The sequence below is a fragment of the Haloferax sulfurifontis genome, from assembly GCF_014635105.1.
GTDB classification, from domain to species: domain Archaea; phylum Halobacteriota; class Halobacteria; order Halobacteriales; family Haloferacaceae; genus Haloferax; species Haloferax denitrificans.
The window spans coordinates 1-210,838 of record NZ_BMCI01000007.1 but is presented as its reverse complement, the minus strand read 5'-3'; the positions used below and the strand labels follow the sequence as shown (position 1 = coordinate 210,838).

The 210,838-nt window shown below is 67.6% G+C and carries 223 protein-coding genes, 4 tRNA genes and 1 other RNA gene; 100 read left to right on the top strand and 128 right to left on the bottom strand.

Annotated elements, in window-relative coordinates:
- Positions 1 to 339: 339 nt before the first annotated feature.
- Positions 340 to 741, bottom strand: a complete 402-nt coding sequence (locus IEV64_RS17960) for a PIN domain-containing protein (protein WP_007275438.1) — start codon at positions 739 to 741, stop codon at positions 340 to 342.
- A gap of 3 nt (positions 742 to 744) precedes the next feature.
- A complete protein-coding gene (locus tag IEV64_RS17955; protein WP_007275439.1) occupies positions 745 to 1,011 on the bottom strand; it encodes a hypothetical protein in 267 nt (88 codons plus the stop codon).
- Between the two features lie 243 nt (positions 1,012 to 1,254).
- On the opposite strand from IEV64_RS17955, the gene IEV64_RS17950 reads away from it, so the two are divergent.
- Positions 1,255 to 1,740 (top strand): PaaI family thioesterase, encoded by a 486-nt coding sequence (locus IEV64_RS17950; RefSeq protein WP_007275440.1) that lies wholly within the window; start codon positions 1,255 to 1,257, stop codon positions 1,738 to 1,740.
- A 58-nt stretch (positions 1,741 to 1,798) separates the two neighbouring features.
- Here IEV64_RS17950 and IEV64_RS17945 read toward each other — a convergent pair whose 3' ends face one another.
- Entirely contained in the window at positions 1,799 to 2,371 is a 573-nt protein-coding gene (locus IEV64_RS17945; RefSeq protein WP_188424779.1) for a cysteine hydrolase family protein, read from the bottom strand.
- Between the two features lie 183 nt (positions 2,372 to 2,554).
- Here IEV64_RS17945 and IEV64_RS17940 point away from each other — a divergent pair, with 183 nt between their 5' ends.
- The 4 genes from IEV64_RS17940 to IEV64_RS17925 all read left to right on the top strand — a co-directional run bounded on the left by IEV64_RS17940 (position 2,555) and on the right by IEV64_RS17925 (position 7,054).
- The gene (locus tag IEV64_RS17940; RefSeq protein ID WP_007275442.1) at positions 2,555 to 3,988 is read left to right on the top strand and encodes an Hvo_1808 family surface protein; all 1,434 of its coding nucleotides are present in this window, start codon (positions 2,555 to 2,557) and stop codon (positions 3,986 to 3,988) included.
- 45 nt (positions 3,989 to 4,033) lie between these two features.
- Positions 4,034 to 5,461 (top strand): Hvo_1808 family surface protein, encoded by a 1,428-nt coding sequence (locus IEV64_RS17935; RefSeq protein WP_188424777.1) that lies wholly within the window; start codon positions 4,034 to 4,036, stop codon positions 5,459 to 5,461.
- A 37-nt stretch (positions 5,462 to 5,498) separates the two neighbouring features.
- The gene (locus IEV64_RS17930; RefSeq protein WP_007275444.1) at positions 5,499 to 5,819 is read left to right on the top strand and encodes a DUF7979 domain-containing protein; all 321 of its coding nucleotides are present in this window, start codon (positions 5,499 to 5,501) and stop codon (positions 5,817 to 5,819) included.
- A gap of 77 nt (positions 5,820 to 5,896) precedes the next feature.
- The gene (locus IEV64_RS17925; protein WP_007275445.1) at positions 5,897 to 7,054 is read left to right on the top strand and encodes a nicotinate phosphoribosyltransferase; all 1,158 of its coding nucleotides are present in this window, start codon (positions 5,897 to 5,899) and stop codon (positions 7,052 to 7,054) included.
- Between the two features lie 90 nt (positions 7,055 to 7,144).
- Here the strand turns inward: IEV64_RS17925 and IEV64_RS17920 are convergent, their stop codons facing one another.
- Positions 7,145 to 7,747, bottom strand: coding sequence for a TIGR00296 family protein (locus tag IEV64_RS17920; RefSeq protein WP_007275446.1), 603 nt, complete (start codon positions 7,745 to 7,747; stop codon positions 7,145 to 7,147).
- A gap of 150 nt (positions 7,748 to 7,897) precedes the next feature.
- Between IEV64_RS17920 and rnpB the strand changes: the two genes are divergently transcribed.
- The 4 genes from rnpB to IEV64_RS17900 all read left to right on the top strand — a co-directional run bounded on the left by rnpB (position 7,898) and on the right by IEV64_RS17900 (position 11,446).
- Positions 7,898 to 8,328, top strand: an RNA gene (gene rnpB, locus IEV64_RS17915) — RNase P RNA component.
- A gap of 84 nt (positions 8,329 to 8,412) precedes the next feature.
- Positions 8,413 to 9,558 carry a zinc metalloprotease gene (locus tag IEV64_RS17910; protein ID WP_188424775.1) on the top strand — a complete coding sequence of 382 codons (1,146 nt, stop codon included), beginning with the start codon at positions 8,413 to 8,415 and terminating at the stop codon, positions 9,556 to 9,558.
- A gap of 106 nt (positions 9,559 to 9,664) precedes the next feature.
- Positions 9,665 to 9,976 carry a WNWW family protein gene (locus IEV64_RS17905; protein WP_007275448.1) on the top strand — a complete coding sequence of 104 codons (312 nt, stop codon included), beginning with the start codon at positions 9,665 to 9,667 and terminating at the stop codon, positions 9,974 to 9,976.
- Between the two features lie 237 nt (positions 9,977 to 10,213).
- Positions 10,214 to 11,446 carry a digeranylgeranylglycerophospholipid reductase gene (locus IEV64_RS17900; protein WP_007275449.1) on the top strand — a complete coding sequence of 411 codons (1,233 nt, stop codon included), beginning with the start codon at positions 10,214 to 10,216 and terminating at the stop codon, positions 11,444 to 11,446.
- A 96-nt stretch (positions 11,447 to 11,542) separates the two neighbouring features.
- On the opposite strand, the gene IEV64_RS17895 is transcribed toward IEV64_RS17900, so the two are convergent.
- Entirely contained in the window at positions 11,543 to 11,926 is a 384-nt protein-coding gene (locus IEV64_RS17895; RefSeq protein WP_188424773.1) for a DUF8152 family protein, read from the bottom strand.
- 110 nt (positions 11,927 to 12,036) lie between these two features.
- Here IEV64_RS17895 and IEV64_RS17890 point away from each other — a divergent pair, with 110 nt between their 5' ends.
- Positions 12,037 to 13,269 carry an MBL fold metallo-hydrolase gene (locus tag IEV64_RS17890; RefSeq protein WP_188424770.1) on the top strand — a complete coding sequence of 411 codons (1,233 nt, stop codon included), beginning with the start codon at positions 12,037 to 12,039 and terminating at the stop codon, positions 13,267 to 13,269.
- A 60-nt stretch (positions 13,270 to 13,329) separates the two neighbouring features.
- Here IEV64_RS17890 and IEV64_RS17885 read toward each other — a convergent pair whose 3' ends face one another.
- Both IEV64_RS17885 and IEV64_RS17880 read right to left on the bottom strand, forming a co-directional pair.
- Positions 13,330 to 13,479, bottom strand: coding sequence for a hypothetical protein (locus tag IEV64_RS17885; RefSeq protein WP_188424768.1), 150 nt, complete (start codon positions 13,477 to 13,479; stop codon positions 13,330 to 13,332).
- Between the two features lie 137 nt (positions 13,480 to 13,616).
- Entirely contained in the window at positions 13,617 to 14,000 is a 384-nt protein-coding gene (locus IEV64_RS17880; RefSeq protein ID WP_049920588.1) for an SHOCT domain-containing protein, read from the bottom strand.
- A gap of 242 nt (positions 14,001 to 14,242) precedes the next feature.
- Between IEV64_RS17880 and IEV64_RS17875 the strand changes: the two genes are divergently transcribed.
- Positions 14,243 to 16,357, top strand: a complete 2,115-nt coding sequence (locus tag IEV64_RS17875; protein WP_188424766.1) for a PAS domain-containing sensor histidine kinase — start codon at positions 14,243 to 14,245, stop codon at positions 16,355 to 16,357.
- Positions 16,358 to 16,370: 13 nt separating this feature from the next.
- On the opposite strand, the gene IEV64_RS17870 is transcribed toward IEV64_RS17875, so the two are convergent.
- Complete coding sequence (locus IEV64_RS17870; RefSeq protein ID WP_004967516.1) at positions 16,371 to 16,646, bottom strand: DUF7967 family protein; 276 nt, start codon at positions 16,644 to 16,646, stop codon at positions 16,371 to 16,373.
- A 44-nt stretch (positions 16,647 to 16,690) separates the two neighbouring features.
- A complete protein-coding gene (locus tag IEV64_RS17865; protein ID WP_004041677.1) occupies positions 16,691 to 17,179 on the bottom strand; it encodes an Lrp/AsnC family transcriptional regulator in 489 nt (162 codons plus the stop codon).
- Between the two features lie 202 nt (positions 17,180 to 17,381).
- Between IEV64_RS17865 and IEV64_RS17860 the strand changes: the two genes are divergently transcribed.
- Positions 17,382 to 18,329: a DMT family transporter gene (locus IEV64_RS17860; RefSeq protein WP_004967515.1), complete on the top strand. Its 948-nt coding sequence runs from the start codon at positions 17,382 to 17,384 to the stop codon at positions 18,327 to 18,329.
- Between the two features lie 75 nt (positions 18,330 to 18,404).
- On the opposite strand, the gene IEV64_RS17855 is transcribed toward IEV64_RS17860, so the two are convergent.
- The 6 genes from IEV64_RS17855 to IEV64_RS17830 form a co-directional block, all read right to left on the bottom strand.
- Positions 18,405 to 18,791, bottom strand: coding sequence for an ester cyclase (locus IEV64_RS17855; protein ID WP_229722731.1), 387 nt, complete (start codon positions 18,789 to 18,791; stop codon positions 18,405 to 18,407).
- A gap of 65 nt (positions 18,792 to 18,856) precedes the next feature.
- Positions 18,857 to 19,534 carry an IS6 family transposase gene (locus tag IEV64_RS17850; RefSeq protein WP_188424794.1) on the bottom strand — a complete coding sequence of 226 codons (678 nt, stop codon included), beginning with the start codon at positions 19,532 to 19,534 and terminating at the stop codon, positions 18,857 to 18,859.
- A 207-nt stretch (positions 19,535 to 19,741) separates the two neighbouring features.
- Positions 19,742 to 20,662: a DMT family transporter gene (locus tag IEV64_RS17845; protein ID WP_004967514.1), complete on the bottom strand. Its 921-nt coding sequence runs from the start codon at positions 20,660 to 20,662 to the stop codon at positions 19,742 to 19,744.
- A 319-nt stretch (positions 20,663 to 20,981) separates the two neighbouring features.
- Positions 20,982 to 21,266 carry a DUF6360 family protein gene (locus tag IEV64_RS17840; RefSeq protein WP_004967513.1) on the bottom strand — a complete coding sequence of 95 codons (285 nt, stop codon included), beginning with the start codon at positions 21,264 to 21,266 and terminating at the stop codon, positions 20,982 to 20,984.
- Positions 21,267 to 21,370: 104 nt separating this feature from the next.
- Complete coding sequence (locus IEV64_RS17835) at positions 21,371 to 23,149, bottom strand: nitrite/sulfite reductase (protein WP_188424764.1); 1,779 nt, start codon at positions 23,147 to 23,149, stop codon at positions 21,371 to 21,373.
- Positions 23,150 to 23,237: 88 nt separating this feature from the next.
- The gene (locus IEV64_RS17830) at positions 23,238 to 23,561 is read right to left on the bottom strand and encodes a DUF8134 family protein (protein WP_188424762.1); all 324 of its coding nucleotides are present in this window, start codon (positions 23,559 to 23,561) and stop codon (positions 23,238 to 23,240) included.
- A 304-nt stretch (positions 23,562 to 23,865) separates the two neighbouring features.
- Here IEV64_RS17830 and IEV64_RS17825 point away from each other — a divergent pair, with 304 nt between their 5' ends.
- Both IEV64_RS17825 and IEV64_RS17820 read left to right on the top strand, forming a co-directional pair.
- The gene (locus tag IEV64_RS17825) at positions 23,866 to 24,024 is read left to right on the top strand and encodes a hypothetical protein (RefSeq protein ID WP_188424760.1); all 159 of its coding nucleotides are present in this window, start codon (positions 23,866 to 23,868) and stop codon (positions 24,022 to 24,024) included.
- A gap of 101 nt (positions 24,025 to 24,125) precedes the next feature.
- Entirely contained in the window at positions 24,126 to 24,800 is a 675-nt protein-coding gene (locus IEV64_RS17820; RefSeq protein WP_188424758.1) for a DUF7119 family protein, read from the top strand.
- On the opposite strand, the gene IEV64_RS17815 is transcribed toward IEV64_RS17820, so the two are convergent.
- A complete protein-coding gene (locus tag IEV64_RS17815; protein WP_188424756.1) occupies positions 24,788 to 26,032 on the bottom strand; it encodes a M20/M25/M40 family metallo-hydrolase in 1,245 nt (414 codons plus the stop codon). The genes IEV64_RS17820 and IEV64_RS17815 overlap by 13 nt on opposite strands.
- Positions 26,033 to 26,118: 86 nt before the next feature.
- Here IEV64_RS17815 and IEV64_RS17810 point away from each other — a divergent pair.
- Positions 26,119 to 26,226, top strand: a tRNA-Lys gene (locus IEV64_RS17810).
- A gap of 257 nt (positions 26,227 to 26,483) precedes the next feature.
- On the top strand, positions 26,484 to 26,918 hold the full coding sequence (locus IEV64_RS17805; RefSeq protein WP_188424754.1) for a group I intron-associated PD-(D/E)XK endonuclease: 435 nt from the start codon (positions 26,484 to 26,486) through the stop codon (positions 26,916 to 26,918).
- 241 nt (positions 26,919 to 27,159) lie between these two features.
- Here IEV64_RS17805 and IEV64_RS17800 read toward each other — a convergent pair whose 3' ends face one another.
- Genes IEV64_RS17800 through IEV64_RS17785 form a run of 4 tightly spaced genes read right to left on the bottom strand, consistent with a single transcriptional unit; the run spans position 27,160 to position 30,649 of the window.
- Complete coding sequence (locus tag IEV64_RS17800) at positions 27,160 to 27,471, bottom strand: ferredoxin family protein (RefSeq protein WP_049920662.1); 312 nt, start codon at positions 27,469 to 27,471, stop codon at positions 27,160 to 27,162.
- On the bottom strand, positions 27,468 to 28,841 hold the full coding sequence (locus tag IEV64_RS17795) for an FAD-dependent oxidoreductase (RefSeq protein WP_188424752.1): 1,374 nt from the start codon (positions 28,839 to 28,841) through the stop codon (positions 27,468 to 27,470). The genes IEV64_RS17800 and IEV64_RS17795 overlap by 4 nt, the downstream gene beginning before the upstream one ends.
- Positions 28,838 to 29,869, bottom strand: coding sequence for an electron transfer flavoprotein subunit alpha/FixB family protein (locus IEV64_RS17790; RefSeq protein ID WP_188424750.1), 1,032 nt, complete (start codon positions 29,867 to 29,869; stop codon positions 28,838 to 28,840). Before IEV64_RS17790 ends, IEV64_RS17795 begins: the two co-directional genes overlap by 4 nt.
- On the bottom strand, positions 29,870 to 30,649 hold the full coding sequence (locus IEV64_RS17785; RefSeq protein WP_188424748.1) for an electron transfer flavoprotein subunit beta/FixA family protein: 780 nt from the start codon (positions 30,647 to 30,649) through the stop codon (positions 29,870 to 29,872).
- Positions 30,650 to 30,793: 144 nt separating this feature from the next.
- Between IEV64_RS17785 and IEV64_RS17780 the strand changes: the two genes are divergently transcribed.
- Positions 30,794 to 31,405 carry a universal stress protein gene (locus IEV64_RS17780; protein ID WP_004967502.1) on the top strand — a complete coding sequence of 204 codons (612 nt, stop codon included), beginning with the start codon at positions 30,794 to 30,796 and terminating at the stop codon, positions 31,403 to 31,405.
- A gap of 19 nt (positions 31,406 to 31,424) precedes the next feature.
- Here IEV64_RS17780 and pepF read toward each other — a convergent pair whose 3' ends face one another.
- Positions 31,425 to 33,224, bottom strand: a complete 1,800-nt coding sequence (gene pepF, locus IEV64_RS17775) for an oligoendopeptidase F (protein WP_007276195.1) — start codon at positions 33,222 to 33,224, stop codon at positions 31,425 to 31,427.
- An 84-nt stretch (positions 33,225 to 33,308) separates the two neighbouring features.
- Positions 33,309 to 33,464, bottom strand: coding sequence for a DUF7563 family protein (locus IEV64_RS17770; RefSeq protein ID WP_007276194.1), 156 nt, complete (start codon positions 33,462 to 33,464; stop codon positions 33,309 to 33,311).
- A gap of 145 nt (positions 33,465 to 33,609) precedes the next feature.
- Between IEV64_RS17770 and IEV64_RS17765 the strand changes: the two genes are divergently transcribed.
- A complete protein-coding gene (locus tag IEV64_RS17765) occupies positions 33,610 to 34,947 on the top strand; it encodes a M28 family metallopeptidase (RefSeq protein ID WP_007276193.1) in 1,338 nt (445 codons plus the stop codon).
- 6 nt (positions 34,948 to 34,953) lie between these two features.
- Here IEV64_RS17765 and IEV64_RS17760 read toward each other — a convergent pair whose 3' ends face one another.
- From IEV64_RS17760 to IEV64_RS17715, 10 genes are all read right to left on the bottom strand, one after another.
- On the bottom strand, positions 34,954 to 35,277 hold the full coding sequence (locus tag IEV64_RS17760; protein WP_007276192.1) for a hypothetical protein: 324 nt from the start codon (positions 35,275 to 35,277) through the stop codon (positions 34,954 to 34,956).
- Positions 35,278 to 35,387: 110 nt separating this feature from the next.
- On the bottom strand, positions 35,388 to 36,035 hold the full coding sequence (locus IEV64_RS17755; RefSeq protein WP_007276191.1) for an HAD family hydrolase: 648 nt from the start codon (positions 36,033 to 36,035) through the stop codon (positions 35,388 to 35,390).
- An 87-nt stretch (positions 36,036 to 36,122) separates the two neighbouring features.
- Positions 36,123 to 36,974 (bottom strand): tRNA pseudouridine(38-40) synthase TruA, encoded by an 852-nt coding sequence (gene truA, locus IEV64_RS17750; RefSeq protein ID WP_007276190.1) that lies wholly within the window; start codon positions 36,972 to 36,974, stop codon positions 36,123 to 36,125.
- A 110-nt stretch (positions 36,975 to 37,084) separates the two neighbouring features.
- Entirely contained in the window at positions 37,085 to 37,552 is a 468-nt protein-coding gene (locus tag IEV64_RS17745) for a universal stress protein (RefSeq protein WP_004967495.1), read from the bottom strand.
- Positions 37,553 to 37,672: 120 nt separating this feature from the next.
- On the bottom strand, positions 37,673 to 38,968 hold the full coding sequence (hisS, locus tag IEV64_RS17740) for a histidine--tRNA ligase (RefSeq protein WP_007276189.1): 1,296 nt from the start codon (positions 38,966 to 38,968) through the stop codon (positions 37,673 to 37,675).
- 54 nt (positions 38,969 to 39,022) lie between these two features.
- Positions 39,023 to 39,928 (bottom strand): EamA family transporter, encoded by a 906-nt coding sequence (locus IEV64_RS17735; RefSeq protein ID WP_007276188.1) that lies wholly within the window; start codon positions 39,926 to 39,928, stop codon positions 39,023 to 39,025.
- A gap of 117 nt (positions 39,929 to 40,045) precedes the next feature.
- Complete coding sequence (locus IEV64_RS17730) at positions 40,046 to 40,636, bottom strand: DUF7411 family protein (RefSeq protein ID WP_007276187.1); 591 nt, start codon at positions 40,634 to 40,636, stop codon at positions 40,046 to 40,048.
- A 3-nt stretch (positions 40,637 to 40,639) separates the two neighbouring features.
- Positions 40,640 to 41,002: a DNA-binding protein gene (locus IEV64_RS17725; RefSeq protein WP_188424746.1), complete on the bottom strand. Its 363-nt coding sequence runs from the start codon at positions 41,000 to 41,002 to the stop codon at positions 40,640 to 40,642.
- Positions 41,003 to 41,107: 105 nt separating this feature from the next.
- Positions 41,108 to 41,563 carry a 30S ribosomal protein S19e gene (locus tag IEV64_RS17720; RefSeq protein WP_004041740.1) on the bottom strand — a complete coding sequence of 152 codons (456 nt, stop codon included), beginning with the start codon at positions 41,561 to 41,563 and terminating at the stop codon, positions 41,108 to 41,110.
- A gap of 114 nt (positions 41,564 to 41,677) precedes the next feature.
- The gene (locus IEV64_RS17715; RefSeq protein ID WP_004967491.1) at positions 41,678 to 42,706 is read right to left on the bottom strand and encodes a lysylphosphatidylglycerol synthase transmembrane domain-containing protein; all 1,029 of its coding nucleotides are present in this window, start codon (positions 42,704 to 42,706) and stop codon (positions 41,678 to 41,680) included.
- Positions 42,707 to 42,871: 165 nt separating this feature from the next.
- Here IEV64_RS17715 and thiL point away from each other — a divergent pair, with 165 nt between their 5' ends.
- Positions 42,872 to 43,768, top strand: coding sequence for a thiamine-phosphate kinase (thiL, locus tag IEV64_RS17710; protein WP_188424744.1), 897 nt, complete (start codon positions 42,872 to 42,874; stop codon positions 43,766 to 43,768).
- 48 nt (positions 43,769 to 43,816) lie between these two features.
- Here the strand turns inward: thiL and IEV64_RS17705 are convergent, their stop codons facing one another.
- The 4 genes from IEV64_RS17705 to IEV64_RS17690 all read right to left on the bottom strand — a co-directional run bounded on the left by IEV64_RS17705 (position 43,817) and on the right by IEV64_RS17690 (position 47,108).
- Positions 43,817 to 44,956 carry a site-2 protease family protein gene (locus IEV64_RS17705; RefSeq protein ID WP_007276184.1) on the bottom strand — a complete coding sequence of 380 codons (1,140 nt, stop codon included), beginning with the start codon at positions 44,954 to 44,956 and terminating at the stop codon, positions 43,817 to 43,819.
- A 445-nt stretch (positions 44,957 to 45,401) separates the two neighbouring features.
- Positions 45,402 to 45,647: a DUF7123 family protein gene (locus tag IEV64_RS17700; protein ID WP_049920675.1), complete on the bottom strand. Its 246-nt coding sequence runs from the start codon at positions 45,645 to 45,647 to the stop codon at positions 45,402 to 45,404.
- Between the two features lie 306 nt (positions 45,648 to 45,953).
- Positions 45,954 to 46,739: a molybdopterin synthase gene (locus tag IEV64_RS17695; protein WP_188424742.1), complete on the bottom strand. Its 786-nt coding sequence runs from the start codon at positions 46,737 to 46,739 to the stop codon at positions 45,954 to 45,956.
- A 24-nt stretch (positions 46,740 to 46,763) separates the two neighbouring features.
- Positions 46,764 to 47,108: a hypothetical protein gene (locus IEV64_RS17690; protein ID WP_188424741.1), complete on the bottom strand. Its 345-nt coding sequence runs from the start codon at positions 47,106 to 47,108 to the stop codon at positions 46,764 to 46,766.
- Between the two features lie 93 nt (positions 47,109 to 47,201).
- On the opposite strand from IEV64_RS17690, the gene pyrH reads away from it, so the two are divergent.
- Both pyrH and lysS read left to right on the top strand, forming a co-directional pair.
- Positions 47,202 to 47,915, top strand: a complete 714-nt coding sequence (gene pyrH, locus IEV64_RS17685) for a UMP kinase (RefSeq protein ID WP_004967484.1) — start codon at positions 47,202 to 47,204, stop codon at positions 47,913 to 47,915.
- 1 nt (position 47,916) lies between these two features.
- Positions 47,917 to 49,587 (top strand): lysine--tRNA ligase, encoded by a 1,671-nt coding sequence (lysS, locus tag IEV64_RS17680; RefSeq protein ID WP_188424739.1) that lies wholly within the window; start codon positions 47,917 to 47,919, stop codon positions 49,585 to 49,587.
- Between the two features lie 54 nt (positions 49,588 to 49,641).
- On the opposite strand, the gene IEV64_RS17675 is transcribed toward lysS, so the two are convergent.
- Positions 49,642 to 50,181 carry an LURP-one-related family protein gene (locus tag IEV64_RS17675; RefSeq protein WP_188424738.1) on the bottom strand — a complete coding sequence of 180 codons (540 nt, stop codon included), beginning with the start codon at positions 50,179 to 50,181 and terminating at the stop codon, positions 49,642 to 49,644.
- A 131-nt stretch (positions 50,182 to 50,312) separates the two neighbouring features.
- On the opposite strand from IEV64_RS17675, the gene IEV64_RS17670 reads away from it, so the two are divergent.
- The 3 genes from IEV64_RS17670 (at position 50,313) to IEV64_RS17660 (ending at position 54,344) form a co-directional block, all read left to right on the top strand.
- A complete protein-coding gene (locus tag IEV64_RS17670; RefSeq protein ID WP_188424736.1) occupies positions 50,313 to 50,768 on the top strand; it encodes a hypothetical protein in 456 nt (151 codons plus the stop codon).
- A gap of 135 nt (positions 50,769 to 50,903) precedes the next feature.
- Positions 50,904 to 52,688, top strand: a complete 1,785-nt coding sequence (locus IEV64_RS17665; protein WP_188424734.1) for a site-2 protease family protein — start codon at positions 50,904 to 50,906, stop codon at positions 52,686 to 52,688.
- A 126-nt stretch (positions 52,689 to 52,814) separates the two neighbouring features.
- On the top strand, positions 52,815 to 54,344 hold the full coding sequence (locus IEV64_RS17660) for a heme-binding protein (protein ID WP_007276176.1): 1,530 nt from the start codon (positions 52,815 to 52,817) through the stop codon (positions 54,342 to 54,344).
- A gap of 182 nt (positions 54,345 to 54,526) precedes the next feature.
- Here IEV64_RS17660 and IEV64_RS17655 read toward each other — a convergent pair whose 3' ends face one another.
- The 6 genes from IEV64_RS17655 to IEV64_RS17630 form a co-directional block, all read right to left on the bottom strand.
- The gene (locus IEV64_RS17655) at positions 54,527 to 54,775 is read right to left on the bottom strand and encodes a DUF8151 family protein (RefSeq protein ID WP_007276175.1); all 249 of its coding nucleotides are present in this window, start codon (positions 54,773 to 54,775) and stop codon (positions 54,527 to 54,529) included.
- A gap of 52 nt (positions 54,776 to 54,827) precedes the next feature.
- Positions 54,828 to 55,286, bottom strand: coding sequence for an SHOCT domain-containing protein (locus IEV64_RS17650; protein WP_188424733.1), 459 nt, complete (start codon positions 55,284 to 55,286; stop codon positions 54,828 to 54,830).
- Between the two features lie 51 nt (positions 55,287 to 55,337).
- Entirely contained in the window at positions 55,338 to 57,467 is a 2,130-nt protein-coding gene (locus IEV64_RS17645; protein WP_049920661.1) for an alkaline phosphatase PhoX, read from the bottom strand.
- A gap of 103 nt (positions 57,468 to 57,570) precedes the next feature.
- On the bottom strand, positions 57,571 to 58,035 hold the full coding sequence (locus IEV64_RS17640) for a hypothetical protein (RefSeq protein WP_007276172.1): 465 nt from the start codon (positions 58,033 to 58,035) through the stop codon (positions 57,571 to 57,573).
- Positions 58,036 to 58,228: 193 nt separating this feature from the next.
- On the bottom strand, positions 58,229 to 58,399 hold the full coding sequence (locus tag IEV64_RS17635) for a hypothetical protein (protein WP_004041755.1): 171 nt from the start codon (positions 58,397 to 58,399) through the stop codon (positions 58,229 to 58,231).
- On the bottom strand, positions 58,399 to 59,472 hold the full coding sequence (locus IEV64_RS17630) for an aldo/keto reductase (protein ID WP_188424731.1): 1,074 nt from the start codon (positions 59,470 to 59,472) through the stop codon (positions 58,399 to 58,401). The genes IEV64_RS17635 and IEV64_RS17630 overlap by 1 nt, the downstream gene beginning before the upstream one ends.
- Positions 59,473 to 59,663: 191 nt before the next feature.
- On the opposite strand from IEV64_RS17630, the gene IEV64_RS17625 reads away from it, so the two are divergent.
- From IEV64_RS17625 to IEV64_RS17615, 3 genes are all read left to right on the top strand, one after another.
- The gene (locus tag IEV64_RS17625) at positions 59,664 to 60,581 is read left to right on the top strand and encodes an acyltransferase (protein ID WP_007276170.1); all 918 of its coding nucleotides are present in this window, start codon (positions 59,664 to 59,666) and stop codon (positions 60,579 to 60,581) included.
- A 114-nt stretch (positions 60,582 to 60,695) separates the two neighbouring features.
- Positions 60,696 to 60,992, top strand: coding sequence for a DUF7577 domain-containing protein (locus IEV64_RS17620; RefSeq protein WP_188424729.1), 297 nt, complete (start codon positions 60,696 to 60,698; stop codon positions 60,990 to 60,992).
- 50 nt (positions 60,993 to 61,042) lie between these two features.
- Positions 61,043 to 61,222: a hypothetical protein gene (locus IEV64_RS17615; RefSeq protein WP_004967471.1), complete on the top strand. Its 180-nt coding sequence runs from the start codon at positions 61,043 to 61,045 to the stop codon at positions 61,220 to 61,222.
- A gap of 14 nt (positions 61,223 to 61,236) precedes the next feature.
- Here IEV64_RS17615 and IEV64_RS17610 read toward each other — a convergent pair whose 3' ends face one another.
- Both IEV64_RS17610 and IEV64_RS17605 read right to left on the bottom strand, forming a co-directional pair.
- Positions 61,237 to 61,416, bottom strand: a complete 180-nt coding sequence (locus IEV64_RS17610) for a hypothetical protein (RefSeq protein WP_049920660.1) — start codon at positions 61,414 to 61,416, stop codon at positions 61,237 to 61,239.
- Between the two features lie 335 nt (positions 61,417 to 61,751).
- Positions 61,752 to 61,822: transfer RNA gene (locus tag IEV64_RS17605), tRNA-Gly, on the bottom strand.
- 324 nt (positions 61,823 to 62,146) lie between these two features.
- On the opposite strand from IEV64_RS17605, the gene IEV64_RS17600 reads away from it, so the two are divergent.
- A complete protein-coding gene (locus IEV64_RS17600) occupies positions 62,147 to 62,977 on the top strand; it encodes an NAD+ synthase (RefSeq protein ID WP_007276169.1) in 831 nt (276 codons plus the stop codon).
- A 33-nt stretch (positions 62,978 to 63,010) separates the two neighbouring features.
- On the opposite strand, the gene IEV64_RS17595 is transcribed toward IEV64_RS17600, so the two are convergent.
- Complete coding sequence (locus tag IEV64_RS17595; RefSeq protein WP_007276168.1) at positions 63,011 to 63,706, bottom strand: enoyl-CoA hydratase/isomerase family protein; 696 nt, start codon at positions 63,704 to 63,706, stop codon at positions 63,011 to 63,013.
- A gap of 60 nt (positions 63,707 to 63,766) precedes the next feature.
- On the opposite strand from IEV64_RS17595, the gene IEV64_RS17590 reads away from it, so the two are divergent.
- The 4 genes from IEV64_RS17590 to IEV64_RS17575 all read left to right on the top strand — a co-directional run bounded on the left by IEV64_RS17590 (position 63,767) and on the right by IEV64_RS17575 (position 67,401).
- Entirely contained in the window at positions 63,767 to 64,444 is a 678-nt protein-coding gene (locus tag IEV64_RS17590; protein ID WP_007276167.1) for a DUF7114 family protein, read from the top strand.
- 78 nt (positions 64,445 to 64,522) lie between these two features.
- A tRNA-Thr gene (locus tag IEV64_RS17585) sits at positions 64,523 to 64,594 on the top strand.
- Positions 64,595 to 65,886: 1,292 nt separating this feature from the next.
- The gene (locus IEV64_RS17580; protein ID WP_188424728.1) at positions 65,887 to 66,645 is read left to right on the top strand and encodes a hypothetical protein; all 759 of its coding nucleotides are present in this window, start codon (positions 65,887 to 65,889) and stop codon (positions 66,643 to 66,645) included.
- Between the two features lie 81 nt (positions 66,646 to 66,726).
- The gene (locus tag IEV64_RS17575; RefSeq protein WP_188424726.1) at positions 66,727 to 67,401 is read left to right on the top strand and encodes an SHOCT domain-containing protein; all 675 of its coding nucleotides are present in this window, start codon (positions 66,727 to 66,729) and stop codon (positions 67,399 to 67,401) included.
- Positions 67,402 to 67,415: 14 nt separating this feature from the next.
- Here the strand turns inward: IEV64_RS17575 and IEV64_RS17570 are convergent, their stop codons facing one another.
- The 3 genes from IEV64_RS17570 to IEV64_RS17560 all read right to left on the bottom strand — a co-directional run bounded on the left by IEV64_RS17570 (position 67,416) and on the right by IEV64_RS17560 (position 71,133).
- Positions 67,416 to 68,423 (bottom strand): tyrosine-type recombinase/integrase, encoded by a 1,008-nt coding sequence (locus IEV64_RS17570; protein ID WP_188424724.1) that lies wholly within the window; start codon positions 68,421 to 68,423, stop codon positions 67,416 to 67,418.
- A 474-nt stretch (positions 68,424 to 68,897) separates the two neighbouring features.
- Positions 68,898 to 70,808, bottom strand: coding sequence for a hypothetical protein (locus tag IEV64_RS17565; RefSeq protein ID WP_188424722.1), 1,911 nt, complete (start codon positions 70,806 to 70,808; stop codon positions 68,898 to 68,900).
- Positions 70,809 to 70,848: 40 nt separating this feature from the next.
- Positions 70,849 to 71,133, bottom strand: a complete 285-nt coding sequence (locus tag IEV64_RS17560; RefSeq protein WP_161618826.1) for a helix-turn-helix transcriptional regulator — start codon at positions 71,131 to 71,133, stop codon at positions 70,849 to 70,851.
- Positions 71,134 to 71,232: 99 nt separating this feature from the next.
- Between IEV64_RS17560 and IEV64_RS17555 the strand changes: the two genes are divergently transcribed.
- Together IEV64_RS17555 and IEV64_RS17550 are read left to right on the top strand one after the other, a co-directional pair.
- Positions 71,233 to 71,409 (top strand): hypothetical protein, encoded by a 177-nt coding sequence (locus IEV64_RS17555; RefSeq protein WP_161618825.1) that lies wholly within the window; start codon positions 71,233 to 71,235, stop codon positions 71,407 to 71,409.
- Between the two features lie 18 nt (positions 71,410 to 71,427).
- Positions 71,428 to 73,224, top strand: coding sequence for a DNA methyltransferase (locus IEV64_RS17550; protein ID WP_188424720.1), 1,797 nt, complete (start codon positions 71,428 to 71,430; stop codon positions 73,222 to 73,224).
- Between the two features lie 193 nt (positions 73,225 to 73,417).
- Here the strand turns inward: IEV64_RS17550 and IEV64_RS17545 are convergent, their stop codons facing one another.
- A complete protein-coding gene (locus IEV64_RS17545) occupies positions 73,418 to 74,473 on the bottom strand; it encodes a pectinesterase family protein (RefSeq protein WP_188424718.1) in 1,056 nt (351 codons plus the stop codon).
- A 155-nt stretch (positions 74,474 to 74,628) separates the two neighbouring features.
- On the opposite strand from IEV64_RS17545, the gene IEV64_RS17540 reads away from it, so the two are divergent.
- Positions 74,629 to 75,954: an MFS transporter gene (locus IEV64_RS17540; RefSeq protein ID WP_188424716.1), complete on the top strand. Its 1,326-nt coding sequence runs from the start codon at positions 74,629 to 74,631 to the stop codon at positions 75,952 to 75,954.
- 18 nt (positions 75,955 to 75,972) lie between these two features.
- Here IEV64_RS17540 and IEV64_RS17535 read toward each other — a convergent pair whose 3' ends face one another.
- Together IEV64_RS17535 and IEV64_RS17530 are read right to left on the bottom strand one after the other, a co-directional pair.
- On the bottom strand, positions 75,973 to 76,596 hold the full coding sequence (locus tag IEV64_RS17535) for a class I SAM-dependent methyltransferase (protein WP_007276163.1): 624 nt from the start codon (positions 76,594 to 76,596) through the stop codon (positions 75,973 to 75,975).
- Between the two features lie 148 nt (positions 76,597 to 76,744).
- On the bottom strand, positions 76,745 to 77,356 hold the full coding sequence (locus tag IEV64_RS17530; protein WP_007276162.1) for a metal-dependent hydrolase: 612 nt from the start codon (positions 77,354 to 77,356) through the stop codon (positions 76,745 to 76,747).
- A 98-nt stretch (positions 77,357 to 77,454) separates the two neighbouring features.
- Here IEV64_RS17530 and IEV64_RS17525 point away from each other — a divergent pair, with 98 nt between their 5' ends.
- Entirely contained in the window at positions 77,455 to 78,072 is a 618-nt protein-coding gene (locus IEV64_RS17525; RefSeq protein ID WP_188424715.1) for a DUF2238 domain-containing protein, read from the top strand.
- A 42-nt stretch (positions 78,073 to 78,114) separates the two neighbouring features.
- Positions 78,115 to 78,768, top strand: coding sequence for a potassium channel family protein (locus IEV64_RS17520; RefSeq protein WP_007276160.1), 654 nt, complete (start codon positions 78,115 to 78,117; stop codon positions 78,766 to 78,768).
- Between the two features lie 290 nt (positions 78,769 to 79,058).
- Here the strand turns inward: IEV64_RS17520 and IEV64_RS17515 are convergent, their stop codons facing one another.
- The 3 genes from IEV64_RS17515 to IEV64_RS17505 are packed head-to-tail and all read right to left on the bottom strand — an operon-like array spanning position 79,059 to position 81,667.
- Complete coding sequence (locus tag IEV64_RS17515) at positions 79,059 to 79,910, bottom strand: ABC transporter ATP-binding protein (protein WP_188424713.1); 852 nt, start codon at positions 79,908 to 79,910, stop codon at positions 79,059 to 79,061.
- A complete protein-coding gene (locus IEV64_RS17510) occupies positions 79,907 to 80,605 on the bottom strand; it encodes an ABC transporter permease (RefSeq protein WP_007276158.1) in 699 nt (232 codons plus the stop codon). Before IEV64_RS17510 ends, IEV64_RS17515 begins: the two co-directional genes overlap by 4 nt.
- A gap of 24 nt (positions 80,606 to 80,629) precedes the next feature.
- On the bottom strand, positions 80,630 to 81,667 hold the full coding sequence (locus IEV64_RS17505) for an ABC transporter substrate-binding protein (RefSeq protein ID WP_188424711.1): 1,038 nt from the start codon (positions 81,665 to 81,667) through the stop codon (positions 80,630 to 80,632).
- 231 nt (positions 81,668 to 81,898) lie between these two features.
- Between IEV64_RS17505 and IEV64_RS17500 the strand changes: the two genes are divergently transcribed.
- Positions 81,899 to 82,375, top strand: a complete 477-nt coding sequence (locus tag IEV64_RS17500; protein WP_007276156.1) for a PIN domain-containing protein — start codon at positions 81,899 to 81,901, stop codon at positions 82,373 to 82,375.
- A 24-nt stretch (positions 82,376 to 82,399) separates the two neighbouring features.
- On the opposite strand, the gene IEV64_RS17495 is transcribed toward IEV64_RS17500, so the two are convergent.
- From IEV64_RS17495 to IEV64_RS17440, 12 genes are all read right to left on the bottom strand, one after another.
- Positions 82,400 to 82,573, bottom strand: a complete 174-nt coding sequence (locus IEV64_RS17495; protein WP_004967457.1) for a hypothetical protein — start codon at positions 82,571 to 82,573, stop codon at positions 82,400 to 82,402.
- Between the two features lie 206 nt (positions 82,574 to 82,779).
- Positions 82,780 to 83,187, bottom strand: coding sequence for an ACT domain-containing protein (locus IEV64_RS17490; RefSeq protein WP_007276155.1), 408 nt, complete (start codon positions 83,185 to 83,187; stop codon positions 82,780 to 82,782).
- A gap of 207 nt (positions 83,188 to 83,394) precedes the next feature.
- On the bottom strand, positions 83,395 to 84,027 hold the full coding sequence (locus IEV64_RS17485) for a non-canonical purine NTP pyrophosphatase (RefSeq protein ID WP_188424709.1): 633 nt from the start codon (positions 84,025 to 84,027) through the stop codon (positions 83,395 to 83,397).
- A gap of 54 nt (positions 84,028 to 84,081) precedes the next feature.
- The gene (locus IEV64_RS17480; protein ID WP_007276153.1) at positions 84,082 to 84,360 is read right to left on the bottom strand and encodes a DUF5808 domain-containing protein; all 279 of its coding nucleotides are present in this window, start codon (positions 84,358 to 84,360) and stop codon (positions 84,082 to 84,084) included.
- A gap of 65 nt (positions 84,361 to 84,425) precedes the next feature.
- Positions 84,426 to 86,084: a bifunctional N(6)-L-threonylcarbamoyladenine synthase/serine/threonine protein kinase gene (locus tag IEV64_RS17475; protein ID WP_188424707.1), complete on the bottom strand. Its 1,659-nt coding sequence runs from the start codon at positions 86,082 to 86,084 to the stop codon at positions 84,426 to 84,428.
- A gap of 33 nt (positions 86,085 to 86,117) precedes the next feature.
- On the bottom strand, positions 86,118 to 86,429 hold the full coding sequence (locus tag IEV64_RS17470) for a 30S ribosomal protein S24e (protein WP_004967452.1): 312 nt from the start codon (positions 86,427 to 86,429) through the stop codon (positions 86,118 to 86,120).
- A 68-nt stretch (positions 86,430 to 86,497) separates the two neighbouring features.
- Positions 86,498 to 87,037, bottom strand: coding sequence for a GTP-dependent dephospho-CoA kinase family protein (locus IEV64_RS17465; protein WP_007276151.1), 540 nt, complete (start codon positions 87,035 to 87,037; stop codon positions 86,498 to 86,500).
- Positions 87,038 to 87,039: 2 nt separating this feature from the next.
- A complete protein-coding gene (gene spt4, locus IEV64_RS17460; protein ID WP_004967450.1) occupies positions 87,040 to 87,237 on the bottom strand; it encodes a transcription elongation factor subunit Spt4 in 198 nt (65 codons plus the stop codon).
- Positions 87,237 to 87,809 (bottom strand): DNA-directed RNA polymerase, encoded by a 573-nt coding sequence (locus tag IEV64_RS17455; RefSeq protein ID WP_004041780.1) that lies wholly within the window; start codon positions 87,807 to 87,809, stop codon positions 87,237 to 87,239. The genes spt4 and IEV64_RS17455 overlap by 1 nt, the downstream gene beginning before the upstream one ends.
- Positions 87,810 to 87,816: 7 nt before the next feature.
- Complete coding sequence (locus IEV64_RS17450) at positions 87,817 to 88,185, bottom strand: PIN domain-containing protein (protein ID WP_188424792.1); 369 nt, start codon at positions 88,183 to 88,185, stop codon at positions 87,817 to 87,819.
- 22 nt (positions 88,186 to 88,207) lie between these two features.
- Positions 88,208 to 89,443, bottom strand: coding sequence for a translation initiation factor IF-2 subunit gamma (locus tag IEV64_RS17445; RefSeq protein WP_188424705.1), 1,236 nt, complete (start codon positions 89,441 to 89,443; stop codon positions 88,208 to 88,210).
- Between the two features lie 237 nt (positions 89,444 to 89,680).
- Positions 89,681 to 90,388 carry a DUF6517 family protein gene (locus IEV64_RS17440; RefSeq protein ID WP_007276148.1) on the bottom strand — a complete coding sequence of 236 codons (708 nt, stop codon included), beginning with the start codon at positions 90,386 to 90,388 and terminating at the stop codon, positions 89,681 to 89,683.
- A gap of 225 nt (positions 90,389 to 90,613) precedes the next feature.
- Between IEV64_RS17440 and IEV64_RS17435 the strand changes: the two genes are divergently transcribed.
- The gene (locus tag IEV64_RS17435) at positions 90,614 to 91,597 is read left to right on the top strand and encodes a DUF5787 family protein (RefSeq protein ID WP_188424703.1); all 984 of its coding nucleotides are present in this window, start codon (positions 90,614 to 90,616) and stop codon (positions 91,595 to 91,597) included.
- Between the two features lie 24 nt (positions 91,598 to 91,621).
- Here the strand turns inward: IEV64_RS17435 and IEV64_RS17430 are convergent, their stop codons facing one another.
- The 5 genes from IEV64_RS17430 to IEV64_RS17410 all read right to left on the bottom strand — a co-directional run bounded on the left by IEV64_RS17430 (position 91,622) and on the right by IEV64_RS17410 (position 95,030).
- Positions 91,622 to 91,804 (bottom strand): hypothetical protein, encoded by a 183-nt coding sequence (locus tag IEV64_RS17430; RefSeq protein ID WP_229722725.1) that lies wholly within the window; start codon positions 91,802 to 91,804, stop codon positions 91,622 to 91,624.
- A 61-nt stretch (positions 91,805 to 91,865) separates the two neighbouring features.
- Positions 91,866 to 92,078 (bottom strand): hypothetical protein, encoded by a 213-nt coding sequence (locus tag IEV64_RS17425; protein ID WP_007276145.1) that lies wholly within the window; start codon positions 92,076 to 92,078, stop codon positions 91,866 to 91,868.
- Entirely contained in the window at positions 92,075 to 92,899 is an 825-nt protein-coding gene (locus IEV64_RS17420; RefSeq protein WP_007276144.1) for an MBL fold metallo-hydrolase, read from the bottom strand. The genes IEV64_RS17425 and IEV64_RS17420 overlap by 4 nt, the downstream gene beginning before the upstream one ends.
- 50 nt (positions 92,900 to 92,949) lie before the next feature.
- Positions 92,950 to 93,561, bottom strand: a complete 612-nt coding sequence (locus IEV64_RS19885) for a hypothetical protein (protein ID WP_229722723.1) — start codon at positions 93,559 to 93,561, stop codon at positions 92,950 to 92,952.
- A 50-nt stretch (positions 93,562 to 93,611) separates the two neighbouring features.
- On the bottom strand, positions 93,612 to 95,030 hold the full coding sequence (locus IEV64_RS17410) for an ATP-binding protein (protein ID WP_007276142.1): 1,419 nt from the start codon (positions 95,028 to 95,030) through the stop codon (positions 93,612 to 93,614).
- 322 nt (positions 95,031 to 95,352) lie between these two features.
- Here IEV64_RS17410 and nasA point away from each other — a divergent pair, with 322 nt between their 5' ends.
- From nasA to IEV64_RS17380, 6 genes are all read left to right on the top strand, one after another.
- Positions 95,353 to 97,491 (top strand): assimilatory nitrate reductase NasA, encoded by a 2,139-nt coding sequence (gene nasA / locus IEV64_RS17405; protein WP_188424701.1) that lies wholly within the window; start codon positions 95,353 to 95,355, stop codon positions 97,489 to 97,491.
- A 58-nt stretch (positions 97,492 to 97,549) separates the two neighbouring features.
- Positions 97,550 to 98,182, top strand: a complete 633-nt coding sequence (locus tag IEV64_RS17400; protein WP_188424699.1) for a molybdenum cofactor guanylyltransferase — start codon at positions 97,550 to 97,552, stop codon at positions 98,180 to 98,182.
- Positions 98,183 to 98,447: 265 nt separating this feature from the next.
- Positions 98,448 to 100,202: a nitrite/sulfite reductase gene (locus IEV64_RS17395; RefSeq protein WP_188424697.1), complete on the top strand. Its 1,755-nt coding sequence runs from the start codon at positions 98,448 to 98,450 to the stop codon at positions 100,200 to 100,202.
- 2 nt (positions 100,203 to 100,204) lie between these two features.
- A complete protein-coding gene (locus IEV64_RS17390) occupies positions 100,205 to 100,399 on the top strand; it encodes a hypothetical protein (protein WP_007276138.1) in 195 nt (64 codons plus the stop codon).
- Between the two features lie 130 nt (positions 100,400 to 100,529).
- The gene (locus IEV64_RS17385) at positions 100,530 to 101,663 is read left to right on the top strand and encodes a thiolase family protein (RefSeq protein ID WP_188424695.1); all 1,134 of its coding nucleotides are present in this window, start codon (positions 100,530 to 100,532) and stop codon (positions 101,661 to 101,663) included.
- A 250-nt stretch (positions 101,664 to 101,913) separates the two neighbouring features.
- Complete coding sequence (locus tag IEV64_RS17380; protein WP_007276136.1) at positions 101,914 to 102,084, top strand: hypothetical protein; 171 nt, start codon at positions 101,914 to 101,916, stop codon at positions 102,082 to 102,084.
- Between the two features lie 52 nt (positions 102,085 to 102,136).
- On the opposite strand, the gene IEV64_RS17375 is transcribed toward IEV64_RS17380, so the two are convergent.
- The 3 genes from IEV64_RS17375 to IEV64_RS17365 all read right to left on the bottom strand — a co-directional run bounded on the left by IEV64_RS17375 (position 102,137) and on the right by IEV64_RS17365 (position 107,189).
- Positions 102,137 to 104,044 (bottom strand): cation:proton antiporter domain-containing protein, encoded by a 1,908-nt coding sequence (locus tag IEV64_RS17375; protein ID WP_007276135.1) that lies wholly within the window; start codon positions 104,042 to 104,044, stop codon positions 102,137 to 102,139.
- A gap of 129 nt (positions 104,045 to 104,173) precedes the next feature.
- Positions 104,174 to 106,180 carry an AMP-dependent synthetase/ligase gene (locus IEV64_RS17370; protein ID WP_188424693.1) on the bottom strand — a complete coding sequence of 669 codons (2,007 nt, stop codon included), beginning with the start codon at positions 106,178 to 106,180 and terminating at the stop codon, positions 104,174 to 104,176.
- A gap of 100 nt (positions 106,181 to 106,280) precedes the next feature.
- On the bottom strand, positions 106,281 to 107,189 hold the full coding sequence (locus IEV64_RS17365; protein ID WP_007276133.1) for an MBL fold metallo-hydrolase: 909 nt from the start codon (positions 107,187 to 107,189) through the stop codon (positions 106,281 to 106,283).
- 83 nt (positions 107,190 to 107,272) lie between these two features.
- Here IEV64_RS17365 and IEV64_RS17360 point away from each other — a divergent pair, with 83 nt between their 5' ends.
- From IEV64_RS17360 to serS, 3 genes are all read left to right on the top strand, one after another.
- A complete protein-coding gene (locus tag IEV64_RS17360) occupies positions 107,273 to 107,533 on the top strand; it encodes a hypothetical protein (protein WP_049920657.1) in 261 nt (86 codons plus the stop codon).
- 140 nt (positions 107,534 to 107,673) lie between these two features.
- On the top strand, positions 107,674 to 109,242 hold the full coding sequence (locus IEV64_RS17355; RefSeq protein WP_007276131.1) for an SLC13 family permease: 1,569 nt from the start codon (positions 107,674 to 107,676) through the stop codon (positions 109,240 to 109,242).
- A 107-nt stretch (positions 109,243 to 109,349) separates the two neighbouring features.
- A complete protein-coding gene (gene serS / locus IEV64_RS17350; RefSeq protein ID WP_007276130.1) occupies positions 109,350 to 110,735 on the top strand; it encodes a serine--tRNA ligase in 1,386 nt (461 codons plus the stop codon).
- Between the two features lie 67 nt (positions 110,736 to 110,802).
- Here the strand turns inward: serS and IEV64_RS17345 are convergent, their stop codons facing one another.
- Entirely contained in the window at positions 110,803 to 111,156 is a 354-nt protein-coding gene (locus IEV64_RS17345) for a nuclear transport factor 2 family protein (protein ID WP_007276129.1), read from the bottom strand.
- Between the two features lie 120 nt (positions 111,157 to 111,276).
- Here IEV64_RS17345 and IEV64_RS17340 point away from each other — a divergent pair, with 120 nt between their 5' ends.
- Complete coding sequence (locus IEV64_RS17340; protein ID WP_188424692.1) at positions 111,277 to 111,774, top strand: DUF367 family protein; 498 nt, start codon at positions 111,277 to 111,279, stop codon at positions 111,772 to 111,774.
- 44 nt (positions 111,775 to 111,818) lie between these two features.
- Here IEV64_RS17340 and IEV64_RS17335 read toward each other — a convergent pair whose 3' ends face one another.
- Positions 111,819 to 112,181, bottom strand: a complete 363-nt coding sequence (locus tag IEV64_RS17335; protein ID WP_007276128.1) for a DUF5518 domain-containing protein — start codon at positions 112,179 to 112,181, stop codon at positions 111,819 to 111,821.
- A 225-nt stretch (positions 112,182 to 112,406) separates the two neighbouring features.
- Between IEV64_RS17335 and IEV64_RS17330 the strand changes: the two genes are divergently transcribed.
- Positions 112,407 to 113,384 carry an NOG1 family protein gene (locus IEV64_RS17330; protein WP_004967427.1) on the top strand — a complete coding sequence of 326 codons (978 nt, stop codon included), beginning with the start codon at positions 112,407 to 112,409 and terminating at the stop codon, positions 113,382 to 113,384.
- Between the two features lie 143 nt (positions 113,385 to 113,527).
- On the opposite strand, the gene IEV64_RS17325 is transcribed toward IEV64_RS17330, so the two are convergent.
- The 4 genes from IEV64_RS17325 to IEV64_RS17310 form a co-directional block, all read right to left on the bottom strand.
- Positions 113,528 to 114,268, bottom strand: a complete 741-nt coding sequence (locus IEV64_RS17325) for an SIMPL domain-containing protein (RefSeq protein ID WP_188424691.1) — start codon at positions 114,266 to 114,268, stop codon at positions 113,528 to 113,530.
- Positions 114,269 to 114,358: 90 nt separating this feature from the next.
- Positions 114,359 to 115,663, bottom strand: a complete 1,305-nt coding sequence (locus IEV64_RS17320) for a TIGR00341 family protein (protein ID WP_188424690.1) — start codon at positions 115,661 to 115,663, stop codon at positions 114,359 to 114,361.
- A 42-nt stretch (positions 115,664 to 115,705) separates the two neighbouring features.
- Complete coding sequence (locus IEV64_RS17315; protein ID WP_188424689.1) at positions 115,706 to 116,428, bottom strand: 5-formyltetrahydrofolate cyclo-ligase; 723 nt, start codon at positions 116,426 to 116,428, stop codon at positions 115,706 to 115,708.
- Positions 116,429 to 116,513: 85 nt separating this feature from the next.
- A complete protein-coding gene (locus IEV64_RS17310; protein WP_004967423.1) occupies positions 116,514 to 117,176 on the bottom strand; it encodes a helix-turn-helix domain-containing protein in 663 nt (220 codons plus the stop codon).
- 486 nt (positions 117,177 to 117,662) lie between these two features.
- Between IEV64_RS17310 and IEV64_RS17305 the strand changes: the two genes are divergently transcribed.
- Positions 117,663 to 118,097, top strand: coding sequence for a DUF7344 domain-containing protein (locus tag IEV64_RS17305; RefSeq protein ID WP_229722721.1), 435 nt, complete (start codon positions 117,663 to 117,665; stop codon positions 118,095 to 118,097).
- A 139-nt stretch (positions 118,098 to 118,236) separates the two neighbouring features.
- Complete coding sequence (gene engB, locus IEV64_RS17300) at positions 118,237 to 118,854, top strand: GTP-binding protein EngB (protein WP_188424688.1); 618 nt, start codon at positions 118,237 to 118,239, stop codon at positions 118,852 to 118,854.
- A gap of 36 nt (positions 118,855 to 118,890) precedes the next feature.
- Here engB and ddh read toward each other — a convergent pair whose 3' ends face one another.
- The 3 genes from ddh to IEV64_RS17285 form a co-directional block, all read right to left on the bottom strand.
- Entirely contained in the window at positions 118,891 to 119,817 is a 927-nt protein-coding gene (ddh, locus tag IEV64_RS17295) for a D-2-hydroxyacid dehydrogenase (protein WP_188424787.1), read from the bottom strand.
- 87 nt (positions 119,818 to 119,904) lie between these two features.
- Entirely contained in the window at positions 119,905 to 120,405 is a 501-nt protein-coding gene (locus IEV64_RS17290) for a DUF3179 domain-containing (seleno)protein (protein ID WP_188424687.1), read from the bottom strand.
- Between the two features lie 284 nt (positions 120,406 to 120,689).
- Complete coding sequence (locus tag IEV64_RS17285; RefSeq protein ID WP_188424686.1) at positions 120,690 to 121,931, bottom strand: eIF2B alpha/beta/delta subunit family protein; 1,242 nt, start codon at positions 121,929 to 121,931, stop codon at positions 120,690 to 120,692.
- A gap of 60 nt (positions 121,932 to 121,991) precedes the next feature.
- Here IEV64_RS17285 and IEV64_RS17280 point away from each other — a divergent pair, with 60 nt between their 5' ends.
- The 3 genes from IEV64_RS17280 to IEV64_RS17270 all read left to right on the top strand — a co-directional run bounded on the left by IEV64_RS17280 (position 121,992) and on the right by IEV64_RS17270 (position 124,396).
- Complete coding sequence (locus IEV64_RS17280; protein ID WP_007276121.1) at positions 121,992 to 122,486, top strand: metallophosphoesterase family protein; 495 nt, start codon at positions 121,992 to 121,994, stop codon at positions 122,484 to 122,486.
- A 126-nt stretch (positions 122,487 to 122,612) separates the two neighbouring features.
- Entirely contained in the window at positions 122,613 to 123,368 is a 756-nt protein-coding gene (locus IEV64_RS17275) for a coenzyme F420-0:L-glutamate ligase (protein WP_007276120.1), read from the top strand.
- A 41-nt stretch (positions 123,369 to 123,409) separates the two neighbouring features.
- Positions 123,410 to 124,396: a 5,10-methylenetetrahydromethanopterin reductase gene (locus IEV64_RS17270; RefSeq protein WP_188424684.1), complete on the top strand. Its 987-nt coding sequence runs from the start codon at positions 123,410 to 123,412 to the stop codon at positions 124,394 to 124,396.
- Here IEV64_RS17270 and IEV64_RS17265 read toward each other — a convergent pair.
- A complete protein-coding gene (locus IEV64_RS17265) occupies positions 124,350 to 124,586 on the bottom strand; it encodes a DUF8024 family protein (protein ID WP_007276118.1) in 237 nt (78 codons plus the stop codon). The two genes, IEV64_RS17270 and IEV64_RS17265, sit on opposite strands and share 47 nt — an antisense overlap.
- Before the next feature lie 139 nt (positions 124,587 to 124,725).
- Here IEV64_RS17265 and IEV64_RS17260 point away from each other — a divergent pair, with 139 nt between their 5' ends.
- Positions 124,726 to 124,968, top strand: a complete 243-nt coding sequence (locus IEV64_RS17260; RefSeq protein WP_007276117.1) for a DUF7573 domain-containing protein — start codon at positions 124,726 to 124,728, stop codon at positions 124,966 to 124,968.
- Positions 124,969 to 125,080: 112 nt separating this feature from the next.
- On the opposite strand, the gene mutL is transcribed toward IEV64_RS17260, so the two are convergent.
- Positions 125,081 to 126,772: a DNA mismatch repair endonuclease MutL gene (gene mutL, locus IEV64_RS17255; protein WP_188424681.1), complete on the bottom strand. Its 1,692-nt coding sequence runs from the start codon at positions 126,770 to 126,772 to the stop codon at positions 125,081 to 125,083.
- The gene (gene mutS, locus IEV64_RS17250; protein WP_188424679.1) at positions 126,769 to 129,555 is read right to left on the bottom strand and encodes a DNA mismatch repair protein MutS; all 2,787 of its coding nucleotides are present in this window, start codon (positions 129,553 to 129,555) and stop codon (positions 126,769 to 126,771) included. The genes mutL and mutS overlap by 4 nt, the downstream gene beginning before the upstream one ends.
- Before the next feature lie 205 nt (positions 129,556 to 129,760).
- Between mutS and IEV64_RS17245 the strand changes: the two genes are divergently transcribed.
- The 6 genes from IEV64_RS17245 to yciH all read left to right on the top strand — a co-directional run bounded on the left by IEV64_RS17245 (position 129,761) and on the right by yciH (position 136,934).
- Positions 129,761 to 130,717, top strand: a complete 957-nt coding sequence (locus IEV64_RS17245) for an AAA family ATPase (protein ID WP_007276114.1) — start codon at positions 129,761 to 129,763, stop codon at positions 130,715 to 130,717.
- A 5-nt stretch (positions 130,718 to 130,722) separates the two neighbouring features.
- On the top strand, positions 130,723 to 131,751 hold the full coding sequence (locus IEV64_RS17240; RefSeq protein WP_188424677.1) for a DUF58 domain-containing protein: 1,029 nt from the start codon (positions 130,723 to 130,725) through the stop codon (positions 131,749 to 131,751).
- Positions 131,748 to 134,000 carry a transglutaminase TgpA family protein gene (locus IEV64_RS17235; RefSeq protein WP_188424675.1) on the top strand — a complete coding sequence of 751 codons (2,253 nt, stop codon included), beginning with the start codon at positions 131,748 to 131,750 and terminating at the stop codon, positions 133,998 to 134,000. The genes IEV64_RS17240 and IEV64_RS17235 overlap by 4 nt, the downstream gene beginning before the upstream one ends.
- Positions 134,001 to 134,051: 51 nt before the next feature.
- Positions 134,052 to 135,347, top strand: coding sequence for a helix-turn-helix transcriptional regulator (locus tag IEV64_RS17230; protein ID WP_188424673.1), 1,296 nt, complete (start codon positions 134,052 to 134,054; stop codon positions 135,345 to 135,347).
- 147 nt (positions 135,348 to 135,494) lie between these two features.
- Positions 135,495 to 136,574 (top strand): DUF7096 domain-containing protein, encoded by a 1,080-nt coding sequence (locus IEV64_RS17225; RefSeq protein ID WP_229722718.1) that lies wholly within the window; start codon positions 135,495 to 135,497, stop codon positions 136,572 to 136,574.
- Between the two features lie 66 nt (positions 136,575 to 136,640).
- Positions 136,641 to 136,934 carry a stress response translation initiation inhibitor YciH gene (gene yciH, locus IEV64_RS17220; RefSeq protein WP_004976316.1) on the top strand — a complete coding sequence of 98 codons (294 nt, stop codon included), beginning with the start codon at positions 136,641 to 136,643 and terminating at the stop codon, positions 136,932 to 136,934.
- Between the two features lie 120 nt (positions 136,935 to 137,054).
- Here yciH and IEV64_RS17215 read toward each other — a convergent pair whose 3' ends face one another.
- The 8 genes from IEV64_RS17215 to IEV64_RS17180 all read right to left on the bottom strand — a co-directional run bounded on the left by IEV64_RS17215 (position 137,055) and on the right by IEV64_RS17180 (position 145,685).
- A complete protein-coding gene (locus tag IEV64_RS17215) occupies positions 137,055 to 137,405 on the bottom strand; it encodes a rhodanese-like domain-containing protein (protein ID WP_007276109.1) in 351 nt (116 codons plus the stop codon).
- Between the two features lies 1 nt (position 137,406).
- The gene (locus tag IEV64_RS17210; RefSeq protein WP_188424671.1) at positions 137,407 to 137,970 is read right to left on the bottom strand and encodes an NUDIX hydrolase; all 564 of its coding nucleotides are present in this window, start codon (positions 137,968 to 137,970) and stop codon (positions 137,407 to 137,409) included.
- Entirely contained in the window at positions 137,967 to 138,452 is a 486-nt protein-coding gene (locus IEV64_RS17205) for a DUF5809 family protein (protein ID WP_188424669.1), read from the bottom strand. Before IEV64_RS17205 ends, IEV64_RS17210 begins: the two co-directional genes overlap by 4 nt.
- Before the next feature lie 24 nt (positions 138,453 to 138,476).
- On the bottom strand, positions 138,477 to 139,013 hold the full coding sequence (locus tag IEV64_RS17200) for a DUF5810 domain-containing protein (protein ID WP_188424667.1): 537 nt from the start codon (positions 139,011 to 139,013) through the stop codon (positions 138,477 to 138,479).
- 251 nt (positions 139,014 to 139,264) lie between these two features.
- Positions 139,265 to 139,612 (bottom strand): HalOD1 output domain-containing protein, encoded by a 348-nt coding sequence (locus IEV64_RS17195; RefSeq protein ID WP_004967396.1) that lies wholly within the window; start codon positions 139,610 to 139,612, stop codon positions 139,265 to 139,267.
- A gap of 161 nt (positions 139,613 to 139,773) precedes the next feature.
- A complete protein-coding gene (locus tag IEV64_RS17190; RefSeq protein WP_188424665.1) occupies positions 139,774 to 142,983 on the bottom strand; it encodes a GAF domain-containing protein in 3,210 nt (1,069 codons plus the stop codon).
- An 82-nt stretch (positions 142,984 to 143,065) separates the two neighbouring features.
- Positions 143,066 to 143,554 (bottom strand): ribosomal protein S18-alanine N-acetyltransferase, encoded by a 489-nt coding sequence (gene rimI / locus IEV64_RS17185; RefSeq protein WP_188424663.1) that lies wholly within the window; start codon positions 143,552 to 143,554, stop codon positions 143,066 to 143,068.
- A gap of 163 nt (positions 143,555 to 143,717) precedes the next feature.
- Entirely contained in the window at positions 143,718 to 145,685 is a 1,968-nt protein-coding gene (locus tag IEV64_RS17180; RefSeq protein ID WP_007276103.1) for an aconitate hydratase, read from the bottom strand.
- A gap of 271 nt (positions 145,686 to 145,956) precedes the next feature.
- On the opposite strand from IEV64_RS17180, the gene IEV64_RS17175 reads away from it, so the two are divergent.
- The 6 genes from IEV64_RS17175 to IEV64_RS17150 all read left to right on the top strand — a co-directional run bounded on the left by IEV64_RS17175 (position 145,957) and on the right by IEV64_RS17150 (position 150,436).
- The gene (locus IEV64_RS17175) at positions 145,957 to 146,430 is read left to right on the top strand and encodes a deoxyuridine 5'-triphosphate nucleotidohydrolase (RefSeq protein ID WP_007276102.1); all 474 of its coding nucleotides are present in this window, start codon (positions 145,957 to 145,959) and stop codon (positions 146,428 to 146,430) included.
- 431 nt (positions 146,431 to 146,861) lie between these two features.
- Positions 146,862 to 148,100, top strand: coding sequence for a proteasome-activating nucleotidase Pan2 (gene pan2 / locus IEV64_RS17170; RefSeq protein WP_007276101.1), 1,239 nt, complete (start codon positions 146,862 to 146,864; stop codon positions 148,098 to 148,100).
- Positions 148,101 to 148,208: 108 nt separating this feature from the next.
- The gene (locus tag IEV64_RS17165) at positions 148,209 to 148,682 is read left to right on the top strand and encodes a pyruvoyl-dependent arginine decarboxylase (protein WP_004967383.1); all 474 of its coding nucleotides are present in this window, start codon (positions 148,209 to 148,211) and stop codon (positions 148,680 to 148,682) included.
- Between the two features lie 90 nt (positions 148,683 to 148,772).
- Positions 148,773 to 149,621 (top strand): sensor histidine kinase, encoded by an 849-nt coding sequence (locus tag IEV64_RS17160; RefSeq protein WP_007276100.1) that lies wholly within the window; start codon positions 148,773 to 148,775, stop codon positions 149,619 to 149,621.
- A 98-nt stretch (positions 149,622 to 149,719) separates the two neighbouring features.
- The gene (locus tag IEV64_RS17155; protein WP_004062941.1) at positions 149,720 to 150,103 is read left to right on the top strand and encodes a DUF5811 family protein; all 384 of its coding nucleotides are present in this window, start codon (positions 149,720 to 149,722) and stop codon (positions 150,101 to 150,103) included.
- 171 nt (positions 150,104 to 150,274) lie between these two features.
- A complete protein-coding gene (locus IEV64_RS17150) occupies positions 150,275 to 150,436 on the top strand; it encodes a hypothetical protein (protein ID WP_004062940.1) in 162 nt (53 codons plus the stop codon).
- A 30-nt stretch (positions 150,437 to 150,466) separates the two neighbouring features.
- On the opposite strand, the gene IEV64_RS17145 is transcribed toward IEV64_RS17150, so the two are convergent.
- Together IEV64_RS17145 and infB are read right to left on the bottom strand one after the other, a co-directional pair.
- Positions 150,467 to 150,790, bottom strand: a complete 324-nt coding sequence (locus IEV64_RS17145) for a DUF8015 family protein (RefSeq protein WP_188424661.1) — start codon at positions 150,788 to 150,790, stop codon at positions 150,467 to 150,469.
- 116 nt (positions 150,791 to 150,906) lie between these two features.
- A complete protein-coding gene (gene infB / locus IEV64_RS17140) occupies positions 150,907 to 152,709 on the bottom strand; it encodes a translation initiation factor IF-2 (RefSeq protein ID WP_188424659.1) in 1,803 nt (600 codons plus the stop codon).
- 197 nt (positions 152,710 to 152,906) lie between these two features.
- Here infB and IEV64_RS17135 point away from each other — a divergent pair, with 197 nt between their 5' ends.
- The gene (locus tag IEV64_RS17135; protein ID WP_004967375.1) at positions 152,907 to 153,152 is read left to right on the top strand and encodes a PRC-barrel domain-containing protein; all 246 of its coding nucleotides are present in this window, start codon (positions 152,907 to 152,909) and stop codon (positions 153,150 to 153,152) included.
- Between the two features lie 18 nt (positions 153,153 to 153,170).
- Positions 153,171 to 153,629 (top strand): NOB1 family endonuclease, encoded by a 459-nt coding sequence (locus tag IEV64_RS17130; protein WP_004967374.1) that lies wholly within the window; start codon positions 153,171 to 153,173, stop codon positions 153,627 to 153,629.
- Positions 153,630 to 153,670: 41 nt separating this feature from the next.
- Here the strand turns inward: IEV64_RS17130 and IEV64_RS17125 are convergent, their stop codons facing one another.
- A complete protein-coding gene (locus IEV64_RS17125) occupies positions 153,671 to 154,408 on the bottom strand; it encodes a CPBP family intramembrane glutamic endopeptidase (RefSeq protein WP_188424657.1) in 738 nt (245 codons plus the stop codon).
- Between the two features lie 301 nt (positions 154,409 to 154,709).
- On the bottom strand, positions 154,710 to 156,002 hold the full coding sequence (locus IEV64_RS17120; RefSeq protein WP_188424655.1) for a glucose-6-phosphate isomerase: 1,293 nt from the start codon (positions 156,000 to 156,002) through the stop codon (positions 154,710 to 154,712).
- Positions 156,003 to 156,074: 72 nt separating this feature from the next.
- Here IEV64_RS17120 and IEV64_RS17115 point away from each other — a divergent pair, with 72 nt between their 5' ends.
- Positions 156,075 to 156,608 (top strand): DUF8056 family protein, encoded by a 534-nt coding sequence (locus tag IEV64_RS17115; RefSeq protein WP_188424653.1) that lies wholly within the window; start codon positions 156,075 to 156,077, stop codon positions 156,606 to 156,608.
- A gap of 31 nt (positions 156,609 to 156,639) precedes the next feature.
- On the opposite strand, the gene IEV64_RS17110 is transcribed toward IEV64_RS17115, so the two are convergent.
- The 4 genes from IEV64_RS17110 to IEV64_RS17095 form a co-directional block, all read right to left on the bottom strand.
- Positions 156,640 to 157,323 (bottom strand): TVP38/TMEM64 family protein, encoded by a 684-nt coding sequence (locus IEV64_RS17110; RefSeq protein ID WP_188424651.1) that lies wholly within the window; start codon positions 157,321 to 157,323, stop codon positions 156,640 to 156,642.
- Positions 157,320 to 158,024: a CehA/McbA family metallohydrolase gene (locus IEV64_RS17105; protein WP_188424649.1), complete on the bottom strand. Its 705-nt coding sequence runs from the start codon at positions 158,022 to 158,024 to the stop codon at positions 157,320 to 157,322. Before IEV64_RS17105 ends, IEV64_RS17110 begins: the two co-directional genes overlap by 4 nt.
- Positions 158,021 to 158,719: a CDP-alcohol phosphatidyltransferase family protein gene (locus IEV64_RS17100; protein ID WP_007276092.1), complete on the bottom strand. Its 699-nt coding sequence runs from the start codon at positions 158,717 to 158,719 to the stop codon at positions 158,021 to 158,023. Before IEV64_RS17100 ends, IEV64_RS17105 begins: the two co-directional genes overlap by 4 nt.
- 127 nt (positions 158,720 to 158,846) lie before the next feature.
- The gene (locus tag IEV64_RS17095) at positions 158,847 to 159,446 is read right to left on the bottom strand and encodes a GNAT family N-acetyltransferase (RefSeq protein WP_049920653.1); all 600 of its coding nucleotides are present in this window, start codon (positions 159,444 to 159,446) and stop codon (positions 158,847 to 158,849) included.
- A 114-nt stretch (positions 159,447 to 159,560) separates the two neighbouring features.
- Between IEV64_RS17095 and IEV64_RS17090 the strand changes: the two genes are divergently transcribed.
- Positions 159,561 to 160,052, top strand: coding sequence for a DUF5812 family protein (locus tag IEV64_RS17090; RefSeq protein ID WP_007276090.1), 492 nt, complete (start codon positions 159,561 to 159,563; stop codon positions 160,050 to 160,052).
- Positions 160,053 to 160,089: 37 nt separating this feature from the next.
- Here IEV64_RS17090 and IEV64_RS17085 read toward each other — a convergent pair whose 3' ends face one another.
- Complete coding sequence (locus IEV64_RS17085; protein ID WP_004967365.1) at positions 160,090 to 160,431, bottom strand: DUF7968 family protein; 342 nt, start codon at positions 160,429 to 160,431, stop codon at positions 160,090 to 160,092.
- Positions 160,432 to 160,558: 127 nt separating this feature from the next.
- On the opposite strand from IEV64_RS17085, the gene secF reads away from it, so the two are divergent.
- The 3 genes from secF to IEV64_RS17070 all read left to right on the top strand — a co-directional run bounded on the left by secF (position 160,559) and on the right by IEV64_RS17070 (position 163,515).
- A complete protein-coding gene (secF, locus tag IEV64_RS17080) occupies positions 160,559 to 161,422 on the top strand; it encodes a protein translocase subunit SecF (RefSeq protein ID WP_007276089.1) in 864 nt (287 codons plus the stop codon).
- Positions 161,419 to 162,993, top strand: a complete 1,575-nt coding sequence (gene secD / locus IEV64_RS17075; protein ID WP_188424647.1) for a preprotein translocase subunit SecD — start codon at positions 161,419 to 161,421, stop codon at positions 162,991 to 162,993. The genes secF and secD overlap by 4 nt, the downstream gene beginning before the upstream one ends.
- A 291-nt stretch (positions 162,994 to 163,284) precedes the next feature.
- Positions 163,285 to 163,515 (top strand): DUF7511 domain-containing protein, encoded by a 231-nt coding sequence (locus IEV64_RS17070; RefSeq protein ID WP_004967362.1) that lies wholly within the window; start codon positions 163,285 to 163,287, stop codon positions 163,513 to 163,515.
- A 69-nt stretch (positions 163,516 to 163,584) separates the two neighbouring features.
- Here IEV64_RS17070 and rnhB read toward each other — a convergent pair whose 3' ends face one another.
- The gene (gene rnhB / locus IEV64_RS17065; RefSeq protein WP_188424645.1) at positions 163,585 to 164,232 is read right to left on the bottom strand and encodes a ribonuclease HII; all 648 of its coding nucleotides are present in this window, start codon (positions 164,230 to 164,232) and stop codon (positions 163,585 to 163,587) included.
- 88 nt (positions 164,233 to 164,320) lie between these two features.
- Positions 164,321 to 165,604: a tRNA pseudouridine(54/55) synthase Pus10 gene (locus tag IEV64_RS17060; protein WP_007276086.1), complete on the bottom strand. Its 1,284-nt coding sequence runs from the start codon at positions 165,602 to 165,604 to the stop codon at positions 164,321 to 164,323.
- A gap of 248 nt (positions 165,605 to 165,852) precedes the next feature.
- Between IEV64_RS17060 and IEV64_RS17055 the strand changes: the two genes are divergently transcribed.
- On the top strand, positions 165,853 to 166,830 hold the full coding sequence (locus IEV64_RS17055; RefSeq protein WP_188424644.1) for a DMT family transporter: 978 nt from the start codon (positions 165,853 to 165,855) through the stop codon (positions 166,828 to 166,830).
- A gap of 146 nt (positions 166,831 to 166,976) precedes the next feature.
- Here the strand turns inward: IEV64_RS17055 and IEV64_RS17050 are convergent, their stop codons facing one another.
- From IEV64_RS17050 to IEV64_RS17030, 5 genes are all read right to left on the bottom strand, one after another.
- Positions 166,977 to 167,600, bottom strand: a complete 624-nt coding sequence (locus IEV64_RS17050) for a twin-arginine translocation signal domain-containing protein (RefSeq protein WP_188424643.1) — start codon at positions 167,598 to 167,600, stop codon at positions 166,977 to 166,979.
- A 100-nt stretch (positions 167,601 to 167,700) separates the two neighbouring features.
- Positions 167,701 to 168,276 carry a DUF4112 domain-containing protein gene (locus IEV64_RS17045; RefSeq protein WP_188424642.1) on the bottom strand — a complete coding sequence of 192 codons (576 nt, stop codon included), beginning with the start codon at positions 168,274 to 168,276 and terminating at the stop codon, positions 167,701 to 167,703.
- Between the two features lie 175 nt (positions 168,277 to 168,451).
- Positions 168,452 to 169,753 carry a malate synthase AceB gene (gene aceB, locus IEV64_RS17040; RefSeq protein ID WP_188424641.1) on the bottom strand — a complete coding sequence of 434 codons (1,302 nt, stop codon included), beginning with the start codon at positions 169,751 to 169,753 and terminating at the stop codon, positions 168,452 to 168,454.
- A complete protein-coding gene (aceA, locus tag IEV64_RS17035) occupies positions 169,746 to 170,783 on the bottom strand; it encodes an isocitrate lyase (RefSeq protein WP_007276080.1) in 1,038 nt (345 codons plus the stop codon). The genes aceB and aceA overlap by 8 nt, the downstream gene beginning before the upstream one ends.
- Positions 170,780 to 171,034 carry a hypothetical protein gene (locus IEV64_RS17030; RefSeq protein ID WP_007276079.1) on the bottom strand — a complete coding sequence of 85 codons (255 nt, stop codon included), beginning with the start codon at positions 171,032 to 171,034 and terminating at the stop codon, positions 170,780 to 170,782. The genes aceA and IEV64_RS17030 overlap by 4 nt, the downstream gene beginning before the upstream one ends.
- 346 nt (positions 171,035 to 171,380) lie before the next feature.
- Between IEV64_RS17030 and IEV64_RS17025 the strand changes: the two genes are divergently transcribed.
- The 4 genes from IEV64_RS17025 to IEV64_RS17010 all read left to right on the top strand — a co-directional run bounded on the left by IEV64_RS17025 (position 171,381) and on the right by IEV64_RS17010 (position 175,179).
- Positions 171,381 to 172,334: an ABC transporter ATP-binding protein gene (locus tag IEV64_RS17025; protein ID WP_007276078.1), complete on the top strand. Its 954-nt coding sequence runs from the start codon at positions 171,381 to 171,383 to the stop codon at positions 172,332 to 172,334.
- Positions 172,331 to 173,107, top strand: coding sequence for an ABC transporter permease (locus IEV64_RS17020; RefSeq protein ID WP_188424640.1), 777 nt, complete (start codon positions 172,331 to 172,333; stop codon positions 173,105 to 173,107). Before IEV64_RS17025 ends, IEV64_RS17020 begins: the two co-directional genes overlap by 4 nt.
- A gap of 142 nt (positions 173,108 to 173,249) precedes the next feature.
- A complete protein-coding gene (locus tag IEV64_RS17015; RefSeq protein ID WP_007276076.1) occupies positions 173,250 to 174,149 on the top strand; it encodes a S49 family peptidase in 900 nt (299 codons plus the stop codon).
- Positions 174,136 to 175,179: a DUF4350 domain-containing protein gene (locus tag IEV64_RS17010; protein WP_007276075.1), complete on the top strand. Its 1,044-nt coding sequence runs from the start codon at positions 174,136 to 174,138 to the stop codon at positions 175,177 to 175,179. The genes IEV64_RS17015 and IEV64_RS17010 overlap by 14 nt, the downstream gene beginning before the upstream one ends.
- Before the next feature lie 96 nt (positions 175,180 to 175,275).
- Here the strand turns inward: IEV64_RS17010 and IEV64_RS17005 are convergent, their stop codons facing one another.
- Positions 175,276 to 177,174 carry an ABC transporter ATP-binding protein gene (locus IEV64_RS17005; protein ID WP_188424785.1) on the bottom strand — a complete coding sequence of 633 codons (1,899 nt, stop codon included), beginning with the start codon at positions 177,172 to 177,174 and terminating at the stop codon, positions 175,276 to 175,278.
- A 179-nt stretch (positions 177,175 to 177,353) separates the two neighbouring features.
- Between IEV64_RS17005 and trmY the strand changes: the two genes are divergently transcribed.
- From trmY to IEV64_RS16985, 4 genes are all read left to right on the top strand, one after another.
- Complete coding sequence (gene trmY, locus IEV64_RS17000; protein WP_007276073.1) at positions 177,354 to 177,950, top strand: tRNA (pseudouridine(54)-N(1))-methyltransferase TrmY; 597 nt, start codon at positions 177,354 to 177,356, stop codon at positions 177,948 to 177,950.
- 84 nt (positions 177,951 to 178,034) lie between these two features.
- Positions 178,035 to 178,107, top strand: a tRNA-Pro gene (locus IEV64_RS16995).
- A 483-nt stretch (positions 178,108 to 178,590) separates the two neighbouring features.
- The gene (locus IEV64_RS16990; protein WP_188424639.1) at positions 178,591 to 179,817 is read left to right on the top strand and encodes an ABC transporter substrate-binding protein; all 1,227 of its coding nucleotides are present in this window, start codon (positions 178,591 to 178,593) and stop codon (positions 179,815 to 179,817) included.
- Between the two features lie 108 nt (positions 179,818 to 179,925).
- Complete coding sequence (locus tag IEV64_RS16985) at positions 179,926 to 182,265, top strand: hypothetical protein (RefSeq protein ID WP_188424637.1); 2,340 nt, start codon at positions 179,926 to 179,928, stop codon at positions 182,263 to 182,265.
- A 145-nt stretch (positions 182,266 to 182,410) separates the two neighbouring features.
- Here the strand turns inward: IEV64_RS16985 and IEV64_RS16980 are convergent, their stop codons facing one another.
- Complete coding sequence (locus IEV64_RS16980) at positions 182,411 to 182,605, bottom strand: cold-shock protein (RefSeq protein WP_004041873.1); 195 nt, start codon at positions 182,603 to 182,605, stop codon at positions 182,411 to 182,413.
- A gap of 253 nt (positions 182,606 to 182,858) precedes the next feature.
- Between IEV64_RS16980 and IEV64_RS16975 the strand changes: the two genes are divergently transcribed.
- Positions 182,859 to 183,476: a class I SAM-dependent methyltransferase gene (locus tag IEV64_RS16975; RefSeq protein WP_007276070.1), complete on the top strand. Its 618-nt coding sequence runs from the start codon at positions 182,859 to 182,861 to the stop codon at positions 183,474 to 183,476.
- Positions 183,477 to 183,506: 30 nt separating this feature from the next.
- On the opposite strand, the gene IEV64_RS16970 is transcribed toward IEV64_RS16975, so the two are convergent.
- Entirely contained in the window at positions 183,507 to 184,223 is a 717-nt protein-coding gene (locus tag IEV64_RS16970; RefSeq protein WP_188424635.1) for a hypothetical protein, read from the bottom strand.
- 120 nt (positions 184,224 to 184,343) lie between these two features.
- Between IEV64_RS16970 and IEV64_RS16965 the strand changes: the two genes are divergently transcribed.
- From IEV64_RS16965 to IEV64_RS16950, 4 genes are all read left to right on the top strand, one after another.
- Positions 184,344 to 185,075: a profilin-fold protein gene (locus IEV64_RS16965; RefSeq protein WP_188424633.1), complete on the top strand. Its 732-nt coding sequence runs from the start codon at positions 184,344 to 184,346 to the stop codon at positions 185,073 to 185,075.
- 45 nt (positions 185,076 to 185,120) lie between these two features.
- Entirely contained in the window at positions 185,121 to 185,669 is a 549-nt protein-coding gene (locus IEV64_RS16960) for an NUDIX hydrolase (protein WP_188424631.1), read from the top strand.
- A gap of 113 nt (positions 185,670 to 185,782) precedes the next feature.
- Positions 185,783 to 186,556, top strand: coding sequence for a CPBP family intramembrane glutamic endopeptidase (locus tag IEV64_RS16955; protein ID WP_007276066.1), 774 nt, complete (start codon positions 185,783 to 185,785; stop codon positions 186,554 to 186,556).
- A 48-nt stretch (positions 186,557 to 186,604) separates the two neighbouring features.
- Positions 186,605 to 188,476, top strand: a complete 1,872-nt coding sequence (locus IEV64_RS16950) for an SLC13 family permease (protein ID WP_004967337.1) — start codon at positions 186,605 to 186,607, stop codon at positions 188,474 to 188,476.
- 77 nt (positions 188,477 to 188,553) lie between these two features.
- Here IEV64_RS16950 and IEV64_RS16945 read toward each other — a convergent pair whose 3' ends face one another.
- Together IEV64_RS16945 and IEV64_RS16940 are read right to left on the bottom strand one after the other, a co-directional pair.
- Complete coding sequence (locus tag IEV64_RS16945) at positions 188,554 to 190,074, bottom strand: methyl-accepting chemotaxis protein (protein ID WP_188424629.1); 1,521 nt, start codon at positions 190,072 to 190,074, stop codon at positions 188,554 to 188,556.
- Positions 190,071 to 190,352, bottom strand: a complete 282-nt coding sequence (locus IEV64_RS16940; protein WP_188424627.1) for a hypothetical protein — start codon at positions 190,350 to 190,352, stop codon at positions 190,071 to 190,073. The genes IEV64_RS16945 and IEV64_RS16940 overlap by 4 nt, the downstream gene beginning before the upstream one ends.
- Positions 190,353 to 190,538: 186 nt before the next feature.
- On the opposite strand from IEV64_RS16940, the gene tgtA reads away from it, so the two are divergent.
- The 3 genes from tgtA (at position 190,539) to IEV64_RS16925 (ending at position 192,820) form a co-directional block, all read left to right on the top strand.
- Positions 190,539 to 192,086: a tRNA guanosine(15) transglycosylase TgtA gene (gene tgtA / locus IEV64_RS16935; RefSeq protein WP_188424626.1), complete on the top strand. Its 1,548-nt coding sequence runs from the start codon at positions 190,539 to 190,541 to the stop codon at positions 192,084 to 192,086.
- A gap of 73 nt (positions 192,087 to 192,159) precedes the next feature.
- Positions 192,160 to 192,435: a winged helix-turn-helix domain-containing protein gene (locus IEV64_RS16930; protein ID WP_004041883.1), complete on the top strand. Its 276-nt coding sequence runs from the start codon at positions 192,160 to 192,162 to the stop codon at positions 192,433 to 192,435.
- A gap of 79 nt (positions 192,436 to 192,514) precedes the next feature.
- Positions 192,515 to 192,820 (top strand): DUF8036 family membrane protein, encoded by a 306-nt coding sequence (locus IEV64_RS16925; protein WP_049917628.1) that lies wholly within the window; start codon positions 192,515 to 192,517, stop codon positions 192,818 to 192,820.
- 49 nt (positions 192,821 to 192,869) lie between these two features.
- Here IEV64_RS16925 and epsC read toward each other — a convergent pair whose 3' ends face one another.
- A complete protein-coding gene (epsC, locus tag IEV64_RS16920) occupies positions 192,870 to 193,733 on the bottom strand; it encodes a serine O-acetyltransferase EpsC (protein WP_188424625.1) in 864 nt (287 codons plus the stop codon).
- Positions 193,734 to 194,009: 276 nt separating this feature from the next.
- Between epsC and IEV64_RS16915 the strand changes: the two genes are divergently transcribed.
- Positions 194,010 to 196,013, top strand: coding sequence for a DUF7282 domain-containing protein (locus IEV64_RS16915; RefSeq protein WP_188424783.1), 2,004 nt, complete (start codon positions 194,010 to 194,012; stop codon positions 196,011 to 196,013).
- Positions 196,014 to 196,118: 105 nt separating this feature from the next.
- Here the strand turns inward: IEV64_RS16915 and IEV64_RS16910 are convergent, their stop codons facing one another.
- Positions 196,119 to 196,580, bottom strand: coding sequence for a pyridoxamine 5'-phosphate oxidase family protein (locus IEV64_RS16910; RefSeq protein ID WP_188424624.1), 462 nt, complete (start codon positions 196,578 to 196,580; stop codon positions 196,119 to 196,121).
- Between the two features lie 112 nt (positions 196,581 to 196,692).
- On the opposite strand from IEV64_RS16910, the gene arcS reads away from it, so the two are divergent.
- The 5 genes from arcS to IEV64_RS16885 all read left to right on the top strand — a co-directional run bounded on the left by arcS (position 196,693) and on the right by IEV64_RS16885 (position 200,797).
- Complete coding sequence (gene arcS / locus IEV64_RS16905) at positions 196,693 to 198,450, top strand: archaeosine synthase (protein WP_188424623.1); 1,758 nt, start codon at positions 196,693 to 196,695, stop codon at positions 198,448 to 198,450.
- Positions 198,451 to 198,670: 220 nt separating this feature from the next.
- Positions 198,671 to 198,937 (top strand): DUF8103 family protein, encoded by a 267-nt coding sequence (locus tag IEV64_RS16900; RefSeq protein ID WP_007276056.1) that lies wholly within the window; start codon positions 198,671 to 198,673, stop codon positions 198,935 to 198,937.
- Between the two features lie 101 nt (positions 198,938 to 199,038).
- The gene (locus tag IEV64_RS16895; protein ID WP_004967326.1) at positions 199,039 to 199,347 is read left to right on the top strand and encodes a hypothetical protein; all 309 of its coding nucleotides are present in this window, start codon (positions 199,039 to 199,041) and stop codon (positions 199,345 to 199,347) included.
- Between the two features lie 186 nt (positions 199,348 to 199,533).
- A complete protein-coding gene (locus IEV64_RS16890) occupies positions 199,534 to 199,923 on the top strand; it encodes a DUF7971 family protein (RefSeq protein WP_004967325.1) in 390 nt (129 codons plus the stop codon).
- Between the two features lie 616 nt (positions 199,924 to 200,539).
- Complete coding sequence (locus IEV64_RS16885) at positions 200,540 to 200,797, top strand: hypothetical protein (RefSeq protein ID WP_007276055.1); 258 nt, start codon at positions 200,540 to 200,542, stop codon at positions 200,795 to 200,797.
- 57 nt (positions 200,798 to 200,854) lie between these two features.
- Here the strand turns inward: IEV64_RS16885 and IEV64_RS16880 are convergent, their stop codons facing one another.
- Together IEV64_RS16880 and IEV64_RS16875 are read right to left on the bottom strand one after the other, a co-directional pair.
- A complete protein-coding gene (locus IEV64_RS16880; RefSeq protein WP_049920650.1) occupies positions 200,855 to 201,250 on the bottom strand; it encodes a histidine kinase in 396 nt (131 codons plus the stop codon).
- Positions 201,251 to 201,379: 129 nt separating this feature from the next.
- Entirely contained in the window at positions 201,380 to 202,561 is a 1,182-nt protein-coding gene (locus tag IEV64_RS16875) for a tubulin/FtsZ family protein (protein WP_188424622.1), read from the bottom strand.
- 122 nt (positions 202,562 to 202,683) lie between these two features.
- Between IEV64_RS16875 and IEV64_RS16870 the strand changes: the two genes are divergently transcribed.
- Positions 202,684 to 203,139, top strand: a complete 456-nt coding sequence (locus IEV64_RS16870) for a zinc finger domain-containing protein (protein WP_007276053.1) — start codon at positions 202,684 to 202,686, stop codon at positions 203,137 to 203,139.
- Between the two features lie 82 nt (positions 203,140 to 203,221).
- Here IEV64_RS16870 and IEV64_RS16865 read toward each other — a convergent pair whose 3' ends face one another.
- From IEV64_RS16865 to IEV64_RS16845, 5 genes are all read right to left on the bottom strand, one after another.
- Entirely contained in the window at positions 203,222 to 204,259 is a 1,038-nt protein-coding gene (locus IEV64_RS16865; RefSeq protein ID WP_449271543.1) for a disk-shape morphogenesis protein volactin, read from the bottom strand.
- Positions 204,260 to 204,385: 126 nt separating this feature from the next.
- Entirely contained in the window at positions 204,386 to 205,285 is a 900-nt protein-coding gene (locus tag IEV64_RS16860; protein WP_007276051.1) for a cell division protein CdpA domain-containing protein, read from the bottom strand.
- Positions 205,286 to 205,365: 80 nt separating this feature from the next.
- Complete coding sequence (locus tag IEV64_RS16855) at positions 205,366 to 206,748, bottom strand: pentapeptide repeat-containing protein (protein ID WP_007276050.1); 1,383 nt, start codon at positions 206,746 to 206,748, stop codon at positions 205,366 to 205,368.
- Positions 206,749 to 206,847: 99 nt separating this feature from the next.
- Positions 206,848 to 207,207: a hypothetical protein gene (locus IEV64_RS16850; RefSeq protein ID WP_007276049.1), complete on the bottom strand. Its 360-nt coding sequence runs from the start codon at positions 207,205 to 207,207 to the stop codon at positions 206,848 to 206,850.
- Between the two features lie 275 nt (positions 207,208 to 207,482).
- Positions 207,483 to 207,755 carry a PRC-barrel domain-containing protein gene (locus IEV64_RS16845; RefSeq protein WP_004967316.1) on the bottom strand — a complete coding sequence of 91 codons (273 nt, stop codon included), beginning with the start codon at positions 207,753 to 207,755 and terminating at the stop codon, positions 207,483 to 207,485.
- 426 nt (positions 207,756 to 208,181) lie between these two features.
- Between IEV64_RS16845 and IEV64_RS16840 the strand changes: the two genes are divergently transcribed.
- On the top strand, positions 208,182 to 208,412 hold the full coding sequence (locus IEV64_RS16840; RefSeq protein WP_004967315.1) for a hypothetical protein: 231 nt from the start codon (positions 208,182 to 208,184) through the stop codon (positions 208,410 to 208,412).
- Positions 208,413 to 208,466: 54 nt separating this feature from the next.
- Here IEV64_RS16840 and IEV64_RS16835 read toward each other — a convergent pair whose 3' ends face one another.
- From IEV64_RS16835 to IEV64_RS16825, 3 genes are all read right to left on the bottom strand, one after another.
- A complete protein-coding gene (locus IEV64_RS16835) occupies positions 208,467 to 209,270 on the bottom strand; it encodes a DUF502 domain-containing protein (RefSeq protein ID WP_188424781.1) in 804 nt (267 codons plus the stop codon).
- A gap of 260 nt (positions 209,271 to 209,530) precedes the next feature.
- Positions 209,531 to 209,731 (bottom strand): hypothetical protein, encoded by a 201-nt coding sequence (locus IEV64_RS16830; RefSeq protein ID WP_049917654.1) that lies wholly within the window; start codon positions 209,729 to 209,731, stop codon positions 209,531 to 209,533.
- Between the two features lie 269 nt (positions 209,732 to 210,000).
- Positions 210,001 to 210,606 carry an acetyltransferase gene (locus IEV64_RS16825; RefSeq protein ID WP_188424621.1) on the bottom strand — a complete coding sequence of 202 codons (606 nt, stop codon included), beginning with the start codon at positions 210,604 to 210,606 and terminating at the stop codon, positions 210,001 to 210,003.
- Positions 210,607 to 210,838 lie beyond the last annotated feature (232 nt).

Below are 210,838 nucleotides of genomic sequence, written 5' to 3'. Positions count from 1 at the left end.
CTCGTCGAGATGGTTCACTATCTCTTGCAAGAGTCTCCGAGTAAAAAATTCTAACGATTACTATATTTCACGTGATTCCGACCTGACGACTTCCCGTCGGATCCGTTCGCTTCGCTCACTTCTCCGACGACTTCCCACTCGCTCGCGCTCGTGGGAATCCAGTCGGGCCCGTATACTTCTGGAGCGCTTCAGAACCAAAGAGTGAGCGCTCTAACCGTCAAGTCTGCATATTTTTTTGCGCCCCGGTTTCGTCACGCACTGTGATACAGGCCGTCGCCAGCTATCGGTTTCGTGGATTCAAACACAGGAACGGTCGTAGGTACACTCGATAGTTAACTCTCACTCGTCCCTATCGGGTTCCAACGGAATACGGTCGAGGCCAACAGTATCGTAGTCCTGTTCACTGGAGAGAACTTCCTCGTCGCTCGTCGCAATCACCCCCGCGTGAAGTGCATCGAACGGTGTCAGATGATACTCTCCGAGGAACGCCGCCGCCGCGAGAACTGCATCCTCGTGTTCTTTCGGCGTTATCGGAACGAGTTCGAGGAGGTTCGCAATCGCTCGTGGAGCATCGACGTCGTATTCCGACTGCTCACGGTCGTAGAAGAGAACAAGAACCTCTGCGTAGGCCAGAATCGACGTGTGGATGTCGTCGCGTTCTTCGAGGGCTTCGAGTGCTGATTCACGCAACCAGTCTTCGTTTTTTACTAATGCAATCAAGAAGTCTGTCTCGACGTACACGAATCAGGCCTCGCGGTTCTCCGACCGCTCTTGGTCCTCGGCTTCGATTTCCTCGGCGATTGCTCTCCGTGCTTCGTCTTTGAGTTCGTCGGCTTCACCCTCCTCGAAAGCGTCACCGACTGCCTCTCGAAGACCCTCTAATGGGTCGTCGTCAACCGGAAAGAGCGCAACGTGACTCGGGAGTTCGACGATGCGATAGCGCTCGCCGAACCGTGACCGTACGTCCTTCGGGAGGTAGATTCGTCCCCGTTCGTCCGTAGATTTCGACATGGTTCACGTAGTACGGGAAGAATCAAAAATCTTCCCGCTACCCTTTTGGTTCTCCCACTATCTCAGCGTCTGCTATCAGGTCGGGACGTTGCACAGAAAACCGCCAGACCGAGAACCGATTAACACAGTTCTGTCACACGCGATGATGCATTCCCGTCGGGCCCGTTCACTTCGCTCACGTGACTCCCGGCGGGGATGTCACCGACCGTCGGTTACATACTATCTGACATACTCGTTCGTGATATGACCGACGACTTTCCCGCCGAGGCCGCGGCCATCGTCCAGCGACACATCGAGGACGAACACGGCTACCTGTCGTGGCTCGATACCAGCGTCGACGCCATCGAGCGCGGCCGCATCGTGATGTCGATTCCGTACGACGAAAAGCTCACCAACACCGTGTCGCCGCCCACCATCCACGGCGGCATCGCGGCGACGCTCATCGACACCGCGGGCGGCATCGCCCTCCGGACGATGCTCGACGACCCGGTCGCCGGCGGCGTCGCCACCATCAACCTCAACGTGAACTACCTGCGGCGGGCGTCGGGCGACCTGACCGCGGTCGCCGAGGTCGTCCGCGCGGGCGGGTCGGTCGGCGTGAGCACCATCACCGTCGTCAGCACCGACCCCGAGGGGGACGCCGACGTGGCCGCCCGGCAGTCGCCGTCGAGCGACTGGGACGACGCCGTCGCCACCGGACAGGGCGCGTATCGGCTCTTTCGGGACTGAACCGCGGTCGTGACCGACGCCGGCCCCGGCACCGGCCGCGTCCGGCGGGACCGACCGGCTACTCGAACGACACGTCCGCGAGCGCCGTCGTCTCGCCGAACAGCCAGTCGGCGTGGTCGACGGCGTACGCCTTGTGTTCTTCTTCGATGTAGCCGAGCGCGTCGGTGACGAGAATCGGCCGGTAGTCGCGCAGGCCGGCGCTCCCGGCGGTGTGGAGGACGCAGACGTTCGCCAGCGTCCCGCAGACGAGCAGGTCGTCGACGCCGTGGCTGTCGAGCCAGCCCTCCAACTGCGTCTGATAGAACGCGTCGTAGGTGTGCTTCTCGACGACGAGGTCCCCCTCGCGGACGTCGAGGTCGCCGTGGAGGGCGGCGTCCCACGTCCCCTCGACGACGTGTTCGCCCCAGCGCTCGAACTCGTCGTAGTAGTGGTTGTCGTCGAACTGCTCCGGCGGGTGGACGTCGCGGGTGTAGACGACGCGCGCGCCGGCGTCGCGGGCGGCGGCGACGAGTTCCGTAACCGGCTCGATTGCGGATTCGCTCCCCGGCGCGAACAGGCTCCCGTCGGGGTGACAAAAGCCGTTCTGCATATCGACGACGACCACCGCGGTTCGGTTCGGGTCGAGTGCCATGTCTGTGGGTTGCGCCGGGACGACCAAAACAGTACGCGCCGCCCCGGTTTCGACTCGGCCGACCCGCCCCAAACCGACTCGACTGCCCCGACCCGACCAACCCGACCCAGAACCGGCTCGCAGTCCGCCGTTTCGACGCCCGAACCCGACAAGGTACTTCACTCCGGAGTCTAAGGGTACGATATGCGAACCACCGGTCTCCGCGCCGTTTTCGCCGCCGTACTCTTGGTTCTCGCCGGCTGTGCCGCCCCCACGGCCGCGCCCGGCGGCGACGCGTCGCCCGCGACTCCCCACCCGGACAGAGACGGCTTCGACGACCCCGACCAGGACGTCCTCGGCTGGGAGAACGGCTACTGGTACGACGAGCCCATCGCAGTCGACCAGTCCGACGGGCTGAACGACTCCGAGATGGAGGCGTTCGTCGCCCGCGGGATGGCCCGCGTCGAGCACATCCGACAGTTGGAGTTCGACGAGCGCGTGCCCGTCAGCGTCGTCTCCAGAGACGACTACCGGAGCGCCAGCGCCGGCGGCGCCGCCTCGCCCGACTCCGAGTACAACCGCTGGAACGATCAGGTGTGGGAGGCGCTTTTCATCGCCGGTGAGTCGACCGGGAGCGCGAGCGCCATCTCGGCGACGACCGGGAGTTCGGTCCTCGGCTTCTACTCGCCGTCCGACGGCGAAATCAAAATCGTCACCGACTCCCCGGGCGAGCCGACCATCGACAACGCCACGCTCGTTCACGAACTGGTCCACGCCGTTCAGGACCAGCGGTTCGACCTGACCGACGCCCGCTTCCGAAGCGAGACGCAGGACGGCGACCTCGCCACCGACGGCGTCATCGAGGGCGACGCCAGCTACGTCGAACGACAGTACAGCGAGCGGTGCGCCGCCGGGACGTGGGACTGCGTCGCCACGCCCGACACCCAAAACAGCCGCGGCGGCGACCCCAACCTCGGCGTCCTGATTACCATCTACCAGCCGTACTCCGACGGCCCGGTGTACGTCCACGACCTCTACGAGCGAGGCGGCTGGGAAGCCGTCAACGACGCGCTCCGCAACCCGCCGGTGTCCACCGAACAGACCATCCACGTGACCGACGAGTCGCCGCGTCCCATCTCCTTCGCCGACGAGGGGACGAACGGCTGGAGCACCTTCCCCGACCAGGGCGTCGAGGGCTCCGACACGGTCGGCGAGGCGTCGATGTTCGCGATGTTCTGGTATCAGGCCCGCACGTCCGGCGCGGAGACCGTCCGCGTCGAGTCCATCGCTGACACGAACTCGCGGTACGACACGTACAACTACGACGCCGAGCCGTCGAACGGCTGGGCGAACGACCGCCTGTTCCCCTACCGCAACGCGGCCGGCGCGGACACCGAGTACGGCTACGTCTGGGTGACCGAGTGGGACACCGACGGCGACGCACGGGAGTTCCGTGACGCCTACCTGAACATCCTCAGCGCCCACGACGCCACCCAGCGGGACGACGGCGTCTACGTCATCGAGGACGGCTCGTTCAACGACGCCTTCCGGGTCGTCCGCACGGGCGACCGCGTGGTCGTCGTCAACGGGCCGACGCCGGCCGACGTGGACGAGATTCGGCCGGGGCTTGCGTCGTAACCCCCCCGCCGAGACGCTTTTTCGTCTCCCGCCCGTGGACTCGCTATGAACCGCCGTCTCGCCGCCATTTTCTCTGCAGTTCTGCTCGTCGTCGCCGGCTGTGCCGCCCCCGTCGCCGACCCGGACGCCGCGGGAGCCGGCGCCACCGCCGGCGACGGGACCGCGGACACCGCGGCCGACTGGTCGTGGCCCGACGACCCGCCGACGGACCGACTGGGCTGGGAGGACGGCTACTGGTACAACGAGTCCATCGCGGTCGACCAGTCCGACGGGCTGGACGACTCCGAGATGGAGGCGTTCGTCGCCCGCACGATGGCGCGCGTCGAGGTCGTCCGCGAACTGGAGTTCGAGGAGTCCGTGCCGGTCGAGGTCGTCTCGCGCGCCGAGTACCGAAACGAGTCCGACGAGTCGACCGACCCGGTCCACGGCGACTGGAACGACCAGGTGTGGGAGGCGCTGTTACTGGTCGGCGAGGACCGGACCATCGACGAGGTGTTCGACGAACTGTACGGCGGCGTGGTGCTCGGCTACTACGACCCCTCCGAGGGCCGCATCGTCGTCGTGAGCGACGACGACCGCCCGACCATCGACCGCCGGACGCTCGCCCACGAGCTGGTCCACGCCGCACAGGACCAGCAGTTCGGTCTGGACGGCTCGCCGTCGACGCAGGACGCCCAACTCGCCCACGGCGGGCTGGTCGAAGGCGACGCCCGCTACGTCGACGGCCTGTACGAAGCCCGCTGTGAGGCCGACTGGGACTGCGTCCCTCAGCCGTCGAGCAGTGGAGCGGGCGGCGGGTCGGTCGACTATCCGGTCTTCCTCGTCATCTACACGCCCTACAGCGAGGGGCCGACGTTCGTCTCGGACCTGCGCGACCGCGGCGGCTGGGCGGCCGTCGACGCGGCCTACGCCGACCGCCCCACCTCGACCGAGCAGGTGCTCCACCCGAACCGGTACCCCGACGAGCGCCCGGTCGCGGTGACGGTCGAAGACCGCTCGTCGGCCGCGTGGACGCGCTACGACACCGACCCCGTCGCCGACGCGGTCGGCGAGGCGTCCATCTTCGCGACGTTCTGGAAGCACCGCGCCGTCGACCGGACGGGCCTCCAACAGGACCCCGGCGCGTACTCGCCGTACAACTACACCGCCGAGCCCTCGGCGGGCTGGGCCGGCGACGCGGTGGTCCCCTACCGCCCGGCGTCGGACGGGACCTCCGAGGCGAACCCCCACGAGCGCGGCTACGTCTGGCGGACGGTCTGGGACACCGAGGCGGACGCCGAGCAGTTCGAGCGGGCGTACGTGAACGACACGCTCCGGCTCTCTCTCAACGCGTCAGTCGCGGGTGAGGACACCTACCGCGTCGACGACGGCCCCTTCGCCGACGCCTATCGGGTGACGAGAGACGGCGACACCGTCACCGTCGTCAACGCGCCGACCGTGGCGCAGTTGGACGAGATTCACGAGCGAAGCTAGGAGAAAGCACTTGTAGTATCGCTGACGGCCGTTTCGTATGCCCCGACGTCTCGGTCGGTTCGCGCTCGTCGCCCTCTCGCTCGTCCTGCTCGTCGCGGCCTTTCTCTTCGCCACCGGGACGCTCGTTCCGTGGTCGAACAGTTGCCCGCCGCAACTCGACGTGGACCCGGCCGACGACGTTCCGCCCGACGCGGAGATAGTCGCCTACGAGTCGCTCACGCCCGCCGAACGGGCCGCCTTCGACGACGCGCTGGCCGCTGAATCGATGATTTCGCTCGAAGACCGGCCGTGGTCGCCGGGCACCGGGTACGTCCGGAAGAACGGGACGGTCTACTTCGCGGCCGTCGCCGTCTGCTGACCCGTTGAAGAGAATTCGTCTTCGACGCACGTGACCGATTATACACCTTTTTCATCGGCCGGGTGGAATCCGCGCCAATGAGTGACTTCGATATCGTCGGTCCCGAGGCCATCCGCGACGGCGTCGCGACCGACGCCTACTTCGAGCGGACCGAGGCGACCCTCCGACACGCGGGCAAGAACCCCCGCGTCGTCGCCGAGGTGACGGCCGACCAGTTCCCCGACGGCGAGTTCGAGCTGTTCGCCGGCGTGAAGGACGCCGCGGAACTGCTCTCCGGCCGCGATATCGACGTCGACGCCGTGCCCGAGGGCACGCTGTTCGACGGCGGCCCAGTGATGCGAATCGAGGGCGACTACCTCGAATTCGCCCGGCTCGAAACCTCGCTTCTCGGCTTCCTCTCGCACGCGTCCGGCTGTGCGACGGCCGCCCTCGAAGCCCGCTCGGCGGCCCCCGACTCGACGGTGCTGTCGTTCGGCGCGCGACACGTCCACCCCGCCATCGCCGCGATGGTCGAGCGGAGCGCCCTCGTCGCCGGCCTCGACGGCTTCTCGCACGTCGCCGCCGGCGAGATTCTCGGAAAGGAGGCGTCGGGGACGATGCCCCACGCGCTCCTCATCGCCTTCGGGCGCGGCAATCAGGCCGAGGCGTTCCGCGCCTTCGACGAGGCGGTCCCCGAGGACGTGCCGCGAGTCGCCCTCTGTGACACCTACGGCGACGAGACCGAGGAGGTCCTGCAGGCCGTCGAGGCGCTCGGCGACGACCTCGACAGCGTCCGCCTCGACACCACCTCCTCGCGCCGCGGCGACTTCCGCCACATCGTCCGCGAGGTCCGCTGGGAACTCGACGCCCGCGGCCACGAGGACGTGGGTATCTTCGTGAGCGGCGGTCTCGGGCCGGCCGAACTCCGCCACCTCCGCGACGTGGTCGAGGGCTTCGGCGTCGGCGGCTACATCTCGAACGCCAATCCGGTCGACTTCGCGCTCGACATCGTCGAGGTCGACGGCGAACCCGCGGCCAAGCGGGGGAAGCTCTCGGGCGTCAAAGAGGTCTATCGCACGGCCGACGGCGGCCACCACGTCGGCCTCCGCGGGCGTCCCGGCCCGACCGACGGCGAGTCGCTCCTCGAACCGCTCATCCGCGACGGCGAGGTCGTCTCGGAGTTCGACTTCGACATCGACGCGGCCGCGACGCGGGCCAGAGAAGACGCCGAACTGGTCGGGTTCGGCGAGAAGTAAGACCGCGCTTTCGTTCTGCGGCGACGCTCGGAGCCGTCGCTCGCCGGTCGCATCTCTCCCCCCAAGGAGTCGAGTCGTCGCCGAGACGACTTACAGCGCTTCGACGCTTCCGCCGTCGTCGCGCTCGCGGAAGACCTGCCCTTCGAACAGGGTGATCATCGTGTCGTCGTCCTGCCACGCCAGCGGCGACAGGCCGGCTTTGCGACAGGCGTTCGTGAGGAACTCCTCTTTCGACCAGCCGAGTTCGATGGGGAGCGTCGGATACATCCAGCCGTGGGTACCGCCGGCGTCGATGGCGACGCCGTGGGTGCCGAGTTCGATGTCTGCGACTGGGTCGTTAGTCAGCGTGTAGTTGTTGACGATACAAACAGAGATGTTCAGGTTCGGGAGTTCGGGTGCTTCGATTTCGGTCTGGCACGAGTCGCCCGAGGCGGCCTTGATGGCCGCGTCGACGATGGCGTGACCGAGTTGGTCTTTCCCCCGATACGCGCCCGCACAGCCCCGCAGTCGACCGCGCCCACGTGTCGACTTGATGCGGACGAACGCCCCGGTTCGGGCGTAAAACGCGTCGCGCATGCTCCCCGGTTGTTCTCTCTGTCCGTGAAGAACGTACGATTCGACCGATTCCCGCGCTAGTTCGACCGCCCGCGCCCCATCATCGTAGGTGAGGTGTACGGTCTGCGCCTCGGACATACTATCATTCAAGTTCTGTGGTGACTTCAACGCTTCCCTCGATTGTTATCCGGCTGTTATGTGAGACTGTTGCGATATAACGTGTGGCTAAACCCCGGTAGGACCCCGTTAATCGAACCGCTTATCCGACCGACCTGACTAGGGTAGGTCGGCAGAGAGAGCCCAGTTCCCGTGCCCGAGACGGGCATGAGGAAAGTCCCCCCACCGTCCGAACGGGTGACCGGGCGCAAGCCCGGAGTCGGAGACGGCTGGCGCTGGAACAGAAACGAGACCGCTCGACCCGACCGATGATGCGCGCGCGACGGCCACGCCGTCGCCGGCGCGGACGGGTTCACCGTCCGCGAGCGAACCGACCCGTAAGGGGAGGGAGTTAACCCGCAGAGGGAAAGATGGCATCCGCCATCGCCGACGGTCGAGAACGGATGGAACGGCGAATCCTCACCGGTGCAAGTCCGCGCCGCGAAGGTAGTTCGGACGGCGCGTCGGGTTCGCCCGTCGCGCCCTCGGGGCTCGCCCCGAGAAGGACGCGGACGCTGAGCCGAATGCTGGGACGAACAGAAGGGGGCTTACTCCTCTCAGCCGCTTTCGAACGCCCGAGCGACCGCTCCGTCTGTCGGTCGCCTCGTCGGGAAACGCTCTTGACCGTTCGCCGCCGCAGTCTCGGTATGCGCGGTTCGATTCTCCTCGTCGCGGCGCTCGTCGTCCTCGCCGGCTGTGCCGCGCCGGTGTCGCCGGGAACCGACGCGACGACAGCGACGACTGCCACGCCTGCGGCTTCGCCACCGACCTCCGAAGCGACCACGGCGACCGCGACACCGACGACGTCGCCTCCGTCGACGACCGCGACCACGGCCGCGACCGCGACCGCGACCACCACGCCAACCGCGTCGCCGACGCCCGAACCGACGGAGACGTTCACGCCCGCCTCCGGATACGGACCGTGGGGGTCAGAGCCGGTCGTCGTCGCCGTCGAAGCGCCCGACGACGACCGCGACTACGCCGCGTTCGTGAGCGAAGCCACGGCGTTCTGGGAGGCGAACGACGCGCGCTACCTCGGATACGAAGTCGCCTACGAGGTCGACGCCGACGCCCGCGACCCGGACATCGTGGTCCGCTTTGTCGACGCCGTCCCCGAGTGCGGCGGGCAGACCGACGCGGTCGGCTGTGCGCCCTATCTCACCGACGCGAGACAGATAGACCGCCCCGAGACCGTCTATATCCGCACCGGCTTCGGCGACGACTCGACGGTCGACATCGTCGAACACGAACTCGGCCACACCCTCGGGCTCGCCCACGGCGACGAGCCCGCGGAGCTGATGAACGCCACGGGCATCCTCTACACGCTCCCGCGGACGAACGCGACCGACAAGGCGTTCCCGTGGGACGACCCGAACTTCACGGTCTACGTGGACGACGCGAACGCCTCGGACCCCGACGCCGCCCGCGAGCAGATTCGCCACGCCCTCGACTACTTCGAAGCCGGCGCGCCGGGGATGCCCGACAACCTCACCTACACCTACGTCGACGACCCGGCGGACGCGGAGGTGCGCATCTCCTTTGCGGACACCTCGCCGTGCGCCGCGGGCGCGGCCTCCTGCGCCATCGGCGGCGGCTACGACCCGGACGGCGACGACGCCTTAGAGACCTACAGCGACTACCGGGTCGTCCTCGTCGACCTCGACACCGAGGCCGTCGGCTGGCACGTCGGCTACTGGACCGCCCACTATCTCGGCGCGGAGGCCGACGAGGACAAGCCCGAACCGTTCCGGAACGCGACGTACGGCGAGCGCCGGAGCGAGTGGTGGACGTAGCGGGGTCGCCGCGCCGCGCGTCGGGCGCGCGCTTCCGAACCCGCCGGTTTCTCACCCATCCGAATCGGCCGAGTCCTTCTTTGGTACGGCCCGCGTAGACGTTGTCGTGATTCCCACCGACAGGCACGGCGACGCCCACCCCGCGTTCGACGAGGAGTCGTTCCGCGACGCGCTCGCCGAGTTCGGCGGCACCGACGCCGAGCGCCGGGTCGTCGCGCGACAGGCCCGCGACCTCGCCGACTCGGGGCAGGCCGAGGCCGACCGCGGCACGCCGCTCACGGGCGACGAAATCGTGCGCAACATGCGCGACGCGCCCGAGGGCGGCCCCGCGACGCGCTGGAACTGGTGGCTCGGGGCGCTCGAAGCCGCCTACGGCGGCTACCGCGAGTTCCAAGTCCGCCGCATCCCGAAGGCCTGAGCGTCGCCTGTCGCCCGTTTTGCGGTCCTGTCGGTCGCCGTTTTCGCCGCGCTCCAGCGGCGCGACACGCTCTCCGTTCGCCCACCGTCTCCCGCGGACTTCTGTCGCTTCGAAGCGGTCGGAATTCGCAGAACGCCCCGTCTTTCCCCCCGGTCAAAACCAAAGCAGATTACACGCTTGTTACAGAAAAGGTGTGTAACGCGTACGACCAACCCTACCGGTGATGCCTACTCTACAATGACTGACAACTACGACGTGATTATCGCGGGCGCGGGCCCCGCAGGTGGACAGGCGGCACGAGACCTCGCCGCCCGCGGCTACGACGTGTGCGTCCTCGAAACCGAGTCCGAAGATGAGTTCCCCTCCAGGAGTAACAAATCGACCGCCGGGACGTTCCCGTCGACGATGGCCTCGTTCAACATCCCCGACGAGGTCGTGATGAACTTCACCGACGACGTCGTCTTGGAGTCCCCGAGCCACCACTACCACCGGCACCAGCCCGGTGCGGTCCTCGAATTCGCCGACTTCAAGAACTGGCTCGTCGACGAGGCGGAGGCCGACGGCGCGGAGTACCTGTTCGACGCGCGCGTCTCCAAGCCCGTCATGGAGGGCGGCGAAATCGTCGGCGTCCGATACAACGGCGACGAGGAGGTGTACGCCGACATCGTCATCGACGCGACCGGACCGAGCGCGCCGCTCGCCAAGGCCCTCGACGTGTGCGACCTCGACCGACAAAAGCAGGCCATCGGCATCGAGTTCGAGTACGAGGGCATGGACCTCGCGCCCGACGGCTACGGCGACCTCACCGACGCGATGATGCTCCGCCTCGACCACGACATCGCGCCCGGCGGCTACTCGTGGATATTCCACACCGGCGGCGACACCGCGAAAGTCGGCGTCTGCTACATCCAAAACGAGGGCCACCGCCACAACGCCAAGTCGGGCTACACCATCGACGACTACCTCCAGTACTGGACCGAGTCCGACCCGCGCTTCGCGAACGCGGAGCGCATCGCGGGCAAACAGCACCGCGGCTCCGCGCACATCCAACTGCCGGGTCGCATGAGCACGGACAACTTCATGGCCATCGGCGACACGGTCCCGACCGTCGACCCGCTGTGGGGCGAGGGCATCGACAAGTGCATGCGGTCGGGCCGGGTCGCGGCCGCGACCGCCGACCGCGCGCTCACTAACTCCGACCGCGACACCTCGGCGTCCGAGCTCGCCGTCTACGACCAGCTGTGGCACGAGCGCGTCGCGCCGAAGGTCAAAAACCGGCTGTTCATGACGGAGATGCTCTACCGCGCCTCCAACGAGCGCTACGACAAACTGCTCGAAGACCTCCACCGCCTCCCCGACGAGCAGTTAGACGCCGCGAACGGCGGCAGTCCCCTCGCCATGTTCCGCATGCTCAAGTTCGAAGACCTCTCCATTCTCGCGTCCACCGCGCGAGACTGGTTCTCGAACTGAGCCGCCGGTCGACACGCGCGTTTTCCTCCGCCTCGCCTCCGCGCTCCGTCGCCCGCCTCTCATCTCTCGTCTCTCACCGGCCGGTTTCGCATCCGCTCACCCGTCGCCTTCGCCGTCGTCGCCGTCACCGAGCGCCGCCAGCGCATCGGCCAGCGCCGCCCGCGCCGACGCGACGTGTTCGTCGGCCGCCTCGTCTTCGGTTCCGCCGACGTTCGACAGCAGGCGTTCGACGTGGCCGAGTCGCGTCCGGACCACCTCGTCGTCTGGAAGCGGGCCGACCGCGAGGTCGCCCGCGACCGCCTCCGCCTCGCCGAGCCACCGGCTCGCGTCCTCGCGGACGGGCCGGGTCGCCGTCGCGGCGAGGCGGTCGTGGAGCGTCGTCACCAGTCGGTCGAGGTCGCCGTGGTCGGGTTCGGCATCGGTATCGACATGGGAGTCGGAACTGGCGTCGCCGTCGGAGTCAGGGTCGGAGCCGGTCACGGTTCGGGAGACGGCGGCCGGCCTGAAAAGCGTCGAGTCCGCGATTCCGCCGGGCCCGGAGGTCCGGCGGGACCGACGAGCAAAAGCCCCTCCGGTCGGTACTGCCGGCAATGAAACTCCAGTTCCTCGGCGGGGCCGAGGAGGTCGGGCGCAGTGCGATTCTCGTCAACGACTCGCTGTTGCTCGACTACGGGATGCTGACCGGGAACCCCCCGCAGTTCCCCGTCGGCTCCGTCGACCCCGACGCCGTTGTCGTCTCCCACGGCCACCTCGACCACGTCGGGACGGTCCCCTCGCTCCTGTCGGGCGACGACTGGCCGGCGGTCCACTGGACGCCGCCGACCGACGAACTCGCCCGGACCCTCGCGCGCGACACGCTCAAACTCCACGGCGGGAGCTACAACTGCCCGTTCACCGAGACGCACGTCCGGCGGATGACCCAGCAGTCGGCACACCACGACTACGGCGAGGCGTTCGAGGCCGCCGGCCACGAGGTCACGTTCTACAACGCGGGTCACATCCCCGGGAGCGCCCACGTCCTCGTCGACGACGGCGAGACGCGCCTGCTGTACACCGCCGACTTCCACACCGACGACCAGCGGTTGGTCTCGGGGACGACCGACCGCCCCGACGCCGACGTGGTCATCTGCGAGTCCACCTACTCCGACGTGGAGCACGACGACCGCGCGACCGTCGAAGAGCGCTTCGTCGAGTCGGTGCGGACGACCGTCTGGGAGGGCGGCACCGTCGTCGTCCCCGCGTTCGCCATCGGCCGCACGCAGGAGATTCTCATGGTGCTCGACGCCCACGACATCGACTGCTACGTCGACGGCATGGGTGTCCGCGTGCTGAAGATGCTCGGAAACCACCCCGACTACGTCCGCGACGCGGCGGCGCTCAAGCGGGCGAAGTCGAACGCCCGCGTCGTCTCGGGCCGGGACGGCCAGCGAAAGCGCATCGCCCGGGGGAACTCGGTCATCGTGACGACGAGCGGGATGCTCTCGGGCGGGCCCGCGATGACGTACATCCCCGAGATTCGGGGGGACCCGACGAACAAAATCTGTCTCACCGGGTATCAGGTCGAGGGGACGCCGGGAAGGGAACTGGTCGAACGCGGCCGGTGCGAACTCAACGGCGGCGTCGTTCCGGTGGCCGCCCGCGCCGAGATGTACGACTTTTCGGCCCACGCCGACCGACACGGGCTCCTGTCGTTCCTCGACGACTACCGCGACGCGCCGGTGTTCGTCAACCACGGCGACCGCTGTGCGGCGTTCGCCGAGGAGCTACGCGCCGACGGCTACGAGGCCGCGGCTCCCGAAACCGGGGCGACGGTCGAGGTCTGAACCGCGCGGCGGCCGGCGTGTCGCCTGCCGCGTCACCCGCGCCCGCCGTCTCCCCCGGGTTCAGACGTGGTCGTCGGCGGTGGCGTCGTCGTCGGGCACCGCTATCGACCGGCTCGCGGCGACGCACGCGGACACGCGGAGCCGGGTCCGCTGTGACCGGAACCGGCCGACGAACGAGCGAAACTTCCCACCGGACGAATCCGAGCTCATGTTTTTAGGTTGGCCTAAATAAACATAGTCGTTGCGGTCGGCGCGCGTCCGGTTTCCGGGGGACATCCGCGACGGCCGCCCGGTTGAATCCCCTCCGTTTCGCCTGCAACGCCCTGACTGTCTCGATTTCCGACGCGTCAGTCGCGTTCGAGTCGCTCGCGGCGGCGGTCGAACTCGTCGTCGTCGATGTCGCCGCGGGCGTAGGCCCGGCGGAGTTCGTCGAACGCGCTATCGCTCCCGTCGCTCCCGTCGCGCAGGGCGCGGAACAGGAGGACGCCGCCGGCGACGACCACCGCGAAGACGAGCAGTTGGCCGAGGATTCCCATCCCCCACATCCACCACGGGACGGTCCCGCCGGTTCCGCCGTGCATCCACGTGTCGTGCATCCAGCCGCCGCCCCACCCCATCGGCATGCCGCCGCCGAGGCCGGCCATCCCGAAGAGGGCGGGGAGCGCGAACAGCGCGGCCAGCGCAAGCAGGACGATGCCCGCGAGTCGCGTCGAGTCGTTTGTCGTCGTCATGGTGTTCACCGAGGCGGTGGTGTCCGCCCCACAGGTGTCAGTACGCGCTCCACGTTTAGGTCGATTGTCGCTTCGACGCTTCGGGTCCGACGGGGGATGAAGGTTCGATTTCGTCGGTTTGTCCTCGCCCGAACTTTGGAATCTTCGACGCGGGCGAGTCCGACGATCGATCGGACCGCGGCTCGTGATTCCGAACCGACAGCTGTCGGTTCATACTTGAACCTCGCTGTCCTCTCGCCGGTATGCCTGGTCGGTTGCACGTCCTCGTCGTCAGCGAGGACGCCGCCGTTCGCGAGCGTCTCGCCGACGAGCTTCCCGATTTCGTCGGCGACTCGACGACCGATGTCCGCGTCTCGACCGCCGACAGCCCCGACGGAGCCCGCGCGGAACTCGAACGCGCCCGCATCGACTGTCTCGTCGTCTCGACGGAGGTCGCGGACTCGGAGGGGCAACCGCGCGTCTCGAAGCGCCGCGTCGACGGTGTTCCGCGCGTCTCGTGCGAGGTGGCGACCGTCGCCGACCGCGACCGCGACCTCGACACGCTCGGCCGCGCCGTCTACGACGCCGCTCGCACCGCCGTCGGCTCGCTCGACCACCGCGCGCTCTTCGAGGCCGTCAACGTCGGGCTCGCGGTTCGGAACCTCGAAACGCTCGAACTCGTCGACATCAACCAACACTACCTGGACATCCTCGGCATCGACCGCGAGTCGGTCCTCGACACGAGTCCGACGTACGTGACCCCGGACGTCCCCGGCTACGATTCCGAGCGCGCCTTCGACGAGGTCGAGACCGCCCGCGAGGAGGGCGAAAACGCCTTCACGTGGCCCATCGAGAACGCCGCCGGCGACACCGTCTGGATTCGCGTGAGCCTCACCGTCGCCGAGATTTCGGGGCGGGACCGACTCATCTCGACGGTCGAAGACGTGACCGCAGAGCGCCGCCGAGAGCGCGACCTCGAAGCGTTCAAGGGCGCGGTCGACGCCGTCGACGCCGGCGTCGCAATCACGGAACACGACAAACACGTGTACGTCAACGAGGCCGCGGCCGACATCTGCGGCTACCCGGACGCCGAGGCGATGCTCGGGACCGGCTGGGGCCACCTCCACGACGAGGCGGAACTCGAACGCCTGCGGGAGACGGTGCCGCCCGCGCTCGAAGTCGACGGGAAGTGGCAGGGAGAGGTGGCGATTCGCCGGCCCGGCGGCGTGCTCGTTCCGGCTCGGTTCTCCATCACGTCGCTCGAAGGCGACCGGAACGTCATCGTCTTCCAGAGCCTCTCCGAGCAGAAGGCCCGCGAGGACGAACTCGAACGGAGCCGCGACTTCCTCGAACGCACCCAGCGCATCTCGAAGGTGGGCGGCTGGGAACTCGACCTCGCGACCGACGCGCTGGCGTGGACCGACCAGACGAAGCGCATCCACGAGGTGCCGCTCGACTACGAGCCCACGGTCGACGACGCCGTCGAGTTCTACGCCACGGAGGAGCGAGACCGGGTCCGCGAGCTGTTGGACCGCTGTCTGTCCGCGGGCGTCCCGTGGGAAGACGAGTTCCGACTGGTCACAGCCGAGGGGTCGGAGCTGTGGGTCCGCTCCCGCGGCGAGCCGGTCATCCGAGACGGCCGAGTGGCGGCGCTCAGGGGGACGATTCAGGACGTGACCGCCCGCCGGACCCGGGAGGACGAACTCGAACGGATGAACGCCGAACTGGAGGCGCTGAACCGAATCGTCCGCCACGACATCCGCAACGACATGGCCGTCGTCGTCGGCTGGGCGGAGCTCCTCCGCGAACACGTCGACGAGGAGGGCGCGGACATCCTCTCGCGCATCCTCTCGACGGGTCGCCACACCACCGAGATAACCGAGGTCGCCCGCGACCTCATGGAGACGATGAGCGGCGGCGGCGTCGAGACCCGCCCGATGTCGCTTTCGAACGCCGTCGAGCGCGAACTCGCGGTCCGCCGCGAGGCGTTTCCCCACGCGACGTTCGAGGTCGACGGCGCGATTCCGGACGTGGCGGTGCGCGCGAACCCGCTTATCGCGTCGGTGCTCGGCAACCTCCTCAACAACGCCGTCCAGCACAACGCCGACGACACCGTCGTCACCGTCTCGGCGACCGTGGACGACGACGCCCGGACGGCGGTCGTCCGCATCGCCGACGACGGCTCGGGCATCCCCGACGCGCGGAAGTCGGTCGTCTTCGGCAAGGGCGAGAAGGGACTGGAGAGCACCGGCACCGGCCTCGGGCTCTACCTCGTCCACCAGCTGGTCGACTCGTTCGGCGGCGAGGTCCACTTCGAGGACAACGACCCGACGGGGACGGTGGCCGTCGTCGCCATCCCGCTGGCGGCGGTCGACTGAGCCGCCCCCCGGCTCAGACCGTGTCGGTCGGCTCGTGGGACTCGGCCATCTCGCTCGCGGCGGCCGCGTAGGTTTCTCTCGTCTCCTCGTCGCCGACGCGGCCCAGTTCGTCCTCGGGCACGTCGACGGCGGCGTAGGTGTCGCGCGCGTCGGACTCGAAGCTCGTCAGCGAGCGCTCCTTCCGATGGTAGCGCGTCCCGTCGGTGGTCGCGTACACGAGGATGATGATGTTCTGTTCGTCGTCCGAGTAGGTCCGTTCGACAAGCCACGTCCGCACGTCGTTCGCCATGGTCGACGGTACGGCCCGAACCCTGATACGCTCCCGGCCGATTCTCAGTCCTCGATACCCAACTCGTCGAGGAGCGTCTCCAGCGTGTAGCTCTGGAGCGCCCGGTGGCTGTCGCGCATCGAGGAGATGACGAACGTCGAGTTCGTTCGCTCGACCTCCGGCGTCGCCTCGAAGTCGCTGATGAGGCGCTCCACGCGGTCGGAGTCCGCGAGGTGGGCGACGACGATGAAGTCCGTCTCACCCATCGTGAAGTAGAGCTGTGTGACGCCCTCTATCTCCAGCAGTTTGTTCCCGACTTCCTCGTACGACCCGCTGTAGTCCGCCAGCACTTCCACGACCACGGTGACGCCGAGTCCGAACGCCTCTAAGTCGATGTCGTAGAGGTCGTTTTCGATGACGCCGTCGTCTTTCAGGTTGTTCAGGCGGTAGTGGATGGTCGACACGGGGATGTCCGTCGCTTCGTGTAGCTTCTCGGGACTGCCCGTCCCGAGGTCCGCGATGGCCTTCAACAGGCGCACGTCGCGTTCGTCCATACCCTCCCGTTGCGGTCGGTGACGTAAGTCCTTGTTCTGTCCGCCGTTTTCGCCACCTCTCGACTCCAATCGAACTATCACGAATTATACGGCGTCTGCTACAGCTATACACGGAAAATATATTCTAAACTCCAACTCAATCAGAATCTCTTGTAGAAGACTTTAACAAGCCGCGTCTCTGAGAACTGAAACAGATTCGACTATGACGCGAACCACTTGGAGAAACATTCCGACGACGCCCCTGCTTTTCGTCGCGCTCGCGGCGATGTGGGGCACCTCGTTCGTCGCCATCGAGGTCGGCCTGGAGTTCTTCCCGACGCTCTCTTTCGCCGCGCTCCGCTACGAACTCGCGGGCCTCGTGATGCTGGCGTACGCCTGCTACTCGACCGACCGCTGGCGGCCGGAGACGAGAGACGAACTGCTCGCGACCGCCATCGGCGCGGTGTTCATCATCGCCGCCCACCACGGCCTGCTGTACCTCGGACAGGAACACGTCCCCGGCGCGGTGGCCTCTATCATCATCAGCCTCTCGCCCATCCTGACCGCCGTGTTCGCCTCGTTCGTCCTCACCGAGGGGTCGCTGGGGAGGACCGGCACGGTCGGACTCCTCGCCGGCTTCGCCGGCGTCGTCCTCGTCGCCGACCCCGTCTCGGCGTTCTCCGGGTCGGGCGGTTCGACGCAGGGCCTCGGCATCGTCCTCATCTTCCTCGCCGCGGTGTCGTTCGCGCTCGGCGCGGTCCTCACCCGCCCGCTCCGGACCGACCTCCCGGTCCAGTCGATGCAGGCGTGGGCGATGCTCGGCGGCGGCGTCCTGCTCCACGGCTGGGCGCTCGCCAACGGCGAGTCGCTTTCGGCCATCGAGTTCGCCCCCGCCGGCATCGCGTCGTTCCTCTATCTGACGCTCGTCTCCGGCGCGGTGGCGTTCCTCCTCTACTTCGAACTCTTGGACCGCCTCGGGCCGACCGAACTCAACCTCATCGGCTACGTCGAACCCGTGGTCGCGGCGCTCATGAGCTGGGCGCTCCTCGGCCACGTCATCGACGCGACGGCGCTCGTCGGCTTCGGAGCCATCTTCTTCGGCTTCGCGGCGATGAAAAAGGAGACGCTGGTGTCCGTCGCCGTCGCGGTCCGGCGGCGGGTCGCCGCGTAAGTTCTGTTTCGGCCTGCTGTCTCCGTTTTCGGTTCTGTTGCGCTCCGTTGACCTGAAGAGAAACGCCCCGCGCGCTCACTCTTCGAGGAACCCGAGCTGTTCGGCAATCTCTCGCGGGTCGTAGTACATCCGCTCTTCCTGTATCTCGCCGTCCTCGATGACGAACTTCGACATCCCCCTGTGTTCGAACGTGCGGCCGGTCGGGGAGAGCCCGTTGAACTCCCCTTCGTGCGTGCCCGTCCCCGTCCACTCGGTCATGACTATCCCCGCGTCTTCGAGCGCGGCCTCGGGGGTAATCGTGAAGTCGGGGAACGCGGTTCGGAGTTGACGAACGTACGCTTCGAAGGCGTCCGGCCCGCGAACTTCGCCGCCCGGAGCGCTCGGTTCGTAGGCCACGAACGAATCGGAGAGGACGTCTATCTTCGAGAACTCCCCGTGCCACAGCGCGAGGTAGTCACTCATGGGCTGTTCGTGTTTGGTTACGGTGGTCTCGGTCATGGTTCTCATGATAATTCGAGCGGCACTGTCTAGTTAGTCGCCTCCTCGACCGGTGTTCGTCCGTCGAGCGCTTGATGCGGTCTTTGATAGTTGTAGTATTGCGCAAATTGTATGAACCACTCGCGGACGCTTCCGTGACTGCCCACCCACGAATTATGGAAGCGGTCGACTCGCATTTTGAGAGTGTGAAACCATTTTTCGACGAGGTTTCGCTCGACGTAGTCAAGCCGACCGCTCAATCCTAATCGAGAGAGGGCAGTCTGATAGCCGTAGCCATCAACGAGAAACACAGCGTCTGAGAGATCGTGTTTCTCCGAGAGTCGATGGAGAAACGCAGCAGCCGGATCGGTACCATGTCGTCCAAACAATTCGACGTCAAGAATTAGCTTTGTTTCGATGTCTATTGCAGCGTACAACCAAGACCATTCGCCATTGATCTTGACAGCGGTCTCGTCGACCGCAACCCGCTTCGGCTTCGCCTCAGGCGGGTTGTGACCGCTGTCAGCCAGTCGATGTACCCATTGCCAAACAGCTTGATGAGACCGTTCAACGCCGAGTAATCGAAGAATTTCTTTTGTCTCTCTAAGCGAACAACCGGTCGCGTGGAGCTGGACGGCGAACACCCTGACGGGTGTCGCCGTCCGCTCACGCTCCCAAGTTTCTTCTAAATCCGTCTCAAAGCACTCGCTGAGCAGGTCTGCGAGCATCTTGACCAACTAACTCAACGACCTGCTCGTTCCTCAAACTGGCTTAACTAGACAGTGCCATTCGAGCCAAAGAGATATATCGTTGTCAGGTGTCTCTCGGACTGCGAGAACCGCTTTCGCTCGACTGTCGGTGGCTGAGACGTGCGTTCTGTTCAGCACGACTTCGACAACCTATCAGCAAGAAAGAATCTCAAAAAGACTGTGTTCTCACTCGGCTTCCGCGGGGACGCTTCCCCGGAGGCCGACCACCCGAGCGACGCTCTCGCGCTGGACCAAGACGAAGCCCGAGAGGATGACCCCGAAGCCGAGGACGGTCGCCGGCGAGACGGTCTCGCCGAGGAACGCCCACCCGGTGACGGTGGCGACGACGGGCATCGCGTAGGCGACGAGGTTGCCGCGGACGGGACCGGCCTCCGCGAGGAGCGCGAAGTAGACCGGGTAGGCCGCGGCGGTCGCGGGCATGCCGACGTAGAGAATCGCGGCGACGAGCTCCGGCGACCACGCGACCTGCGCGACCGACTCGCCGAGGCCGAGGCTCGCGGCGTGGATGCCGACGGCGGCGGCCGCCATCGCCCACGCGGTCTGCGGGAGCGTCCCGATAGAGGGTCCGACGCGCTTGAGCAGGACGGTTCCGAGGGCGACCGACAGCGCCGAACAGACGATGAGCGCCTGTCCGACGCTCCCGCCGCCGAGGACGCTCTGGGGGCCGACGATGACGACGACGCCGACGAGTCCGAGCAGGATGCCGGCGGCGTCGACCGCCGAGATGCGCGCGTCGTCGAGGAGCAACACGGCGAACACCGGGGAGGCGACGGGCATGATGCTGTACATCACGGCGGCCGCGCCGGTCGTCGCGTGCTGTTGGCCGAGGAAGAGAAACACGTTGTTCGCCCCGAGGACGAACGCGGCGCTGGCCAGGATGCCGAGGGCGTCGGCGCGGGTCCGCGGGAGCCAGTAGCCGCCGCGGACGGCGACGAGCGTCAGGAGGACGACGGCGGCGACGTCGACGCGGAAGGCGGCGAACAGCACCGGCGGGACCGAGCCGATGGCGGCCTTGATGCCGACGAAGGAGGTGCCGAACAGCACCGCGGCCGCGACGAAGAGGACGAGGGTCCGGTGACGGCTCACGCCACCACCCCCCGCGCTGTGGCCGGCGTTCGATTCGCCGGGCGGGCGCGGGAGGTGGAGTGCGGTCGACGCTCGGTGCGTGGACGGCGTAGAGGCGTCGTCTGTATCACAACACATCCTGCGACCCCCGAAGTCATATGTCTAACGATTACTCTCGTTGCAGTACGAATCGGCAGTTCGAGTCACCGTTTACCACGATTCGTTGACTAAACCGGGTTAGAAATTATCACGGGTGGTGTTGTCACGCCCCGCCGAGAGTCGCGCGGCCGGTCGCGCCGCTCGGAGCGCCGGGACGCCGCGGAAAACCGGGAGACTGCGGTCAGTCGCGCTGTTCGGCTTCGACGCGGTCGGCGTGCTTTTCGAGGTCGGCCGCGAGCTTTCGGGCCTCCTCGGGCGACAGCGTCAGCTTGTCCGCGTGCGGCGCGAGCGCGTCGAGTTGCGTCCAGTCGAGTTCGAGTTCGAGGGTAATCTCGTCGGGGTGCTTCCGCGGCGAGGTGACGTTGCACACGGCGAACGCCGACTCCTCGAAGTCGTGGCCCGTCGCCGACGCGTCGACGAGGTCCAGCGTCGTGTAGGCGTTGACCTTCAGGATTCGGTCTGGCATCTGTGAGTAGTGTATGGTGTCGTCGTAAATAGGTAGCGCGGCGACGAGTCGTCGCCGGCGCGAACGCGGCGGTTCTGGTCGGTTGCCGGCCGGAAACGGTCGGCTCAGTCGTCGCTCGTGATGGGCGTGCCGTCGGCGCGGGTCGGCGCGGGGCTCGCGTCGAGGCTGTCGTCGTCGGCGTAGGGGTACCACGTGCGCTTCGTGTTGTGCATCATCGGGTCCTCGTAGCTGGTCTCTTCGGGTTCGACCAGTTCGGCGAGCTCTTCTTCGTCCGTCCGGGCGACGAACTCGCGGAACGTCTCGTCGCCCTCGCGGCGCTCCTCGAAGTTCGCGAGCAGGTTCTTGATTGCCCCCGGCACCTCGTCGACGGGGACGCGCTGGGTGACCCACTCGGCGAAGTTCGGGTTTTCGCCGAGGCCGCCGCCGAGGCCGATGTCGAGCGCCTCGACCGGCTCGCCGTCTTTGCGGGTCTTCATTCCGCGGAGGCTGATGTCGGCAATCTGCGGCTGGGCGCAGGAGGCCGTACAGCCCGAGAGGTGGATGTGGAAGTCCTCGACGCCCGCGGGGAGTTCGACGTTCTCCTTGAGCCAGCGGGCGTAGCGGACCTGCCGGTTTTTCGTCTCCACGATGGAGAGCGAACAGAACTCGGTGCCCGTACAGGCGATGGAGCCGCGCATGAACGGGTGCGGGTCGGGCGAGTAGTGGTCGAGGAGGTCCTCGTCCTGCAATGCGTCGAGCTTCTCCTCGGGCACGTCGGTGATGATGACGTTCTGGCGCTGGGTGATGCGAATCTCGCCGGAGCCGTACTCGTCGGCGACGCGGGCGAGTTCCTTCGTGTCGTCGACGCCCATGCGGCCGACGAGAACGTCGAGTCCGACGTAGTAGTTGCCGTCGGCCTGCTCGTGGATGCCGACGTGGTCGGAGTGGCCGCCGTCGGCGTAGCCGGAGTTGTAGGAGTACTCCGAGCGCAGGTCGTCGCCGGCGGTCTCCAGTTCGAAGTCGACGTACTCCTCCTGGAGGACGTCGCGGAACTTCTCCGCGCCCCACTCGTCCATCAGGAACTTGATGCGGGCGTTGTAGCGGTTGTCGCGGTCGCCGTTCTCGCGGAACAGCGCGGAGATGGCTCCCGACACCTCGGGGGCCTGCTCGGGCGTCACGAACACGTCGATGTCGCGGGCGAGCCGCGGCTCGTTACGCGAGAGGCCGCCGCCGATGCGGATGTTGAAGCCCTTCTTCTCCTCGCCGTCGATCTCCTTGGTCGCGGGTTCGAGCGCGAGGTCGTTGATGTCGCCCTGACCACAGCCCTCGCGGCACCCGGTGACAGAGACCTTCCACTTGCGCGGGAGGTTCGAGTGGTCGTCGTTCCCCTTGAACGTCTCGTTGAGCTCCATCGCGACGGGGAGCGCGTCGACGTGCTCGTGTTTGTCCTTGCCGGCGACGGGACAGCCGACGATGTTGCGCCACGAGTCACCGCAGGCCTGCTGGGTCGACAGGCCGACCGATTCGAGCTTGTCGAAGATTTCCGGGATGTCCTCCAGCTTAATCCAGTGGAGCTGAATCGACTGGCGGGTCGTCCAGTCGACGTAGCCGTTGCCGAAGATGGGGTTTTCGGCCGGGCCGCGGGCGTACTCGTCGGCGACCTCGGCGACGACCTCGGTCTGGCCGGGCGTCAGCACGCCGTTCGGCGTCCCGATGCGCATCATGAAGTACGACTCCTGTCCGTTGCGCTGGTGGTACAGCCCCCACCATTTGAAGCGCTCGAACCAGGCGTCTCGCTCGTCTTCCGGGATGGTGTCCCAGCCCTGCTCGGCGAATTCGAGCAGGTGCTCTCGTATCTCGTTACCGTAGACCTCCGACTTCCAGCGTTCGACGTCCGTGGGCATTCGTATGAATGTCCATATACGTGCCCACGTAAGGCCCCGAGCGTACCGTCAACCCTTCCCGGTGCTGGCCAAAAGCGGAGAATGTTGCCTAATCGTCGTCGTCGGCACGTCGAACCGGGAGGACGACCCGCTCGCGGTCGATATCGACGAATTCGCCCTCGCGGAGCCTGCCGACCGGGACCCAGCCCGGCACGCCCGTCTGGCCGCAGGCGATGCACTGGCCGTACACTTTCGCGGAGACGGTTCTGCCGTCCGCGCCGACGTCGAGGACGTTCTCGACGACGAAGTCGGGAAGCTCGCACCCACAGAATGACGGGTCGTCGAGCCGCCAGAGCTCGCTCACGCTCACTTCTCTGGCGTCGTTCACGGAGACCCACGCCCCGTCGTCGAGGACGCGCAGGGAGACGCTCATACCTCACCCTCCGGGCTCCGGCTACCTATGCGGGACGGCGCCCGCAAACCCCGCGGGGGAGCGCGACGCGCGTTTCGCCGGTCGGCCCGCCGTAGTCGTGCGATTGCGGCCGAAATCGGCCGTCAGAGGTAGGGGCAACCTGTTCCGGTAGCCGGGAGTGGGGGTACACATTACAGGTGCGGATTCCCTTATGCGGGTCCGGCCGATACGTGGTGGTGATGAGTGACCACCGCACCGCCGTCCGACAACACGCCTCCGCCGACGTCGCCCCAGAGCTGTTCGAACAGTCCACGGAGGGAGACGCATGACCGGCGAGGCAGAACTCGAACCCGAACGCGACCGCGACGCCGAGGCCGACCCCGAGGCGGAAGACGAAGACCCCGCGGCCCACCTCAAGGACCTCGAAGACGGCGCGGGCTGTACCGAAATCTGGTCGCACCTCTCGGAGTCCCGCGAGGAGTAATTTCTCTGTCCTCTCGTTCGCGTTCGCTTGCGGTCCGTTCGCGCGCGAATCTCGCCTCTCGGGGGGACGTTTTTAAGCCCCAACGCGCTATCGATTCGTAGATGACGAACGACGAACGCCGACGAACGACCGAGGTTCCGGCCGACCGACGCGAACCGGTCGGTGAACCCGTCGTCCGCGGCGACCCCGCCGTCACGGGCGACCGCGCCCGCGAGGCCGTCGGCTTCGACCCCACCGACCCCGACAGCCTCGCCGAGGCCGCCAGAACGGTTCGCTCGTTCGCCGAGTCCACCGCCGGCGACGACGACCACGTGTTCATGCTCCGCGGCGCGGCCGCCTGCGCCGCGCTCGTCCGCGGCGTCGGCTCCTACAAGCGCGCCGCCGAGCGCGCCGGCGGCGACGTGTCCGTCTCCTTCATTCGCAAATGGGCCCGCGTCCACGACCTCCCGCAGTCGGTCCGCCGACACGTCGCCCGCGGCCGCATCGCCCCCACGGCCGCCAAGCACATCGCCCGCGTCTCCGGCGACGCCCGGCTCCACCTCGCGTGGGCGACGCTCGACGCCGGACTGACCGTCCGCGAGGTCCGCCGCCTCGCCAGCGAGGTCAACGACGGCACGCCGGCCGTTGACGCCCTCGCCGACCACGGCGTCGATATCGGCACGCTCGACGTGACGCTCCCGGCCGACGTCTACCTCGAACTCCGCCGCCGCGCCTCGCTCGAAGACGCGCCCCCCGGCGACGTGGTCGCCGACGCCCTCGACGACTACCTCGACTGAAGGAACCGCGTCGCCGTCTCGCCAATCACGTCCCGCGCCACCTCGACTTCCGCCCACTCGACGGTCTCGTCCGGAAAGTGCGCGTTGTCGATGTTTCCGGGTCCGAACAGCACCGTCGGAATGCCCGCCTCGACGTAGTGCCGCGAGTCCGCGCCGTAGGTCGCGCCGACCGGCTCGTCGTCGCGGCCGTCGCCCCGGAGCGCCGCCCGCAACGCTTCCACGACCGGCTCGTCGGCGTCGATTTCCGCCGGTTCGAACTGCACCGAAAACCGCTCGAACGCCGGCGGGTGCGCCGAGAGCCACTCGTCGTCGGCGACGACGCGCGCCAGTCGCTCCTCGAACGCGGCTTCGACCTCGGCGACCGCCTCGCCCGGCGCGACGCCGAGTCGCCACTCCGCGGTGAGCGTCCCCGCGACGCTCGACGCCCACGACCCCGCCTCGACGCGGCCGACGCAGACCGGCCACGGAATCGGGTAGTCGAAACGCGGGTGGGAGACCGCGTCGGTCCGCTCCGCTTCGAGGTCGAAAAACGCCTCCCGAATCGCCTCGAACTTCTCGATAACGTCGACCCCGCGCCACCGCGAGGCCGCGTGCGCCGTCCGCCCTGTCAGGTGGAGTCGCTTCATCACCGACCCCTCGGTGGCGACGACCGGCTTGAGCCGCGTCGGTTCGGCGACGAGCGCGGCGTCCCGCTCGAACGGATAGGGATTGTCGATCGCGGCCGCCGCGGCCCCGATGCCGCCGTCTTCCTCGCCGGCGACGCTCTCGACGACGACCCGGCCGTCGAGGTCGAGGTCGCCCGCCTCGACGGCGTCGCGGAGGTCGAGCGCGGCGAAGACGCACGCCGCGAGCCCCGCCTTCATGTCGGCCGCGCCGCGGGCGCTGACGGTGCCCGCGTCGTCGTCCCAGTCGGGTAAAAACGGGTCGTGGGACCACAACTCCCTGTCGGCGGGCACCACGTCCACGTGGCCGTTGAGGACGAGCGTCGGTCCCGCGTCGGGGTCGCCGAACTCGACCGCGCCGGCGACGCTCGGGCGGTCCGCGGTGTCGATGTCGTCGGGGTCGTCCGGGAACGACGGATGTTCGGCCAGTCGCTCCGGGTCGGCGGTCCACTCGTAGGTGTCGAACTCGGAGTCGTGCAGTCGGTTCTTGACCCACTGCTGGGCGGGGGCCTCGGCGCGGGCGACGCTCTCGAACCGGAGGAGCGCGTCCACGAAGTCGCGAACGTCCATGTTGTGAGGGACGTGAACGGGGTACAAAGCAGGAGGGGGCGGCGAAAATAAACGCTTATCAGTATCCCCACTTAAGAACTCGCTGAGGGCTGGTAGCTCAGTTAGGCAGAGCGTCTGGCTTTTAGCGGGACTACGCGAGTCGCGTGGTTTCGGAAGACACCAGACGGTCGGGGGTTCAAGTCCCTCCCAGCCCGTTTCTACTCCGAACAACTGTGAAGAGTGAAACGGCTTCGAGAGATTGAACCCGACCAGTCGCGCACAGCGAAGCGAGCACGTCTGGGCTCGGTTCAAGTCCCTCCCAGCCCGTTTCTGCGACGAAGTTCGTGCGGAGTGACACGGCTTTACCGTTCTTACGTCACGAGCGATAGCTTCACCAAGCCGTATTGCGAATCGCGTTGACTACTTCCACTCCGTGGCTGTCGCTCTTGTCGAACTGATACGTTGTGGGGCTATGGACGAGATTAGTCACCCAAAGCAACGGGGACAGTCTAGTGAGGCCGCGATTCTCTTCGAATTCACTCGTTATGGCGTCACCGTGTTAGAGCCGTTTGGTGATAACGAACGGTACGATTACGTCGTAGAGATAGCCGGAGAATTTCATCGTGTTCAAGTGAAAACTGGTCGACTGACAAATGGGAGGATTCAGTTTGAAACTCGTAGCTCGGGCACTCTCACCCGACGAGTGAAGAAGGAGGGGTACGACGGGCAGATAGACCTCTTCGCAGTTTACTCCCCTGAACTCGAAGAATCGTACGTCGTACCAATCAACGAAGCACCAGATACGTCTATGGGCCTCCGTGTTGAACAGGCCCGTAAGAAGTCTCCAAACATCAATTGGGCTGATGACTTCCAACTTGACAGTTGGGTCAACAGCGTCCGGGCGTAGATTGTGTCACGTCTTTTCGGATCTCTGCTTGGAGCGGTGGTTCCAATATCACAAGTTCGTAGTACTGACCTCCCTTACGAAAGCCGAGCACCACTTCGTCGACACCGGTCTGCTCCCCCAGGTTCAATCGGAAACACTCATCTGACATCAGTCACGTCCCCGAGAACATGTCGGTCGTTCAACCATATCTTATTTGGGGAGAGAGAGGCATCGAGCCCCTAAAAATTGAGGGTGTGGGTCCTCAGCCCTGCTTGAACACGACGCCGCCGCCGGTCTTCGGGTAGCTCCACTCGACGTTATCGTACGGACAGCCGTAGCGGCAGGTCCCACACTCCAGACAGTTCTCGTAGGCGATAGACGGCACGCCGTCGCCGTCCGGGTCGACTGTCCACACCGCCGCGGGACAGACCGAGGTGCACTCGTTGGTGGTGCAGTCGGCGCAGACGTCCGGGTTCTCCACGCCGAGGTGTGACTCGCCGGTGTCGCGGTACTTGACCGTGTACAGACGGTCTTCGATGCTCACGTCTGGGACGTGGGGTTGTGCGGTGCTCATGATAACATCCTCCGGAAGCGCCAGGCGCGTTTCGCCGCGCCGAACCAGCCGCCCGCGGCGGCGACGAGGTGGTCGCGGGCCGCGCCCGTGTGTTCGTCTTTCGACGCGCGGTCCATCTTGAAGTACTCCGTCTCGGCGCTGGCCAACGCGCGCGGCAGGTCCTCGAAGAGGAACTGCCGGTCGGCCGCGATGGTTCGCTGGAACCAGTCGTAGTGCCGGAGGTTCTCGACCACGAACGACTGGTCGAGGTCCCGCGCGTAGGCGGCGAGCGCCTCGGCGTCGCTCCGGCCGTCCGCCAGCGCGGCCGCGATGGCCTTCCCGGCGTGGTAGCCGCTCTCGACGGCCATGTTCGTCCCCTCGAGGTGGACGCCGCTGTTCAACACGAGGCCGGCGGCGTCGCCGACGACGACCGCGCCGTCGTGGACGAGGTCGGGCATCGCGCGAGCGCCGCCCTCGGGGACGACGTGGGCGCTGTACTCGATGCGGCGGCCGCCGCGGATGAGCGGGGCGACCGCCGGGTGCGACTCGAAGGCGTCGAGCGTCGCCTCGGGCGTCTGGCCGGCCGCGGCGTCTTCGACGCGGTAGACGACCCCGACGCTCACGGAGCGCTTGTTCGTGTAGACGAAGCCGCCGCCGACGGCCTCGCCGACGGCCCCCTCGCCGAAGTACTGGTAGGCCGCGCCGGCGTCGCCGTCGAGGCGGAAGCGGTCGTCGATGGTGTCGCGGTCGAGTTTGAACACCTCTTTGACCGACACCGCGACCGCGTCGCGCTCGGGGCGTTCCTTGAGGTCCGCGCCCTCGCTCACAAGCGAGTTCGCCCCCTCGGCGAGTACGACGACCGGGGCGTGAATCTCCCCGTCCGGTCGGTCGGTCGTCACGCCGACGACCGCGCCGCCGTCGCGGAGGAGGCCCGTGACCGTCGTCTCGGTGACGAGCGTCGCGCCGGCCTCGACCGCCTGCTTCGCGAACCACTCGTCGAACCGCCGTCTGAGGACGGTGTAGGAGTCGTTGTGGGGCTCGTCGCGCCACGCTCCGGGCCGCATCGAAACCGCGGTCTCGTCGCCGTCCGACGAGAGTATCGAGAAGCGCTTCTCGGCGACGTAGCGTTCGAGCGGCGCGCCGTCGATGTCGACTAGCTCCCGAATCGTCGGCGTGTAGAGCACGCCGCCGAAGACGTTCTTCGTCCCCGGCGCGGGGCCGCGTTCGAGCATCAACACGTCGAGGCCGTCGCGGGCCATCGTCAGCGCCGCGGCAGTTCCAGCGAGACCGGCACCGACGACGACGGCGTCGAACGCGTCGTCGTAGTTCGGCGTCTCGGTCCGGAGGGTCGGGCGTTGCAGGCCGCCGGCCGTGGTCGCCTCGTTGCTCATGCCGCCACCTCCCGCTTCTCGCGGACCATCGCAGTCAGCGCGGGAAGCACCTCGTGGAGGTCGCCGACGATGCCGTAGTCGGCGTGTTCGAAGATGGGCGCGTTGGGGTCGGTGTTGACGGCGACGACCACGTCGCTCCCGTTCATCCCTTCGAGGTGTTGGACGGCACCCGAGATGCCCGCGGCGACGTAGAGGTGCGGTCGGACGGTCTTGCCCGTCTGGCCGACCTGCCGCGCGGGTTCGACCCAGCCCTCCTCGACGGCGGCGCGGGTGGCGGCGACCTCGCCGCCGAGCGCCTCCGCGAGTTCGACGAGCGGCGTCACGTCGCCCTCGCAACCCGCGCCGCCGGCGACGATGACGTCCGCGTCGGTGATGTCGACGACGCCGCCGACGACACGTTCGAGAACGGTCGAAAGCGTGTCTTCCTCGGCGACGACGACCTCGACCGATTCGACGGCGTCGGCCGCGCTCTCCGTTCCGTCGGCGGGTTCGCCGGCGTCGAACACGCCGGCGCGGACCGTCGCCATCTGCGGGCGGTGGGCGGGGCACTTGATGGTCGCCATCGCGCTCCCGCCGAACGTCGGCCGGCTCGCGAGGAGGAGTCCCGCCTCGTCGACGGCGAGTTCGGTGCAGTCGGCCGTGAGGCCGGCGTGGGCGGGCACGGCGACCCGACCCGCGAAGTCGCGGCCGGTGTGGGTCCCGCCGATGAGGACGATGCTCGGCTTGCGCGCCTCGACGAGCGCGCGGAACTGCTCGCCGTAGGGGTCGGCGCGGTACGGTTCGAACACCGGGTCGTCGGCGAGGAGCGCGCGGTCGGCCCCGCGGGCCACCGCCTCCTCGGCGAGATGGGCGACATCGTCGCCCACGACGAGCGCGACGAGCGACTCGCCCGTCTCGTCGGCGAGCTCGCGCCCCTTCGCGAGGAGTTCCCACGACACCGGCGCGGCCTCACCCTCGTGCTGTTCGACGAACACCCAGACGTCCCTGTAGTCGGCGACGTCGATTTCCGGCCCGCTCGCGGCGCTCATCTAGAGCACCTCCGCGAGGTGGTCGTAGAGGGCTTCGACGCTGTCGACGCGCGTCCGCTCGCGTTCGACCGGCGAGGCGGTGTCCATCCCGCCGACCTTCGTCGGCGAGTTGGCGAGGCCGACCCGGTCTTCGATGCCGAGGTCGGACGCGGTCCACTGGACCGGTTCGAACTCGGTCTCGGCGAATATCTTCCGGTGTAAGCCGGCGGGTCGCGGGTCGTTCGCGCCGAACACCATCGCCACGACGACGGGGAGCGCGGCGGCGACGCGCTCGTAGCCGCCTTCGACGTCCCGCGTGCCGACGAGGACGCCCTCGTCGGGTCGGGGGTCGACGGACTCGGTGTAGGTGAGTTGCGCCCAGCCGTTGTGGGCGGCGATGCCCGGCGGCACCTGTCCGGTCGACGAGTCCGTGCTCTCCTCGCCGCAGATGACCACGTCGGCGTCGAGTTCTTCGGCCGCCCGCGCGAGCGCGAGGCTCGTGGGCCACGTGTCGCTCCCGCCGAACGCGCGGTCGGTGAGCAGGACGCCGCCGTCCGCGCCCGCGGCGACGGCCGCCTGTAGGACCGCGCTGGCCGGCGGCGGCCCCATCGTGACCGCGGTCACGGTCCCGCCGACGGCGTCGCGGAGCGCGAGCGCGGACTCGACGGCGTTGTGGTCGGGATTGTTCAGCACCGCCGGCGCGTCGGAGCGGTTCAACGTCCCCGTATCGGGGTCTATCGTGACGTCGTCCGCATCGGGAACCTGCTTGACGCAGACGACGATGTTCCATCCGTCATTCATAATTTGACGACGCCGTCGTGTGCGGCGCGTACCGAACATAGCACGCTCTGCGCTACATACCGACCCGGTCGTTCTCGAAATATAAGAACCGAATACGCGATATTACTCCGTTCCCCGCGTATTCTGGCTCAGGAGGGCAAACAAATGTACACCAACATCCTCGTTCCCGTCGACACCAGTCCCGAGTCGATGAACGCGGCGAGTCACGCGATTCGCCTCGCGGACGCCGTCGGCGCGTCGGTTCACGCGCTGTACGTCACTCGACCGCCCGTGGACACCGACGACGACGGCGAGCGCTCGCAGTCGCGGAGCGAACGCGCCTTCGCCGACGTGGTCGAACGCGCCGAAGAACGCGGCGTCGACATCGAGACGAGCATCCTCGTCGGCGACCCCGCGGCGTCAATCGCCGACTTCGCCAACACGCACCGCGCCGACCTCATCGTGATGGGGACCCACGGCCGCGAGGGCGTCGACCGGCTGGTAAACGGGAGCGTCGCCGAGCGCGTCGGCCGCCTCGCCAGCGTCCCGGTGACGACGATTCGGCTCCGCGACGGCGAGCAGTCCGTCCGGTCGCCGCTCGACGCACAGCGCATCGCGCGCGAAAAGCTCGCCCACGCCGGCCACGACGACGCCGTCATCGAAGCGCCGTCTCAACAGCGGTCCGCGTGGGTCGTCCACGCCGCCGACGACCGCGGCGAGTACAACGTCCACATCAACAGCGCGTCCGGGCAGGCCAAACTCGTGCAGGTCGGCTGAGCCCGCACCGCTTTTTCGCTTATTCGAGGTCGAGGAGCGTCGCGGCCTCGTCGAGGAACTCGGCGTACACCGACATCGCGTCCTCGATGGGTTCGGGTTCGGTCATGTCGACGCCGGCGGTTTGGAGCACGTCGAGGGGGTATTCGCTCCCGCCGAGCGCGAGCGCCTCGCGGTAGTCCGCCGCGGCCGACTCGCCCTCCTCGCGGATGCGCTCGACGATGGCCGCCGCCGCGGAGATGCCCGTCGCGTACTGGTAGACGTAGTAGTTGTAGTAGAAGTGCGGAATGCGCATCCACTCGCGGGCGATGCGGTCGTCGGTCGCCGCGGGCTCGTAGTACGCCGCCTTCAGGTCGCCGTACATCTCGTCGAAGCGGTCGGGCGTGAGCGCGCCGTCGTTCTCGACGACCTCGTGAATCTGGAGTTCGAAGTCGGCGAACATCGTCTGGCGGAACAGCGTCGAGCGGAACCGTTCGAGGTACTCGTCGAGGACGTGCATCCGGAGCTCGTCGTCGTCGACGTTCTCCAGCAGGTACTCCGTCAGGAGCGTCTCGTTGACCGTGGAGGCGACCTCGGCGGTGAAGATGTCGTAGCTCGCGTCGTGCCACGGCTGGGCGTCGTTGGCGAGTTCGGAGTGCATCGAGTGGCCCAGCTCGTGGGCGAGCGTGAACATCGATGCGGCGTCGTCCTGGTAGTTCATCATGATGAACGGCTGGGTGTCGTAGGTGCCCGCGGAGTACGCCCCGGAGCGCTTGCCGCGGTTCTCGTACACGTCGACCCAGCGGTCGTCGAGCCCCTCGGCCATCCGCTCCTGATAGGCCTCGCCGAGCGGTTCGACGGCCTCGACGATGTACTCTTTCGCCTGCTCGTACGGAATCTCGGGGCCGTGGTCGCCGGTGAGCGAGACGTAGAGGTCCCACATCTGGAGTTCGTCCGCGCCGATGGCCTCCCGCTTCAACTCGGCGTGGCGGTGGAGGTGGCCGAGGTTGTCGCGGACGGTGTCGAGCAGGTTGTCGTACACCTCGACGGGGACGTTGGGGCCGTCGAGCGCGGCCTCGCGGGCGGCGTCGTAGTCGCGGATGCGCGCGGTCTTCACGTCCTTTTTGACGCTGTTTTTCAGCGAGGTGCCGACGGCGTTGCGCACGTCGGCCCAGCGGTCGTAGAACTCCTCGTGGACGGTCCGGCGGAACTCGCGGTCGGGGTGTTTCTGGAGCTTCGTGAAGTTGCCCTGCGTGATTTCGACGGACGTCCCGTCGGGCTTCTCGACGGTCGGGAACTCCAGGTCGGCGTTGGCGAGCATCGAGTAGATGTCGCTGGACGCGCCAGTCACGTCCGAGAGGTCGGCGAGGACTTCTTCGACCTCCGCGGAGCGGGTGTGTTCTTTCGTCCGAAGCACGTCGTCGAAGTAGTGCTCGTAGGCCGCCAGCTCGGGTTCCTCCTCGACGAACTCGTCGACGCCGTCGCGGCCGAGCTCCTGCAGTTCGGGGTCCAGATAGCTGACCGCGCTCCGGGCCCTCGACGCCAGCGCCTCCGCGCGGCCGGCCTGCGCTTGGTACTCCTGATTCCGCGTGTCCTGACTGCTACGGAGGTTCGCGTAGGAGACGACCATCGACACCTCGCGGAGCACGGACTCCATCGTCTCGAAGAGTTCGAGGAGCGTCTCGGGGTCGTCGGTGGCGCGACCCTCGTAGCTCGCCAGTTCGGGGACGCGCTCTGCGACGTCCTCGTACGCCGCTTCCCACTCGTCGTCGGACGCGTAGATGCTGTCGAGGTCCCACTTGTACTCCTCGTCGATGTCGCTCCGCTCGGGAACCGAACTCATGTCGGCTACTTTGACGCGCGCGCGGCTGGTAAGCCTTATCAATCGAGGGGCGGTGCGGGGTCGAAGCGGGCGACCGCGACCCGGTCAGTGGCGGGTCGCCCTCGCCTCTCGGACCTGCGAGCCGTCCCGGACTAAGTCCTCGCAGTGCGGGCAGACGCGGGGGTCGTCCATGCCCTCCGGGGCGAACACCCTGACGTAACCTTCCGTGACGAAAGAATCGCAGTTCTGACATGTCGGCATGGCGGTCGTTCGTACCACGTCAACTGAGTTAGATGTTGTGGGCGATTTTCGGCATCCGACACCGACTCCGGCCCCGACCGCGGGGGTTCGCTCGGCGGGGTCCGGCGGCGCAAACCACTTTGACCGGCGGGCGTGTGGATGCCCCATGGACGACCTCTCCCCCGCGGTCCGCGAGGCGTTCGCCCGGACGTGGGTCGACGACCGCCCGTGGGCGTTCCTCACCGATTTGACCGCCATCGGCGACCGGATGGCCGGCGGGCCGGGCGACCGCCGCGCGAGTACGCTCGTCGCCGACGCCTTCACCGACGCGGGCGTCGGACGAGTCGAGTTCGACCCCTTCGAGATGGCGCGCTGGACCCGCGGCGACACGACGCTCGACCTCACCGCGCCCGACGAGCGGCGCTTCGAGGCCGTCGCGCTCCCGTACGCTCCGCGGGCGACCGTCTCCGGCCCGCTGGTCGACGTCGGCTACGGCACGCCGAGCGAAATCGACGCGGCCGACGTGGACGGCGCGCTCGCCGTCGCCAGCGCGACCACCCCCGCCGGCGGCCGGTTCGTCCACCGGATGGAGAAATTCAACTACGCGATCGAGTCCGGCGCGGTCGGATTCGTCTTCGTCAACCACGTCCCCGGGCAACTCCCCCCGACCGGGGCGCTCCGCTACGACGAGGAGGCCGCCGCCCCCGCGGTCGGCGTGAGCGCCGAAACCGGGTCGTGGCTGACCGACTACGCGGCCCGCGGCGGCGAGGCGACCCTCTCGGTCGACGCCGAGACGGCGCCCGGCGAGAGCCGGAACGTCGAGGGTCGCGTCGGCCCCGACACCGACCGCGAACTCCTCTTGTGCGCCCACTTCGACGCCCACGACATCGCCGAGGGCGCGCTCGACAACGGCTGTGGCATCGCGGTCGTCGTCACCGCGGCGCGACTCCTCGCCGAGATGGACCTCGACCTCGGCGTGCGCGTCGTCGGTGTCGGCGCAGAGGAACTCGGCTTGACCGGCTCCGAACACCTCGCCGACCGCCTCGACCTCGACCGCGTCGCCGCCGTCGTCAACGTCGACGGCGCGGGGCGGTTCCGCGACCTCGTCGCCCACAGCCACACCTCCGAGGCGACCGCCGCGGTGGCGACCCGAGTCGGCAACGAGACGCGCCACCCGGTCGAAATCGAGCCCGAGCCGCACCCGTTCAGCGACCAGTGGCCGTTCGTCCGCGCCGGCGTCCCGGCGCTCCAACTCCGGAGCGAAAGCGGCGAGCGCGGCCGCGGGTGGGGCCACACCCACGCCGACACCCGCGACAAGGTCGACGACAGAAACGTCCGCGAACACGGGATGCTCGCCGCGCTCGTCGTCCGTGAACTCGCGGCGGCGGCCGCCGACGGGGAGGTTCCCCGACTCGACGACGACGAACTCGCGGCGGCGTTCCGCGACGCCGACTTCGAGACGGGGATGAAGGCGGCGGGCATCTGGCCCGACGGCTGGGAGTAGCGCCGGTCAGTCGCGCGCGGAGGGGTCGGCGTCGTCGCCGCGGTCGCCGTCCGAGTCATCGCGCCCGTTTGCCTCGCCGTCTGCGACTTCGACCGTCAGATTCGCCTTCGACAGCGCGCTCTCGGTCGCGGCCTCGACGACCATCCCGGCCCCGATGACGACGTAGAACATCCCGTAGACGAACGTCGGCACGGCCATGAGGAGGTAGAGCGCGAGGCCGGCGATGCCCGTCAGGCTGGCGAGAAAGCCGCCGATGGCGTTGCCGACGCCGACGATAAACAGGCCGAAGACGATGCGGAGGGTGGCGTCCCACGCGGCGGACCGGTCCATGCGTGAGCCGACGGCGGGCCGCGTGATGTGTCTACTGGTCGATACGCGGCGCGGGGCCGCGGCGCGGACCCGCGGTGAGGTGAGCGTTGCGGGGGTCGTTCTCCCGCGCGTCAGCACACCGCGAGCAGTTCGTCGAGCGAGTCGAGTTCGTAGGTCGGCTCGGCGGCCAACTGGTAGCCCTCGCGGTGGGGTCGGCGGATGAACGCCGAGTCGATGCCGGCGCGGTCGGCCGCGACCACGTCGACGTTGCTGTCGCCGACGTAGAGCGCCGAGTCGACGCCGAGTTCGCCCATCGCGCGCTCGATGTAGTGCGGGTCCGGCTTCTTCACCCGCGCGCCCTCGACGGTCGGGTCGCGGCCGTAGGCCACCTCGAAGCGGTCGCCGATGTCGAACACGTCGAGGATGTGCTCGATGGTCGCGTGCTGGTTGTTGCTCACGACCGCCAGCGGGTGGCCGATGTCGTCGAGGGCGGTCACGTCGTCGTACAGCGGTTTCGTCCCGTCTTCGAGACACGTCCGCTGGGTCGCCGCGGCGTGGGTCTCGTGGCGCGACCAGAACTCGTCGACCGGCACGTCGTGGACAGAACAGATGCGGCGCAGGCGCGTGAGGCCGCCGTTGATCACCCCGTCGACCGTCTCGGTCGTCGGCTCGACGTCGAACTCGGCGAACGCCCGTCTGACCGCCTCCCGCTGGACTTCGAGGAGCGTCGGCTTCGTCAGCACGCCGTCGTTGTCGAAGATGACAGCGTCGTAGCACATGGTCGAACGGTTCGCGCCCGAGTCACGATAACGTTGCTATGTGCGACCCCGACCGCTCCGGAGGGCTATTGACTCCTCGCGCGTCCGTCAACTGCGGTCTTCGCCGCCGCCGACGGTGCGGTCGCCCGCCTCTCGCCGGACGCCGTCGCGGATGCGCGAGCCGACGCGCCAACCGATGCGGTCCGCGAGGGCCTGCTCGCCGAAGGCCGCGGCGGCGCTCTCGGCGGCCATCGAGTCCACGTCGAACTCGACTCCCGGGTAGTCGACCGCCGTGAGGAGCAGGGGGGTCGGCGGCGCGGGCGGGACGCCCTCGGGGCCGTCGAGGTGGTCGGGACCGAGCACGTCGTCCACCTTCGACGGCGGGGCCGCGCCCGACCCGACGGCGCGGACGAGCGAGACGAGTCGGCGGACGAGTTCGCGGGCGAAGCCGCCGGCCTCGACGCGCACGAGGAGGAAGTCGCCGTCGCGGGTCAGGTCGCCGTCGATGGCACGGACCGTCCTGTGGTCGTCGGGCGTGAGGTTGTGGAAGTCGTGTTCGCCGCGGCAGGCGTCGAAGGCGGCGCTCGCCCGGTCGTCGTCGAAGCCGTCGCTCGGGACGTGGAGGTCGTAGACGTACTCGCGGCGGGTCGGCCGGTGCCGGGCGTGGAAGTCGTCGGGCGCGTCGGCGGCGGCCCACGCCCGCACCGTCCCCGGAAGCTCCGAGTTCAGCGCCCGCGGCGTACACCAGTCTGGGCAGTCGAAGGCGACGGTCTGGGCGAGCGCGGAGACGCCCGCGTCGGTCCGCCCGGCGGCGGCGTAGTCGGTCGGTTCCTCGTCGTCGTCGCAGACGCCGAGCGCGCGGCAGGCGTCGAAGAGGGCGTCCTCGACGGTCGGCACGTCCGGCTGTCGCTGGAACCCGTGGTACGGGCGTCCGTCGTAGGCGACGCGGAAAGCGCGCATGCCGGGTGATTTTCCGGCGGACTACTTAACCGACGCCACCCGGTTCGGCGGCTCCGGTCGCCCCGCGACTACGCGCCGTCGGCTTGCGACGCCACGCCGTCGCCCCGCGACTACGCGTCCGCGTCCAGCGACTGCTCGTCTTCGACTGGCGAGTCCTCGCTTCGGACGGAGAGCACCGGCACGTCGGCCAGCCGGAGCACGCGCTCGGTGACGCTCCCGAGCAGGTAGCGCTCGATTCCCCGGCGGCCGTGGGTCCCCATCACGATGAGGTCGGCGTCGACCTCGTCGGCGTACCGGAGAATCGCCCGGTGCGGCGAGCCGTGTTCGACGGCCGTGACGACCTCGATGCCGTCCGCCTCGGCCGCCTCGACGGCCTCGGAGACGATGCGCTCGCCTTCCGCCTCGTAGGCGCGGACGAGGCCGCCGGCGTCGAGTTGGGTCGCGTGGAGGGCGCGTTCGTCGACGACGTAGAGGGCGTAGAGCGTCGCGTCCGTCGTCGCGGCGAGGTCGAGAGCGCGGTCGAGCGCCTCGTCGGCGGGGCCGCTACCGTCCAGCGGGACGAGAATCCTGTCGTACATGTCACTCGCCTGTACGACGGGCGGGGACAAAAGGGCGCGCGCCGGTATCGGGCCGCGGGAATCGCGGCGCGAGTCGGCCGGCGCGAGGGTCGAGTCTGCCGGCGTGGCCCGCGAGTCGGCCTACTCGTAGTCCTCGTAGGTCGGCGCGTCGCGCTCGCCGGGGAAGTCGTCGACGGGGACGGTGGTCTGGTCGCCGCTCGCCATGTCCTTGACCGTCACTTCGCCGTTTTCGAGGTCGCGCTCGCCGACGATGACGACCGTGTCGGCGTTGACCGAGTCGGCGTAGGACATCTGCGCGCCGAAGCTCCGGTCGGACACGTCGACCTCGACCACGTTGCCCGCCGCGCGGAGGTCGCGGGCGATATCTGAGGCGACGCCGCGGGTGTCGCCGACGGTGAGGAGGTAGTAGTCGGTCGCCAGCTCCTCGTCGGGCCAGACGCCGGCGCGCTGACAGAGCAGTTGGAGCGTCGCGTTGCCGATGCCGACGCCGACGGCGGGGGTGGGCTGGCCGCCGAACGACTCGATGAGGTCGTCGTAGCGGCCGCCGCCGAACGTCGCCCGCGACACGTCGCCCGTGGAGTCGAAGCACTCGAAGACGACACCGGTGTAGTAGTCCAGCCCGCGGGCGGTCGAAAGCGACACCTCGCAGAACTCGCCCGCGCCGAAGTCGTCGGCGGCGGCGAGGACGTTCCGGAGGTTCTCGACCGCGGCCGCGACGTCGTCGCCGCCGAACTCGGCGATTTCGTCGAGGTCGCCGCGCTCGATGAGGTCGGCGAACTCGCCGGCTTGGTCGTACGAGAGGCCGGCGTCCGAAAGCAGGCCGAGGTACTCCTCGCGTTCGACCTTCTCGGATTTGTCGACGGCGCGGACCGCGTCGGCGACGTCCACGTCGGCGTCGAACGACCGGAGCAGGCCGCCGAGGATGTCGCGGTGAGAGACGCGGAACTCGAAGTCGTCGGCCGTGAGACCGAGGTCGGTCAGCGCGTCGGCGCAGAAGGCCAGAATCTCGGCGTCGGCCTCGGGTTCCGTGGAGCCGAAGATGTCGGCGTTGGTCTGGTAGAACTCGCGGAAGCGACCCTGCTGGACCTGCTCGTAGCGCCAGAAGGGCCGGGTCGAGACCCACTTGATGGGCTTCGACAGCGCCTGTTGCTTGGCGACGACCATCCGGGCGACCGTCGGCGTCAGTTCGGGCGTGAGGGTGACCTCGCGACCGCCTTTGTCCTCGAAGGCGTACAGCTCCTCGACGATTTCCTCGCCGGATTTGTCGACGTACATCTGCGTCCGTTCGAGGTGGGGCGTCCCGATTTCGCGGAAGCCGTAGCGGGCGGCGGCGGTCTCGACGGTGTCGACGACCTCGCGCCGGGCCGACATCTCGCCGGGGTAGAAGTCACGAAATCCCTTGAGTCGGTCGTACATGCGCGTTGGTTGGCGAAGGTCGCGCTTGAAACCTGTTGTTCGGGGCGAGGGCGACTACCCGACGAGGGCGCGGAGCGCCGCCGCGTCGCCGAGCGCGATGAGCGAGACGCCGACGACCGCGAGGACGGCGGCGACGAGGCGCGTGCCGAACCGGGCCTCGCGGAGGACGACCCCGCCGAGGACGACGGCCACGATGGCCTGCGTGTTGACGATGGGCGAAGCGACGCTCGCCGGCACCAGCCCGAAGGCGGTCGACGTGACGTGTTCGCCGACGGCGACGAGCGCGCCAGCCGCGGCGAACTTCGGGAGGTCGCCGCGGACGCCCGGCCAGTTCCGGACCGCGACGGGCAGGACGGCGAGCGCCGCGCCGACGAAAAGCACCGGGACGAACACGCTCGTCGGGATGCCGAGTTCCTGTAGCGCGACGCGTTTGCCCACGTCGCTGACGGCGTAACAGGCCGCGCTGGCGAGCGCGAGTTGGGCGGGTCGCGACCGGACCGCGCGCCGAAGCGGGTCGAGGAACGCCCCACCCTCGTAGTTCGCGACGTAGACGGCGACGGTGGCGACCGCGACGCCGAGGACCTGAATCCCCGTCAGGAACTGGTTCAGAAACAGGATTTCGATGGGGAGGACGAACACCGGGACGAGCTTGTTGATGGGCGCGACGTAGGAGACGTCGCCGGCGTCGAGGGCGTCGACGAACAGGATGAGCGCGACGCCGACGAGGGCGGCCGTGCCGGCGACGATTCCCACGCCCGTCGCGCCGAGTTCGGCGAGCGAGGGGACGGCCTGCGGGTCGTACGTCATCGCCGTGACCGGGAGGTACAGGACGACTGCGAAGGCGTTGACGACGACCGTGAGAACCGCCCCGGAGTAGCCCGGGAAGTACCGCTTCAGGGCGAAGATGTAGACGCCCCAGACGAACGCGGCGAGAACGGAGTAGGCGATGCCGGGGTCCATGACTCACCCGGCGCGCGGTGGCGTGAAAAACGACGCGGTACGAGCCGCGGTGGCTGGTGGCGAGAAAGTGAGAAGACGGGGAGGCGGGAAGGCGGCGTCCGAACGCGGGGACCGCCCTCAGCGCCGCCCGTGGACGTAGCTCTGGACGTGGTCAGGAAACACCTCGTCGACCGCCGCCCGCCCGTGTTCGGCGGCGATGAGGTGGCGGAGTTCGCCCTCGTAGTCGGCCTTCGGAATCTCCTCGGACGGGCCGGTTTCGACGTCGAGGTGCGACGCCACGAGGCGGTCGACCGCGCCGCGGCCGAACCCCGAAAGCGGCGAAAGGTAGTCGACGCCGTGGCGGTCTTCGAGGCTCTGGGCCTGCGCCCGCGAGATAGAGGGGACGCGGTCGTCGCGGCGGGTGCCGTCGGCGACGGCGTCGAAGTCGAGCCCGCAGACCGCTTCGAGGGCGTGTTCGTGGACGCGCTGGATGCCGCCGCGGGGGTAGCCGTCTTCGACCATGCGGGCGGTCGCCTCCTGTGCGACCTCGCGGTCGAGTTCCAGCGTCTCGAAGGCGTAGCCGAGTTCGGCCGCCGCGTCGCGGGCGTGCGTCCAGTCGTCCGTGACCCCGAAATGGACGGTCACGAGCGTCACGTCGTAGAAGGCGTCGAGAAGCAGTGCGGCGAGCGAGGAGTCCTTGCCGCCGCTGTAGAGGAGCGCGAGTTCCACGTGTTACCGGCGGCGGATGTTGAAGCTCTTCGACTCGGGCTGCAGCTCCTTCAGGAGCGCCTTCATCTTGTCGTCGTCGATGCGGCCCTGGATGCGCCCGCTCTGGGCGAGGGCGACGATTTGGCGTTCGACCTGTTCTGCGAAGTCCGGCTTGGACATCTGCACCGCGTTGAGCCGCTGGCGGGCCTCGTCGGTCAGGTGCTGTTTGAGAAGCGCCTGTTTCTGCTGTTCGGCGCGCTGTTGGGCGGCCTCCTCGGCCTGCTGTTGCTCGGCGGAGCCCTGTCCGCCGCCCTGCTGTTCTTGGAGTTCCTGCATCTTCTTCTTTCGAAGCTTCTCCAGTCGCTCATCGTCGGGACTGCCACTCATACCCTAGCGCACGGTCCGATGTCTGAAAACCATTACGGACCCGTATACCGACGGCTCTGGGGGAATCGGCGGTCGAAGAAGAACTATCGGTGTGTGTCGGCGGCTCTACGCGTAGCGTTCGAGTTCCGGACGGTCGAGGTCGGAGAGCACGTCGGACGCGGCGTTGTCGAGGAAGCTCGTCCCCTCGGCGGTGATGCGGCGCCCCTCGCCCTTGGCGGTCTCGACGAGGCCCTCCTCTTCGAGCTGTTGGAGGAGCGTGCGGATGATGTTCTTACTGCCGGCGTCGCTGTGCGCACCGGAGACGCTGTAGCGGTTGGAACCGCGCTTGAGGCCGCCGTACTCGGTCGAGAGGCGGTCGACGCCGACGGGGCCGTTCATGGCGACCTTGCGGAGCAGGCTCGCGCCGCGGACGTACCAGAAGTCGTCCTGCTGAGGCGGGAGCTCGCGGGTCTGGCCGCTCTTCGCGAAGGCCATCCAGTCGGGTTGCTCGATGCGGTCCTCGAGTCGTCCGGCGACCTCTTCGATGAGGGCGTCCGCCGGGACGTCATAGATGGTTACCATGGCTATTGGTTCATAATCGCGGCGTTTAAAGGCATCGTATTCGCCCGATACGGGCGGTTGGAGGCTCCTGCGCCCCGCCCGGCGTGCACCGGGGTGACAGCCCGTATCGCGCCGTCAGGACCGCCACCCGCGCGCGCTCTCCGTGCCCATCACGAGGCCGCCGAGGACGACGGGCACCCAGTAGATGAACCCGCGGAAGACGACGACGCCCGCGGTCGCCACGTCGAACGAGACGGCGGAGCTCGCGGCGGCGACGAGGATGGCGAGCGTCCACTCGATGCCGCCCGCGCCGCCGGGAAGCGGCGTCACGCCGGCGATGGCCCCGATGGGGACGACGAACAGCGCGATGGAGAAGGCGATGGGCGCGCCGATGGCGTGGAACGCCACCCAGAGCGCGACCATCTGGCAGAACCACCCGGCCCCCGACAGGCCGAGGGCGACCGCCAGTCCCCGCGGGTTTCGCCCGACGCGCTCGATAGAGCGGAAAAAGCCGTTGATGCGGCGCTCGATGCCGTCGTTCGACGGCACCGACGCCCGCGGGACGTACCGCGAGACGGTTCGGATGACCGGCGTCAGGACGCCGATGAGCCGGTGTTCGAGGTCGTAGCGGCGCTTCCACGCGACGTAGACGGCCGCCGGCACGCCGACCGCGAGGCCGACCACGGCGACGAGCGCGATTTCGAGGTTGCGGCCGAGCGTCACCTCCGTGGCGTAGTAGCCCGCGCCGATGAGCGCGATGGTGATTGAGGGAACGAAGTTGACGGTGTCGACGCTGGCGATGGCGGCCAGTCCGGTCTCGTACTCGGTGTCGGCGCTCCGGGAGATGAGAAGCGCGGTCACGGGCTCGCCGCCCGCCTGCCCGAACGGGGTGATGTTGTTCGAGAACGTCGCGCCCGTGAAGATGAGAAACGAGCGGACGAGCGAGACGTCCACGCCGAGCACGCCGAGGACGGTCTTCAGCGACGCCCCCCACGCGACGAGCCAGACGAGCGTGATGGCGAGGATGGCGACCAGATAGGTCGGCTCGGCCATCGTCACCCGGTCGATGAGCTCGTCCACGCCCGCGAAGTAGAACAGGACGGCGAAGACGACGACCGCCGCTGCGAAACCGAGCACCGTCGCGCGGAGGTTCTCGCGGGCCATTTGCTGGGGATGCGTCTACGACGGGCATTAAGTCACCGGATTCGACGGCCGAGAAACAGGTCCGTCGCGGACGCCGCCGCCGCCCCGCACCTCGTCGTCCGAACCCGTGGCGCCACTCAACGGCGGATAGATGGACATTTCCGCGTCGCCCGACACGTCCGAGGCATGGACGAGCGTGCCGCCCTCAGACTGCTCGCCGCGGACCTCCCCGGTGCCGGCGACGACGCCGCCGTCGTCGACGACCTCGTCGTCACGACCGACATGCTTCACGAGACGACGGACTTCCCCGCGGGGACGACCCGCTACACCGCCGGCTGGCGGGCCGTCGGCGCGTCGCTGTCGGACGTGGCCGCGATGGGCGCGAGCGCCACCTGCGCCGTCGCCGCCTACGCCGCCGTCGAACTCGACGAGACCGAACTCGGCGACTTCGTCCGGGGCGCGCGGGACGTCTGCGAAGCGGTCGGCGCGGAGTACGTCGGCGGCGACCTCGACACCCACCAAGAGTTCACGACGGCGACGACGGCCATCGGCCGCACCGACGACCCGGTTCGCCGCTCGGGCGCGGCCCCGGGCGACCTGCTCTGCGTCACGGGCGAACTCGGCCGGTCGGCCGCCGCCGTCCGCCTGTTCGAGGCGGACGAGACCGACCGCGCCAACGACCTCTTTCGGTTCACGCCCCGCGTCGCCGCCGGCGTCGCCCTCCGCGGCTCGGCCACGGCGATGATGGACTCCAGCGACGGCCTCGCCCGCTCGGTCCACCAGCTCGCGGAGGCCAGCGACTGCGGCTTCGAACTCGACTTCGACGCGCTCCCGGTCCACGACGCCGTCGCCGAGGCCGCGACCGATTCCGCCGACAGACGCGACCTCGCGGCGTTCTTCGGCGAGGACTTCGAACTCGTCTTTACGCTCCCCGAGTCGGCGCTCGACGCCGCCCGCGAGGCGACCGACGTGCCGCTCACGGTGGTCGGGAACGCCGTCGAGGAATCGGAATTCGCCGAGGCCGTCGTCGCCGACGGCGAGGTCGTTCCGGACCGCGGTTACACCCACGGCGGCGACGAGTAACATAGCTGTTTTCGGCGGGTTCGCGCCCGCCCGAGCCCTATCTCGGCTCTACCCCGGAATGACCTGAATCGGCACGAGGAGGAAACACGCCGCGCCGAGGGCGAACGTAAAGAGGCCGACGGCCATCCGGCCCGTTCCGAGCGGCGTCTCGTCTATCGGTTTCGCCGGGCCGTTGTAGGCGATGAACGTCGACATCAGGCCCCAGAAGAACCACAGGCCGACGGACTGGTTGAGGCCGAGGCCGCGGACGTAGTGGAGGTAGCCGGCGATGCCGAACAGGACGAGCGGGACGGCCGCCGCGAGCGACTCCTGGCGCTCGCCGAGCATCGCCCGGACCATGTGGCCGCCGTCGAGTTGGCCGACGGGGAGCAGGTTGAGGACGGTGAAGAACATCCCGACCCAGCCGCCGATGACGACGGGATGGACGACGGTCCGGGGGTCGGCGTACTCCGTCGGCCGGCCGAGGACGGCCGCGATGGCGTCGAGGAGCGGCGGGTTGTTGAACACGATCATGTCCCCGGACCGGGCGAGGACTTCGCTCGGGACGGTCATCGGTTCGAGCGAGAGTCCGATGACCGTGACGACCACCGTCGCCAAGAGCCCGGCCAGCGGGCCGGCGACGCCGATGTCGAACAGCGTCTTTCGGTCGGGCATCTGGCCGCGCATGCGGATGATGGCACCGAGCGTGCCGAACGGGAAGATAAACGGGATGAGGTAGGGAAGCGAGACGTTGACGCCGTGGTATCGGCCGACCGCGTAGTGACCGAGCTCGTGGACCGAGAGGACGCCGAGGACCGCGGCGGTGAAGGGCCACGCCCGAAGCAACACGAGCGGGTTCGCGGCGATGTCGGAAAGGGGGATGTAGTACCACGCGTACGCGCCGACGAACAGCGTCGAGAGGACCGTTAGCGCGAACAGCGTGATGTTCTTCCACGGGATTTCCTCGATGCCCTGCGAGGCCGGCTCGACGATGACCACGTCGGTCTCTCCGAGTCCCGAAACCTGCGCTTCAACGTCGTAGCCGGCCCCTCGGAACGCCGACCAGATTTCGCGGACGAGCATCTGCTCGGGGACGAGCGACTCGCCGTAGTAGATACGTCGGCGACCGTCTGACCGCACCTCGTGAACGTCGAAGACGGCGCGAAGCGCCTCCACCGGCGGTCCGTCCGCCGATTCGGACTGTTCCATCGACGTGGGGTAGGCGGGCGACGTGCATAAATCCCGTGACGGGGGCCGAACCGGCGGGCGACGGCGGCGCGGGAGGCGGTCGCTCGGCCGTCTGCGTCGAAGTCGAAAAGCGAAGCGCCGCGGAACCGTGAGGGCGTCGCCGCGGAACGGGTGGGCCGTCACCGGGGATGTGTGGTGGAGGCCGTTCGGGCGGGGCGTGCGGGGAGTTCGGCTCTCTGCGCCGTGGGGAGGGCGGTCGGTCCGTCGGCGGTCGGTCCGTCGGCGTCACGAACCGAGCGGGGGTATCGGGGGTCGAGTCGCGTCTCGGCGTGGGGGTCCGAGCGCGCTCGGCGGGGCTGTCGTGGGGTCGCGGGCTGTCGCGGAGTCGCGTTCAGTTCGTTCGGGGACCGGGCGGTACGCGTCGTCCTGACGCTGGCGTCGGTCGCGGAGCGGGCGATGCGTGCGTTCAGGCGGTCTCGACGCGCCACGTGGTCGCGCTCGTGTACGACCACTTCTCGATGGTCAGCTCCGTCGCGGAGTCGCGGAGCTTGACCATCAGGGCGCCGATCTCCTTGGGAGACAGGCCGACGTCGTCGGCGATGAATTTGCTCTTGAAGTACATCTCGCCGTCTTTCGCACGGTCGAGCAGGTACTGCTTGAGGCGGTCTTCCTTGGAGCTACTGTCGGTGGAGGGGGGTACTGTTGCGCTCATCTGGTACACCTCACTTCCACCTATCGGCCCATCACCTGTTATAAAGGAAGGTCCGTTAGAATTAGTTCGGCCGCTTTCAGCTTGAATCGACCAAAACGGTTCGTTTTAGGAATCTTTGAAATCGACGTAGATTTTTTAGAACCGATTCTGAGGGATTATTTCTGAAAACACTAGTTAGAAATCAATGGGGCGAAAACACCCCGATTCACCCCGTCTGACGCCCCATTTTGCGGAAATCGGTGCCGCAATATCGGCGATTTCTCCGCCGACGCGACTATCCGCGTACCGTGAATAATCCGCGTCGGCTCAGCGGTCGTGGACCCAGAACTCCTCGTCGGTGGTCGTCTCCTTCTTGAAAATCGGCACCTCGTCTTTCAGGCGGTCGATTCCGTCTTCGACCGTCCGGAACGCCTCTCGGCGGTGCCCCGCGAGGACGACGACGAACACGATGTCCTCGCCGTCGCCGACGACGCCCACCCGGTGATGCATGAGGACGCGGAGGACGCCGTCGCGTGCCTCCAGTTCCTCCGAAATCGCGGCCATCTTCGACTCCGCGACCCCGTCGTACTTCTCGAATTCGAGGCTGAGCGTCGGGTCGTCGCCCTCGGCCTCCTTCATGCGCACTCGTCCGGTGAACGTCGCAATCGCGCCGGCGTACACCTCCAGCGGGTCCGCCTTCGCGCGTTCGACCAGCGTTTCGAGCGTGACGTGCGGTTCGTGCGCGTCGACCTCCGCGGCGAGGGACGCCACGTCCGCGGCGTCGGCCGTTTCGACTTCCTTGACGACGCGCGCCGCGTCGGCACCGGCGAGGGCGACCGTCGGGACGCGCGCGTCGGGGAACCCCGAGAGGAGCGCGTAGTCGTACTCTGCGGAGAGGTCGTCGAGGAGTCCATCGAGGTCGCGGTCGTCGCCGGTGCCGACCCAGTTGCCGTCCGGCGAGAGGCCGTAGGCGGCGGCGACGCCGTCTGTCGACTCCGGTTCGGTCGCGCTCTCGGGGAGCGATTCCACGGTGGCGACGCGGCCGTCTAACTGCGCGGCGAGTCGGTCACAGAGCGTCGTCGCGCCCGCGCCGACGATTCCGAGGACGTGCATACCCGAAGGACGGCCCGCGCCGGTTTAAGATTGCTCCGTGCCGGCCTCGTCGGACTCGGGTGTCGGCTCCGACTTCCGCGCCTCGGGGCGCGGGCGGGTCCGATACAGGTGGACGGCGACGGCCGCGCCGACGAGGCCGAGGAGCGTCGCCAGCCACGGGGCCGCCGCGCCGACGGGGGTGTCGGCCGTCGCGGGCAACGTGTCGAACTGCCAGAGCGCCCAGCCGACCGAAAAACAGGCCACCAGCGCCCAGTTGAAGACGGTTCTGCGGTCGACCTCGCCGCGGCGGTGGCGGACGAGCATCGCGCCGAGCGCGAGCACCCACCCGACGGCGATGAGCGTGACCGTCTCCACGGTGACGAGTCGCATACCCGTAGTCGCCGCGAGAGTGGTTTAAAGCCCCCGACACGGGCGTCTCGCAGTTGATAACCCTTAAGATGCGGTCACGGATACCCGTGTGCAATGAGAGTCGTCATCTCCATCGGCGGAAGCGTGCTCGCGCCGGACCTCGACGCTCGACGCGTGGAGGCTCACGCCTCCGTCGTCGAAACGCTCGCGCGGGACGGGTGCGAAATCGGTGCGGTCGTCGGCGGCGGCGGCGTCGCCCGCGACTACATCGGCGCGGCCCGCGACCTCGGCGCGAACGAGGTCCAACTCGACCAGATCGGCATCGACGTGACCAGAATCAACGCCCGCCTGCTCATCGCGGCGCTCGGCTCGCAGGTCGACCCCAAGGTCGCCCACGACTACGAGGACGCCGGCGACGCCATCCGGCGCGGCGACATCTCGGTGATGGGCGGCGTCATGCCCGGCCAGACCACGGACGCCGTCGCGGCCGCGCTCGCCGAGTACGTCGACGCCGACCTGCTCGTCTACGCGACCAGCGTCGACGGCGTGTTCAGCGCCGACCCGAAATCCGACCCCGACGCGACGAAGTTCGAGGAGATGACCGCCGCGGAACTCGTCGACGTCATCGGCGACATCGAGATGAACGCCGGCTCGTCCGCCCCGGTCGACCTCCTCGCCGCGAAGCTCATCGAGCGCGCGAAGATGCGCACCATCGTCCTCGACGGCACGGACCCCGACCGCATCACGCCGGCGGTCCTCCGCGGCGAGCACACGGGAACCGACATCATCCCCGAGGGCGGCGACGAACCGACCTACTGGGCCCCCTGAGATGGCGACGAACGACCCCTCTCGCGGCGACGCCGCCGCGGGCGCGACCGACGGCGACGGCGACGCGGACGCCGCCCACCACGGCTTCTGGGCCGACGAGGTCGCCGACGAAATCGAGGCCCGCGACCCCGACGAGCCGGTCGTCGTCAAGGGCGGCGTCTCCCCCTCGGGCGTGGCCCACCTCGGCAACTTCAACGAGATTATGCGCGGCTACTTCGTCGCCGAGGTGCTCCGCGAGCGCGGCCACGAGGTCCGGCAGGTGTTCACCAGCGACGACAAAGACCCGCTCCGGAAGCTCCCGCGAAAGCTCGCGGACGCCGACGGCAACATCGTCGGGCTGGGCGAGGTCGACGCCGGCGCGCTCGGCCGCAACCTCGGCAAGCCGTACACGTCGATTCCGGACCCGTTCGGCGAGGCCGAGTCCTACGCGGCGCACTTCGCGGCGCTCCTGAAGGCCGACGCCGACCGCCTCGGCGTCCCGGTGGAGATGATTTCCAACACCGAACTGTACGACAACGGCGACTTCGACCCCGTGGTCGAACACGTCCTCGAACACGCCGACACCGCCCGCGAGGTGCTGGGCGAGTACCAGTCGAAGGTCGACGAGGACTACGTCCCCTTCAACCCCGTCTGCGCCGAGTGCGGCAAAATCACGGAGACGGTCACGGCCGTCGACCTCGACGCCGGCACCGTCGACTACGTCTGTACCGACATGACCGTCGGCGACAACACCATCGACGGCTGTGGCCACGAGGGGACCGCGACGTTCCGCGAGGGCAAACTGCCGTGGCGCTTCGAGTGGCCCGGCCAGTGGCAGGTCCTCGGCGTCGACTTCGAGCCGTTCGGCAAGGACCACGCCGAGGGCTCGTGGCCCTCCGGCAAGGACATCGCCGAGAACGTCCTCGGAATCGAGCCGCCGGTGCCGATGGTGTACGAGTGGTTCACGCTCAACGGCGAGGCGCTGTCGTCGTCGGCCGGCAACATCGTCACCGTCGCGGAGATGCTCGACCTGCTCGAACCCGAGGTGCTCCGGTACTTCTTCGCGCTCAACCCGCGGAAGGCCCGCGACCTCGACCTCACGCGGCTCGACCAGCTCGTCGACGACTTCGACCGCTTCGAGCGCGCCTCCTTCGGCGAGGTCGACGACGAGAGCCTGACCCGCTTCGCCGAGCGCGCCTACCCGTTCGTCGTCGACGAGGTCCGCGAGGACCGGGTTCGGCTCCCGTACACGTTCGCGGCCGTCCTCGGCATGACCGACGACGAGGACCTGCGCGTCAAGATGGCCCGCAACGAGGGCTTCTTCGACGAGGACACCCCCGACGAGGTGGTCGAAGAGGCGCTCGGCCGGGTCGAGCGCGCCCGCCGCTGGGCCGAGAAGATGGACAACCAGTACAACTACCGCCTGCAGGTCGACCTCCCCGAGTTCGACTTCGACCCCGCGGTCGAGGCCGCGCTCGACGAACTGGCGGACTTCGTCGAGGAGAACCACGACGGCGAGGCGATTCAGGGCGAAATCTACGAGACGGCGCGCCGCCACGACATCGAGATGGGCGACTTCTTCGCCGCCGGCTACCGCCTGTTTTTCGACGCCGAACAGGGGCCGCGACTCGGCGAGTTCCTCGGCGAGCTGGAGCGCGACTTCGTCGTCACGCGACTCCGCCGCGAGGACTGACTCCTCGCCCCTCTCCCCTCGTCGTCGCCGTCGCCGTCGCCCTCACCCGGACCGTCAGTTCTCCTCGATAGCGTCTATGACGACCGCGCCGACGACGGCGAGTCGCGGGTCGATACGCTCGCGGTCCACGTCGATAGTGTACTTGTCCCGGAGAGAGAACTGCTCGCTCACCGCGCCGACCGGTTCGCCGGCCGCGTCCTCGATGCGGTACGAGAAGGGAATGAGCGTCGTGACGAGCCGTCTGGCGACCGCCATCGGGACGCTGTCCTCGACGATTCGCCCCGCGACCGAGCCGTCGGGGTCGAGCAGTTGGTAGGTGTGTCTGGCGAACGAGAACGCGCCGCGTTTGACCGCGCCGACGCGCTCGCCGGTCCGACTGTCGACGATGTCGTAGGCGGCCGACACGTCGAGGACGCTGTCGGCCTTGACGCGGAAGCGCTCTTCGCCGGTCTCGTGGTCGTTCAGCCGGAAGTCCTCTTTCAGTTTGAACTTCTTTTGCTTCGCCGAGAGGACGGGGTCGTCGCCCTCGTAGACGACGTAGTTGTTGCCGATGGACACCTTCTGTCGGACCTCGTAGCGGGAACTGTCGAACACGGTTCCCGTTGGTCGCCGGGGTGGCTAAAACCCTTCTGGGGGACGACTTATGTCCCCGACGCGCGTACGGTGAGACGGGCCCGTTCCCCCGTGAACGACGCCTACCGCGGCCTCGCCGCATCACAGTTCACATGTCTCTCATCGACTTCATCCGGTCCGTGGAGGAATCGCAAGACGAATTCGACGTCGAACTGGAGGAGTTCGACGCCGACTCCGAACAGGCGGCCGTCGACGACGACTCCTCGGGCGGCCGCTCGTGGGGCCGTCTACTCCTCGTCGCGTTGCTCCTCGTGGGCGTCGCCTACGCCGTCTCTCGGCTTCGCTCGTCGTCCGGCGACTCCTTTACCGACATCGCGCTCGCCGACGACCCCGCCGGGGGCGAGACGGCGGCCGACGACGCGACCGGCGACGAGGACGCCACGGTCACCGTCGAACACGATCCCGAGGAGGAGACTGAGGACGCCGCGTCCGACGACGAGGCGGACGAGGCGGACGAGACTGCCGACGCGACCGACGAGGAGACCGACGCGGACGACGACGGCACGGTCGAAGTCGAAATCGAGTCGCCCGGCGACGACGACGAGTAACCCGACTCTCGGTCGCGGGCCGGGTCGGCGCTCCCGACCGCGACCCCGCTCGCGCTCGTCGAACGGGGTACCGTGACCCGAACGGTGGTACCGTAACCCGAACGCCTTTTGGCGCGCGCCGCTTCCCTTCGGGCGATGAACACGCTGCTTTGGGTTCTCGCTGGCTTCATCGCCTACTCTCTCCTCGCGGCGCTGTTGCGTGCTCGCGGTATCCTCCCCGAGTACGTCCGCGTCCAGGGTCCCCTCACGACGGTCCACACCCGTCGCGGCCGCGAACTCCTCGACAGAATCGCCGCCCCCAAGCGGTTCTGGCGGGCGTGGAGCAACGTCGGCCTCGGCATCGCCCTCGTCATCATGGTCGGGACGTTCGTCCTCCTCGTGTTTCAGGCGGTCGTCATCCTCCAGAACCCGCCCGCCCCGACGCAGGTGAACCAGCCGCAGAACTTCCTCGTCATCCCCGGCGTCAACGACTTCCTCCCGCTTTCGGTCGCGCCGGAAATCCTCTTCGGCCTCCTCGTCGGCCTCGTCGTCCACGAGGGCGGCCACGGCGTCCTCAGCCGCGTCGAGGGCATCGACGTGGAGTCGATGGGAATCGTCCTCCTGACGATACTCCCCGTGGGGGCGTTCGTCGAACCCTCCGAGGAGAGCCAGCGCCGCGCCGACCGCGGCGGCAAGTCGCGGATGTTCGCCGCCGGCGTGACGAACAACTTCGCCGTCACCCTCGTCGCGTTCGCCCTGCTTTTCGGCCCGGTCATCGGCTCTATCTCGGTCGCACCGGGCGTCGCCGTCTCCGGGGCGTACGCCGGGTCGCCGGCCGACGCGGCAGGTATCTCGGGCGGCGACCGCGTGACCGCTATCGAGGGCACGCCGGTCAACACGACGCGGGAACTCGACGCCGCGCTCCTCGCGACCGACGCGGGAACGGTGTCGGTCGAACTCGACGGCGAGCGGACCGTCTCGGTCACGCGCGAACTCGTCGTCGCCGGCTCCGTCGAAGGCAACCCCGCGAACCTCACCGTCGAGTCCGGGAGCGACCCGATTCGCGTGACCGCGGTCAACGGGACCGCCGTCTCGACGCGCGCCGACTTCGAGTCGGCCGTCGGCGACTCGCGGTTCGCCCGCCTCGACACCTCCGCCGGCGAGCGCACCATCCCAGTCGGTGCGTACATCACGGTGGTTTCCGAGAACGGCCCGCTGTACAACGCCACGGGAACGACCCAACCCCTCATCGTCTCGTCGTTCGACGGCGAGCGAATCACCTCCTCGACGGAGCTTCAGCAGGCGCTCGACCGGACTGACCCCGACCAGACGGTGCCCGTCGAAGTCTATCGCGACGGTGGCTTCGAGACGGTGCAGGTGACGCTCGGCACGAACGACCAGGACGGCAACGGCTTCCTCGGCGTCAGAATCTTCCAGGGGACGAGCGGCCTGGTCCTGACGGACTTCGGCACGCAGGACTACCCCGCGGGGACGTACCTCTCGCTTCTCGGCGGTGACGGCGGCGACGGCGGCCTCGCGACCGCCTTCGCCGGGTCGCCCCTCCAGCTCGTCTACGTGTCACTGCTGTTGCCCCTCGCGTCGGTCGTCCTCGGGATTCCGAACTTCCCCGGCTTCACCGGACAGGTCGTCAACTTCTATCAGGTCGGCGGCCCGCTCGGCTTCCTCGGCGGCGGCGTCTTCATCTTCGCTAACGTCCTGTTTTGGACGGCGTGGATAAACCTCCAACTGGGGCTTTTCAACTGCATCCCCGGCTACCCGCTCGACGGCGGTCGCATCCTGCGGACCTCGGCCGAGGCCGTCGTCTCGCGGCTCCCCGTCGACGACCCCCACACCGTCGTCCGGACCATCACGACCTCCGTCGGCCTCACGATGCTCGCGTCGCTCGTGCTCATGATATTCGGGCCGACGCTCCTCGGCTGAGCATCCCGGTCGGCGAGACGGCCCTCCGTTCCCCTCCGCTCGGGGCTGACCCGCCGTCCCTCGACGGTTCTCGAACCGCGAAAACGACTCGCAACTTCAATACCGGATGACTCCCTAGGCCACGGTATGGTAGAGGCCCCACAGACCGACGAGGGCTGGTTCGCGCTGCACGACTTCCGAACCGTCGACTGGGACGCGTGGCGTGACGCGCCCGAACACGAGCGCCGCCGCGCAATCGAGGAGGGCGTCGCGTACCTCGACGCCCACGAGGCGGTCGAGGACGCCGAGGCGGGCGCGTCCGCCGTCTTCTCCGTCCTCGGCCACAAGGCGGACTTCGTGGTCGTCCACTTCCGGCCGACGCTGGACGACGTCTCGCGCGCCGAACGGCAGTTCGAGCAGACCGCGCTCGCGGCCTTCACCGAACAGCCGACCTCCTACGTCTCCGTCACCGAGGTGTCCGGCTACGTCTCGGACGACTACTTCGAGGGCAACGAGGAGGACATCGACACCGGCCTGCTCCGCTACATCGAGGGCAAGCTCAAACCTGACATCCCCGAGGACACCTACATGTCCTTCTACCCGATGTCGAAGCGCCGCGGCGAGGAGCACAACTGGTACGACCTCTCGTTCGACGAGCGCCGCGACCTGATGTCCACCCACGGCGACACCGGCCGGCAGTACGCCGGGAAAATCAAGCAGGTCATCGCCTCCTCGGTCGGCTTCGACGACTACGAGTGGGGCGTCACGCTGTTCGGCGACGACCCGACCGACATCAAGGACATCGTCTACGAGATGCGCTTCGACGAGGTGTCCTCGAAGTACGGCGAGTTCGGCCAGTTCTACGTCGGGCGGCGCTTCCCGCCGTCTGACCTCGGCGCGTTCCTCGCGGGCGACGGCGTCCCGACCAGCGAGTTCGAAGACGAGTCCCACCACGGCGCGCACGCGCACGGCGAGGGTGGCCACCACCACGGCGGCGACGGACACCATCACGGCGGCGAAGGCGGACAGCACCACGGCGACGGCGACGACGGTGGACACCACCACGGCGACGACGGCGGCGACGAGAGCGCCGACGAGGACATCCGGGGACAGCTCGAAGACCTGAACATCTACGCCGGCAAGCCCCACGGCGAGGACGTGTACGCGACGGTCCTCTACTCCGAGGCCGACGCCGACGAGCTGTTCGACGAGGTCGAGGGCCTCCGGGGCAACTTCGACCACTACCCGACGCACGTCAAGACGGCCGTCTACGAGGCCAACGAGCGCGGCCGGGTCGCCGTCGTCTCCATCTGGGAGACGGCGTCGGCCGCCGAGACCGCCGCGGGCTTCCTCTCGGAGCTTCCCGGCATCGTCGAGCGCGCCGGCGAGGAGTCCGGCTTCGGCACGATGGGGATGTTCTACACCGTCAAGTCCGAACACCGCGGCGACTTCGTCGAGAAGTTCGGCACCGTCGGCGGCCTCCTCGAAGAGATGGACGGCCACTTCGACACGGACCTGATGGTCAACGTCGAGGACGAAGACGACATGTTCATCGCCAGCCAGTGGCGCTCGCAGGACGACGCGATGGAGTTCTTCCGCTCGGACGCGTTCCGCGACACGGTCCAGTGGGGCCGCGACGTGCTGGCGGACCGGCCGCGACACGTGTTCTTAGCGTAGCTCCGCGACCATCGGGAGCGGGGTGAGGAACCCCCATACGGGGGTGACGAACCTTTTTGGTCCAGACTTTGCCAGCGAGCGGAGCGAGCGCAGGAAAAGGTGGCGTGTACGTGCTGGCGGACCGGCCGCGACACGTCTTCCTCGCCCGAGTCAGTCGAACGTCAAAATAGGGACGGGGCTTTTTACGCGAGCGCGGCGCGAACGTCTCGGAGCTTCGGGCGGACCTTGTCGGCCCCGACGTTGTACGCGAAGTACAGCGCCACCGCGCCCATCACGACCGCCCACGCGGCGATTTCGACGTTGCCCTGTTCGAAGGTGACGAACGCGAAGCGCTCGATGTACGCGCCGGCGAGGGAAAGCCCCGCACTGCCGAGGCCGAAGACGAGGAGTTCGAGGAGGTCCGGGAGCACGTCGACGAGTGAACTACGCATAGTCGTCCCGAACTCGGTCGAGCGTTGTGGCTTTTTCGGTCTCGAATCGGCTTCAGTTCCGCTCGAAAGTCGGTTCCGACTCGTCTGTCGCCCGAGCCTGCGCCCGCGATTGCGACCCGGCGAGGAGGTCTTCGGTCTCGACCAGTCTGTCGAGGCGGCGCTCGAACTCCTCGTCGGAGAGCTCGCCGGCGGCGTAGCGCTCCCGCAGTCGCTCGATGGCCGACTCGTCGTCGACCGGGTCGTACCCGGAACCGTCCGCCGACCCCGTCCACTCGCCTTCGCCGTCGGGGTCGCCGCGGACGCGGCGACGGACGCGCCGCCCGGCGTACGCCAGCGCCATCACCGTCGGCGCGACGACGAGAAACCAGACGACGGCGAGGTGCGCTTCGAGCCCCATCATCAGCGCGATGAGCATCAACCACGCCCCGGTGACCGCTCCCAAAAGCGGCGGGCTTCGGGCGACGACGCGGGCCTCGCGGGAGAGTACCGAACCGAATCGTTCGAGAACCATCGGTCGGACGTGTCTCTCTAAATACAAAAAACCGCGTCCGAGCGAGGCGGGTTAGTCGCTGTTTCCGTTCCCGTTGCCGCGTCCCGGAGTGCCGTCACCGTCGCCTCGCCCCGGGTTGTCGGCGTCGTCGCCGTCGGGGTCGTTCCCGTGGCCGCGGTCGCCGTCTTCGGGCGTGTAGACGTAGAGGCAGTCGTTTTTGTACGAGCGGCCGAACTGGTCGGCGTCCTCGCAACAGAGCACGCGGCCGTCGTCCATCACGTCGAGGTTGTCGACGTTGATGAGCGCGTCGTCGGCGACGGCGGCGGGGTCGCTCGCGTCGGGGCCGACGATGACGGGTTCGAGCGTCGAGACGTTGTAATCGGCCGCCAGTTCCGCGCGGTAGACGACGCCGCCGTCGACGCGCTGGAACTGGAGGTCGCCCGCGTCGTTCGACATGTCGTCGTTGAGTTCGGAGATGCCGAAGTAGACGTAGTCGCCGGGTTCCGCGCCGTCGACGCTGTCGATGCCCTCGGCCTTGTTGAACTCGATGGTCGCGCCGATTTCCTTCGCGGCCGCGCGGGTTTCGAGGAACGGGACGCGTCGGAGTCTCTCGTCCACGCCACCGGGACCGGCCGCCTCGTACTGGTCGGCCCACTCGACGATTTCCTCGTCGGTGACGTAGTCGCGGTTGCCGTTTTCGACGACCGCCCTGTCGGCGGCTTCGAGGAGTTCGGGAGTCACCTCGTCGCCCTCCTCCCAGTCCGTGTGGGTTTCGAGGTAGTCGACCTGCGTGACGCCGTCGTACTCCGCGACCCACGCCGCGACTTCCGCGTTGGTCGCGTGCCCGAGTTCGACCCACTCGATTTCGAGGTTCACGTCTGCCGGGGGCGCTTCGACCGCGGCGTCGCGGTTCGTCACGTACGGCGCGTAGAGCGTTCCGGCGAGGTCCATCGGGTCGTCGTAGCTCGGAATCGGCTCGTCGGCGACGAACTTGTAGACGCCCTTGCTGTCGCCGTCGGAGGCGAGGTAGACCGTCCGCTCGTCGGACTGCACGTCGGGGCACTCCCACGCGGCCCGGCCCATGACGTAGTACTTGACCGGCTCGGGGGTCTCGGCGGCCGGGTCGCGGACGTCGACGATGTAGCCGTAGCGGTACGGGTTGGGGTAGACGTCGCCGATGGGCGTCAGGTCGTTGCCGTCGCCGGACTGGTCGACCGGCTCCGCGCCGAGGTAGTACGCGAGGAGTTCGACGCCCGCGACCGCCCAGTAGCTCTGGACGAACCACGACTCGTCGCCGTAGTAGTCGTCGACGGCCGCCTGAATCTCGGTCGGGTTGGGTCGGTTCCAGAACTCGTGTGCGCCGCGGAGCCCCTTGCCCGTCCCCTTCTCGACGATGTCGCCGACCGTCGCGGTCAGCGAGACGCGCGGGTGGCCGTAGTTCTCCTCGGCCGACAGCATCGTGTTCCACGGGCTCAGGTCGCCGTAGCAGTTGATTCGCGTCCCCCCGAGGTCGCGCAGGGCGTCGGTGTTGGCGAGGTTCAGCGCGTTTTCGAGGTCGGCGGTCCACGAGCCGTCGTCGTCCCGACTGAGCGGAATCCGCGAGACGTTACCCGGACTCGCCTCCCAGTTGGTGAACAGGTAGCCTTCGGTCTCCTCGTCGTTCGTGGCGACGAACTGGTTGCAGTCGGGGGTGTAGCCCGCGTCGGCGTACTTCGACCCGCTGAACTGGTCGCTCGTGATGTTCGTTCCGTCGGGCGTCTGCGGCACGCCGAGGAGTTCCGACCCGCCGTTGATGACGTCGCGCTCGCGGGCCAGAATCTCGTAGTCGCCGGCGGCGGACCGGACCGTCCGCCGCTCTGCGTCCGTCTCGGGCGTCGACAGCTCGTCGAAGTCGCTCTCGCCGTCGAACGAGAACTGGAAGCCGGAGAAGTAGCCGACCGCCGCCCTGTCGTAGGGCGCGGGGTTCTCGCGGTCGGGGTGCTGGAGGCTGTAGAGGAGCGACCCGTCGCCGAAGACGAACGGACCGGTCACTTCCGCGCCGAACGCCGTCGTCGAAAACCGCTTGAGTTCGCCGCGCACGAGCGGTGCGCGCGGCGTGTTCGGGTCGTCGGGGTCGGCCGCCTGACCGACGCCTGCCACGCTCGCTCCCAGCGCGGCGGCGACGGACGATGCCATGAGGGTTCGCCGAGTGAATTCCACCATGCGACCGAAGAAGCGGAACCGGCCCCCGTGTAGATTTATATGACAACAAGGTTGCAATACTGTCCGAGGGAGAGCGGTCTGTTGATTATATAGCGGTCCGGTCTCACTCCGCGGCCGACGCGTCGTCCGCGACTGGCTTACCCTCGCGTTCGAGCGCCTCGACCCCGTCTCGAATCTCCTCGGCGCGTCGTCGGACGGCCGCGACGTAGCGCTCGATTCGCGCCCGCTTTTTCCCGTAGAACGACGCCACCCAGTCGGCGTCGGCGTAGGGGTGCGTCAGGAAGTACGCGGCGAGGGTGTCGCGGCCCGCTTGGATGATTTCCGGCGGCACGCCGCGGTCGCCCGTACCGGCCTCGACGAACCCGTTCACGTCGAAGTAGACGTCGGCGTAGAGCGCGGCCGTGTCGGGGTCGTCGAACTCGCGGCCCGCGTGGTCGGGCGCGCGGAAGCCGTATCGGCGACCCTCCTCATCTGGGTCGTCGTACTCGACGATTCGGACGCCCAGCGGGTAGGTTCTGTACGCGCGCTCCGACCGCGTCTCGGGGGAGGGAGATGCTGAATTCGACATGTTTGGGTGTGCGCGTCGCCCCGGCGCGAGCGCACCGCGGCGACCGTACCGGTCGGGTTCGACGGCGGGGGTGTAGTAGGCTTATAAGTTGGATATATATCGAACGGGAGCCCTCGTGAGCGTCCGAAACGAGGGAAACAGAACGAACCAAAACGAGCGAACGCGCGACCGAGCCGCCGCGGGACCGCCGTCGTCAGCGGCCGTCGCGGACGTACTTCGCGGCACCGACAACGCCGGTGAGGAGCGTCAGCGCAATCCACTTGCCGGCGTCGTCGCCGCGCTTCTTGGCGTCGAGACTGACCAGCCACGCGAGCGCGACGTGGGCGACCGCGGTGACGCCGAGGAGGGTCTTCAGGCGACCCATTATGCTTCGTTGCGCGCGCCCTTCGCGACGCGCTTGTCGAGGCCGGCCGCGCGGATGTCGTCGCCGTCGACCGACGAGCGGAGCGCGTCCATGCCGTCGAAGCGGTCGATGCCGAAGTTGTCCGCGTACAGTTCCTCGACGCGGGTCATCTCCTCGTCGGTGAGTTTCGGCACGTCGGAGGCCTTCGCCCACTCGTCGATGTCGGCTTTCGTGCGGAACGTCGGCGTGACGGCCGCGGTCTCGTCGTAGCCGAGGAGGTAGGCGATAGACGCCTGCGCCATCGTCCGTTCGCCGTCGCGTTCGAGGAAGCGGAGCTGTTCGAGTTTCTCCCAGCCCGTCTCGTACCACTCGTCGGGGCGGAAGCCGCGGTGGTCGCCGGAGCCGAGTTCGGTCTCGGGGCGGACCTGCTCGTTCAGGAGGCCCGAGGAGTGCGGCACGCGGGCGATGAGGCTCGTCGGGGAGCCGGTCTCGCGGATGGTGTCGAGGAAGTGGTTGCCCACGTCCTGCTCGAAGGCGTTCCAGACGATTTGGAGCGCGTCGAACTCCTCTTCGATGGCCATGTCGCCTTCGGCCAGCCAGCCGATGGAGGGGCCGAGCGCCCAGCCGGTGGCCTCGATGAGACCCTCCTCTTTCAGTTCGTCGAGGGCTTCGAGCACGTCGGGCGTGACCTCGTCGACGTTCGCGTTGTGGAGTTGCAGGAGGTCGATGTACTCCATGTCGAGGCGTTCGAGGCTTTTTTCGGTCGCCTCGCGGACCCACTCGCCGGTGATTTCCTTGGGGAGCTCGCCGTGGCCGGCCTGCGGGTTGTTGTAGAAGTCGTAGCCGATTTTGGTGGCGACGGTGACCTCGTCGCGGTAGTCGGAAAGCGCCTCGCCGACGACTTCCTCGGAGTGGCCGTGGCCGTACACGTCACCCGTGTCGAAGAAGTCGATGCCCTGCTCGATGGCGTGGTGGAGCATCTCGATGGAGTCTTCGTCCGAGCGGTCGCCCCACCAGTCGGTCCCGACGACCCACGCACCGAAGCCGACCTCGCTGACTTCGATTCCGGAGGTGCCGAGTTCGCGGTAGTGCATGGCCGGCCCTACGAATTGGGGCGACTTATTCCGTGTGTTTTGTTCCCGTACGCTGGGAATCTCCGGACCCGCGCGACGCTCGGTTTCACGCATCGCAAACGCCCGGAACCAGCCAGTATTGCCCGGAGGAGGCCTGACGCGGGGTTCGCACAACCGAATCCCTTTGAATCTCGACGGCTTACGACGGTGCAATGACGAAGGTCCACGTTTCGCTTCCGGAGGACGCCGAAGAAGGCTTACAGGCGTTTATCGACGAGGTCGACGGTCGGCTCGCCTCGGACGAAGACACCTGCACGGTCGTTCGGGACACCCTCATCGACCTGTTCGGCGACCGCGAGGCGTGGGAGCGCTGGCAGAACGGCAAGCCCGTCTCGCCCGCGACGCGGGTTCGGTTGCAGGGGTACGACCCGTGCAACGCGACGCTCGAAGCCGAGTACTACGCCGAGAAGGACGACGAGCGGTTCAAGCGCTCGAAGCATCTCCAGTGGCTCTGGCGGCAGTTCGACGCGACGCCGATGGCCGACAACGTCGCCTTCGCCCTCCGGTTCCGACAGATGCTCGCCGACCACCTGTTCGCCGAGGCCGGCGACAACCTCCGCATCTTCAAGGGCGTCACCTTCTCCTACGGCCACAACATCTCCGTCGGCGACAACACCGTCATCCACGACGACGTCCACCTCGACGACCGCGGGAAGCTCACCATCGGCGACCGCGTCTCCATCTCCGACAGCGCCCACATCTACAGCCACTCCCACGACACCGTCGACCAGACCGAGGTCAGGAACTACCACACGACCATCGGCGACGACGCGCGCATCACCTACGACGCGATGGTCAACGCCGGCGTTTCGGTCGGCGAGAACGCCATCGTCGGCGCGCGGTCGGTCGTACAGGGCGACGTGCCCGCCCACCACATCGCGGTCGGCTCCCCCGCCAAGAGCGTGAAAGTAAAGCCCGGCTTCGAGGACGCGGCCGAACCGCTCGACGCCGGAGGCGAGCGCCGCGCCGACGAGCGCGAGATTCCCTACGAGCTCCCCGACGACATCGAGGCCTTCGACGAGTTCGACCGCGACCTCGACGGCCCGGTGGATTCCCACCGGCGCGAGTAGCCCTTTTCGACGCGAAGCCGCCCCGTCGGCATCGCCCGTGACCACCGCCGAGAGCCTCAACAGACCCGTTCGACCGAAGGACCGATATAGCATGCTAACGTAAGTCAATGTGTGATGGACGTCTGGGGTTGGATCGTCGTCTACGCCCTCGGGTTGACCCTGCTCCAGCTTCTGGTCTATCGGTACCTCGTCAACGGCGGTGAGCCGACGGTGGGCGAGGGAACCGGACGAGACTCCGCCCGGACGGACCGCTACGTTCACCCCGAAATCGCGGCGTCGTTCGACGACGGCTCGCAGGCCGGCGTGCAGACGACGCCGACGGGCGAGCGCATCTGCCCGAACTGCGGGGCCGAAAACGAGGCCGACACCACGTTCGACCTCTGCTGGAACTGCACCCGACGGCTCCGGTGACGACCCGTAGCCGAGTCCGTTTTACCAGCCCTCGACTAACTACGCGTATCATGGCCGACGACGACGAACTCCACGGCGAAATCGACGCGCTCGCCCGCGACATCGAGCGGGCGATTCTCGAATTCGACTCGGCCCTCGAACGCCACGCGATGATTCGCCAGACCGCCCGCGAGCCGGTGTTCCGTTCGGAGTCTCCGCAGTTCGACGACGTGCAGAACCTGTTTTTCTGAGTCGGCGCGGCGGGCTATTCTTCGAAGAAGGTGAGAAACAACGCGATGGCGACGTAGACGCCCGCGCCCAGTAGCGCGAGCGGGACCGGCTGACCGGTCCAGCCGACTGCGTCGGTGTACATCTGAACCGTGAGTAACAGCGCGAGCGCCATCAGCCAGCGTCGAATCGACAGGAGGGCCGCTTCAGTTTCCATGTCGTCCCGTTCGGACAACTGTCAATAAAACCGGTTGTACGCCGACCGGGAGTGCCGCGAGTGAAACGAGCGGCACGTTGGCGAGATAGCATCTCGCCAGAACTGAGCAAACCGAAGGTTTGCGAAGGTCGGTCGGCAAACGACTGGAGGGAGTACCGTGAGTGAAGCGAACGGTACGTCGGTGAGACAGCGTCTCACCGGAAGTGCGCCGACCGGGAATTGTACCTCACTCGCAACGCTTCGCGTTGCTCGCTGATTCAATTCCCTCGGATCGCATCTCTTCACTCCATAGGACTCAGAGCCGTTCGGCTCCTCGTCTGATTCCGTTCAGAAGATGCGCCGACCGGGAATTGAACCCGGGCTCCGAGCTTGGGAAGCTCGTGTCCTACCACTGGACCATCGGCGCGCTACGCTTCGCTTGCGCCCCTGACTCGACCTCGCTCCGCTCGGTCGACCATCGGCGCTCACATTCGTTCGCCCCGTGGCTGACTTCACTTCGTTCAGTCACCCATCGGCGCTCACATTCGTTCGCCCCGCGCGTTGTCTCACGTCGTTCGACAACACATCGGCGCGCTCCGCTTCGAACCGCGTTCCGAAGCAAAAATTCGTAGACCGCGGGGGCACTTGAACGTAGCGCTTCACCCCATCGAACCCCCGCGAAAACTGGACGGCCGTCCATTGTTTTCGCGTGACACGTGCCTATTTGGCCCCCCAGACCCAACCGGGGGTCATGACATCCGTCGACGTTCTCTCGGAGGACGCCCCGTTCGACCTCCTGCTGTCCGACGAGGAACTCGAAGCGCACCGCGAGCACATCACGACCTTCATCGAAGACACCGTCGAGGCCGCCGGTGCCGATGGGGCCGTCATCGGGCTGTCCGGGGGTATCGACTCGACGCTCACCGCCTTCCTCGCCGTCGAGGCGCTCGGGAAGGAGAACCTCCACGGGCTCGTCATGCCGAGCGTGGCGAACGACGAGGACATGATGAGCGACGCCGAGGGAGTCGCCGAGATGCTGGAAATCGAGTACGACGTGGTCGAGATTCAGCCCATCGCGGAGACGTTCTTCGACACGTTCCCCGAGGCGGCCGACGACCGCATGGCCGCCGGAAACGTCTACGTCCGCACGCGGGCGGTGCTCAACTACTTCGTCGCCAACCACGAGAACCGCATCGTGCTCGGGACGGGCAACCGCGCCGAGGCGATGACCGGCTACTTCACGAAGTACGGCGACCAGGCGGTCGACTGCAACCCCATCGGGAACCTCTACAAACAGCAGGTCCGCCAGCTGGCCGCCCACGTCGGCGTGCCGGAAGACCTCGTGTTGCAGACCCCGTCGGCCGAGATGTGGTCCGGACAGACCGACGAGGGCGAACTCGGCCTCACCTACGACGCGCTCGACGCGATTCTCGCGCTCCACGTGGACGGCCCGCTCTCGAAGTCCGCGACGGTCCGTCACCTCGACGTGACCGAACAACAGGTCGACCGCGTGGTCGGCCTCGTCGAGGGGAGCGCCCACAAGCGGTCGATGCCGCCCGCGCCGTCGGCGCTCGACGTGTAGGTCGCCACGGACCCGCCACCCCGCCCGCTGAACTCACTTTTCGCGCGCCGCCGCGATGTCGTCGGCGTTCGCCCGATGCAACTCCGCGAAGTCGGCGGCTTCCCGGTCGAGTCGTTCTTCTCGGTCGCCGCGGTCGCGCAGTCGCTCCTTGACGATTCGGAGCGACCGGTGGTCGTTGTCGGCCATCGAGGCCGCGACCGCCCGCGGGTCGTCGACGATTCGGGAGACGAGCCCCATTCGGAGGGCTTCGTCGGCGTCGACGACGCGGCCCGAAAGCGAGAATTCGAGGGCGTGGCCCTCGCCGACGACGCGCGGGAGGCGAACGGTCCCACCCCACGCGCCGAACAGCCCGAGTCGGACGCCCGGCTCGCCGAGGGTCGCACGCGGGGTGGCCACCCGCACGTCGCAGGCGAGCGCGAGTTCGACGCCGCCGCCGCGGGCCGCGCCGTCGATGCCGGCCACGACGACTGATTCGGCCGATTCGATGGCGTCGGCGACGCGCTGGCCGTGTTGTGCGAATCCCTCGGGGTCGTCGAGGTCGGCGACGCTGTCGAGGTCCGCGCCGGCGCAGAACGCCGGGCCGCTCCCCCGGAGGAGGACGACCGGCGCATCGGTACCCGTGACCGCGGCTTCGAGTGCGTCGAGGTCGGTCGGTCTGAGGGCGTTCCGTCGCGCCGGGCGGTCGATGGTCACGACCCGGAGGTCGCCGTCGTCCGTCGTCCGTATCATACGCCCGTTGTGCCGTGGTTTTCCAAAGGTCTTTGCCCTCCCAACCGTAAGTCTCGGCCGATGGACGACGCCGTGCGAGCCCGCGAGGCCGCGCGCGAGGCCCTCTCCGACATCGAGCCCGAGGCCCTCCGCGCGGCGCTGGACGAACGCCTCGACGCCGCCTCCTTGACGCCGGCAGTGCTCACGTTCGTGAGCGCGCGGGCCGTCGAACCGAAGGTCGACCTGAACGGGCTGGCCTCCCGCGCGGCCGGAGTGCAACTCATCTACGAGGGCCTCCGGCTCACCCGAGCGCTCGCCCACGACGAGCCGTGGTCGCACCTCGACTCCCCCGAGGCGGACACCGACGCCGACCTCGACATCCTCGCGGCGGACGTGCTCGTCTCGCGCGGCTTCTACCTCCTCGCCCGAACCGAGGCCGCCGACCACGCCGTCGAGACGGTCCGCGCCTTCGGCCGCGACCAGACCCGCCGCCGCTCGGCAGACGAGGCGGCGCGCCCGGACCTCGACGGCGAACTCGAAGTGAACATCTGCACGCTCGCCGTCGTCGCCGGCACCACGGCCGTCGGCTCGGCCCCGCCGACCGCCCTCGTGGAGTACGCCGCCGGGCTGGCCGACTCCCACGACGGCGACTTCCCCCCGGCCGACGAGACCGTCTCCGAGGGGACCGTAGAGCGAATCGCGGCGCTCTACCGAGGCGGTGGCGGCGACGACGCGGTCACCTCCGCCGCGGACCGCTAATCGACATACGCTACCACGGTTCCGGGGCGATTCGAATCGAAACCCCTAAAGAGGAACCCGGACAACCAAGGAATGCCTGCCTGGGTAGCTTAGCGGTAAAGCGCGTCCTTGGTAAGGACGAGACCCCGGGTTCAAATCCCGGCCTAGGCTTGCGCCTACGGCGCTGACTGTAATTCCAGTACAGCGCCCTTCTCACATAGTTTTTGTCCCGATTAGCGCCAAGAATCCCACCCGTCTCACGGTCGATTTTGCCGGTTGATTGACGTGGCTAAGGACACCCGCGGGCGCAACCACCCGGGACTGTATGACGGTTTTAGAAAATGTGACCAGTGAACGGATATCAACGAGAAGGTCCGCGGGGGTTAGAACATCAATCGTGCCCATTCGCCTCCACGAAAGTTAGTCGCACAGAGTATTTTTCTCAGATTTCACCACGCGTTTGGAATCTGTGCCCTCGCCAAGACCGAGCCCGGGCTGGAATGAATACCACGTGGAGTGTTGGTGTCCAAAGCGGATGACTGGTCACCGATGCATTGCATGGTCACCTGTCAATTTTCCTCCTTTCGGTGTCCGCGACTCGCATTTTGAGTTTTGGTCACCGTGGTCACCTCTCATTTTGCCTTAGAAACTCCACATGAGTTCTCAAATTTGTTAAGTGTCCGCCTGTAATCAACCGTGGTCACCGGTCAAATTCTCTTGGTGCCCACCCTACCTTACTGTATAACGTATACTGGTCACCCACAATTGGTCACCTACACCCTACCTTACTGTATAACGTATACTGTTATCAGCGTTGTAACACAGTACGTAGATACACGTTGGTATAATCGAGAACCCTCCGCAGAGGAGATACCAGTAGGAGGTAACAGAGAGTAACCGTAGTGGGTACACAGTACAGTAGACAGCCTTGTAAGGCGCTGTAGTCGATTACTGAGAGAGATAGTATCGTGCTGAGTACTGGTACGACCCCCGGCACATACTCGGACCGCCACAGGCGCTTCGTGTGCGGTTTTTACCCCAAGATGATGATTGGTACTCAGACCAGATTGAAATCCAACACGAAGTTTCTGTGGGCGTCTGAAAGGGTCTCAAATTCGTAGTGGTTCACGACTCCATCAGTGGACGGTGAGTATAGACAAATTATAGTGTCGCTGAGTGATTGATTGTTGAATAAACTCAGTAATTGTTTCTAACTCTCTGGTGACCGGGTACCACAAAGATTGTGACAGCATGGGCACCGTGGTTGGTGGTGCCCGACAGACCGTCACATGGGCACTTTGTTGGGGCCACCGTGGTCACCAGTGTCCGACAGACTGTCACATGGGAACTAGGACGTGGTCACTGCGGTTGGCGGTCGGCTTCCCGATGATACCCGCGGGGTCTTCAGGAATAGAAGTGTGGGTGGGGTGAACTTTTGAGGAGTCAATACATTCTCCAATCATATGAGCGAAGGCGAGGGGAAATTAGCACAAGTCGAAGACAAGATAGAGAAATTAGTAGACGAGATTGTGAGCATCAACGGTGTTCTATACGACCTTGCGCATGATTCCACATCACATGATGGTAAAATCAGACTAGATTCCATAGACTGGGCTACCGTGGATAAGGTTGATGAACGATATGAGATTTGGTACAATCAGGCGTTAACTCTAGTTTCTGAATATATCTCGAATCGTGAAGATGATTTTAGAAAAGTGTACACTGGAATGGATGATTTCATACACTTTGATGATAAGGAATACATGAAGGCGGACGCCTATACCGGACTTCTCCGCCGACTTGTTTCTAGGCAGAAGAATATCCTACTGTCCATTCCACCGAAGTTAGAGGTTGAACGACTAAAGGTCCGAAAAGGGATATCTGATGAAATCATCTCGGATGAACTCTATCAAGCCAAATCTCTATGGGATGATGGAAACCTACGAGCCGCAGGAGTAGTTACCGGAGTTGCACTTGAACGTCATCTATTGACTCTCTGTGAAGTGAGCGACCGTGATATGGATTTCAACTATTCGGATGGGATTCGCTCGCTCGCTGAAACACTCTACCTCGCCGGGGAAATCACGGACACAAAAAAGGGCCAGTTAGGATACCTTGCAGAGATTCGTGCCGATTGTGCCCATGCAAACGAAGATGAACCTGACAAGCGTGAAGTCGAGCGATTAATTCAACAGGCTGAGGACATCGTGAGAGCAGTCTGAGCGCAATCCTTCTCATGCAAAGGAGTGCGGAGAACAGAAAATGACAGCCAAATATATGTGTCTGAGTGATAGTTTCAGCCCATGCCCATCTTTGGTGGAAGCAGTGACCCGGGTTCCGACGTTTTTCGTGTCTGTCCTGAATGTGGTGAGGATGAAATCTTCTCTCGGACAGAGGGGATTCTGAGCAAAACCGAGTACCTGTGTAATCATTGTGGATACGAGGCTGAGAAGAGTGAAGTAAGAAAATCATTTGATGAAGTGTATAATGAAAATAAGAAAAAGAACGATGAAATAATCGGGGAAAAGTTAGAGAAAGTAGTTGGAAAAGAGTTCTCCGAGCAGGTTACAAAATCCCTGTCAAACGACATTGACGACATATCCGACCCTGAATTAAAACAACAAGTTGAGGACAGGAAAGTGGAGGGTTGGGAAATTGAAGAGGTTTCAGACTCTGGGGAGAAGGTGATAATGTCCACTACAAAAGGTGGTACTATTGGTGGACACGCTTTGGCTGGTATTTTAACTGGGCTGTCGACATTTGGTGTAGGTAACGTTGCATACGATAAATTATCGAAGAAGAAAAACAAAGAGCGGATTGTATTGCGGGCTGATGCTGGGGAGTCTTCTGAGTCTCAAAATGATGTTAGTAAAGGTTCGGTTGAGCTTATGCGTGAGCTGAAACAGCTCCATGATGAAGGGCTAATAACGGATGACGAATTTGAAGAAAAGAAACAAAATTTGTTAGATGAAATGTAGAAGTGATATAGAGTCTATATGTCTCTGATGTGGTTTCGCCGCCTTTCAGCTTTCTCAGCACTTGTCCCTTTGTCGTAGTGCTTGTCCAGCACCTTCCCGCTCATATTCACCCGTTCCCCGGTGACGTCTTTCGGTTGTCCAGCGTTCCGGGCGGCGGTGACGTACCCCCGACGTAGGGCATGGGGGCTAACACTTCCCGGGCACTTTGACGAGGCGTTCCACGACATGGCTTCGCAGGTATTCGGGTCACGGTCAAAGGGGCACTCTCCGCCGTTGTAGTAACAGGGCCGAGTGGCAGTGTAGACGTACCGTTGAATGGTTGTCTCCACAATGCGCCCGCTCTGTGACGTCAGAAGGGGCTCTCGCCCGTGTTCGTCGACGACGTCGTTCCGGTTCATGTCGACGTAGTCACGGATAACCTCGCCCGTCTCTGGAGTAATCAGGACGTCGCGTTCTCCTTTCTCTCCGTTCTTGAGCGGCGTTCCTGATGTTGCCCGGTGACGGATTTCGAGTGCTGGTCTCCCTTCGTCAAAGTCGTTGAGGTCGAGTGCCCGGAGCCCACTTAGTCGCATACCCGTTTTCCACAGGATGAGTAATGTGACGTGGCGGTTCGTGGCGTACTGGTACTTCTTGAGGTACCCCAGCATTTCCACGGCTTCGTCGCGGGTGAGAAGGTCGTCGCATATCTCGTCGTTCTCTGAGACAGAGGGTATCCGAACCATCTCTGCCATCCCTCGTGGGACAGCCTGTATGTGTTCACAGAACTGGATGTACTGCTTGATGGTCATCATGTCCTGACGGGCGGTGATGACCTTCACGTTGGACAGGCGGTGTTCCTTGTACCGCTGGATGGCTTCACTGTCGAGGTCGTTGAGGTTCGTGATACCTTGCTCGTCCAGCCAGTTACAGAATTGGCGGGTCGTTGTGCGGTAGTTCTTGAGCGTCTTCTTGGTGACGCCGGGCTTCTTGTCGTTGAGGTAGCGGTTCTTCGCGTCGTGCGGCGGTGTCGGTTTCAGGCTCATTGCTGTTGGGTACAGCCAGTTAAACCGACAGGCGGTACAGCCCGTTCCGGCGGGCGCGGGGCCTTGTGCCCCAAATCGACCGACGGAGAGAGCCCGGGTTCAAATCCCGGCCTAGGCTCTTCTTGAAATTCAACTGTTGAGCGAGGCGTCTCGTTGCCGGGCGATTTGGGTGCTGTGTGAGATTGCACCGGAATTCGAGCAGCGAGCAACGCTCCGCTTTGCGAGTGAGTTCTGCCTGGATTTGCGGGTGCCGCGCAAAGTATAATTCGGACACAGCGCGCCTAGCAGTATCCCTTCCCCGATTCTCCAGAAGCTATCCCCTCGCATAACCAGGGCCTTGTCGCTATCGAGCGGTCGTTAGGAACACCGGTTGCGGTAACCCCCCTTCGCGTCTGTCGATTCCGACCAATGACGCTTCACGCGGCGGAAACCCCGCGTCAGAACAGATTTGCCGCTTCAGGCTATCCGAATCAGTTAGAAGTCCGTGGCGTCGGCCTGCCGCACGTCCACCTGTACGTCGTCAGGGAGTTCTCTCATATACGGCTCCATCAGTTGCGCTACAGATGCCGGAACCGCGTATTTGTTCTCTCGATTGACCAGAATCCCGCCATCTGTGTCCTTTGTCCCGTCAGTCATTGAGTTGAGAATCTTCGTCGGTGCCCGCATATCGAGCAAGTCTCCAATGTCAGAAGACGTCGGTGCTGAACCCCAGTTGACCTCGTCATCACCGCTTGCAGGTACGTTTTCACCGCTATCGGAGTACTCCGTCAGATTCCGGACGCACCTGTATATTCGTCGCTTCTTCTGTGTGTCCGACTCGATTTTGAAGAGGTATTTCTCGAACGTCTCCCGAACCCGCGCGAGCTCCTTTTGCCCTTCTCCCTCTGCCTCCTCGATACTCGGGAACCGACGCAGGAATATCGGTCGGGAAATTGCGTCGTACACCAAGACTTCGATGGCTACATCCTGTAGGTAATCGAGCGGGTCGCCCGCATAAACTCCTTCAACGTATCTGTTGTCTCGACTCTCGTCGTACCGCTCCGCGAGGTCGCGTGCAAAAGACAGCAACTCCTGATCCGCTTTTCCGCGCTCCCCTGACAATAACATCGAACGGAACTCGGCAAGCCGCGTAGTCGACGTGTCACTCTCAAGAATCATATCCGCTATCGCCATCGCGTTATTACGGCCCTCCTCGGACATCTCGAACACCTTGTTCTCGCGTTCTGCGATGGAGAAGCCCAGCCAAAGGTCGTCGGCCTCGTTGTCGCTGATTATATCTCGGAGCGAGCGTGGCGAGTCAAATGCGTCGAGTGAACCGTTTTGTCCCACACCGTCCAGCGAACCGCTGTAGATCGTGTTCAGATACACGTCTCCGTAGAGGAACGAGAGATGAAACGAAATCGACTCCTCGCTATCCGGTGAGACGGGAACTTCGAATTCTAATTTAAGATTGTCGGCGTCGAGGCTGATATCCCGTAGGTCTTTGGTAAGGTCTGTTGGAAGTTCTTCTTCAAACTGCTCTATCAGTCTGCGGCTCGTTCCTTGCTGTGGGTCTTCCTCCCATCGCGCCGGTGTTCGTTTCTCGTTGAAAAGGATACCAATGTGGAAGTGGATCTCACCAACGCCGACTTCGTTCAGTAGTTCGATGAGGGTATAAGAGCCCGCAGGGACACTGTACTCCCGTTCAAGTTCGTCGGACACCGTGGCAACCGTGTTTGATTTTGTCAGCTCGCGAACCAACGCCTTTGGTTTCCTCATCAGCGACGGTCTCGCGGTCGTCCCACCGCTGACTACGCTTGTCCGATGTTCCCCGAATACGAGTACGCCTTCGTCCTCAAAGAATAGCGTCGCGTCCGAGTTCGCCTGCTTGTTGTTCTTACCGAGGTTCAGCGTAACAGAGCCTAAATTAGACAACCTGTCTTCTTCGTCATCTGTGAGCGTTTCACGGGTGTAATCGAGCGATTTCCAACAGAGTTCCGGCTCAAGGAGATACTGGGTTAGGTTTCCGAGGTTTCGGTCGACGTCAAGGCGGTGAGAGTCTTCCTCGGCGGCAATCACCTTCTCGAAGAACTTCCCTTTGATCGCATCAAACGACCGGGTGAAATACTCTGCAACTGTGAACAGACCTCCATAGACGGCAGGAAGTGTGTCTCCGGGGTTGTCCTCTGCAAGTTGGCGTGCCCGTTGAACACCACCGACGCTCTGGTTCGTTAACTTATCTCCCCCATCTTCGTCGCCGTTGTCCGATTGTTTCTCGTGTTCTTGAAACGTAGCCAGCGGAAGTTTTCGGACAGTCGTGTTCACTGTCTGTTTGAGTATGACTTCCGCTTCATTCAACTCCTCGTTATCGTGGATAGATATGATTTTACGGTCAAAATGATTCATAACCCAGAACAACGACACAGACTGTATAAATGTGGTTGGCTCAATTACCGCCCCGCGCCTGTTTCAACCGAGAGATAAGTTCGTCTAAATCATCCTCCTCAATCTCTTTGGCGACCTCGGCCGTGTGAGGACTTTCAAGAAGCGTTGCAAAGGAAACCCTGGTCTTGTCTCTAATTCGTGCAACAGCGTTGTTAACCGTACCACGAGCCACTCCCCGTTCCTCGGCGATTTCCTTGTAGCTCATCTCCGGATGCTCGATTAAATACCGAATTACTTCGAGTTCTGCTTCGCTAAAAGACGGTTCTACATCCGCTTTCTTTGGCACAGATGAACGATAGTAGATAACTCCGATAATTATGTGTGTTGCATATATTGCAACACAATTAAATGGGTCTGGATAGTACGATTTACTGAGAGCCGAAAGATGACCGACGAAATCGAGTCCTACGGAGCGTTTCAGAGCGAACTCTCGGAGTTACTTCAGAGGGCAGAAAAGTCTGGGCTTGACAACGCCATGCTTGCCGGTATTCTCTTGGATTACCGTGACCATCTCAAAATGACGGGGGACACTCCCGAAGTTCCAGCAGGTATTAAACGATGACACAGAAAGGAGTCAGCAATGACTGAGGAGGCCCCCAGTAGGGGAATCGGCTCTCTGTACGCTCAATACGGGGGCGTTGAGATGAGAAAGGAGGGCAACCGAGTGTTCCCAGATTTCCGTTTCGAGGATAATCCGGGGATGAGCGAGCCGCCGGGTGAAATCGGATACCTTCTCGGAGACGTCCCCAAAGGCGAGGGTGTCGAGTACGCGTTCGAGGGTGAACCGGAAGAGTACCCTGAAATGGATTTCCGAGACCTCGCCAACGGTCTAGGCGACGGAAGAACCATCCCTAATACGACCTACCTCACGCACGCTATCCACAAGCACCCGGCCATCTTTATCCCACATATCCCGAGCTATATTATTCGACAGTTCACAACAGAAAAGAACGAAGATGGGGAACGGCCACTTGTCCTCGACCCGTTCTCTGGAAGTGGTACGACCGGACTCGAAGCGAAAATCAACGGAAGGGACTACGTAGGAATTGAAATTAATCCGCTATCCCGGTTGGTCTCCGAAGTTTCTACCTCACCCATTCCGCCCAGTTGTTTGGAAGCCGCAGAAGAAGAGTACCTTCGACTTCTCGACCAGACCGAAGAACGGGTCTATGAGGAGTATGACGCAGAATTCCTTGACAGAACGAACAAGGAACACTGGTTCGAACCCGTCGCAATCCGCGATCTCTCCCGAATCAGGAAAGCCCTCGCCGACTTCATAGCGGGTGACTTCGAGCCACTCTCCAACGTTGGCGAGGGTGAACAGGCGGTAGTTGATGACCTTGGGATGGGCACTGACGAAGTCAAAACCCGCCTGGATCGCTGGCTGACGCTGATGATTGCGAATACGGTCTTCGAGGTCTCTAATGCTGATCCCGGTGTCTCCAAAGCGTATAAATCGAAGAAGATGCGGCGGAAGATTGAGGAAGGAGACCATCCACCGGACATTCTCGACACGCACGCACAACAACTGAAAGAGACACGGGGTAAACTCGTTGCGCTGTGGAACGACATATACGACACAAACTACAGCGACGGAACTATCCAGCAGACCATCCAAACGTTTGGGAACGAAGGGCAAACAGAGAACGTAGCGAACAATGCCGCTCACAAGGCCGACGTTGATATCAGGTTGGGTGACGCTCGAACCTTCGATATCCCTGAGCATCGGGAGGGTGTAGACCTCGCAATCACATCGCCTCCGTACATCAACGCGATGAATTACTACAGGGGGTCGAAACTCCGTCTGTTCTGGATATATGACTTCCTCGAAGAAGACGAAAAATTCGACGCGAAAGAACTCCGTCAGTCCATCATCGGGACTAACTCTGTGTCGATGAGTAAGGTTGACAGAGAACTCCCCGCCGCGATTCGTGACATTTGGTGCGGAACAGACGAGGAATACGAACACACCCGATTGCCCCATCTGGACGCTGATATCGAGGCGATTCACCATCTTGACCACAACGAGGCCGAGCGCAAGGCGTATGTGACTTGGAAGTTCTTCGGTGACGGGATGCTCAAGAACTTGGCCCGTGTCTATGAACACCTGAAACCGGGTGGCTACTACTTCTTCGTCATCGGTGAGAACACGATTGGCGAACGACTCATTCACAGCCACAAGTACGTTGCCGACATCGCACAGAACCTCGGTAAGTTCGAGGGACACGGCGGAGACTTTGAAGCCGACGAGGGATTCCGACTAGTCGGGTCTGCGTGGGACAGGATCACCAATCGCGACCTGTTCAAAGGCAGAAAACATAACGGGGGCGTCATCGAGTGCGAGTGGGCCACGATCCTCCAAAAACCGAGAGAATAAAACACTGCACTGGGCTCTCGCTACTGATGTACTCGTAAGCGGCTTGGAACGGGCTTTTCATCATCCAGAACCGTCCAGTAGTCCTTGAGGGGTCTTGTGTGGACTTCGGTTTCTCGTCGTTCAGAAATCGGTACATCGCTTCGTGTGGCGGCGTCGGCTTGTGTGTCGAGACTAAACCCTCCCTCCCGCACTCTCACACCTCCCAGTCCCACCACTCTCCATCACCCTCCGAACCCAACACGTTCGCCTTCGAATACCGCTCAGCCTCCACCTCAGTCAACGCCGCCGCCCACGGAACCCGCTCACCACTCGCACCCGCTCCTCGACTGTCGTACTCCGCGTATTCGACCGTCACCTCGGCCTCCGGGCGCGACCAGTTGTGCCAGCCGGCGGGGAGCACGTGCGAGTCCATCCGGGTGCGGAGAAACGCGGTTCGGGCGTGGTTTCGCCACGGGCGGCCGAGATACACCTCGGACACGTCGGGGTCGGCGGTCAGTTCGCAGTCGAGAAAGACGAAGCCGAAGGGATCGCTCTCGGGTGTGGAGGCCGCCGTCACGTACGAGTCGGCTTTCGAGTGGACGCGGCAGTTCTCGAAGACGGCGGTCGCGCCGCCGAAGACGAAGTCGGTCGTCCCCTCGACGTAGCACTCCGAGAAGTACTGGCGCGCGCCCTCGCCGGCGGCGTAGACGGTGTCTTGGTGGCCGAGGAAGCGGCAGTTCTCGAAGACGGCGCGGTCGGCGTCGACGTGGAGGGCGACGGCCTGTCCGACCGGGCCGGCGCTGTTCTCGACGGTCAGGTTTCGGGCGCGGAAGTCGTTGCCGCGGACCTTCAGCGTGTGGGTGAAGAAGGTGCTGTTGCGCCCGCGGTCGATTTTCTCGAAGTGGTCGTCGTGGGTGATGACCGTCTCCCCGGCGCGCTCGCCGACGAGGGTGACGTCGGGGTTCCACGCGTGGACCTCGACCTTCTCGTCGTACACGCCCGCGCGGACGAGGATGCGGATGCGGTCCGGCGGGAACGACTTCGCGCCGTCGATGGCGGCCTGAATCGTCTCGTAGTCGCCGGAGCCGTCCTTGGCGACGACGTAGTCGTACTCGTCGGAGTCGTCAGAATCGCCGGTGTCGTCGGTGTCGTTGGCGTCGTCGGAACCGCCGGTGTCGTCGTCGTCAGCGCCCCCGAGGGTTCCGGCCACTCCGGCGGCGACGGCGAGACAACCGACCGCGACTGCGAGAGCCGTGAGTAATGCGATCATGGGTCGTACCACCCTCGCCGACGCTATACGCTTGGGGGATACCGGTGGAACTCACGGCGGCGCGGGGAGCGATTGCGCCACGGTAACTAGAACTCGCACCGACGTTCACGAACGTCCGCGACAGACATTTACACGCACGCGGTGTCGCCTGAGCTATGACACGGTTCTCAGTTCGGTCGGCGCCGACCCGGCTCCGGTGGGCGCTCTGGGCGCTCCTGACGACGGGCTTTCTCCTCGTCAGCTTCCATCGCGTGACCTCGGCGGTTCTCGCCGACGACCTCGCGCGGGCGTTCGACACGACCGGCGCGGAACTCGGCATGCTCCACGCGTCCTTTTTCTACATCTACGCCGGCCTGCAGTTACCGGCGGGCATCCTCGTGGACCGCGCGGGGTCGCACCGGGTCGCCGCCGGCGGACTCGCCGTGATGGCGCTCGGCGTCTTCGGCTTCGCGCTCGCGCCGACCTACGAGGTGGCGTTCGCCTCGCGGGCGCTCCTCGGCCTCGGCGGGAGCGTCCTCTACACGGCGACGCTCCGGTTCCTCGCGAACTGGTACCGACCGGACGAGTTCGCCACGATGACCGGGTGGACCGTCGCCGCGGCGGGGATGGGCGGCGTGCTCGCGACGACGCCGCTCGCGGTCGCCATCGACGCGGTCGGCTGGCGCTCGGTCCTCCTCGGGGTCGGCGTCGGCGGCGTCGGTCTCGCCGTCGTGACGTACCTCGCGGTCCGCGACCGGCCGCGAGACGCCGGGTTCGACCCCCTCGACGGCGTCCGTCCGCCCGCGTCGTCGGTCGAACTCGGGGCGGTCGTCGAGAACACGAGGCGCGTCCTCCGCGAGGGCGAGACGTGGCTGATGGGAACGATGCTGTTTCTCGTCTTGGGCACCAACTTCACCGTCACCGGCCTGTGGGGCGTCCCCTACATCGCCGACCTCTACGACGTGTCGGTCCGGACGGCCTCGCTTTTCGTCTTCGTCGGTAACGTCGGCTTCCTCCTCGGGTCGCCCGTGCTCGGGACGCTCTCGGACCGCATCGGCTACCGAACCGAACTCATCGTCGCCTCCTGTGTCGTCTTCACCCTCTCCTATGGGCTCGTCTTCCTCCTCGTGACGCCGCCGCTCCTCGTGGTCGGCGTCCTGCTGTTCTCGGCGCTGTTCGTCATGGGCGGGGCCGTCATCGCCTTCACGGTCGCCAAGGAGCGCCACGACGCCACCGCGAGCGCGACCGTCACGGGCGCGATAAACAGCATGGGCTACTTCGGTGCGGCGCTGTTCCCGGCGGTGATGGGCCTCGCACTCGACGCCTACTGGACGGGCGAGACCGTCGCCGGGGCGCGGGTTTACACGGCGACCGGCTACCGCGTCGCGTTCGGCATTGCCACCGCCGCGGGGGTCGTGGCGGTGTGTTGTGCGTACCTGCTCCACCGGCGGGAGTCCCGGACCGACGCGGCTCTATCGGCGACCGCGGAGCCGACCGACTGAGGGACGTGTCCCTCCGCGCTAACAGCCGCCTCGGCCCTCGTACCGCGCCAGTACGAACGGGTACTGACTCCCCAGTTCGTCGTCCACGACGAACTCGGCTTCCACCGCGAACCCGGCCGCGTCGAGCGTCTCGTAGGTCTCCTCGATGTCGGGGAAGCTCCAGCGCATCTCGACGCCGCTGTCGAGCCAGTCGGGGTTCGCGCCGCTCCACGCCTCGCCGCCGACGGTCGAAAGCAGGGTGCCGCCGGGTCGGAGGACGCGGGCGAACTCCGCGAACACCCGCTCGTGTTCCGCGATTGGGACGTGGATGACGGAGTAGAAGGCGCAGACGGCGTCGAAGGAGTCCGACCGGACCGGAAGCGCGGTCATGTCGCCCTGTGCGAACCGCGCCGCCGGGACGTCTTGGCGGGCGAGGTGCAGTTGCTCGCGGGAGAAATCGACGCCCACCACGTCGAAGTCGGCGGCGAGGGCGTCCGTCACCGGCGTCCCCTGTCCGCACCCGGCGTCGAGGACCCGCGCGCCCGAGTCGAGGGCGTCGGCGAGTTCGTCGAGAACCGCGGGCGCGTCGTCGCTCCGCTGGTCGAGGTAGTCGTCGGCGAGGCTGTCGTACGCGTCTCTGACGGCGCGGCGCTGGTCTGTCATGCTGGACGTAATCAGGTTCCACCCCGCGGCCGCCGGGTAAGTGTCTTGTCCCGTGACAGACCCCACGCGGGCCGTCGGTTCGGGGTGGCGGCGACGGTCGAAAAACGGAGTAACGAGGGTCGAAACGCGTTCGAAAATCGGGTGCGGCTCAGCGGAAGTCGCGGACGAACCGCTCGGGCATGTAGTCGACGACGTGGTCGGGCATCGCGTCGACTGCGGTCTCGGCGATAGCGACCATCGGCTTGCGGAGCAGGACGTAGACGCCGGAGACGGCGACCGCGGCGATGACGAGCGTCTCCGCGAGGCCGTCGAAGACGAGGACCGGCGGGACGGCAAAGGCGAGCGTCAGCGCGAGGTCCTCGGGCGCGCCGTCGTAGCGAATCAGCCGCTTCGGGGCGAGCCAGCGGCCGTTCCAGTGGTCGTAGACGGCGCGCTCGGAGGTGCCGAGCCACGGCTTGAGTTCGAGGCCGCCGCCGAGCACGTCGGACGCGGAGTGGAGCGCGGCCGCCGCGAGGAACAGCGCGACGGCGAGCGTCGTGGTGGTCGGGTTCAGCGCGGCGACCGCGACTGCGGGCGCGGCGAGCGCGCTGAAGTACACGGGGAAGTGGAGGGTCTTCCGGTGGCCCGCGTACAGGTCGAAGTCGGGGAACAGGCCGCCGAGTGCGGCCGCGAGCACCGGGAGCATCCCGGCCTCGGGGACCAGCGCCCACACGGCGGTGCCGAGAACGACACCCGCGAGGGCGTGAGTGGTGGCCATCATCGGTGGGTCGTATGCAATCTGGAGGAAAAACGGTGTCGGTGGTCGTGCTAGCTAGTCACACGGTCGAATTTAGGTCGTTCAGGCCGTAGCACACCGCAATGGTCTCCCGGCGAACCGAGCGACTCGCGGGGCGAGCGATTCAGGTCGTTATCCTGTGTATCTTCCTCGTCGGCGTCTACACGCGGAACCTGAGCGTCGTCGTCAACGCGGTGCTCGCGCTGGGCGCGACGTTCCTCCCCGCGGTGCTCCGCCGCGACTGGCAGATTCGGCTCCACCCGCTTTTCGGCCTCTGGTTGACGCTGGCGGTGTTGCTCCACGCCGCCGGCATGCTCGGCCCGTACAACTACATCGACTGGTGGGACCACGTCACCCACACGCTCTCGGCGACCGTGGTCGCGGCCGTCGGTTACGTCACCGCGCGGGCCGTCGACGAGTACACCGAGGCCGTCTACCTCCCCGACCGTTTCATGTTCGTCTACATCCTGCTTTTCACGCTCGCGGCCGGCGTGTTCTGGGAGGTACTGGAGTTCGGCGCGCGCCTCGCCGCCGAGGCCATCGGCTCTGAGGCCGTCCTCGTCCAGTACGGACTCGCCGACACCATCGTCGACCTCGTCTTCGACACGGTCGGCGCGGTGCTCGTCGCCCTCTTCGGAGCGCCGCCGCTCGCCGACACCATCGATTCGATCAGGGAGCGACTCGAACGGACCGGCCCCTGACGGGGGACCATCTTTTAGCCACCTGATGTGTATACTACTACCATGAAACTCGTTATCGTTGGGTACGGACGCGTGGGTTCGCGGACCGCTCGCGTGCTCCGCGAGGAGGGCCACGACGTGACGGTCGTCGACAACGACGAAAAGAAGGTCGACCGCGCCCGCGACGAGGGGTTCGAAGCCGTACTCGGCGACGGTGGGACCGAGAGCGTGCTGACGGAGGCGGGCGTCGAGGGCGCGGACGCCGTCGGCGGACTGACCGGCGACCCGAACGTCAACTTCGCGGCCTGCATGCTCGGCAAGGAGTACGACTGCCGGACGGTCATGCGCATCAGCGAGGACTACCGGCAGGAGATTTACGAGCGCTACGCCGACGACGTGGACGAGATTATCTACCCCGAACGCCTCGGCGCGGCCGGCGCGAAGACGGCGCTTCTCGGCGGCGACTTCAACGCCATCGGCGACCTGACCGACCAGCTTCGGCTGACGACGGTCAGCGTCCCCGACGGCGCGCCCGTCGTCGGCGAACACGTCGCCAACATCGACCTCGGTGCGGACGGCCGCGTCTACGCCCACGGCCGGGAGCGCGAGCCGATGACGATTCCGCTACCGGGAACCGTCGTCGAGCCCGGCGACCAGCTCGCGCTCCTCACGGAGCGAACCGCGCTGGAGCGAGTCCGGTCGAAACTGCTCGGCTGACCCTCCCGCCGACCGCCGCGGCCGAGACGTCACTGGACGAGTAGTCGGTCTCGGAAAACAGCGCCGTGGTGGCGGCGCCGAGTGTCGTACCGGGGGAACCAGAACGACGATGGTGGTGGTGGTTTTCGTGCCGGGCGCGTCGGTGGGAGGATGGGAACTGAGGCCGAATCCGCGCCCTATGCTCGGGTACGTACGGGGGACCTTAAATCTGCGTCAGACGGGAGTCACACGCCATCTACACGCAATATCTGCTGTTATACCGACGACGAGGTTGCCGCGGTCATCCGCGCTCAGTAGACGAGCTTCCCCTCGACGAACTGGCGGACCCGGTCGTCGTCCGGCGACTCGAACACCGCGTCGGTCGGTCCCGATTCGATGCACGTCCCGCCGAGGATGACGGCCGTCCGGTCCGACACCCGCCGGGCCTGTTGCATGTCGTGGGTGGCGAGCGCGACGGCGATGCCCCGGTCTCGGGCGGCCCGCATCGCCGACTCGATGGCGGCGGTGTTCCGCGGGTCGAGGTTCGAGGTCGGCTCGTCCAGCAGTAACACGTCGGGGTCGGGCGCGAGCGCGCGAGCGATGGCGACGCGCTGGGCCTCCCCGGCCGACAGCGAGCCGGCGTCGCGGTCGACCTTGTCGAACATGCCGACGGTCCGCAGGGCGTCGCTGACGGTGTCTGCGCGCTCGTCGCGGCCGAACAGCCCCGCCACCGCGTCGCGGACGCGAGCCGACCACGGCCGGCGGACGCGGAGCCCGTAGGAGACGTTCTCCTCGACCGTCGTCGAAAACAGACTCCGCGTCTGGAAGGCCATCCCGACCCTGCGTCTGACCGCCAGCCGACGGGCCTCGGGGAGGTCCCACACGTCGTCGCCGCCGACTTCGACCGCCCCCTCGTCGGGGCGCTCGAACATCGCGAGCAGTCGAAACAGCGTCGTCTTCCCGGTTCCCGAGGGACCGACGACGGCGAGAATCCCGCCCGGTTCGACGGCGAGCGAGACGTCGTCCAGCACCGCGCCGTCGCCGAAGCCGTGGCCGAGGCCGCGCGCCGCGAGTCGGGTCCGACCGTGTCGCGCGTCGGTCGATGCGGAGTCGGACCCGTCGGACGCGCCGGACGCGCCGCCGCCGGGGACTCCGGCCGTCATCGTCCCCTCCCGTTCCGTCCGGGAGTCCGGTCGCGGAAGCGCGCGCCGAGGGCGTTCACGCCGAGGACGAGCGCGAGCAGGATGGCTCCGAGGGCGATGCCCGTCTCGATGTTCCCCTTCCGCGCCTCGACGGTGATGGCCGTCGTGAGCGTCCGCGTGAACGACGTGCTGTCCGAGAAGACGATGTTACCGCCGACGATGAGCACGGAGCCGACCTCGCTGATTGCGCGGCCGTAGGCGGCCAGAAGCGCCGTGACGATGCCGTAGCGCGCCTCGCGGACGACCAACAGGGCGACGTCGGTCGAGGTGCCGCCGGCGGCGAACGCGGCGTCTCTGAGGTCCTGTGGCACCGACTGGACCGCCGACAGCGAGACGCTCACGAGGACGGGGAGCGCGAGGATGGTCTGCGAGAGAATCATCGCCTCGGGCGTAAACAGCAGTTCGAACGCCCCGAGCGGCCCCGACCGGGAGAGTGCCAAGAGCACGACGAGGCCCACGACGACGCTCGGAAAGCCCATGCCGGTCGAGATGAGCGAGGTCACGGCGGACTTCCCGGTGAAGTCGCGAAAGCCGACCACGAGCGAGAGGGGCAGGCCGATTGCGGCGCTGAGCGCGACCGCCGCGGTGCTCACGTACAGCGAGACCGCCGTGATGCTGACGAGGTAAGTGAGGTTCAGGTCGCCGAGGCCGAACACGGTCGGTGGTGGGGTCCGGTCGGACTAAAAGTCCTCGGGGACGTGCTGTGCCACCCACGACTCGAACTGCGCGTCGGAGACCGACGCCGACGACTCGGAGGCGTTCTCCCCGCCGTCGTAGTCCTCGGGGACGTACTGGCCGAACTGCGGCTCCTCCGAGAGCGCGTTGGGGAAGAACAACTGCGACCCGTTAGCCGTGTAGTTGCTGATTATCTCCTGTCCCTCGGGGCCCGTGAGGAAGCCGGCGTACGCCATCGCCAGCGAGTAGTTCACGTCGGGGTACTTTGCGGGGTTCACCGGGATGACGCCGTAGGGGTTCTTCAGGATGGTCGGGCCGTCCTTGAGCGGGCCCTGCACCTGGATTTCGAGGTCGACGTTGTCCTGCGTCGCGAGGAACGTCCCGCGGTCGGAGAGCGTGTACGTGCCCGACTGGTCGGCCTGCACGAGCGTGTCGCCCATGCCCTGCCCGATTTCGCGGTACCACGACCCCGACGGCGAAACCCCGGCGGCCTCCCAGATGAGTAGTTCCTTCTTGTTCGTCCCCGAGTCGTCGCCGCGGGAGACGAACGTCGCTTCGGCCTCGGCGATGGTCGCGAAGGCGTCGGTCGCGCTCTCCATCCCCGAGATGCCCGCGGGGTCGTCGGCCGGCCCGACGATGACGAAGTCGTTGAACATCACGTCGCGGCGGTTGACGCCGTAGCCCTCTCGGAGGAACTCGTCTTCCGCGCCGCGGGCGTGGACGAGAATCACGTCGGCGTCGCCGTTTCGCGCCGTCTCGATTGCCGCGCCGGTCCCCTGCGAGATGGTCTTCACCCGGGCGTTGTACTGCTCTTCGAATACCGGGTTCAGGGCGTCCAGCAGTCCCGTGTCGTACGTGCTCGTCGTCGTCGCCAGCGTGAGTTCCCGGGCCGCGCCGCTCTCGCCTTCGCTTTGGCTTCCCCCGGACGCCTCCGAGGTTTCGTTGTTCGCCTCCGGGGGACTCGTGTTCCCCGTGCATCCGCTCAGTCCGAGAACCGCACCGACACCGGCCGCCTGTAAGAAGCGCCGTCGCTCTATCGCCATGCATTGTGGTTCGCCGAACGGGGAATAACTGTTTCCCATGTGATGTAACCACAAATAATTTCAATCTCGAGGATTCGAAACGACTCGCGCCTGAAACCGGTTGCGTCGGATTCTTTTCGACCCCCTCCGTGCTAGCGCCCATGAGCTGGGAATCGCTTTTCGCCCGCGCCGCCGCCTACGAGACGACCGAAGCCGACATCACCGAGGCGCTCCGCGCCCGCCGGGGCGACGATGCCTGAGACGGAGCCCTCGCCCGCGCGGGTCGTCGCCGACGCCGACGTGCTCGCGGCCGACCTCCTCGCCGACGGCCCCGCGAGAGCGGCGCTCGACCACCTCCGGCGGCACTCGTGGACGACGCTCGTCGCCAGCGACCCGCTTCTCGACGACGCCGAGGCGGTCGTCTCGTCGCTCGCGGACGCCGACCTCGCGGCCGACTGGCGCGAGAAAGTCGACTCGTGGGCCGAACTCGTCTCCCACCCCGACGGCGACAACCCCGCGCTGGCGTCGGCCTACCGCGGCGGCGCGATGCACCTCCTCACGTTCGACGACCGACTCAGCTCGGCGCGGGCGGGCGCGGCGCTCGGCGGCCGCTTCCCGGTCAGCATCCGCCATCCGAAGGCGTTCGCGTCGCTGTTCGCGCCGGAGAGCCTCTACGCCGAGGTCGAAGACGGGCCGTACCCCGGCCCGGACCGCGACCCGCGGGCGTAGCGAGACGGGTCGCGGCCGACCGGCTCAGTCGCCGAGGACGCGCGTCACCGCGAAGATGGCGAGGACGGTCACGAGACCGAAGCCGACGGCCACACCGAGGCCCCGCGAGGCGTCGCCGAAGAACACCGCGATGGCGGCGAAGACGGCGATGCCGTAGCCGCTGGCCGCGCCGGCGGCGACGACGTTCGCTCGGTTCATGCGTCTCCGTACGCGCCCGTCGTCCCTGAGTGCGGACCCTGTCGATTGCGGGGCGTGACGGGGCCGGCTGTCGTGGAGCGCGTGCAGTCGATACCGCTGGAGGGGTCGGTGACGAGCGGAGGGAGCTCGTCGCAGGCGGGGGACATCGTGGCTAATGTCTCACCGCCGACCGTATCAAGCTGTTCGACCGCGCGCCGGTTTCGGCGTCAGTTCCCGTCTCCGAATCCCTCGGCGCGCTCGACGGCACAGCCGAGCGATTCGAGCTTCGCCGCGGCCGCCGCCACGTCGCCCTCGCGGACGAGCACGTGGTCGGTCGAGTACGCCGACAGCGCGAACACCGAGATGTCCTCCTCGGCGAGCGCGCCCGCGACCCGCGCCAGAAAACCGACGAGTTCGAACGGCAGAACCATCTCGAAGGTGAGTCGCTTCCAACCCCACTCGACGTCGATGGCGGTCTGCTCGTCGACGCGCTCCTCCTCGACGACGACAGTCGTCTCCGCGTCGTCTCGAATCGTCGCGAAGGCGTTCGGGTCGCCCCGCTCGGCCTTGACGACCGCGTAGGTCGCCGCCGAGACGGTCACGGTCCCACCCTCGAAGAAGTCGCTCGGGTCCATGCGTCTCGGGGTCGCCCCGGCGGGGTAAGCGTAGTGGTCGCGGCGACTCCCGCTCAACGCACCGATACTACTCGAAGACTTTCAACGGACGCCTCACTAACGTTCGGCGTACTTCCGTCGGACGCTTCGCGCCCGACGACGTTTGCCTCGCTCACTCCGTTCGCTCAGCAAACTTCCGAAAATCGAAGATTTTCGACGAACGCCTCGCTACCGCTCGGCGTACCACGTCGCAAACTTCGCTAACGCCCGCCCGCGGTGGGAGATGCCGTTTTTCTCCTCGGCGCTCATCTCCGCGAACGTCGCGCCGTCGTGTTCGAAGATGGGGTCGTAACCGAAGCCGCCCTCGCCGCGCGGCGGGACGATGCGACCGTTGACGCTTCCGGTAAAGAGCTTCACCGGGAGCGCATCCGTCTCCTCTGTGTCCTGTTCCGCGCCGCGGGCGGCCGCGACGGTCCGGTCGTCGCGGTCTATCGGATCCGGGCTCGCCTCGAACGGCTCGCCGTCGCAGTACGCGAGGACACACCGGAACGACGCCCGACGAGGCTCGTCGAGTTCGGCCGCGGCCAGCCGGCGGACCGCCTCGACGCCGAGGGTGTCTTCGACGTACGAGGAGTACGGGCCGGGAAAGCCCTCGAACCCGTCGATGAAGAGCCCGGCGTCGTCCACGAGCACCGGCTCGTCGGCGTAGCGGTACGCCTCGCGCGCGCCGTGGGCCGCGATGGGGCCGAGGTCGGACGCCTGCACCTCGGTGTAGTCGAAGTCGAGTTGGGTCACGTCGTCGTCGAGGTACGAAAGCGCCTCGCGGACCTTCCCCGCGTTCGTGGTGACGTATCGGAGCATGCCCGCCCCTCCGCGGGCGGACGTGGAAAAGTCGTCGGTGTCGGTCGCTTCGCTTCAGTCGACGATGACTTCGACGGGGCCGTCGTCGGCCTCGGCTTCCTCTTCTGTCTCCTCCGCCTTCTGGCGCTCGTTCCAGAGGAGGCCGCCGGCGACGAGGAGGACGACCCACGACCGCCAGCTCGCGAGGTTCAGCGTGTAGCCGATGCCGAACGGCTTTTCGACCAGCATTCCCTTGCCGGGTTGCCAGTACGACGAGAGCAGTCGGCCGGCGCTCGGTCGCTCGAAGTTGTACGGGATTCCGAAAAGCGTTCCGCGCTGCGGTTTGTCTGCCATGTGAGACGAATACGCCGGCTCGGGATAAATCGTTTTGGCCTTCCGACGAGTCCGGCCGCGGCGACCTACCGGTACCGGCCGCGGGACTCGACCTCGCGCAACCGAGCGATGACCTCCTCGGAGCCGACGGCCTCGTAGCCCGCTTCGAGCGCGTCGAGAAGCGGGTCGGCGTCGGCGGCGGTCCCCTCGACGCTCTGAGCGAAGACGTGGAGGTCCATCGCGTGGTCCTCGACGTGGCCCGTGTGGAAGCCGAGGCCGAAGTCGATGAGGTACACGCGCGGGTCGCCGTCCGGTCCCGTTCCGACCCGGACGTTCCGCGTCGTCGGGTCGCCGTGGACGATGCCGGCCTCGTGCAGTCGCGCGAGGTACTCGCCGACGACGCGGACGGCCTCGGGGTCGAGTCGCTCGGCGAGGTCCGCGTCGCCGACCCGCTGGAACGCGATGACGCCGTCGACGGGGTCGACGTCGCGGACGACGGGCGTGCGAACGCCGGCGCGCCGGGCGTCGCTCGTCAGCCGCGCTTCGGCTTTGGTTCGCTCGCGTCGGAGTCTCTCGTCCAGTTCCGGGTGGCGGTACGTCTTCGGGACGCGCCGCTTGACGACCTCCTCGGAGTCGATGTCGACGGTCGCCTCGGCCCCGCGAATCGCGCCGTCGTCCGTGTGGGCGCGCGCGACCGACTCGTCCGCGCCGCGCCACGTCACGGCCACCTGGTCGGGTCGGAAGTTCGGGTCCACGGTGGACTCCTCGACGGCGAGCGTGTCGCCCGCGGCGAGCATCCGCGCGCCGAGGGCGGCTATCATGCCTGCGTTGTCGCGGAGGAACCGCGGGTCGGGCGCGTAGAACTCCGCCCCGCGCTGGTCGCACATCTCCGCGAGCATCTCGCGCAAGCGGGCGTTCTGGCCCACGCCGCCGCCGAGGACGAGTTCGTCCGTCCCCGTCAGCGACAGCGCGCGCTCGGCCACCTCGGCGAGCATGGCGAAGACCGTCTCCTGGAGGCCGGCGCAGATGTCGGGGACGGGCGTGCCCGCGTCCGCCTCGTCCTTCGCGGCGCTCATGATGCCGGAAAACGAGAAATCCATCCCCTTGACGACGTACGGCAGTTCGACGTAGTCGCCGTCTTCCGCGGCTTTCTCGACCTTCGGGCCGCCGGGGTGGGTCCAGCCGACGTGGCGGGTGAACTTGTCGAGGGCGTTGCCGACGCCGGTGTCCATCGTCTCGCCGAGGACGCGGTAGCGGCCGTTGTGGTAGCCCAAGAGGTGGGCGTTCGCGCCCGAGGCGTTCAGACAGACCGGCGAGTCGAAGCCCGATTGGTAGCGGCCGATTTCGAGGTGCGCGACCATGTGGTTGACGCCCAGCAACGGCACGTCGAGCGTCTGGGCGACCGAGCGGGCCGCGGTGCCGACGATGCGGAGACACGGCCCGAGACCGGGGCCGCGGGAGAAGGCGACGCCGTCGACGACGGGGCCGTCGCCGTCGTGTCGCGCCGCGGCGTGCGCGAGCGCGGTCTCGACGACCTCGGGGATGGCGTTGCCCATGTGTTCGGCCGACTCGCGCGGGTGGATGCCGCCGCTGTCGGGCTGGTAGGGGTCAGATTCGATGAAGACGTGGTCGGCCGCGGGGTCGGGCGCCCGCCCGGTCTCAGAGCGGAGCGCGTCGGGGTCGTCGGTCTCGAAAACCGCGGCGCTCGCGGCCCACGCTGTACCTTCGATTCCGAGAATGCGCATCGAGTGTGAAGAAACGACGAGTCGAAGCCGGGGTTACGCCTCTTCGGCTTCGACTTCGGCGTCGGCGTCGGTGATCTTGTTGCGTTCGAGCATGTGGTCCTGTTCGACGTCGCGCGCGAACTCGGGGCTCTCGTAGACCTTCGCGTAGCCCGCGGTCTTGCGCATGCCGAACTTCGTGTCGAGTTCGTGGACGACGACCTCGTCGGAGTCCTTGTTCAGCTTGGCCGCGAGCGAGTCGCGGACCGACAGACGAGACGGCGTCGCTTCCTCGTGGACGATCTCGAATCGAACGTCCGTCCGGTGCAACATGGGGTTCTCCTCCTCGGAGATGATTTCGATATCCATGGTTCAGTTACCAGTAATTCCCCCCGAAGCAAGTAAAAGGATTTCGAAGGGACGAGCGCGCCCGCGTCTCAGGCGTCGATGGGCGCGACGACGGCGTCGAAGTCACCGTCGAACCGCGCGAGGAGGTCCCGCATCTCGGTCTTGGTCGCGTCGGTGACGGTCACGCGGACCATTCCCTCGTCGGGCTGGCCGTAGACGACGGTCGAGCCGACGGGCGCGGCGAGCACCGCCGGGAGCGTGGCGAGGTCCTCTTCGCCCGTGACGAGGAGCGTCGTCGGCTCGGGGTCGTCGAGCGCGGCCACGAGCGCCTCGACGAGGGCGACGGAGACGGTTCCCGGTTCGTTTTCGACCTCGACGAGGCGGCCGGTCTCGACCGCCCGGCGAATCTCCTCGCCGACGGCCTCGCGTTTCGTCTTGCCGTCGATGACTGCCACGTCCGGCGGGCGACCGGCGCGGCGGAGGTGGAAGGTGACGACGTCGCCGACGGCGACGAGCGGCGCGCCCGCGTCCTCGCTGGATGCGTCTGCGAGGAGGTCGTCGGCCTCGGTGTACACCGGGCCGAACGGCTCTTTGAACGCCGCCCGAAGCGCCGTCGGCAGGGTGAGCATCCTCAGCGGACCTTCAGCGCGTAGCCACCGGGCTCGGTGACGTTCATCTCGGTGGCGATTTCGCTGTCTTCGGGGTGGGTGATGACGACGTAACCCGCCCAGTCCTCGGTGAGACTGCTCGACCCGCAGTTCTCACACGTCTGTTTGTCCGGCTCGTTGACGAAGTGGCACTCGCGGCAGGCGAGACGGGGCTTCGCCATCAGTTACCCTCCGCCGAGGCCTCGCTCTGCTGGCGCTTCGATTCGAGCCAGCCGTGCTTGCCGAGCCCCGGCTGTTTGGCCGTGAGGCCGATCTTCGAGTCGCGCGGGTTGCGCTCGTCGATGCTCTTGGTGACGATGCGAGCGCGAACCTCGTCGTCGACGGCGAGCGTCTGGTTGGACTCGGTCGACGCGAGCTGTTGGTTCTCGCCGTCGTAGGCGAGGTATTCGTCGGATATCTGCGAGACGTGGAGCAGTCCGTCGACCGGGCCGATGCCGACGAAGGCACCGAACTCGACGACTTCGACCACGATGCCGTCGACGACCTCCTGCATGTCTGGGTCGTAGGTGATGGCGTCGAAGTCGGCCTCGTAGTAGACGCCGGGGCGGTTGGGCAGTACGGTGCCCTCGCCGATGTCGTTGACGTTCACGACGCTCACGACGCTCCCCACGTCCTCGTCCATCCGTCCTTCCAACTTGTCCTGCAACAGTCGCTTGACCCGCTCGGGCGTCACGTCGCCCAGGTGTCGGGGTGGGACTTCGACTGTATCTTTGAGTCGTACCCGTTTGTACATAGTTTCGTTAAGGTTCCGTGATTGCCAGCGTGGCGTGCCCCCGGATGCCGACGACGGGAATCCCGCAGTCGAGCACCCGGTCACGGAGGGGCTTGTCGTTCGTGACGACGTAGTCGACCTCGCCCGATTCGGCGAGTTCGACGACCGCGTCGTCGGCGTACGATTCCTCGGTTTCGACCGCCCGGCACCGGGTCGCCAGGTCCGCGCCCACGCTCGCCGCGACGCCTTCGGTCCCGCCGCCCGCCGAGAGCTTCTCCAGCTCGTCGAGGACGGCCGTGGGGACCACGAGGTCCGCGTCGGCCGCGAGCAACCGGTCGAGTTCGTCGAACACGCGGACGTCGAGTTCGACCGGCATCATGAGCGCGTTCGTGTCCATGACGACTACGGTGGCGGTCACGTCACTTGAGCGTCCCGATACCGATGAGCCGCCAGCGAGCGCCCACGCGGCGGTTGATGGCTATCTTCGCTCCCTCGGCGGCGCAGACGGGGCGCTTGAGCGAGACTTCCGCCTCGCCGCTTCGCGCGCTCGTCACCGCGCCGACCGTGGTCGCGGTGCCGACGGTGAGCATCAGGGGCTCGCCGGTGGATATCTCGTCGATACCCTCGTCTTCCTCGCCGCCGACGACGCGGTCGAGAAGCTCCACGTCCATAGTGAACTGCTCGCGCGTCGGCGGGAGCGTGCCGGGCTCGCCGGCGACCTGCCCCGCGAGCGCGTCGCCCTTCGTGAAGCTCGGGTCGAGACCGGTCCCGACGCCGCAGAGCCCGCCGGGGCGGACCTCGTCGACCATGTTGCCGCCCGCCTGGAGCGAGCGGACCTCGGTCGTGATGGAGCGCCACTCGGTCTGGCCCTCCTCGTCGACCTCGCGGCCGGGGCGGAGTTCGAGTTCGTCGCCCTCCTCGAGTTTGCCGGCGACGACGCTACCGCCGACGACGCCGCCCGAGAGTCCCTCCCAGGTCGTCCCCGGGCGGTTGATGTCGAAACTGCGCGCGACGAACATCCGGCTGTCTTCGGTCTCGTCGCGGTCGGGCGTCGGAATCTCCTCCTCGATGGCCTCGATGAGGAGGTCGAGGTTGACCTCCTGCTGGGCGCTGATGGGGACGATAGGCGCGTCTTCGGCCACCGTTCCCTCCACGAACTCCTTTATCTGTTCGTAGTTGTCGAGGGCGCGCTCGCGGTCGACGAGGTCGACCTTGTTCTGCGCGATGACGATGTTCTCGATGCCGATGATATCGAGCGCCATCAGGTGCTCGGCCGTCTGGGCCTGCGGCACGTCCTCGGTCGCGCTCACGAGCAGGATGGCGCCGTCCATGATGGCGGCACCAGAGAGCATGGTCGCCATGAGCGTCTCGTGGCCGGGCGCGTCGACGAACGAGACGGTGCGGAGTACGTCCGTCTCCTCGCCGTCTTCTGTCTCTTCTTCGACCGTGTAACACTCCGGCGCGTCGGCGCCGGGAATCTGACGGAACGTCGCGTCGGCGTACCCCAGTCGGATGGAGATACCGCGCTTCATCTCCTCCGAGTGCTGGTCCGTCCACGAGCCGGACAACGCTTGGACGAGCGTCGTCTTTCCGTGGTCGACGTGACCGACGAGTCCGATGTTCACCTCCGGTTGTTGTGGGTTTTTCGTCACCATTGACCTCCTGAGAGTAATCTTGCGTGAACTTGGCTCCGAACGACTGATAAAGGTGCTGTTCTCGGAGCGGCGACGCTGTGGCTACGTCGGGCGGTCACACACCGCGCGCGGCGATTCAGCCGCGTCTCCCGGTCCCGGCGACGCTCCGAAAAATGGGTCGTCGCGCCCCCCAGCACGACGGTTCGCGGACCGATTCGAGTAACCCCTCGAACCGCTGTCGGCTCCGGGCTTCGCCGGTTATTCGACGCCCGTGACGAGCGACTGAAGCTCCTCGCGGTAGGCGTCGGGCGTGAGCCCGAGGTCGATGTCGACCGAGACCTCGATGGCCTCGGTCGGCTCCTTGGTCACGCTGAGTTCGATGTTCTCGCCGGGGTGTGCGCCGCCGGCGACGAGAATCGTCCCGTCGTGTTCCCAGACGGCCAGCATCCCGCTGACGTCGAACTCCTGTCCCTCGATGGTGAACTCCTTTTCGTCCGTGAACGGGAAGGTGATCTCGTCGAAGGCGATGGTGGCCTCGTAGTCGGTCACGCGCGCCGACTCGCCCGTATCGACCGTCGTCGTCCGCGTGTCGGTCTGTTCGATGTCCGTGACGTCCACGTCTTCCAACTGCCCCTCGTAGTTCGCCCGCGCGTGTTCTTCGACCAAGTCGACGACCGTCCCGCGGACCGCTTCCGGGAGGTTCGACAGGCTCGGGTCGAGCGTCACGCGCGTCGCGAAGAACAGCGAGAACTGCCCCTCGGCCTGTCCGAGCGTCTTCTCCTTCAGCGTCTCCGAGAGGCCCATGTCCTCGTAGACGAGCGTCTCGAACGCCGCGGAGACGCTCGCCGGGCCGACCGACCGCTCGAAGGCGGGGTCCAGCGAGTGTCCCCCGATGTACTCCCAGCCGCCGGCTTCGAGCGCCGCCTCGGGAACCTGCGGCGGTGCCCGCGCGGCGCTCGCGGTCATTCCGGAGCTACAGCCTGCGAGACTCGCGAGCCCCGCGCTGGCCGCGATACCGAGGTACGCTCTCCGTCTGATACTGCTGGCTTCGTTGTTTTCCCCCTTCATCGGTCAGTACTGCCGGGCTCTGGGCCAAATAGGTACCTCCCCGAAAATCAAATGCGAGAACACCGACACGACTCGTCGGCCGCGGGAGCGACCTTTTTGCCGCTCCGCACCCGAGCGTTCCACGTGCCCGGACCGGTGTCGTCGCCCTCGGAGTTCGCCTTCGAACTGGCGCTCTGCGCCCACCTCGAACAGGCGACGGACTGGCTCCCCGCGCGGCAACTCGGCGCGTCGGTCGCCTCGCCGGGGAGCCGCATCATCGACGTGTGCGCCGTCGTCCCGGGGCCGGGGTTCGACGACCGCGCCCGCATCACCGACCGCGCAGTTCCCGCGGCGGCCATCGAGAGCGACGTGGGTACCGGGAGCGCCGTCTTCTGGCGCGACGGCTTCGACTGTCACCCCGGTCGCGCCCGGCGCGCCACCGACCGCGCCGTCGACGTCGGATTCTTCGAGTCCGAGCGCCGCCGGAGCCGGGAGTACGTCCGCCGCGCCGCCCGCTATCCAGACGACTGGTTCTCACGGCTCGTCGGCATCGAAAATAAGCCCGACCTCGGAAGCCCCGGCGACCTGCTCCGACAGCTCCGCCTCGACGTGAGCCTCGCGGTCTTCGACGAGATGATTCTCACGACCGAGAGCTACGTCACCGGCGCGCATCTCAACCGCATCCCCGAGGAGGTCGGCGTCTGGCGCTTCGACCCCGACACCGGCGACCGCGAGGTCGTCCGAGAGGCCCGCCCGCTTTCGCCCGATTCGACCGGCGTCGAACCCGTCGAGTACCACTCGCTTCACACCGACGTGGCGCTCGTCCCACCCGCCGAAAAGCGAACCGCGCGCATCCGGCTCGCCGAGCGCGCCTACGGGAAGGGGTGGCGCGCCTACGACCCGCCGGGCTGTGTCCACGCCCGCGTCGACGCCGACGGCCGCCCGGTCTGCGAGCACTTCGAGCGGGTGGTCGACCCCGGCTCGGAGTGCGGTGTCGACTGCCCGGCGTTCGAGGCGGCCGCCTCCCCCGAACTGGACCGCGACGCCCTCCGCGAGTCGCGGACGGGCTGGGTCGCCGACCCGCCCGGCGCGGTCCGCAGACAGTCGGGACTCGACCGGTTCGTCTGACTCGGCCGGCCGCTCGTCGGGTCGTTAGTCGCCTCGTTCGTCGGAGTAGACCCAGCCGAGCGTCGCGACGACGCCGAAGCCGACGACGAACACCGCGCCCTCGACCCAGTTCGGATCGCCGGTCCACGAGGCGACGAGGTACCAGACGACTCCGGCGACGACTGCCAGCGGCGTGCTGTATCGAAGGGCGGCGACGATATCGGACACGACCGCCTCGACGCGCTCCGGCCGCAAAACCGCACCGGACCGCCGCGTTCGCCCCCGGCCCTCACTCCGCGTCGGCCCGCCGCTCCATGTGGTTCCAGTAGGCGACGAGCGCAACGCCGATGACGGCGACGAAGACGACCTGCACGGCGACGGCGAAGAAGTCCAGCCGGCCCGTGTCGACGTAGGTCAGGACGAAGTTCCCCGCGGCCGCGACGACGCCGGCGGCCATGAGATACCTGAACGCCTTGTCCTCGGCGATGGTTCGCAGGTTCACAGCTCGTACACCTCGCCGTCGACCGCCAGCGGCTCCTCGAACGCCTCGTCGGCGGGGTAGAAGTGCGCCACGTGTACGAGGCGGGTCTCGTCGGCGTTCAGTTCCTCGCCGAGCGCGATGGCCCCCTCGCGGGTCATGTGCTTCGTGCCGAAGGTCCGCGCGACCCCGTTTTCGTCGTAGTCGTCGCCGCCGATGGGGTGGTACTCGCAGACCGACGCGGGGACGATGGCCTCGGCGAGAAGCAGGTCGGGGTCGCGGAGCACGTCGCGGGACGCCTCGGGGATATCGTAGGTGGTGTCGCCCGAAAGCGAGAGCTTCGCGCCCGTCTCCGGGTCCTCGATGGCGACGCCGTAACAGACCAGCGGCGGGTGGACGACCGGAACGAACGTCACGTCAAGGCCGCAGGCGCGGAACGACTCGAACGGCGTCTGGTCTTCGACCGAGATGCGGTCGAGGTAGGCGAACTTCGAGCGAATCGCGTCGGCGACGCTCTCGCCCGTGACCGGGTCGACCTCGTCGGCGGCGTGGACCGAGAGGTCGTCGAGCAGGCGGTAGACGTTCCCGAGGCCGTCGAGGTGGTCGAAGTGGATGTGGGTGACTAAGGCCTCGTCCGGGAGCGCAACGTCCTGCGTGAGAAACTGGTGGCGGAAGTCGGGGCTGAAGTCCACGAGGAGCGACTCGCCGGTCCGCTCGTTTTCGACGTGGACCGAAAAGCGCGTCCGCTCGATGCCTCGCTCGCGGGCCGCGAGGCAGGTCTCGCAGTCGCACCCGACGGTGGGCGTCCCGGTCGTGTCGCCGGTGCCGAGGAGGGTCACGCGCATTGAGTCAACCACGGGGACGGCGAGGTATAAACGTGGCCGACGGCGGCGAGTCAGGACCGGTATGTCTGCCGGAACTCGACTACGGGGTGGAACGTCCCCGAGAGCGTCGCCGCTTCGAACCGGAGGTTCGCAGTAACCGTGCGCGGAACCGCCGAGACGAGCGTCTCGAATTCGACGGATGGTGTTCGCGTTTCACCGCTCCGATTCGGCCACACCTCGTAGGCGAACGTCACCCGTCTCACGTCCCCATCGAGGTATCCAATCCCCGGGCTGACGTTATCGAACGACCCGACGCCGAGTCGCTCCCGAACCGTCGTCAGCGCCTCGGTTCCCGCGACGCTCCCGCCGACTCGCGTCACCCACGACGACGCCGGTTCTCGCTCGTACATCGGCTCTTTCGTCGTCCCCGACTCGTTCACGTGTTTGCGATAGCCGGTGCGTCGTCGCACCTCCGCAGTCTCCGGATAGTAGTCGTACTTCGACGACGCTCGGTAGTCGCGCGAGACTGTAATCGGGTCTCCTGCGGCGGGGGCGGGATTCGACTCCGGTTCGGGAAGGGGCGTCGCGGTGGACGGTTCGAGGTCCGACGTACACCCGGCGAGTGCCGTCAGAATACCGCCCGCTGTAATCGTCCGAACGAACCGGCGTCTGCTGGAAGGCATCGGCTCAGCGTTTGCGGCCAACTGATGAATGTTTTGTCAGAAAGGTAGACTTACTGCGCCGCGCCGGCGTCTTTCTGCGTCTCGCCTTCGTGTTCGTCCGCGTGGTCGTGGTCGTGGTCGTGATCGTGACCGTCTCCGGACGCCGACCCCGCGACGAGTTCCGACGAGTCGGACATCATGTCGAGGTTCTTCAGGTTGTCGCGCTCTTCGAAGTCGGCGACGGCCTCGAGCAGGTCGTTCTGCGTGAGTTCCATCCGCTCTTCGGTGAGCGCTTCGAGGACGGCCTCGCGGAGGACGAGCCGGAGGTCGGAGCCGGTGAGGCCCTCCGTCACGTCGGCGATGGCCGAGGGGTCGAACTCGTCTATGTCCATTCGGTTCGTGATGACCCGGAGGATGTCGGCGCGCATCCCGCGGTCCGGCTTGGGGAAGTTGACGATCTCGTCGAAGCGCCGCCACGCCGCCGAGTCGAGCTGGTCGGGGTGGTTGGTCGCGCCGATGAGGATGACCTCGTCGCGAATCAGCGAGATGTCGTCGATGCTCTTGAGGAGCGTGTTGACCGCGCGCTTGAGCGCCGCGTGTTCGTCCGACCGGCGGGTCTTCGCCACCGAGTCGAACTCGTCGATAAAGAGGATACACGGCGACAGCCGCTTTGCCACCTCGAAGGTCTTTTCGACGTTCTTGGCCGTCTCGCCGAGGTACTGGCTCGTAATCATCGAGAGCTTCACCTCGACGAACGGGAGGCCGAGTTCGTGGGCGAGCGCCCGCGAGACGGTGGTCTTGCCGGTCCCCGGCGGCCCGACGAAGAGGATTTTCCCGATCTCGCGGAGGCCGATGTCCGCGAGGTACTCGCGGTGCTCGATGGCCTTCATCAGCTTGTGAATCTCGCCTTCCTGGTCCGTCGTGAGCACGAGGTCGTCGAGGGTCATCTCGATTTCCTCGGGCGCGCGGACCTGCACGAGGTCGAGCATCTCGGCGTCGTCCTCGTCGTCGAAGTACTCGTCGAGCAGGCTGTCTATCCACACGCGGTCGGCGTGAATCGGCCGGGTCTGTTCTCTCGCGTCCGCGTGGGTCACGTCCACGTCGTCGCGGTCCTCGACCGACTTCGCGACCGTCGGGTTCGTCACGAGCCGGTCGTGGTCGGCCCGCTTGACGAACCACTCCAGCGCCATCTCGGGTTGGGTCAGCGAGAGACGCCCGGAGAACTCCTCACGCTGGGTGAACATGAGGTCGGAAATCGCGTCCCAGGGGTGTTCGACGCCGGTCGCCTTCCGCGCGACGGACTCGGTCACGACCAGCGGTCGCTCGATGCCGCCCATCGACGAGTCGTCCTCGTCGCCGTCGTCCTCGGCGTCCGCCCAGAAGACGCGTCGATACCGCGGGGGAAGGTCGTTTTCGTCAAGCGTTCGGTCGTCAGTGTAGAGGTGGGCCGTCAGCAGAAACTCGACAACCTCGAGCGCCCGTTCACTCATCCCCCAGAAATTGCCCGGGGAGACGCATAAGAGCGTCGGAGCGTCGCCGGGAGCCGCGCGCGACCGAACTACCTCGATGGCAAAGAACGCGGCGCGGCTCCGTCTGCCGAAGTTAATTCCAGAAAAAGAATACAAAAATATATTCTAAATCGGGCGCATTACGCGATTATATTCCTTTCATCTGATTCTATATTGTGTCTTTATTCAGAATCCGAGGGTAAAATATCCTTTCTTAAACGATTAGGTCTTTATGGTTATCTTCCGCCACTGTGAGCCAAGAAAGTGAAATGATATTCACGAACGGCACGGGATATATGCCCGAATGCGGTACGTTCGACGCGGACGGTGGGTGGTGAGTCGCGTGGCGAAACAAGTTCCGACGACCTGCATGCGCTGTGCGGTCGGCTGTGGCCACGTCCATCTCGGCTCCGACACGGCGTACGGTCTCGACGCGGTCCGGGGCGACCCCTCGCACCCCGTGAACAACGGGCTGGCCTGCGGTCGCGGCATCCGCGAGTCGGCCGACCCCGACGGGTCGTGGCTCACGCGGCCGCTCGTCAGGGAGAACGGCGAACTCCGCCAGACCTCGTGGTCCGACGCGCTCGCGCGCGCGGGAGACGCCATCGCCGACGCGATGGCCGACGACCCCGACGAGGTCGCCGTCCTCGGGAGCGGTCAGCAGACGAACGAGGCGGCCTACGCCCTCGGAAAACTCGCCCGCGGCGGCATCGGCACCCGGAACTACGACGCGAACACGACGCTCTGCATGGCGAGCGCGGTCAAGGCCTACTACCGCGCCTTCGGGAGCGACGCGCCGCCGCCGACCTACGACGACATCCCCGAGGCCGAGACGCACCTCGTCTGGGGGGCGAACCCGGCGGTCGCCCACCCCGTGATGTTCCGGTGGATTCGCCAGTCGGCCGACGACGGCGACCTCGTCGTCGTCGACCCCGTCGAGACGAAGACCGCGGCGGTCGCCGACGACCACGTCGCCATCGACCCCGGCGGCGACCTCGCGCTGGCGCAGGCGATTCTCCGACACCTCGTCGAGACCGGCTCCGTGGACGAGTCGTTCGTCCGCGAACACACCGAGGGGTTCGACCGCGTCGTCGACGAACTCCCCCCGGTCGAGGAGGCGGCGTCGGAGGCCGGCGTCACCCTCGACGAAGTCGAGAAACTGGCGTCGCTCCTCGACGCGCCCACGCTCGTCTACTGGGGCATGGGCGTCAACCAGAGCGTCCGCGGCACCGCGACCGCCGGCGCGCTCGTGAACCTCTGTCTCGCCTCGGGGAACCTCGGCCCCAGCTCCGGCCCCTTTTCTCTCACCGGACAGGCGAACTCGATGGGCACTCGCGTCGTCTCCTCGAAGGGGACGTGGCCCGGCCATCGGCCGTTCGAGCACCCGGACCACCGTCGGACCGTCGCCGAGGCGTGGGGCGTGTCCGTCTCTCGGCTCCCCGACGACACCGGGCCGGGACCGGTCGGAATGTTCGGGTCGTCGCCGTCGGTCGTCTGGACCGTCGCCACCAACCCGCTCGCGGGGTTCCCGGACGCCACGGCCGCCCGCGAGGTCCTCGAAGACTCGTTCCTCGTCGTGCAGGACGCCTTCCGGTCCGAGACGGTCGAACTCGCCGACGTGGTGCTCCCCGCGGCGACGTGGGGCGAGGCCGAGGGGACCACGATGAACATGGAGCGGACCGTCTCGCGGGTCCGCCCGGCCACCGAGACGCCGCCGGGCGTCAGGCAGGACCTCGACATCATCGCCGACGTGGCCGCCCGCGTCGCGCCCGGACTGCTCCCGCGGCCGTCGGTCTCGCCGAGCGACCTGTTCGACGAGTTCGCCGCGCTCACCGAGGGGACCGACGCCGACTGCTCGGGACTGTCGTACACGCGACTCGACGGCGAGCGCGCCGTGCGCTGGCCCGCGCCGGACCCGACGAGCGAGGGCGGCTACCGCTACTACGACGCCGACGGGGAGTCCGACGACTCGACGTGGTCGTTCCCGACGCTGTCGGGGAAGGCGCAGTTCAGCGCGCTCTCGGGGCCGTCGCTCCCCGAACCCGCCGACGAGTCGTACCCGCTGACGCTCACGACCGGCCGCGAGGCCGACGGGTACAACACCGGCGTCCGCACGCGGAGCGACACGCCGGACCACCCGGTCGCCCGCGCGCACCCCGACACCATCGACGCGCACCGCGACGCGGTCGCCGACCCCGAGGGCGCCCGTCGAACCACCGTCGTCTCCCGCCGGGCATCGGTTCCGGCGACGCTCGACCCCGACGACGCCGTCCCGCCGGGCCTCGTCTGGCTCTCTATTCACCACCCCATGACCAACCGACTCACCAGCCCCGCGGTCGACCCGCAGTCGAACGAACCGAACTTCAAGCAGTGCGCCGTCCGCCTCGAACACCCCGAGACGACCGCGTCGACCGACCTCCTCGCGGCCGAGGTGAGCGACTGATGGCGCCCGTCGCCGCCGGCGGACGGCATCGCGAACTCGAACACACCGCCGCCTGAGAATGGCCGACGCGTCGCACCCACACCTCGACACCGGCCGCGCGGGCATCATCCTCGCCGGCGGCCGCTCGACCAGATTCGGCGGCATCGACAAGGCGACGGCCACCGTCGGCGGCCAGCCCATGATTCACCGGGTCGCCGCCTCGCTCGACCCCGTCGTCGACGAACTCGTCGTCAACTGCCGCGCCGAACAGCGGGACTCGCTGGCCGGCGCGCTGTTGGACTTCGACGTCCGGTTCGCGGAGGACGCCCACCCCGACCGGGGGCCCGTCTTCGGTTTACGGACCGCGTTGCGGGAGACGAGCGCCGAGTACGCGGCGGTCCTCCCGACCGATATGCCGCTGGTCCCGAGCGGGTTCATCTCGCACCTCTTCGGCCGCCTGCAGGGCGGCGCGGGCGTCGTCCCGCGGGTCTCCGAGACGACCCAACCGCTTCCCGCGGTCGTTCACTGCCGCGCCGCCGAAGTCGCCTGCACGGACACCATCCGCGCCGGCGACGACCGCCTCCAGACCGTGATGTCCGCCCTCGACGCCACCGTCCTCGACGACCGAGAAGTGGAGGCTCACGCCGGAACGCACGCGTTTCACAACGTGAACTCCTTCGACGACTTGCGCGCGCTCGCCGCTCGTCGGTGAACCGCGTTCGAGGGACATACCACATTATTGTCCATGAGGGTCTGTTTTGATTATCCAATAATCGGCCGTCTATTTGCCCAAAATACGACCTTATATTCGGAATATCCGGTTATAGAATGGATGAATACGGGAAATTGGGGAAATTTCTAAAGGTTTTCAACGAATACTCTTATCAACCTTTGTCGAGTCGTGTTATCACGAAACATGACCAAGTTCGCAAACAAACGCACACAGATAGTGGACAATTGCCCACTGGTGGTCGGAAATGGCGAGTAAGAAGGAAGCGTGGAAGTCGGAGCTCTACGGCGACGAGGTTCGCGAGAAAATCGAGGAGTTCGCCGAGAAGGGCGTCGACGCAATCCCCGAGGAGGAGCGCGACAAGTGGTTCACCCGCTTCAAGTTCTGGGGCATCTTCCAGCAACGGACGGGTCAGGACTCCTATTTCATGATGCGGCTGACGAACGCCAACGGCGTCCTCGAACCGGGGCAACTCCGGGCCATCGGTGAGGTCGCGCGCGACTACGCCTCCGGTCCCGTCGAGAACCCCGAGTTCGGCGACGCGTGGGTCGACCTGACGACGCGCCAGTCGATTCAGCTCCACTGGCTCGAACTCGAAGACATCCCCGCGGTCTGGGAGAAGCTCGAAGCGGCGGGCGTCTCCTCGCGGTCCGCGGGCGGCGACACCATGCGGAACATCACCGGCTGTCCGGTCGCCGGCCGCGACAAGCACGAACTCGTCGAGTCCCAGCCGCTTCTCGACCGCTTCCAGGAGGACCTCCGCGGGAACGACGCGCTGTCGAACATGCCGCGGAAGTTCAACATCAGCGTCACCGGCTGTCGCGAGGGCTGTGCGCAGGACTCGATAAACGACGTGGGACTCGAACCCGCGAAGAAGGAAGTCGACGGCGAGACGGTCACCGGCTTCAACGTCCGGGTCGGCGGCGGCCTCGGCTCCCGAAAGCCGCGCGTCGCCCGCGACCTCGACGTCTTCGTCGCCGACGAAGAGCGCGCCTACGAGGTCGTCCGCGGCTTCGTCGAACTCTACCACGAACACGGCAACCGCGACGTTCGGGCCCGCGCCCGCAGTCGCTTCTTCGTCGACGAGTGGGGCACGGAGAAGATTCGCGACCTCCTGCAGGAGGAGTACGTCGACTTCGAACTCCGGTCTGCGGGCGAGAACATCCGCGACGAGTACACCTACAACGCGGGCCGCCCGGAGTCCGCCGGCAAACACGACCACGTCGGCGTCCACGAGCAGGCCGACGGCGACTACTACGTCGGCCTCAGCGTCGCGGTCGGCCGGCTCACGGCGTCGGACGCCATCGAACTGGCCGACATCGCAGACGAGTACGGGTCCGGCGAGGTCCGACTCACTCGCCGGCAGAACCCGCTACTGATGGACGTGCCGGAGGAGAAGCTCGACGACCTGCTCGCCGAACCGCTCCTCGGCAAGCACACGCCCGTCCCGAACCCGTTCCAGCGCGGCACCGTCGCCTGCACCGGCACGGAGTTCTGCTCGCTCGCGCTCACGGAGACGAAAGCGCGGACCGCCCGGATGCTCCGGTGGCTCCGCGACAACGTGGACGTGCCCGACGACGTGAGTCAACTGAAGATTCACTACTCCGGCTGTACCGCCGACTGCGGGCAGGCGAACACGGCCGACATCGGCCTGTTCGGCATGCGCGCCCAGAAAGACGGCGAGATGGTCGAGGCGATGGACATCGGCGTCGGCGGCGGCATCGGCGAGGACCCGTCGTTCGTCGAGTGGGTTCGACAGCGCATCCCGGCGGACGAGGTGCCGGGCGCAATCGCGTCGCTCGTCGAGGCGTTCGCCGAGCGCCGCGAGCCCGGACAGACGTTCCGCGAGTGGGTCGAGGCCGAGGGGACCGAGGCCGTCACGGAGTACTGCGTCCCCGAGGAGACGGACTTCGAAGCGCCGTACATGCACGACGCGAAGCAGTCGTGGTACCCCTTCGCCGAGGACGAGGCGCAGTCCGAACAGACGGTCACGAGCGACTGAACATGACCGACCGCATCGCCTCCGAGAACCCGGCTGACGACGCCGACGCCGCCGATTCCGAGGCCGCCGACGCGGGCTTCGAGCACGCCTCGGCCGACGTCGCGCCGGAACTGTTCCCGGCGGAGCCAACGGTCGCCGACGCGGGTACCGGCGGGACCCCCGGTCGGCCGGACATCGACTCCGCCACCAGTTCCTGACGTTCCGAGACTCGGTGCCGTCGTCTCCACTTTCACCGCTTCCTCGGCGTTTTTCGACCCGAACGACAACTCGTCGCGACGAATAGCGAGTTCTAAACTATTTATGGTGTTCGAACCCGGATGCTGTGTCATGCCAGAGCCAGTCATCGCGGCCGCGTACCGCACGCCGTTCGGCAAGGCGGGCGGCGTGTTCGAAGACGTCCGAAGCGAGGACCTCTCGGTCACGCTCATCGACCACATCCTCGACGAACACGACGTCAACCCCGACGACGTGGAGGACCTGATGTGGGGCGTCGCCCAACAGCGCACCGAACAGGACAACAACGTCGCCCGCGTCATCGCGCTCCTGTCGGCCCTCGGCGAGGGGACGCCCGCGACGAGCATCAACCGGTGGTGCGCCTCCTCGATGCAGGCCATCATCTCGGCGTCCGACGCCGTCGCCGCCGGCAACCGCGAGTGCATCGTCGCCGGCGGCGTCGAGAGCATGTCCCGCGTGCCGATGGACGGCGACTCCTACGAGCACCTCCATCCGGAACTGAGCGAGCGGTACAACATCTTCCAACTCCAGATGGGGATGACCGCCGAGAAGGTCGCCGAGGAGTACGAAGTCTCTCGGGAGGCCCAAGACGAATTCGCGCTTCGGAGCCACCGGCGCGCCGCCGACGCGACCGACTCGGGCCGTTTCGACGACGAAATCGTCCCGGTCGAGACGGCAGACGGCGTCGTCACCGAAGACGAGGGCATCCGCCGCGACACCTCGATGGAGGTGCTCGCCGGCCTCGACCCCGCCTTCTCGGGCGACGGCTCGGTCACCGCCGGTAACTCCTCGCAGATAACCGACGGCGCGGCCGCCGTCCTCGTCACCAGCCACGAGTTCGCCGACGAACGCGGCCTCGACGTGCTCGCCTCGGTCGGCACGAACAACGTCGCCGGCGTCGACCCGACGGTCATGGGCATCGGCCCGGTCCCGGCCACCCGCGGCCTCCTCGACCGCGCCGGCACCGACATCGACGACTACGGCCTCGTCGAAATCAACGAGGCGTTCGCCAGCCAGTGCGAGTACTCCCGCCGCGAACTCGGTATCGACGCGGACGAACTCAACGTCAACGGCGGCGCAATCGCCCTCGGCCACCCGCTCGGGGCGTCCGGCGCGCGCCTCCCGGTGACGCTCATCCACGAGATGCAGAAGCGCGACGTGGACCGCGGCCTCGCGTCGCTCTGCGTCGGCTTCGGCCAAGGTGCGGCAATCGAGTTCAGCAGGTAGGGCGAGAGTTCGGCTGTTTTTTAGTCCAGATTTTTGCTGAGCGGAGCGAGGGAAAAAAGGCAGTGGCGCGGCAATCGAGTTCAGTCGGTAAGGTCGCCCCGCGTTTTTATCCCGGTTCGTCGCGGGAAGCGAGCGAAATCCGAGGACCACGCGTCGGTGGTTCCCCGAACCGCCGACCTCGGCTATCGCTCACGAATATACGTGCGCCTTTCGTCACGTTCATACTTCGGTCGTCGAGAGTATCCCGGTGATGAATCTCACGACGGCCGTTCTCTCGGGGGGCGTCGCGGCGCTGGCGGCCGCGGGGGTCGCCTCCGCGGGAGTCGCTCCGAGCCCCGACCTCGGCGCGCCCGTCTGGTACGTCCTCGTCGCGCTCACCGTCGGCTACTGGACGGTGTTCGTCCGGTGGGCGCGGCGCTGACCGGTCGGGGACGACGCGAAAAATTCGACCGCGCGGCGGGCGGCGAGAGCCGTTACTCGGGGTTGACGAGCTCTTCTGCGTCCCGGACGGCCTCGCGCTCGCCGATGATGGTGATGCGGTCGCCCTCCTGGAGGGTGTACTCCGCGTTGGGGACCGTCGTGTCGCCGTTCCGCGAGACGAGCGTGACGAGACAGCCGTCGGGCAGTTCGGGACCGATTTCGCGGATGGTCCGCCCGATGAGTCGCTCGGCGGTGACCTCGACCTCCTGGACGTCGCCGGAGCGGCCGATCTCGCCCATCCAGTTCGACATCGACGGGCGCTCGATGTAGTTGTCGAGCGCCTGCGCCGTGGCGATGGTCGACGAGATGGTCCGCACGCCGAGTTCTTCGAACGCCTCGACGTTATCGGGGTTGTTCGCCCGCGCGAGGACGCTCTCGGGTTCGAACTTCGAGTTCGCCAACTGCGCGACGAGCAGGTTCACGTCGTCGTCGCCGGTCGCGGCGACCACGAACTTGGCGTTCGCGGCCCCCGCGGAGCGTAAGACGCTCGTGTCGGCGCCGTCGCCGTGATGGACGGTAAAGCCCATGTTCCGGGCCGTCTGGACTACTTCTTGGTCCTGCTCGATGAGGACCACGTTCTCTCCGCGGTCTGCGAGGCGTTCGGCGAGCGCACGGCCCACTTTCCCGCCTCCGATGATGAGTACACGCATTGGGATGACGTCGAGGTATTCTGCGATCTGGCGAGCGAGGCCGGCCTCGAAGACGACGGTCGTCAGGATGACGAGGAAGACCGTGCCGACGAGAATCGAGGCGCTCTGGTTCAGCGCGGCGGCCTGCTGGGCCATTCCCTCGGCCGCCAGCCGCGTCGCCTCCTCCTGTAGGGCGATAGCGAACAGCGAGGCCACGGACGCGGGGATGATACCGCGCGGGCCGACGAAGCTCATGAAGAGCTTCTCTCCTTTCGTGAATCGGTCGCCGCGGGCCGAGATGAAGACCAACAGCGGCCGAATCACGAGCGCGACGGCGGCGACGACGACGAGGCCGCCGACGCCGAGGTTCAGGAGGTTCTGGAAGTCCAACAGCGCCGCGAGGGCGATGAAGACGAACGACAGCACGAGGAGTGTGATGTCGCCTTTGAACGCCGAAATCTCCTCTTCGTACGGCACGTCCGCGTTGCCGAGGAGGATGCCGGCGGTCGCCACCGCGGCGATGCCGGCCTCCGTGGCGACGTAGTCCGCCGCCCCGTAAGACACGAGCGCGCCGGCGAGGACGAGCAGGCGCGCGTTCTGCGGCGCGTTGCCCGGCGAGAGGTCGACGTACCGGAGCGCGTAGTACAGCGCCCCGGCGACGATTGCGCCCACGATGACGCCGACGCCGAGGCGCTCGGCGAACAGCGTCACGAGAGCGTCGGGACTACTGACGCCTTCGAGGATGGCCTCGAAGATGACGACGGCGACGATGGCCGCCGTCACGTCGTTGACGATACCCTCCGTGTCGAGCGCCGCGCCGACCCGGTCGCGGACCGGGACGACTTCGAGAATCGGCGCGATGACCGTCGGCCCGGTCGCGACGAGGAGCGCGCCCACGAGGAACGACACCGGCCACGGCGCGCCGAGCGCGTAGTGGACGACGACGCCGGTCGCGATGAACGAGATTATCGCCCCGACGGTGACGAGTCGGAACGTCGCGGCCGGCGCTTCCCGTAGCTTGTCGATTCGAAGGTGGAACGCGCCCTCGAACACGATGATGGCGACCGAGAGACCGACGATGGCCTGTAGTGCGTTCCCGAACGAGTCGGGAGAGATGACGCCGAGGACCTCCGGGCCGAGCAGGATGCCCGACGCGATGAGGAACACGACGCTTGGGACCTGAAACCGGTCCGAGAGCACCTGCGAGACCACGCCGATGCCGATTATCGCGGCGACGAGCGGGATGAGGTTCGCCCCTCCTGCTGCGGCCACTTATATCGCCTCCATGGATTCGGTTCATGTGGCGACGGAAGATAAAACCATACATCTCGGGCGGTATTCCCGCGGTCTTGTGGATACGTATGTCCGCAAAATCCCCGAAAAAGTTTAGGCTGTCATATTTTACTGGGTCGCGTCCCGTTCGCGGCCCCGCCCCGTTTCCGTTTCGCCCCGGCGCTCCTCGTCGTAGATGAGAGACACCTCGTCGGCGTAGCGGTCGAGGATGTTCCGGCGCTTTTTCTTCATCGTCGGCGTCATCAGGTCGTTGCCCTCCGAGAACTCCTCGGGGACGACGCGGAACTGCTTGATTCGCTCGTAGGACTCGAAGTTCTCGTTGGCCGCCTCCACCTCGGCCTCGATGCGCTCGTACACCCGGTCGTCGCGGCAGACGGCTTTCGGCTCGTCCGGGAGGTCGATTCCCTCCTCGTCGGCCCACTCGCGCAGGCCGTCGAAACTCGGGACGATGAGCGCCGAGACGAACTTGCGGCCGTCGCCGAGGACCATGCACTGTTCGACGACCGGCGAGGAGGCGAAGGCGTCCTCGATGGGCCCGGGCGCGACGTTCTTGCCCGTCGAGAGGACGAGAATCTGCTTGGCGCGCTCGCGGAACGCGATGTAGCCGTCGGGCCGGCGTTCGACCACGTCGCCGGTGCGGAACCAGCGTTCGGCCTCGTCGTCCTCGACGAACGCCGCCTCGGTCTCCTCGGGGTCGTTCCAGTAGCCCTCGGTGACGCTCGGCCCGCGGACGAGCAGTTCGCCCACCTCGCCGCCCGCGTCGCCGAGTCGGTCGCCGACGACGGTCGCGTCGAGTTTCGTCTCGACGGTCCGAAGCGGGTAGCCGATAGTGCCGATTTTCGGCTCTTCGGGGGGGTTGACCGAGATGACCGGCGAGGTCTCGGTGAGGCCGTAGCCCTCGTAAATCGGGAGGCCCATCGCGTGGTAGAGCGCGCACAGCTCGGCCGAGAGGCTCCCGCCGCCGCTGATGAAAAAGTCGATGTTGTCGCCGAGCGCCTCGCGCACCTGCCCGAACACGAGGCGGTCGGCGAGGCGGTGTTTCGCGGTGAGCAGGTAGCCCGGCGCGTCGGTCGTGTGGTACGCCTGCCCGACGCCGACGGCCCACTCGAAGACGCGCTTTTTCGCCGGCGATTCGCTGGCCTGCGTCCGAATGGCGTCGTAGAGCTTCTCGTACACGCGGGGGACGCTCGTCCCGACCGTCGGCCGGGCGAGCTGGAAGTCCTCGCGGAGCGTATCGGGGCTCTCGGCGTAGGCGACGGTCGCGCCCGCCGCGAACATCATGAAGTGGCCGGCCATGCGCTCGAAGACGTGCGCCAGCGGCAGAAAGGAAAGCGTCACCGCGTCGGGACCGATGACCGGCGTGTCGCCTTTGTCCGGGCGCGGGCCGAAGCGCCGATAGCTCTCGTTGACGTTCGACCGGAAGTTCCAGTGGGTGAGTTGGACGCCTTTCGGCTGGCCGGTCGTCCCCGAGGTGTAGATGAGGCTGGCGAGGTCCTCGGGGTCGCGCTCGTCAAGCCACGATTCGGCGGCCGCCTCGTCGTACACGCCCTCGCCGCGGCGGTAGAGCTCGCCGAGGGTCAGCACGTCGTCGCGGTCGTCGCGGCCGTCGTACTCGTCTACGACGACGATAAACCGCAGGTCCAACTCGTCTTCGATGGCGAGCACGCGCTCCAGTAGTTCTTCGTTCTCGACCACGACGGCGTTCGCCCCGGGGTCGGAAAGCAGATACTGCACCTGACGCTCCGACGACGAGGTGTACACCGTGGTGACGACGCCGCCCGCGCCGAGGACCGCGAAGTCGGTCTGCGCCCACTCCATGCGCGTGTGCGAGAGGATGCCCACCCGGTCGCCGCTCTCGATGCCGAGGTCGCGAAACCCGGCCGCGAGGCGGCGGACGACGCCCCGCATCTCCTCGTAGGTCAGGTCGGCGAAGTCGCCGTCGGGAGCCGCCGGGACGACGCCCTCGGCGACCAGCGACCGCCGGTAGACGCCGCCTTTGTATCGCTGTGCGACTCGCGAGGCATTCCGCGACGCGCTCGCCTCGAACATCCGTGGGAGGGTCGACCGCTCGATGACCGGGTCGTCGAACGCCGCCTCCGCGTCCCGCCAGTCCATGTTCTGTTAGTAATAATTCAACATCTAAAAACTATGTACGTGCGGTCTGTTGAAAGCCCGCGGTACCGCGGGGAAACGGTGATTTCGACTCCCGGTCGCGTCACTCGTCGTCGCCGACGTAGTCGAGGTAGCCGAGCACGCCGCGGGTGTTCAGACGTTCCTCGTCGCGGGCCTTCCGCGCGCCCCACACCTCGTCCATCTGGGTGTGCTCGACGAAGTGGTCGATGACGGCCTCGTCGTCGCCGAGTTCCGCGCGCTTCTGGCGGATGGCCTCGACCCACTCCACGAGGACGCGCTTGTACTTCTCGGCGAGGTCGGTGTCGAAGGGCCTCGGTCCGAAGTGGCCGAAACAGACCGTCTCGGGGTCGATGTCCTCGATGGTCCGCACGTCGTCGAGCGCCTTCTGGAGGTGGAACTGCGAGGGCGGCGAGGTCTGTCGGAGCGTCCGCGACCGCGGCTCCCAGATGCCGAGCGCGTCGCCGACGAAAAGCGCGTCGTCGCCGTCGTCGTGGAACATCACCTGATGCGGCGCGTGGCCGGGCGCGTGGTGGACCGTGAGCGTCCGGTCGCCGAGGTCGATTTCGTCGCCGTCGGTGAGGCCCTCGACGCGATCTTCGTCGATTGGGAGCGGCTCGTCGTAGAACCGCCACTGGTCTTCGACGGCCGCCTTCGTGCCCTCGACGAGCCGCGAGGGGTCCACGAGGTGCGGCGCGCCGAGCTCGTGGGTCATGACGGTCGCGTCGGGGTAGCGCTCGGCGAGGTAGCCCGCGCCGCCCGCGTGGTCGAGGTGGACGTGCGTCGGCAGGACGTACGCGAGGTCGTCGACGCCGACCTCGTCGAGCATCCCGAAGACCGCCTCCCTGTCGGCGGCGATGCCGGTGTCGACGAGCGCCGGCTTCTCGGCGTCGATGAGGTAGACCGAGCCGTACTTCTCCACCTCGTACATGCCGGTGTCGACGTAGTAGAGGTCCGTGCTGTCCGGGACGGGTTCGACGTCGCCAATAGCCATAGTTGACGGCCGTCTCGGGGAAAGAAAAGCGTTCGGTCGCCGGACCCCCCACGTTGATTACGGGCGACCGCAAAGCCGTCCCCATGTCCGAACAGGGCGGCGACCCGCTCCCGGACGTCGACATCGCGGACGTCTCGCCGATGGCGTGGCGACTGCTCAGAGTCGCCGCCGGCTACAACCAGCGGGCCGTCGAGCGCGCCGTCGACGACCTCATGCAGGCGCACATCTCCATGCTCGAATCCGGGAGCCGCGGCCTCTCGCGGTCGCGCCGACGCGCCCTGCTCGCGCTGTACGCCGCGGAACTCGACGACGAACAGGTCCGCACGCTCGTCGAACAGTTTTAAACCGCGTCGAGACGCGACGCCGAACCTCGCTTCCGTCCCCCGATTCCGACGGGAACGCGGCTGTCGACACCGATATACCGCCATTCGCTACCGTATTGAAAATAATTAAGTAAGACTATCGTTAGAGATAGCGTGTATCAATGATACGCGGTGTTACAAAGACTGCTCGCGGACGATTCGCCGTCTTCACGCTCGCCCTCGTCGCGTCTCTCGCGTTGGCCTTCGGGCCGTCGCTGGAGGGGCTTTCGACGCGGGGGCAGTACGCATTAGCGACGATGGTGTTCGCCGGCACGCTCTGGGTGTCCGGGGCGCTTCCCCTCGCGGTGACGGCGCTGTCGATACCGGTGTTGCTCACGGCCTACGGCGTCTACGGCGACATCGACCCGGCGCTCGCCGGCTTCGCCGACCACCTCATCTTCCTCTTTATCGCCGGTTTCATGCTGGCGAACGCGCTCCAGAAGTACAACATCGACCGCCGCATCGCGCTGTGGCTCATGGCCGTCATGGGGTCGTCGCCGCGGCGGCTCATCCTCGCCATCATGCTCGCCACGGCGTTCCTGTCGATGTGGGTCTCGAACACCGCGACGACGGCGATGATGACGCCCATCGCGCTCGGCGTCCTCGCGCAGGTGCTCGGCCGCGAGGAGGTCTACGAGGCCGACGCCACTGAGGACTCCTTTTCGAACATGCAGATAGCGACGCTCCTCGGCACCGCCTACGCCGCGAGCGTCGGCGGAGTCGGCACCCTCATCGGCACCCCGCCGAACGCGGTCGTCGCCACCCAGCTCAACGCGTTGCTCGGCTACGACATCGGCTTCGCCGAGTGGCTCCTCGTCGGCCTCCCAATCGTCGCCATCACCCTCCCCATCGTCTGGTACCTCCTCACGTTCCGGTTCTACCCGCCCGAGGTCGACGACGTGGAGGGTGCCCGCGAACAGGCGCGCGAGTACCTCGCCGAGGAGGGCGCGCTCTCGACCCGCGGCCGCCGCGTCGCGTACATCTTCGCCGCCACCGCCGGCCTGTGGGTCGTCGGCGGCCTCGATCTCGCGTTCGAGGGCGTCCTCTCGGACCCGGTGTTCAACACCCTGTTCGGCACCGGCGAGGGGATGACGCTCCTCGGCGTTGAGGGCCATCAGGGCCTCCTGTACTACGTGATGGTCGGGATGGTCTCCATCCCGGCGCTCGTCCTCGCGGACACGATGGAGTGGGACGAGCTGGCCGACATCGACTGGGGGACGATTCTCCTCTTCGGCGGCGGCATCTCGCTGGCCGACGCGTTCGCCTCCACGGGCGCGACGCGGTGGCTCGCCGAGGCCGTCTTCGGCTCTCTGACCGGCGCGCCCATCATCCTCGTCGTCGGCGCTATCGTGCTTCTGGTCATCTTCCTCACGGAGATGACCTCGAACACCGCGACGGCGACGATCATCGTTCCCGTGCTCATCGGCATCGGGAGCATCTTCGCGGCGACGCTCGGCCTCACCGAGGTCTCCGCGGCGGTGTTCCTCGCGGTCAGCGGGGCCATCGCCGCCTCGTTCGCCTTCGCGCTTCCGGTAGCGACGCCCCCGAACGCCATCGTCTTCGGGAGCGGCCACATCAAGCAGTCGCACATGATGCGGGCGGGGACCGTCCTCAACGTCGTGATGACCGGCGTGCTGACGATTCTCATCTGGTTCCTCTTCCAGTTCGTCTGGCCGGCGTTCCTCTGGTAGTCGGCGCGTCTGCGTTCGGCGCTCGCCGACGCCTCTCCGCGCGGTCTCGACCTCCGTTCTTCGGCGATGCGATACGATTTTCCCGCCCGCCCGGAAACCACAGTCCAATGATTGACAGGCAACTGCTCCGCGACGAACCGGAGCGAGTTCGCGACGCGCTCGCCGCCCGTAACATGGAGGGCGTGGACATCGACCGCGTCCTCGACGTGTACGACGAGTGGCGCTCGCTGAAGGCTGAAGGCGACGACCTCCGCCACGAGCGCAACGAGGTCAGCCAGAAAATCGGCCAGCTGAAACAGGAGGGCAAAGACGAGGAAGCACAGGAAGCCATCGACCGTTCGGGCGAGCTCAAGACGGAGCTCCAGGAGCTCGAAGCCCGCGCCGACGAGCTCGAAGCGGAGCTCGACGAGGCGCTCATGGAACTGCCGAACCTCCCCCACGAGTCGGTTCCCGTCGGGGCCGACGAGGCCGACAACGAGGAGGTCCGCCGCGTCGGCTTCGACGACCGCCGCGAGCTTCCCGACGAGGTGACGCCGCACTACGACCTCGGCGAGGAACTCGACATAATCGACGAGGGTCGCGCGGCCAAGACCACCGGCTCGGGCTTCTACTTCCTGAAAGGCGAGGGCGCGATGCTCGAACACGCGCTCGTGCAGTTCATGCTCGACGTGCACCGCGAACAGGAGTACGTCGACCTGTTCCCGCCGATTCCGGTCAAGACCACCTCGATGGAGGGCACCGGCCAGCTCCCGAAGTTCGCGGAGGACGCCTACCGCATCGGCGGCTCGGAGACCGAGGACTACGACGACGACGACCTGTGGCTCTGTCCCACCGCGGAGGTCCCGGTCACGAACATGTACCGCGACGAGATTCTGCTGAAGGACGACCTCCCGCTGAAGCATCAGGCGTACACGCCGAACTTCCGGCGCGAGGCGGGCGAACACGGCACCGAGACCCGCGGCATCGTCCGCGTCCACCAGTTCAACAAGGTCGAACTCGTCAATTTCGTCGAGCCCGACGAGTCGTACGACCGGCTCGAAGCGCTCGTCGACGAGGCCGCAGAAGTGCTCGACCGACTCGGTCTGCCGTACCGCGTCCTCTCGCTTTGCACCGGCGACCTCACCTTCGCGTCGGCGAAGACCTACGACCTCGAAGTGTGGGCCCCCGGCACGGAGTCCGAGGACGGCCCCGAGGACCTCGGCGGCCGCTGGCTCGAAGTGTCGTCGGCCTCGAACTTCGAGGACTTCCAGGCGCGCCGCGCCGGCCTCCGGTACCGCCCCGAGCGCCACGAGTCGGCGGAGTACCTCCACACGCTCAACGCGTCGGGCACGGCCGTCGGCCGCGTCATGGTCGCGCTCCTCGAATACTACCAAAACGAGGACGGCACGGTCGACGTGCCCGAACCGCTCCAGCCCTACATGGGCGGCCGCGAGGTCATCGAGGGCCACGAGCCGGTCGGCGAGGCCGCGGTCGGTGCCGGCAAGAAGGACTGAGCGACCGACCCGCGCCGCCACCGCGCTTTTCGCTTCTCACTCTCTTTGTCTCCCGCGACTCGCGCCGTCAGTTCGCCGTCGACGACTTGACGAACGTCTTCAGCTCCGAGAGCTTCCCGTCGCGCGCCCGAAACCGGTCGAGGAAGACGAACAGCTCGTCGCCGTCGCGGTCTTCGAGATGGCCGCGGACGACGATTTCGTCGTCGGACTTCGACTGGATGTAGCGCTCGATGACGTGTCGCGTGTCCTTTTGCGGCCTGTCGTCCCGCATGAACGAGACGAACTCCTCGCGCCCCGTGAGCGTCATGTCGCCGCGGTGCTGGACGAATTCCGGTTCGAGGAGGTTCCGAAGCATCTCGTATCCGTGGTGGTCGAGCGCCGTGTAGTACTGCCGGGCCAGATACGTCGCGTCGGGATGCACGCTCTCCCTTCGTCGGCTGGCGGGAAGTATCCGACGCCGGTTCGCCTCGCCCCTCGACCGAGTCGCGCGCGCCGACGCCGCGTTCGGGACGCTTTTCTCGGCCAGCCGCGTACCGCGGCTGTGGACCTGCACGTTCGATACGAGGGCGACGACGACCCGAAGAAGTGCACGGCGAAGAAGCTCGAACGCTTCGACATGGCCGCCCTCCACGGCTCCGACCGCGAGACCCCCTACGGCGTCGTGCTCAACCCCCACGCCGACAGGGCGCTGTCGCCAGCCGACGCGGACACGAGCGCGCTCGTCGCGCTCGACTGCTCGTGGGAGTCGGCCGGCGAGGCCATGTTCTCGCTCCCCGGCGAGCACCGCGCGCTCCCGTATCTCGTCGCCGCCAACCCCGTGAACTTCGGCCGCCCGATGCAGTTGACGACGGTCGAGGCGATAGCCGCCGCGCTCGTCATCTTCGGCGAGAAAACGCGGGCCGAAGACGTGCTCTCGAAGTTCAACTGGGGGCACACGTTCCTCGAACTCAACGAGGAGCCGCTCCGCCGGTACTCGGAGTGCGCGGACTCGACCGAGGTCGTCGAGATTCAACGGGAGTACCTCGAACGCGGCGAGTAGTCGTTTCGACGCCCCTCGACCTCAGCCTCAGATTCAGCTCAGCCTCAGCTTTTCACCCACGCGCCGACGGCCCCGGCGATGGCGCTGTCGATAGCGAAGACGAGCGTCAAGATGACGCCCGCGACGAGGACGCCGACGCCGCCGAGGAGTCCGCCCAGCGGGCCGCCGGCGAGTCCGAGGAGACTCCCGAGGAGCGCCGCGAGGAGCGTCACGACCATACCCGAGATAGAGCCCGCGACGAGGCCGTTCCACGCGCCGTTGCCGAGCGTGCCGCCCGCGAGGTAGCCCGCCGCGAAGCCGCCGAGCAGGCCCGCGCCGATTTGGCCGACGACGGGGAGCGCGAGCCCGCCCGTGCCGACGACGACGATGACGACGAAGCCGACGGCGACCGCTTTCCAGTCAGTCATGCGTCGAGGTAGGCCGCGGGCGGGCAAGAACTTCGTGGCGGTCGCGGGGGTTGACGGTTTGGCGGTCCGCGTCCGTTCGCGTCCGTCAGCGCCCGCGCGTCGGTCGCCCGCGACCCCTTCGCTTCCGGTCGAACCGTGCGGGAGACCTGCACGGCGAATCCCCCGCTCGAAGCGCCGAGCCCCAAACGGACGCGCTTTTACGGCTCGGCCATGTAGCGGACTGCAATGATTTTCGAGTCTCTCCCGACCACGCCCCGGTCGGACGAACTCATCGACAAGGCCTTCTCGCGGGCCGCGCGCACGGGGCGAGCGAAGCAGAACAAGTTGGAGGCTCAGCAGTCGATGCTCCAGACGGCGTCGAACATCCTCTCGGACAACCTCGAAAACGTCGTCGTCGAGTGGCCCGACTTCGGGACGGTCGACCCCTTCTACTACGAACTCGCCGACGCCATCGTCGACGTCGACGAGGTTCGAAAGAGCCTCTCGGAAGTGATGTGGGCCTCCCGGCAGGTCGACAACATCGCCCGCGAGTACCAGCCGAAGCTCCGCAAGACCGACGCGGACCTCGCGCGAAAGCACCGAAAGCAGGCGTTCGCCCGCATGGCGAGCGTCGTCGAGGAGGTCGAAGACGACCTGCTCCGCATCGGCGAGGCCCGCGACGCCCTGAAGGACCTCCCCGACATCCGCCCGGACGAACCGGCAATCGTCGTCGCCGGCTACCCGAACGTCGGCAAGTCCTCGTTCGTCAACGACGTGACCCGCGCGTCGAACGAAATCGCCCGCTACCCCTTCACGACGAAGGGCGTCCAAATCGGGCACTTCGACCGCGACCGCATCCGCTACCAGATTATCGACACGCCGGGACTGCTCGACCGCCCGGAAGACGAGCGCAACGACATCGAGCGACAGGCCGTGAGCGCCCTCGAACACCTCGCGGACGCCGTCATCTTCGTCGCCGACGCCAGCGGGGCGTGCGGCTACCCCATCGAGTCACAGCTCGAACTCCGCGACGCCGTGAAAGCGCGCTTCGAAGAGCGCGACATCCCGGTGCTCACCGTCTGTAACAAAAGCGACCGCTCGACGGACATGGAGGCCGACCTCTACATGAGCGTCGAGACGGGCGAGAACGTCGAGGCCGTCCTCGACGCCGCGGTCGAGGCCATCGGGTTCGAACCCGACATCCCGCCGTCGCGCAACGAGTAATCGAACCGACGCGGATTTTCGGGTTCCGTCGTTTTCGTCACGCCGCAAGCGGAGAGAGCCGCGGCTACGGGGTGAGTGTCGGAGAACGAGGACGCGGGGTGGTCGAACCGCGAACCGCGAGTTCGGTAGCGGGGCGCGGGCGCTTACTCGGCTTCGTAGACCATCTGGACGGTCGCCGAGACGGTCACGGGGCCGGGCGAGAGTTCGGTCGAACCGCCGCGGGCGGCGTCTTCGGCGTAGGCGACCGGGTACGGGCCGGGCGAGGCGCTCCCGCCGACGGTGGCGGTGTGGACGCCCGCGACGGTCAGGCCCGAGGCGCTGGCGACCGCGTCGGCGTCGGCCTTCGCGGAGTCGACGGCGCGGGTCAGGGCCTCCTCGCGGAGTTCGGCGCGCTTCTCGTCGGTGAGCGTGAAGGCGACGCCGCGGATTTCGCTGGCACCGGCACCGACCGCGAGGTCGATGACCTCGCCGGCGCGGTCGGGGGCGACCTCGACGCGGAGGGTGTGGGTGGCGCGGTAGCCGAGGAGTTCGCGCTCCTGTCCGCTGTAGTCGTACTCGGGGTAGATGTTGAAGCCGGTCGTCTGGATGGCGTCCTCGGCGACGCCGGCGTCGGTGAGGGCGGCGCGGACGGCGGCCACGTCGTCGGCGACGGTGCCGCGGGCGTCGTCGGCCGAGTCGGCGGTGGTCGTCACGGCGATGGAGACCACGGCGAGGTCGGCGTCGGCGGTCACTTCGCCGGTGCCGGTCGTGGAGATAGTCGTCGCGTCGGTCGCGTTCGTCGCGTCTGTGCCGCCGTCGGTCGTCGCCTGCAGGGGTGCCGAGAGACAGCCCGCGAGGAGGACGAGGCCGACGAGGAATATCGGTGCAATCGTGCGTCGTTGCATACCCAGCATACGCGGGTTCAGCTATTCAAGCCGCGCTAGAGACAAAGAGCGACTGTAGCCTTCGAAACGGGTGACAGAATCGTCGCCGCGCTACTCCACGACGGCGACGTAGCGCACCTGCACGTCGATTTCGCTCGCCCCCCACGGCGACAGCGGTTCGGGGGCGACGGCGTTCACCCGCCTCGTGAGTTCGCGTTCGACCACCGGGGGGTCCGACGCCGGGTCGTAGCCGACGGTCACGACGATACCCTCCGGCTCCTGGAGCGGGCCGCTGTCGTACTGCAGTTCCATCGACAGCAGTCGCGCGTCGGTGTCCGACAGCGCGTCTTCGACGGCGTCGCGCGCGTCGGTCTGGAAGTCGGCGTTCCGGTAGGTCGTGTAGGTGACCGCGCCGAGGAACGACGAGAGCACGAGCAGTCCGACCCCGATGACGGCGATGCGGAAGAAGGCGGCCCGGCGGGCCTCGTCGCGGCGAATCCAGCGTTCGGGTCGGTAGCCCTGTCGCCAGAGGACGCCGATGGCGACGAAGTTGACGGAGAGGATGTTGACGAGGACGAGGATGGCCGAGCCGACGACGGCCTCGGGCGCGCCCCACGCGATGCCGATGCCGACGACGGCGGTCGGCGGGACCAACGCGGCGGCTATCATGACGCCGACGAGCGCGGTCGAGACGCCCGAGGAGAGCGAAATCGCGCCCGCCGCCCCCGCGCCGAGCGCGATGACGAGCGACAGCACGTCGGGCGCGAGGCGCTCGTCAACCTCGGGAATCGACAGCACCTCAGCCGGCGACAGCGGGACCGCCCCGGTCTGCCTGAGCAGGAAGGCGAAGACGGCGGCCGCGCCGACCGCGAGGAGGCCGCCGAGCGCCTGCAGGCGAACCCCGCGGGCGAACATCTCGTCGTCGTCGACGACGGTGCCGACGCTCGCGGACATCGCGGGGCCGACGAGCGGGGCGATGACCATCGAGCCGACGACCACGGCCGGCGAGTCGAGAAGCAGGCCCGCGGTGGCGACGAGCGCCGAGATGGCCGTCATGAGCACGTACGTCGGCACCGACGGCGCGAGTTCGGCGGCCTTGGAGGCCAGTTCCTCGCGGGCGATGCGGTCGCCGTTCTCCTCGTCTTCCTCGTACTGCTCGCGGAGCTGGTCGAACCGCTTCGACGCGACCGTCTCGGCGGCGACGACGACGGTGTAGGCGTCGCGCTCGACGCCCGCCTCGCGGAGCCGCGCCAACACCGGTTCGACGGCCTCCTTGGGGACCGGGAAGGTGACGACGGCGACGAAGTCCCGTCCCGAGGTCTCCTCGGAGACGGCGTAGTCCACGCCCTCCTCGTCGAGCGTCCGCAGGACGGCCTCGCGCTTGCCGGTCGGCACCAACACCTGTACGAGTCGCACGGCCTCACGTCGGTCCGGGCGGTGAAATAAGCAGGGGCTCGGCTACGCGTCCGACTCGTCGCGCAACCGCCGGAGGACGGGCATCTCGTCGAGGCGCTCGTCGGGGAGCGCGTCCCAGTCGATGCCCTCGGGTCGGGGGTACGGGGTCTCGGTTCGGACCAGCCGCTCGGGGGTGACGACGAGGTCCATCGGCACGTCGTGGGCGTCCGGCTCGGGCAGGTCGTCGCGGACCTGTCGCTCGTGGACCGTCGTCGCCACGGTCGTCTCCGCGGAGACGGCTCTCAGCCCCCGCAACACCGCGTATTCGAGGTCGCTGAACCCCTCGCCCTTTCCGACGCGAGCGCCCGCCTCGGAGGCGGCGACCGACCCCGAGACGACGAGGTCGATGGGCGGGAGGTCGTCGGGGCCGACTTTGTCGGCGTAGGTCTCGACGTGCGAGACGGTCGGCGCGCTGTCGAGGTCGTCGTCGTCGATGCGAGCGGGGTCGAGTTCGTAGAAACACTCCTCGTCGCGGAGCCGCGGGACGGCCATGTAGACGGTCTTGCCCTCGCGGAGCGCCCGCCGCCTGACGGGGAGTTGCGGGGCGTCCGGGTTGGCTTTCACCGCGTCGGCGGCGGCCCACTCGGGCGTCGCCGCCAGTCGCTCGGCGGCCGCCGTCGCGTCGGCGAAGTTCGGGATGCGGCCGTGCGGCGGGAAGGGAAACCGGGCCGCGCCCGACGATTCGAGGTCGTCCCACACCGTCGTTCGGAGCGTCGCTTTGTCCATCGCGTCGCCGTCGCGTACTCGCGCCGGGCCAATAGCTCCCCCGCTCGGGCCGCGAGCGGTTCCCGTCGTCGCGCGCAGTCCCCGGCTACGAGAAGTCGGACGCCGACTGCGACAACAGCACCTTCCGCAGGACGGTGTCGGCCCCGCGGCGGACGCGCTCGGAGGCGGCCTGCGGGCTGATTCCGAGTCGGTCGGCCACCTCGTTGAGCGTGGTCTGACGGGGGACCTTGAAGTAGCCCTCAGAGACGGCGGTGACGAGCGCCTCCTGTTGTTCGTTGGTGATGTCGAAGTTGTAGACGCCCGGTTCGCCCTCCGCGAGGGTGTAGATGCGTTCGACGTGGAACTCGATCTCCTCGTCCTGACAGCGGTTGTGGAACTCGGTCAACCCGGTGTGGTCGTTGAACCGGAGGCGGAACAGCCACGGGTCGTTGCCGTGGGCTTCGAGAATCGTCGCCTCGCTGTCGGTGAGTATCCGAGTCAGACTCGACGTGGTCCCACCCCAGTTGACTTTGTACAGCACCCGGTCTTCGATGCGGGCCACCGCCGTCAGGTCGTCGACGATGCGGTTGTGCCGGACGGCGCGCTCGAACGCCTCGAAGTCGGTGCCGTGCGCCCAGAAGAACGGCATGACCTCGCCGCCGGTCGGGACGACGCGCTCTAGCTCGATGTGGATGCCGTTCGAGACGGCGGTGACCCTCCCGAGGTCGAAGCTCTCTGAGTCGATGGTCAACTCGACGACTACGGCCATTACTGGCTGTCTTTTAGCGGCCGCCGTATTGAACTCCCGTGTCAGTCGAGTTCCATGAGCGACCGAAAGCGGCGCTCGAACGCCGGAATTCACCCGCTTCCGCTAGCATTTCGGCCGATAGAACCCGTTCGTGACCAGATTCGGTTCATAACATGTAACGTCGGTTCCCGGATGCACTATTTCAATGACCGGACTGTGAAAGCAGAAAGAGAATCTGGCTTGCTATAGTAATCTCCAGAAGTATTTGCTCATCTCCCTTGACGCAAGGGTAAAAATCGATGGGTAGCAGCAGGTTACGTCGTCAGAGGGTGCAAAGAGTTCCAGATTCTACTATAGCTATGCACTCTCGGGGGACGTAGTTGTGAACACACACAGACATCGACAGCCGTACGCCGTCCAGACGCGCCGCGACGGCGCAGAGGTGTGCGGACGTGTGATTGACTGGTCGCGCTCTCGACGGTACCGGTATCGGGTGGTGCGCGCCGGGTGCCCGGAGCGCGACCGTTCGGCGACTCGCGGGAGACGCGTTACCTCGGCGTCTCGCGCCCGTCGCGCGACGCCCGTTGGGACCCGACGGGGGTTGCGCTGATGGTGGCCGCGACGTCTCCCCGACTCGACGAGGCGTTCGACGCTCTCGGAAACGTCCATCGGCGACGGTTGCTGATGGGCCTGCGCCGACGGCGACGCACGCGCCTCGACGCGGCAACGCGGGACGCGGCCGGTGGTGGCGGCCGCGACCGCGACCGGCTGAAGGTGGAACTGTTCCACGTTCATCTGCCGAAGCTCGCCGACGCGGGCTTCGTCGAGTGGAACCGTCGTCGCGGTTCCGTCGCCTGCGGCCCTCGATTCGACGAAATCGAGCCGCTGTTGCGATTTCTCGACGAGGGCGCGGGCGAGCTATCGGCCGGCGGCTGTGACTGACGCGGCCGCTTCATTCACGCGTCGTCGGCGAGTCGCCGTGGGGGCGACTCGCCCGGAGACGTGATTCTTTTCGACGGTGACGCCGCCGGCGGTGAGCCCATTCCGCCCACCTTATCCGTCGCGGTGGCGAACCATCGGTATGTTCGAAGACCGACCGGACCGCGACGAAATCGTCCTCGTCGGGCGGTCGAACGTGGGGAAGTCGACGCTGATGCGAGAGCTGACGGGTCACAGCAAGTTCACGACGGGCAAGAAGCCCGGCGTCACCCGCAAGCCCAACCACTTCGACTGGAACGCGGAGAAGTTCATGTTCACCGACCTGCCCGGGTTCGGCTTCATGTCCGGCGTCGACCGCGACACCCGCGAGGCAATCAAGACCGACGTCGTCCAGTACATCGAAGAACACGCCGACGACATCCTCGCGGCGGTCCTCGTCGTCGACGGGAAAAGCGTCATCGACATCATCGACCGCCACACCACCGAGGACTCCATCCCCCACGACGTGGAGATGTTCTTCTTCCTCGACGAACTCGACATCCCGACCGTGGTCGCGGTCAACAAGATGGACAAGGTCGACGACCGCGACGAGCGCCTGAACGACCTCTGTGACCGCCTCGGGCTGTTCCCGCCGTGGAAGCAGTGGCGGAACGTCATCGCGCCCATCACGGCCAAGCGCGGCGACATCTCGGCCCTCGAAGAGGCCCTGCGGTCGCACCTCCACGAACAGAGCCGCGACGACCTGTTCAAGTTCCTCTGAGCGAGGCGCGGCCGGTGCTGTGTTCCGTGCCGACCCTCACGCCACGCGGTTCGTGAGCGGGTCGCCGGCGGCTATCTTCTCGACGTTCTCTCCCACGAGCGCCGCGATGTCCTCGTGGTAGTTCCCCGTCGCGGCGCTCACGTGCGGCGTGACGAGCACCTCGTCGAAGTCCCACAGCGGCGACTCCGCGGGGAGCGGTTCCTCGGCGAACACGTCGAGCGCCGCGCCCGCGATGTCGCCGGCATCGAGCGCCGCCACGAGGTCGTCCTCGTCGACGACGGGGCCGCGCGCGACGTTCACGAGGTAGGCGTCCCCGCGCATCGCCTCGAACGCCGGCGCGGCGACCATGCCTTCCGTCTCCTCGGTCAGCGGCATCGCCAGCACGACGAACCGGGCGTCGGCGACGGCCTCGTGCAGTCGGTCGGGCGTGAACACCGTCGAGACGTTCTCGACCGAGTCGCCGGAGCGCCGGACACCGACGACCTCCATGCCGAGGGCGGCCGCGCGGTTGACGACGCCCCGTCCGAGCGTGCCGAGGCCGACGACGCAGACGCGCTCGCCGTCGAGGGTGAACGGCTCCGTGTAGCGCGGGAGATTCCACTCGCGGTCGCGCTGGGCGTCGCGGTAGGCGTGGAGGCGGCGGGCGAGCGTCAGCATATAGGCGACGACCGTCTCGCCGACCGTGGTCCCGTGGACGCCGGTGCTGTTCGTGAGCGCCGTGCCGGCGGCCTCGTAGTCGGCGACGGGGAACTCGTCGTAGCCGGCGCGGACGCAGTGGACCCAGTCGGCGTCGACGAAGGCGTCTCTGTGGCCGAACGTGGCGACCGCGTCGCCCGGCCCGAACTCCTCGTCGTCGCCGACGCGCTCGACGGGGACGCCGTGGCCCGAAAGCGCCTCGGCGAACAGTCCCGGCGGCATCGTCCGCCCGACCGACTCGTCGACCGCGATGCGTTCGATGTGCATGGCCGAGGGGTCGCGGCGGCTCACGAAGGAAGTTGCGCCTTCGGCGCGGGTGGCCGGTTTCGGGCGTCCGGCGTCTGCCCCTGGTTCCTACGTCGTCTCGGACCACGGCGGCGGCAGGAGCACGTCCGTAGCTGGCTGGTCGGCGCGCCACTCGGCCCACGTCGTCACCGACGACGGGAGCACCGCCAGCTCCTCGCCGGACTGCGACCCGCAGATGCCCGTCGCCAGCAGTTGGCTCCAGTAGCTTCCGGTCGCCTCGTCGTAGAGCACGAGGTTCGCGGCGTTTCGGAGCTCGGTGTCGCCGGTCAGGACCGACGCGCCGAACACCCGCCCCTCGGCGGCGCTCGTGAAGCCGCGGGTCGCCGGCGGTTGCCACAGTTGCCCCGAGACGAGGAACGTCGTCGGCGCGCCGTCGACGGGGTTCGGCGGCGCGCTACACACCGTCCGCGGGAAGCCCTGCGCGACGATCGGGTCGGGGTTCCCCGGCGCGGGGAACCCGGCCTTCGGCGGCCGCACGCTCCCTTCGGTACAGCCCGCGAGTCCGGCGGCCGCCCCGCTCGCGACTCCGAGAAACGTGCGGCGGTACATACCTCTATATTGGTCGTTTGACGCGAAATAGCTAGCTCGAATTCGGGGTGTTCGATGCCCCATTTCGGCGTTTGCGACGCTCTGTGGGGTGAGATACGGTCGGACCGGACGCCGGGTCGTCAGTAGTTGGTGGCTCGGGTGAAATCTATCATCACAAGGGGCTGAGTGGGGGTAACCTTCGTCATCGCCACCGAGTCGGAGTCCGGGGCGGACGCTCAAGAATCCACCTTTTTCGCCCGCCGGGCGGCGGGAGTGACGGTTCCCCGAAACCCCACGCTCCCGACTCACTCGTCCCACGACGCCAACGCGGCGTGCTCGGCCGCGACCGCCTCGACTCCGTCGGCGTCCAGCACGCCCGACTCGGTGACGACGCCCGAGAGCGGGTCCGCGGGAACGACCTCGAAAATCGGGTTTTCGGTCCCTATCGCGGCCTCGCCGTCGTACAGTTCTCCCGCGTTCTCGCCGACGAACCGGTCGTCGCCGCGAACCTTGTCGCGGGCGCAGACGGCGAAGACGGGCACGCCGGCGCGGGCGGCCGCGAGCGCGACGGGGAGGCTTCCGACCTTGTTGACGACGCCGCCGGACGCGAGCACGGAGTCGGCTCCGAGGAGGACGGCGGCGGCCTCCCCAGCCATGACGAGTCCGGGGAGCGCCGCGTCGGTGGTCAGCGTCACGTCTCGCCCGTCGCGGGCGAGGCGCTCCGCGACGCCGACGCCCTCGCCGCCCGGTCGAGACTCGGCGACGAGGACGGCGGCGTCGGCGGCCTCGGTGGCTTCGAGCGCCGCGAGAACCGTCCCCGACCGCGAGAGGGTTGCGAGTCGGTCGTAGCCGCGTTCTCCGACGAGTTCGGCGGCGCAGGCGGCCGCCGCGTCGTCCGCTTCCGCCGCGTCGTCGATAGCCGCCTCGGCGCGGCGGCGAACCGATTCGGGCTCGGAGTCCGATTCGGCCATCACGCGGTTGACGCGGTTCTCGACGGCGGCCATGGTCGGGCGCGCGTCGCGGAGTCGCCGGGCGACCGACGCGACTGCGTCCCGCGAGTCCGCCTCGGCGGCGGCGTCGCGCAGGACCTCCAGCGCCCGGAGCGAAACCCACGCCGAGCCGTGGGTCTCGTCGCCGGCGACGGTCTCGACCGCGGGCGCGACCCGGCGGTAGGCCGCCCACAGTCCGGGGACCGTCTCGCGCTTTCGAATCGCGGTCGGGTGGACCCACTCGACCGCGGCGAGTTCCTCGTTGGTGTCGACGTCGCGGCTCCCCGCGTCGAACAGGAACGGGTGGACGGTCCACTCGCGGCCCCCGTCGGAAACGGGGAGGGGTGCTCCCGCGCGGACGAGGTCCGCGTCGGCCTCGCGGACGCCGACCTCCTCGGCGAGTTCGCGCCGGGCGTCGCGCTCGGCGTCGGCGGGGTCGCCCTCGACGTAGCCGGAGACGCCGGCCCAGCGACCCTGATACGTTCCGACCGCCTCGCTCCGCCGGGCGAGGAGGACGCGGCCGCCGTGTCGGAGGAAGACGGTGACGACGTGTGGCATATCCTGACTTACGCCCGCCACTGACAAAACGACTATTCAGGCCGGTCGCGTGGTGTCGGTATGCGACTCGCTATCCTGAGCGACACGCACGTTCCGGGGCGGGCCGACGGGATTCCGGGCTGGGTCGAAGACCGGGTTCGCGAGGCCGACCTCGTGATTCACGCGGGCGACTTCGACTCGCCGGACACGCTCGACCGCCTCCGCGACCTCTCGGCGCGGTTCGTCGGCGTTCGCGGGAATATCGACCCGCCGGCCATCGACCTCCCGTTCGTCGAGGTCGTCGAGGTCGACGGCCTCACGTTCGTCGTCACCCACGGCACGGGGACGAGAACGGGCTACGAGTCCCGCGTCGCCGACGCGGTCAGGGACGCCGCGGGCGACGGCGCGGTCGGCGTCGCGGGCCACATCCACGAGGTGGTCGACGAGACGGTCGACGGCGTCCGCGTCCTCAATCCGGGCACCGCGACGGCGGCGAATCCGGGCGACGACGCGACGATGATGGTCGGCACGGTCGCCGACGGCTCGCTGTCGGTCGAGGTCGTCCGCGACGACTGAGGTCGGTTCGTCGTCGCGCCGGGCGGAGCGGCCAGCCGTCGAACCGGCCCTCCCCGCCCGCCTGCGATACCGGCCCGGTTCGCCAGCATCCCGTCGTTTTTCACCGCCCTCGCCTTCCGACTCGGTATGGAGCTGTTTCCCGTTCCCGACGTGCCCGAGGTCCGCGAGGGCGACGACCTCGCCGCCCTCGTCTCGGAGCGCGTCGACCTCCGGCCCGACGACGTGGTCTGCGTCGCCTCCACCGTCGTCTCGAAGGCCGAAGGGCGGTTCGCCGACCTCGACGACTTCCCGGCCGGCCCGCGGGCGCGCGAACTCGCCGCCCGCCTCGCCGAACTGACCGGCGACGAGAAGGACCCGCGGTTCGCGCAGGCGGTCCTCGAAGAGAGCGTCGACCTCGTCATGTCCGAGCCGTTCCTCCTGACCGAGACGCGGTTCGGCCACGTCGGCGTCAACGCCGGTATCGACCGCTCGAACGTCCCCGACCACGACCTGCTGTTGCTCCCGAAGCGCCCCAGCGAGTCGGCCGAGCGCATCCGCGCCGGTATCGACGCCGACCGAGTCGTCGTCACCGACACCTGCGGCCGGCCGTTTCGACACGGTCAGCGCGGCGTCGCCATCGGCTGGGCGGGGCTGAGCGCCTCTCGCGACTGGCGCGGCGAGGCCGACCGCGACGGCCGCGAACTCGGCGTCACCGTCGAGAGCGTCGTGGACGAGCTCGCCGCGGCCGCCAACCTCGTGCAGGGCGAGGGCGACGGCGGCACCCCCGTCGTCGTCGTCCGCGGCTTCGAGTGGGGCGACCACGGCGAAAGCGACGCCCACTTCCGCGACATCGACGGCGACTTCGTGCGACAGGCGCTCCGCGAGTGGCGCTACGACCCCTGACGACTCGCTTCACCAGTTCACGCTCACACCACGCTCACACCATGCTCGGACTCGAACTCACCCCGGAACACCCCGTCGACGACCTCGTCGAACTGGGCACGCAGGCGGAACGCGAGGGCTACGACTCGTGTTTCGTCTCGTGTCACTACAACAACCGCGACCCCTTCGCGGTCCTCGCGCGACTCGCGGCCGAGACCGACGACATCCGCCTCGGCCCCGGCGTCGCCAACCCCTACGAGCTACACCCGGTGACGCTCGCCGGCAAGGTGGCGACCGTCGCAGAGGCCTCGGGCGGCCGCGGCCTCCTCGGTATCGGTCCGGGCGACCCCTCGACGCTCCGCAACCTCGGTCTCGAAGACGAGCGCGGCCTCCGCTCCGTGCTGGAGGCGTTCAAGGTCGCACAGAAGCTCTGGGACGGCGAGCGCGTCAGCCACGACGGCACGTTCGAGGCGACCGACGCCGGTCTCAACTTCGACGTGCCCGGCGAGGTGCCGGTGTACGTCGGCGGCGAGGGCCCGCACATGTGCCGCATGGCCGGCAAGCACGCCGACGGCCTGCTGTTCAACGGCTCGCACCCCGACGACCTCGCGTGGGCGCGCGAACAGGTCGATATCGGCGTCGAGGACCGCCCCGACTCGCGCGGCGAGTTCACGCTCGCGGCCTACGCCAGCGTCTCCGTCTCGGAAGACGCGGACGCGGCCCGCGAGGCCGCCCGCCCGCCGGTCGCCTTTATCACCGCCGGGGCGGCCCCGCCGGTCCTCGACAGACACGGCATCGACGCCGACCGCGCGAGCGACATCGGCGAGAAGATTTCGGCCGGCGCGTTCTCCGAGGCGTTCGGCCTCGTCACGCCGGCGATGATAGACGCCTTCTCGATGGCCGGCACGCCGGACGACGTGGCCGACCGGATGGACGCGGTGCTCGAACACGCGGACGGCGTCGTGGTCGGGTCGCCGGTCGGCCCCGACCTCGAAGAAGCGATTACTCTCGCCGCGGCGGCCTACCGCTCGACGAGCCGACACCGATAATCCCGAGTTCCGCGCCGATTGCGCCGAGGACGACGTAGGCGAACGCGCCGACGGCGAGGAGGATGAAGACGTTGCCGAAGAGGAAACTCACCGTCGAAAGCGGGTCGCTCAGCGCCACGTCGGCGAAGGTCACCACCAGTTCGAGGACGCTCGTGAGGAGCGCGATGACGAAGTCCGTGAGTGTTGCCATGCGCGACTCTCGGGATTCGGGGGTATTGATTGTGTGGGTTTCGCACGGCGCGCACCCCGACGCGGGCGACGGACGAGGTCCCCCTCTCCGTGGCGCCTCGGTCGGCACCGATAAGGACCGCGCCCACGGACGCTGAGTCATGCCGAACCGCTCGCTCGACGACTTCGCCGCCGGCGGCGACGAACCCGTCGACACCCCGCCCAGCGCCGACGAACCCGCCGACGCCACCGATTCCGTCGAGGCCGATTCCCGCGACGTGAGCACGCTCGCCACCTACCGATGGACGCCCGAACCCGCGGCGTGCCCACAGTGCGGCGAGTCAGTGCAAAAGCGGTGGCTCGACGGCGACGAGTACGTCTGTCTCGACTGCAAGGACTGGTAGCGGCCGGCCAAGCCACCCCTGTAACTATTCGGTATCTATCCCTGTCCGAGCCATCGCGCCACTTCGAACGACTGCGTCGGGGTGGCTCGGCAACGTTGCTCTCGTCGAGCCCCTATCCGAGCCGGCCACTTCGCCGGCCGAACCCGCGGACGAACGTCTTCTCGTCGATAGAGAGCACCGTGGGTCGGCCGTGCGGGCAGGTGTAGGGCGTCTCGCACGACCCGAGTCGCTCGACTACCCGCGCGGCCTCGTCGTCGGTGAGGTCGTCGCCGGCTTTAATCGACGGGTGGCACGCGAGGTCTCTCAGCAGTTCGGCCCGCGGGTCGGTGTCGTCGCCCGAAGCAACGTCGGCCACCACGTCCGCGAGCGCGTCCGGGGCGAACGGTCGGCCCAGCGGTGCCGGGACCGCTTCGACGCGGTACGTTCCGGCCCCGTCCCCGTCGCCGAACTCGGCGACGCGGAATCCCAGTCCCTCGACGAGGTCGCGGTTCGCGTCGAGGAGCGCCGCGTCGGTCGGCGACAGCGAGACGGTCGCGGGCGGGTCGACGGCGACCGATTCGACGCCCGCCGATTCGACGGCCTCGCGGAGTCGCTCGTAGTTGATGCGCTCGTGGGCCGCGTGCTGGTCGACGACGAGGAGTTCGTCGCCGGCCTCACAGAGCAGGTACAGGCCGCGGAACCGACCGATGACGCGGAGGTCGTCGAACACCGACGCGGCCTCGACGGGCGCGAGCGAGCTATCGAGGTCCATCGCCACCTCGCCGCTCCGCCGGAGGTCGGCCGTCGACAGCGCGTCGCGGACGCTCGCCTCGATCGCCTCGGCGACCGCGTCGGCGTCTCTGAAGCCCACCTCGTCCTTCGCGGGGTGGACGTTGTGGTCGACCCACGCGGGCGGGAGGCGGACGCTGACCACGCCGACCGGTTCGCGCCCGTCGGGCAGGAGCGTCCCGTAGCCGTCGGCGACCGCCCGGCGGAGTCGCGGTTCGGCGAGGGCGCGGCCGTTGACCGCGACGTGGACGTGGTCGCGCCGGGAGCGCGTCACCTCCGGGTGACAGAGCGCGCCGTCGACTTCGACCGTGGCCGTCTCGCCGGCCGCCGAGACCTCTCGCGACGCGTCGAACGTCGAGGCGTGGCTCGCGGCGTCGCGGCCGTACACCGCCAAGAGCGCGTCCGAGAAGCGGTCGGTCCCGGGCGTCGCGAGCGTCTCGCGGCCGTCGTGCCGCAGGACGAACCGCACGTCCGGCCGCGTGAGCGCGTAGCGGGTGACGACCGCCGAGACACGCGCGAACTCGGCTTTCGGCGACGCGAGCGACTTCTTCCGCGCCGGGCGGTCCGAAAACAGGTCGGTCACTTCGACGGTCGTCCCGCGCGCCCGACCCGCGGGCGAGACGGCCTTCTCGCGCTCGCCGTCCGTCGCCGCCTCGCCGACCTCGACGACGACTCGCGTCCCCCGCGGGCCGCCGTCGTTCGTCGTCAGTTCGAGTCGGGTGGCGGCCGCGGCGATGCTCGGGAGCGCCTCGCCCCGGAAGCCGAGCGTCTCGACGGTTTCGAGGTCGTCGGCCGTAGAAAGCTTGCTCGTCGCGTGTCGCTCGACCGCGAGCGCGGCGTCCGATTCGGCCATTCCGCGGCCGTCGTCGGCGACGCGGGTTCGGTCGGTCCCGTCGCCGTCGACCTCGATCTCGACGGTCTCCGCGCCGGCGTCGAGGGCGTTTTCGACCAGTTCGACCACGACGCTCGCGGGGCGGGCGACGACCTCGCCGGCGGCGATTTTCGAGCGCGTCTCCGGGTCGAGTCGGCGAATCATTCGAGTCTTCCTTTGAGCTCCGACAGGAGGTTCAGCGCCTCCAGCGGCGTGGTGTCCACGAGGTCGGCCTCGCGGAGCGCCTCGGCGACGGCTTCGAGTTCGGGGTTCGGTTCGGCGGTCGAGGTCGCTCGGCTCGGGGTCTCCGTCTGACTGTGACCGTTCTCCAACCCATCGACGTAGGCGGCGAGCGTGCCGTCTTCGGCGGCCTCGTCGACCTCGCCGTTCGCCGCGGCGGCGACGCCGCCTCCTCCGGAGTCGGCCGCACTCTCGGCGTCGGTCTCGGTTTCGTCCACGAGGTTCCGCGCCCGCCCGACCACGCTGGCCGGCACGCCGGCCAACTGCGCCACTTCGACCCCGTAGGACGACGAGGAGGGGCCGTCGGCGACGCTGTGGAGGAACGTGACCTCGCCGTCGCGCCGCGCCGCGGTGAAGTGGAGGTTGAACACGCCCTCGCGGTCGTCGGCCGCGTCGGTGAGGTCGTGGTAGTGGGTCGCAAACAGCGTCGTCGCGCCGACCTCGTCGTGGAGGAACTCGGTGGCCGCGCGGGCGATGGCGAGGCCGTCGGCGGTGGAGGTGCCGCGGCCGACCTCGTCGAGGAGGACGAGCGAGTCGCCGGTGGCGTTGTGGAGGATTTCGGTCAGTTCGCTCATCTCGCGCATGAACGTGGACTGGCCGCCCGCGATGTCGTCGGACGCGCCGATGCGGGTGAACACGCGGTCGAGGACCGGCAACTCCGCCGACTTCGCGGGGACGAAGCCACCGACCTGCGCGAGGACGCAGACGAGCGCGACCTGCCGCATGTACGTCGATTTCCCGGACATGTTGGGACCGGTGACGAGCGCGACGCTCCCCCGCGGGAGGGCCGCGGGGTTCGGGACGAACTCGTCCTGTGCGCGCTCGACGACGGGGTGTCTGCCGGCGTCGATGTGGATGCCGCCGGCCTCGCCGGTCGCCCCGGCTTCGTCGGTCGAGCTGACCGGGGAGGCGGCGTCCGCGTGGAACCCGGGGCGGGCGTAGTCGTTCGCCACCGCCACGTCCGCGAGCGTCCGGAGCACGTCGAGGTCGGCGAGGGCGTCGGCGACGGCCTGAATCCGGGCGGACTCGGTCGCCACGTCGGCGCGCACCTCGCAGAACAGGTCGTATTCGAGCGCGTCGGCGCGGTCCGAGGCGCGGAGAATCTCGTCTTCGCGCTCCTTCAGTTCGGGCGTGTAGAACCGCTCTGAGTTCTTCAGCGTCTGTCGGCGCTGGTAGTCGTCGGGGACGCGGTCGAGGTTCGGGTTCGTCACCTCGATGTAGTAGCCGTGGACCTGATTGTAGCCGACCTCAAGCGAGTCGATGCCGGTGCGCTCCTGCTCGCGGGCTTCGAGGTTCGACACCCACTCGCGGCCCGCCTCGGCGGTGCCGCGGACCTCGTCCAGCTCGGCGTCGAAACCGTCGGCGATGACGCCGCCCTCGGTAATCTCCTGCGGCGGGTCGGAGACGACCGCGTCGCCGACGAGGTCGCGCACGTCTTCGAGTTCGTCCAGCGAGTCGCGCAGGTCCGCGAGGAGGTCGGAATCGGTTCCGGCGAGCGCCTCGCGAATCTCCGGAACGCGGTCGAGCGTCGTCTTCAGCGAGCGCAGGTCGCGGGCGTCGGCGCGCTCGCGGGAGACGCGGGCGACCAGTCGTTCGAGGTCGTACACCGACGAGAGGTGGTCTCGGAGGTCGGCGCGGGCCAGCGCGTCGTCGCAGAGGGCGTCCACGGCGTCCAGTCGCGCCTCGATTCGGTCGCGGTCGACGAGCGGGCGGCGGAGCCACGCCTCAAGCCGGCGGCGACCGAGCGCACAGGCCGTCTCGTCGAGCACCGAAAACAGCGTGCTCCCGGCGCGGGCGCTCCGCGACTCGAACAGTTCGAGGCTTCTGATGGCGGTCGCGTCGAGCTGGAGGAACTCGCGGGGGTCGAACCGCGTGACGCGGGTGACGTACGCAAGCTTCGAGTCGCCCTGTGCGTACTCGGCGTAGGCGAGCGCCGCGCCGACCGCCCGGAGTTCGGCGTCCGACTCGACCACGGCGTCCGGCCGGGGGGCGTAGGCCGACAGCGTCTCGCGGGCCGCGTCGGCGTCGAACGCCGCCGGTTCGAACGGCGTCTCCATCGGGTCGAACGACAGGTCCGGGAGGTCACAGTCGGGACCGACGACGAGTTCGGCGGGCGCGAGGCGCTCCAGTTCTTCGAGCGCCAGCGCGCGGTCGGCCCCGGTGACGAGGCACTCGCCGGTCGAGACGTCCACGACGGCGAGGCCGTAGGTGTCTGCGTCGGCGTCGCTGTCGTGGCTCTCGCCGTCGCCCCCGCCCCGGGCGACCGCGCCGAGATAGGTCGCGCGGCCGGCGTCGAGCAGTTCCTCGTCGACGACGGTGCCGGGCGTGATGAGCTGGGTGACCGCGCGGTCGACGAGGCCGGACGCCTCCTCGGCGTCTTCGACCTGCTCCGCGAGCGCGACCCGGTAGCCGGCGTCGAGCAGGCGTTCGAGGTAGCCCGCGGCGTTGTCGATGGGGATGCCCGCCATCGGCCACGTCCCGGTGGAGTCCTCGCGCTGGGTCAGCGCCACCTCGCAGGTGCGGGCGACGGCCTCCGCCGCGCCGCAGAACGCCTCGTAGAAGTCGCCGACCTGAAACAGCACGACTGCGTCGTCGTGTTCCGCACAGAGCTCGGCGTACTGCGAGAGCATCGGCGTCAGGTCGTCTCGGGCTTCCAGCATCTCCGGCGGCGCGCCGTACACCGCCTCCCGCTGGGCGTCCGCGTTCATACTCACACCCGGGTCGCCGAGCGATAAAAACGCCCGGGAACGGCCCGGTCGCCGCCGTCCGCGCGAACCGCCGCCCGCGACTGAGGCGTGCGGGAGACACGCAAGGCCAATGTGGACACCCAGCAAGGTTAGGTAGACCGAGGCAATACTAACACGCAGAGACCCGTCGGCGGTGCGGACGGTCGGCGGGGCATCCGGGATATCAATGACTGATGCACATGCAGACGCCGACTTCGACTCCGCGCCCTCGGTCGAGGCGGTGTCGGACCTCGCGACACGAATCTCCGAGAACGTCGAACGGGTCATCGTCGGCCACCACGACGCCATCGAAGACATCATCGTGGCGCTGTTCGCCCGCGGGCACCTCCTGTTGGAGGACGTGCCGGGCGTCGGCAAGACGATGCTCGCCCGCGCCATCGCCACCTCGATAGAGGGCTCGTTCGAGCGCATCCAGTTCACGCCCGACCTCCTCCCGTCGGACGTGACGGGCGTGAACGTGTTCAACCAACAGACCAGCGAGTTCGAGTTCCGCGAGGGACCGGTGTTCGGGAACGTCGTCCTCGGCGACGAGATAAACCGCGCGCCGCCGAAGACGCAGGCCGCGCTCCTCGAAGTCATGGAGGAGCTCCAGGTGACCGTCGACGGCGTCACCCGCCGCGTCCCCGACCCCTTCACCGTCATCGCCACGCAGAACGACGTGGAGCCCGACCGGACGTACGACCTCCCGCTGGCCGAACTCGACCGGTTCATGAAGAAGATTCACCTCGGCTACCCGAACGAGGCCGAGGAGACGGAACTGCTCGGCCGCGTCTCCGGCCACCACCCCATCGAGTCGCTCGAACCGGTCGCGTCGGCCGGCGACGTGCGCGACGCCCGCGAGCGCATCCTCGACGTGACGGTGAGCGAGCCGGTCCGCCGCTACGTCTCTCGGCTCGCGGCCGACACCAGAGCGCGCGCCGACCTCGGCGTGAGCCCCCGCGGCTCCATCGCGCTCGTCCGCGCCGCGCAGGCCCGCGCCGCTCTCGACGCCCGCGACTACGTCGTCCCCGACGACGTGCAACGCGAGGTGCGGAGCGTCTGGGCCCACCGCGTTCGGACGACCGACGAGCGCTCCGGCCGCGACGTGGTCGAGCGGGCGCTCGACACCGTCGCGGTCGAGTGAGACCGATGAGGCTCACGCTCCGCGGCTGGGTCGCCGTCGCGGTCGTGGTCGTCGGCGTCGCCAACGCCGTCGCCTACGGCCCGCGGGCGCTCAACGCCGTCGTCGTCCCGGTCGCCGTCGGCCTCGTCGTCGGCGCGGTGCAGGTCTGGCGCGTCTCGCCGCCCCGAGCCGAGCGCGTCGCGCCCGACGACGGCTTCCCCGGCGAGACGCGCACCGTCTCGCTCGATATCGACGCCGACAGGCCGTTTCCGGCCACCGTCGCCGACGCCCTCTCGCCGGGGCTCGACGGCGACACCGCGGTCGACTCGGTCGTCGGCGACGGCCGCGTCGACTACGAGGTGACCTACCGCGGCCGCGGCCCGGCGACGCTCGGCCCGGCGACCGTCGTCGCCCGCGACATCCTCGGCCTGTTCTCGAAGTCGTTCGCCGCCGGCGGGACGACCGAGGTGCTCGTCTTCCCGCGAGTTCGGTCGCTCGGCGTGGCGGCCCGCCGCGACCTCTCGGCGCTCGCCGACGCGGGGCGAACCGACGAGCGCGCCGAGTTCGACCGCCTGCGCGAGTACGTCCCCGGCGACCCGCTCCGCGACATCCACTGGAAGTCGAGCGCCAAGTCCGGCGACCTCGTGGTGAAGGCCTACGACGACCGGGTCACGGCCGACGCGGTGCGCGTCTCGGTCGGCGCGACCGACGGCCACGAGGACGACGCGGCGGAGGCGGCCGCGACGCTCTGCTGTGCGCTCCTCGACGCCGGCGTTCCGGTCAACCTCACCTCGCCCGCCGGGGTCGTCGAGGCGACGCCGGGCGACCGACGGCGCGTCCTCGGCCACCTCTCGCGGCTCCGTCCGGGGTCGGTCCCCGACGAGACCGCCGAGGTCGTCGTCAACGGCGACGCCGGGAAGACGCGCGTCGCGCTCGGCGGCCGCGAGACCACGTTCGACCGCCTGCGCGCCGACGGCGACGCCGCGGGTGGCTCGACCCCGAACCCGGCGAGTCCCGCCGGGGGCCGCGGTGCCGACTCGGGGGTGTCGGCGTGACGGTCGCCGGCGAGTCGGCGTCGGCTGATTCGGCCGGCTCGACGAACACAGTCTTCGGCGTCCCCGCGGGCTTCCTCGCGGCGGCGGCCTCGCTGGTCCTCATCGGCGCGTTCCTCGCGGTCGTCTACGACATCACGAACGTCGTGGGTCGCCGCGACCAGTTCGTCCTCCTCGCGGCGGGGACGCTCGCCCTCGCCACCGTCGTGGGGTGGACGCTCCGCCCCAGATACGCGCTCGGCCTCGCGGTTCTCATCGCCGGCGGCGGCTTCGCGGCGTACTTCCTCGCGCTCCCCGAGAGCCAGGTCGCGTTGCTCTCGCCGGAGCGCCTCTTGGCCGACACGTTCGCGCTCCTCAGCGGCCTCTCGGCGCTCCGGCTCCTGTCGGCCGACGTGTGGGCGCTCGCGGTGACGCCCGGGCCGGTGTTCCTCGCGTGGTATCTCGCGGTCCGCGGGCGAATCGCGCCGGCCGTCGCGGTCGCCGGGAGCGGCCTCGGCCTGTTCGTCCTCACCACCGACGCCACGGGGACGCTCACGCTCCTCGGCGTCGGCGCGGGCATGGCCGCGGTCGGCCTCGACGGCATCGACCGCTTCGGGAGCGCCGGCGGCCAGCTCGACGTGCTGACGGTCGTCCTCGCCGCGATGGTCGTGCTGTCGGCCACCGTCACGGTCCTCCCCGGCGCGGGCGGGTCGCCGGTCATCGCCGACGGCGGCGTGGCCGAACAGCCGACCGTCGAGGCCAGCCTCGTGAGCGCGGACGACCGCATCTCCGTCGTCGGGAGCATCAGCCTCTCGCCGCAGGTCCGCTTCGAGGTCCAGAGCACGTCGCCGGACTACTGGCAGACGGCGACGTTCGACCGCTACACCGGCGACGGCTGGGTCAGGACCGGCGACACCAGCGACTACGAGGGCGGCCGGTTGGCCGGCCCGGAGGGTCCCTCGCGACTGGTCCGTCAGACCGTCACGCCGGCGACGCCGCTCGATTCGATGCCCGCGGCGTGGCGGCCCGTCGCCGTCTCCGGCGACATCGAAAACGAGACGCTCGTCACCCAACAGGGGAACCTCCGCCCCGCCCGAGCCGTCGAAATCGGTGAGACGTACAACGTCACGAGCGAAGTCCCGCAGTACACCGCGGCGTCGCTCCGGCGGACCGGAACCGACTACCCCGACGAGATACGCGAGCGGTATCTCGCGCTCCCCGACAGCACGTCCGACCGCGTCCGCGACCGCGCCGCCGAGATAGCGGGCGACGCGGAGACGCCCTACGACAAGGCCGTCGCGGTCGAGGAGTGGCTCGAAGCCAACAAGGAGTACTCCCTTCGGGTGTCCCGACCCGACGGCGACATCGCCGAGTCGTTCCTCTTCGAGATGGACGCCGGCTACTGCACCTACTACGCCTCGACGATGGTGGTTCTCCTCCGCTCGGAGGGCGTCCCCGCGCGGTTCGTCACCGGCTACACGACCGGCGAGCGCGTCGGCGGCGACCGCTACGTCGTCCGCGGCCTCGACTCCCACGCGTGGGTCGAGGTCTACTTCGAGGACACCGGCTGGGTGCGCTTCGACCCGACGCCCGCCGGTCCCCGGCAGGACGCGGAGTCGACGACGCTCAGCGACGCCCGCGACGAGGGTCAGACGGGCGTCGACACCAACGAGACGAACGTCGAGTCCAACGAGACAGAACAGCCCACGACGACCGCGAACGACACCGAAACGCCGACCGAAGACGACAACGAGACGAACGCGACGCCCGCCGGCGGTAGCCCGCCGGGCCCCAGCATCGACGAGCGCCTCGGCGTCACGCCGACGGGCGACGGCGCGGTCGAAGACGACGAGGGCGGCGGCCTCGTCCCCGAGATGCCGTCTCGGGAGACGATTCTCGTCGGTCTCGTCGGCCTCCTCGGCGTCGTGGCCGGCGTCAGGCGGACTCGACTCCCGGCGCACCTCCGGTTTGCGACCGCGGCGTATCAGCGGCGCACCGACTCGCCGGCCGACGATGTGTTCCGCGCGTACGACCGGCTCGAGCTCGCCCTCGAACGCGAGTACCGGCCGCGTCGCCCCGGCGAGACGGTCAGAGCCTACCTCGATTCGCTCTCTCGCGTCGGCGTGGACGAGCGGACCCGACAGGTCGGGAGACTCTACGAGCGCGCGAAGTACGGCGACGGCGTCACCCGGGCCGACGCCGACGAGGCGGTGGCCGCGGCGAACGCCGTCGTCCGCGCCCGTCTGCCGCTCGTCAGACGCTGGACGGACTGAGAGCGCGAAGAACCGCGTCACTTTTTCTACGTGCGCTCGCACGAACGGGCAATGGCGACACGAGACGCTGTCTTCGCAGTCCTGTGTGCCGCCCTCTGTGTGCTCGCCGTGGTCGCGCCGACCGCGGTCGCACAGGAGGTCCCCGCGAGCGGTCCGGGCGTCGAGCCGCTCGTCCAGCAGGGAGTCGAACCGGACAGCACGCGAATCGTCGTCGACGTCTCCGAGAGCGGCGACGCCACTTGGGAGATTCAGTACTGGACCCGGCTCGACGACGAGAACACCACCGAGGCCTTCCAGTCGCTCCGGGACGACGTGCGTGCCAACCCCGACGACTACACCTCGGCGTTCGCAGAGCGCATCGCCTCGACCGTCGGGGCCGCGGAGAACGCCACCGGCCGGGAGATGGCCGCGACGAACGTCTCGGTCTCGGCGGAGACGCGGTCGCTCCCCGACAGCTTCGGGGTCGTCTCCTACTCCTTCGAGTGGTCCAACTTCGCGGCGGTCGACGGCGACCGCCTCGTCGTCGGCGACGCCATCGAGGGCTTCTTCCTCGACAGTAGCTCCCGGCTCATCCTCTCGTGGCCCGACGACTACGGCGCGACGACCGTCGAGCCCGCGGGCGACGAGACGCGCGAGCACACGGTCATCTGGCGCGGCTCCCAGACCGAGTTCGTCTCGGGCGAGCCGAGCGTCGTCCTCGAACGCGGCGCGGGCGGTCCGGGAACGACGGCGACGGCGTCGCCGACTCCGACGCCGGCCGACTCGGAGACGCCCGCCGCCGGCGACGACCCGTTCCCGACGACGACCGCGCTCGTCGCGGTCGTTCTCGTCGTCCTCGTCGGTGCCGGCGCGCTCTATCTCCGCTCGCGGGGCGCGCTCGGCGGCGGCGGCGACGGCGGTGCAGACGCGACCGACGCGGCCGGCGGGACGGCCGCCGAAGCGCCCCCCGAGGCGACCGACGCGAGCGCGGGCGAAGCCGCCTCGGCGTCGGCGGGCGACGACACAGCGTCCGCCGCGGCGAGCGCCGGGGCTGGTGCGGGCGCGTCCGACGATGAGTCCGACGCGGGCGGCGACGGCGGCGACGAGCCGAGTCCGCCGCCGGAACTCCTCAGCAACGAAGAGCGCGTCCTCCGGCTCATCGAGTCCCGCGGGGGCCGCATCAAGCAACAGGAGGTCGCCGGCGCGCTCGACTGGACCGACGCGAAGACGAGCAAGGTCGTCCGCGGGATGCGCGATGAGGGGACCATCGAGGGCTTCCGCCTCGGCCGCGAGAACGTCCTCCGCCTACCGGAAGACGACGAGGGCGCGGACGCGGACACCGACGGCGGCGACGCGAAAGGAGTATAAATTTCTTACGACCGTTTCGGTCGGTGGCCGGTCCCTAATCGGGAGACGGCGTCGCCCCGAACGCGGCTCTCAAACTGCCGTTGACTGGGGTTGATTCGCGGCCACGACCGCACGTTTATATCGGAACGCGGTTCCAAAGCGGGAGTGATGAGCCGACGAACCGCTGTGCTCGCCGTCGCCGCCGCCGTGTTGCTGGCGACGGTGGGCGCACCGCTCGCTCTCGCCGCCCCGGCCGGACCGACAGGAACGACGGCCGCGGTCACCGATGGGTCGGCCGCGGCGCCCGTCGCACAGACGACCGCGAACGACAGCGCGACCAACGACACGGCGACCAACGACAGCGCCGCGTCGTCGGAGACGCTCCCCGGTCAGCGCCTGTCCGCCGTCATCGGCGTACAGGGCTCGGAGACCAACGGCGAACTCGAACGCCGCACCTTCGAGGCGCGCTTCGCCAAGGCGAACTCGAACGCTTCGAAGGCCGCGGTCGTTGCCACGCAGGTCGACGCGGTCCGCGAGCGCCTCACCGAACTCGAACAGCGCAGGGACCGCCTCGAAGCCCAGCGCGAAAACGGGACGCTCTCCGAGGGACAGTACCGCGCGCGACTGACCCAGACGGTCGCCGACATCGAGCGCACCCGGAGCATGCTGAACCAGACGGCCGACGCCGCCTCGACGGTCCCCGCAGAGGACCTCTCGGCGCGCGGCGTCGAGACGGCCGAACTCGACAGGCTTCGCACGAACGCGAGCGAACTCACAGGCCCCGAAGTGGCCGCAATCGCCGGCGAACTCGCGGGGAACCCCGGGAGGGGTATCGGCCGCGAGCGCGCCGCGAACGAGACGGGAACCGACAACGGCGGACAACCGGACGACGCGGGACGGGGCGACGCCCCGGGAAACTCGCGTTCCGAGGCGAGCGACCGCGCCGATGACGTTCGCGCCGACGCCGGCAACGCGTCCAACGGCAACGCGTCCAACGGCAACGCGACCGACGGAGACGAGACTGCCGCGACCGCCGACGCGTCCGACCCCGCCTCGGACGGCGCCGACCGCGGCAACGCCCCGGAGACGCCGCCCGGCAACGACAAGCGCGCGAGGGACGCCGACGGGAGCGGCCCCTCCGCGGACACCGACGACGGGCAGTCCGACGCCGACGGCACCGACACGACCGACGACGTGACGGCGGACGACGACTCGGAAACGTCGTCCACGGGCGACTCGGGCGCTTGAGGCCGGGGACGGCGACCCCGCCTCCCGATACTGTTTAATATCCCCATCCTGTAGACCCACACTGTAATGTCGGAAGTCTGCTCGACGTGCGGGCTCCCTGAAGAGCTCTGCGTCTGCGAGGACGTGGCGAAAGAGTCTCAGGAGATAGTCATCCGCATCGACGAGCGCCGCTACGGAAAAGAGGTTACAGTCATCGAGGGATTCGACCCGAAGGACGTCGACATGGACAGCCTGTCGTCGGACCTCAAGTCGAAGTTCGCTTGCGGTGGAACCGTCGAAGACGATTCCATCGAACTCCAAGGCAACCACCGCGGCCGCGTGGAGGACTTCCTCCGCGAAAAGGGGTTCAACGTCGCGTGACCGACCTCTGAGTTAGCCCGCCGTCGAGATTTTTCGAGCGAGTCAGCGCGCGCGAGCCGTTAGTCCGCCAATTCCACGCCTTTGGTCTCCAGTCGCGTCACCGCCCAGCGACGCCGCCGCTCAGCTCCGCTCGTCGCCGTTTGCGCCCTCGTCGAGACCCTCTTCGAGCGGGCCGTCCCACGCCGCGAGCCCGCCGGCCATGCTCTCGATGCGGGCGTCTTCGGTCCCCTCGTAGGCAGAAAGCAGGCGCACGGCCTGCACGCTCGCCTCGCCCCGCGGGCAGACGGTGACGACGTGTTCCGCGCCCGCGACGCGGTCGAGGTGCGAGACGAGGTTCGAAAGCGGGACGCTGATGCTTCCCGGAACGTGCCCGAGCGCGAACTCCGCCTCCGTGCTCACGTCCACGACGAGCGGCGGCTCCTCGCCGTCGAGGAGCTCCGCGACCGCCTCGGGCGAGATTTCGTCGACCATCCTACAGCAGGCCCTCGTCGCGGGCGAGGAGCACGCCCTCGACGGTCGCGTCGTTCGTCGGCGGTTCGGTCGCCCGCTCGATTGCCTCCTCGACGGGGACGGCGCGGACCGAGAGGAACTCGTTGTCGTCGAGGTCGCGCTCGACCGGCGTGAGACCCTCGGCGAAGACGAAGCCGCGGCGGTGCCGGAGGACGCCCGTCGAACACCACACGTCGCCGATGACCGACGCCGAGTCGGCGTCGAAGCCGGTCTCCTCGCGGAGTTCGCGCACCCCGGCGTCGGTGAAGGACTCGCCCCTTTCGACGACGCCCGCGGGGAGTTCGAGCTGAGTCTGGCGGATGTTCGGCCGGTACTGCTCGACGAAGACGACGTGGTCGTCCGCGACCGCGACGACGACGACCGCGGTCGCCAACTCGGCCCAGTAGTAGCGCTTCGTGGTCCCGTTGGGCTGTTCGACGAGGTCGTAGCCGCCGGTGAACCAGCCGGTGTCGTACTCGATTTCGGATTCCAGCACGGGCCACTCGGGGTCGGGCAGGCGCTCGTGTCGGCGGCCGTCGTCGGTCATCGGTCCGCTCCGGTCGCGTCGCTCTCGGAACCTGCCCCACTACTGTCGCCCTCGGATTCCTCGCCGAGGAGCGCGTCGCGGTAGACGCGGCCGAAGGCGTTGCGTCGGAGGGTGCTGACGGCGGCGTCCTCCTCGTTTTGGAACGTCGTCGCCAGCACCGTCTCGGCGAAGGGGACCGCGTGCCACGCGACGCGCTCTACGTCGGGGTTGCCGAGTTCGACGAGTTCGTACTCCTCGTGGGCCGCGCGCCAGTCGTCGAACTCGGCGCGCGTGCCGACCGTGACCGAAAGCGACTCGGCGAAAAGCGCGTTCCGGACGGTCTCGATTACGTCGCCGGTCACGCGCTCTCGGTACTCCTCGCGGTCGAACTCCATCGCCTTGGCCGTCTCGCGGACGACCACCTGTGCGGTCGGTCCGACGCGGTCGAAGGCGGCCTCGGCCTCGTCGAGCGACGCCGGCGCAATCGTCCCGTGGGTTTCCATCGCCAGTCGGTTCGGGGCCCGGACTTACGACTCTTTCCTGTCGGTGTCGTCGTCGCTCTCCTCGCCGCGGTCGTCGGCATCGGAGCCGGCGTCGCGGTCGTCGCCCTCCCGCGGCGCGTCATCGGTCTCGCCGTCATTGGTCTCGCCGTCTTCGCCGTCCTCGCCGTCGTCCGCGACCATCTCGCGGGTGAGCGACCGCGCCTCCTCGAAAATCTGCGCCGCGTCGCCCGAAAGCGACTGCGACCCGCCGGCACCGCCGAACGGTTGCGGCTCTCGGTCGGGGATGTCGTGGTCGTGTTCCTGCCCGTGCGCGTGGCCGTGACTGTGACCGCCGGTGCGGTCGACCGTGTCCTCGAACACCTCGTCGAACTCGCGTTCCTCGGCGAGGTCGGAGACGAGCGGGCCGAGCGAGTCGGCGTTCAGGTCGGCCCACTCGGGGGCGTGTTCGTCCAGCCACGTCTCGTGGTCGTCGCCGTGGACGATGGCCTGTAACGCGAGGTGGTTCGCGAGGTGCGTCTCGTCGCGTTGCGGCGCGTCGCAGACCGGACAGGCGTATCCCATACCCTCCGGTAGCGGCTCTGTGTACCAAAACCCGTCGCACTCTCGCGTCGCCCCGTGTCGCGGTGCGGCGCATCGCGTCGGGGTCGTCGGTCGTCGAAGAAATGCGGCCGCGTCGCCCGCGTGGTGATGGTGGTGATGGTGGTGGTGGTGGTGGGTCGCAGGCGAGCGGCCGTCACGGCGCCGCGTTTGGGCGCCGCGTCCTGTGGTGGTGTGGTGGTGTGGTGATACCGATTCGTTCGTGTGTCGATGCGTCAGGCGGACGTGACGATAACCGTTCCGTCGGCCCAGACGGTCACGTCGCAGGCGGCGTACCGGAACCCGATTCGACCGCGCGAGGGCGCTACCGACCCGCGAGTGCCACCGTCGGTCACCGGTACCCGCGCCGGCGGAGCGAACAGTTGACACAGCGCGTCGGGGTCGATAGCCTCGGACAGCGGTGGGAGGTCGATGGCGTCCACGCCTCTCAGTTGAGCGGTCGCGGTGACGACGGTCACCGCGAGGGTGTCTCGTCCGCCCCAATCGTGTCTGGCGACGACCTCGTCGGTCGTCCCCGTATTCCATCCCACATCGTTGCCCGGTAACACGCGAGTTTCGTCCATGGTTCGGTTCGCGTCGGCGCCTCGCCGACACCCGTGCCGACGACGCTCGGGGATATATCGGTCGCTGCTATCCAACTAGTGGTGGCGCGCGAGCCACCTCTAGGCACCTAGAACCGGACCTGAAAATCAGTTGGTATCGATGGTCTGCACGTGGTACGCCCTCACTCGAAGACTCGCTCGACCAGCTTTCGCTCGGCCGCGCGCAGGTGGTACTGGTAGGTCGGCGCGCTGATGTCGAACGTCTCGGCGAGCGTCTCGGCGGTACTGCGGCGCGGCCACTCGTAGAAGCCGGCGAGGTGGGCCGCCCGAATCGACTCGTGTTGCCGACTCGTCCACGCCTCCCGCATCTCGGCGGCGAACGTCTGCGGCGACTCGGCACCGGCGGCGGTCCGCCGCGAGAGCAGACTCGTCCCGGGGTAGTTCGCGTCGAGCGCGTCGACGAACGACCGGACGCGGATTCGCTCGGGGACCTCGGCGGTGAGCGTGGTCTGGGTCGGCGTCGCGTCGAGCGCCCGTAGCGTCGCCTCCGAGGCGTACAGCGTCTCGAACAGCGACTCCCGCGGGAGGCGGAGTTCGAACAGCGACCCCGCGTCGTCGGTCGAGACGTGGCGCACGCGCGTCGCGATGTCCCGCCCCGCGGCGACGACGTCCTCGGGCGCCGCGTCGCTGGCGACGAACGCGATGACCGAGCCGTCGGACTGCGGGATGACGCCGCCGAGGCTCACCGCCTCGCCGACCCGCCGGGCGAGCCGCGATATCGACAGTCGGTCGCCGCCGAGCCGTATCTGCACGTCCGCCCGGCGCTCGGTCAGCATGGCGTCGGCGCGCCCCGTGGCCGCGAGCGCGTAGCCGACCGCCTCCCCCAGTTCGGAGAGCAGACCGTCGTCGTTTTCGAACGTTTCCGAGTTGGTCGCGTGGACGACGAACACCGCCTCCACCCGGTCGTCGGCGACCGCGGGGATGACCGCGATGGCGCGGAACCCGTAGCTGAGCGCGTCGCCGCGGTGGTCTGCCCACGCGGGGTCGTCGAGCACGTCCGCTATCACCTGCATCTCTCGGCTCTCGATGGCGGCTTCGAGGAGCGAAAACAGCGGCTCCGCAGTCGCCACCTCCCCAAGTCGGTCGGCGTAGGCGGTGTCCGCGCCGTGGACCGCGTCGCTCGGCGGGCGGTACGTCTCGTCGACGTCGCTGACCTCGGCGTGCCAGACGACGGCCACGCCGTCGGCGTCGACGAGGTGTTCGGCGACGGCCGCAAGCGCCTCGCCGCGGGTCGGCGCGCGGATGAGCGACCGGTTGATGTTCCGGATGGTCGCGTTGATTCGGTCGAGTCGCGTGAGCGCCTCGTTTTGGGCTTCGAGCCGGCTGTCGCGCTCGCGGAGCTCCGCCTCGGCGTCGATTCGGTCGAGCAACTCCTCGACGGTCGCCGACAGCAGATTCACGAGCTCCACGTCGACTTCGTTCGGCGCGACGGTGCCGGGGTGGCCGGTGACGAGCACGCCGTGGCGACCCAGCGGCGCGGCGATAACGCGCTCGACGCCGTCGACGACGCCCCCGTCGGGCGCGAGTTCGACCACGCGGACGTCGCCGGAGACGAACGCGTCCCAGACGCCGCCGCGGTCGAGGCCGCCCTCGAACGGCTTGTCGCCGAGCCCGGTCCCGGCCGCGCCCACGCGGACGAGGCTCGTGTCCGACTCGTCGAAGACGTACAGCTCCGTCCGGGCGTCGCCGAGCACCTCGTCGCAGGCGTCGACCGCCGCCCGGAGGACCGCCTGTCTGTCGGTCGCGCCCATCATCTCGCGGGTCCGGTCGTGGAGGGTCGCGAGCAGTCGCTCGTAGCGGTGTCGCTTCGTCACGTCGCGGAGGACGCCGACGGAGCCGATTTCCTCGCCGCAGACCACGAGCGGCGTCCGGTGGTTCTCGACGCGGACGACCTCGCCGTCGGGCGTCCGGAGTTCGAACTCGACGATGCCCCGCGACGTGGCCGCGAACGCCTCGTCGCTCCCGTCTGTCGGGGTCGCGTTCTCTGCGAGCAGGCTCGTCGGCGAGCCGATGACGCGCTCGCGGTCGAGCCCGGTGAGCCGCTCGAACGCCGGATTGACCGCCGCGAACCGCTCCTCGTCGTCCAGCGCGTACACCGCGTCGGCGACGGCCTCGACCATCCGCCCGTACTGCTCGGCCTCGGCCTCGCGTTCCAACTGCTCTGTGATGTCGGTGAAGTAGACCGAAAGCCCCGTCTCGGAGGGGTACGCCCGTACCGCATACCACGTTTCGAGACGCTCGTAGTAGGTCTCGAACGTCGCCGGCTCCTGTCGCTCCATCGCGCGCTCGAACCCCTCGCGGAAGACGGCCGCCTCGGGGACCGAGTCCCAGATGCGCGTCCCCAGCACCGCCGCGGCGGACATCCCGAGCCCGTGTTCGGCCGTCGAGTTGACGTAGGTGACTCGCCAGTCCGCGTCGAACCCCATCACCGCCTCGTCCATCCGCTCTAACACCTCCGAGAGGGCCCCTTTGAGCTCGTGGCGCTCGGTCGCCGCGCCGACGACGGCCGCGATGTTCTCCAAGAACAGCACGTCGTCGTCGGAGAACCGCCCGCGGGCGACGGCGTGGGCGGTGATGACTCCCCACCGAGTCCCGTCCCCGCCGATGGCCGCGCTCATCCCGCTTTTCGGTCCCGACGCCCCCGCGTCGTCCGCGGGCTCGAAGCGCTCGTCGGCGTCGACGTCGTCGACGAGCGTCGAGCGCCCGGTCCGGTACGTCTCGGCCGCCTGCGTCCCCTCGGTCGCGGTGGGGCCGCGACCCCGACTCGCCGACCAGCCCGCGGCGGCGGCGACGCGAAACGCGCCGTCGTCGAGGCCCTCGAACACCGTGACCGAGTCCGCCCCGAGCACGTCGCGGACCCGGTGTGCGGCGTGGTCGAGCGTCGTGTCGAGGTCCACGGCGGTCAGCGCCCGGGTGCCCACCTCGGAGACGACGCGCTGTTGCTCGATGCGGTCTCTGTGGTCCCGCGCGAGGGTGTACTCGCCGAGCGCCCGCTCGACGCGGGCGGCCACCCACGACATCGTCCCCGGGTCGCCGTCGCGGACGACGTAGTCCGTCGCGCCGGCGTCGACCGCGCGCCCCGCGACCTCGCGGTCGGCGGCCGCGACGACGACGGGAACGTCGAGGCCCTGCGCGTAGACGTCGCGGACGAACGCCGCCTCGTCGCCGGCCGCCGTGGGCGCGGTGAGAACGACACACGAGACGGCCGCCGAGGCGGAGACGAGTTCCGCGCGCGCCGCGGCGGGGGTGCGGACGTGGCGGACGGCCGTCGCTTCGCCGAGCGACGACAGCGACGAGTCGAGGGCCGCCACGAACTCGTCGTCGTCACTCACACAGAGCACGGTGGGGGACGGTAACACAACTCGTGTACGTGGCTTGCCCTGATAAGCCCTCGTTCGGCCGCGTGCGGTCCTGTCAGCCGCTTTGCCACTCGGCCATGTCGAGGACCATGATGTAGGCGTCCTCGCCGTCGCCGTAGTAGCTCGGCACCCGGCGGGCGGGGTCGAAGCCGAGGCTCCGGTAGAGCCCGATGGCGGGGTCGTTCGAGACGCGGACTTCGAGTTTCACGACCGCCGCGCCCGCGATGGCCATCGCCGTCAGCGACTGGACGAGTAACCGCCGACCGAGGCCGTTCCCGCGGGCCGCCGGGCTGACCGCGAGGTCCTTGACGTGCCCGATGTCGTTGCCGTGGTTCGGCATCACGTCGGCGACGACGTAGCCGAGCACCTCGCCCCCGCGGACGGCGACGAGGAACGCCGGCTCGTCGACGAACAGCTCGAACGCGGAGTACGGCCACGGCTCGGAGAAACAGGTCCGCTCGATGCGGAGCACGTCGAGGAGGTCCGCCCGGTCGACCCGCCGGACGACAACGTCGTCGGCGAGCGCGTCGTCGAACGCCGTCACGCACGGCGCTACGTGGTTGGCACGCAAAAGCCCGACGGCACGGGGCCGCGAGGGCGCAAGCGGGCCGGCGGGAGGACGCTCACGGGGGCGGCCGGTGCGACCCTCGGGTCGCGCGATAGCCGCCGCTCGCCGGGCGAAAAAGTGAAAAGGTGGTCGGTCGCGCTCAGTCGTCCGCGGGGGCGGCGCCGCCCTCGGCCTGCTGTTTCGTGAGGGGGAGCTTGCCGCCGGCGGTGAGGATACGACGCTCGCGCTCGGAGGCGTGTAGGTTCGCCGTCGCTTCCCAGTCGTCGTTCACGCGGATGGTGAACTCTTCCTGGCCGGATTCGACGGCGTCGGCAACGTCGTCGACGATTTCGACGTCGTCGCCCTGTTCGATCTTCTCGTAGGTCTCCTCGTCGATGGCGAGGGGGACGATACCGAAGTTGAACAGGTTCGCCTTGTGGATGCGAGCGAACGACTGCGCGAGGACGGCCTCGATGCCGAGGTACATCGGACACATCGCGGCGTGTTCGCGGGAGGAGCCCTGGCCGTAGTTCTCGCCCGCGACGAGGACGCCGGTGCCGGCGTCCTTGGCGCGCTGGGCGAACGTCTCGTCGACGCGCGAGAGCGTGAAGTCCGAGAGGCGCTCGATGTTCGAGCGGAACTTGAGGATGTCGGACGTCGCCGGGATGATGTGGTCGGTCGTGATGTTGTCCTCCATCTTCAGGAGGGTCTCACCCGAGATGTTCGAGCCGAGGGGGTCCTGCAGGGGAACTTCGCCGATGTTCGGGCCCTTGATGAGCTCGTCGTCGATGGCGTCTTCGGCGTAGATGAGGTCCGTCTTCGAGCCGTCGTACTTCTCGGGGAGCTCGACGCCGGGCGCGTCGAGGTCACCGAGTTCGTCGGCGAGGTCGCGCGGGTCGATGATTTCGCCCTTGAGCGCCGCGGCGGCGGCGACCTGCGGCGAGCAGAGGTAGACGTTGTCGTCTTCGATACCGGAGCGACCCTCGAAGTTACGGTTGAAGGTGCGAAGCGAGATGGAGTCGGAGGCGGGCACGTGGCCGATGCCGATACACGGACCACAGGTCGCCTCGGAGACGTTGACACCGGCGGCCATCATCTCTGCCGTCCAGCCCTGCCGGGCGAGAATCTCGCCGGCCTGCTTCGAACCGGGTGCGACGATCATCTCGAGGTGCTTTGCGACTTCGCGACCCTCGAACATCTTCGCGGCCGGGAGGATGTCCTCGTAGCCGCCGTTCGTACAGGAACCGACGAGGACCTGTTCGACCTTCTCGCCGGCGACTTCGCGGACGGGAACGACCTTGTCCGGCATCGACGGGCAGGCGATGAGCGGTTCGAGGTCGTCGAGGTCGATGACGATTTCGTCGGCGTACTCGGCGTCGTCGTCGGCCGTCAGCTCGACGTACTCGTCGCCGCGACCCTGGCGTTCGAGGTAGTCCTTGGTCTTCTCGTCGGTCTCGAACAGCGACGAGGTGGCTCCGAGTTCGGTCCCCATGTTGGTGATGGTGGTTCGCTCGGGCACGCTGAGCGACTCGGCACCGGGGCCGGTGTACTCGAACACCTTGCCGACGCCGCCCTTGACGGTCTCGCGGCGGAGCATCTCGAGGATGACGTCCTTCGCGGAGGACCACTCGGGGAGTTCGCCTTCGAGGCGCACGTTCACGACTTCCGGCATCTCGACGTAGTACGCGCCGCCGCCCATGGCGACTGCGATGTCGAGGCCGCCCGCACCGATGGCGAGCTGGCCGAGGCCGCCGGGGGTCGGCGTGTGCGAGTCCGAGCCGAGGAGCGTCTTGCCGGGCGCGGCGAAGTTCTCCTTGTGGACGTTGTGGCAGATACCGTTGCCGGGGCGGGAGAAGTGGGCACCATATGTCCCGGCCGCGGAACGGAGGAAGCGGTGGTCGTCCGTGTTCTTGAAGTCGAACTGGTAGGTCTGGTGGTCGCAGTACTGAGCGGCGAGCTCGGTCTGCGCCTCGTCGAGGTCGAGCGCCTCGAACTGGAGCCAGACCATCGTCCCGGTCGTGTCCTGCATCAGGACTTGGTCGATTTCGATTCCGATCTCCTCTCCGGGGGTGAGGTCACCCTCGACGAGGTGGTCCGAGAGAATCTTTTCCGTGAGCGTCTGTCCCATAACACCCGAACCTCGATGGTCCTCGGATATAAATCCCGCGTACTTCCCTATCTTCGAACGTGAACGATAGCGCCGTCTCGGGGTTTGTAGCGTCTAAGGGCCATTAAACTCCTTGTTGGTTCTCCCATGTGACTTGTCACCGCGGGGGTCGTCACCTCCCCGAAGGGGGTGCGATTTCACCCCCGTCGCGGCCCCGAATCAGAGGTGCGTTTCGGGGGCGACGACGGCCGAGGTCCGGCACAGTTTTGCGCCCGCTGAACGGGGTTCGGATATGCACCGCGCTGGCTCGTTCGTCGCACAGCACATCTCGCCGGTCACGGCCGAACAGGTCCAACCCAACGGCGTCGACCTGACGCTCGAAGCGGTCCTCGAACAGGTCGAACCGGGCCGCCTCGGCCGCGAGGGGAAGACCGTCGGGGAGCGCCGCGCCCTCGACTTCGCCGACCCGGAGACCGAGACGTACCGGCTCGACCCCGGCGGCTACGTCCTCCAGTACGCCGAGACGGTCCACATCCCCGAGGACCACGTCGGCTTCATCTACCCGCGGTCGTCGCTCATGCGGAACTCCTGTATGCTGAACACGGCCGTCTGGGACGCCGGCTACGAGGGGAAAGGCGAGGGCCTCCTGCAGGTCCACCACCCGGTCGAACTCGAACGCGGCGCGCGGGTCGCCCAAATCGTCCTCGCGGACGCGACCCACGACGAGACCTACGACGGGAGCTATCAGGGCGAGCGAACCCGCTGACGAACGAACCCGCTGACGAACGCCGACCGCGACTCTCGGAAGCGGTCGCTCGCCGGTCGCTCGTCGGATGATACCGGATTAATACCCACATCCCGATTTACGGGACGTTCTCGGCGATGACGAATTCCTTTCAAGTCGTTGGGCGTCGTATCTGTTCTCGCGGAGGGCACGTCGGGCCGAAACGAGGGGCGACCTGTACACACTGAACCTCCGCAACTTCCTCCTACCACATCTTCGTCTTCGTCACGTCGCGCGTTTCCTGCGAACAGCACTGTCCCCGTGAGCCGCGGCGTCGCTCTGCCGGCGTCCGATTCGCCGCCGCGGTCGGGTGCCGCGGGACCGCCGTCACCTAAAGCCGCTTCGAGCGCGGCAGTCGGGTTCTCTGACCCAAAGGCACATTTACGCGCATGCCTAAGTGTGGCCAATCACTGATGTCACGGAGTCCATCTCTCCCGGAACGTCCTCATCTCGACCTGGACCCCGAGATGTCGGATGCAGAGCGGCTGTCTGCACTCCGCCAGCACTTCGAACGCATGGTCGACGTCAACCGCGAACTCGACCAGCGGCTCCAGAACGCCGATGACCGCCACGCCGAGTTAGTCGACGAAGTCGACCAGATGAAAGCGCGCAACGAGGCGCTGAAGACGGCCTCGTACTACATCGCTACGGTCGAGGAACTGACCGACGACGGCGTCATCATCAAACAGCACGGCAACAACCAGGAGGTCCTCACCGAGTTCGCACCGAACCTGAACATCGACGACATCGAGCCGGGCGACCGCGTCGCAATCAACGACTCGTTCGCCGTCCAGACCGTCCTTGACGACGAGACGGACGCGCGGGCGCAGGCGATGGAGGTCGTCGAGTCGCCGACGGTCACCTACGACGACATCGGCGGCATCGACGAGCAGGTCCGCGAGGTCCGCGAGGCGGTCGAACAGCCCCTCGAAAACCCCGAGATGTTCGCGGAAGTCGGCATCGACCCGCCGTCGGGCGTGCTCCTCTACGGCCCGCCGGGCACCGGGAAGACGATGCTCGCCAAGGCCGTCGCCAACGAGACCAACGCCTCGTTCATCAAGATGGCCGGCTCCGAACTCGTCCAGAAGTTCATCGGCGAGGGCGCGCGGCTGGTCCGCGACCTGTTCAAGCTCGCCGCCGAGCGCGAACCGGTGGTCATCTTCATCGACGAAATCGACGCCGTCGCCTCGAAGCGGACGGACTCGAAGACCTCCGGCGACGCCGAGGTCCAGCGCACGATGATGCAACTCCTCTCGGAGATGGACGGCTTCGACGACCGCGGCGACATCCGCATCATCGCGGCGACCAACCGCTTCGATATGCTCGACGAGGCCATCCTCCGGCCCGGCCGGTTCGACCGCCTCATCGAGGTGCCCAAGCCCGCCGTCGAGGGCCGCCGCCGCATCCTCGACATCCACACCCGCGACATGAACGTCGCCGACGACGTGGACCTCGACGCGCTCGCCGAGGAACTCGACGACTACTCCGGCGCGGACATCGCGTCGCTGACCACCGAGGCCGGCATGTTCGCCATCCGCGAGGGCCGCACCGAGGTGACGGGCGCGGACTTCGACGCCGCCCACGAGAAGCTCTCGAACGTCGAGGAGTCCGGCACCGGCCCCATCTCGGGCTTCACGGACTACCAGTACTGAACTCGGCCGGGAACCGGCGTCGCGGCGGTCGTCGACGCCCCCGCCTCGCCCCGGCTTTCGAGCGCCACTATTCGTAACCCCCTTTTCCGCCGCCGCGAGAGTTCGGACATGAACACGATTCGCGTCGTCCGCGGGGTCGGCACCGCCCCCACCGAGATGGCGTCGTACGACGCCGCGCTCGCCGCCGCCAACGTCCACAACTACAACCTCGTCGCCGTCTCCTCCGTGGTTCCCGCCGACGCGACGGTCGAGGCGGTCGACGTGGCCCCCGATCTCGGTCCGGCGGGCAACCGTCTGACCGTGGTGCAGGCCCGCGAGACGACTTCGACCCCCGGCGAGACGGCCGTCGCCGGTCTCGGCTGGGCGACCGGCTCCGGCCCCGGCCTGTTCTACGAGGCGTCAGGAACCGACGAAGACAGCGTCCGCGCGGCCGTCCTCGACGGCCTCGACGCGGGACGGAACCTCCGCGAGTGGTCGTTCGACGACGAGGAAGTCGCGCTCACGACCGGCACCCACGAGGGCGACGGCTACACCACCGCCGTCACGGTCGCGGCCTACGGGCAAAGCGAATCTATCTTCTGACACTCCGCGCTGACCGACGGACTCATCAGCGTTTGTGAGTATTGCTCCGTCATGAGTGGTGACGCGCCGTTCGACCTGTCTCCGAGGCGAGTGGCGCTTATCTACGCCGCGTTCGGGTTCCTCTGGGTCGCGACGAGCGACAGTCTCGTGGAGGGGCTTCCGAACCACGAGCTCGTCCAGACGGCGAAGGGGTGGATGTTCGTCGTCCTGTCGGCGCTGTTGGTGTACGACCTCGTCGGTCGGAGCCAGACCGAACTGGACCGGACCTCCGAGCGACTGGAATCGACGCTCGCGCACACGAGCGTCCTGCATCGAATCCTCAGACACGACATCAGGAACGCCTGCACCGCCATCCTCGGTTACGCCGAACTCGTCGAGTCGCGGGACGAGTCGGACTCGAACACCGACCCCGTCGAGGCGATTCGGGAGCGCGCGAACCGACTGGTCGAGGTGAGCGACGAGGTCGCGCTCCTCCGGACCGTCGAACTCGCGGAGGGCAACGAGGTCGACGTCGACCTCTCGTCTGCGGTCGCCGACGCCGTCGAGGACCTCGAACTCGAGCACTCCGGGGTGCGGGTGTCGGTCGCCTCGTCGGTGGAGACGCTCACCGTGCGGGCGCACCCGGCGCTCCCGCGGAGCATCGCCGAACTGCTCGACAACGCCGTCGTCCACGCCGACTGCGACGAACCGGAGATTCACGTCGCCGTCTGGCAACTCGAGGGGTCCGTCGGCGTGACCGTCTCCGACAACGGACCCGGCATCCCGGACGCCGAGCGGGACGCCCTCATGTCCGGCGCGGAGACGCCGCTTTCGCACACGAGCGGCGTCGGCCTCTGGCTGGTCCGCGCCATCGTCGACGCCTCCGGCGGGTCGCTCGCCATCTCGACGCCGAAGCCCCGCGGGACCGTCGTCACCGTCTCGCTCCCGCGACCGGCCTGACGGCGGCGTCACCGCGCAGTCAGCCGGTTTTGATTCCGCCACCGCCTTGCCGACCGACGACGGCTTTTTACACGTCCTTCCCCTATCGCAGACGACTGATGAACGGGAACAACCCATATGCGGGCGCTCCCGGCGTGACTGGGGCCGGCCAGGCGTCGGCCGACCGAGAACTGACCGTCGACCAGATGGACGCGCTCCGGCGGGCGGTCGCCGGTATCGTCTCGCGGACGGAGTCGTATCTCCCCGAGGGGTTCGCCGTCGGGTCGGAGCTCTCGACCGGGTCGACCGGGCCGCTCGCCACCGTGGCCGTCCACCCGCCGGTCGGCCACCCCGTCAGCGCCGGCTTCTCGCCGGACGCCGACGAACTCGACGCCGGACTCACCGACGAAGACCGCAACGAGGTCGCCCGCGGGCTGGCCGCCACCGCGGCGTTTCAGGTCATGAGCGCCGTCGGCGACGACCTCACGCCCGCCGCGCGGTAACCTCGACCGACCCCCGTCGCCGTCGCGGTCCGAGTGGCGACTGACGCGCGGGTGCGACCCGCCGACCGCTTTCTCCTCGTCGCTCCGTCGCTCGCCTTGCATCTCCCCTCCTCACTCTCGTCAGTTCAGAACGAGAACAATACACTTCACGGAGGCCGTCGAAAGGGAGGTATGGTTTCGCTTTTCGGCTACGCGGACGAGATTGGTCCGACGACGCTCATCATCGTCGGCTTCCTGCTGTTTGTCTTCCCCGAACCGGCGACGTCGGCCCTCGGAGCGGGACTGATGCTGTTCGGCGCGGCGTACTGGTTCTGGGAGTGGAACCGTCCCTGACCACGGGGCCGAGCGCGCGAGCGTCCCCGGTCAGACGCTCCCGCGGCGGCGGTTTCGACCGGCGTCGTCGCGGACGCGGGACTCGATGTCGTCGAGCGGCAGTTCCGTCTCGGCGGTCGTGCCCGACTCGCCCGTCGGACCGGCCGCCGACCGCGGTGTCGCAACGAACAACCCGTAGGCGAGCACGGCCGCCGAGACGAGGCCGCTCGCGCCGACAACGAGCGAAAGTGGGAGCGGCGAGAGCGCGCCGACCGCCGTCCCGACGGCGAGCGGGAGCGGTAGTGTCGCGAGGATGGCGTCGTACCGCGTCGCTTTCGTGACGATGCTGTCGCTATGGGGTGTTCGTGTGCGCATGATACCACTCGGAACCGAGTACGAACGTCTGAATATTAGCTATTTCGCCCGACGGGACGGCCGTGCGGCTCACGGATATGCTGAGTCAACGGAAGACTCGGGGCGCGACGAGTCGCCTATTTTCCCCAGAAGGGGTCGCGGCGGCGGTGCTTTTCGAGGTAGCCCGACAGCGCCTCCAGTTCGTCGGTGGGGATGTCGTCGCGGAGCTCCTGTTCGAGAATCTTCGCGTGCTTTTCGGGGAGTTCGATCCAGAGTTCGTCACCCTCCTCTATCTGGCGGCCGACCGTCGGGCCGTCGATGGCGACGCTGACCCGCGAGCCGGCGCGGGCGCTCGACACGTCCTCGCCGTTTTCTTGGATGCCCGAGAGCTGACCGACGCGGTTCGCCTCGCCGTCTTCCCACTTCACGACGTTCATGTTGTTCTTGATGGTCCCGGACATGACTTCGACCCCGACGACGGCGGGGTTGTTCTGCCGGAAGACGTGGTCCTGGAGGATGCGGAAGCGACACGGGCGGACGATTTTGTCGAGAATCGTCTCCTGTTGGGCGCGTTTCATCTCCTCGACGTGCTCTTCGTACTCCTCGACGAGCTGATAGATGACGTCGTCTTCGAACAGCTTCACGTCGTTCTTTTCGAGTTCGGCCTCGGCGTTCGAGAGCACGTCCACGTTGAACCCGAGGATGACCTTGTGTTCGGGCTCGCGGGCGGTCGAGGCGACCGCCACGTCGCGCGGGGCCACGTCGCCGACCTCGGCGCGGAGAATGGGCACTTCGGCTTCCTGTAACGCGTTCGCCATGGCTTCGAGACTGCCGAGCGTGTCGGCCTTGACGACGACGCCCTCCTCTTCGGTGGTGACCTCGATGTCCGCGAGTTCGGCTTCGACCTCGCGGACGACCTCGTCGAGGTCGCGGTCGCCGACGACGCGGACCGGCGCGCCGGCCATCGCGTCTTCGAGGTCGGGCGCGGCGATTTTCACGCCGGCCGCGGCGCGGACCTCGTCGACCTTGTCGAACCGCTTTTCGGTTCGAATCTCCGCGTTCGGGCGGGGCTGGAGGAGCGCGCGGACCTCGGTGATGATGGGGTCGTTCGCGCCGCCGACGACGATGGTGTCGCCCGCGCGAATCGTCCCGTCGTAGAGGACCACGTCGAGGGTCGCGCCGAAGCCGCGTTCCTCCTTGACTTCGAGGACCGTCCCGGAGCCGGGACCGGCCACGTCGATGGCCATCTCGTCTTTCATGTAGCGCTGGGACAGCCCCATCAGGACGCCCAGCAGGTCCGGGATGCCCTCGCCGGTCAGCGCGGAGACGGGGACGACGCCGATGTTGGACTGGAAGTTCTGGACGCGCCAGTAGAAGTCGGAAGAAAAGCCCCGGTCGGAGAGCTCGCCGATAATCTCGTACAGTTTCTCGTCGAGTTTCGAGCGGGCGCGCTGGGACTGCTCCTCGTAGGTCTTCTGGATGGGGGCCCCCTCTTGGGGGTTCCACCCCGGCGTGGTGTCTATCTTGTTCGCGGCCACGATGAACGGCGTTCCCGTCCGCTTGAGGATGTCGATGGCCTCCTCGGTCTGCGGCTGGAAGCTGTCGTTCACGTCGACCACGAGGATGGCGATGTCGGCGAGCGCCCCGCCGCGCGAGCGGAGGGTGCTGAAGGAGTGGTGGCCCGGCGTGTCGATGAACAACAGCCCCGGGAGGTCGAAGTCCTCGGGCTTGACCAGACTGCCGGCCATCTGCGAGACGGTGTCTAAGGGGACCGCGGTCGCGCCGATGTGCTGGGTGATGGCGCCGGCTTCGCCCTCGCTGACGGCGGAGCCGCGAATCTTGTCGAGAAGACTCGTCTTCCCGTGGTCCACGTGGCCGAGGACGGCCACGATGGGTGTGCGAAGCGTATCGGATTGTGACGTCGAATCAGTGTCGGACATGGAGAATCGCCCCGGAGAAAGCTCTTACCGGAATCGAGTCGGTGACTCAAGTTAAGTCCATCGTCACGACCGCGCCCGCGAGTCCGCGAGTCACCGTGTCGACTGTTCTCGCGGCCCGCAGGCGGGTCGGGGCGTTCGTCGGCCGCCCGTCAGACGTGCCCGTACCGTTTATGTGAACCGACGAGGAAGGGGTGTGTATGGCCGACATACTCGCCGAGAACCTCTCCGGGAAGGCCGTCATGGGCTCCGACGGAACGGAACTCGGGATGCTGTACAACATCACGATGGACATGAAGTCGGGCGAGCTTCACGACCTGCTCGTCCAGCCGAACGAGCAGATATCCCCCGGTCGCGTCTCGTTCGACCGGGACGACCGCGGACGGTTCCGAGTCCCGGTGAACCGCGTGCAGGCGGTCAAGGATTACATCGTCGTCCAACGGTAGACTCAGGATAGATTCTCAATGCGGATTCTCGACGCTTCTGCGTTCATCCACGAGTACCACACCGACGACGAGACGGCCTCGATTCCCCTCGTCAAGGAAGAACTCACCGGCGAGCACGCCTTCCGCTTCGACGCCCTCGAAGGCGCGGGCATGTACGTCCACATCCCCGGACAGGGAACCGTGGACAAGGTGCTCCGCGCCGCGGGCGAGACCGGCGACCGCGACGTGCTCTCGGAGACCGACACACGGCTCATCGCCGCCGCCTTCGAACTCGACGCGACGCTCGTCACCGACGACTACGCGATGCAGAACGTCGCCGAGCGGCTCAACGTCGGCGTCGAAGTCATCGCCCAAGACGGCATCGCAGAACAGCGAAGCTGGAAGTTCCAGTGTCAGGGCTGTGGCCGCGAGTTCGACGAGCACAAAGAGCGCTGTCCCATCTGCGGGATGGAGCTGTCGCGGAAGAACCCGGCGTAAGCCGGCCGAGCCAGCGGTTCGGCTGTTCCTTTTTCAGACCGTCAGACCATGCCGGTCGCCTGCGCGTAGCTCACGAGGAACTGGACCGCGTTGTACAGCCCGTGGACCAGCGCGGCGACGAGCAGGTTCCCGCTTTGCTCGTAGACGACCGCGAGGACGCTCCCGAGGACGAACACCATCCCGAGCGAGACGTACAGCCCCTCGCCGGAGAACGACCAGAGGTGAATCGACGCGAACACCAGACTCGACAGGACGACCGCGGGCGCGGGACCCCAGAGTCGGCGGAGTTCACCGAAGGCGATGCCGCGGAAAATAAGCTCCTCCGCCGGGCCGACGAGGACGATGGTGATGACCGTGAGATACAGGAAGTACACCGGGTTCTCGCGGCCCTGCTGGGCGATGACGCTGTCGCCGCTCTGGATGCCGAGCGCGGACATCAGCGCCGACGCGCCGAGGTAGACGCCCATCACGGCGACGAAGCCGCCCGCAATCCACAGGGCGTCGCGCGCGGTCGGTCGCTCGAACCGAATCAGGTCCCAGTCGTCGCGCATCGCGAGGTAGCCCGCGCCGACGACGCCGAAGCCGACGAACTGTCCGGCGCTCTGTATCGCGCCGACGAGCGCGGTGTCGCCCGGAACCACGCCGCGAGCGAGGCCGCCGGCGAGCGAGCCGAGCGTCGCGCCGACGAGGAGCGAAAGGGCGACGACGATGATGATGCCACCGTACGCCTGGAGGTGGTCTGCGGGGCTCGCAGACGAGCGGGCGGTGTCGTGTGCCATTGTCCCCCCTTCGGAACGGTGTCGGATAACCGATTCGGGTCGATTCTCACCAGTCTGTGGAGTCACGTGAGTCTGTGTCGCTTGCGCCGTTTTGAGAGGAGGGCCGGACTGCGGAACCCCTCGAAAGCCCCCGCCACGACGGCTCCCGCGGGCCGTCGCGGTCCTCGGCCTCCGGCCTGCGGTCCTCACCGCCCCGGGGTTCGCCCTCGCGGCGGCCCCTTTCAGTCCCGCCCCGTGGACTGTTCGGGAGTCGTCGCTGGCGGGAGTCCGAAAAGACCCCGCGCCTGCAGAGCGACCGACTCTACTCGACGACCAGTTCTTCTTTGTCGGCGACGGCGTCCGCCTCCTCGAAGTCGCCGCCGCCGAGCAGGCCGCGGGCGGCGCGTTTGCCCCACTCGACCGCCGGCTGGACGAACGTGTCCACGCTGGCGAGTTCGCCGTAGAGGACGCAGGCGGCCTCCATCGCGTACAGCAGTTCGCCGAGGCCGTACTCGTCGACGCGGTCGAGTTCGATGCGGACGCTCGGGCGGCCGGCGGCGGCGAGGCTCGCCTCGGTCGCTTCGAACTCGGCGTCGAGCAGGTCGCCGAGCGACGAGCCGCCGAGGTACGCGAGGCCGTCGAGATCGGTCTCGGGGATGGCGACGTCCTCGCGCTCCGCGGCGCGGACGAGGGTCACGAGCTTGTCGCGCGGGCCGGCGCGGTACAGTTGAAGCTGGGAGTGCTGGTCGGTCGCGCCGAGCGCCCGCAGGGGCGTCTGGCCGAGGCCGTCTTTCCCGAGCGACTCGGCCCACAGCTGGGCGAACCACTCGGAGAACGTTTCGAGCGACTCGGCGTAGGGCATCATCGCGTTCTGGTGCATGCCGCGCTCGGCGAGCGCGTAGGACACCGCGCCGTAGGCGTACGCCGGCGAGTCGAAAAGCGAGTCCGACAGGCGCGCCTCCTGTGCGGCCGCGCCCTCCAAGACCGCCTCGATGTCGTGGCCGCAGAGGGCCGCGGCGGCGAGGCCGACCGTCGAGAGCACCGAAAACCGGCCGGGCACGCCGTCCGGGACGGGGAGCGACGGGAGGTCGTGCTTGTCGGCGAGGTCGCGGAGGTTGCCCTCCTCGCCGGTCGTGACGAAGGTTCGGTCGGCCCAGTCGACGCCCGCGTCGGCCATCGCCTCCCGGACGACGAGGAAGTTCGCCAGCGTCTCGGCGGTCGTGCCGGACCGCGAGACGACGTTGACGACGGTCGACGCGAGGTCCAGCGAGTCGAGGAGGCGCTCGACGGCCTCGGGGTCAACGTTGTCGAGGTAGTGGGCGTCCACGTCGCTTTCGAGCGCGTCGGTGAGGGTGGCCGCGCCGAGGGCGCTCCCGCCGATGCCGACGGTGACGACCGCCGAGGGGTCGTCGAACCGGCTCACCGCGTCGCGAATCGCCGCGGGGTCGGTGCTGTTGGGGAGGTTCAGCGATTCGTAGCCGTGTTCGCCGGCCTCTCGGCCGCGTTCGATGCGGTCGTGGGCGGCCGCGACGCGGCCGTCGAGTCGGTCGAGCGCCTCGCGCGAGACGCCGTGGGCCGACGCCGTGTCGAGGACGTTCCCGAGGTCTACCTGCATACAGGATGCCGCGTCGCCCGGCGTCAAAACGACACCGGTCGCTTTAATCGCGGCCGCTCCCAAGGGCGACCGATGGCAGACGACTACGGCGGCGTCATCGGCGCGTTCCCGTACGCCTTCCGGCACAGCGAGTCGTGGCTGTTCAAGTGTTACGTGCTCGTCGGTGCGCTGGCGACGGGCGTCGTCTCGTTGTTCGTCGCCTTCGGACTCGTGGTCCTCATCGGGGCGACCGCCGGCGTCCCCGGCGGGTCGCTCACCCTCTCGCGGTCGTTCTACGTCCTCGTGGGGCTTTTCGTCGTCGCGCCGCTGGTCGCTCCGATACTGTTCGTCGCCCGACGACACCGCCGCACCGGGTCGGAACCGCGGTACGACCTGAGCCTCGCGCTCGCGGGATTCCTGTTCATGGTCTCGGTGTACGTGGGGCTTCTCGCGTCGGTGCCCGCGGAGCTTCAGACGCCGGCCGAGCCGTTCACGGTGGGTCCCGTGACCGTCTCGGCGCTCGTTCCGGTCGTCCAACTGCTCTACGACCTGCCCGCAGTCTACGGCCTCGTTCCGCCGGTCGCGTGCGCGGCGGGAATCTACGGGCTTCACCGACTGCTCCGATAACCGTCGCCGGCTCGCTTTTTTCGACTTGGCCTCACCCGACTCGCGCCGCCAACTCGTCTCGGTAGCGGTAGACGACCACAGAACTGACGACGCCGATTCCGACGAGGAGCGCCACCGTCCCGTAGTTCGCCGCGCCCGCGTTCCGCCCGGCGGCCGCCGCGAGGGCGAACGTCGGCAGGCGACCGACCGCGACGAGGACGACGAGCGTCCGGAGTCGAAGCGGCGAGAGCCCGGCGAGCGCGCAGAGCGCGTCGTCCGGGAACGCCGGCAGGAGAAACAGGACGAACAGGCCGGCGACGCCCCGGCGGTCGGCGAATCCGTCGAACCGCGCGAGCGCGTCGTCGGCGACGAGTCGCTCGACCGCGGGCCGGCCGAAGCGCCGGGCGAGCAGGAAGACGACGGCGCTTCCGGCGACGACGCCGACCATGCTGTAGACCGTCCCGACGACCGTCCCGAACAGGTAGCCGCCGACGGCGGCGAGGGCTTGGCCGGGAATCGGCGCGAGAATCACCTGAAGCGTCTGGATACCGACGAACACCAACGGGGCGAACGCCCCGGTCGATTCGACGGCCGAGCGGACCCACGCCGGGTCGGCGAGTTGCGGGGCGAACACGGCGACGCCGACCGCGACGGCGGCGAAGGCGATTCCGACGACGCCGAGCCTGACGAGCGCCGCGTTCCGCGCGTCGGTCGAGTCGAACGGCCGACCGGTCACAGGAACGAGGCGGTCTTGAGCCGGGCGTTCAGCGCGTACTTCCGCAGGTACTGGCGGGCGGTCGTTCGCGTCCCGCGCGCGACGGTTCGCCCGGCGCGAATCCCGTCCAAGATGGCGTCGGTCGTGACGCCGCCGTCCGCCTCGACAGAGACGGTCGTGTACGCCCGTCCGACCAGCGCGGGTCGGTGCGCGTCGCTCCCGCCCGTGCCCGGGAATCCCTGTCGGCGGGCGTAGCGCCGCGCCTGCCCGTTTCTGAACCCGGTGAGCGTGTGGGCGTTGTACACCTCGACGGCGTCGACGTCCCGAATCGCCCGCCGGGACGCGCCGTGCCGGAACGTCTGAAACGGGTGCGGGACGACCGCGAGCCCGCCCGACTCGCGGACCGCCCGCGCCGTCTCGGGGAGCGGTCGCCCCGTCGCCGGCGGGTCGTCGACGCCGAGTGCGAGGAGGTGGCCGTCGGCCGTCGAGACCTCGACGCCGGGGACGACCCGGACGCCGTACTCGTGGGCGATGTCGAACGCCCGCGGGAGCGACCCGACCGAGTCGTGGTCGGTGAGTGCGACCGCGTCGAGGCCGACCGACGCCGCGCGGCTCAGCACCGCTTCGACCGACATCTCGCAGTCGTAGGAGGCGTCGGTGTGGACGTGGAGGTCGACCGCGAGCGTTCGCGGCCCTCGCGAGTCCCGCGTCCGACCGCTCATACCACACCGAATTCGAGCGCGAGACAGCCGGCGACCGTCAGGACGCCGGCGACGCCGACGAGGACGTGTCCCGCGTCTGTCTTGTACGCCTTGTAGTCGGAGGTCATGAGCGGGCAGACCGCCACGATGGTCGCGCCCGCGACCCAGCCGTTCCACAGCGGGACGAACTGGAGGAGGAAGTAGTTCGCCAGCACGACGAGATGCGTGTGGACGACCGTCGTCCCGTGGTAGTACGAGGTTCCCGAGTCGTCGCCGAACCCCTCGCTGTTGTGGCGGATGAGTCGCAGGCCGCCGAACGCGAGGACGACGAAGCCGACGACGGCGCTCACGACCGGGTTGGGCGCGAGCGCGACGTGGTACAGGAGCGCCGCCGACACGAGGTACGCGAAGATGTCGATAAAGGAGTCTATCTGTCGGCCGAACGCCGAGGCGGTCCCGGTCTTGCGGGCGTAGTAGCCGTCGGCCTTGTCGAAGGCGAAGCCGGCGAGGACGGCCACGATGGCCCAGTTCGGCTCGCCCGACACGAACAGTATCGCGCCGACCCACGCCCAGAAGAGCGCGCCCAGACTCAACCAGTCCGCGACCCCGAGCCGCGAAATCATGTTCTCCCCCGTCGATGAGCGCACGACCTCGCTCGCCCGCGCGTCGACCGCGTCCAGCCGCCCGAGAACTGCTGACCTGAGTTCGTCCGTCATGCCTGTCTGTCCGACACACTCGGCCGATTGAGTATAAATTTAATCGCTATAGTATATATAATTCAAATATCTATATACTTAGGTTCCCGAACGGAGCGCTCGGGACGGAACTGAGCGCTCTATACGGCTATGAACGCGGTTTGACGCGCCGGCGTCGCCACGGGCCGACCCGGTAGTACGATCGGGTGCGGGCGACGCGGAAGCCGACGCTCTCGAAGGTCCACTGCGAGGGTCGGTTGTCGCGGGCGACGAGCGCGTGGACCGTCTCAGCCCCCTGCCCGGCGGCAACCGCGACGGCCCGCGAAACGAGCGCGGTGGCGATGCCGCGGTTCCGCGCCTCGGGCGCGACGAACACCCGGCGGACGTAGCCGCCGGGGACGGTCACGTCGGCCTCCAGCGGGTGGACGTGGTACGTCAGGCCGGGGTCGCCGAGAAAGAGGTAGCCGACGAGAGCACGCTCCACGTCCGGCCCGCCATCGAACGCACACACCGCCGTCTCGTCGTCTCGAAGCTCGGAAAACGCGTCGTAGCGTGCCTCGAACCGGCGCGCGTCCTCGGGGTCGAGCGCGCGGATCTCGACTCCCGCCGGGGGGCCGCGGTCGGCGTCCGCCGCGTCGGCATCCGCGACGTACTCGTCCATCTGCGTCGCCGTGAGGCCGCGGGCCTTGAGCGCGTCGTAGACGCGGCGGGCCGTCTCGGTCCGGGTCAACCGCCAGAGCGCGGGCATCGTCAGTCGCGTCGGCGCGCCGCGAGAAAAGCCCACCGTCGCCGTGGGTGTCGGTGGCACACGCCGTCGTGAGCGCCCGAAACGGGGAAAAGGCCCGGTGGCGTACAGCGGGTGATGACCGAGTCCGAGACCGAGACCGAGTCCGAGCGAACGGGAACGTTTCTCGTCACCGCCGCCGACGAGGAGTCGGCCGTCCTGAAGGACGTACACTCCGGGCAGGTCCACGCGCTCTCGTCGAACCCCGGCGTCTCCGAGGACGAAGCCGTCCGCGGGACCGTCGCGCCCGACCCGCCGATGAACGTCTCGTGGCAACTCGTCGAAGTCGAGTCGCGCTGGACCGTCTCCGTCGAGCGCTCGACCGAGTCGCCGACGACGAACTCCCGCGACATCGCCGCCGACAACCCCGACGGCGAACTCGTCCGCGAGGAACGCGCCGGGACCGGCGAGATTCACGTCCTGTCGGTCCCCGACGACATGACCGAACAGGCCGTCGACGACATCCTCGACGACAGGGAGGGCCTGCTGTCGCGGGCCGCCAGACTCGACGTGAACCGCGTCGAAATCCGCTCGCAACCGGGCGTCGTCGCGGTCCGCTACATGCCCTGACAGGGCGCTTTTTCACCCCGGCTTCTGTCTCGCGTTCCTACCGCTGTTTTCCGGTCGAGGAGACGGGCCCGTCCGCGCTCTGGACGCACCACCCGCCGTGGACGCTCCCCTCGCGCTCGACGAACTCGACTGCCGTCCCCTCGCCGACGTGGGTCGCGTCCGCCGGGTCGAGTTCCTCCACGCGGAGCGTCAGCGTCAGCGCGTCGCCGCAACAGCCCACGTCGAGGAACTCCTCCCACTCGTCGCCCGGCGCGGCGTCCTCGTGGACCCGCCGCAGGTAGGTCACGAAATGGTCCGTGGTCAGCTGGTCGCGGCCCCACGCGCTGAGTTCGTCGGGAAAGGAGACGACCACGCGGGTCGCCGTCGGTTCGGTCGTCATAGTTCACGATTGTCGGCCAACGACTATGGGCCTGTCGCGGGTTCGCCGGGCGCTCGCCAGACCGCGCCGCGGCCGAGACCGTCCGCGGATAAGAAACCTTATTCCGCACCGCTCAGGACCGCAACCCATGGTTGAGTTTACGGTACCGGAGGTAGACTACACCCGGTACACGAATCGCCAACTCGCGGCCGTCCCCCTCGCGGTCCTCGCGGTGGCCCTACTGGTCATCGGAGGGTGGTACGTCGCGACTGGTGCGCCGGTGAATCCGGGCGTCGACTTCACCGGCGGTACCGAACTCCGCATCGCAACGGATGCCCCGCAAAGCGAGGTCACGGCGGCCTTCGACAGCCAGCCCGAGTCGATTCGCTCCGTCGCGGCCGACGGAACCTACGTCGTGACGTTCCAGTCGGGGAGCGCGACGTCGAGCGAACTTCAGACGCAGGCCGAAGACGCCGGCTTCGAAGTCCGGTCTATCGACGCCGTGTCGGCCAACTTCGGCGGCGAGACGCAACTGCTCGCCCTCGGCGGCCTCGCGGTCGCCTTCGCGGGCATGAGCGTCCTCGTGTTCGCCATGTTCCGCTCCTTTGTCCCCTCCATCGCGGTCGTCCTCTCGGCGTTCTCCGACATCGTCATCCCGGTGGCGCTGATGAACCTCTTCGGCATCGAACTGTCGCTGGGGACCGTCGCGGCCCTCCTGATGCTCATCGGGTACTCGGTGGACTCGGACATCCTCCTGAACAACCACGTCCTCCGGCGCTCCGGTGACTTCTACGAGTCGACCGCGCGCGCCATGCGGACCGGCGTGACGATGACGCTCACGTCCATCGCGGCGATGATCGTCATGACCATCACGGCGACGCTGTTCGGAATCCAACTGCTCGCCGCCATCGGCACGGTCCTCGTGTTCGGACTCACAGCCGACCTGATGAACACCTACATGCTGAACGTGACCCTCCTTCGCTGGTACAAGTTCGAGGGGGTGGCCCGATGAGCACGCTCCGCGACAACTGGCGGGTCATCTTCCTCGTCGTGGCCATCCTGTTTTCGACGTTCGCCCTCTTCTCGCCGACGATGGGCAACCAGTCCACAATCGGCGAGGACGACAGCGCGACGAACCTCCAGTTCGGCCTCCAACTCGACGGCGGGACGCGCATCCGCGCGCCGCTCGTCGGTGTCACGGCTGAGGACGTCCAGTTCAACGGCGACTCCGAGCGCGTCGTCGAACGGCAGGTCGCCGCCCAGATAGCGGGCGCCGACGCCGCCGACGTCATCGCCCGCACGGGCGCGGAGTCCAACACGGTCGAAGCGACCATCGAGAACGTCACGACCGACGACCTGAGCGCCGCGCTCGACGCCGCTGGCTACGGCCACGGCGAGGTCAGAGACGGCGTCACCGCGACGACCCGCGAGGAGACGGTCCGCGTCCTCCAGTCGAAAATCAACGAGGCCGGTCTCTCCGGCGGGACGGTCCAGCAGGTGACCACGGCGACGGGCGAGCACTTCATCCTCGTCGAGGTCCCCAACCGCGACCAGTCCGACGTCGTCGACCTCGTCGGCGAGCGCGGGACGGTCCAGATAGACATCTACTACCCGACCGGCACGGACAACGGGTCGCGGACCTACGAGACGCGCGAGGCCGTCCTGACGCAGGCCGACTTCACCTCCATCGGGACCGCACAGGAGTCCCAGACGGGAAGCGGGGCGTTCGTCCCCGTCTCCGTCCGCGACGAGCCCGCGTCAGAGTTCCAGACGGCGGTTCAGGACACCGGCCTCGCCCAACCCGGCGGGACGCGGTGTACCTACATGGAAGACGGCGGCCGGAACACGACCGAGGGCTGCCTCCTGCTCGTCGTCAACGGCGAGGTCGTCAACGCCTTCGGCATGAGCGGCGGGCTCGCAGACACCATGCGGGCCGGCGAGTGGGCCGACGCGCCGAGCTTCCAGCTCCAGACGCGCAACACCTCCGAGGCACAGGAAATCGCCATCAACCTCCGCGCCGGCGCGCTCCCGGCCAGCCTCGACCTCTCGGGCGAGGACAGCGGCACCTCGTCGTACATCTCCCCGAGTCAGGGTGAGAGCTTCAAGTTCGACTCGCTCATCACGGGTATCATCGCGGTCCTCGCGGTCGCCGGCGTCGTCTTCGTCCGCTACGGCAAGCCGCAGGTCGCCCTGCCGATGATCGTCACCGGCCTCTCCGAGGTGTACATCCTCCTCGGGTTCGCCGCCGCAATCGGCTACCCGCTCGACCTCTCGGTCATCGCCGGCTTCATCGCCGTCATCGGGACCGGGGTGGACGACCTCATCATCATCGCCGACGAGGTGATGGCCGAAGGCTCCGTGACGTCGCGGAAGGTCTTCCAGTCGCGGTTCCGCCGGGCCTTCTGGGTCATCGGCGCGGCCGCCGCGACGACCATCATCGCCATGAGCCCGCTCGCCGTGCTCTCGCTCGGCGACCTCCAGGGCTTCGCCATCTTCACCATCCTCGGCGTCATCGTCGGCGTGCTCGTCACCCGCCCGGCGTACGGTGACATCCTCCGACTCCTCCTGACCGAGGACCGCTGAGGCCGACCCCGCTTCGGCTGACGCGCTTTCTCTTTTCGTTCGCCGCTCCGATTCGTGTCTCCCGAGTCGGCGCGCTCGCCGCTCGGCCCGTTCACGCGATTCTCGCAGTTGATAGCACTCCGACGCTCTCGGACGTTCCCTATTTCAGAACCGACAGACTGCGGCGATTTCGTTCGTCCCCACCGGGGGGTATTCGCCGATAGAATCATATAGACTGCCTATAAAATACTGAGTGAAGCGGCAACTAACCAACCGCCGCCCGTCGGTAATCACGGTGCACGCACTCCACTCATGGACGATACGCCCCTTCGACACGATGACACGGACGCGACAACGACCCGGCCGGACGCCTCGCGGCGGTCCGCCGGCGACGACGAGGAGTTCGTCGCCATCGTCGCCCCGTACGACGACGCACCTGACGAGTGCACCATCTTCCCCGCAGGACTCTCCGAAGACGAGTTGCTGACGACGTGGCTCTCCGCGCAGGAAGGCGGGTACGTCGCACTCGCCGAGATGCGGTAGGTCCCGCTCGCGACTCGCTTTCGAACCGCTCCGACCCTCCACTTTTTCGAGCGCCGGTCCCCAGTCGACTCAGAAGTCCCCAAGCGACGACTGTTCGTGCGCGGCCATGAGGTCGGCGCAGGTTGACCACGACTTCCGCGCGCAGTCCGGGAGGATGCCGTGTTCGCGGACGTACTCCCGCAGGAATTTCCGGGTCGTCCCGTCGCTCGGGTAGCCGCTCCCCACCTCGCCGTACTCCGCGGCGAGCGCTTCGACCCGCCGGTCGCGTTCGACCTTCGCCACGATGCTCGCCGCGCCGACGATGGCGTGTTCGTCGTCCGCGCGGTGCTGGGCGTGGACCTCGACCGAGACGCCCGCCTCGGCCACGCCCTCGCGGACGCGCCGGCCGAATCTGGACTCGCTCACGTCGCCCGCGTCGCAGACGAGTTCGTCGGCGTCGACGGCGACTGCGGCGGCCGCTTCGACCTGCGCGCGGACGGTCAAGAGGTTCATGTCCGTCTCGGGGTCGTCGATGGTCTCGGGTTCGACGAACGCGACGCCGACTTCGACGTCGTCGCGCTCCCGGAGTTTCGCGGCGAGTTCCGCGCGCCGCTGGGGAGTCAGTCGCTTCGAATCGGCGATTCCGTCCGGGAGGGCGTCGGGGTCCGCCCGGACCGCCGCGGCGACCATCGGACCCAACACGGGTCCCTTTCCGGCTTCGTCGACGCCGACGTGCATATCTGGTCGGGTCTTGGGGTGGAAAATTAGAGGTTGCGGTCCGCGACGACGCCGGCCGACGCCGGCCGACGCTCGCCGGGGTCTCGACTCAGTCCTTGAAGAACTCGTCGTCCTCGAACGGTTCGTCCTCGCCTTCGACCGCAATCACGTCGAGCGCGGTGACGACCGCGCCCGTGTCGAGGATGCCGGCGAGGCTCGGATTCGTTCGGCCCTCGTCGCCGGAGATGAGTTCCTTGATGTAGAGACCGCCCTCGCCGTGGATTTCGACGGTCGCGTGGCGCGCGTCTTCGAGCTCGCCGGTGGCGTCGTAGACGTGGCGGGTGCGGGTGATGCTCGCGCGGCGGTGGTCGACGCGGTGCGGCGTGTACTGCTCGATGGTCGCGCCGGTGAGTTCGTCCAGCGCGGCCCCCAGTTCCTCGTCGGTCACGTCGTCGTCGAACTCGACGGCGGCGCGGTACTCCTTGCTCGCGTCGAGTTTCTTCACGCGCTCGACCATGTCGTAGGTGGCGAGCCGAAGCCCCTCGACTTCGATTTCGCCGTCGGCCATCGCGTTGATGTCGCCTTCGAGCTGTTCTACGTCGATACTGCGGCGACGCGGCTCCATGATTTCGACCACGAACGGCCGGCCGGTGCCGAGCATGAGCGCGTCCACGTCTTCGCGGCCCGCGCCGTGGAACTTCGCGTCGACGCCGTCCATCACGTCCGTCACGACGGGGGCGACGAAGCCCTCGACGCTGTCCTCGTAGAGGTAGCCGGAGCCGCCGCAGTAGTCGCACGGCTCTTTGCCCTTGTAGCCCGAGCCGTCGCACTCGCGGCAGGGCCACTCGGTCTGCGGGATGTCGCGGGCGAGCTTCCGGTAGCGCCCGTAGACGAACGCGGAGTTGAGTTGCGCCTCGACGGTGTCGGCCTCGATGTCGAGGAGGAACTGCACGTCGGGCCGGGTGAAGTCGACCTCGGTGCCGGTGAGTCGCCCCACGCGCTTTCCGACCTCGCGGTTGAACTCGGATTTGAACAGTTCGCCGGCGTCCTCGGGCAGGCCCGCGCCCTCGCGGAGGAGCAGTTCGTTCTCCTCGACGAGCGGCGGCGCGCGGGTGCCGACCTGATACGTCTCGACCTCGACGTCCTCGATGGCCTCTGCACAGCGTTCCGCCCAGTCGTCGAACTCGGCGCAGGCCCCCTCGCAGACCCAGCAGTCCTCGGTGTCGACGGCCTCGTACGGTTCGTCGTCGTCGAGGGCGGCGGCGACCCGGAGCGACTTGCCCCGCTCGGCGTTCGTCAGCCCGAAACTGCGCTCGGCGAAGGCCCGGCCCAGACAGGCGTCGCAGACCGGCCCGCTCTCGGCGAGCGCTCGCGCGTCCTCAAGGATGCTCATGGTCGGTCTCTATCGGGGCGCGCGTAACTAGCTTACTTTGTTCGCCGGGTCGCCGGCTCACCGCCTCGCCGCCGCAGTCGTCGCGTCGCCGCCGCGGCGACTCGTCGTCGCCGACGGTCTCGTCGACGTTCCGTCGAACTGAGACGTTTGTCAACACGACCCGAGTGGAGTGCTATCTCGGCTCCGAGAAATTTGATGTACGGCGGCGTGGTAGCCGCTTCAACACCTGGGTTTACGGTCGATATCTCGTGTCTATCAATACGCAAACGAACCGGACGCTCGCACTGTTTTCGACCATCGCGGTCCTCTGGGGGACCTCCTTCATGGCTATCGAGGTCGGCCTCGACGCCCTCCCGCCCGTGCTGTTCGCCGCCCTCCGGTACGACGTCGCCGGCGCCATGCTGTTCGTCTACGGCCTGCTCGCGGCGGAGGACTGGCGGCCCCGCGGCCGCGACGAGTGGGTCGTCGTCTCCGTCGGCGGCGCGCTCCTCATCGGCGCGCACTTCTCGCTTCTGTTCTCCGGCCAGCGGTACGTGACGAGCGGCGTCTCGGCCATCGTCATCAGCCTCGCGCCCGTCCTCACGCCGCTTTTCGCGTGGCCGATGCTCCCCGACGAGCGCCTCGACGCGTTCGGCTTCCTCGGCGTCCTGCTGGGGTTGGCCGGAACGGTACTCATCGCCCTCGCCTCGGGGTCGGTCGGCGGCCAACTGCTCGGCGTCGTCCTGCTGTTTCTCGCCGCCGCGGCGTGGGCGTTCGGCTCGGTGCTCGTCAAGCGTCTCCCCGGCAACCCGCCGGTCGTCCCGATGCAGGCGTGGATGATGCTCCTCGGCGCGGGCATGCTCCACGTCACGAGCCCCGTCCTCGGCGACTCCGGCCTCGAAAGCGTGGCGTGGTCGCCGCAGGTCGTCGCCGCGCTCCTGTTTTTGGCCGTGCTGTGTAGCGCCGTCGGCTTCATCGCCTACTTCGTCCTGCTCGACCGCATCGGCGCGGTCGAAATCAGCCTCGTCAACTACGTCACGCCGGTCGTCGCCGCCATCTCCGGCTGGGCGTTCCTCGGCGAGCGCGTCGGCCCCGTCACCGTCGCCGGCTTCGCGCTCATCCTCCTCGGCTTCGCGTTCATGAAGCGCGACGCGCTCGGCCCGCTGGGTCGCCGCCTCGGCGTCCGCGTCGGTCTCGTCGCGCCCGAGCCGGCGGTCGACCCGGACGCCCTCCCGGCCGACGACTGAGCCTGCTCCGCCGCCGACTCCGCGGGGGTGCGCGGTCCCACATCCGCGTCGCTCCGAGTGCGACAGCGCGAATACGAACCGCCTCCAGTCGAAAAAAGTCCCGGCGCGTCCGCCGCCGGCGTCCGCGTCGGCGTCGGCCGTCGTGGTTAGTTGCTGGTCTCGTTGCCGGACGACGTGGTCGTCTCGTTGGTCGTTGTCTCGGTAACCGTCGCGGTCGCGGTTTCGTTGGACGTCGTGGTCGTCTCGTTCGCAGTCGTCGTCGTCGTCTCGGTGACCGTCTCGTTCGTCGTCGTTGTGGTCGTCTCGGTTGCCGTCGCGGTCTCCTCGGCGGCGACTTCGTGGGTCGCGAGGACCTCCTCGGTTCCCGCGCGACCGACCCAGACGACCTCGACCGTCGAGTCGCTCTCGGCGGACTCGATTTCGAGGAAGTTACCGACCGAGACGGGGAAGTCTTCGGTCTCTTCGCTGTCGTCGACCCACGTCGTGGCGCGCTCGTCGTCGACGGTGACGTAGACCTCGCTCGTCGACTCGTCGGTGATTTTCTCGCCGCCCATGTGGACGACGCGGAGGACGCCGCCGTTCGTGCGGAAGGCGAGCTCGGGGTCGGGAACCTCGGCCGGGTCGGCCTCGGTCGTCGTTTCCCCGGCGGTGCCGTTACCCGTCTCGTTACCCGAGGTCGGCTGTGACTCGGAGCCACCGCCCATACAACCGGCGGTGGTGAGGAGGGCTCCCGTCGCGGCGACGCTCTTCAGGAAGGTACGTCGTTCCATACGCCACGATTTGCAAGCTACTATATATGTCTTGTAGTTTACAGTTTGGGGCTAGATAACGACGCACACGACGGGTTCTCATAGTTTGTATATCGAGTAATTACAATAATCCGACCTGTCCGAGCACCCAGAGAGCGACGAGCACTGTGGCCGCGCCGAGCGCGACGAGGAGCAGGGCGATAGCGGCGACCGCGGCCAAGAGGAAGCGCCGGTCGGCCGCCGCGGCCGCGGGGGAGGCGTCGTCGTACCGGGCCTCCAACAGTCGGACGTTCCGGGCGTTGGCCTTCCACGCCGCGTCGAACACGTCGCCGACGACCGGAAGCGACCCGACGGTCGCGTCGAGGACGACGTTGCCGAGCATCCGCGCGAGCGTCGTCCGCGGCACGCCGAGCATCGCGGCCTCGACGAGGATGTACGCCGAGAGCGCCGAGGCCGTCGCGTCGCCGATTCCCGGCACGAGTCCCAGTATCGGGTCGAGGCCGACGCGGTAGTTCGTCCCCGGAACCTCGAACGCCTCGTCGAGGTAGAAGCTCACTGCGCGGAGCCGCGCGAGGGTCTCCTCGTCGCCGACGCCCGCCGACTCGAAGTCGACGACGGCGTCGGGTTCTAACGGTTCGTCGCCGTCGCCGTCGCTCGTCGCCGCGGGCGTCGCCGAGGAGTTCGTCGAATCGTCCACACCCGGCGAGTCGCGCGGGCGGAACTTGAGGATAGCGTCGAGTGAGAAAAACGAGCGCGACGCGTCGCCCCCACGGTTCGGGCGAGCGCGTCGCAGAGCTACGAAACCGGACGCCGTCGTCTGACCAAGCCGGACGCGGGGCCGACGGCGGACCCCCTGTGGTCGGCGGCCGAGTTTAGAGTCCCACCTCCATCGCGCGCTCGACGACGCCCGCGCCGTAGCGGTCTTCCAGTTCTTCGTGTTGGTCCGGGCGGTTTTCGTACACGTCTTGGAACAGACTGATGGGCGTCATCACGGCCTGATAGGTCGCCTCGTCCCACATGCGGTCCTTGGCGATGTCGATTTCGGTGCCGCCGATGCGGAGCGTCGCCGACTGCGTCATGGCGATCGCGCCGCGGCCGGCCTCCTTGGCCGCCTCGAACTCCTCCATGGAGTCGACGATGTCGTCCATGCTCGGGACGTACGAGGTCAGGCCCAGCAGTTCCTCGCGGAGTTCGTCATCGGTGAGTTCCCGCGCGTCGCCGCCGACGCGGAGTTCGTAGCCGCCGTCGGTGGGTTCGAGCGAGAGGCGGTCGCCGTCGTACGCCTCGACGCCGTCCTCGGACGCGAGTTCGACCTCCTCGCCGCCCGCGTCGAGGAGCCAACTGCCGGTCTTCGGCGGGAGCGGCGAGGTGTTGGCCTCGACGACCTGCCCGGGGGTGAGCGACCAGATGCCGAGCATCCCCTTCGCCTGGTTCTCGGTCATGCGCTCGCGGTAGCCCTCCACGTCGCGGATGTCGTCGTAGGGGCCGTCCACGGCGATACAGCCTGCGGCGCTGGCCCCCCGCGAGGTGTTGTGTCGAAGCTCCGGCCACGCCGGGAGTTCGCCGGTGGGCGTCATAGCCCGCATGTCCTTCGTGTAGTCGACCTCGCCGTCGACGAGGAGGAACAGGCGTTCGAGGTTGTTCGTCGGCTTGCCCATCTCGTCGCGGAGGTCGCCCATGGCGAGTTCGGCCTCGCCGCTCTCGATGATGACCGACATGGCGAGGCTCCCCTCGTCGAGGCCGTGTTCGTTCTCGACGATGGTGAAGCACTCGTCGGCCTTCTTCCAGTCGTCGATGCCGCCGACCTCGGGGATGACGAAGCCGTCGATGTGCTCGACCGCGCCCCGCTCGGGGTCGGTGATGTCGAGCATGTGCTGGAAGCCCTGATACCGGGTCTCGGGGCTGTCGCGGTGCCAGACCATCCGCGGGTGAATCTCGCCGGGGAAGTCGGCTCCGCGTTCGGCGACGACCTCGACGATGTTCTCGGCCCCCTCGTCGCGCATCGACGGCGCGGTGGCGTCCTCGTTGTCGGGGACCCACACGTCGGGCGCTTGCATCCCGCGGAGACCGGCCGCCCGTCGGAGCATCTTCGCGGAGTCGTCTTCGCCCTCGACGGCCGTCGGCGAGGTGAAGAACGTCCGCACGAACTCGCGGTCGTGTCTTCGCTCAGTCATCGTCGTTGCTCGTGATGGGGTCGGCCTGCTCCTCGCTGAACCCTTCGGACTCCTCGATGCGCCGGCGCGCCTCGGGGTCGAACTGCGTCTCGATGTCCTGATACCGCGAGACGAACGACAGCTCGTGGTGGCTCTCGGTCGGGTGGTCGAGGTAGCGCTGTTCGAGGTCGAACTGGCCCTCTTCGTCCTGTTCGGCGAGCTTCTTGAAGTCCTCGTAGACGGAGTGCGCGCCCGAGTGGAGGCCGAACAGCGTGATGAAGATGTACTTGTAGCCGAGGTCGCCCAGCTCCTGGAACGTCAGCGGGTCCTCCTCTTCGGACCACGCGAACGACGACGAGTAGTTGAACGCGAGCTTCAGGTCCGGGTGGGTCTCGTGAATCTCTTCGGCGTAGGCGACGGCGTCCTCGCGCGAGGGGTTCGGCATCTCGGGCCAGACGATGTCGACGCCGGCGTCGGCGTAGATGCGGCCCCGCTCGACGTGCTCGTCCCAGTCGCCGTTCGAGGAGCCGTAGGCGTCGGTGCGGGCGATGACGACCGTGTCCTCCGACTGCTTGGCGTCGACGGCCGCCTCGAAGCGAGCCTTGGCCTTCTCGCGGGAGACGATTTGCTTGCCGGCGATGTGACCACAGCGCTTGGGCGTCGTCTGGTCTTCGATGTGGACGGCGGCGACGCCGGCCTTCTCGTACTCGCGGACGGCGCGGCGGACGTTGTGGATGCCGCCGTAGCCCGTGTCGCAGTCGGCGATGACCGGGAGGTTCGTCGCCTCGACCATGCGCTTTGCGTTCTCGACCATTTCGGTCATCGTGACCATCTCCAGGTCCGGGAAGCCGAACTGCCCGAGGACCGTCGAGTAGCCGGACATGTAGGCGGCGTCGTGGCCCGTCATCTCGGCGAGGCGGGCGTCGAGGGCGTGGTACATGCCGGGGGCGAACACGAAGTCCTGCGTGTTCAGCATCTCCCGCAGTTCGCGGGCCTTCTGGTTGTCAACATCCTGTGCGAAGACGTCGCTGTCGAGTTCGGTCGGGTTCATTGGGTGTCGGTGGACTGCATCGTTCGCTCGATGCGGTTCAGTTGGGCGCGGAGCGCGGCCAGTTCGCGCCGGATAGTGGTCATCTCGTCGTCCTCGCCCGGTTGTCGGATGAAGGGGACGAGCGGCGCGTCCATGTTCTCCTCGTTGTTGGGGTAGCGCCGCGCGGCGCGAGGGCGAGTCGTCGTCGAGCGAGGGGTGGTCGGCGTGCGGGTCGTCGTGTCGGTTCGGGTCGTGTTGTCGCGGTCTGTCATCGGTTACGTCGGTGGGGTCGGCGGTCGGTAGCGGTCGGTTCGTGTCGCGGTCGTCGAGCGGTCGGATGCGTGGTGTGCTTCGGATACTACCATCGGATGTCTCCTCACCCGGTTCGACTGCCGAGGAGTACTAATAGTTAATGATTGATAATGATAATATTAGTTAATGACTTAGTTCTGTACGAACGGATATTAGGCCCTAATTTGACACGTGGTAACACATCTAACTGCTTGAGCGGGGTTCGAGCGTCGTCGGTTTCCCCGGCGACCGGGCGTGCCACGCCGTGACGGGGCGTTCCGCGGACACTACGCTTAATCGCGTCCACGCCCGACGACGCACCAACGAATGGCATCCGCGATTGAGATACGCGACCTGACGAAGTCCTACGGCGACGTCCGCGCCCTCGACGGCGTCGACCTCGACGTTCCGGAGGGGTCGTTCTTCGGGCTGTTGGGGCCGAACGGGGCGGGCAAGACGACGTTCATCAACATCCTCGTCGGCCTCGTCCGCAAGACCGGCGGCGAGGCGAGCGTCTTCGGCTACGACGTGGAAGACGACTACCGCGAGGCCCGCGACCGAATCGGCCTCGCGCCACAGGAGTTCAACGTGGACCGCTTTTTCCCCATCCGAGAAGTGCTCGAACACAAGGCGGGCTACCACGGGATTCCGCACGACGAGGCCGCAGAGCGCGCCGACGAGGTGCTCAAGCGCGTCGGCATCTACGACAAGCGCGACACCCGCTTCGACTGGCTCTCCGGCGGGATGAAACGCCGCTTCATGCTCGCGCGGGCGCTCATCACCGACCCCGACCTGCTCATCCTCGACGAGCCGACCGCCGGGGTCGACGTGCAACTGCGCCACGAACTCTGGGAGACCATCGTCGACCTCAACGACAGCGGGACGACCATCCTCCTTACGACCCACTACATCGAGGAGGCCGAACGCCTCTGCGACGAGGTCGCCATCCTCGACTCCGGCTCCGTCATCGAGGTCGCCAGCCCCGAGGAACTGATGGACCGCGGCACCGACGACATCGTCGTCCAACTCCGCGACCCGCCGACGGCGGTGCCCGACTTCGCGGCCGACGACGACCGCGTCGATGCCGTCGAACTCGACGGCACTCGCCTCGTCGTGACGGCCCAGCAGGGCGGTCTCGTCGCCCCCGACGTGGTGCAGGCGCTCGACCGGCAGGGCCACGAAATCGTCGACCTCGAAATCTCCCGCACGTCGCTCGAAGAGGTGTTCGTCGAGATGACGAGACAGGGCGAGGGCCGCGCCACCGCGGAGGTCGAGCAATGAGCCTCACGAGCCTCGACGTGACCGGCTTTTACGCCCTGCTCCGCCGCGAAGTCCTCCGGTTCGTCCGCCGCCCGCGCAACACGTTCGTCCCGCCGTTTATCACGAACGTGCTGTACTTCTCCGTGTTCGGCGTCATCCTCGGCGAGCGCATCAACGAAATCGCGGGCGTCCCGTACATCCTGTTTATCCTCCCCGGCCTCATCGTCCTCGGAGCCGTCTCCAACGCCTTCGAGAACGCCTCGTTTTCCATCTTCCACGGCCGCTGGAACCGCTACATCGAGGAGGCGCTCACCTCGCCGCTTTCGTACTCCTCGATGGTCGGCGCGTACGTCCTCTCCAGTGCGACCCGCGGGGTGCTCGTCGGCGCGCTCGTCGCCCTCATCGGCGCGTTCTTCACGTCCGTCGGCGTCGCCCAACCGTTCTACCTCGTCGCCTTTATGCTCGTCATCACCCTGCTTTTCGCGGGCCTCGGCGTGGTCGGCGGCCTCTGGGCGGACGACTTCGACGACCTGACGATGATGAACCAGTTCATCCTCCGCCCGCTGGTGTTCTTCGGCGGCGTCTTCTACTCGCTCAACGAGATTCCCGAGACCTTCCAGCAGGCGTCGCTCCTCAACCCGATGGTGTACATGGTCAACGGCGTCCGCTACGGCTTCCTCGGCGTCACCGAGGTGGACCCGAACCTGTCTCTCGGCGTGCTGACGGCGCTCACGCTCGGCGTCGTCGGCCTCAACGTCGTGCTGTTCCGTCGCGGCTACGGGCTGACCGACTGAACCGGTCACGACTCCCGTTTTTCGGTGTCTCGGCGTCGCGGCTTCACTCACGACCCCGACGCGTGCCGACAGTCGTGTCCGAAAGACTGTCTTTTCCAATGACAACTATTTTGACACCGGCTCTAGAACTCTCGTCCGCAGTATGGTATCAAAACCCTCCTCCGCGGCGTCGACGCGGACCGTCTCGGTCCTCGCCCTCGTCGCGGCCGTCCTGGTTGGAGCATTCCTCGCCCCCGTCGTCTACGACGCGGCCGCGCCCACCCCAGACAGGGTCGCGGTCATCTCGGTCGACGGGACCATCACCTCCTACACAGCTGACCAGCTGGAAGAGGACCTCCACGAAGCGCGAGAGAACGAATCGGTAAAGGCGGTCGTCCTGCAGGTCGACAGCCCCGGCGGCTCCGCGGCCGCCTCCGAGCGGATGTACATGGCGGTCAATCGGACCGCCCAAGAGATGCCCGTCGTTTCGAGCGTCCAAGGCGCGGGCGCGTCGGGCGCGTACTACACGATGCTCCCCTCCGAGAGCATCTACGTGACGCCCTCCTCGATAATCGGGAGCGTCGGCGTCCGCGGGTCGGCCCCCATCGGCGGCTCGTCCAACGAGATTCGCACCGGGCCGGACAAGGCCTCGATGACCGTCGACCAACGCGAAGCCCAGATTGAGACGCTGAAACACGCCTTCGTCGGTAGCGTCATGGAGCACCGCGGCGACGAGCTCTCGCTGTCGCGCGAGGAAGTCGCCTACGCGAAGGTCTACACCGGCGCTCGCGCCACGCAGAACGGCTACGCCGACGATATCGGCACGCTCCAGACGGCCATCGACCGCGCCGCCTCCGAGGCCGGCCTCGAAAACTACGAGGTCGTCGAGAAGGAGCCGCCGACCCGCTCGGGAATCATCCTTCTCAGCTCGCAGAACGGCAACTCGACGGTCGTCGTCGACGAGAGTCCCATGGGCTACGACGGCGTTCGCGCCCCGCAGTTCCTGATGGTGTACGGACAGGTGCAGTACGAAGACGAGGTGATCGGCAATGTCTCAGCGTAACCTACTCCGCGGGGCGGCCGTCTTCGCGGTCGCGCTCGCCCTCATCTTGGTCGGGGCCGCGGTGGCACCCTACGCCGTCCAACTCGGCGGCAACGACTCGGCAGACACCCAAAACGCCGCGAAACAGGCGTTCGACGCGGACGAACTCGTCGCCACGCCCGGCCCCGAATCGGGCGAGGTGGCGATGGACTCGAACGCCGCGCCGAAGACCGTCCTCATCGACGTGGCCCACCAAAACGACGTGAGCGAGTCCGACGTGCAACCGCTCGTCGACGCCCTCGTCGCCAACGGCCATCAGGTGAAGTACCTCACCCGCGAGGACGCCCAGCGGGACTTCAACGCCTCGCTCCGGCGGGCCGACGCCTTCGTCGTCGTCAACCCCGAACGGCCGTACACCAGCGACCAGCTCGACGGCCTCCGGTCGTTCGAAGACGCCGGCGGTCGCGTCGCCCTCCTCGGCGACCCGCAGTCCGCGGGCACGACGAGCATCCTCGGTCTCATCACCGTCTCGGTGTCGTCCGGGACCACCGGCGGCGACGCCGGCCTGACCTCCGACTACGGGGTCTCGTTCGGCTCCTCGTCGCTGTACAACATGCACGACTACTACCTCAACTACGAGAACGTCTACGCCGCGCCCGAGGGCGACACCGCCCTGACCGAGGGCGTCGACGAGGTCGTGTTCCGCGACGCCGCGCCGCTTTCGATTTCGGACGACAGCGTCTCGCCGGCGCTCGTCTCCGGCGGCGAGACCCGCGTCGAGTCGGTTCGCAAGACCGGCCCGTACACGGTCGCCGCCCAGAGCGAGACGGTCGTCGCCATCGGCGACGCCGACTTCCTCGCGCCCGAGTCGGCCTACGAGGCCGACAACGAGGTGCTCGTGGGCAACCTCGCGGACTTCCTCGTCTCCGGTGACAAGGAGTCCGGCGCGCCCGAACCGGCCACGCCCGAAGCCGGCGCCCCGGCCGGTCCGGCACCGGGTTCGACAACGGGCTCGGCACCCACCCGAGGAACCACGCCCACGCCGGCGTAACTGCGTCGCCCCGACGCGACCGAAGCCGGCCGCCGGCGTTCCCGTCTCGAACTCGACTTTTTTGTCACTCGCCTCCGAGCGACCGCTGAGCCGCCGTCAGGCGTCGTCGCCGCCGTCGGCGACCCTGTCGGCGATGCGGTCGGCGTCGGCGTCGTCGGCCGCGCGGCTTCGCTCGACCAGCCGCGCGAGGATGTCCGCCGAGACGCCGGACACGTCGCCTGCCTGAATACCCCACAGCGTCGCGTAGAGGCCGCCGAGTTCGACCAGTTCGTCGTGGGTGCCCGATTCGACGACTTCGCCCTCGTCGAGGACGACGATGGCGTCGGCGCGGCGAACCGTCGAGAGCCGGTGGGCGATGACGAGCGTCGTCCGACCCGCCGAGAGCCGGTCGAGCGCGCGCTGGATGAGCAGTTCGGTCTCGGTGTCGACGGCGCTGGTCGCCTCGTCGAGGACGAGAATCTGCGGGTCTTGGAGCATCGCGCGGGCGATTGAGAGCCGCTGGCGCTGGCCGCCCGAGAGCTTCACGCCGCGCTCGCCGATGCGGGTGTCGTAGCCGTCGGGGAGCCGCGAGACGAACTCGTGGGCCTCGGCGGCCCTCGCGGCCGCGACCATCTCCGCCTCGGTCGCGTCGAACGCCCCGTACAGGAGGTTCTCCCTGACCGTGCCGTCGAAGAGGTACACGTCCTGACTCACGTAGCCGATGGCCTCGCGGAGGTCCCGGATTCGAACGTCGCGCACGTCGCGGCCGTCCACGCGGACCGCGCCGCCCGCGGGTTCGTAGAGCCGGAGGAGGAGCTTTGCGACGGTGGATTTCCCCGCGCCCGTGGGGCCGACGAGCGCGACGGTGTCGCCCGGTTCGGCCGCGAACGAGACCTCGCGGAGCACCTCGCGGCCGGTCGCGTAGGCGAACGACACGCGGTCGAACTCCACGCGACCGGCGACCGCGTCGAGGGCGGCGGCGGCGGGCGCGTCGCGGACGACGGCCTCGCGGTCGGCCAGCCCGAAGATGCGCTCGCCCGAGGCGCGGGCGTTCTCGTAGGAGTTGACGATGCGGCCCGCGCCGGACAGCGGGTCGATGAACCGCTGGGTCATGAACAGGAACGTGACGAACTCGCCGACGAGCAGGTCGCCGGTGAAGGGCCCGGGCGGGCCGAAGATGAGCCAGACGCCGCCGATGGCGAACGTGGCGGCGAACGCGACGCCAGCGAGGAGTTCCATCGACGGCTGGTAGAGGTAGTCGAGCCTGACGACCGCGAGGGCGCGCCGGTAGTAGTCCATGGAGGCGTCGGCGACGCGGTCGGTCTCGTAGTCCTCGGTCGCCGAGGCCTTGATGACCTCCATCCCCGAGACGTTGTTCTCGATGCGGGTGTTGAGCGCGCCGACGCTCTCGCGGAGCGCGCGGTACAGCGGCCGAATCGTCCGCATGAACCAGACGGTGAAGACCGCGAGTAGGGGGACGGCCACGAGCGTGACGACCGCGAGCTGGGCGTTCAGGTAGAACAGCACGCCCGCGATGCCGACGACGGCGACGACCAACTGGAGGCCGCCCGAGAGCGTGCTGTCGAGGAACGTCCGCAGGTTTCGCACGTCGCTGTTGAGAATCGACAGCACCTGTCCGGTCTGTTTGTCGTCGAAGAAGGCCATGTCGAGGCGCTGGAGCGCGTCGTAGGTGTCGACCCGGACGGCGTGCTGGACGCGGTTCGAGTAGACGGCGAGGCCGAGACCCTGCACCCACGAGAGCGCGACGCCGCCGACGAACGCCCCGATGACGAGCCAGAAACTCAGCCAGAACTGCCCGGAGACGGTCGTCGGTAACCACGTCGACGGGACCAACGGGAGGGCGTACGCCGTGTTTCTGAAGAACACCGCGTCGATGGCGACCCCGAGGACGAGCGCCGGCACGACCGCGATGAGTCGCCCCAAGACGCTCGCCAGTAGCCCGACGACGAACCACGCGAGGTTCTCGCGTCCGTACTCGGCGAACAGGCGGACCATCGGGTCGCGCCCGGCTTGGTGGCTCACTTACCTGAGGTAAGCGTCCAGCGGCTATGACGTGCGCGGTCGGGGTGATTCGCGTCGTCGCCGTCGGCCCGGCGCTCTCTTCTCGCGCCGTCGGCCCCCGCGTCCCCGCGCGAGTGAACAGCGATAAGACCCTCACGCGCCGAGTCGGATTCATGCGCCAATTCATCGTCATCGGCCACGACGCGCCGACGACGCCCGACTTCTCGCTCGACGACATCGCGGGCGGGGCCGGCCGCCTCGACGTGCTCTGCCGCTGTGTCAACTCCGCGTTCTTCCTCTCACACGACATCCGCGAGGACGTTCGGGTCCACCTCGTCCTCGGCGACGAGTACACCGTCCGCTTCGAGGGCTCGGAACTCCGCCGACTCAACCCCGACGAGCGCTCCACCGCCGCCCTGATTCGCAAGGCGCTCGAAAAGCGCGAGGAGGCCATCGGCCACATGCCCGCCGAGTCGTCACCGGGGGTCTCAATCCGCCGGATGGGCTTCGAGACGACGCTGGAGGAGGCCGCCCGCGACGCGACCGTGGTCGAACTCCACGAGGACGGCGACCCCGTGGTTCAGGTCGAACCGCCCGAGAACCCGCTTTTCGTCCTCTCGGACCACCACGACTTCACCGACGAGGAGGCCGAGTTGCTGGCGGCCGCCGCCGACGAGCGGGTCCGCCTCGGCCCCGAGATTCTCCACGCCGACCACTCGATTACGGTCGCACACAACTACCTCGACACCGCGGGCTATTCGCGGTACTGAGTCGGGGTCGGCGGTGTGTCACGCCGTCTGACGGTGGCCCACAATCACAACTGTTAAACGCGACGGTGGCTTGCCTCAAAATGCGGGCCGGTGGGGTAGCTTGGTATCCTTCGGCCTTCGGGTGGCCGTAACCTCAGTTCGAATCTGAGCCGGCCCATATTCTCCCCACCTTTCACGACCCACGAGCGACAGCCAGTGGCCTGAAAGGTGTGGGAGATTTCACCCGGCGAAGATTCGAATCAGGGAACGAACGAAGTGAGTGACCGTGGTTCGAATCTGAGCCGTACTCGCGAACGAAGTGAGCGGGTGCTTGCGACGAGCGAAGCGAGTCACAGTGGCCCATTTCTACCCCTTTCAACGCCAACGAGCACCGCGTAGCGTGTGTGAGTCCACCCGAAACAGTTGTCTGGACGACTGAAGATTCGAACGCCCGAGCGACAGCGAGGGACGTTCGAATCTGAGCCGGCACCTGTACCGAAACCACCTGAGTTTAGGACGGTATCTGTGAACGAGCGTCACTGCCGAGTCGCTGGTGAGACAGTCGCACAGCTGAGTCAACGAAACACTGTTTCACTCGCGACGCCCCCACTCGCGCCCAAGAACCGAAGCAATTATCTATTTTAGGCGGGCCTAAAAAACTATGGAGCACGACGAGACGCCACGGACGGAACTGACGCGGCGCGACTACGTGAAGTACGGCGGCGCGGCCGTCGGCGGCGGATTGCTCGCCGGCTGTACCGGGGGAAGCGGTGCAGAGACGACGGACGCCGAGACCGAGTCCGCGACCGAGACGGCCACGGAAACGGAGACGGAGACGCCCGCGGACAGTTCGTACTCGGTGACGATGTCGCCGGTCGGCACCGTCGAGTTCGACGAACCGCCCCGGAGCATCTTCACGCGGCTTTCCCACCACGCGGGGATGGCGTTCGCGCTCGGCCGCGGCGACGACGTGAACGCGGTCAACGGGCCGGCGTACTACGACGCGACGTGGAAGCAGTTCACGGCGCGGCTCCCCGGCGTCGAGGTCGACTGGGCGGACCTGTACCCCTCGTGGGAGACGAGCAAGGAGAAGCTGTACGAACTCGACAGCGACGTGCATCTGGCCGACCCGGCGTGGGTCGTCCAACTCGAACAGTGGGGCATGGCCGACATCGAGGAGGTCGCCGACAACATCTCGCCGTGGTTCGGGAACTCGCTGAGCGGCCGTCACGCGTCGCCGACCGACGAGTGGACCGGCGACTACGAGTACTACACGCTGTGGGAGCAGTTCGAGAAGGTCGCGCAGGTGCTCAGAGAGGAGGAACGCTACGAGGCGCTCGCGGCCGTCCGCAACGACCTGCTCGCCACCATCGAGGAAGGGCTTCCGCCGGAAGACGAGCGCCCGAGCGTCGTGTTGCTCACCGCGTCCGACATCGAAGGCCAGATTTGGGCGTACACGGTCGGCAACCCCGGCTTTATGACCTCGCACATCCGGCCGCTCGAACCGCACGACGCGTTCGAGGGCTCTATCGAGTCCGGGTCGACCGTCGACTTCGAGGCGCTGTTGGAGGCCGACCCCGACGTGGTCCTCTTCCTGAGCGGGATGCAACCGAACGTCAGCATGAACGACCTCCGGGCGACGCTCGAAGCCGACCCCGTCGCCGCGGAGATTTCGGCGGTCCGGAACGGCCGCGTCTACCCGCAGGGCGCGCGCTATCAGGGGCCGATTCTCAACCTCTTCCAACTCGAGATGAGCGCCAAGCAGTTCTATCCCGAGACGTTCGGCGAATGGCCGACCTCGGACGGCGGCCCGTACCCCGAAATCCCCGTGGACGAACAGCTGTTCGACCGCCAGCACGTCGCCGACATCATCAACGGCGACTTCTGAGCGGCGGTCGCCCACGCCGCACCGACGGCCCCGCCAACCGGCCCCGCATTCTCCGTCGCCGCCCGACACAAGAGATTTGTGCCGTCCTCGACTCCACCAGCTAGACAGATGACGGACCGACCCGCGGTCGACCGCCGGGCGTTCCTCGCCGCGCTCGGGAGCGCCGGCGTCGGGTCGCTCGCCGGGTGTTCTGCCCTCGGCGGCGACTCGGCCGAAACCACCAGCACCGCCGCCCCGACCGAGCGCGTCGACGACGACGTCGCCCGCGACCTCGCGGCGCGGTTCGCGCCGACGCTCTACTTCGAGGCCGACGAGACGTGGTTCCCGACGGACCCTCGGTCGTACGCGAGCGACCGAGACGGCGAGACGGTCGTCGACGGCTTCGACGCGCTCGACGGCTATCACGCGACCCAGCGGGAGACCGGCGAGCGAGCACCGGAGCCGACGGTGTTCTACAACGTGGTCGGCTACGAGGGGTCGTCACTGACGGCGGTGCAGTACTGGTTCTACTCGGTGTTCGACCAGTTCACGACGAACTTCCATTGGCACGATTGGGAGGTCCTGCACGTCTTCGTCGACACGGCGGACGACGAGCCGGTCCCGCAGTTGTACGTCGCGAGTTCCCACTCGCGGTCGGTGCCGAACAACGAATTTCTCGACCCGGACCCCGCGCGCCCGCCGCGGGTGCTTTCGGAACTCGGGTCGCACTCCAGCGCGCTGTCGCTCAACGACCGGGCCGACCGGTTCCAGCGGCTCCCGACGGGCGGGACGTTCGCGGACATCACGAACCGGGCGTTCGACCGCATCGAGGACGCCGCGGAGATTCCAATCGCTTACGGGCTCCCGCGAGACGAGGGCGCGCGCCTGCCCTACGTCGTTCCGGAACTCGACGGCGCGCCGGTGTACGAAGACGAGCGGCTCCCGTCGGTCACGCGCGACGCCCTCGTCGGCGAGGCGCTCACGGTGCGGTCGTTCGACGCGCTGTCGTCGCCGCCGACGGACCTCCCGGCGCGGTCGACGGGGCTGGTGTTCGCCCCCGAGACGGCCGGCGACAGCGACGCCGACGCTGACGCCAATGCCGACGCCGACGCTGACGCCGATGCCGACGCCGACGCTGACGCCGATGCCGACGCCGACGCTGACGCCGACATCGAGTACGCGCTCGTCCCCGCGGGCGAAGTCGAGCACATCGCCGCGTTCACCGGGCCGCAACTGAGCTTCGAGTTCGCGGTCCCGGGCTTCGTCGAGGACGCGATTGCGAGCCACCTCACGACGACGAGCGCGCCGTGGAGTCAGTCGCGCTACGCCGACCCTGCGGCCGACATCACCGACCCGACCCACCGGAGCGCCCTCGCCGAGCGATACGACGTCGTCGACGAGCCCTCGACGCTCAACACGCTTTTCGTCCGGGTGACGGAGGCCGTCACCGACGCGGACGCGCCGGACGGCGAGGGCGTGACGACCCGCGAGTCGGGCGTCGAATCCGTCCTCCTCTTGGAGAGCGACCCCGAGGCCGCGCCGACGTTCGGCGGTCTCGGCGTCCTCCGAGGCGTACCCGCGGGCGAGCACCGACTCACGGTCAACGGCGCGGGGGCGGCTCCCCACAGCGAGACGGTTCGCGTCGGTGACGCGGGGTCCGGGCCGGCGTCCGCGACGGAGACTGAATCGTCATCCGGCGACGGCGACGGAGAAACGGTCACAACCGCGGGGGTGGACGGCGAAATCCCGCTCGTCGCGCGGGAGTCGGCGACGAAAGTCGAGGTCGACGCCGACGGGACCGACCGCGACCTGGCGGCGCTCGCGCTCGAAGACGATTTCGGCGGCCGACTGTACGACGCGCCGCTGTCCGGGCCGGACGCCGTCTACGTCCACCGCGGCGGCGCGTACACCGTCGAGGTCCGCGACAGCGACGACGAACTCGGCGCGTTCCGGGTGAACCCCGACCCCGTGAACGGAGAGTCGGATTCGGACGGCGACGCCGCGCCCGACCCGATTCCGAGCGTCCGCATCGACGAGCCGCGGACCGGGAAGGCGTCGCTTTCGACGTTCCTCGCAGACATCTCCGCGGAGACGGCCGCGGCGGTCGCGGCGGTCGACGACGACAGTGACGGCGCTGACGATTCGGACGACTCGGCGGAGACGGACACTCCGAACGACTCGACGGGAACTGCGGCGAACGGCGGACGAGAGAACGCGGTTCGCGGGCTGGCGCAGGCGCTCGACTCGGTCGCGGAGGCCGCACGCAGAGCCGCCGAACGCGCCGAGGCGGGCGACCGCGGACGGGCGGACGAGAGCCTCGACACCGTCGCCGCGCGACTCGAACGCGTGGCCGAGCGGCTGGCCGCGGCTCGCGGGGAGCTTCCGGGGTCGCTCTCGCGGGCGACCGACCGGCGACTCGAACAGGCGCGGCGGCGCTCCGAGCAGGCCCGCGCGGCCGACACGCTCTGAGTCAGTAGTTCGCGCGGCCGATACGCTCTGAGTGGTGAGTGGATAGGTCGCGTAGCCGACCGGCCGCGAACGCGTCGCTCGCCGGTCGAATATACGCAAAATGTGAGTTATCGTTCTGCCGCGAAACGCGGCGTACTAAATTAGTTTAAAGGCGCGTGAGGTTCGTCGCGCGGGGGCCCTTGGGGGCCTGCTCGATGTCGAACTCAACATCCGTGCCTTCTTCGAGGTCCGGGCCGCCGATGTCTTCCATGTGGAAGAACACGTCGTCGTCAGCATCGTCCGTCGAAATGAAACCGTAGCCGCCAGTGTCGTTGAAGAAATCAACGTTTCCTTTCGCCATTGCTTTTGAACACACACGCCCTTTACGGATAAGACTTGTGAGGGTCGTGCTGTCATGGGGGTCATTTTATTGACTCTTTTTCTGAATCGTCGGTGTTTGTAGACGAATGTTCTGGTATGTCGGTTCTCCTCCGCACTCGCCCCGAGGTTCGTCGCCGATTCCGCGATATCCTGTGGTATCGGCAGTTCTGCGCTCGGACGCGTCTGCCCCCAGCCGACGAGGCTTTACGCGTGGCCGGTCGGTCTCCGACACCGTGGATGCTAACGACGTTCGTCGGAAGTGGGCAGACCGGTCGGGAGAGTTCTCCCCGGAGTACTACGCGTACTACGGGCCGAACGAGACGAGCGAGTCGATTCGGCGCGTCTTCGAGGAGCGTCTCGACCCCTCGGCGTCGATTCTCGAACTCGGCTGTGGCCCCGGTCGGCACCTCTCGCACCTCCGCGAACACGGCTTCGAGAACCTCCACGGCGTCGACATCAACCCCGACTGCTTCGAGGTGATGGCCGACGCCTACCCCGACCTCGCCGACTGCGGGACGTTCTACGCCGACGCAATCGAGGCGGTCGCCGAGGAGTTCTCTCCGGGGCAGTTCGACGCCGTCTACTCCGTCGAGACGCTCCAGCACGTCCACCCCGACGACGCGTGGGCGTTCGAGGCGGTCGCTCGAAGTGCGAGCGACTACGTCGTCACCGTCGAAAACGAGGGCGACCGGTCCGTCCCGCCCGAGGACCGCGGCGTCAACGACGAGGAGTACGACTTCCCGTTGTACTACCGCGACTGGGCGGCCGTGTTCACGCAGTTCGGCTTCGAACAGGTCGCCCGCGAGTACGGCGACCGCGACACGCTCCGGGTGTTCCGCCGGACCGAGTGAGGCCGCGAGCGCGGCCGCTCCGCGCTCACCTCAGAAGCCGCCGTAGCGGAGATACACCATATCGGCGATGAGGACGAGTTGGAACAGCCCCTGCACGCCGCCGAGTATGGCGTTCTGTTTTCCGATGGCGGAGATGACGCCGGGGTCCGGGTCGTCGGAGGTCATCTCGAAGTACATCCGTATCTCGCCGGGCATCAGGAAGCCGAAGCCCTGCACCGAGAGGACGGTGACGACCGCCAGCGCGACGATGATGGCCGGGGTCGTCATCTGAAAGTCGCCGATGGTGGTCGCGACCCACGCGAGCGACCCGACGGTGGCGACGGCGAAGACGACCTGCCAGCGCCGGTCGCGCCACGCGTTCAGCCGACGCCCGAGCAGGAGGAGCGTCGGAATCAGGTTCGCGGCGGTGAACAGCGCGAGCCACGGTTCGGCGTGGGGAAACACCCCGAGTCGCTGGGCGAGCGTGATGCCGCCCGCGATGGTGACGAGCGCCATCGACGGGAGGAAAAACGCGGTCTTCGGCGTGAGGCGCTCGAACACCGCGGCGCTCTGTTCGTCGGTCAGCCCGCCGATGACCGGCCCGAGAATCGCCCCCATGAACAGGTCGGTGCCCGTCCACAGCAGGCCCGCCATGACGTGGACGAACGTGTGTTGCTGGAGCGACCCGACCGTCACCGCGTACGCGAGTGCGACCACCGAGACGGCGACGATGCCACCCGCAAAGGCCGGGTTCGCCCGTCGTGCCATGCCCCCGATTGTCCCACCAATCGTTGCCCTGTGTTGGCTCATCACGTTCGAGACGTGTACTGTCGGTGATAAAACCGGCGACGGACGCACTTATCCCCCTCTAACTCCCACCCTCCGACCATGACTGACGCCCTCTCGTTCGATATCACGAGCGTCGACGACGTCGCGGCCAACCGCGACGAGGTCGTCGCCGCGGTCGAGGCCCACGCGGGGACCATCGCGCGCGAGCTCGCCATCCTCCAGGGCGGCGACTACGGCCAAGAGACGTTCAAGACGCGCCGCGGGACGTGGACGCTCAAGTACGAGGCGGGCGCGCTCCAGTACCTCCGGTTCAAGGGGAAGTCGGGCGGCGAGACGTACGTCGTCTCGACCAAACAGCCCCCGGAGCCGAAGGCGCTCGGAACGGCGATGCAGGACTACCCGGCGTTCGTGGAGGCGTACAACGACCACGTCGAGTCGCTCGACGGCGTCCTCGACGACGTGCCGACGGAGTTCCCCGCGGTGACGACGACCGAGGAAATCGTCGCCCAGCGGGACCAACTCGTCTCGACCATCCGCGAGGTGGCCGACACCATGGCGGGCGAACTCAACCGCTTCGACGGCGAGTACGGCACCTTCACCCAGCGGGTCGGCGGCACCCGCTGGGAGCTGAAGTGGGACGGCCCGCGGGCGTCGTACCTGCGCGTCGGCGGCGAGGGCGGCATCTACCTGCTGTCGCAGTACGAACCGCCCGCCGCGCCCGACGTGCGCGAACTCGCCGGCGACTTCGTCGCGTTCGTCGAGGCGTACAACGAGTACGTCGACGACCTCGAAGCCGACCTCGCGACCGTCTCGTTCGACGACGCTGGGTAGCGGGGTATCGCGACGCTTTTGGAAACACCGCCGCCACGTGAAGCCATGAGCGACGACGACCTCGCGTGGGAGACCACCGACACGCGAATCGACTACTCGTGTCCCGGCTTCGACATCCGCATGGACGACGTTCGGCTCCCCGACGGCACCGAGACGGACTTCCACTACGTCGACGAGCCGGCGGCGGTCGTCGTCCTCCCCTTCACGCCCGACGGCAACGTGGTCGTCATCGACGAGTGGCGACAGGCCGTCGGCCGGACGAACCGCGGCCTCCCCGCCGGCGGCACCGAACCTGACGACGACGACTACGCGGCGGCCGCCCGGCGCGAACTCGCCGAGGAGACCGGCCACGAGGCCGAATCGGTCGAGCCGCTCGTGACCGTCGAACCGTCCAACGGCATCGCCAACTCGGTCCACCACTACTTCCTCGCGCGCGGGTGCGAGCCGAGCGCCGACCAGAACCTCGACTTCAACGAGAGCATCCGCCCGACGACGGTCGACTACGACGACCTCACGCGGGCCGTCCTCGCGGGCGAGGTCCGCGACGCGCGGACGGTCCTCGGCGTGCTCTACTACGAACTCGCCGGCGAGTAGTCGGCCCGTGCGCGTCCGGTCGCGTTGTGCCCGGTCGCTCGCGTCGCGTTCGCCCCTCGAACCCCGTTCCGAGGCGAGAAGGATTTTGACGCCGGCGCTCCAACTGGTCGCCTGTGGCTACTACGACGCGCCTCCCTGACCTCGCTCGGTCCTTCCTCGCGGCGATCGCCCTCGGCGGCGGCGGTCTCGTCGTCGGAACGATACTCGTCGTCATCACGCAGTTCGCGGCGGTGAGCGCGGGCGTCGAACTGACGCCGCTCGCGCTCATCGTCATCTCGCTCGTCCTCTTGCAGGGCATCGCCTTCGGCGGCGTCGCCCTCGTCTACAGCCGGTACCGCGGCCTCGACCGCTCGTACTTCGGCGTCTCCGTCCCGTCGCTCCGCGACGTCGTCGCGGTCGTCCTCGGCTACGTGACCGCGCTCGCCGCGGCGTTCGTCGGCGCGTTCCTCGTCTCGACGTTCGGCGTCCAAGCGGGGTCGAACCAGGTGACCGAAATCGCCGCGCAGGACCCCGAGGTGCTGTTGCTCCTCGTCCCGGCGTCGTTCCTCCTCATCGGCCCCGGCGAGGAACTGCTGTTCCGCGGGGTCGTCCAGAACCGCATCCGCGAGTCGTTCGGCCCGGTGCCGGGTATCGCCCTCGCCAGCGCCATCTTCGCCGCGATTCACTACGTCGCGCTGACCGGCGGCGCGGGCGGCCGACTCGTCACCATCGGCATCCTGTTCCTCCCGAGCGTCGTCTTCGGCACGGCGTACGAACTGACCGACAACATCGCCGTCCCGGCGCTCATCCACGGCGCGTACAACGCGACGCTGTTCTCGCTGGCGTACCTCGTGTTCAAGCTCACCGAGATGAACCCCGGCGGGGTTCCGACCGGCCTGCTGTTCTGAGCGGCCGGGGATACCAGCCTTTTTCCTTCGCTGGCCCCTCGAACAGACGTGTTCTTCTCCACACTCGTGTCGGTAGTCGAGGGACTCGTCCCGGCGGCCGTCACGGGCGATATGCTCGTCGTCTTCGCGCTCATTCTCCTGTCTCTCGTCTTGTTCGCCACCGAGTGGCTCCCCATCGACGTGACCGCCATCGTGGTGATGGTCCTCCTGATGATGCTGGAGCCGTGGACGCAGATTTCGCCGCGAGAGGGCCTGTCTGGGTTCGCCAGCCCCGCGACCATCACCGTGCTGGCGATGCTCATCCTCAGCACGGGCGTCAACCGGACCGGCGTCGTCCAGCAAATCGGGCGGAAGATGGCCGAGTTCGCCGGCACCAGCCGCACGAAGCAACTCGCCGCGACGATTGGCGTCACCGGCCCGGTGTCGGGATTCATCAACAACACGCCGGTCGTGGCCATCCTCGTCCCGGTCGTCGTCGACCTCGCGCACAAGGGCAAGACCTCGCCGTCGAAGCTCCTCATGCCGCTTTCGTTCGCCTCGATGCTCGGCGGCACCCTGACGGTCATCGGCACGTCGACGAACATCCTCGCCAGCGACATCGCGGCCCAACTCGGACAGGAGTCGCCCGGTCTCGGCCTCCACGCCTTCGGCATGTTCGAGTTCACCAAGCTCGGGGTCATCGTCTTCGCGGTCGGCGCGGTCTACCTCATGACGGTCGGTGTGCGCCTGATTCCCAAGCGGGTGCCCGCCGAGGACGACCTCGTCGAGGAGTACGCGCTCCAGGAGTACCTCGCCGACGTGGTCGTCCCCGCGGACTCGTCGCTCATCGGGCAGACCGTCCAAGAGGCGCTCGGCGACGACGACCTCGACATCGACGTGCTACAGCTCATCCGCTACGGCGAGCAGTTCCTCGAACCGCTGGCCCGCAAGGAGATTCACGAGAACGACACGCTCCGGCTCCGCACGAACCGGGAGACGCTCGAACGAATCATGCGCTCGGAGGGGCTCACGTTCGTCGGCGGCCCCCGCTCGGAGAGCGAACTTCACCCGGGCGAAGAAGAGCCGGTCATGGTCGAGGTCGTCGTCCCCTCGGGCTCGTTCCTCGTCGGCGAGAGCCTCGCCAGTTCGACGTTCCGACAGCGCTACGACGCGAACGTGCTCGCCTTTCGGACCCGCGGGAAGGTCGTCCGCGACCGGTTCGAGGACATCGACATCCGCGTCGGCGACACGCTCCTCGTGCAGGCCCCGCCCGACAGCCTCACGCGCCTCGTCCAAAACGAGGACTTCATCGTCGCCCACGAGTTCGACGACGTCGACTACCGAACCGAGAAAACGCCGTTCGCCGTCGCCATCATCGCCGGGGTCGTCGCGCTCCCGGCGTTCAACGTCCTCCCCATCGTCGTCTCGGCGCTCGGCGGTGTCGTCGCGATGATTCTCACCGGCGTCCTCAAGCCGAACGAACTGTACAAATCGGTCGAGTGGAACGTCATCTTCCTGCTCGCGGGCGTCATCCCGCTCGGCGTCGCGCTCCAACAGACGGGTGCCGCGGCGCTCCTCGGCGACGCCGTCGCCTCGACAGCGACGGTCCTCCCCGCAATCGGCGTCCTGTGGGTGTTCTATCTCGCGACCGGGTTGCTCACGAGCGTCATCTCGAACAACGCGAGCGTCGTGCTCATGATTCCGGTCGCCGCCAGCGCCGCCCAATCAATCGGGGCCAACGCGTTCTCGTTCGTCCTCGCCGTGACGTTCGCGGCGTCGACGGCGTTCATGACGCCCGTCGGCTACCAGACGAACCTGTTCGTCTACGGTCCCGGCGGCTACAGGTTCTCCGACTTCCTCCGCGTCGGCGCGCCCCTGCAGTTGCTCCTGTCGGTCGTCACCGTGGCCGGCATCGCCTTTTTCTGGGGCGTCGGCGCGTAGGCGCGTCCTCTCGGCGCGCGAGCCGGCGGAAAAACGTTCGTCGGGCGCTCGTTCGCGCGCCGGTCGTCTGTCGTCGGTCAGTTCGGGCGGTCGTCGTCGCCGCCGTCGGCCCGCATCGACCGGTTGGGGGCCGAAGCCGCGGGCGTCGCGGTTTCGCGGCCCGGTGCGCCGCCGGCCGCGCGCCCGGATTCGAACCGCGCGACGAGCGATTTGAGCTGTTGTGCGCGCTCCGACAGCGACGAGGACGACGCCGCAATCTGCTGGGTCGCCGCCGTCTGTTCTTCGGCCGCGGCGGAGACGTTCTGCGCCTCGGACGCCGTCCGGTCGCTGAGGTTCGTTATCTCGTCCATCATCGTGACGACCTCTTGGGTCGACTGCGCCTGCTCGTCGGTGGCGCTACTGATAGACTGGATGGAGTCGTTGCTGTCTTCGATTTTGTGGACGATTTCCTCGAGCACGTCGACGGTCTCGCCGACGGTCTCGCGGCTGGCTTCGACCTCGGCCTGCGTCTCGAAGGTGTCCTCGGCGACGTTCTCGGTCGACTGCTCGATGTCGCCGATGAGCGAGTCGACCTCCTGGGTCGCCTCGGCGGTCTCCTCCGCGAGCGTCTTCACCTCGCTGGCGACGACGGCGAACCCCTCGCCCGCGTCGCCCGCGCCCGCCGCCTCGATGGAGGCGTTGAGCGCGAGGATGCTCGTCTTCTCGGCGATGTCGTCGATGAGGTCGACGACCTCGCTGATCTGGGTGACCGACTGCTGGAGGTCTTCGACCTCCGTGACGGTCTCGGTCGACCGCGACTCCAACTGCTCCATCTTCTCGATGGTCGAGCTGGCGGCCTCCTGGCTCTCCTTGGCGCGCCCGACGGTCTGTTGGGACTGCCGCGCGATTTCCTCGGACGACGAGGCGATCTCCTCGATGGTCGCAGAGAGGTTGCTCAGTTCGGACTCGGCGGCGTTGAGGTTCCGGTGTTGCGTCTCGTTGCCCGCCGAAATCTCCTCGATGCTGTTGGCCACGTCCGTGCTCGTCGTCTTCACGGCGTCCGCGCTCGCGGTGACCTCGGAGCTCTCGTCGTCGACCTGCTCGGCGAACGTCTGTATCTGGACGATGACCGAGTCGATGGCCTCCAGCATTTCGTTGAACCCGCGGCCGATGCGACGCATCGCGTCGTTGTCGCTCTCGGCGTCGACGCGGACGGTGAGGTCGCCGTCGGCGGCCGTCTGCATCGCGTCGCCGTAGCTCTCGGCCTGCCGTTCGAGGTCCGTCGTGAGCGCGTCGAGTTCGCGCCGCCGGGTCTCGGCGTCGTCGACGAGCTCTTTCATGTCCGCGACGATGGCGAGCGTCGCGGTGCCGCCGATGGCGAAGACGGCGACCGTGGCGGTCATGAGCGGCGAGGTCACGAGGTTGAATATCTCGGTGTAGAAGCCGAGTTTCTCCATCGTGAGGCTGACCATCCACAGAATCGCCAGCACGGAGGCGAACGCGTACGTCAGCCAGAACGACGCTTCCGCGTCGGTGTCGCGGTAGTTGAGCCACGCCAGCACCGCCGCGCCGATGAACCCGAGGGTTCCGATTGCGTCGAACAGCGCGTCGATTATCACGAGGCGTCACCGCCCTTGATGACGTTTTTCCGGCGGAGGTACGCCGCCGCGAAGAACGTCACGCCCGCGAGTCCGATGCCGAACGAGTGCTCGACGAAGTTGAATACTGACCCGAGGAACAACGCCTCGACGTTCGTGGCTACGATACCGACCACGAGGAGGACGTACCCCGCGGCGAACAGTCTGGTCTCTTTCCTGTACTGCGTGATAACCGGTATTAGCCCGACGAGGGCGACGGCGAGCGCGGTTACTTCGAGTGGTGATAAGTCGGCTAACATCTATCCTCTCGGTTGAGCTAATCACGTTGTAAACTGTTCGCCCAAAAAATCACGTTTGACATCTCTCGTGTATATTACCTGGGACATTTCACGGAATGCAGTGGTATAGTTTCGTGCGTCCATTTTTCGGCCGGGGACCGGCCCGCGAACGCAACCCTTACCGCCGCGCTCGGGAAACGCCACTCCATGCGCGACCACTTCGAACTCCGCGACGGGGACCTCGCCGGCCGCATCGGCCGCCTTTCGGTCCCGCGTGCGGGGGTCACCGTCGAGACGCCGGCGCTCCTGCCGGTCGTCAACCCGAACATCGACACGATTTCGCCCGCGCGACTGGAATCCGAGTTCGGCGCGGACATCCTCATCACCAACTCCTACATCATCAAGACGAACGAGCACCTCCGCGAGGAGGCGCTGGACGTGGGCCTCCACGAGATGCTCGACTTCCACGGGGCCATCATGACCGACTCGGGGTCGTTCCAGCTCGCCGAGTACGGCGAAATCGACACGACGACCGAGGAGATTCTCCAGTTCCAGCGCGACATCGGCACCGACATCGCCACGCCGGTCGACATCCCGACGCCGCCGGACGTGGCCCGCGAGCAGGCCGAGACGGACCTCGAAATCACCAGGCAAGCTCTCGCCGACGCCGAGGCGGCCGACACGGGCGAGATGCTCGTCAACGCGCCCGTTCAGGGGTCGACCTACCCGGACCTCCGCGAGGAGGCCGGCCGCCACGCCGACGCGACCGACCTCGACGTGTTCCCCGTCGGCGCGGTCGTGCCGATGATGAACGCCTACCGCTACGACGACATGGTCGACGCCGTCGCGGCCGCCAAACGCGGTCTCGGCGTCGACGCCCCGGTCCACCTGTTCGGCGCGGGCCACCCGATGATGCTCGCGCTCGCCGTCGCGCTCGGCTGTGACCTGTTCGACTCCGCCGCCTACGCCCTCTACGCCCGCGACGGCCGTTATCTCACGGTTCGCGGGACTGAACACCTCGAAGACCTCGAGTATCTCCCGTGTACCTGCCCCATCTGCACGGAGCACTCGCCCGACGACCTCCGGGCCGCGGGGTCGAAACGACAGGAGCAACTGCTCGCCGAGCACAACCTCCACGTCACCTTCGCCGAACTCCGCCGCATCAAGCAGGCCATCCGCGACGGCGACCTCATGGAACTCGTCGAGGAGCGCGCCCGCTCGCACCCGGCGATGCTCGACGGCTACCGGGCCCTCCTCGACCACGCCGACCAGCTCGAACGCGAGGACCCCGCCTCGAAGGGCGCGTTCTTCTACGCCTCCAACGAGAGCGCACACCGACCCGAGGTCGCCCGCCACCACGCCCGCATGGACCGCCTGACCGCCGAGGGGCACGTCCTCCTCACCGAGGGCGGTATCCCCTCCGGCGACGACTTCGACGCGACGTGGCGCGTCGTCCCGCCGTTCGGTCCGTTCCCGCGGGCGCTGTCCGAGACGTACCCGCTCACCGCCGAGGTCCCCGAGCGACTCGACCGCGACGCCTACGAGCAGGCCGCCCGCGGCGTCTCGCGGCTGGTCGAGGAGAACCCCGACGCGGCGTTCACGCTGGCGCACGACGACTGGCCCGAGTCGGCCCTCGCTCGCGTGCCCGACTCGGTCGAGTTGGAGTCGCTGTCGGCGGTCTCCGAGCGATTGGCCGACGAGGAGTCAGACGACGGGCGTGAGGAGGGCGACTCCACCGAACTGTCAGACGAGTGACGTTGTCCCAGCCGGTCGCGTCGGCGTCTGCCGGTCGATGCTCTTAGGTTCACCCGACGTATCAACGAACACGATGGAGGCTGTCCTCTGGTACGTGCTCACGGGAACCCGCGGCGGTGAAAACCGTGTGCGCATCCTCAAGACCGTCGAGGAACAGCCCAGAAACGCCAACCAGTTGGCCGAGACGCTCGACCTCGACTACAAGACCGTCCGGCACCACCTCGACGTGCTCATGGACAACGACGTGGTCCAGCGAAGCGGCGATGACTACGGCGCGGTCTACCTCCCGTCGCCGCGGTGTCGCGCCAACTGGGAGACCGTCGAGACGATCGTCGAGCGGATGGACTGAGCGTGCGAGACAGGGACGCGGTGATTATGGAAAGATTTGGGAAAGCGTATATCAGGATGACGGGGAAAGGGGAGAACGAATGAGTATCTGGGTGGACGTCGCGACGGTCTCCTCGGGCGTCAACGTCGTCGTGCTCCTCGCACTGTCGGCGGTGTGGGCCCGAAACTACCTGACCTTCAGGTCCAAACACGCCGTCGGCCTCCTCGTGTTCGGGGTGTTCCTCCTCGCCGAGAACGCGCTGGCGTTCTACATGTACATCCTCGACCCGACGCTCTCGGGGTGGTTCAGCACCGACGTACCCGTCATCGCGTGGCGACTGATGATGCTGTTGCACGTCTTCGAGACGCTCGGCCTCGTGTTCCTCGCGTGGATTACGTTCGACTGAACACGCCGCGCGCTCCCCGCTCCTTCTGATTTTCCGCGTCGCCGCCGACTCAGTCCCGGTGTTTCCGCTCGTGAGTCGGGTGCTCGGAGATGAAGACGCTCGTGTGGTCCGGCACGTCTTCGGTGACCCACGAGTTCGCGCCGATGCTCACGTGGTCGCCGACGGAGACCGCGCCGAGCACCTTGGTCCCCGCGCCGATGACGACGCTGTCGCCGATGTCCGGGTGGCGCTTGTACCCCTTCTTGAGCGCGTGTTCGTCGTCTTCGTCCTCCTCGAAGTGGAGCGCGCCGAGGGTCACGTCCTGATAGATGCGCGCCCACTCGCCGATGGTCGTCGTCTCGCCGATGACGACGCCGGTGCCGTGGTCGACGAAGAAGTAGTCGCCGATGGTCGCGCCGGGGTGGATGTCGATACCCGACTCCATCTTCGCGTACTCGGCGAGTTCGCGGGCGTACGCGGGCGCGCCGGCCTCGTAGAAAGTGTGGGCGACCCGGTGGACGACAATCGCCTGCACGCCCGGATACGACCGGATGATTTCGACGTAGCCGCGGGCGGCGGGGTCGCCCTTGTACGCCGCCTCCACGTCTTTCTTCAGCGTCTCGCGGATGTCGGGGAGTCGCCTGACCACCTCGTCCACGATTGGCTCGGGGTCCTCGTCCGTGTAGGGGTCGATGCCGGAGTAGCAGAGCGCGCCGAAGTTGGCGACGGCGTCGCGGAGGAGTTCCTCGTCTGCGACCCACGGCCCCGCGTTCCAACAGCGGGGAAACAGGAGGCGCTTGATGAGGTCTACGTCCTCTCGCAGGTGGTTCCGCCGCGGGAACGAAAGCGACGTGTCCGTGGGGAAGGGGTCGTCGTCGGCGCGGTAGGACGCCGCGAGCCCGAGATGCGCGTCGCCCGTGTAGCTGTAGGACATCCGATAGCGATAGTTGGTGGACGAACGCTATTTAACCTCGTCTCATCGGGCCCGATTCGCCGCCTTCGCGTCGCGGGTCGCCCGGTCGAACCGACGGCAGTCTGCCGTCGTGTTCGCCCCTGAGACGGGGTGCTCCCCAATCCCTGGATAAGGCTTCTGGCCGCCGAAATCGGGCGACTGGGGACACATCGGGGAGAGATTTGGGTGACAGTTCGGAAAATCTTCTTTTAAATATTCGTCCCCCTCTGAGACATGCGACGCACACTCGCAGTGCTGATGACACTCGTAGTGGTCGTCGGGGGCGTCCCGGCGGCCGCCGCGGCACAACAGGAGACCACGGCCGTCTCCTTCGAGAACCAAGCGACGGGCGGCACGACCGTGACGGTCGACTCCGTCACGCTCCCCGAGGGCGGCTTCGTGACGATTCACGACGCCTCCGTCACGGACGGGAACGTCCTCGGGAGCGTCGTCGGCTCGTCGGCGTACCTCGACGCCGGCACCCACGAGGACGTGACCGTTCACCTCGACGAACCAATCGACGAGTCCGGCACGCTCGTCGCCATGCCCCACATGGACACCGACGGCGACCGCGTCTACTCGTTCGTCGCGGCCAACGGCGAGGCCGACGGCCCGTACACGGCCGACGGGAGCGCCGTCGTCGACACCGCGACGGTCGACGCGAGCGCGACCGTCTCGATGTCCGACCAGCCCACGACCGGCGACTCGGTCGTGGTCGACCGGGTGGAACTCTCGCAGGGCGGCTTCGTGACGATTCACGACGCGACGGTCACCGAGGGCGCGGTGTTCGAGAGCATCCGCGGCACCTCGATGTACCTGCCCGCCGGCGTCCACGAGAACGTCCGCGTCGAGCTGGACGCGCCCGTGACCGAGAACACGACGCTCGTCCCGATGGCGCACATGGACACCGACGGCGACGAGACCTACACCTTCCCCGAGTCAGAAGGCGAGACCGACGGCCCGTACACGGCTGACGGGAGCGCCGTCGTCGACACCGCGACGGCCACGCCTTCGGACACCGCGAGCGTGAACTACACCGCGCAGGCCACCGGCGGCTACTCCGTCGTCGTCGACTCGGCGTACCTGCCCGACGGCGGCTTCGTGACGGTCCACGACGGCACCGTCACCGAGGGCGCGGTGTTCGAGAGCATCCGCGGTACCTCGATGTACCTCGAACCCGGTCTGCACCGCGACGTGCGGGTCACCCTCGACGCGCCGCTGAACGAGACGACCACCGTCGTCCCGATGGCGCACATGGACACCGACGGCGACGAGAACTACACCTTCCCCGAATCCGAGGGCGAGGCTGACGGCCCGTACACGGCTGACGGGAGCGCCGTCATCGACAGCGGCACCGCGACCGTCTCCGCCAGCGTCGACTACACGACGAAGTCGTCGGACGGCGCGACCGTCGTGGTCGACCGAGTCGAACTCTCGCAGGGCGGCTTCGTGACGATTCACGACCCGTCGCTGTCGGGGGGCGCGGTGTTCGACAGCGTGGTCGGCACCTCGATGTACCTGCCCGCCGGCGTCCACGAGGACGTCGAAGTCACCCTCGACGAGCCGATTCGCTCCTCACAGGTGCTCACTCCCATGGCGCACATGGACACCAACGACAACGAGGCCTACGACTTCGTGACCAGCGAGGGCGACGCGGACGGCCCGTACACCGCTGACGGCGGCGCGGTCGTCGCCAGCGCCCACACCTCGGTCAACGCGGTCGTGACCGCGATGGACCAGTCCGGCGACGGCGCGACCGTCACCGTCGAGTCCGTCACGCTCCACGACGGCGGGTTCGTGACGGTCCACGACGCGACGGTCACCGAGGGCCAGGTCTTCGAGAGCGTCCGCGGCACTTCCGCGTACCTCGAACCCGGCACCCACGAGAACGTCGAAATCACCCTCGACGCGCCGTTCGAGGAGTCCGGCACCGTCGTCCCGATGGCGCACATGGACACCAACGGCAACGAGGTCTACGACTTCGTGACCAGTGAGGGCGAAAACGACGGTCCCTACGTCGCCGCCGGCGGCGCGGTCGTCACCACGGCCGACTACACGGTCGAAGGCACGATGACCGAGACGACGACCGACTCGATGACGGACGAACCGACTGAGACGATGACCGATGAACCCGCGACCGAGATGGGGGACGAGCCGATGGAGACGACGACCGAGTCGTCCACCGACGCGCCCGGCTTCGGTCTCGTCGTGGCCCTCGTCGCGCTCGTCGCGGCGGCGCTCGTCGCCGCCCGGCGTCGGTAACCCCGCTGACGACGCACCGGCCCACCACCACACAGAGGCACCCTCTTTTCGTACGCCGCGCGGGCCAGAAAAGCCACCCCCGCGCGGCACGCCCCCCGCTTGGGGTTATTTCGATTGCTTCATCCGCGACGCGTAGTCCCACGTGTGCATCCGCTCGGGTCGAATCCGAATCACGACCTCGTCGCGGTCGGGCGAGAGCAGTCGCTCGGTCAGTTCCGAGTCGGTGTCGCCGAGATAGCGCGTGATGAGTCGCCGCAGAACGTCCTTCTCCGCGTCGGGTTCGACGGTGGCGGTCCCCCGGCCGCGGACGCCCCGGTACGGCGGGTCGTTGGTCGAGATTTCGAACGCCACGTCGTCGTGAGCGCGGAGGAAGCGCACCACGTCGGCGTCGGCCGCGGTGGCACACCGGAGTTCGGCCGTCTCGGGGTCCCACTCGTACCACAAAGAGAGCATCCAGAGGTCGTCCGCCGGGGTGCGACACGAGAGTCGGACCGGGACGGCCGCGTCGGCGAGGAAGTCGTCGACGCGGGCGCGTGACCACGGGCCGGTGGGGTCGGAGGCGTCCATACCTCCCCTTGGGGTGGCGGGGGCTAAGTCGTGTAGGCCGAGTGGTCGGTCTCGGTCGCCGGCCGCGCCCGCAGAAGACAAGTTAATTGCCTATCGGGGGCCGAAAGCGGGTATGACCGATTACTTCGAGGTTCACGCCCGCGACGGCGCCGCCCGAATCGGGGAGTTGCGGCTCTCCGACTCGGTGACGACGCCGGCGGTCGTGGACGACGTGCTCGCGGACGCCGGCAGTCTCTGGGCGGCCGAGCGCGAGCTCCCCGACGGCTCCGACGACGTGCTGACCGTGCTCCCGCATCGCTCGCTCCCCGCCGGGAGCGCCGACGAGGTGCGCGAGTCGTTCGCCGTGGACTACCCCGCCGTGGACTACCCCTCGGCCGCCGTCGTCACCGCCGACACGGCCGACGACTACGGCGCTGACGCCTACGTCCTCTCCGACGCGCAGGGCTTCGTCGGCCACGCGCGCGCCTTCCGCGACAACGTCATCGAGGCGAAGGAGAACCTCCCCGCCGACACGGCGCTGATGCTCTCGGGCGTCGCCACGCCCCGGAACGTCTCGCTTCTCGTCTACGCCGGCGTCGACCTCGTCGACGAGACGCTCGCTCGCGCCCGCGGGCTGGAGGGCTTCTACTTCACGAGCGACGGCGAGTACTTCCTCGAAGACCTCGACGAACTCCCCTGCGCCTGCGAGGCCTGCCGCACGCCCGCCTCGGAGTTCACCCGCGCCGACGCCGCCGACCACAACGCCAACGCCCTGCGCGCCGAACTCGCGCGGGTCCGACGCCGCGTCCGCGACGGTCGGCTCCGCGACTACGTCGAGGGGCAGGCCCGCCACGGCCAGTGGCTGACCGCCCTGTTCCGCCGGTTCGACCAGCAGTACAACTTCATGGAGGAGCGGGTCCCCGTCATCCGCGACTCGGAGCTCACCGCCGCCTCCGAGGAGTCCATCGACCGCGTGGAGATTCAGCGGTTCGCCGACCGCGTGACCAAGCGCTATCGGAACCGCTTCGACAACCCGCTTGTGCTCCTGCCGTGCTCGGCGAAAAAGCCCTACAGCGAGTCCCAGAGCCACCGGCAGTTCCAGGAGGCCGTCCAGTACCGCGCGCACATGGTGTCGATGACCTCGCCCATCGGCGTCGTCCCGCAGGAACTCGAACTCACCTACCCCGCCCAGCACTACGACTCGGTCGTCACGGGCGACTGGTCGGAAGACGAGAAGTCGTTCGTCGCCGAGGTGCTCCGGCGCTATCTGGAGCGCAACGACTACCCGCGAATCGTCGCGCACGTCCCGCCGGGCGCGTACACGGAAATCGTCGAGCGCGTCGCCGACGACCTCGGCCTCGACGTGGAGTTCACCGTCTCCGAACACCCGACGACGACGGAGTCCATCGGGAACCTGATGCGGACGCTCGACGGCGAACCCAAGTTCACCCGCGAGGAGCGCGAGCACAACGTCGTGAAGGCCCTCGCCGACTACCAACTCGGCCCGGACGCGGGCGACGCGCTCTTTTCGGACGTGGAGCTGGAGATGACGAGCCGGTTCCCCAAGCTACAGGTGTGGAACGACGCGGGCGTGCAGTTGGCGACGATGGTCCCGCAGTACGGCGTGCTCTCTTTCACCCTCGAAGGCGCGAAGGTGTGGCGCGACAGCGACGCGCCGACGAAGAGGGTCGAAATCGACGGCTTCGTCCCCCACGGCTCGGTGCTCGCGCCGGGCGTCGTCGACGCCGACGCGGACATCCGCCCGGGCGACGAGGTCGTCGTCGAGGGGCCGAAGGCGTTCGCCATCGGCCGCGCGGAGATGGGCGGCCGCGAACTGGTCGAGTCCACCCGCGGCGTCGGCGTCGAGATTCGCCACGTCGAAGAGCGGTAGTTCGACTCGGTTCGGCGGGGGGCTCCGACTCGACCCGAAAACCGCCCGACACGCCGTAGACATCACCAACATAACATTTCAATGACTATTCGTGACGCGGTGGTTAATCAGCCTTTGAACGCCGCTATATCGGATTTATCCCCGGTTTTCTATGCACCCGAGTATGGCGGAAATATCACGCCACTATAAATTTAAGTAGCATCCCGGCCCAACGTGGGCAATGATGGTAGAACGACACAAGGGGCGAACGGAGTTCGACGACCTCCCCGACGAGGGAGCGGTAGACTGGACGATTACCCATGCGCTGTTGGCGGCGAGCGATTCGACCTCGCGGGCCTTAGAATCGCATCTGTTGCGGGCGCAGTACCACCGTGACGCCGGGTTCGACACGGCGGTGACGGAGCGCCACATCGACGACGCAATCGACCGACACACGCGGATTCTCGAGGATTTGCGCCTCGCGCGCGACGCGCTCGAACACCGGTAACCCGCCCGAGGCCGCCGCGCTGACGCCCTCCGCCGCGCGAACCCGGCTCGGTGGCCGTTCACATAAGTTGTTTATTTAACAGCGGCTACGAACAACCGTGTATGAAGTTGGCCGTCCCAACTGACTTCGACATCCTCGAGGCGCTCGCAGATAGGAGGCGAAACACCGCCGTGAATCTCTCGTATATCCTCGATAAGAACCGATCGTACATCAACACGCGACTGCCGATTCTCGCGGACTACGGCCTGTTGGCGCGCGTCGGGCCCGCGCCGAACTCCGGGCTGTACGAAATCACCGACAAGGGGTTGGTCGTCCTCGACAACCGCGACCAGTACCGAGCCGACGGCGTCGACTTCGACGCCCTCGTCGAGTCCGAACTCAGGGCGCGGACCGACGAGACGGACGCGTAACGCGAACGACGCGCCGAAACCGAAGGTCGGGACGGCCTTCGGAGGCACCCCGGCGCGCTGTTTCTCGCGAGCAGTGGCGACTCCGCTCGGTCCCGCGTTCTCGACGGCGTCCGCGATGTCGGTAACCGCCCGCGCCGTGATGCGGCCGTCGCCGCCTTTTTGCCGCCTTGCCACCCAGTTCGAGGCATGGCTGTCGAACCACTCTCGCTCGGCGTTCCGAAACCCATCATCGACTCGCTCCCGGAGGCGGACGGCACGGCGGCACAGGACATGCAACGCGCCGTCGAGGGGCTCGAAACGCGGCTGAACCGCGCCATCGAGGGCGCCGACACGGAATCCGAGGCCGCCGGTTACGTGGTCGACGCGCTCGAACGTCTGGAAGGCCACTACGAGCGCTACGACGAGTTCATCCCCGAGCTCCGCGCGTGGGGGCAGTCGCCCATCTACGCCATCGCGTGGCGAAACCTGCAGGCGGACCTCATCCTCCAAATCGAGGAGTACGAGTGGCTGAAACCGCACATCGACCGAGAACGAAATCTCCGACTGGTCGAAGACGGCATCAGATTCGGCAAGTAGTTGCGACGCCCGCGGTTCTGACTGACGGTCTGTTTTCGGACCGAACGCCTTTCTACCATCAGTTGTGTTTGTCTCATACAATATTCTTGTATTATGGGAAATTATAGAATTAAATTAAATAATCTTATAAATATATTTTTATCTATATTGTCTCGTTATTTACTTAATTATGCTCTAATCGGCCACATATCCAATATTAAATGGCGATTGCGATGGAAAGTGCGAGTATTAATTCTGGCGTCCATCATTCTTCACCCTCACGTAGTATTTCACAATTAAAACTATTCTGTGGTTGGGGATCGAGTCGACCGTGTTCGCTCGACCGGTAACTCTCCGGGCGGTCGTGAATATCGCTGTCGCTCGCAAAGATTGGTCGCGCGCCCCGTGAAGGGTGACCGAACCTAATGGGGAAGGGGGGGAAGGGGGGATGAGTTCGGTCAGTGGATGCGTCCGAGGGGTTACTCTGTACGGTGATGCATCCAATTAGACACAATCGCTTCGAATATATAAATGATTCTGATTATCAGTCTGTCGAACAATCCGGCAGAGGTGTAACGAATATAACGTCGTTACATCTGCTGAAACGACTATGCGCATCGGTGACAGAGTACGCGTCATGGCGGACCGTTCCTCTCCCCGTCGTCCCGAAGACGCCTTCGCCCGGGCCACCACGCACATCGACCGCGCTGAAGAACTGTTGTGGGAATGCACCCGCGACCTCCCGGACAACGCGGACGACGAGTTCGCCCGGCTCTTCGAGGGGTTGTGGGCAGTGCAGAACGAACTAGCGCAGGTGTCGTTTCCGGGGGACTGCGCCGACGAGCGCGGCGGCCCCTCGCGGGGGGGTTTCGACTTCCCGACGACCGACGACTGACCGCGGTTCGACGCCGGGTGAGCTTCGCCTTCGGGCGGTTCGGCAGACGCGATTTCGCTACTCTACCTGTCGCTCTATCCACTCGCTCGCGTCGACGACGAGTTCCGACAGCGCCTCCTCGACGGGCACGTCGCCCGCGAGACCGACGCTCCATGTGACCTGCGACTGAATCGCCTGTAGATTGAGCATCGTGTTTTGGACCCGCGACGCCAGTACCACCGGAACCGTCGCGTCGAACCGGCGGATTCCTTTGACCGCCTCGACGCCGTCGAACGCCGGCGGGGCGTGGAGGCAGACGACGAGATGCACCGGCCCCTCGGTCAATCGCTCGAACAACACCCGACTCGACCTCACGAACTCGACGTCCACGTCGCGCTCTGTCGCTATCGGACCCGCCGGTGGCGGACCGTAGGCGAGGATGCGCGGCGTCGCCGCTATGCTAATCTCGGACACGCGTCCGACTGTTCGCCGAGGGAGTATTTGACACTTTCTCCGACCCGAGACCACACCGGGCGCGGACGGCGGTGGCACGCGGGACCGCTCGCCGGCGTCGCCGGTTGTCGTCAGTCGTCGGTCGTCGATTCAGAACAGGGAATCGAGGCGGTCGTCGACGACGGCCTCCGTTTTGTCTTCGCTGGCGGCGGCGTCGGCGTCCCGTTCGCGGCGAGCCCGCTCGGCCTCGACGCCGGTCGACCGAACCTCGGCCACGCGGTCGCTCCGCGACACGTCGCCGAGGAGCACGAGCACGCCGACGTGGTTCGACTCCGGAAGCGGGTAGTCGCCGCCGCGGACCTCCATGCTCCCGGTCTGCTCTTCGACCCACGTCCGACTCCGCTCGATGGCCTTCCGGTTGAGCCACTCGGGCGGGCCGCTGACGACGACCAGTCCCCGAGAGGCGGAGTCGACGTCGCACGGGAGCGTGAGTCGCCCGAGCACCGCCTTCCGCGTCTGGGTCGTGATGCGGTTGATGGAGTCGAGTTCGTCCGCCGACGACGACCCCCCGCCCAAGAGTCCCGAGATGCTGAATCCGCCGCCGCCGTCGCTCTCGGGGAGTTCGCTCGCCGCGTAGCCGATAGTCGAGATGCCGCCGCCGCGGAGGGTGTTGATGACCTCCGAGGAGTCGACGACGCTCTCGCCGACCGACCCCGACTCGCCTACTTCGCCCGAGGCCAAGAGGATGCCGAGGCGGCGCACGAGTTCCTCGTTCATCGACTCGTGGGCCGCCGCGACGTCCTCTCCGCTTTCGGCCCACGCGCCGTTGTCGAACGCGAACACGTGGTCGGTCACGTCCACGAACGCCTTGAGCGACCGCGCGGCGTTGCGCGAGTAGAGCGCCCCCTCGTCGGCGGCGGGGAGGACGCCGACGCCGTAGATGGGCTGTTCGTAGACGCGGTTGAGGTGCTTTGCGAGCACGGGGGCCGCGCCGCTCCCCGTGCCGCCGCCGAGACCCGCGAAGATGAGAAACGCGTCGGCCGTGGAGGTCGGCGCGCCGTCGGTGCCCCGCAGGAGCTGTCGGCTGTCGCGCTCGGCGAGTTCCGCGGCGAGTTCGTTGTCCGCGCCGACGCCGTGGCCGCTCACCTCGTCCGCGCCGAAGAGGATGCGGTTCTCCTCGGGAACGAGGTCGAGGCCGCGGAGGTCGGCCGACGCGGTGTTGTACGCGACCGCGTCGACGACGTAGTCGGCGTTCGTGCGCTGTTCGTACCGGAGGAGGGCATCGAGGACGTTTCCACCCGCTTGCCCCACGCCGAAGCAGAGGACCTTCATCGTCTCTCTTTGACACGTCATCAGTGGTGAATCTTCTGTTAGTACACTGTCACAGCCAGACTCGGACGCGCCGCCGACGGGGTAGTTCTATACGACCCCCGCGAGAACCATCGGCAGACGCCATGACCTGTCCGCGGTGCTCACAGCCCCTCTCGACGCTTTCGTTCGACGGCCGCGCGGCGCGCTACTGCGAGCGATGCGGCTTCGTCGGCGTCGAGACGGTCCACGAGCGCGACGCGCCGAGCCGAGAGTCGTGGGACGACGCGATAGCCCGCTTCCACGAGCGGGCGCTCCGCGAGGCGCGCGAGCGGGACGGGAACGCGGGCGGTGCTGGCGGAGCCGACGGCGGCGAGTCGACCGACGGCGACACCGAGGTCGAATCCGAGCGCAACGAGGTCGGCACAGAGGACGACGAGGACCACACAGAGAGCGACGAGGACGACAGCGACACGACTACCGACGCGGCTGATGCCGGTGACGACGAGGCCGACGACGAAGCCACCGACCGCGAGCCCAGTGACTCGCACCTGAAAAACGGGGAGGACGGCGACCGCGGGGACCGCGCGGGCGACGAGTGACGCGCGCTCGCGCGTCGCCGGCGGCGCGTCGACCTCGGTCGTGACGTACTGTCCGGTCGGGAGCGTCGGTTCGGGTCGGCGTTCAGTTCGATTCCGGCGCGGCTTCGGCTTCCGGTTCGGGCTCGGAGGTGCTCCCGTCGGACTCCTCTTCGGAGCGGGCGGCGACGAGCGACCCGCGGGCGACGCTGTACAGGGGGCGGTCGATGCTCCGGACCTCGTTGACCGAGAACGGAATCGTCGAGTCTTCGAGGTGGTGTTCGAACAGCTCTTCGAAGCCGTCGGGGCTGGAGGTGCCGCCGGTGACGACGACGGGCACGTCGAGGCCCTCCTCGATGTCCTCCTCGTCGACCTCGCGTTCGATGTTCTCGATGACGTAGTCGAGGAGGTTCTCGTAGTAAATCGACAGCGCGCCCTCGACGCCGCCGACGTCGGTGCGGAAGTCGAGCTGGAAGTCGTCTTCCTTGATGGACGTGACCTTGTCGACGGCCGTGCCGGTGGCCTGTGCGGTCTGCTGGTCGATCCAGTCGCCGCCGCGGGCGATGGAGAACTGCATGACCGGCACCGCGTAGTACGCCAGACAGATGTTCGTCATGCCCGCGCCGAACGAGACGCCGAGGCCGGTGAAGTTGTTGTCGGCGAGTTCGCTGTAGATGACCGCCATCCCCTCGTTGATGGGTTCGGGGTCGTAGCCCATGTCGCCGAGCATCGATTCGAGCGTCTTGTCGTGATACAGCGTCGACAGGTCGGAGTCGATGGGGTCGGCGGGACTCGAATAGAACAGGCGCTCGTTCGGCCGGGAGGGCGAGCCGACGACCTGCTCGATGATGAGCTTGATCATCGGAATCGCGGAGGACTCCTCGCTGGAGAGGATGCCGTGTTGCATCGGCCGTCGCGTCTCCTTACCGAAGATGTTCGCGAAGTTGAGCGCGTCGTCACCGACGACGTACACTTTGTCGTCCTTGCGGATGTGGAGCACGTCGCTCCGCGAGAGCATCTGCTCCGCCATGTCGCTGTAGTCGATTTCGACGAACGAGTTTCGTTGCTGGACAAATACGGTCTCACTCCCATCCTGACTCGCGGACAGGATGTTCATGGTTCCTACGTCAAGGCCTTTCGCCATACCTCACGCGTCGCAGGGCTGTCGCATAAATCTGTATGCGCTCTTGACGTTCAGTTCGGTCGATGAATGTAACGCCGAACGACGCCGAGTCGATTCCCAACCGACGGCCCGGCGTCCCGACCCGACTCAGGAGAACAGTCCGCGAATCCGGTCGACCAGTCCCTCGGAGTCCTCGCGTTCGGCTTCCGCCTGCTGTTGCTTCCGTAACTCGGCCAGCGCGGCGGTCTGGTCGTCCGTGCTGTCGCCGACCGCCGTGTCTTGCTTCCCGCCGCGGAGGCCCTGCAGGCCGGCGACCGCGTCGTCGACGCCCCCGCCGCGCGTCTCGGTCGCCTTCGCGTTCTCGAAGCTCGCGCGGTCGACGTCGTCGACGGCGGAGGTATCGAGCTTCAGGCGGGTGGTCTCGGTCTTGCGGACGCCGCCCCACGACAGTTCGCTGTCCGACAGCGCCTCGTCCATGTCGCGGCGGACCTGCGCGGCGACGGCTTCCTCGTCTTCCTCGTCGGCCGCGTCTGACTCCGCGTCGTTCCCGCCCGCGGCGGGCCCGCTCGTCCTCGCGCGGGCGAGTTGGAAGCCGACGAGCGACGTGCCGCTCGCGGCGACGACCGCCACCGCGCCGAGCGAGTAGACGCCGACGATGCGGCCGCTCCGGTCGGCGCTCGCGGCGACGTTCCAGTTGTGGGGGTACGCGCCGACGAACTGGACGACGGCGACCGCGCAGACGACCAGCCCCGCGCCCGCGAGGAGCTTCGGGAACCGGTACCGCGAGGGGAGCAGGACCACGACGGAGGCGAGGAGGAGGGGAATCCCGAGCGCGCCGGTGACGCCCGCGACCTCGCGGAGTTCGTACTTGAAGATGTTCTCGGGCGGGATGCCGCCGCTCCACACCACCGCCGCGAGCGCGACGGCGAGCAGTCCGATAGCCGTAAAGAACAGCGCGAAGCCCGCGTAGACGGTCGTCTCGTCGGGGTCGGCGTCGACGTACCGTCGGTAGAGGGCGATGAGGGTGTTCTGCCCGTCACTCGACATACCTCAGACCATTCCCCCGCGCGACATATAATGTTCGCCGCGGGCTTCGTCCCGCCGCCGGCGGCCGACCCGACGCCGCGTCACGGGCCGCCGGCGCGCTCGACGGTCACGTCGTAGGCCGCGACCGTGTCGTCGAGGGTCGCCTCGGTGAGCGTCGGGTCCGCGTCGAACCGCGCGCTGGTGAACCGAGCGGGACCGTGGACGACGGTGTCGCCGAACGCCGCGGCGTCCGTCACGTGCGCGTACGCGAAATCCAGCCGCCCGCCGATTTCGACGCCGAAGGTGAGCGTTCCGACGGTGCAGTCCGAGAGGTCCACGTCGCGGGCGACGCGGACTCCCGAACAGAACAGCTCGTCGCCGAAGCGCGCGTGGTCGCAGACGACGCTTTCTTCGACGACGGCTTCGACCAACCGGACGGGCGACTCGGCCGAACAGACCACGTCGGAGAGGTCGAGCCCCCCGTCGACGGTCGCGCGGACGAACGACGCCGGCCCCGACTCGAACCGCGCGCTCCGGAAGCGGAGCGCCCGGCCCTCGACCGTCGCGTTGTCGAAATAGACCGGGCCGTCGAACGCGCTGTGGGTGAAGTCGACGGTCCCGCCGCGGGCGGTGAGTCCCGTGCAGTCGACCCGGTCGCCGAAGGCGGCGGTCGTCGCGTCGATGCCGCCGTCGACCGTGAGTCGGGTCGCGTCGACGCCGCCGTCGACCGTCAGGTGTTCGAGCGAGAGGCCGTCGTCGACGGTCGCCGCCGCGGCGACGACGTCCCCGCGGACGCGACAGTGCGCCAGCGAGAGCCGATGGTCGCACGTGGCGCTCCCGAGGTCGAGGCGGCCGTCCAGTCGGGTGTGGGAGAACCACGCCGGCCCGCCGAAGTACGCCTCCGCGACGGACACGTCGTCGTCGACGACGCCCTTCCTGAACGTCGCCCCGCCCTCGAAGCGCGCCGCAGTCGCCACGACCGTCTCGGCGCTGAAGCCCGTCGCGTCGAAGCGCGCGCCGAAGCGCGCCTCGCAGAGCACCCAGCGGTCGCCGGCCTGCAGGTGGCGACAGCTGACCGCCTCGGACGCGTCGAGACGTTGCATGCACACCGCGCCGCCGACCGAGACGCGGTCGAGGCGGAGCGCGCCGTCGAGCGTCGCGTCGCGGAGGTCGATGTCCGCTTTCACCATCGCGCCGCGGAGGTCCAGCGACGCGTCGGACGCGGGCGTTACCCCCGCGAGGTCGATGCGCTCGAACGCCCCACCGACGAACGCCGAGGGCCGCGCGTCGTCTTCGACCGCCTCGCGGAGCGCCTCGGTGACGGCCGCGGGCCGCGTTTCCTCGACGGGGCGATGGAACAGACAGCGGTCGGCGCCGTCGCTCGCGGGGTGCGGACACCGCCACACCGACGGCGACTCGTCGGCGCCCGTCTCGTCGGCGGCGTCGAAGACGTGCTCGTAGGCACAGCGACCGGTGTGTTCCACGTCACTCGACCGTTCGTCGGTATCGCGTAAATAGATTGTCACGATGTCGGACGCGTCGCCCCCTCGGGCTCGCGGCCGCCCCCGTCGCGGTCGCTCGGGTCACTCCCCGGCGAACGGAGCGTCGACTTCCGCGTCGCCGACGACGGCCGACAGCGTCGCCGCGAACTCGAAGTCGCGGGCGGGCAACGCGACCATCCGGACCGTCTCGCCGGTGCCGTCGCGGAAGCCGACGACCGTCCGGTCCGATTCGAGTTCGACGGAGCAGTCGGCGAAGACGGGCCGGTTGAGCTGTATCGTCCGCACCGCTCGCACTTCGTCGGGGGTCGCCTGCGCGCCGTCGTGTCGAATCTGGACGAGTCGCGTCTCGGTCAGGAGCACCGTCATCTCCTCGTAGTGGCTGACCGACCGGAGCGTCTCGCGCTCGCCGACGAACTGGTGAATCGACTCGTAGAAACTCACAACTCGCTTACTCTATCCACTCGTATCAACGTATCTACACAGTAGTTCACCGACGACGAGTTTCCCGTCGGTGCGGGTTGCGAGGCTCACAACCCGCGTTCGGACGGGCGGGCGCCGACCGCCTGTCAGAGGCGAGCAGGCGGGACGGGTCGCCGTAACTGGGCAATCGTGCTGTCCACATCCTGACCAACGCGACTGCCCGCCGTACAGTCGTCGGCCGGACTATATCAACGTATGCCTAGCGGCGCGGTCGGTCGAACGCGGAGCCGCCGCGGTCAGTCGGCGGCCCCGAGCGCCGGGTCGCCCGCCAAGACGACGATGTCGGCCATCCCGCGCACGGACTCGAACGGAACCCGGACGCCGCGCGGACCGACCTCCAACTCCTCCGGCGGGTCTTCGACGGAGACGAGAAGCGCGGTCACGCGGTCGTCGTCGAGGTCGACACAGAGGTCGACGGCCTCGCCCAATCGCTCGCCCGAGGCGGTGTACACGGGGCGGCCTTCGATGCTCGGAATCGGTTCGATGCCCGTCGGTGACTGGGGGACCATACCTCCGGTATCGGACGTGTCAATAAAAAACACCACGGTCGGCGCAGGTCGTGTCGGTCCCGGAGCTCCGACGCTCGCGGTGCGCTCGGTCCGGACGCGGTATCCGGATTCGGCGCGCGTCGCCGCGACTGGAAGGTCGTCGTAGGCGCTCGTGGCGGCGTGAACGGCGAATATCCATAATTTCCGATACGTATTTAGACTCACCTAACAGATAACCATCTGGTCAGGATAATTAAGTCTCGGTGTTCCTTCCGTAGACCCACCACCACTACCGAGGCTTCTGACCACATTCTGGTCTCCGAAGTCGCCCGCGAGCGCGCGCTTTTCCCGCGCGGAATCCGTTGAGTCGTCGTCGGACGGCCGGTGTCGCTCTCGTCGCTGGAGGGCGTTGTTCACGTTTATGTTACTGTATCTACACTCTCAGATATGGTAGACAATCCGACACGGGCGTACGGCGCGCTGGTCGTGGTCGTCGCGGCGGCCGTCAGCGGTGCCGTCATCCTCTCGGGATTCGTCGCTATCGACTTCGTGCTCGACGCGGTCACCGTCTGGGGCTACATGGCCGCGGTCGGCGTGATGGTCGTCTGCGCGGTCGTCAGTTGGCTGACCGACCTCCCCGGTATCCTCTCGAGCGAGTTCGGGGGAAGCGGCCGGTAAGCCGCCGGGGAACGGCCTCGAAAACGCGACGCGCCCCGTTCGACTCCTCTGCGATCAGTCGTCGTCCCGCTTCTCGTCGGTCGTAATCATCGATTCGCGGATGTCCTGTAACCGCTCGGTGCCGCGGAGTTCGGACATGTTCACGCCCAGCGCGTCCGAGTCCTCGTCGGTGGCGACGCCGCTCGTGAGGATGCTCCGGACGCCCTCCTCGACGGTCATGTCGATGTCGTACACGTCGTCGGCGGGGATGTAGGTGAGCAGGCCGCCGGTGACGGGGTTCGGCGCGAGCGGGAGGAACATCGAGACCATCTCGCCGTGGCCGGTCGACTGCTCGATGGTCGCGGGCGAACCCCCCGTCTGGAAGCCCAGTACGTACACGTCGTCGTCGAAACACTGGACGAGTTTCACGTCCTGGAACTCGTCGGCCCCCTCGTCGAGGACCACGTCGCCCATGCGGCGGAAGCTCTTGTACACCGTCCCGACGCCCGGAATCGACGAAATCACGAGGTCGAACGCGCCGATGATTTTCTCGCCGTACTGGTTGCGGCCGACGGTCCCCACGACCGCGACGATGCCGAAGAGGACGAGTAGCGCCACCAACTCGGTGAAGAAGTCGACGACGAACGAGTAGACGCCGAGGTCGATGAGGAGGCTGATGAACTCGACGCTCTCGAAGCGGCTGATGACGCCCGCCCAGCGCAGGAGGTCGATGAACGGTTCGAGGGCGTTTCTGACGAAGTCGATGCCGACGCGCAGGACGTACAGCGTGATGACGATGGGAATCATAATCGCCACCCCCGTCAGCAGGGTGTTGTACGCCCGTTCGTACAGCGACTGGCCGGTCTCTTTGGCGCTCACGGCGAGCGTACCCGGCGAGCGCGGAGGGTCTGCGGAGGACACGCCCGGAGATTTCCGTGGGCGGTAAAAATAGTACTGGCAGTCGAACTGTCCGGATTTTCGAGTCGTGTGTCGGCGCGGACGCTCGCGGGCGTTCGGCGAGGGCGAGTCAGTCGAGCGCGACGAAAACGGGGACCACGAGCGGGCCGGGAGGGACGAGTACGGGAACCGTGAGCGACGACGAAACCCGAGACGGCGGCCCGCGCCGTCCCGAAGCGGGGTCAGGAGACGACTTCGAACCGACCGACCGAGAGGTCGACCGCGAGCTGTTCGCGCGGGTAGACGAACTCCTCGTCGTCGTACGTCGTCCGGACGGTCTCGTCTTCGATCTCCACCACCGTCTGTTCCGTACACAGCGTCGAATGCCGGATGGTCGACCCCTCCGTGATTACGTGCGGGGCGACCTCGAGCGTTTGCGTCATCGTTTCTCTAACGGACGGTATCGAGTATAATTCTTTCGCAGTTCACGATGATTATCGTTCGAATGTAGTTATATAGTGGTATTGTCGAGTAAATTGTGCACTTTCTGTTGTGGTTGCCTTCACACCGGTCGGTGTCGCTCTGACGGACCCGCGCGTCCTAAAGACAGCAGTCGGGGGAACCGGACGCGCCCCTCTCGGGTGCGGCACCACTCTCGGTCGGTACTCGCGTGATTCGACGCGGCCCGCGAGTCTGCGGTCGCCCCGGCGCGTCAGTCGCGCTCGAACGGGTCGGGGTCGGGCAGTTCGTCGTCGAGAACGGCCGCCACGGCGTCGACGAACGGGTCGTGCGCCGACAGCGCCTCGCGGAGCGCCTCGTAGTAGGCGACGGTGTCGCCCGCGAGGAAGCGGGAGTCGACCCGCCAGAGCGTCCGCCCGGTGCCGAACTTGCCGGCCGGGAGGTCGTCGTGTTCGTCGCGCACCTCGTCGAGCGCCGCGACGAGCCGCTCGCGGAGCGCCGCGTACGGCGAGTCGCCGGAGAAGTCGGCGTCGCCGTGGACGCCGTCTTCGAGGTGGAGTTCGAGCCGGAACTGCCCGCGCTGGAGGGCGCGCGGCGTCGGGTAGTGCTCGAAGTGGAGGTCGTAGCCGCTGTCGCGGCCGCGCTCCCACGCCGCGGGGGTGACGCGGCCCCACGGTCGCCCCGAGTCGAGGGCGTGCCACGCGTGTGCGCCCGCCGGCGGCGACGCGCGGAGGTAGTCGGCCCACTCGTACTGGAGGACCTCACGAGCGAGCTTCGCTACGGCGTCGCGGGTTGCATCGACCTGTAGCTCGTAGTCGAAATAGAAGCTCGTTTCGTCCGCGGTGTCCGGGCCGTTCATACCTCCCTGCTAGACGCCCACACGGATAAAGATTCGACACAGACTCCCGCGAGTCCGTGCGTCTTCCCCGCGAACCCGCGACTACGTGGGCGTCGGCGGGCAGTTCTGTCAGTTGGCGCTCGATCAGTCCCCGCGCCGCATCGCGTCCGACCCCAAGCAGAGCAACGCACTATAGTAACAATTAGAAATAATTGCTCACATTTGGAACTGAAAGTTGTTCGAGGGCGGTGTC

Coding starts and splice junctions, on each gene's coding strand:
- IEV64_RS17955 (WP_007275439.1), bottom strand. CDS start 1,011: ATGTCGAAATCTACGGACGAACGGGGACGAATCTACCTCCCGAAGGAC.
- IEV64_RS17950 (WP_007275440.1), top strand. CDS start 1,255: ATGACCGACGACTTTCCCGCCGAGGCCGCGGCCATCGTCCAGCGACAC.
- IEV64_RS17945 (WP_188424779.1), bottom strand. CDS start 2,371: ATGGCACTCGACCCGAACCGAACCGCGGTGGTCGTCGTCGATATGCAG.
- IEV64_RS17940 (WP_007275442.1), top strand. CDS start 2,555: ATGCGAACCACCGGTCTCCGCGCCGTTTTCGCCGCCGTACTCTTGGTT.
- IEV64_RS17935 (WP_188424777.1), top strand. CDS start 4,034: ATGAACCGCCGTCTCGCCGCCATTTTCTCTGCAGTTCTGCTCGTCGTC.
- IEV64_RS17930 (WP_007275444.1), top strand. CDS start 5,499: ATGCCCCGACGTCTCGGTCGGTTCGCGCTCGTCGCCCTCTCGCTCGTC.
- IEV64_RS17925 (WP_007275445.1), top strand. CDS start 5,897: ATGAGTGACTTCGATATCGTCGGTCCCGAGGCCATCCGCGACGGCGTC.
- IEV64_RS17920 (WP_007275446.1), bottom strand. CDS start 7,747: ATGTCCGAGGCGCAGACCGTACACCTCACCTACGATGATGGGGCGCGG.
- IEV64_RS17910 (WP_188424775.1), top strand. CDS start 8,413: ATGCGCGGTTCGATTCTCCTCGTCGCGGCGCTCGTCGTCCTCGCCGGC.
- IEV64_RS17900 (WP_007275449.1), top strand. CDS start 10,214: ATGACTGACAACTACGACGTGATTATCGCGGGCGCGGGCCCCGCAGGT.
- IEV64_RS17890 (WP_188424770.1), top strand. CDS start 12,037: ATGAAACTCCAGTTCCTCGGCGGGGCCGAGGAGGTCGGGCGCAGTGCG.
- IEV64_RS17885 (WP_188424768.1), bottom strand. CDS start 13,479: ATGAGCTCGGATTCGTCCGGTGGGAAGTTTCGCTCGTTCGTCGGCCGG.
- IEV64_RS17880 (WP_049920588.1), bottom strand. CDS start 14,000: ATGACGACGACAAACGACTCGACGCGACTCGCGGGCATCGTCCTGCTT.
- IEV64_RS17875 (WP_188424766.1), top strand. CDS start 14,243: ATGCCTGGTCGGTTGCACGTCCTCGTCGTCAGCGAGGACGCCGCCGTT.
- IEV64_RS17870 (WP_004967516.1), bottom strand. CDS start 16,646: ATGGCGAACGACGTGCGGACGTGGCTTGTCGAACGGACCTACTCGGAC.
- IEV64_RS17865 (WP_004041677.1), bottom strand. CDS start 17,179: ATGGACGAACGCGACGTGCGCCTGTTGAAGGCCATCGCGGACCTCGGG.
- IEV64_RS17860 (WP_004967515.1), top strand. CDS start 17,382: ATGACGCGAACCACTTGGAGAAACATTCCGACGACGCCCCTGCTTTTC.
- IEV64_RS17855 (WP_229722731.1), bottom strand. CDS start 18,791: ATGAGTGACTACCTCGCGCTGTGGCACGGGGAGTTCTCGAAGATAGAC.
- IEV64_RS17850 (WP_188424794.1), bottom strand. CDS start 19,534: ATGCTCGCAGACCTGCTCAGCGAGTGCTTTGAGACGGATTTAGAAGAA.
- IEV64_RS17840 (WP_004967513.1), bottom strand. CDS start 21,266: ATGCCAGACCGAATCCTGAAGGTCAACGCCTACACGACGCTGGACCTC.
- IEV64_RS17835 (WP_188424764.1), bottom strand. CDS start 23,149: ATGCCCACGGACGTCGAACGCTGGAAGTCGGAGGTCTACGGTAACGAG.
- IEV64_RS17830 (WP_188424762.1), bottom strand. CDS start 23,561: ATGAGCGTCTCCCTGCGCGTCCTCGACGACGGGGCGTGGGTCTCCGTG.
- IEV64_RS17825 (WP_188424760.1), top strand. CDS start 23,866: ATGACCGGCGAGGCAGAACTCGAACCCGAACGCGACCGCGACGCCGAG.
- IEV64_RS17820 (WP_188424758.1), top strand. CDS start 24,126: ATGACGAACGACGAACGCCGACGAACGACCGAGGTTCCGGCCGACCGA.
- IEV64_RS17815 (WP_188424756.1), bottom strand. CDS start 26,032: ATGGACGTTCGCGACTTCGTGGACGCGCTCCTCCGGTTCGAGAGCGTC.
- IEV64_RS17805 (WP_188424754.1), top strand. CDS start 26,484: ATGGACGAGATTAGTCACCCAAAGCAACGGGGACAGTCTAGTGAGGCC.
- IEV64_RS17800 (WP_049920662.1), bottom strand. CDS start 27,471: ATGAGCACCGCACAACCCCACGTCCCAGACGTGAGCATCGAAGACCGT.
- IEV64_RS17795 (WP_188424752.1), bottom strand. CDS start 28,841: ATGAGCAACGAGGCGACCACGGCCGGCGGCCTGCAACGCCCGACCCTC.
- IEV64_RS17790 (WP_188424750.1), bottom strand. CDS start 29,869: ATGAGCGCCGCGAGCGGGCCGGAAATCGACGTCGCCGACTACAGGGAC.
- IEV64_RS17785 (WP_188424748.1), bottom strand. CDS start 30,649: ATGAATGACGGATGGAACATCGTCGTCTGCGTCAAGCAGGTTCCCGAT.
- IEV64_RS17780 (WP_004967502.1), top strand. CDS start 30,794: ATGTACACCAACATCCTCGTTCCCGTCGACACCAGTCCCGAGTCGATG.
- pepF (WP_007276195.1), bottom strand. CDS start 33,224: ATGAGTTCGGTTCCCGAGCGGAGCGACATCGACGAGGAGTACAAGTGG.
- IEV64_RS17770 (WP_007276194.1), bottom strand. CDS start 33,464: ATGCCGACATGTCAGAACTGCGATTCTTTCGTCACGGAAGGTTACGTC.
- IEV64_RS17765 (WP_007276193.1), top strand. CDS start 33,610: ATGGACGACCTCTCCCCCGCGGTCCGCGAGGCGTTCGCCCGGACGTGG.
- IEV64_RS17760 (WP_007276192.1), bottom strand. CDS start 35,277: ATGGACCGGTCCGCCGCGTGGGACGCCACCCTCCGCATCGTCTTCGGC.
- IEV64_RS17755 (WP_007276191.1), bottom strand. CDS start 36,035: ATGTGCTACGACGCTGTCATCTTCGACAACGACGGCGTGCTGACGAAG.
- truA (WP_007276190.1), bottom strand. CDS start 36,974: ATGCGCGCTTTCCGCGTCGCCTACGACGGACGCCCGTACCACGGGTTC.
- IEV64_RS17745 (WP_004967495.1), bottom strand. CDS start 37,552: ATGTACGACAGGATTCTCGTCCCGCTGGACGGTAGCGGCCCCGCCGAC.
- hisS (WP_007276189.1), bottom strand. CDS start 38,968: ATGTACGACCGACTCAAGGGATTTCGTGACTTCTACCCCGGCGAGATG.
- IEV64_RS17735 (WP_007276188.1), bottom strand. CDS start 39,928: ATGGACCCCGGCATCGCCTACTCCGTTCTCGCCGCGTTCGTCTGGGGC.
- IEV64_RS17725 (WP_188424746.1), bottom strand. CDS start 41,002: ATGAGTGGCAGTCCCGACGATGAGCGACTGGAGAAGCTTCGAAAGAAG.
- IEV64_RS17720 (WP_004041740.1), bottom strand. CDS start 41,563: ATGGTAACCATCTATGACGTCCCGGCGGACGCCCTCATCGAAGAGGTC.
- IEV64_RS17715 (WP_004967491.1), bottom strand. CDS start 42,706: ATGGCCCGCGAGAACCTCCGCGCGACGGTGCTCGGTTTCGCAGCGGCG.
- thiL (WP_188424744.1), top strand. CDS start 42,872: ATGGACGAGCGTGCCGCCCTCAGACTGCTCGCCGCGGACCTCCCCGGT.
- IEV64_RS17705 (WP_007276184.1), bottom strand. CDS start 44,956: ATGGAACAGTCCGAATCGGCGGACGGACCGCCGGTGGAGGCGCTTCGC.
- IEV64_RS17700 (WP_049920675.1), bottom strand. CDS start 45,647: ATGAGCGCAACAGTACCCCCCTCCACCGACAGTAGCTCCAAGGAAGAC.
- IEV64_RS17695 (WP_188424742.1), bottom strand. CDS start 46,739: ATGCACGTCCTCGGAATCGTCGGCGCGGGCGCGACGACGCTCTGTGAC.
- IEV64_RS17690 (WP_188424741.1), bottom strand. CDS start 47,108: ATGCGACTCGTCACCGTGGAGACGGTCACGCTCATCGCCGTCGGGTGG.
- pyrH (WP_004967484.1), top strand. CDS start 47,202: ATGAGAGTCGTCATCTCCATCGGCGGAAGCGTGCTCGCGCCGGACCTC.
- lysS (WP_188424739.1), top strand. CDS start 47,917: ATGGCGACGAACGACCCCTCTCGCGGCGACGCCGCCGCGGGCGCGACC.
- IEV64_RS17670 (WP_188424736.1), top strand. CDS start 50,313: ATGTCTCTCATCGACTTCATCCGGTCCGTGGAGGAATCGCAAGACGAA.
- IEV64_RS17665 (WP_188424734.1), top strand. CDS start 50,904: ATGAACACGCTGCTTTGGGTTCTCGCTGGCTTCATCGCCTACTCTCTC.
- IEV64_RS17660 (WP_007276176.1), top strand. CDS start 52,815: ATGGTAGAGGCCCCACAGACCGACGAGGGCTGGTTCGCGCTGCACGAC.
- IEV64_RS17655 (WP_007276175.1), bottom strand. CDS start 54,775: ATGCGTAGTTCACTCGTCGACGTGCTCCCGGACCTCCTCGAACTCCTC.
- IEV64_RS17650 (WP_188424733.1), bottom strand. CDS start 55,286: ATGGTTCTCGAACGATTCGGTTCGGTACTCTCCCGCGAGGCCCGCGTC.
- IEV64_RS17645 (WP_049920661.1), bottom strand. CDS start 57,467: ATGGTGGAATTCACTCGGCGAACCCTCATGGCATCGTCCGTCGCCGCC.
- IEV64_RS17640 (WP_007276172.1), bottom strand. CDS start 58,035: ATGTCGAATTCAGCATCTCCCTCCCCCGAGACGCGGTCGGAGCGCGCG.
- IEV64_RS17635 (WP_004041755.1), bottom strand. CDS start 58,399: ATGGGTCGCCTGAAGACCCTCCTCGGCGTCACCGCGGTCGCCCACGTC.
- IEV64_RS17630 (WP_188424731.1), bottom strand. CDS start 59,472: ATGCACTACCGCGAACTCGGCACCTCCGGAATCGAAGTCAGCGAGGTC.
- IEV64_RS17625 (WP_007276170.1), top strand. CDS start 59,664: ATGACGAAGGTCCACGTTTCGCTTCCGGAGGACGCCGAAGAAGGCTTA.
- IEV64_RS17620 (WP_188424729.1), top strand. CDS start 60,696: ATGGACGTCTGGGGTTGGATCGTCGTCTACGCCCTCGGGTTGACCCTG.
- IEV64_RS17615 (WP_004967471.1), top strand. CDS start 61,043: ATGGCCGACGACGACGAACTCCACGGCGAAATCGACGCGCTCGCCCGC.
- IEV64_RS17610 (WP_049920660.1), bottom strand. CDS start 61,416: ATGGAAACTGAAGCGGCCCTCCTGTCGATTCGACGCTGGCTGATGGCG.
- IEV64_RS17600 (WP_007276169.1), top strand. CDS start 62,147: ATGACATCCGTCGACGTTCTCTCGGAGGACGCCCCGTTCGACCTCCTG.
- IEV64_RS17595 (WP_007276168.1), bottom strand. CDS start 63,706: ATGATACGGACGACGGACGACGGCGACCTCCGGGTCGTGACCATCGAC.
- IEV64_RS17590 (WP_007276167.1), top strand. CDS start 63,767: ATGGACGACGCCGTGCGAGCCCGCGAGGCCGCGCGCGAGGCCCTCTCC.
- IEV64_RS17580 (WP_188424728.1), top strand. CDS start 65,887: ATGAGCGAAGGCGAGGGGAAATTAGCACAAGTCGAAGACAAGATAGAG.
- IEV64_RS17575 (WP_188424726.1), top strand. CDS start 66,727: ATGCCCATCTTTGGTGGAAGCAGTGACCCGGGTTCCGACGTTTTTCGT.
- IEV64_RS17570 (WP_188424724.1), bottom strand. CDS start 68,423: ATGAGCCTGAAACCGACACCGCCGCACGACGCGAAGAACCGCTACCTC.
- IEV64_RS17565 (WP_188424722.1), bottom strand. CDS start 70,808: ATGAATCATTTTGACCGTAAAATCATATCTATCCACGATAACGAGGAG.
- IEV64_RS17555 (WP_161618825.1), top strand. CDS start 71,233: ATGACCGACGAAATCGAGTCCTACGGAGCGTTTCAGAGCGAACTCTCG.
- IEV64_RS17550 (WP_188424720.1), top strand. CDS start 71,428: ATGACTGAGGAGGCCCCCAGTAGGGGAATCGGCTCTCTGTACGCTCAA.
- IEV64_RS17545 (WP_188424718.1), bottom strand. CDS start 74,473: ATGATCGCATTACTCACGGCTCTCGCAGTCGCGGTCGGTTGTCTCGCC.
- IEV64_RS17540 (WP_188424716.1), top strand. CDS start 74,629: ATGACACGGTTCTCAGTTCGGTCGGCGCCGACCCGGCTCCGGTGGGCG.
- IEV64_RS17535 (WP_007276163.1), bottom strand. CDS start 76,596: ATGACAGACCAGCGCCGCGCCGTCAGAGACGCGTACGACAGCCTCGCC.
- IEV64_RS17530 (WP_007276162.1), bottom strand. CDS start 77,356: ATGATGGCCACCACTCACGCCCTCGCGGGTGTCGTTCTCGGCACCGCC.
- IEV64_RS17525 (WP_188424715.1), top strand. CDS start 77,455: ATGGTCTCCCGGCGAACCGAGCGACTCGCGGGGCGAGCGATTCAGGTC.
- IEV64_RS17520 (WP_007276160.1), top strand. CDS start 78,115: ATGAAACTCGTTATCGTTGGGTACGGACGCGTGGGTTCGCGGACCGCT.
- IEV64_RS17515 (WP_188424713.1), bottom strand. CDS start 79,910: ATGACGGCCGGAGTCCCCGGCGGCGGCGCGTCCGGCGCGTCCGACGGG.
- IEV64_RS17505 (WP_188424711.1), bottom strand. CDS start 81,667: ATGGCGATAGAGCGACGGCGCTTCTTACAGGCGGCCGGTGTCGGTGCG.
- IEV64_RS17500 (WP_007276156.1), top strand. CDS start 81,899: ATGCCTGAGACGGAGCCCTCGCCCGCGCGGGTCGTCGCCGACGCCGAC.
- IEV64_RS17495 (WP_004967457.1), bottom strand. CDS start 82,573: ATGAACCGAGCGAACGTCGTCGCCGCCGGCGCGGCCAGCGGCTACGGC.
- IEV64_RS17490 (WP_007276155.1), bottom strand. CDS start 83,187: ATGGACCCGAGCGACTTCTTCGAGGGTGGGACCGTGACCGTCTCGGCG.
- IEV64_RS17485 (WP_188424709.1), bottom strand. CDS start 84,027: ATGCTCCGATACGTCACCACGAACGCGGGGAAGGTCCGCGAGGCGCTT.
- IEV64_RS17480 (WP_007276153.1), bottom strand. CDS start 84,360: ATGGCAGACAAACCGCAGCGCGGAACGCTTTTCGGAATCCCGTACAAC.
- IEV64_RS17475 (WP_188424707.1), bottom strand. CDS start 86,084: ATGCGCATTCTCGGAATCGAAGGTACAGCGTGGGCCGCGAGCGCCGCG.
- IEV64_RS17470 (WP_004967452.1), bottom strand. CDS start 86,429: ATGGATATCGAAATCATCTCCGAGGAGGAGAACCCCATGTTGCACCGG.
- IEV64_RS17465 (WP_007276151.1), bottom strand. CDS start 87,037: ATGCTCACCCTGCCGACGGCGCTTCGGGCGGCGTTCAAAGAGCCGTTC.
- spt4 (WP_004967450.1), bottom strand. CDS start 87,237: ATGGCGAAGCCCCGTCTCGCCTGCCGCGAGTGCCACTTCGTCAACGAG.
- IEV64_RS17455 (WP_004041780.1), bottom strand. CDS start 87,809: ATGTACAAACGGGTACGACTCAAAGATACAGTCGAAGTCCCACCCCGA.
- IEV64_RS17450 (WP_188424792.1), bottom strand. CDS start 88,185: ATGGACACGAACGCGCTCATGATGCCGGTCGAACTCGACGTCCGCGTG.
- IEV64_RS17445 (WP_188424705.1), bottom strand. CDS start 89,443: ATGGTGACGAAAAACCCACAACAACCGGAGGTGAACATCGGACTCGTC.
- IEV64_RS17440 (WP_007276148.1), bottom strand. CDS start 90,388: ATGACCGCGAGCGCCGCGCGGGCACCGCCGCAGGTTCCCGAGGCGGCG.
- IEV64_RS17420 (WP_007276144.1), bottom strand. CDS start 92,899: ATGCGCGTGACCCTCCTCGGCACCGGCGACACGACCGGGACGCCCACC.
- IEV64_RS19885 (WP_229722723.1), bottom strand. CDS start 93,561: ATGCCTTCCAGCAGACGCCGGTTCGTTCGGACGATTACAGCGGGCGGT.
- IEV64_RS17410 (WP_007276142.1), bottom strand. CDS start 95,030: ATGAGTGAACGGGCGCTCGAGGTTGTCGAGTTTCTGCTGACGGCCCAC.
- nasA (WP_188424701.1), top strand. CDS start 95,353: ATGCGGTACGTTCGACGCGGACGGTGGGTGGTGAGTCGCGTGGCGAAA.
- IEV64_RS17400 (WP_188424699.1), top strand. CDS start 97,550: ATGGCCGACGCGTCGCACCCACACCTCGACACCGGCCGCGCGGGCATC.
- IEV64_RS17395 (WP_188424697.1), top strand. CDS start 98,448: ATGGCGAGTAAGAAGGAAGCGTGGAAGTCGGAGCTCTACGGCGACGAG.
- IEV64_RS17390 (WP_007276138.1), top strand. CDS start 100,205: ATGACCGACCGCATCGCCTCCGAGAACCCGGCTGACGACGCCGACGCC.
- IEV64_RS17385 (WP_188424695.1), top strand. CDS start 100,530: ATGCCAGAGCCAGTCATCGCGGCCGCGTACCGCACGCCGTTCGGCAAG.
- IEV64_RS17380 (WP_007276136.1), top strand. CDS start 101,914: ATGAATCTCACGACGGCCGTTCTCTCGGGGGGCGTCGCGGCGCTGGCG.
- IEV64_RS17370 (WP_188424693.1), bottom strand. CDS start 106,180: ATGGACTGGCGGGACGCGGAGGCGGCGTTCGACGACCCGGTCATCGAG.
- IEV64_RS17365 (WP_007276133.1), bottom strand. CDS start 107,189: ATGGCTATTGGCGACGTCGAACCCGTCCCGGACAGCACGGACCTCTAC.
- IEV64_RS17360 (WP_049920657.1), top strand. CDS start 107,273: ATGTCCGAACAGGGCGGCGACCCGCTCCCGGACGTCGACATCGCGGAC.
- IEV64_RS17355 (WP_007276131.1), top strand. CDS start 107,674: ATGATACGCGGTGTTACAAAGACTGCTCGCGGACGATTCGCCGTCTTC.
- serS (WP_007276130.1), top strand. CDS start 109,350: ATGATTGACAGGCAACTGCTCCGCGACGAACCGGAGCGAGTTCGCGAC.
- IEV64_RS17335 (WP_007276128.1), bottom strand. CDS start 112,181: ATGACTGACTGGAAAGCGGTCGCCGTCGGCTTCGTCGTCATCGTCGTC.
- IEV64_RS17330 (WP_004967427.1), top strand. CDS start 112,407: ATGATTTTCGAGTCTCTCCCGACCACGCCCCGGTCGGACGAACTCATC.
- IEV64_RS17325 (WP_188424691.1), bottom strand. CDS start 114,268: ATGCAACGACGCACGATTGCACCGATATTCCTCGTCGGCCTCGTCCTC.
- IEV64_RS17315 (WP_188424689.1), bottom strand. CDS start 116,428: ATGGACAAAGCGACGCTCCGAACGACGGTGTGGGACGACCTCGAATCG.
- IEV64_RS17310 (WP_004967423.1), bottom strand. CDS start 117,176: ATGGCCGTAGTCGTCGAGTTGACCATCGACTCAGAGAGCTTCGACCTC.
- engB (WP_188424688.1), top strand. CDS start 118,237: ATGTTCGAAGACCGACCGGACCGCGACGAAATCGTCCTCGTCGGGCGG.
- ddh (WP_188424787.1), bottom strand. CDS start 119,817: ATGCACATCGAACGCATCGCGGTCGACGAGTCGGTCGGGCGGACGATG.
- IEV64_RS17290 (WP_188424687.1), bottom strand. CDS start 120,405: ATGTACCGCCGCACGTTTCTCGGAGTCGCGAGCGGGGCGGCCGCCGGA.
- IEV64_RS17285 (WP_188424686.1), bottom strand. CDS start 121,931: ATGCCACACGTCGTCACCGTCTTCCTCCGACACGGCGGCCGCGTCCTC.
- IEV64_RS17280 (WP_007276121.1), top strand. CDS start 121,992: ATGCGACTCGCTATCCTGAGCGACACGCACGTTCCGGGGCGGGCCGAC.
- IEV64_RS17275 (WP_007276120.1), top strand. CDS start 122,613: ATGGAGCTGTTTCCCGTTCCCGACGTGCCCGAGGTCCGCGAGGGCGAC.
- IEV64_RS17270 (WP_188424684.1), top strand. CDS start 123,410: ATGCTCGGACTCGAACTCACCCCGGAACACCCCGTCGACGACCTCGTC.
- IEV64_RS17265 (WP_007276118.1), bottom strand. CDS start 124,586: ATGGCAACACTCACGGACTTCGTCATCGCGCTCCTCACGAGCGTCCTC.
- IEV64_RS17260 (WP_007276117.1), top strand. CDS start 124,726: ATGCCGAACCGCTCGCTCGACGACTTCGCCGCCGGCGGCGACGAACCC.
- mutL (WP_188424681.1), bottom strand. CDS start 126,772: ATGATTCGCCGACTCGACCCGGAGACGCGCTCGAAAATCGCCGCCGGC.
- mutS (WP_188424679.1), bottom strand. CDS start 129,555: ATGAACGCGGACGCCCAGCGGGAGGCGGTGTACGGCGCGCCGCCGGAG.
- IEV64_RS17245 (WP_007276114.1), top strand. CDS start 129,761: ATGACTGATGCACATGCAGACGCCGACTTCGACTCCGCGCCCTCGGTC.
- IEV64_RS17240 (WP_188424677.1), top strand. CDS start 130,723: ATGAGGCTCACGCTCCGCGGCTGGGTCGCCGTCGCGGTCGTGGTCGTC.
- IEV64_RS17230 (WP_188424673.1), top strand. CDS start 134,052: ATGGCGACACGAGACGCTGTCTTCGCAGTCCTGTGTGCCGCCCTCTGT.
- IEV64_RS17225 (WP_229722718.1), top strand. CDS start 135,495: ATGAGCCGACGAACCGCTGTGCTCGCCGTCGCCGCCGCCGTGTTGCTG.
- yciH (WP_004976316.1), top strand. CDS start 136,641: ATGTCGGAAGTCTGCTCGACGTGCGGGCTCCCTGAAGAGCTCTGCGTC.
- IEV64_RS17215 (WP_007276109.1), bottom strand. CDS start 137,405: ATGGTCGACGAAATCTCGCCCGAGGCGGTCGCGGAGCTCCTCGACGGC.
- IEV64_RS17210 (WP_188424671.1), bottom strand. CDS start 137,970: ATGACCGACGACGGCCGCCGACACGAGCGCCTGCCCGACCCCGAGTGG.
- IEV64_RS17205 (WP_188424669.1), bottom strand. CDS start 138,452: ATGGAAACCCACGGGACGATTGCGCCGGCGTCGCTCGACGAGGCCGAG.
- IEV64_RS17200 (WP_188424667.1), bottom strand. CDS start 139,013: ATGGGATACGCCTGTCCGGTCTGCGACGCGCCGCAACGCGACGAGACG.
- IEV64_RS17195 (WP_004967396.1), bottom strand. CDS start 139,612: ATGGACGAAACTCGCGTGTTACCGGGCAACGATGTGGGATGGAATACG.
- IEV64_RS17180 (WP_007276103.1), bottom strand. CDS start 145,685: ATGGGACAGACGCTCACGGAAAAGATTCTCTCGGACCACCTCGTCGAG.
- IEV64_RS17175 (WP_007276102.1), top strand. CDS start 145,957: ATGCACCGCGCTGGCTCGTTCGTCGCACAGCACATCTCGCCGGTCACG.
- pan2 (WP_007276101.1), top strand. CDS start 146,862: ATGTCACGGAGTCCATCTCTCCCGGAACGTCCTCATCTCGACCTGGAC.
- IEV64_RS17165 (WP_004967383.1), top strand. CDS start 148,209: ATGAACACGATTCGCGTCGTCCGCGGGGTCGGCACCGCCCCCACCGAG.
- IEV64_RS17155 (WP_004062941.1), top strand. CDS start 149,720: ATGAACGGGAACAACCCATATGCGGGCGCTCCCGGCGTGACTGGGGCC.
- IEV64_RS17150 (WP_004062940.1), top strand. CDS start 150,275: ATGGTTTCGCTTTTCGGCTACGCGGACGAGATTGGTCCGACGACGCTC.
- IEV64_RS17145 (WP_188424661.1), bottom strand. CDS start 150,790: ATGCGCACACGAACACCCCATAGCGACAGCATCGTCACGAAAGCGACG.
- infB (WP_188424659.1), bottom strand. CDS start 152,709: ATGTCCGACACTGATTCGACGTCACAATCCGATACGCTTCGCACACCC.
- IEV64_RS17135 (WP_004967375.1), top strand. CDS start 152,907: ATGGCCGACATACTCGCCGAGAACCTCTCCGGGAAGGCCGTCATGGGC.
- IEV64_RS17130 (WP_004967374.1), top strand. CDS start 153,171: ATGCGGATTCTCGACGCTTCTGCGTTCATCCACGAGTACCACACCGAC.
- IEV64_RS17125 (WP_188424657.1), bottom strand. CDS start 154,408: ATGGCACACGACACCGCCCGCTCGTCTGCGAGCCCCGCAGACCACCTC.
- IEV64_RS17120 (WP_188424655.1), bottom strand. CDS start 156,002: ATGCAGGTAGACCTCGGGAACGTCCTCGACACGGCGTCGGCCCACGGC.
- IEV64_RS17115 (WP_188424653.1), top strand. CDS start 156,075: ATGGCAGACGACTACGGCGGCGTCATCGGCGCGTTCCCGTACGCCTTC.
- IEV64_RS17105 (WP_188424649.1), bottom strand. CDS start 158,024: ATGAGCGGTCGGACGCGGGACTCGCGAGGGCCGCGAACGCTCGCGGTC.
- IEV64_RS17100 (WP_007276092.1), bottom strand. CDS start 158,719: ATGACGGACGAACTCAGGTCAGCAGTTCTCGGGCGGCTGGACGCGGTC.
- IEV64_RS17095 (WP_049920653.1), bottom strand. CDS start 159,446: ATGCCCGCGCTCTGGCGGTTGACCCGGACCGAGACGGCCCGCCGCGTC.
- IEV64_RS17090 (WP_007276090.1), top strand. CDS start 159,561: ATGACCGAGTCCGAGACCGAGACCGAGTCCGAGCGAACGGGAACGTTT.
- IEV64_RS17085 (WP_004967365.1), bottom strand. CDS start 160,431: ATGACGACCGAACCGACGGCGACCCGCGTGGTCGTCTCCTTTCCCGAC.
- secF (WP_007276089.1), top strand. CDS start 160,559: ATGGTTGAGTTTACGGTACCGGAGGTAGACTACACCCGGTACACGAAT.
- secD (WP_188424647.1), top strand. CDS start 161,419: ATGAGCACGCTCCGCGACAACTGGCGGGTCATCTTCCTCGTCGTGGCC.
- IEV64_RS17070 (WP_004967362.1), top strand. CDS start 163,285: ATGGACGATACGCCCCTTCGACACGATGACACGGACGCGACAACGACC.
- rnhB (WP_188424645.1), bottom strand. CDS start 164,232: ATGCACGTCGGCGTCGACGAAGCCGGAAAGGGACCCGTGTTGGGTCCG.
- IEV64_RS17060 (WP_007276086.1), bottom strand. CDS start 165,604: ATGAGCATCCTTGAGGACGCGCGAGCGCTCGCCGAGAGCGGGCCGGTC.
- IEV64_RS17050 (WP_188424643.1), bottom strand. CDS start 167,600: ATGGAACGACGTACCTTCCTGAAGAGCGTCGCCGCGACGGGAGCCCTC.
- aceB (WP_188424641.1), bottom strand. CDS start 169,753: ATGACTGAGCGAAGACACGACCGCGAGTTCGTGCGGACGTTCTTCACC.
- aceA (WP_007276080.1), bottom strand. CDS start 170,783: ATGAACCCGACCGAACTCGACAGCGACGTCTTCGCACAGGATGTTGAC.
- IEV64_RS17030 (WP_007276079.1), bottom strand. CDS start 171,034: ATGACAGACCGCGACAACACGACCCGAACCGACACGACGACCCGCACG.
- IEV64_RS17025 (WP_007276078.1), top strand. CDS start 171,381: ATGGCATCCGCGATTGAGATACGCGACCTGACGAAGTCCTACGGCGAC.
- IEV64_RS17020 (WP_188424640.1), top strand. CDS start 172,331: ATGAGCCTCACGAGCCTCGACGTGACCGGCTTTTACGCCCTGCTCCGC.
- IEV64_RS17015 (WP_007276076.1), top strand. CDS start 173,250: ATGGTATCAAAACCCTCCTCCGCGGCGTCGACGCGGACCGTCTCGGTC.
- IEV64_RS17010 (WP_007276075.1), top strand. CDS start 174,136: ATGTCTCAGCGTAACCTACTCCGCGGGGCGGCCGTCTTCGCGGTCGCG.
- IEV64_RS17005 (WP_188424785.1), bottom strand. CDS start 177,174: ATGGTCCGCCTGTTCGCCGAGTACGGACGCGAGAACCTCGCGTGGTTC.
- trmY (WP_007276073.1), top strand. CDS start 177,354: ATGCGCCAATTCATCGTCATCGGCCACGACGCGCCGACGACGCCCGAC.
- IEV64_RS16990 (WP_188424639.1), top strand. CDS start 178,591: ATGGAGCACGACGAGACGCCACGGACGGAACTGACGCGGCGCGACTAC.
- IEV64_RS16985 (WP_188424637.1), top strand. CDS start 179,926: ATGACGGACCGACCCGCGGTCGACCGCCGGGCGTTCCTCGCCGCGCTC.
- IEV64_RS16980 (WP_004041873.1), bottom strand. CDS start 182,605: ATGGCGAAAGGAAACGTTGATTTCTTCAACGACACTGGCGGCTACGGT.
- IEV64_RS16970 (WP_188424635.1), bottom strand. CDS start 184,223: ATGGCACGACGGGCGAACCCGGCCTTTGCGGGTGGCATCGTCGCCGTC.
- IEV64_RS16965 (WP_188424633.1), top strand. CDS start 184,344: ATGACTGACGCCCTCTCGTTCGATATCACGAGCGTCGACGACGTCGCG.
- IEV64_RS16960 (WP_188424631.1), top strand. CDS start 185,121: ATGAGCGACGACGACCTCGCGTGGGAGACCACCGACACGCGAATCGAC.
- IEV64_RS16940 (WP_188424627.1), bottom strand. CDS start 190,352: ATGTTAGCCGACTTATCACCACTCGAAGTAACCGCGCTCGCCGTCGCC.
- tgtA (WP_188424626.1), top strand. CDS start 190,539: ATGCGCGACCACTTCGAACTCCGCGACGGGGACCTCGCCGGCCGCATC.
- IEV64_RS16930 (WP_004041883.1), top strand. CDS start 192,160: ATGGAGGCTGTCCTCTGGTACGTGCTCACGGGAACCCGCGGCGGTGAA.
- IEV64_RS16925 (WP_049917628.1), top strand. CDS start 192,515: ATGAGTATCTGGGTGGACGTCGCGACGGTCTCCTCGGGCGTCAACGTC.
- epsC (WP_188424625.1), bottom strand. CDS start 193,733: ATGTCCTACAGCTACACGGGCGACGCGCATCTCGGGCTCGCGGCGTCC.
- IEV64_RS16915 (WP_188424783.1), top strand. CDS start 194,010: ATGACACTCGTAGTGGTCGTCGGGGGCGTCCCGGCGGCCGCCGCGGCA.
- IEV64_RS16910 (WP_188424624.1), bottom strand. CDS start 196,580: ATGGACGCCTCCGACCCCACCGGCCCGTGGTCACGCGCCCGCGTCGAC.
- arcS (WP_188424623.1), top strand. CDS start 196,693: ATGACCGATTACTTCGAGGTTCACGCCCGCGACGGCGCCGCCCGAATC.
- IEV64_RS16900 (WP_007276056.1), top strand. CDS start 198,671: ATGATGGTAGAACGACACAAGGGGCGAACGGAGTTCGACGACCTCCCC.
- IEV64_RS16895 (WP_004967326.1), top strand. CDS start 199,039: ATGAAGTTGGCCGTCCCAACTGACTTCGACATCCTCGAGGCGCTCGCA.
- IEV64_RS16890 (WP_004967325.1), top strand. CDS start 199,534: ATGGCTGTCGAACCACTCTCGCTCGGCGTTCCGAAACCCATCATCGAC.
- IEV64_RS16885 (WP_007276055.1), top strand. CDS start 200,540: ATGGCGGACCGTTCCTCTCCCCGTCGTCCCGAAGACGCCTTCGCCCGG.
- IEV64_RS16875 (WP_188424622.1), bottom strand. CDS start 202,561: ATGAAGGTCCTCTGCTTCGGCGTGGGGCAAGCGGGTGGAAACGTCCTC.
- IEV64_RS16870 (WP_007276053.1), top strand. CDS start 202,684: ATGACCTGTCCGCGGTGCTCACAGCCCCTCTCGACGCTTTCGTTCGAC.
- IEV64_RS16865 (WP_449271543.1), bottom strand. CDS start 204,259: ATGGCGAAAGGCCTTGACGTAGGAACCATGAACATCCTGTCCGCGAGT.
- IEV64_RS16860 (WP_007276051.1), bottom strand. CDS start 205,285: ATGTCGAGTGACGGGCAGAACACCCTCATCGCCCTCTACCGACGGTAC.
- IEV64_RS16845 (WP_004967316.1), bottom strand. CDS start 207,755: ATGGTCCCCCAGTCACCGACGGGCATCGAACCGATTCCGAGCATCGAA.
- IEV64_RS16840 (WP_004967315.1), top strand. CDS start 208,182: ATGGTAGACAATCCGACACGGGCGTACGGCGCGCTGGTCGTGGTCGTC.
- IEV64_RS16830 (WP_049917654.1), bottom strand. CDS start 209,731: ATGACGCAAACGCTCGAGGTCGCCCCGCACGTAATCACGGAGGGGTCG.
- IEV64_RS16825 (WP_188424621.1), bottom strand. CDS start 210,606: ATGAACGGCCCGGACACCGCGGACGAAACGAGCTTCTATTTCGACTAC.